The organism is Bradyrhizobium sp. FW305-F6 (genome assembly GCF_058782905.1).
Genome location: NZ_JBYSYD010000003.1, coordinates 610,605 through 836,367, shown reverse-complemented (window position 1 = coordinate 836,367; position 225,763 = coordinate 610,605). Strand labels below are relative to the sequence as shown.

Below are 225,763 nucleotides of genomic sequence, written 5' to 3'. Positions count from 1 at the left end.
CAGGCCGCCGCGCCACCATCGAATGACATAGCCATCGTCGTCGTAATGTGACGGCTTGATCAGAACAAGCCGGAAAGTCTTGTTCTTTTTCATGAGCAACGGTAGCTCGATCCCGGTCAAAGGCCAACTGGCTTCCGCCAGCTCCTCGCAAGATGACGACGAACTGTGGCACGAAAACATCCGGCCCAAGGTCCTCGGCTAACCGACGGCACAGCATGTTCGGCACAAATGGGACTGCACCCTCGCCAGCTCGTGCGCAAAGCGTCCGCTCCGAGTTCCGTGCGATAATGCTCTGATCGATCACAAGATTTCCGCTCGCCCTGGGACGGCAGCGAGCCCGGATTTCGAGATTGCGGCCAACGAGACCTGGGGAGGTCGCTCCTCTCATGCGGCCGGTTCAGCCGGACAATTCCGGCTGCCAATCGCGTAGATTTCGCGCAGCGCCAGTGACGTCGGCGATCGTGCGAAACGTCGGCGCATCCACCATCATCTTGCGCGCGAGCCGCACGGCGCGCGCCTCGCAGATCGCGCGCCGTCGCGGGTCTTCGATCAGCTCGAAGTCGATGTTGTGGGCGAGACCGAAGATGCGGCGGATGATTTTTGCGGCGGCGAATCCAACGGCATCGGTGAACAGGCGCTGCATATAGGCCTGCCGTTCGGCCTCGAGGCGCGCGGCGCCCCTGTCGCCGGTGAACAGCGATGGCGGATAGGCGTCGCCGGTGGCTTCGGCGCGCCAGAGATCGAGGAATTTGCGGGCGAACTCGCTCCAGACCATTTCGACGCTCTCCAGAACCCACCCCTCGAAGGCGGACCGTTCGCCCGCGGCGCGCTCGTGGCCGGCGGAAGCGAAATAGGCCATCAGGAGATTGGCCAGGACAGCGCCGACGTCGAAACCCATCGGGCCGTAGAACGCAAATTCCGGATCGATCACCCGCGTCTCGTTGTCCGTCACCATGATCGAGCCGGTGTGGAGGTCGCCATGGAGCAGCGCTTCGGGGCTGGCCATGAACTTCAGCTTCAGGCGGGAGACCGCGACATGCAGCTCCATGTCGTCGCGCAGCTCCGCGGCAAGGCCGTCGAGATAGGGTGCGGTCCAGCGATTCTGCTCGGCGAAACGATAAGGATCGGTGAAGATCAGATCTTCGGTGATCTTGCAAAGCGCGTGATTGCCGGCGAAGGCGGCGATCCCCTCCTTCTTCGCGGCGGCTGACAGCGCGAGGTCGGAGGTGAAGAACAGCGTCCTGGCCATGAAGGTCGTGATGTCGTCGACGAAGCGCGGATATTGCCTCGCCCCAACCAGCCCCTTGCGCATGATGATATGGGGCTCGAGCAGCTCCATGACCGTCAGCGCCAGGGCATCGTGATGGTGCAGCACGGCCGGCACCAGGCCGGGCGCGAGCTGGGCCTGCCGGGACAGCGCGAGATGTTCGTAATGGGCGCGCGACAGCGGCAGCGGCCAGCTTTCGCCGACGAGGCGGACATAAGGCAGCGCCTGCTTCACCGCAATGCCCCCGCGCGCGCCTTTGACGATGAAGACGAGGTTGAGATTGCCGTCGCCGACCTCGGTGATCGCCCAGGACGCCGGTTCGCCGCCAAGGAGCGCGGCGATATCGGGCAAGCCCGCGAGATAGTCCCGCAGGTCCGCCTCGTGCAAAATCCGATAGTCCCCTGCCCGGTCCTCGGTCATGACGATCCCATCCCATGCCTCGGCCGGATCGTTACTCCACCTGCTCGCAAGCTCGAGCCGATCCCGGCCATTCTTTTGATCGGATCGTAATCGCAATCAAAGCGGTCCGCCACCTGGAGCGCCGCTGCCGGCGCGCAGGACCTGGGCGCACGGTCATTGGCACCGGGCAGACCCGCTGGGACGCTTGGTCGCGAGCCATGATCAGACGATTGAGGAACCCAATCCGGCCGAGACAGTTTTGGGTTTCTGACCTTTCTGAAGGAGCTGCCGATGAGCCGCGGAATGCCCTCCATGACTGCCCTTCTGGCGATGCTGGCCATCGCCGGATACCAGAACCGCGACAAATTGGCTGAGCTCCTCAAGGGCGCGGGCGGCGGCGCGTCCGGGGGCGGCCAGCAGCCGCCTGGAGGCGTGCTCGGCAATCTCGGCGGCATGCTCGGCGGTGGCGGGCTCGGGAGCCTGCTCAATGGCGGAATTGGCGAACTCCTGGAGAGCTTCAACCAGAACGGCAAGGGCGAGATCGCCGATTCCTGGGTGAAGCCCGGCCCCAACAAGGAGATCTCCTCGCCGGAGCTCAAGCAGGCCATCGGCAGCGACGTCCTGGAAAAGCTCGCACAGCAGACCGGACTCTCCCAGGACGAGATCGTCACGCGACTATCCCGCGAGCTTCCGACTGCAATCGACAAATACACGCCGGATGGACGTCTGCCCGAGGCATAGAAGCAGCGGCTCAAACCCAGAGAAAAGGTGTACCATGAGTCTTATTTGGACCATCATCATTGGCTTCATCGCCGGCGTCATCGCCAAGTTCATCATGCCGGGCGACAATGAACCTTCGGGCTTCATCCTCACGACCATCCTCGGCATCGTCGGCGCGTTCGTTGCCTCCTACCTCGGCCAGGCGCTGGGCTGGTATCGCCCTGGTGAAGGGGCCGGCCTGATCGGCGCGGTGGTCGGCGCGATCATCGTGCTGTTCGTTTACGGTTTCTTCGCCGGGCGGCAACGCCGCGCGATCTAGCGCGGAATCGCCTTAGGCTGAAACGGCAGCGTCCCCCTGCGCCGCATGCTTCGCGACGCCCGCCTCTGGCGGGTTGTCAGGATGGACCGAGAGCGTGGCAGCGATCTATTCCCGCTCCAGGAAGCTGGAGCCGATATCGGCCTTTCGCTTGATCGGGTCGTAATCGCAATAGACGTTGTCCGCCACCAGCGTATAGCTGGCATAGACGCTGTACTTGTCCGTCTTGACCGAGTTCAGGCCGATCACCGAGGTGCTCTTGCCGCCGTTCCATCTGAACGGCGTCGAGCTCTTGGCCTGTTCGCAGGCCAGCACCGCTTCGTTGAAGACGTAGCCCTCGACGAATGCTTTCAGCGTGCGTACCTGCACCGCCATCTTCCATTCGAAATAGCCGACGGCGCCGAGCCCCGCGACGATCAGCACGAGAAGAGCGATTACGATCCTCTGAAAACTCATTTCGATGTCCCCCGGACGCACACGGCATCAATGCTGCTTTGCAAGCGCGGAAGGGTAGCAGAAATCGATCCTGTCGCCAGACATTGGAGGCCAGGATGCGCAAGGGGCACGCCAGCGCGGCGTGCCCCTTGGCTGCTTCGTTCACCGGGGCACCAGGCCCCCCGTGTCCATTCACGCCGCGTGCGGGAGGGAGAGCTGCGGCTGGACCTGATCCACGGGATTGGTGATGATCGAGCCGCCATGGCCGTCTGCGGCGAGCGCGAAATCGGCGGCACTGTACTGTCCCAGCAGCTGCAGGGAGGCGCTGTGGACGCCGTCGGTGATCGTCAGCGTCCCGCCGGTGTTGCTTTCGTTCGCCGTGTAGCCGAGGGAGGTCGCTTCGCCAAAGGCGATGTCTCCGAGATCGAGCTCCACGCCATCCTGCCATCCCGAGATGGTCCCGCTGAACGCCGACGACTGGTCCAGCACGAGCTTGGCGGAAGCACCGCCGAACGTCACGTCGGTGAGCGTGCCACCGGCATAGACGTATTCGAGCCCGTGCGCACCGATCGTGGTGCGAACCGCGCTGCCTCCCGCACCGACATGCTGCGTGCCGGACACGATGGCGGTGTCGCTCGCCGTGCCCCACACATACTGCGCTCCGCCGTCGATGATCGTATCGGTCGCGTTGCCCCAACTGACCTGTACACTGCCGGCCTTGAGGATGGTTCCGCTCGCCGTGCCGCCGGAATAGACGAGCTGCGTGCCGCCGTCTTCGACGGTGGTGTGCGAGGCTTTGCCATGGACGGCCTGCACGCCGCCGCTGCCGATCACGGTCAGGTCGGCGGTGCCATCGTAAACGATCTGCTTCCCGCCCAGGATCGAGGTGCCGGTGACGGTCCCGCCGGTGTAGACGTCCTGTTCGCCGCCGGCCAGGATCGTTGTCGTCACGGCGCTACCGCCGTTCCCGATCACCTGGAGACCCGCGACCATGGAGCCGCCGGCGGTACCGTAGACGTAGTCCACGGCGCCGCTCGCCACGGTGCTGCCCTGCTCCGTCCCCCAGTTGATCTGCGAACTCCCGGCCTCGAGCGTGATATCAACGACCGTGCCGCCCGCATAGATCTGCATATGCGCGCCGCTTCCGAGTACGTAGTCCGACGCCGTCCCGTAGACGAATTGATGGCTGCCGGCGCCAAACGTCCGCTCTCCCGCCGACCCGAAAACGTAGTGCGAGACGCCGGTGTTGCCCGCGGCGTCGGTCGCCACGAGATCGAAGGCGGTGTTGAACTGCTCCCAGGCCAGGCCGGCGCTCCAGGCCCCGTTGGCACCGACCACCGTCGTCGAAGCCCAGCCGTTCGCCGACGTGCCGTCGCGCAGCGTGAGGGTTTGTCCGGCCGCATCGACATCCACCGAACCGGAGATCACCGCGGTCCAAGGGCTGGCTGACGACACGGCCGACAGCACCGGCACCGGCTTGACGGTATCGACCGAGAACACCTGCGCCTTGACCTCGGTTCCGCTGGCATCCTTCCAGGTCACGACGAAGCGGCCATCGGCATAACCGGCGATCGAGGGCTGCGACTGATCGGAGGCGGTGCTGGTGTTGACCAGTTGTTCGCTTCCGACCTTTTGCCCATCCGCGGTGAATACCTGCAACTTGATGCTGCTGCCGCTGGCGTCCCCGCCCGTGCCGCTCCAGTCCTGCCAGGCAATGGCGAAGTCGCCGTTGCTGAGGGCGGTCACCGTCGGCGTGAACTGCGAATTGGCGGTCGTGGAGTTGACGAGGAATTCGCCTCCGACCTTATTGCCGCCGGCGGCGTAGAGCTGCGCCTTGATGGCGCTGCCGCTGCTGTCGCCGCCAGCCTGGCTGAAATCGTACCAGGTCACGACGAAGCCGCCGTTGGGCAGCGCGGAGATCGTCGGCTTCAACTGGTCAGAAGCCGTCGCCGTATTGACCAGCTGTTCGGAGCCGACCTTGCTTCCATCCGCCGCAAAGATCTGGGCTTTGATGCTGGTGCCGGCGGCGTCGCCGAGCGTGCCGCTGGAATCTTCCCACGTCACGACGAATCCGCCGTTGGCGAGACCGGTCACCTTCGCATTGGCCTGGTCGCCGCCGATCTCGGAATTGACGAGCAATTCAGGACCCGATTTGCTCCCATCGGCCGCGAAGATCTGGAGCTTGATGCTGGTGCCTTCATCGTCCCCGCCCTCGCCGCTGTCGTCTGTCCAGGCAACGGCGAAGCCGCCATTCGCCAGTGCGGACACTGTCGGCGAGAACTGCGAATAGGCCGACGCGGTATTGACGAGCGTCTCCGATCCGACCTGCGCACCGTCGGCGCCAAACACCTGGGCCTTGATGCTGGTGCCCTCTCCGTCGCCCAGCGTCTGGCTGTTGTCGAACCAGGACACGACGAACCCGCCAGTGGACAGGCCCGTGATCACGGGCGCGAGCTGGTCTGCGTCGGTTTCGGTGTTGATGCGGAATTCGGACCCGATCTTGCTGCCGTCGGCGGCATAGATCTGCGCCTTGATGCTGGTGCCGCTGACATCTCCCAGCGACCCGCTGGAATCATCCCAGGTCACCACGAAGCCGCCGTTGGCGAGGCCGGTGACGGTGGGCGCCTGCTGGGCGCCGGTCGCGTTGGTGTTCACAGAGAATTCGGAGCCGACTTTTACAACGGGAGCAGCCATAGGACTGGATCGCTTTCATTCAAACGGGGCCAGCTGCGGACAACGCAGCGCGGCAACAGGTTGCGAGAGCGTCCGTATTGCATCGCAGCTTATCATATTTTTGATGATATGTTATGTTTTATGTGAACGAGCGGTCGCCGCCCATGACGCGCTGGATGCAGACTTCAGCTCGTGCAATTCTCGCGAGAGACGAACACGCCGACATTTTCCCGTAGCCGCTTCCTTTCCAGGAAAATCAAGGGCCGCACTCCGACGGCCGGAATCGCCGTCGGAGTGCGGCCCTGCGAAGCGGAGTTCGCACGAGCGAACTCCGCGCAGTGATGGCTCGAGATGGTGTCGTCAGGTCCGCCGAGCGGTCAGCCATTCGCTGCGCCCGATCGGACGGTAGACCATGCGGATCTCGCCGACCGCACCGAAGAAGCCGTCGGCCAGAACGCCATCCCACCAGCCTGCACCGAGGATCCAGGGCTGCGGCGAGTTCTGCGAGCGCAAGCCGATCGCCGCGTTGCCCACGTTGCGCAGCACCGGCGCGCCGTCGATGTACATCGTGGTGGTAAGCGTGGCGGGATCGTTGACGATCGCGATGTGATACCAGGTATCGCGAATGATTTCGCCCGACCAGTTCGTCTGCGCATAATGCGAGACGGAGGCAGGCACCACCTCCCACTGCACTTCACGCAGGTTCGAGATCGCGAACAGAACGCTCGACGCCTCCGGATCTCCACCCCAATAATTGCCGGGGACGTTGCCGCGGTTTCCGACGCGGCCGAGGATGTTGCCCCATTTGTGCAGGTTCGCGGTCCACCCGGCCGGTATCTTCACGAAGGCCTCGACCGTATAGCCGTTCCAGAAGCTCCGGCCGTTCAGCGATGCACCTGCCGCCGTAAGGAAGGCGTTGAAGCGGCCGACCGTGTTGTCGGTGTTGAGAAACACCACGCTGCCCGCGGCCGAGGACAGACGATGCTTGTCGGTGGTCCACACGACGTCGCCGAGTTGCGCGGAGGCGACGAGCGCCGCGCGGGCCAGATTGTTGCCGCCCGCCACGTCGGGAATGATCCCGCCGACCGGAACAGCCTGTCCGTCGACAATCGTGGACGGTACGCGCCAGTGCACCACCGTGTCGGCGACGTGCGGAAAATCCTCGGTGTCCGCAGGCGGCACCACGGCGGGCGTCGGCGGTTCGACATAGCCGGCCAGCAGGTCGGCACGCACCGTCGGCAGAATTGCCGGGCCGGTCAGCGTCTTGCTCGGACTGAACCGCGTGAATTTGGCGAAGCGGTTCTTGAAGTTGATCGGGATGGAGAAGCTGTTGTTCGCGCCCGTGAGTTCGGCATGATCGAACTGGTTGAGCGTGTTCTTCGGCTTCTGTACCACCCAGGGCGAGAACGACATCACATCGATCTTGTTGTTGGTGAAATCGACCTCGTACAGGCGCATCATGGCGTTGCCGCCCTGATAGTCCATCTGATAGTCGACGACCATCTGGTGGACCGGATTGCCGAAATTGTTGATCTTCGCAAGATACGCAGCACCATGGTGATGGCCGTTCAGCGTCATGAAGATCTGGTCCTTGTCGCGGATCAGCTTTTCCCACAGCATCTTGCCGTATTCGGTCTCCAGCGGAGAAAGGCCATCGCTATCGATGGCGAGAAGTTGGTGGTTCGACAGAATCACGGGCAACGTCGGATTGCGATCGATCACGTCGCGGGCCCAGGCGATGGCGCCGTCCGAGGCGCGCCAGGACAGCGAGAGCACCATGAACTTCACGCCGTTCGCCTGGAAGATGTGATACTCGTGAAATCCGCTGCTGTCGCGCTCGCGGAATGTCGACTGCTGCGCAGCACGGCTGCTCGGGAACCACTTCAGATAGGGTTCGGCATTGAGGTTGCGCTGGGCATCGGTGCCTGAGTTCTGGTCCCACGGATTGTGATAGTCGTAGTCTGCAACGACGTCGTGATTGCCGGCGAGGATCGAGTACGGGACCTTGGCGTTTTCGAGTTTCGCCATCGCGGCATCGGCGATGATCCACTGGTTCGGCTTGCCCTGCTGATCGACCACGTCACCGAGGTGGACGACGAAGCGGATGCCGTATTTCGCCGCATTGTCGGCGATCCACTGGGTCTGGGCATCGAACGGCGTCGAACCGTAGGCCTTCTGGAATTGCTGGTTCTCGTCGGTCGTCGCATAGCGCGCATAGAACTGCGTATCGGGCAGCACGGCGATCGAGAAGCTGTTCAATGACGGAGTGGAGGTCTGCGCCTTTGCCGCGCCCGCGCCCATGGCGAGCATCGAAAGGCTCGCGGCCCCTTGCAGGATCGTACGGCGGTCGATCAAATGGCGCGAGGAATTGGTGTTGCCGGATTGGTCGTTTCCGGCCTTGATATCGTCATTGCTCATCGGAGAGTGCCTGTTGCTACGGTCGCGGCTGCGACGGTGGCCGGTCTCTAGCGATGTCGATTAACATTAAAATTAAGGAAATATATCATTACTTATGTTAGCTTCGAAACTGCGAGCGCCGCAGCGGGACTGCGACGCCGAGCGAGACCCCGTGGAGATGCGAACAAACACACCTCTTCATACAAGCCATGTCGTCGGTGCCATCACGCGTTGAGTTCGGGACAAAGGAGCATCCACACGGGCGACTGCCTGGGACAGCCGCTCCGAACGCCGCAGCAGATTTTTCCCCAGCTGCCGGGTATCAGAACGGCATGCCCATCATCTTGGTCAGGCGATCGAGCCGGAGGTAGCCCGCCTGGTAGGCGGCCATGCCGAGCCCGAAAACGACCGCGGAAATCAGCGTGGTCCAGATCAGCTTGCGTCCCATCCGCGTCAGGATCGGCGCGCCGGGATCGGTGCCGGGCGCGCCGACGCCGTCCTCGTGCTGGCTGCGCACGCCGAAGGGCAATGTGACGAACAGCATGACCCACCACAGCACGAAGTAGATCGCAAACCAGGTCGAGAGCTGGATGACCATGCTCGGCCTATGCCTGCTCGATCTCGACCAGCGCGCCCGAGAAATCCTTCGGATGCAGGAACAACACCGGCTTGCCGTGGGCGCCGATCTTCGGCACGCCGTCGCCGAGCACCCGCGCGCCCTCCTTCACCAGCGTGTCGCGCGAGGCGATGATGTCGACGACCTCGTAGCAGATGTGGTGGATGCCGCCGTCGGGGTTGCGCTCGACGAATTTTGCGATCGGCGAGGCCTCGCCGAGCGGCTCGATGAACTCGATCTTGGTGTTGGGCAGCGTCGCAAACACGGTGATGACGCCGTGCTCGGGCAGCGGCACGGCTTCCGAGATCTGCGCGCCAAAGGCGGTGCCGTAGATCTTCGCGGCCTTGACCGCGTCCTTGGTCGCGATCGCAACGTGGTTGAGGCGGCCCAGCATGCGTCTTCTCCCCTTTACACCGTCAGCACATGTACCAGACAGGGGGGCTTTTTGCCCCAGTGTTCGTTGATGACGGCCCGGACGGCGCGTCGCACCGTCTCGGCCAGCGCGTCGGGATCGCGGCGGCGCGGCTTCGGCAACCCCTCGATGGTGGAGACCACCGCATCGAAAACGATGTCATCGAAGGCTTCGCCCGCCCTGTTCTTCTCGGGGATGCCGACCAGATCGACCTCGGGATCATCGGCCAGTTCGCCCTGCCCGGTCATGGCGATGGCGACGAAGGCGCAGCCGGAGAAGGCCATGCGGCGACGCTCGACCACGGCGCGGGATTTGGAATCCTCCAGGATGGTGCCGTCCTTGTAGAGACGGCCCGACGGCACCTCGCCGACGATGCCGGGATCGCCGGGACCGAGCTTGACGAGATCGCCGTCGCGGCAGACCAGCACGCGCGGCACGCCGGCGGCGCGCGCCAGCTTGGCGTGCTCGTGCAGATGCAAGGCCTCGCCGTGGACCGGGATCAGGAGCTGCGGCTTCACCCAGGAAATCAGGTCGCGCAATTCGTCGCGGCGGGGATGGCCAGAGACGTGGACGAGCGCGTCGCGGTCGGTGACGATCTCGACGCCTTGCAGGACCAGATTGTTGATGATCGAGCCGACGGCCTTCTCGTTGCCCGGTATGGTGCGTGAAGAGAAGATGACGGTATCGCCACGGTTGAGCGTGATTTCGGGATGATCGTCATTGGCGACGCGCGCCAGCGCGGCGCGCGGCTCGCCCTGGCTGCCGGTGCACAGCGCCAGCACCTTGTCCTGCGGCAGGTGGCCGTAGACGTCCGGCGAGCGGAAGTTCTGCACGCCGTCGAGATAGCCGGTCTCACGCGCGACCTGCACCACGCGCTCCATGGCGCGGCCGACCACGACGACCTCGCGGTCGGCGGCCTTTGCGGCCTCGGCCACCGCCTTGATCCGGGCGACGTTGGAGGCGAACGTCGTGACGGCGACGCGGCCCTTGGCGGATTTCACGAGCTCGATGATGGTGCGGGCGACCTCGGCCTCCGAAGGCGAGCGGCCGTCGCGCACCGCGTTGGTGGAATCGCCGATCAGCGCGAGCACACCTTCCTCGCCGAGTTCGCGCAATCGCTTCTCGTCGGTCGGCGCACCCAGCGTCGGAGTCGGGTCGATCTTCCAGTCGCCGGTGTGCAGCACGATGCCCGCCGAGGTGTGGATCGCCAGCGCATGGGCTTCGGGAATGGAATGCGCGACGGGGATGAATTCGACATTGAACGGGCCGACATCGATGCGGCCGCCCGACGGCACCACCGTCACCGGGATCTGCGGCGCATTGCGCTCAGCGGCGCATTTGGCCTCGAACAAGGCGGCACTGAACTGCGTCGCATAGATCGGGCATTTCAGTTTCGGCCAGAGATCGATGATGGCGCCGAAATGGTCCTCGTGGGCATGGGTCAGCACCAGGCCCATCAGATTCTTGCGCTCTTTCTCCAGAAAACTGATGTCCGGCATGATCAGGTCGATGCCCGGCAAATGCTCCTCGTCGCCGAAGGAGACGCCGAGATCGACCGCCATCCAGGTGCGCTGCTGGCGGTTGCCGAGTCCGTAGATCGACAGGTTCATGCCGATCTCGCCGACACCGCCGAGCGGCGCAAACACGAGTTCGTCGGGCTTTGCCATCACGCAGCTCCCACGGAGGCGACGGGGCCGAAGAACACCTCGCCCGCGGCCACCGGCACGAGGCGGCCCTCCGCGGTGCGAACGATCAGGCAGCCGGTGTCGTCGATGGTGTCAAAAATGCCTTCCAGCGTCGTCGCTCCCGTGTGGATCGCGACCTTCTCCCCGAGGCCCGCGGCGCGCGCCAGCCAGAGCTTACGGATCTCGGCAAAGCCGCGGCCATTGTCCCAGATGCCGCGGAACTCGACCCAGGCATCGGAGAGCGCCGAGAACAGCTCCTCCGCGCTGATCTGGACACCGAGCGCGGCCAGCGAGACCGCGGGCGTCGGGGTGCCCTCGGGCGCGGCAACGACGTTGGTGCCGATGCCGACCACGACGGCGAGGCCGCCGGCGACGGCCTCGGCCTCGAGCCCGATGCCGACCAGCTTCTTGCCGCCGGCAAGCACGTCGTTCGGCCATTTCAGGGCGTAGCGGGGGCGGCCTTCGCCGAGGCGCAGGGCGGCCTCGAGGCTGACTTTCTCCAGCGCCGCCTCTTCCGCCAGCCCGGCGGCAAAGCCGAGCGTCGCGGCGACGGCGGGGGCGATGTCCATGACTTCGAGGATGCTGGCGGCGAGATTGCCGCGCGGCGCGATCCAGGCGCGCTGGCGACGGCCGCGACCAGCGGTCTGCTCTGAAGTCACGAACCACATCGGGCCGCGCTCGCCGGTCCTGGCGCGCTCGATCGCCTCGGCGTTGGTCGAGCCGGTCCGCTCGAATGCCGCGAGCTTATGGCCCGCTGATATTGCGCGAGGACCGAGTGCGAAAGCCATCCTAGAACAGCGACTTTGCCGCGGCGGAGGCGACGCTCACCACGGGACCCGCGAACAGCGCGAACAGGATGTTGAACAGGCCCGCGACCGCCAGCACCGTCCTCACCTCGATCCTGACCGAATCGACCTTCCCGGCCGGCTCGTCGAAATACATCGTCTTGACGATGGCGAGATAGTAGTAGGCACCGACCACACTGGTCAGCACGCCGACGACGGCGAGCGTGAACAGATTGGCCTTGATCGCGGCGACGAAGACGTACCATTTGGCGAAGAAGCCGGCGAGCGGCGGGATGCCGGCAAGCGAAAACAGCAGCATCGCGAACATGAAGGCGAGCAGCGGGTTGGTCCGCGACAGGCCGGCGAAATCGCTGATCTGCTCCACGGCCTGGCCGTTGCGCTTCATGGCGAGGATGATCGCGAACGAACCGAGCGTCATCGCAACGTAGATCACGATGTACATCAACACGCCCTGCGCGCCCTCGACCGTGCCGGAGGCGAGGCCGACCAGGGCAAAGCCCATGTGGCCGATCGAAGAATAGGCCATCAGGCGCTTGATGTTGGTCTGGCCGATCGCGGCGAAGGAGCCGAGCGCCATCGAGGCGATCGAGACGAACACCAGGATCTGCTGCCACTGCGAGACGATGCCGGGGAATGCGGTCAGCGTCACGCGGGTGAAGACCGCGAGCGCGGCCACCTTTGGCGCGGACGCGAAGAAGGCCGTGACCGGGGTCGGCGCGCCCTCGTAGACATCAGGCGTCCACATATGGAACGGCACGGCCGAGACCTTGAAGCAGAGACCGACGAGCAGGAAGACGAGGCCGAACACCAGGCCGACATTCGAGACCGTCGCGACAGCGGCGATGCCGGTGAAGCTCACCGTGCCGGTGAAGCCATAGACCAGCGACGCCCCGTACAGCAGCATGCCCGAGGACAGCGCACCGAGCACGAAATACTTCAGGCCGGCTTCGGTCGACTTGGCATTGTCGCGGTTCGAGGCCGCGACGACATAGAGCGCCAGCGACATCAATTCGAGGCCGAGATAGAGCGAGATCAGGTCGCCGGCCGAGATCAGCACCATCATGCCGAGCGTCGAAAGCAGCACCAGGATGGCGTATTCGAAGATGCGGCGCGAGGGATCGGACAGGAACTCGGTCGACAGCACCAGCGTCACCGCCGAGCCGACCAGGGCCAGGATCTTCATGAAGCGGGCGAAGTCGTCGACGATGAAGCTGCCGCCAAAGGTGACATGCTTGCCCGCGGGCTGCATGTACACCAGCACGCCTACCACGATCAGGAGCACCACTGCCAGCGACGTGACGGTGCTGGTCGTCTCCTGCCCGCGAAAGGCGCCCAGCATCAGGAGCGCCATGGCGCCGACCGCGAGCACGAGCTCGGGCAGCACCGGCGCCAGTTGATAACCTGCAATCACAAAGTTCATGGCGATATCCTGACCTGCCCGCTCACTGGAGCAGTGCGGCGGCCTTCACGGCCGTCACGGCGGAGTTGTAGTTGTTGACGAGTTGCTGCACCGAAGCGGCCGACATGTCGAGCACCGGCTTCGGCCAGACGCCGAACAGGATCGTCAGGGCGATCATCGGAAACAGCGTCAGGCACTCCCGGAAGGTGAGATCCTTCATGCTCGCCAGCTGTGGCTTGACCAGCGCCCCGAAAACGACCTTGCGGTACAGCCACAGCGCATAGGCCGCCGACAGGATCACGCCGAAGCTGGCGAAGAACGCGGTCGGGATCGAGACCTTGAAGGTGCCGAGCAGCGTCATGAACTCGCCGACGAAGCCGCTGGTGCCGGGCAGGCCGACATTGGCCATGGTGAAGACCATGAACGTCATCGCGTAAAGCGGCATCCGGTTGACGAGGCCGCCATAGGCCGCGATCTCGCGAGTGTGCAGCCGGTCGTAGACGACGCCGACGCAGAGGAACAGCGCGCCGGAGACGATGCCGTGCGAGATCATCTGGAACACGCCGCCGGCGACGCCCTGCATGGTGCCCGCGAAGATGCCCATAGTGACGAAGCCCATATGGGCCACCGACGAGTACGCGATCAGCTTCTTCATGTCCTCCTGCATCAGCGCCACCAGCGAGGTGTAGATGATGGCGATGGCCGAGAGCGTGAAGACCAGCGGCGCGAAGTCGTGCGAAGCCAGCGGGAACATCGGCAGCGAGAAGCGCAGGAAGCCGTAGCCGCCCATCTTCAGCAGGATCGCAGCGAGCACCACGGAGCCCGCGGTCGGCGCTTCCACGTGCGCGTCCGGCAGCCAGGTGTGCACCGGCCACATCGGCATCTTCACCGCGAAAGAGGCGAAGAAGGCGAGCCACGCCCAGGTCTGCAAGTTGCGCGGCACGGCGGTGTGCATCAGGGTCGGGATGTCGGTGGTGCCGCCGTTCCAGTACAGCGCCATGATGGCGAGCAGCATCAGGACCGAGCCGAGCAGCGTGTAGAGGAAGAACTTGAACGAGGCATAGACCCGGCGCGGACCGCCCCAGACCCCGATGATCAGGAACATCGGGATCAGGCCGCCCTCGAAGAACAGGTAGAACAGCACGAGATCGAGCGCCGAGAAGGTGCCGATCATCAGCGTTTCCAGGATCAGGAACGCCATCATGTATTCGCGGACGCGGTTGGTGACCGACTTCCAGCTCGCGATGATGCAGAACGGCATCACGGCGGTGGTCAGGATCACCAGCGGCAGCGAGATGCCGTCGACGCCCATGTGGTAGGTGATGCCGGTGGCGAGCCAGTTCGCCTTCTCGACGAACTGGAAGTCGGGATTGCTGGCATCGAAGCGCATGACCAGGATCACCGACACCGCGAAGGTGATCAGCGTGGTCCACAGCGCGATCCAGCGCGAGTTGCGCTGCGCCGCCTCGTCGTCGCCGCGGCTGAGATAGACGATCAGCGCGCCGACCAGCGGCAGGAACGTCGTGACCGAAAGGATGGGCCAGGTTGTCATTTACTGGCCTCCAAAGCCGAACATGAACCAGGTGATCAGGCCGGCAGCGCCGATCAGCATGGCGAATGCGTAGTGATAGAGATAGCCGGTCTGGATCTTCACGACGTTGCGGGTGACGTCGAGCACGCGGGCCGAGACGCCGTCGGGCCCAAAGCCGTCGATGATGAGGCCGTCCCCCTTCTTCCAGAGCTGGTAGCCGAGCCACTTCGCCGGACGGACGAAGATGATGTCGTAGAGCTCGTCGAAGTACCATTTGTTGAGCAGGAACTGGTACAGCATCGGCTGCGTGTTCGCGAGCTCGACCGGCAAATAGGGCCGGCGGATGTAGAACAGGTAGGAGACGAGGAAGCCCAGCACCATCATGACCGTCGGTAGGAAGGCGATGGTCTGCGGGATGTGGTGCATCTCCTCGATGATGTGCGGGTTCATCTTCACGGACTCGCGGAAGAACTCCTGCACGCCATGACCGGCGAACAGCTCCTTGAACGGCAGGCCTGCGACGAACGAGCCGACCGCGAGCACGCCGATCGGAATCAGGATCCAGAGCGGAGCCTCATGCGCGGCCTCGTAGTGATGCTGGTCATGCGGCTCGCCGTGGAAGGTCTTGAAGATCAGGCGCCAGGAGTAGAACGAGGTCAGACCCGCGGCGACGATCGTCATCAGGAAGCCGTACACCGCGAACGGATTGTGCGAGACGTAGGCGGCCTCGATGATCGCATCCTTGGAGAAGTAGCCGGCGGTGAGCGGGAAGCCGGTCAGCGCCAAGGTGCCGACCACCATCACCGCATAGGTGTAGGGGATCTTCTTCCAGAGCCCGCCCATGTTGCGGATGTCCTGCTCGTGGTGCATCGCGTAGATCACTGAACCGCTTCCCAAGAACAACAGCGCCTTGAAGAAGGCATGTGTGAACAGGTGGAACATGCCGACCGAATAGGCCCCCGCTCCCATCGCCACGAACATGTAGCCGAGCTGCGAACAGGTCGAGTACGCGACGATGCGCTTGATGTCGTTCTGGACCAGGCCGATCGTGGCGGCGAAGAACGCGGTGGTCGCGCCGAAGAACATCACGACGGCCTGTGCGTTCGGGGCGAGTTCGAACAGCGGCGACAGCCGCGCCACCATGAACACGCCGGCGGTGACCATGGTCGCGGCGTGGATCAGCGCCGAGACCGGGGTCGGGCCCTCCATCGCGTCCGGCAACCAGGTGTGCAGCAGGAACTGCGCCGACTTGCCCATCGCGCCCATGAACAGCAACAGGCAGGTCAGCGTCAGCGCGTCGGCCTGCCAGCCGAGGAAGTTGATGGTCTTGCCGGTAAGGCCGGGCGCAGCATGGAAGATGGTCTCGAAATCGGTCGAGCCGACCAGCATGAACACCGCGAAGATGCCGAGCGCAAAACCGAAATCGCCGACGCGGTTGACCACGAAGGCCTTGATCGCGGCGGCGTTGGCCGACGGCTTCTGGTACCAGAAGCCGATCAGGAGGTAGCTGGCGAGACCCACGCCCTCCCAGCCGAAGAACAGCTGCACGAGGTTGTCCGCCGTCACCAGCATCAGCATGGCGAAGGTGAACAGGCTGAGATAGCCGAAGAAGCGCGGCCGGTTCGGGTCCTCGTCCATGTAGCCGATGGAATAGAGGTGCACGAGGGAGGACACGGTCGTCACCACCACGAGCATCACGGCTGTGAGCGTGTCGACGCGCAGCGTCCACCAGACTTGGAGGTCGCCGGAGAAGATCCAGGGCAACAGCTGGATCCTGTAGTCGTGATGCATGAAGCCGACGTCGACCAGTGTCATCCAGGACAAGGCCGCCGAGACGAACAGCAGCGCCGTGGTGATCAACTCGGCCGCGCGCGAGCCTGCCGCCGGCGGCTCGGCCGGGCCGTGGGCGTGATCGTCGTGGCCGTGGTTGTCATGGCCATCGGAGTCATGAGCCGCCGCAGCGTGAGCGTCGCCGTGGCCGTGCCCATGGTCGCCGTGATGCTCGACCTCGTCGCCCGAGGGGTTGCGGGCGTGCGCGCCGACGAGCGCGATGAGGCCGGCCAGAATGGCACCCAGCAGAGGCAGGAAAACAATTGCCTGAACCATTTGAGAGCTCAGCCCTTCATCAGATTGACGTCCTCAACCGCGATCGAGCCGCGGTTGCGGAAATAGACCACCAGGATGGCGAGACCGATCGCGGCTTCGGCGGCCGCGACGGTGAGCACCAGCAGCGCGAAGACCTGGCCGACGATGTCGCCGAGGAAGGTCGAGAAGGCCACGAGGTTGATGTTGACCGAGAGCAGGATCAGCTCGATCGACATCAGGATGACGATGATGTTCTTGCGGTTCAGGAAGATGCCGAGGATGCCGAGCGTGAACAGGATCGCGCCGACCGCCAGATAATGTCCGAGCCCGATCGTCATTTCACCCACTCCGCCGCATCGGCATCCGAGAGCCCCTGCCCCGGCGCCACCTTGCGCATCGCCATCGCCATTTCGGGGGTGCGCGCGTTCTGAACGTTGATGTCCTGCCGCTTCACGCTCGCCTTGTGGCGCAGCGTCAGCACGATGGCGCCGATCATGGCGACCAGGAGCACCATGCCCGAGAGCTGGAAGTAGTGGATGTACTTGGTATAGAGCACGAGCCCGAGCGCCTCGGTGTTGGAGACGTCGGCCGGAATCGCCGCCGTGATCGTCTTGGAAACGCCGGGATTGATCACCCAGAAGCCGACGGTGAGCAGCAGCTCGAACAGGAAGATGCCGCCGATCACGAGGCCGACCGGCAGGTACTCGATGAAGCCCTCGCGCAGCTCGAGGAAGTCGACGTCGAGCATCATGATGACGAACAGGAACAGCACGGCCACGGCGCCGACATAGACGACGATCAGCATCATGCCGAGGAATTCGGCGCCCATCAGCACGAACAGGCCGGAGGCGTTGACGAAGGCCAGGATCAGGTACAGCACGGAGTGCACGGGATTGCGCGAGACAATCACCATCACCGCCGAGGCGACGCAGACGCCGGCGAACAGATAGAAGAACAGCGCGGGAAGGATCATGCCCTCACCTCACCGGTACGGCGCGTCGAGCTCGATCGCTTTCGCGATCTCGCGTTCCCAGCGGTCGCCGTTGGCGAGCAGCTTGGCCTTGTCATAGTAGAGCTCCTCGCGGGTCTCGGTCGCGAACTCGAAGTTCGGACCTTCGACGATGGCGTCGACCGGACAGGCCTCCTGGCAGAGGCCGCAATAGATGCACTTCACCATGTCGATGTCGTAGCGCACCGTGCGGCGCGTGCCGTCGTTGCGGCGCGGGCCGGCCTCGATGGTGATGGCCTGCGCAGGGCAGACCGCCTCGCACAGCTTGCAGGCGATGCAGCGCTCCTCGCCGTTCGGATAGCGGCGCAGCGCGTGCTCGCCGCGGAAGCGCGGCGAGATCGGGCCCTTCTCGAACGGATAGTTCAGCGTCGGCTTCGGCTGGAAGAAGTAACGCATGGCGAGGAAGAACGCCGAGACGAATTCCGACAGCAGAAGCGAGCGTGCAGTGGCGTTGATATTGATACCCATGACGGCCCTCACTTCGGCGCGATGCCGGCGAAGTGCAGCACGCCGGCCACCACGATCACCATCACCAGCGACAGCGGCAGGAACACCTTCCAGCCGAGGCGCATCAGTTGGTCGTAGCGGTAGCGCGGCACGATCGCCTTTGCCATCGCGAACAGGAAGAACATGAAGAACAGTTTCAGCGAGAACCAGATGATCCCCGGCACCCAGTTGAAGGGCGGCAGGTCCACCGGCGGCAGCCAGCCTCCGAGAAACAGGATAGTGGCCAGCGCGCACATCGTGACGATCGCGACATACTCGCCGAGCATGAACAACAGGTACGGCGTCGAGCCGTACTCCACCATGAAGCCGGCCACGAGCTCGGATTCGGCTTCGACGAGGTCGAAGGGCGGACGGTTGGTTTCCGCCAGCGCCGAGACGTAGAACACCACGAACATCGGGAACAGCGGCCAGACGTACCAGTTCAGGATCGTCAGCTGCGGCAACCCGATCAGGCTGGCAAGGCCGCGGGTGTGCTGGGCCTCGACCACGGCGGTCAGATTCAGAGTGCCGGCACAGAGCAGCACGGTGATGATGACGAACCCGATCGAGACTTCGTAGGACACCATCTGCGCCGCCGAGCGCAGCGCCGCCAGGAACGGATATTTCGAGTTCGACGACCAGCCGGCCATGATGATGCCGTAGATCGACAGCGACGAGATCGCGAAGATGAAGAGGACGCCGACATTGATGTCGGCGATCACCCAGCCGAGATTGGTCGGGATCACGGCCCAGGCGGCGAGCGCGAGCACGCACGAGACCAGGGGAGCGAGAAGAAACACGCCCTTGTTGGCGCCGGCCGGGATGATCGGCTCCTTCAGCACGAACTTGAGCAGGTCCGCGAAGGATTGCAGCAGGCCCCAGGGGCCGACGACGTTGGGGCCGCGCCGGATCTGCACCGCCGCCCAGATCTTGCGGTCGGCGAGCAGTATATAGGCGATCGCGACCAAGAGGACGACGAGCACGAGGACGCTCTGCGCGACCATGATGATCAGCGGCCAGAGAAATCCGGTCCAGAATGCACTTTCGAAGAATTCCATCAGATCACGCTCACTCCGCTGCGGTCAGCATGTGCCCGGAGGCGAGGCGCGAGCATTCCGCCATCACGGCGGATGCACGCGCGATTGGGTTGGTCAGATAGAAGTCCTCGACCAGCGGCTTGAACGGCGCCTTTTCGGGCGAGCCGCCCTTGCCTGCCAGCTTCTTGATCTGGTCGGCGGAGCCGGCCTCGATCTGGTCGAGACGGATCAGATGCGGCACGGCCTTGAAGATCGCCTGGCGGAGGGCTTGAAGCGAGTCATAGCCGAGCTTCTTGCCGACCGCCTCGGACAATGCGCGGATGATCGCCCAATCCTCGCGGGCTTCGCCCGGCGGAAACGCGGCGCGGCCGGTCATCTGCACGCGGCCTTCGGTGTTGACGTAGATTGCCGACTTCTCGGTATAGGCCGCCGCCGGCAGGATCACGTCGGCGCGGTGCGCGCCGCGGTCGCCATGGGTGCCGATATAGACGACGAAGGTGCCATCGGGCGCGTTGATCTCGTCGGCCCCGAGCAGGAACAAAAGGTCCAGCGTGCCAAAGGTCGTCATCTGCGCGGCGTTCAGGCCGCCTCCGGTCGCGGCAAAGCCGATATCGAGCGCACCGACGCGCGAGGCGGTCTCGTGCAGCACGCCAAAGCCGGTCCAGCCGTCCTTCACTGCGCCCACATCGAGCGCCAGCTTGGCGGCTGCGGCGAGGATCGCCGCGCCGTCATGACGCGCGGCAGCAGCGGCGCCGACCAGGATGATGGGGTTCTTGGCGCTCTTCAGCACGTCCATAAAGGAGTGCTTGCCGGCGGCGAGCTCGCCGAGGGTATCGGTGCCCGCGCCGAGGTGGTCGTAATCGTAGGTCAGGTCGGGCCTGGGGCCGATCACGCCGACCTTGAAGCCGCCCGCGCGCCAGCGCTTGCGGATGCGGGCGTTGAACACGGCCGCCTCTTTGCGCGGGTTGGCGCCGATGATGAGGAGCGCATCTGCCTGCTCGACGCCGGCCAGCGTCGGGTTGAAGATGTAGGAGCCGCGGCCGAGCGCGGGATCGAAGGCGTCGCCGCCCTGCACGGCCAGATTGGCCGAGCCGAACCTGGCGAGCAGGTCCTTCAGCGCGAACATCTCCTCGACACCGGCAAGGTCGCCGGCGATGGCGCCGATGCGCTTGCCGTCGGTGCGCGCCGCCTTGGCGGCGATCGCGGCAAAGGCCTCCTGCCAGCTTGCCGCGCGCAGCTTGCCGGCCTCGCGGATGTAGGGACGGTCGAGCCGCTGGGTGCGCAGGCCGTCGACGACGTGCCGGGTCTTGTCCGAGATCCACTCCTCGTTCACGGCCTCGTTGATGCGCGGCAGGATGCGCATCACCTCGCGGCCGCGGGTATCGACGCGGATGGCCGAGCCGAGGCCGTCCATGACGTCGATCGACTGGGTCTTGCCGAGCTCCCACGGGCGCGCCGCGAACGCATAGGGCTTCGAGGTCAGCGCGCCGACCGGGCAGATATCGACGAGATTGCCCTGCAATTCCGAGCTCAGCGCGTGCTCGAGATAGGTCGTGATCTCCATGTCCTCACCGCGGCCGGTGGCGCCCATCTCCGGCGCGCCGGCGACTTCCGCCGAGAAGCGGACGCAGCGCGTGCACTGGATGCAGCGGTTCATCGAGGTCTTGACCAGCGCGCCGAGATATTTGTCCTCGACTGCGCGCTTGTTCTCGGCGAAGCGGCTGGTGTCGACGCCGTAGCCCATCGCCTGGTCCTGCAGGTCGCACTCGCCGCCCTGGTCGCAGATCGGACAGTCCAGGGGATGGTTGATCAGAAGGAATTCCATCACGCCTTCGCGCGCCTTCTTCACCATCGGCGAACGCGTCGAGATCTCCGGCGGTTCGCCCTTGGGGCCCGGACGGCAGTCGCGCACGCCCCAGGCGCAGCTCGCGACCGGCTTCGGGCCGCCCTTCACCTCGACGAGGCACATCCGGCAATTGCCGGCGATCGACAGCCGCTCGTGATAGCAGAAGCGCGGAATCTCGGCGCCGGCCGCCTCGCACGCCTGAAGCAGCGTGTACTCGGCGGGGACATCGATCTCTTTGCCGTCGATGATGAGCTTGGTCATGTCTCTTACTCCGCCGCGACCATGTTCACGGGATCGCGGACGCCGATATCGTCGACATCGGCCTTGTGCGAATACTGGTCGATGCGCGCTTCGATCTCGTGACGGAAATGCGTGATAAGGCCCTGGATCGGCCAGGCGGCGGCGTCGCCGAGCGCGCAGATGGTGTGACCCTCGATCTGCTTGGTGACTTCCAGCAGCATGTCGATCTCGCGCTTGTGGGCGCGGCCCTCGGCCATGCGGGTCAGGACGCGCCACATCCACCCCGTGCCTTCGCGGCACGGCGTGCACTGGCCGCAGCTCTCATGCTTGTAGAAATAGGAGATGCGGGCGATGGCGCGGATCAGGTCGGTCGACTTGTCCATCACGATTACGGCCGCGGTGCCGAGGCCCGAGCGCAGCTTGCTCAAGCTGTCGAAATCCATCGGGGTGTCGATGATCTGCTCGGCCGGCACCATGCGTACCGACGAGCCGCCGGGGATCACGGCCTTGAGATTGTCCCAGCCGCCGCGAATGCCGCCGCAATGCTTCTCGATCAGCTCGCGGAACGGGATGCCCATGGCCTCTTCGACGTTGCAGGGCCGCTCGACATGGCCGGAGATGCAGAAGAGTTTGGTGCCGACATTGTTCGGACGGCCGATGCCGGCGAACCAGGCCGCGCCGCGGCGCAGGATGTCGGGCGCGACAGCGATGGATTCGACGTTGTTGACGGTGGTCGGGCAGCCGAACAGGCCGACATTGGCCGGGAACGGCGGCTTCAGGCGCGGCTGCCCCTTCTTGCCTTCGAGGCTTTCGAGCAGCGCGGTCTCCTCGCCGCAGATATAGGCGCCGGCGCCGTGCGCGACATAGACGTCGAACGGCCAGCCGTTGAGATTGTCCTTGCCGACCAGCTTGGCCTCGTACGCCTGATCGATCGCGGCCTGCAGGCGCTCGCGCTCGCGGATGAACTCGCCGCGGACATAGATGTAGCAGGCATGCGCGTTCATCGCGAAGCTCGCGATCAGGCAGCCCTCGACCAACAGATGCGGATCATGCCGCATGATCTCGCGGTCCTTGCAGGTGCCAGGCTCGGACTCGTCGGCGTTGACGACGAGATAGCTGGGCCGGCCGTCGGTGGACTCCTTCGGCATGAAGGACCATTTCAGGCCTGTCGGGAAGCCGGCGCCGCCGCGGCCGCGCAGACCCGAAGCCTTCATCTCGTTGATGATCCAGTCGCGGCCCTTGTCGATGATATTCTTGGTGCCGTCCCAGGCGCCGCGGCGCCGCGCACCCTCCAGCCCCCAATCATGGAGGCCGTAGAGGTTCTTGAAGATGCGATCCTTGTCCTCGAGCATATCAGTGCTTTCCGATCAACGAATGGACTGCTTGTAGGCAAGTCCGGCGGCGCAGACGGCGAAGAACAGCGCCCAGAGCAGACTGGTCTCCTGCGAGGCGTTCATGAAGTAACGCTGCAGCAGGAACATAAAGGCAGCCGCGATCGCGGCGTGCATGGCGACGAAGCCCCATTTCTTCACGGCCGCGGTCCCTCCGGTTACGACGAGATCACGCATCAAGTGACCTCCTTGAGTGTGGTCGGGCCGGTGATTGGCGCCGAGAACTGGCGGCCGTTCTGCGGACCGGGCTTGGGCGGATTGCCCGACGCAAAACCGTCGAGCACCTTGCCGAAGCTTTCCTTGGTCAGATCCTCATAGGTGTCCTTGCCGATCATCACCATCGGCGCGTTCACGCAGGCGCCGAGGCACTCGACCTCTTCCCAGCTGAAATTGCCGTCCTTGGACAAATGGAAGGGATCGTGATGGATGCGGTGCTCGCAGACGTGGATCAGATCCTCGGCGCCGCGCAGGCGGCACGGCGTCGTGCCGCAGACCTGGACATGCGCCTTCTTGCCGACGGGGGCGAGCTGGAACATGGTGTAGAAGGTCGCGACTTCCAGCACGCGGATATAGGGCATGTCCAGCATGTCGGCGATGACGCGGATGGCAGCTTCCGGAACCCAGCCATCGTGCTGCTCCTGCGCGCGCCAGAGGATGGCGATGACGGCGGAAGCCTGGCGTCCGGCCGGATATTTCGCGATCTGCTGCCTGGCGAACGCGAGGTTCTCCTCGCTGAACGCAAAGCTCGCGGGCTGAACTTCCTTCGGTGCTAATCGGCGAACGGACATAGCTTCAATCTCTCACTGCATACGGCGCGCGGTTTTCGCATTGAGGGCTTCGATCCTGTCCTGCCAGAATGCGCTTGCGGTGCCGAAAACGTTGTAGCCGACATGGGTCGAGACCTTGATGCGATCGAGGATCGACAGCTCGGTCACGGTCTCCATCCGATTGCTGCGCGGATCGAACACGATCAGCTTCAGCGGGGTCTGTTCGAGAATGTAGCGCGACACCGCGTGCGAGCGGTCGCTGCCGTGCTCCTCGCACATGATGACGCTGTCGGCCTGCAGCAGCCGGGCGCCGCCCTTGATCGCCTCGATCTCGACGCCTTCGACGTCGAGCTTGATCAGGTACTTGCCGGTGCTCGCGACCTTGCCGTCGTCGATCAGATTGTCGAGCGCGATGACCGGCACTTCTTCCCCGCCATCGGAGGGGTCGCCGGCGATGCTGAAGGCCTCGTGCTTGGTGCCCGAGAGCCGCGCGGTGCCGCGGGCCGCACCGATCGCGCACTTCATGGTCTCGAAGCGGCCAGCGTTGACGCGGGCATTGTTGGCGAGCTTCGGATAGTTCTGCCCAGACGGCTCGATCGCGATCGCCTTGTGCGCGCCGAACGGCTTGCTCGAGACCAGCACCGACCAATAGCCGTAATTGGCACCGCAATCGAGCAGCGTGTAGTCGACGTCGACGGAGTTGGCGAACAAGAGCTCGAGCTCGTCCTCGTAATTGTAGGAGCGGTTGAGCAGCTTGCTCCAATAGCCGTCGCCGTAAGGGAATTCGAACACGGCATCGGGATTGAGCCTGATCGCGATGTTGCGCTCGGGCAGCGTCTTGCGCAGCAAATTGGCGCAGGCGATGTAGCCCATATGCGAGAAGTGCGAGGAGATCTTCGATCCCGTCACCAGCGCCAAGGCAGCCGTCCGCTCCCACAGGTTGGCCCCTTCAAGGGCCCCCGAGGCGCGGTCAAACTGGATCGGCGCCTGCTGCCCCATCACCGATCGACCTCTCCGAACACGATGTCGAGCGAGCCGAGGATCGCCGAGACGTCGGCGAGCAGATGGCCGCGGCAGATGTGGTCCATGGCCTGCAGATGGGCAAAGCCCGGCGCGCGGATCTTGCACTTGTAGGGCTTGTTGGTGCCGTCGGCGACGAGATAGACGCCAAACTCGCCCTTGGGCGCCTCGACCGCGGCATAGACCTCGCCGGCCGGCACGTGGACGCCCTCGGTGTAGAGCTTGAAGTGATGGATCAAGGCCTCCATCGAGCGCTTCATCTCGCCGCGGCGCGGCGGAGCGACCTTGTTGTCCTCGACGACGACCGGACCCTTGCCCTCAGGCGCGTTCAGCTTCTGGATGCACTGCTTCATGATGCGCACCGACTGGCGCATCTCTTCCATGCGGATCAGATAGCGGTCGTAGCAGTCGCCGTTCTTGCCGATCGGAATGTCGAAATCCATCTCGGCGTAGCATTCGTAGGGCTGCGACTTGCGCAGGTCCCAGGCCGCGCCCGAGCCGCGCACCATCACGCCGGAGAAACCCCATTCCCAGGCTTCCTTCAGCGGCACCACGCCGATGTCGACGTTGCGCTGCTTGAAGATGCGGTTGGCGGTCAGCAGCCGGTCGAGGTCGTCGACCACCTTGAGGAATGGATCGCACCAGGCCTCGATGTCGTCGACCAGCTTCTGCGGCAGGTCCTGATGCACGCCGCCGACACGGAAGTAGGCCGCGTGCATGCGGCTGCCCGAGGCCCGCTCGTAGAACACCATCAGCTTCTCGCGCTCTTCGAAGCCCCACAGCGGCGGGGTCAGCGCGCCGACGTCCATCGCCTGCGTGGTGACGTTGAGCAGATGCGAGAGGATGCGGCCGATCTCGCAATAGAGCACGCGGATCAGCTGGCCGCGGCGCGGCACCTCGATGCCGAGCAGCTTCTCGGCCGCGAGGCAGAAGGCGTGCTCCTGGTTCATCGGCGCGACGTAGTCGAGCCGGTCGAAATAAGGGATCGCCTGAAGATAGGTCTTCTGCTCGATCAGCTTCTCGGTGCCGCGGTGAAGCAGCCCGATATGGGGGTCAACGCGGGCGACGACTTCGCCATCCAGTTCGAGCACGAGACGCAACACACCGTGGGCCGCCGGATGCTGCGGTCCAAAGTTGATGGTGAAGTTGCGCAGATTTTCAGGTTGCTCGTTCATGATCAGGCCTTCGGTCCCGCCTTCTCATCGCCCGGCAGCGGATAGTCCGCTCCTTCCCACGGCGAAAGGAAATCGAACTTGCGGAATTCCTGGTTGAGCCTAACAGGCTCGTACACCACCCGCTTCTCCTGGTCGTCGTAGCGGACTTCGACGAAGCCGGTGAGCGGGAAATCCTTGCGCAGCGGATGGCCCTCGAAACCGTAGTCGGTGAGGATTCGGCGCATGTCGGGATGACCGACGAAGAACACGCCGTAGAGATCGTAGGCCTCGCGCTCGAACCAGTCGGCGCCCGGGAAGATTTCGATCAGTGACGGCACCTGCGTGGCCTCGTCGGCCTGGGCCTTCAGCCGGATCCGCGCGTTCAAGGTCGGTGACAAGAAGTGGTAGATCACGTCGAAGCGCTTCTCGCGATCCGGATAGTCCACGGCGGTGATGTCGGTGAAGTTGACGAAGCGGCAGCCCGGATCGTCACGGAGGTACTTGACCACCTCGACGATCTTGCTGACCTCGACATCGACCGTCAGCTGGTTGAAGGCCACCGAATGACCGGTGGCGGCGCCCGGAAGCGCGCTCACGATCGTCTGCCCCAGGGCGTCGAGCTTGGCGTCGTCCATGACGTAAAACCTTAGCGTTCGATGGTGCCGGTGCGGCGGATCTTCTTCTGCAGCAGCAGCACGCCGTAGAGCAGCGCTTCCGCCGTGGGCGGGCAGCCCGGCACGTAGATGTCGATCGGCACGATGCGGTCGCAGCCGCGCACGACCGAGTAGGAATAGTGGTAGTAGCCGCCGCCATTGGCGCAGGAGCCCATCGAGATGACGTAGCGCGGCTCCGGCATCTGGTCGTAGACCTTGCGCAGCGCCGGCGCCATCTTGTTGGTCAGCGTTCCCGCGACGATCATCACGTCGGACTGGCGCGGCGAGGCGCGCGGGGCGAAGCCGAAGCGCTCGACGTCGTAGCGCGGCATCGACACCTGCATCATCTCTACCGCGCAGCAGGCCAGGCCGAAGGTCATCCACATCAGGGAGCCGGTGCGTGCCCAGGTGATGAGGTCATCGGTCGCCGCCACGAAGAAGCCCTTGTCGGACAGCTCGGAATTGACCTCGAGAAAGAACGGATCACTGGCCCCGACCGGCTTGCCGGTCGAGGGATCCAGGATGCCCTTGGGAGCCGGAGCGATCACCGGACCTGTGGACGGTGCAGGGTTCAATCCCATTCCAGTGCTCCCTTTTTCCATTCATAGGCGAACCCGACCGTCAGCACGGCGAGAAACACCACCATGGACCAGAAGCCGGTCGCGCCAAGCTTGCCGAACGCCACCGCCCAGGGAAACAGGAACGCCACCTCGAGATCGAAGATGATGAAGAGGATGGCAACCAGATAGAAGCGGACGTCGAACTTCATGCGGGCGTCGTCGAAGGCGTTGAAACCGCATTCGTAGGCCGACAGCTTCTCCGGGTCGGGCTGCTGAAACGCCACGATGAAGGGCGCGATCAGCAACACCAGGCCAATGAGGGCCGCGACCCCGATAAAAACGACGAGTGGAAGATAGTTCTGAAGAATGCCGCTCATTGGCGAGCCCTTTTTCCCGCAGCCTCAAGACAGCCACGGATTCGTCCGATTTGGAATTGTTCTGAGCCTTAGCGCAGTGCACCAATGGGCGCAAGACACGCTCTTTTCAGGCCCTTTGCCGCTCCCTGCGCGGTGAAAATCCCGGAATCACCCCGTGGCTGGTATGGAGCAGATCGCAGGGGGCAGCAAGGCCAGTCACAGTCTCGAAGGACCGGCGGTCATCACATTGCGGCGCACGCACTCGGCTGTGATCGGGCCAGGCTTCGCACAGCTAAAGGCGCGCCTTTCTGATGCGGCAGCGCGTCCAATCCCGGCAATAACCCGCGCAGGCGCCGCCCTGCCGCCGCCCTCTATCCTCACTCAAGCTCCCGCAGAGCCGTGCCGCCGAGGCGCCCTCGAGGGGGCTGCTGCGATCAGGACCGGTGCAACGAGAGACACCTATCCACAGCTCGCGAGCGCTCGAACAGCCATGCGCCACGAAGGGGCCGGGTCTCGTCTGGCGAATGCGTCGGCGGTAGGCTCCAAGCGGCCGCGAGCGCGGCGGCGGCCATCTGTTTGGTCGCTCGCCGCGCTCGGATGAGCTTGGGCCGGGGGGCATAGCCCGTGAGCTCATCGATCTCCTGGCGGATGGTCAGCGGCCGCCCGGTGGGCGGAGCAAAGAATCGCCCTCACCCCTTTCCTCACCATTTGTAGGAGACGCTGGCGGTGACGCGCCGGCGGTCGCCGTAGAAGCAGGAGGAAGCCGACGCGCAGCTCGCGACGTAGATCTTGTCGGTCAGGTTGATGACGTTGAGCGCCGTGCGCCAGTTCTGCCATTCGTAGTGGAGCGCGAGATCGCCAAGGACCACCGCGGGAACCTCGAGCGTGTTGGCGGCGTCCGCCCACGAGGATCCGACATAGCGCACGCCTCCGCCGAAGCCGAACCCTTCGAGCGGCCCGTCCTTGAAGGTGTAGTCGGCCCAGCCCGAGACCAGTAGTTGCGGCGTGTTGGTCGGCGTCTTGCCGACCAGCGACGGATCGAGGTCCCGGCTGTTGAAGAGGTCATAGGCGGTGAAAGCACCGATCAGCTTCAGTTCCCTGGTGGCATTGGCCACCGCTTCGAGCTCGATGCCGCGCGAGGTCACCTCGCCAGTCTGGTTCTGCAAGATCGGCGTGCCCGCCGTCGTCGCCACGTTCTGGCGCTTCAGGTCGAACACGGAGGCGGTGAAATAGCCGTCGAAACCCTTCGGCGCGACCTTCACGCCGATCTCGGTCTGCTGCCCGGTCTCCGGGAGAAAGAGCTGGTTGGTGGCGTTGAGGCCGATGACCGGATTGTAGCTCGTGGCATAGGAGATGTAGGGCGCGATGCCGTTGTCGAAATTGTAGATCAGCCCGGCCCGCCCGCTGAACTTGCTGTCCTCGCGGCTGGCGATGGTCGCGCCGGTGTCCCGCGCCTCCTGCGTCGTCTCGACCCAGTCATTGCGGCCGCTCAGCACCAGCATGAAATTGCCAAGCTTCATCTGGTCCTGGAGATAAGTGCCTGCCTGCTTCTGCGTGATCTGGAAGTTGCGGAACGGCGCGCCCGTCAGCGGAATGCTGAGGCCATAGACCGGATTGAAGACATTGATCGAAGGGACGGTGCCGAAATTGAAGCTCTGGTAGTCGTCGATCTGGTAGCCTTTCAGATCCACCCCGAACAGCATGGTGTGCCGCACCGGCCCCGTGTTGAAGCGATATTCCAGTTGATTGTCGAGATTGGCCTGGTTCGCCGTGTTCTTCGCGTACCAGTTATAGCGGCCCATCGTCGCCGTGTTGATGTTGTCCCAGCCGTTGCCGATGTAGCCGCGATAGGTCAGGTCGATATGCGCGAAGCGCGCATTCTGCCGGAACGTGACGTCGTCGGTGAGATGGCGCTCGAACTGGTAACCGAGCATCTCCTGCTCGCGGGTGAATTTGTCGACGCTGGGATCGCCGGCGAAGAAGCTGGTCGGAATCTTGCCGAAGGGGGCGTTCGTCACCGTGCCCTGATAGGGCAGGAAGTTGATGCCGCGGGTGTCGGTCTTCGAGGCCGATGCGAGCACCGTGAAGGACGTGTCGGCATCCGGTTTCCAAGTGAAGGACGGCGCGATGAAGTAGTTGTTGTCGGGCGTGAAGTCGACCTGCGTGCCGCCGTTCCTGACCTCGCCGACGACGCGATAGAACAGCTTGCCGTCCTGGGGCTGCGTCGCCACGGGACCACCGACATCAAAGCCGACATAGGCGTTGCCGAAATTATTGACGCCGGTCTCGATATAACGGATCGGCTCGGCCGGCGGCATCTTGCTGATGACGTTGACGATGCCGCTCGGGCTCGATCCGCCATAGAGCACGGCGGACGGACCGCGCAGCACCTCGACGCGCTCCATGTTGGACGGCGGCAGCCGCCAGCTCGCATAGGAGGTGTAGAACAGCTGCATCCCGTCGAGGAACAGTCCGATGTCGTCGGACTTGAAGCCGCGGATCAGCCACCAGTCGTTGCGCGTGTCGGCACCGAACGTCCCTGCCCGCACGCCCGCGGTGTAGCGCAGGGTTTCGTCGAGCTTCATCGGCTTCTGGTCGCGGATCTGCTCGGCGCCGATCACCGACACGGACTGCGGTGTTTCCATGATCGGCGTGTTGGTCTTGGTGCCCGAGGAGCTGCGGCCAGCGACGTAGCCGTTCACCGGGCCGCGCGGCGTCTCCACGAAGCCGAGATCGCGCCGCGGCAGTGGCTGTCTCCTCGCAGCGGTCTGCACCGACGATCCCGGAACGCGGCGCTGCGGGGTCGCAGCAGCGCGTCTGCGCGCTTCCGGCGCGGTGACGGTCACCGCCGGCAGGCTCTGCGCGCCGCTCTGCGCGGATGACTGGGCCAGCGATGCCTGCGGCACCAAGACCAAAGCGGATGCGGTCGCCAACACGGCCGACCGCAGCATTCCAAGACTGTTCAACGCGCCACCCCAAAACTGCATGTTCGCTGCGTCATGCCGCCTGTCCCGAGACGGCCTGCGCTTGCGACGACGCTTATGTGAGGGCGCGGGAATCCCCTAATTGAAAGCTTCTTAGAAAGACTCTTAGAAATGCTCGAACATGTCCGCATGTTGCTGCAGGATCGGCGCGCTTTTGGCGGCGATTAGCGCAAGGCGATCGGGCGACCGGAGGCGCCGGACCGGGCCGATCGGCCCTGTCCGAATGAAGCCCGCTGGCCGGGGAGATGAAACCATTTTGCGGAACCCGCGAAACGATCCGGAAACAGATGGACCTTAGAAGAAGAGCCCATAGACGGCGGCAAAGTCCGCCGGGAGGCTCAGATGAACCACTCAATCCATTCCGCTGATCGTGCGACCCACCTGAAGATCGTGGTGGTGGCGCTGGTGGCCGGCATTGCCGTAGCCGGCTTCGGGATCGCAGCCCGCACCAACGCCGATTACAGCCAGACCGCCCAATCCACCCAGGTGATCAAGGCCGGCAAGCCGGTGGTGGTGACGAGTGCCGGGACGTCCGAGATTCGCTGAGACGGCCTCTGCCGGGCTCACCATTGGCCGCCTCCGGGCGGCCTTTTCGTTTTCCAGAGCAATGCTTAGCCAGGACGTCCCGGGCCAGCGCAACGTCCTTGACTTCACCATGTCCCCCCTTTAAGTCCCCCCTCGTTCCGCGCGCGTCGAGCGAACCACGCGGGAGTAGCTCAGTTGGTTAGAGCGCCGGCCTGTCACGCCGGAGGTCGCGGGTTCGAGCCCCGTCTCTCGCGCCATTTTGGCAATCCCCTCATAGTGTTAGCCTGAACTGTGTTGGCCTGAGCTTGCTGACACCTTTGCGCGCCTTGCCGCAGTGGCCGGGAACCCCCGGCATAGTCAGCCCGCGCCCGAATCGTCTACGTCTTCCGGGACTTAGAGGGATCCCCACGCTTTCCGGCATTTCCGGGGGCTTCCCGGTCATTGAGGAGGCCAGACATGGGTAAGAAAGATTCAGCCAAGAAGGATTTGGCCAAGAAGGATTCGGCAAAGAGGGCAACCGCTCCCGCCACGATCACGCTCAAGCATCTCGCAGCCGACATCGCCGAGAGCCAGGACCTGTCCAAGAAGCGCGCCGAGGCCGTCCTGACCGACATGGTCGAGCTGATCACCAAGCACCTGAAGAAGGGCGACCGTGTGCGCATCGTCGGCCTCGGCATCCTCCAGGTCCGCAAGCGTGCCGCCCGCACCGGCCGCAATCCTGCCACCGGCGAGGCGATCCACATCAAGGCCAGCAGGAAGGTCGCCTTTCGCCCGGTCAAGGAGCTGAAGGACGCGATCTAAAACTCACATTTCGTTAAGCCTGATCCACCCCGTTACGGCCGCATCACGGCCCGCTTTTCTGATATACCGCGTGCTTCCCAAAGACCCGGCGGTTTGACCAGAAATGTCCTCCCTCACCTTCTCCCATACCGTGACCGAGCGCTTCCTGCGCTACGTCACCATCGACACCCAGTCCGATCCGGACTCTCCCCGCTCGCCCTCGACCGAGAAGCAGAAGGATCTCGGCCGCGTGCTCGCCGCCGAGCTGAAGTCCATGGGCGTCGCGGACGCGCATCTCGACGAGCACGGCTATGTCTACGGCACGATCCCAGGCAATACCGACAAGAAGGTGCCGGTGATCTGCTTCTGCTCGCATATGGACACCTCGCCCGACGTCACCGGCAAGGACGTCAAGCCGCAGGTCTGGAAGAACTATCGCGGCGGCGACATCACGCTGCCGGGCGACACCAGCCAGGTGATCCGCTTTGCCGAGCACCCCGCGCTGAAGAACCAGATCGGCAACGACATCATCACCACCGACGGCACGACGCTATTGGGTGCCGACAACAAGGCGGGCGTCGCCGAGATCATGGATGCCGCGCATTTCTTCATCAACAATCCTGACGTGAAGCACGGCACCATCAAGATCCTGTTCACACCGGACGAGGAGATCGGCCGCGGCGTCGACAATGTCGACCTGAAGAAGCTTGGCGCCGATTTCGCCTACACCATGGACGGCGAGAGCGCCGGCTGCGTCGAGGACGAGACCTTCTCGGCCGACGGCGCCACCATCACCATCACCGGCGTCAGCGCCCATCCCGGCTACGCCAAGGGCAAGATGGAGCACGCGATCAAGATCGCCGCCGCCATCGTCGAGCGCCTGCCGAAGGAGGGCTGCTCGCCGGAGACGACCTCGGGCAAGCAGGGCTTCCTACATCCGATCGGCATCGAGGGCGCGCTGGAACAGGCGACGCTGTCCTTCATCGTTCGCGACTTCACCGAGGAAGGGCTGAAGGAGAAGGAGGCGCTGCTCGAGGACATCGTCAAGGACGTGATGAAGGACTATCCGCGCTCGACCTACACGTTCGAGGTCAAGGAGCAGTATCGCAACATGAAGCAGGTGATCGACCGTCACCCGCACGTGCTCGAATACGCCATCGAGGCGATCCGCCGCGCCGGCCTGCGCCCGATGCGCACCGCGATCCGCGGCGGCACCGACGGCTCGCGCCTGTCCTTCATGGGCCTGCCCTGTCCCAACATCTTCGCCGGCGAGCACGCCTTTCATTCGCGGCTCGAATGGGTCAGCCGGCAGGATATGGAAAAGGCGGTGCAGACCATCGTGCACCTCGCGATGATCTGGGAAGAGAAGGCGTAGAGCTTCCCTTCAGGGATGGCCGGGCTTGCGCCCGGCCATTTGCTTGGGGACCTACGGCAACGGCATCGCGCGCGGAGTGCGATGGAAGCGGTTGGAGCTCGCCATCCAGTTCGGCAACGGCGCGCCATCACGATGGCGCCCGCCGGCGACGGCGGCGGCCCAGGCTACCGCGGCGCCGATCAGGGTGGCGGCTGCGATCGAGAACGCCACGATGATGGAATTGCGCCGCGCGCGGTCGATGGCCGTCTTGGCGTCTGCGATCGAAGCAGTGACTCGCCGTTCGGCATCCGGTGGCGCGAGGCCCGTCACGGCCGCAACCTGCTGCACGAGATAGGTTCGATCATCGGCGCTGACGCCGCTGTGGCTGGACGACGTCAGGAGAATCCGCCCGGCTTCGGCGCGCACCTCCCTGAGATCCGTGTTCGGCGCGCGGCGCGGTGCGCGGAAAAGCTTGTCGAGCTCGTAGCTCAACAAGGGCTCCGCCGCCGACGTATTGCTGGCCGAGCTGCGCAGCGGCGAACGGTCGATCGCGGCAGCCCCGAGCAGCGCGAGCATTGCCGCGCCGGCCAGCACGGCTAGGGCCCAGGCAATCAGCCCGTGCAGTCCGTCCCGCCGCTCGCCGTCATCCTCGACCGTTGCAAGCTCGGGCGCCGGCCGGGTTGTCCGGCCGGCGACGTAGCCGCCAAAGCCGAAGCTGACGATCGCCTGGATGATCAGATAAAGCCCGGAAAGGAGCGCCAGCGCAGCCGATGCATCGCGCCAAGTCGGCGAGGCCGAACTGACACCGAGGCCGACGGCGACGCCAAAGCCGATCAGGATGAACGACATTGCGCCCGCCGCGAGTGCACCTGCGAACACCGAGCTCCACTGAATGGTCCGAGCGGGCTCCTCCAGGAACTCGTCTTCCAGAACCTCTTCCCGCATGAGCGTTTCAACGGTCATCGCGCCGCTCTCAGCGCAGGCCGAAGAACGACAGGATCGCCATGATGACGACGATCAAGCCGATCAGGTAAATCAGTCCGTCCATAGTCCGTCCTCCTCAGTTTCTTCAGCTCGCTAATCGCGACGAATGAGGAACGTTCCAAATTAGGCGGATCGCCTGGAACGAACCTGGAAGATGCGGGTTACCCGCTCAAGTCCTAGGGATAAAGATCGTGAGCCCATGAGGCCTCAGCCGGTTCGTCTGGCTGGGGCCTTTCCGTTGCCCGCGCCTGTCATATGTTAGCGACGCGCGAGCCCGGATCATCAAGGATGCGATCGGGGCGAGACTTCCAGATTTGGAGCGGCGCGTGGATCGCAGAACAGCGTGCCTGCATCAGGCCGATGCATTCCGGGAGAAGGCCCTCGCCGATCCCGAGCACCACGACGAATGGATCGACGAGGCCATCAAATGGCTGGAGCGCGCGATGGAAGCGAGCTGTCGCGCGGTGGTCACCATGGAAGGTGACGATGGCAGCGAAGCTCCGGTCCCGACGATCGACGCCATGGCCCCACTTCGCCGCGCCATTCTCCGCCAGTGAGCGGCGCTGGCGGCATATGCTGATGCGGCAATTGTTCCAGGGACGTAACAATGTTGCGGGTCGACACTGTTCCCGCCGCCATGCTAGGCCGGGCAGACCGCAGTGAGAGTGACCTCGTGCCCGCCAATCGCCAGACCTCGGAAACCTGCCGTCCACGCCATTGGCGTGGGCTGCTGTCCGTGCTGATTGCGGTCGTCTATCTGCTCGCAGGCGCGCTGCACGGCGCCCACGACATCGACGTCACCACGCCCGCCGGCGGTTCGGAGATCGCCGCGGTGCTCGACGGGGCCACAGGCCACAGCGACCACAAGGCCATCGGCGGACATCATTGCCATGGCTGCTTCTCGCTGGCGGTATCACAGTCTGCGCCATCGACCGGGGCAATCGCGCTGATGTCGGCGACGCGTCCGCAACTTGCGCCCCGGCTTGCCGGCATCATCCCCGACACCGACTCGCCTCCTCCTAAGCCCATTGCCTGAACGGATCGGTCGGGCGTTCCGCGCCCATAAGGTTTTATCCTTCACAGGTCGGTTTTCATGTTTTGCAGGAGAGTGGCCGCGCGCCTGGCGTGCGCGGTGGCGTGTTTGATTGCAGGATCAGCGCTGGCGCCGTCGCACGCGCAGACTTTGACGATGCGCAGCGCGCTGTCGCGCGCGCTGGCGGCGAGCCCGCGGCTGACGGCGGCGGAGCGCGACGTCGGCATCGCCACGGGCCAGCGCATCCAGGCAGGCGCGCTACTCAATCCGGAACTGTCCTACGAGCAGGACGATTCGTTCGGCTCCGGCAGATATCGCGGGACGCGATCGGCCGAGACCACGCTCCAGATCAGCCAGGCCTTCGAGCTGTTCGGCAAGCGCGATGCCAGGATTGCCGCCGGCGTAGCCGGGGTCGAAGTGGCGGCGATCCAGCGCCAGGCCGTCCGGCTGGAAGTGCTGTCGGAGACCGCGATCGCCTTCCTCGGCGTGCTCGGCGCGCAGCGGCGCATCCAGATCCTCGACGAGCAGATTGCCGCGATCGACCGCCTGACGCCGCTGCTCCGCCGCCGCGTCGAGGCCGGCGCCTCCTCGCCGGCCGAGACCGGCCGCGCCGAGGTCGCCTCCGCCCTGGTCAAGGCCGACCGCGAGCGTTTCAAGGCAACGCTGGCCAGCGCCCGGCGCGAGCTCGCAGTGCTGATGGGCGATCCGTTCGCGAAGTTCGGCGAGGTCTCCGGCCGGCTCGACACCATGGGCAAGCCGCCGACCTTCCAGTCGGTGGTCGCGGCCATTGACGCCAATCCGCAATTGGTGCGCTGGACCGCGGTCTATGCCCAGCGCAATGCCGAACTGCTGCTGGCGCGGCTTCGGCCCTATCCGGACGTCCGGATTGCGGCCGGCTGGCGCCACTTCAACGAAACGGGCGACGACGCAGCGCGCCTGACCGTCACGGTGCCGATCCCCGTGTTCGACCGGAACCAGGGCAACATCCTCTCGGCGCAGGAAAGCCTCGCCAAGACGCGGGCCGAGCGCGAGGCCAACCGCAACACGTTGATCGTGATTGCCGGCCGCGCCTACGACTCGCTTCAGGGCTCGCTGCGCGAGCTCGCGGTGCTGCGCGAGACCGCGATCCCAAAGGCGGTCGAGGCGTCCGAGGCGATTTCGCAAGGCTACGGCCAGGGCCGCTTCACCCTGCTCGAGGTGCTCGATGCCCAGGCCAGCGTCGCCCAGGCGCGGCTGCGCGAGCAGGAGGCGCTGCAGAATTTCCACGCCGGCGTTGCGATCATCGAGGGCCTCGTCGGCAATCCCTTCACGCTGGCGCGGGAGAGCGCACGATGAAGACGTCCTCGACCATCGTCCTGGCCATCCTTGCCGCTGCACTCGGGGCTTACGGCTATTCCCTGTTCGCGCCGGGCACAATCGCGCACACCGAGCATGCCGAGCATGCCGAGCATGGCGGCGGCCGTTCCGAACACAAGAAACCGCACGACCGTGTCGAGCAGGACGAACACGGCGCCGACCGCATCCGCATCTCCGATGTCAAGCTCGCCGCAGCCGGCGTCGTGATGGCCGAGGCCGCAAGCGCGACGCTGACCGACACGCTCGCCTTCAACGGCATCTTGCGCGCCAACCAGGAGGCCGTGGTGCAGGTGACGCCGCGCTTTCCCGGCATCGCCAAATCCATCCTGAAGCGGATCGGCGACAAGGTCGGCAAGGACGACCTGCTCGCCACGATCGAGAGCAACCAGAGTCTCACCGTCTATGAGCTGAAGGCGCCCCTTGCCGGGACCATCATCGAACGGCAGATCTCGCTCGGCGAATACGTCTCCGAGCAGAAGCCGGCCTTCGTGGTCGCCGACCTCTCCACCATCTGGGTCGATCTGTCGATCTACCGGCAGGACCTCAGGCGCGTCCGTCTCAATGACGAGGTGCTGATCGATCCCGACGACGGCCGCGGCGAGATCAAGGGCACGATCTCCTACATGGCCCCGATCGGCTCGAGCGAGACCCAGACGGCACTGGCACGCGTGGTGCTGCAAAATCCGGATGGCCGACTGCGCCCCGGCCTGTTCGTCACGGCGCGGCTGATCCTGGCGGCCCGCAACGTCGCGGTGGCCGTGCGCCGCAGCGCCATACAGACCCTGGACAACAAGACCATCGTGTTCGTGCGCGAAGACGGCGACAAGATCGAGGCGCGCCCGGTCGAGCTTGGGGACTCCGATCCGCGGCATGTGGAGATCAAGGCTGGCCTTGCGGTCGGAGAGCATTACGTCGCGGAGAACAGCTTCGTCGTGAAGGCCGAGATGGGCAAGGGCGAGGCCGAACATGATTGAGCGCCTCATCGCCGTCTCGCTGTATCAGCGCTGGCTGGTCCTCCTGCTCGCGCTCGGCGCCCTCGCCTTCGGCGTCTGGAACTTCCAGCGCCTGCCGATCGACGCAGTCCCTGATATCACCAACGTCCAGGTCCAGATCAACACCCGCGCGCCCGGCTATTCGCCGCTCGAGACCGAGCAGCGCATCACCTTCCCGGTCGAGACGGCGATGGGCGGGCTGCCCAGGCTCGACTACACACGCTCGCTGTCGCGCTATGGCCTCAGCCAAGTCACGATCGTCTTCAAGGACGGCACCGACATCTATTTCGCCCGCCAGCTCGTCGGCGAACGCATCCAGCAGGTAAAGGATCAGCTCCCCGCCGGCGTCGAGGTCGCGATGGGTCCGGTCTCGACCGGGCTCGGTGAAATCTTCCTGTACACCGTCGAGGCCAAGGCAGGCGCCAAGACGCAGGCCGGCCACGACTATTCGCTGACCGACCTGCGCACGGTGCAGGACTGGATCATCCGGCCGCAGCTTCGCAACGTGCCTGGCGTGATCGAGGTCAACACCATCGGCGGCTTCGAGCGGCAATTCCACGTCCTGCCGGATCCCGGCAAGCTGATGGCCTACCGGCTCGGCTTTCGCGACGTCATGACGGCGCTCGCCGCCAACAACGCCAATGTCGGCGCCGGCTATATCGAGCGCAATGGCGAGCAATATCTGGTGCGCTCGCCGGGCCAGGTCGGCAGTATCGGCGAAATCCGGGACATCGTGATCGGCTCGCGCGGCGGCAATCCCGTCCGGATCAGGGACGTCGCTGTTGTCACCGAGGGCCGCGATCTGCGCACGGGCGCTGCGACGCGCAATGGCGAGGAGACCGTGCTTGGCACCGCCATGCTGCTGATCGGCGAGAACAGCCGCACGGTGGCCCGCCGTGTCGCAGCCCGGCTCGACGAGATCGCCAAATCGCTGCCCGAGGGCGTCGTGACGCGAACCGTCTACGACCGCACCGACCTGGTCGAGGCCACCATCCGCACAGTTCGGAACAACCTGCTGGAAGGCGCGGCGCTGGTCGTCGCCGTGCTGTTCCTGATCCTTGGCAACATCCGCGCCGCGCTGGTCACAGCCTGCGTCATACCCCTGTCCATGGCCATGACGATCACGGGCATGGTCGAGACGAAAGTGAGCGCCAACCTGATGAGCCTGGGGGCGATCGACTTCGGCATCATCGTCGACGGCGCCGTGATCATCGTCGAGAACTGCCTGCGCATGCTGGCTGTGGCCCAGCGCGAGAAAGGCGGGCTGCTCACCACGGCCGAACGGCTGCGCGCGATCCTGCGCGGATCGAGCGAGGTCATCAAGCCGAGCCTGTTCGGCACGCTCATCATTGCCGTGGTCTACCTTCCGGTACTGACGCTGACGGGTGTCGAAGGCAAGATGTTCACGCCGATGGCGCTGACCGTGCTGATGGCGCTCGGCGCTGCCGTGCTGTTCTCCATCACCTTCGTGCCGGCGGCCGTTGCCATTTTCGTCACCGGCAAGGTCTCCGAGCACGAAAACCTTTTCATGCGCGCGGCGAAGCGCGCCTATCTGCCCCTGCTCCATTTCGCCATCGACAATCGCGCCGCGGTCGCCATCATGGCCGCGGTCATCGTGGTTGCGAGCGGCATCGCCGCTTCGCGCATGGGCGGCGAGTTCATTCCGAGTCTGGACGAAGGCGACGTCGCGCTGGCCTCGATCCGGATTCCCGGCACCAGCCTCACCCAATCGCTGGACCTGCAAAAGGCGCTGGAGAAGCGGGTCTTGCAAATCCCTGAAGTGAAGGAGTTCTTCACCCGCCTCGGCACGGCGGAGATCGCCACCGACCCGATGTCCCCGGCACAGACCGACGGTTACGTCATGCTGAAGCCGCGCGCCGAATGGCCCGATCGCAACAAGCCGAAATCGGAGGTGATCGAGGCGATCGAGCATGCGGCGGACGAAATTCCCGGGAGCGCCTATGAAATCTCCCAGCCGATCCAGTTCCGTGTCAACGAGCTGATCTCCGGCGTGCGCACCGACGTCGGCGTCAAGATCTTTGGCGACGACCTCGACATCCTGCAAGGCGCCGCTAGGCAGGTCGAAGCCGCGATCCGCGGCATCCGCGGCGCCGCCGACATCAAGATCGAGCAGGTCTCGGGCCTGCCGATCCTGACTGTCCGCCTCGACCGCCAGGCGCTTGCCCGCTACGGCCTCAGCATCGCCGAGGTGCAGGGCATCGTCGAGATCGCGGTGGGCGGCAAGTCGGCCGGCAAGCTGTTCGAGGGCGACCGCCGCTTCGAGATCATGGTCCGCCTGCCCGAGCATCTGCGTGGCAATCTCGACGCGATCCGGGCCATTCCGATCCCGCTGCCGCCCGGCGAGGAAGCCGGCGCCGGCACCGCCGTTCGAACGACGCTGGCCACCTCGCCCCTCACGCAGATGCGCTACGTGCCGCTCTCGTCGGTCGCAACGGTCGATGCGACGCCCGGCCCGAACCAGATCAGCCGCGAGAACGGCAAGCGGCGCATCGTCGTCACCGCAAATGTCCGCGCCCGCGACCTTGGCTCGTTCGTCGCAGAGGCCGAAGCGGCCGTGGCCGAGAAGGTCAAGCTGCCGCCCGGCTACTTCATCGGCTGGGGCGGCCAGTTCGAGCAGCTGGTCTCGGCGACCAAGCGGCTGACGATCGTGGTACCGGTGGCGCTGCTCTTGGTATTCCTGCTGCTGTTCATGGGCATGGGGTCGGCAGCGGATGCGGCGCTGGTGTTTTCAGGCGTGCCGCTGGCGCTGACCGGCGGCGTCGCGGCGCTGCTGCTGCGCGACATTCCGCTGTCCATCAGCGCCGGCGTCGGCTTCATCGCGCTGTCGGGTGTCGCCGTGCTCAACGGGCTCGTCATCATCACCTTCATCGAGCGGTTGCGCAGCGAGGGGCGATCCGTCGTCGATGCCGTGCACGAGGGTGCGCTGACGCGGCTGCGCCCGGTGCTGATGACGGCCCTCGTCGCCTCGCTCGGCTTCGTGCCGATGGCGCTCGCGACCGGTGCGGGCGCCGAGGTGCAGCGGCCGCTCGCGACCGTGGTGATCGGCGGCATCATCTCCTCGACGGTGCTGACGCTGTTGGTGCTGCCGGCGCTCTACGTGCTGTTCCGCCGTGACGTGGCACACGAAACGCCTAGAATCGCGCCTGATTTGTCAGCTTCCGGGGAGCGCTAGAGAGTGGCCGGTCACGACCATCACGGACACCACGCGCATCGCCATCATGACCATGCCGGGCATGATCATGGTCCTGGTCATGCGCATGTCCACGCGCCCGCCAGTTTCGGCAAGGCGTTCGCGATCGGCATTTCGCTCAATATCGCGCTGGTCGTGGCCGAGGCGATCTACGGCTATATCGGCAACTCCACCGCCCTGCTCGCCGACGCCGGCCACAATCTGTCCGATGTGCTCGGCCTCATCGTAGCCTGGGGCGCCTCCATCGCCGCAAAGCGCGCGCCGAGCGGCCGCTTCACCTACGGCCTGCGCGCCTCCACGATCCTCGCAGCCCTAGCGAACGCGGTATTCCTGCTGGTCGCGACCGGCGCGATCGGCTGGGAGGCGATCCTGCGCCTGCAACAGCCGGAGCCGGTCGCGGGCGTCACCGTGATGGTGGTGGCAGGCATCGGCATCCTCATCAATGGCTTCACCGCCCTGCTGTTCGCGCGCGGCCGCAAGGACGACATCAACATCGAAGGCGCCTACCTGCACATGGCGGCCGACGCCGCGGTCTCGCTCGGCGTCGTCGTTTCGGCGGCGCTGATCATCTGGACCGGCTGGCTCTGGCTCGATCCCTTAACCAGCCTCGTCATCTGCGGGGTAATCCTCTGGAGCACGACGAGCCTGTTGCGCGGCTCGATCGACATGTCGATGGCTGCCGCGCCCAAGGGTACCGACCTCGCCGCGATCAGGAGCTTATTGCTGGCGCGTCCCGGTGTGTCTGATATCCACGATCTCCACGTCTGGCCCATCTCGACCACGGAGACGGCGCTGACGTGCCACCTCGTCATGCCGGCAGGCAGCAACGACACATTTCTGATGGAGACCGCGCAGCTCTTGAAGACGACCTATCGTATTGGCCACACCACGCTTCAGATCGAGACGCACCCGGACAATGGTTGCGCACTGGCGCCGGATGATGTGGTGTAAGGGGCTCGTTGCCGCGCCAATCTCCGCTGTCGCCCCGGACAAGCGTAAGCGCAGATCCGGGGCCCATAACCACAGGGAGTGATTTTGCGAAGACTCGCAGTTACCAGCTTCGCACCAAAGTTCTCCCTGGGGTTATGGGTCCCCGCCTTCGCGGGGACGACGCCGAGCGTGTGGCAACGGCGTGCGGCACGATCTCGCGGAGCAGCTCTACCCCGCCTTCGCCGTCACGATCCAGATCGCGCCCTGTAATGGCACGCTCTGCCCCTTTAGGAACGGCCCGAGCGCTTCGCGGATCGAGGCCTTCGCCGCCTCGTACGTCTCCGGCGGATGGCCCTGGAGCGCGCGGCTGGCCGGGCCGATCTGTAGCGAGCCGTCGACGGCCGCATCGAGGCCGCCGCCGATGGCGATGTCCATGGGAAGGTTGTGCGGCTCCATGGCCACATCCGCGAAACCGGCGCCTTTCAGGATGCGCATCACGCGCTCCTCCGATGCGAAGGCGAACGGGCCCGGCTCTTCGGGACCGACCGGCGGCATCTTCGGCACGTGCTTATACACCGCCATCAGCGGCGCCATCATCCAGGGATTCTCCTTCGGTTCGCGCCAGCAGGCAAAGGCGAGCCGGCCGGATGGCTTCAGCGCACGGCGCAAATTGGTGAAGGATGCGACTGGGTCGGCGAAGAACATCACGCCGAAACGCGAAGCCAAGAGATCGAAGCTCGCCGGCTCGAACGGATAGACGGTCGCATCCGCCAGCACAAAATCGAGCGGCAGACCCTTTGGCGCAAACGCGCGCGCCTGCGACAGCATCGGCTCGGAGACGTCGAGGCCGAGCGCGAACCCGTCAGGCGCCACCGCCTTCGCAAATGCAAAGGTCGTCGCGCCGGAGCCGCAACCGACGTCGAGAACGCGCTCACCCGACTTCACGCGGGCGCGGTCGATCAGCACCTCGGCAATGGGCCCGAGCAGGCTCTCTTGCGCCGCATGGCGGTCGGCCCAGCGCTGCCCGCTGGGACCATTCCAATAGGTGATCTGGTCGGCGTTTTGCGCGTGTCCGCTTGGCTGTTCCATCGGGAGCCTCTTGATTGTCGCTCGTCTACGTCTCGATAACCCTTTGAGTGCCGGAAGCAGAAACTTCAAGGAGAAGCGTGCGGGACAACTCTCGCCATGGCGTGACGCTGTCATCGTACTCAATCAGCTCATAGCGGCGACTACAATTCTTCCAGCTAGTGCAGGGTGCACGATTGGGCTCTTGGTCCCAGGGTAGCGCGGCTAGCCTCTGCAATTCTGCGAGTGCTTGCTGGCGAGTCCAAAACTGGCCGTGCCACTCGGCGTGCGCTTCATCTTCGATAACAAACATGGCAGGCCCGCCCACGCAGTAGCGTTAGGTTCTGTATCCAGTCCGGCGAGCAGATCGCGAGGCCCACATGTCTCTGGGAATGGTGGGCGGTCACGGATTCGAACCGCGGACCCTCTCGGTGTAAACGAGATGCTCTAACCAGCTGAGCTAACCGCCCCACGGCGCCTCTTTATCCCTACCAGCCCTTGCTGAGCAAGCCCGACCTCAATCCCCCGGCCTCCCCGGCAGCAGCGGCACCGCGTCGATCCCGATCCACACCGCCGCCGACTGGCACCAAATCTGCCGCACCGGCCGCAATTTATCGCGCTGGCGGATCGAGCCCCAACGGATACCCCAATCGTCGGCCTGGTCGCCCTCGCCGCTCGTAAACAGCGGGGAACCGCAGTCGGCGCAGAAATGCTGCAAGCGCATCCGGCCGTTGTCGCCGCGCTTGCCGTAGACCTTTGGCGCGCCGGCGGTCAGGCGGACATCGGCCGCGGAACAGATCGCGGTGACCCGGAACGGCGAGCCCGTCAGCGTCTGACAGTCCCGGCAATGGCAAACCGAGACGGCCTCGGGGTCGATCTCGGCTTCGAAGGTGATCTGCCCGCAATGGCATTGCCCGTCGATGTGCATTGCCACCTCCCCTTCCCCCAAAACAAAAACGGCGCCCGAAGGCGCCGTTTTATCATCTTTTACCAGACCTCAGTGAGCGGTCAGGCCGCCGGCGGCTTCGTCGCCATCCGGCTTCACCGTCACCTTGGTGTCCTCTTCCCAGACGATCGGCACCGGCTTCTTCACCAGCGCCTTGGCGACGACGTCGTCGAGGCGCGAGACCGGGATGATCTCCATGCCGCCCTTGATCGCATCGGAAATCTCCGTGAGATCCTTGGCGTTGTCCTCGGGGATCAGCACCGTCTTGATGCCGCCGCGGGCCGCAGCCAGCAGCTTCTCCTTGAGGCCGCCGATCGGCAGCACGCGGCCGCGCAGCGTGATCTCGCCGGTCATCGCGACATCGTGGCGGACCGGAATGCCGGTCATGACCGAGATGATCGCGGTGGCCATGGCAACGCCTGCGGACGGACCATCCTTCGGCGTCGCGCCCTCGGGCACGTGCACGTGGATGTCGCGCCTGTCGAACAGCGGCGGCTCGACGCCGTAGTTGATCGCCCGCGAGCGGACGTAGGATGCCGCCGCCGAGATCGACTCCTTCATGACGTCGCGCAGATTGCCGGTGACCGTCATCTTGCCCTTGCCGGGCATCATGACGCCTTCGATGGTCAGCAGTTCGCCGCCCACGTCGGTCCAGGCAAGGCCGGTGACGATACCGACCTGCGGTTCGCTCTCGATCTCGCCGAAGCGGTACTTCGGCACGCCGAGGAGCTCTTCCAGAGTCTTCTCGGTGACCTTGACCGACTTCTTCTTGGAGATCATCAGCTCCTTCACCGCCTTGCGGGCAAGTGTGGAGAGCTCACGCTCCAGGTTGCGCACGCCCGCTTCGCGGGTGTAGCGGCGGATCAGCAGCAGCAGCGCATCGTCGTCGATCGAGAACTCCTTGGAGTCCAAGCCGTGCTTCGACACCGCGTTCGGGATCAGGTGCTTGCGCGAGATCTCGACCTTCTCGTTCTCGGTGTAGCCCGCGATCCGGATGATCTCCATGCGGTCCATCAGCGGCCCCGGAATATTGAGCGTATTCGCGGTCGTGATGAACATCACGTTGGAGAGATCGTAGTCGACCTCGAGATAGTGGTCGTTGAAGGTCCCGTTCTGCTCGGGGTCGAGTACCTCGAGCAGCGCAGAGGATGGATCGCCGCGGAAGTCGGCGCCCATCTTGTCGATCTCGTCCAGGAGGAACAGCGGATTGGACGACTTCGCCTTGCGCATCGACTGGATGATCTTGCCGGGCATCGAGCCGATATAGGTGCGGCGGTGACCGCGGATCTCGGCCTCGTCGCGCACGCCGCCGAGCGAGACGCGCACGAACTCGCGTCCCGTCGCCTTCGCGATCGACTTGCCGAGCGAGGTCTTGCCGACGCCGGGAGGCCCGACGAGGCACAGGATCGGGCCCGTCAGCTTGTTGGCGCGCGACTGCACCGCAAGATACTCGACGATGCGCTCCTTGACCTTCTCGAGCCCGTAGTGATCGGAGTCCAGGACGGCCTGCGCCGCCTCCAGGTCCTTCTTGACCTTGGACTTCTTGTTCCACGGAATCGACAGCAGCCAGTCCAGATAGTTGCGCACGACGGTCGCCTCCGCGGACATCGGCGACATCTGGCGCAGCTTCTTCAATTCATGCTGTGCCTTCTCGCGCGCTTCCTTGGAGAGCTTGGTCTTGGAGATCTTCTCTTCGAGATCGGCGAGCTCGTCGCGACCGTCGTCGTCGCCGAGTTCCTTCTGGATCGCCTTCATCTGCTCGTTGAGGTAATACTCGCGCTGGGTCTTCTCCATCTGGCGCTTGACGCGCGAGCGGATGCGCTTCTCGACCTGCAGCACCGAGATCTCGCTCTCCATCAGGCCCAGCACCTTCTCCAGGCGCGTGGTGACGGACAGCGTCTCCAGGATGCCCTGCCGGTCCGCGATCTTGACCGCGAGATGCGAGGCAACCGTGTCGGCGAGCTTGGCGAAATCGGTGATCGCCTGCACGACGCCGACGACCTCGGCAGAGATCTTCTTGTTGAGCTTCACATAGCTCTCGAAATCGGACACGACCGAGCGCGCCAAGGCTTCCGCCTCGACCGACTTCGCATCGGTGTCGGCGAGCGCGACGGCGGTTGCTTCGTAGTAATCGGCACGATCGGTGTATTTCGACACGCGCGCCCGCTCGAGCCCTTCGACCAGCACCTTCACGGTACCATCGGGGAGCTTCAAGAGCTGGAGCACGCTGGCGAGCGTTCCGGTCTCGTAAATGGAGTCGGGCGCCGGATCATCGTCGGACGCGTTCTTCTGCGTCGCGAGCATGATCAGCGCGTCGTTCTTCATCACCTCTTCGAGCGCGCGGATCGACTTCTCGCGGCCGACGAAGAGCGGCACGATCATGTGCGGAAATACGACGATGTCGCGGAGCGGCAGCACGGGATAGGCGTGCGTTTCGCCATGAACGATTGTTGGCCGGGGTTTTGGATTGGTCATGGCCTTTTCCTTTTGCTTTGCCCCCTTGCACGCCGCCCGCTGATCATGCGCAACCGCCACAAGGTGCCGAGGTGATCCGCAGGACCGGTCGGTCCAGGACGGGTTGGACCGGCTCGTTGGATCGGAACTGAGGCGAATCTTGAAAGAGAATTTTTGCTCGCCGCCGACATTAGGTGGCTATCGACCCGGGGGGTGTCAAGTCATTGAAAAACGCGCGCCATCAGGCGCTTACGCAACGCGGTAAGCGACGCAACACCAGCTGCGGAGATTCACGTCCGCAGCTCTCTTTGTAAATACGATTGGAGCCCTTCCAGCGCCGGCAGATCAGGCGCTGGCGTTCTCGACGGCGCGATCGGACCGATCGGCGTAGATGTAGAGCGGACGGGCCGTTCCTTCCACGACTTCGCGGGAAATCACGACTTCTTCCACACCTTCCAGGCCCGGCAGGTCGAACATGGTCTCGAGCAGGATGGCCTCGAGGATCGAACGCAGGCCACGCGCGCCGGTCTTGCGCTCGATCGCCTTGCGGGCGACCGCGCCAAGCGCCTCGTCGGCGAAGGTCAGCTCGATGTTCTCCATCTCGAACAGCCGCTGGTACTGCTTCACCAGCGCGTTCTTCGGCTCGGTCAGGATCTTCTTCAGCGAGGTCTCATCGAGATCCTCGAGCGTCGCCACCACGGGCAGACGGCCGACGAACTCGGGGATGAGGCCGTACTTCAGGAGGTCCTCGGGCTCGACATGACGGAAGATCTCGCCGGTACGGCGGTCCTCCGGCGCAAGCACCTGGGCGCCGAAGCCGATCGAGGTCGATCGTCCGCGTGCCGAGATGATCTTGTCCAGACCGGCGAAGGCGCCGCCGCAAATGAACAGGATGTTAGTGGTATCCACTTGCAGGAACTCCTGCTGCGGATGCTTGCGGCCGCCTTGCGGCGGGACCGAAGCCACGGTGCCTTCCATGATCTTGAGTAGCGCCTGCTGGACGCCCTCGCCCGACACGTCGCGCGTGATCGAGGGGTTGTCGGACTTGCGGCTGATCTTATCGATTTCGTCGATGTAGACGATGCCGCGCTGGGCGCGCTCGACATTGTAGTCGGCGGCCTGGAGCAGCTTCAGGATGATGTTCTCGACGTCCTCGCCGACATAGCCGGCTTCGGTCAGCGTGGTGGCGTCGGCCATCGTGAACGGCACATCCAGGATGCGGGCCAGTGTCTGCGCGAGCAACGTCTTGCCCGATCCGGTCGGACCGATCAGCAGGATGTTCGACTTCGCGAGCTCGACGTCGTTGTGCTTGGTCTGATGGTTGAGGCGCTTGTAGTGGTTGTGCACCGCGACCGACAGGACCTTCTTGGCATGGCTCTGGCCGATCACGTAATCGTCCAGCACCTTGCAGATTTCCTTCGGCGTCGGAATCCCGTCGCGCGACTTGACCAGCGAGGATTTGTTCTCCTCGCGGATGATGTCCATGCAGAGCTCGACGCACTCGTCGCAAATGAAGACCGTGGGACCCGCGATCAGTTTGCGGACTTCGTGCTGGCTCTTGCCGCAGAACGAGCAATATAGCGTGTTCTTGGAGTCGCTCGTGCCGACCTTACTCATTCATGTCTCCGTCCGCGGTTCGATCCCGTTCCGCTCGATCGCTACATTCCGACACAAGGGCCGGCATGTAGCTTAAGTAGAGCAAATTCCGTACCAAAAAAGACCCTACGCTTTACTATCCGTGCGAATCACGGCCGCTCGATTCTGCTGCGATCATAGCCGATCAATCGTAGCCAACCATGCTGTCACCCGACTATCAAGAATTCGCTAATCGGGGGTCGCCGGCTACCCGTGACAATACCGTGATTTCCGGTCTTGGCACGGGCGATGTGATGGAAATCACCCCGGCGTGGCTGGATTACCACGAAAAACAAGCACGAAAGCGGAACTTTCTGCTTGTCGCAGGGCGCAAAGCCGTGTTCTGCGCCACGCGCACGCGCACCTAACGTGAACACAGTCCTGACGGGTGCACGGCAACCCGAGGGATCACCGTGACGACCCAGTAGTGCTACGGGGCTTTCGCCGCCGCCGGCTCCTCGGCGCGCTTGTCGATCACCTTGTCCACCAGACCGAACTCCTTGGCGTCGTTCGCGGTCAGGAACTTGTCGCGTTCCAACGCATCCTCGATCGACTTGTAGGTCTGCCCGGTGTGTTTCACGTAGATCTCGTTGAGCCGCTTCTTCAGGTTCAGGATCTCCTGGGCGTGCAGCATGATGTCGGTCGCCTGGCCCTGGAAGCCGCCGGAGGGTTGATGCACCATGATGCGCGCGTTCGGCAGCGAGAAGCGCATGTCCTTCTCGCCGGCGCAGAGAAGCAGCGAGCCCATCGAGGCCGCCTGGCCCGTGCACAGCGTCGAGACCGGCGGGCGAATGAACTGCATGGTGTCGTAGATCGCGAGGCCCGATGTCACCACGCCGCCCGGCGAGTTGATGTACATCGAGATTTCCTTCTTCGGATTTTCCGCCTCGAGGAACAAGAGCTGCGCCACGATCAGCGTCGACATGCCGTCCTCGACCGGGCCGGTCACGAAGATGATGCGCTCCTTCAACAGGCGCGAGAAAATGTCGTAGGCGCGCTCGCCACGGTTGGTCTGCTCGACCACCATGGGCACGAGGTTCATGTAGGTTTCAACCGGATCGCGCATGAGTCACCTAGGGTTTTCGGAGACGGACATCGCCGGGGCTGCCAGTCTGGCTGGAGGCGCCCCAAGGGCGGATGGACGTGCCGTGATGCAAGAACTTGGGTAAGAGGTAGAAGGCGTATCGACAGATATAGCCCAATTCGCGCCTGACAAGTGCGGAGCGCATTAAGGCTTAATCCCGCGGGACAGTTGAAGCTGATTCGCACAAAGAGGCCCAGCCGGCCATCTGGCTAGCTGGGCCCGTTCGCTGATCATCCTTAATGGAAGGCGACCTCAAATGCCTCAAGCGGCGGTCTTTTCCGCCTCGTCGTCCTTGTAGAGATCCTCGCGCGAGACCTTCTTCTCGGTCACATTGGCGAGCTCGAGGATGAAGTCGACGACCTTGTCCTCATAGATCGGTGCACGAAGCTGGGCCAGCGCCTGGGGATTGTTGCGGTAGTAGTCCCAGACCTCCTTCTCGCGGCCGGGCATCGAGCGCGCGCGCTCGATCACGGCGCGGCCGACCTCGTCGTCGGTCACGGTGATCTTGTTCTTGTCGCCGATCTCCGAGAGTACGAGGCCCAGCCGCACGCGGCGGTCGGCGATCTTGCGGTATTCTTCCTTGGCCTTGTCCTCCGTGGTGTCCTCGTCGGCAAAGGTCTTGCCGGCGGAATCCATCTCGGCCTTGACCGAGTTCCACATCAGATTGAACTCCTCGTCGACGAGCGAGGGCGGCGCTTCGAAGCGGTGCGCCTCGTCGAGGCGGTCAAGCAGCGCGCGCTTGACGCGCTGGCGCGTGGCGGTGGCGAACTCGGCAACCAGGCGCTCGCGCGCCGCTTCCTTCAACTTGTCCAGCGATTCCAGGCCAAGCGACTTGGCGAACTCGTCGTCGATCGCAAGGTCCTGCGGCGCCTCGATCAGGGTCGCGGTGGTCTCGAACTCGGCCGGCTGGCCGGCGAGCTTTTCGTTCATGTAGTTCTTCGGGAACGACACCTTCAGCGTGCGCGTCTCACCCGCGCCGATGTCGATGAGCTGCTCCTCAAAGCCCGGAATGAAGGTGTTGGAGCCAATCAGGACCTGGATGCCCTCGCCGGTGCCGCCTTCGAAGACTTCGCCGTTGATGCGGCCCGTGAAGTTGATGGTGACACGGTCGCCCGAGGCGGCCTTGGCGCCCTCGCCCTTGTCGGCGAAGGTGCGATTGGTATCGGCAATGCGCTTGATCGCTTCGTCCACGTCGGAATCGGACACGTCGGCGACGGGCTTCTCGACCTCGAAGCTCTTGAAGTCGGCGAGCGCGATCGCCGGCACCACCTCGATCGCGACCGTGTAGGTCAGGTCGGTCTTGCCGCTCAGCAGCTCCTCGACCTCGGCCTGCTCGCTCGGCATGGTGATCTTCGGCTCGGTGGCGAGACGGAAGCCGCGCTCGGAGAACAGCTGCGTGTTGGTGTCGCGGATGGTCTGATCGATGGTCTCGGCCATCACCGAGCGACCATAGACCTTCTTCAGATGCGAGACCGGCACCTTGCCCGGGCGGAAGCCGTTGATGCGGACCTTGTCCTTGAGGTCGACGAGCTTGGCGCCGGCCTTGGCATCGAGATCAGAGGCGGGAACGCTGATCTTGAACTCGTGCTTCAAACCTTCCGAGAGGGTTTCTGTGACCTGCATGGCGTCCAATCTTCTTCTCGTTCGGTCCCGGCACGTCGCGCGTCGGGACGCTGTCATTAATCGATCCGGCGCGAGGCGAATGCCTCACCACCGGTGGTTCATCGGACCGGCTCCAGGCGGACGATCATCCGCCGAAGCAGGTCTCGTAATCCGTGCAAACGCGATAAGCGCTTGGTGCGGGCGGAGGGACTCGAACCCCCACAACTTTCGTCACTGGAACCTAAATCCAGCGCGTCTACCAGTTCCGCCACGCCCGCGTGAATTTGCATCAAGACCGGCCGCGATGCCGCGGGCGGCCGGGCTTATAGCATGTGCCTGACTGTTCGCAGCAAAAAAATGGCCCGATGGAGGCAGGCTTCAAGTAGGCATGATGGCTGGACTTATCCAGCGCGGCGTGGTCCGGATCGCCCGATGAAAATGCGCTTCGTTGCCCCTGATCGACGCGAGGTTCTGGCCGGGCTTGGCGCTGCGGCGGCCGGCTTGATCGCCGGTGGCGCGGGCCCGCTCGTGACCGCCCAGCTCGCGCTGCAGGCCAGGGCGTCAACGCTGGCCCTGAGGCCGGGTCAGCCGGCTACACCAATCTCGGAGCTGGCGGCCGTAAGCCACCTCGGGGACGTCCGTCTCAAGCGCGGCGACCGCTGCGAGCTGGTGTTTCGAAACGAGCTTCCGGTACCGCTTGCGCCAGTCTGGTACGGCCTCACCGGCCCGGCCACGGCCGACCCGCTGCGGGGGCGTGCGCCTGCCCCGCCCAATGCGGCTGAAACATCAATCATTTCAATATCCAGCGCGGGGACCCTGCTGGCCGACTTCCGCCTGTTCGAGGACGGCTTGAAGCAACCGGCGCGTCCCCTCCCGATCATCGCGGCCGAGACCGGCCCGGTCGCCATCGATCGCGACGAGGTGTTGCTGATCGAGGAATGGCGCCTGCGGCCGGACGGCTCCGCGATCCCGCCGGGCCAGGATCCGACGGACGCTGCGCCGCTCTACACTATCAACGGAAGGAGTTCATTCGAACTCTCAGCCTCGGTCGGCCAGCGGCTCCGGCTGCGCTTCATCAACGGCTCGCAACGCTCTGTTCTAGCAATCAAATTGGAGAGCCACGAGGTCCGCGTGATGGCCCTGGACGGACAGCCGGCCGAGCCGTTTCCGGCGCGCAATGGCGCCCTGGTGTTGGCTCCCGGCGGGCGGGCCGATGCGTTTGTGGATGCGACCACATCGGCCTCATTCCTGCTGCATGACGGCAAGGCGGCGCGCCAAATTGGCAGCCTCGCGGTCTCGGGGAAGCAGGAGCGCGCACCGCTGTCCACGCCACGGCCGCTGCCCTCGAACGATCTGCCCGAGAAGCTAGACCTGAAGGGCGCCCTGCGGTTCGATGTCGCGCTCGGTGCGGCCGACGCCGCCTGGACGCGGCCCGCGAGCTTCTCCACCGCCTCCGCCCCTGCCTTCCGCACCAAAGTCGGCCGCACCGTTGTGCTGGCCCTGAAGAACCCCGGCCCGATCGCGACCGTCTTCCATCTGCATGGCCACCCTTTCCGCCTGCTCGACAGGCTCGACGATGGATGGAAACCGTACTGGCTCGACACGCTCGCGGTCGAGCCCGGCCAGACCCAGCGCATCGCCTTTGCGGTGACCGCGCCCGGACGATGGCTCCTCGAATCGGTCGTGACGGACTGGGCCGCGCCGCGCCTGGTGCGGTGGTACGTGGTGGAGTGAGGGTTCAGTATTCGATGCCCAGCGCGTCATAAATTCGCCGATGCACTGCCGGCAGCGTCTCGGTCAGATCCTCCGCGATCAGACCCGGCCCGGCTTCGCTCGCCGCCTCCCCGTGCATCCAGACGCCGATGCTGGCGGCTTCGAACGCCGGGACGCCCTGCGCCAACAGCCCCGCGATGATGCCGGACAGCACGTCCCCGGCGCCTGCGGTGGCGAGCCAGGGCGGCGCGTTGGCGGCGATGGTGGCGCGGCCGTCGGGGGCAGCGATCGTGGTGTCCGGGCCCTTCAGCAGCACGACTGCGCCGCAGCGCTCGGCGGCGGCGCGCACCCGCTCCAGCTTGGAACGGCCGGGATGCTTGTTGCTGAGGTCGGAGAACAGGCGTGGAAACTCGCCTTCGTGCGGGGTCAGCACCACCGCATTGTCCTGCGAGGACTTGATCGACTCGAACAGGGCCTCGGGGGTTGCGGCAAAGCTCGTCAGCGCATCCGCGTCCAGCACCAGATGGCGCTGCGCGGTGAGCGCGGTGTGAACCAGATCGCATGTGCGCTCACCGATGCCAGCGCCGGGGCCGATGATGCAGGTGTTGTAACGCTTGTCGCCGAGCAGCTCGCCGAACTCGATCGCGGTGTCGACGGGGCGAACCATCACCGCAGTCAGCGCGCCCGCATTGATCGCGAGCGCATCGCGCGGGCTCGCCAGCGTCACAAGGCCCGCACCGGCGCGCAGCGCTGCCCGCGCGGCGAGCCGTGCAGCGCCGGTCGCGGCTATGTCGCCGGAAACCGCCAGCACGTGACCCCGCGCGTATTTGTGGCCGTCGATGCGCGGCACCGGAAAGGCCGCGCCCCAGAGATCCGGGTCGTTCTCGAAGGTCTGCGGCGCGATCTCCTCCAGCACCTGCGCATCGATGCCGATGTCGGCAACGCGCACGCGGCCGCAATGCATGCGCCCGGGCAAGAGCAGATGCGCCGGCTTCTTGCGGAAGAAGGTGACGGTTTCGGTAGCGTTCACCGCCGTCCCCATCATGGCCGCGCTGGTGCCGTTGATGCCGCTCGGCAGGTCGACGGCGAGCACCGGAGCACCATTGGCGTTGATCGCCTCGATCATCTCGCGTGCCTCGTCCTCCACGATGCGGCTGAGGCCGGCGCCGAACAACGCATCGATGATCAGCGCCGGCTTGCCGATCGCTTGCGGATTGAACGGAAGCACCGGGTGCTTCCAGCCACGCGCGGCGGAGGCGGCATCGCCCTGGAGCTGGTCGCGCTCACACATCAGGATCACCGAGACCTCCCGCCCCTGGGCGGCGAGCTCGGCGGCGGCGACGAAGCCGTCGCCGCCATTGTTCCCGGGACCCGCCACGATCAGGATCGGTCCCTCCTCCACCAGCGCCTGGGCAGCCGCAGCGACTGCCTGGCCGGCGCTGAGCATCAGCTTGAAACCGGGCGTGCCGGCCGCGATCGAAAGCTGGTCGGCGCGCTGCATTTCGGCGTTGGTTAGAACTTCCATGCCTCTTCCTAGTACAAACGCCTCTTCAACAGGCATCTTTCGGGCCGATCCAACGATAGGAACAGCCAACTGCACACATATTGAACCGTTTGCCTATTTCACAGTCTTCGGTATTTTGAGCAGATCGGCGGTCCTACTCAGAGATGCTCGTTAGAAGGCTGATAACGCTCCAATAATCAGGGCATTTGCAACTTGGCATAGACCCTGCTTTCGAGGAAGCCGCTTCGGTTCGTCGTGCTCACTGGCATCTTAGATGGTGGGGCCGGCCGTCGTTGCCGGGCTGGTCAGGGTCCGGCTTAGAGAAGACAAGATCGTGCGTTGAGAAATGCGCATCCTGACGAAGACGTTGCCATTTGATCGAGAGGCCGGGAGTCGCGCAGTGAAGAAAATCGAAGCCATCATCAAGCCATTTAAGCTCGACGAGGTGAAGGAAGCGCTGCAGGAGGTCGGCCTTCAGGGCATCACCGTGACCGAGGCCAAGGGCTTTGGCCGGCAGAAGGGCCACGCCGAACTCTACCGCGGCGCAGAATACATCGTCGACTTCCTGCCGAAGGTAAAAATCGAGATCGTGATCGGCGACGATCTGGTCGAGCGCGCCATCGATGCGATCCGCCGCGCCGCGCAAACCGGCCGCATCGGTGACGGCAAGATCTTCGTCTCCAATATCGAAGAGGCGATCCGCATCCGAACCGGCGAATCCGGGCTGGACGCTATCTGAGCCGGGTGCTATCCCGCATTTTGCGACACTCCGACTAGAAAGAAGGCTGCTTCGGCGGCCTGATTTCGTTTGTGCGGTCGCGCAAAACTCGCTCGAGCGAGAATAATTTTGCTCATCTGGAAACCGACCCGCAGAGCCAAAAGGGGTATGCATGAAGACCGCCAAAGACGTCCTGAAATCGATCAAGGACAACGACGTCAAGTACGTCGACCTGCGCTTCACCGATCCGCGCGGCAAGTGGCAGCATGTGACGTTCGACGTCAGCATGATCGATGAAGACATCTTCGCCGAAGGAACGATGTTCGACGGCTCTTCGATCGCCGGCTGGAAGGCGATCAACGAGTCCGACATGTGCCTGATGCCTGATCCGGTGACCGCGACGATCGATCCGTTCTTCGCCGAGACCACCATGGTCATCACCTGCGACGTGCTCGAGCCGACCACGGGCGAGCCCTACAACCGCGATCCCCGCGGCATCGCCAAGAAGGCCGAGGCCATGGTGAAGTCGATGGGCGTCGGCGATGCCGTGTTCGTCGGCCCCGAGGCCGAGTTCTTCGTGTTCGACGACGTGCGCTATTCGGCCGACCCCTACAAGACCGGTTTCCGCCTCGACTCCTCGGAGCTGCCGACCAACTCCGACACCGAATATGAGGGCGGCAATCTCGGCCATCGCATCCGCACCAAGGGCGGCTACTTCCCGGTGCCGCCGCAGGACTCGGTGCAGGACATGCGCTCGGAAATGCTCGGGGCCATGGCCAAGATGGGCGTCAAGGTCGAGAAGCATCACCACGAGGTCGCCTCCGCCCAGCACGAGCTCGGCATGAAGTTCGACACGCTGACGCTGATGGCAGACCACATGCAGATCTACAAGTACTGCATCCACCAGGTCGCGCACATCTACGGCAAGACCGCCACCTTCATGCCGAAGCCGATCTATGGCGACAACGGCTCGGGCATGCACGTGCACCAGTCGATCTGGAAGGAAGGCAAGCCGGTGTTCGCCGGCAACAAATATGCCGACCTGTCGGAGACCTGCCTGCACTACATCGGCGGCATCATCAAGCACGCCAAGGCGATCAACGCCTTCACCAACCCGTCGACCAACTCCTACAAGCGCCTGGTCCCGGGCTACGAGGCTCCCGTGCTGCTCGCCTACTCCGCGCGCAATCGCTCGGCCTCCTGCCGCATCCCCTACACCGCTTCGCCGAAGGCCAAGCGCGTCGAGGTGCGCTTCCCCGATCCGATGGCCAATCCCTATCTCGGCTTCGCCGCGATGCTGATGGCCGGCCTCGACGGCATCAAGAACAAGATCGATCCGGGTCCGGCGATGGACAAGGACCTCTACGACCTGCCGAAGGAAGAGCTGAAGCAGATCCCGACGGTGTGCGGCTCGCTTCGCGAGGCGCTGGAAAACCTCGACAAGGACCGCGCCTTCCTCAAGGCCGGCGGCGTGTTCGACGACGACTTCATCGACGCTTACATCGAGCTGAAGATGACCGAAGTCGCCCGTTTCGAGATGACCCCGCATCCGGTCGAGTTCGAGATGTACTATTCGGGCTGATCGGCCCGAACTGTCTGCGACAAGCAAAAGGCGCTTCCGAAAGGAGGCGCCTTTTCGTTTCTCGGGCTGCACGTTCCGATCGCGCCGACTTGGCTGAAGCTCGGCGATTGGGCCGGAAGGCGCCTGCGTTCGAGATGACGGCGAGAGAGTGCGCTGCGCGCTATCCGCTTTCGTTCCGCATCTGACTCCACTTCGTTCTCAAAGAACAAATCAGAGCCGTAAAAATCGGAGCGACCAATTCCTACTGATTGGTTTATTCCGCCGGAAACTTGGGATGCATCTTGTACAGCGAGTCCTCGTAGGGCGGATTAGCCGAAGGCGTAATCCGCCGACTGCGTGCGACGCTCACGCACGTTCGCCAAAGTTACCATCCGCGTTGCTATCTCCCGCCCAATCCGCCGGAAACAGTCCGGCCTCGACATCTCGGTGAAATGACGAATGCGGCCAATCCGACACGCGGGTCACATATCCGTGCTTGACTGGGTTGATGTAGCAATACTCGACATGGCGTGCGTAGTCGGTTTCGTCGCGGATGAGGTGCTCCCAGAACCGGATCTGCCATACGCCACGCTCCCGTCTTGCGATCTTTACAGGGGTTAAAGACTCTGTCTTCGGCAGGGACTTCGCGAAGCGCGTTTTGATCAATCTCCACCGGATCGAAAAGTCGGCATCGCCGCCGGGAAGCGTCCAGACCGCATGAAGGCGGTCCGGAAGAACGACAAACGCATCGATAGTGAACGAATAGTCCCGCCGGGTCGCTGCAACGGCTGCGCGCAGCGGCGCGATGTGCTCGACGAGCAGCCGCTGCCTACGATCATGAAGATTGACCGTGAAGAACCAGCAGCCACCTGGAACAAATGCACGGCGGTAGTTCGGCATTGCAGCTGCCCCATGAAGTAAAGATGGCGGATTACGCCTTCGGCTAATCCGCCCTACCAGTCCAAGCCGAGTACGCAACGTGGCAGTGGATTCCCGTTTCTGCGCCGCAACGCTCCCGCGTTGCAGCTGGTCCGGGACAGGACCGTGCCCTACGCCGCCGCCTTCTGCCGCATGACCAAGGCTTCGCCGAAGGCCTCGAACAGCTTGCGGTTGATGGGATTGTGCTGCGGATCGTACTCCGCATGCCATTGCACCCCGAGCGCGAAGGTCGGCGCTTCGGAGATGCGAATCGCCTCGATGGTACCGTCCTCGGCGATGCCCTCGATCAGCACGCGCTTGCCGGGCTCAAGGATGCCCTGGCCGTGCAGCGAATTGACCCGGATCTTCTCGCAGCCCAAAATCTTCGCGAACGCGCCGCCCGGCGTCAGGTCGACGTCGTGACGGTCGGCGAACACCACGGTCGGATCGGGATGGATCTCGCCGTTCTCGAGCCGGGGCATGCGGTGGTTCATGCGGCCGGGAATCTCGCGGATCTCGGGATGCAGGGAGCCGCCGAAGGCGACGTTCATCTCCTGGAGGCCGCGGCAGATGCCGAACAGCGGAATGCCGCGGGCGACGCACGCCACCGAGAGCGCAAGCGCCACTTCGTCGCGGTGGATGTCGTAGGGTTCGTGCTTCTCGCAGGGATCGACGTTGAAGCGGGTCGGATGCACGTTGGCCCGGGCCCCGGTGAGGATGATGCCGTCCACGGTATCAAGCAGCGCCGCGATATCGGTGATGTCAGGGGCGCCCGCGAACATCAGCGGCAAGCCGCCGGAGACTTCGGCCACGGCGCGCAGGTTTCGCTCGCCGACCATCTGGACCTGAAATCGATTTTCGACGCGATGGCAATTCCCGATCACGCCGACGACCGGCTTTCTCATCTGTCGTTCCGAGCCTCCCGATACGAAGATTCTCCGAACATGCCCCTCGGATGGAACAAATTCAACAGAGGGGATTGCGGGACGGCAATGCTATTTTCGCGCAAAGGCTTCCCGGGCCGCGGCCGGCTCCACCGCCGGCAGCCCAGCAGCCTGCAGGGCGATCGCCGCAGGGGCGTCCGGCCGGGCCAGCCAGGACAGCTTCGAGTGGAGTCCGCGCGTCACGGGTTCTCCAAGAGGCCCCCCGAAATCGATCGGCCAGAATCCATTGGGCACGACCTCGGCGGAGAAACCGCGGATCGCGTAGCCGTCGCCGAGGACAACCTCTGAGTGGCCGCTGTCGACGAGGCGCGCGCTCGCGGGGTCCTTGAGATCACCGAAGCTCACGAGCACGGGAATCAACTCCCCCTGCACCGGGACGATTCCGGTCTGCCGGCTCATGTCCTTGAACGACACGCGGCTGCCGCGTGCGGCGCTGTAGGCGCGGAGCGCCAAATAGTTGATGTCGTCGAGGTCAAGCTTGTCGCCTTGCTGGTGCGCCAGCAAGGCCACGAGGTTCTTGCCTCGGCCGAGGTCGACGAACACAGCCTCCCCGCGCATCGTGGTGCGGCCGCTGCGGTTATAATTGCGATCGGGCACGACCGCGAGAACGCCCGACCCGGTCTTGATACCGTCAGGCGTCGTGACTTCGACCGTCAGGCGATATTTGTGGTCCGGCCGGTTGATCCGGATCTGGTCGCCGCCCACGATCAAAGCCAGAAGCCCGAGCAGACCTGCCCATTTGCTGATGAAACCCAAGCGCTCGCATCCTTCCAACCTCACCGCTCTGCACCGTTCGCGCGGCAGCGTCAAACCGGCCCGTTGCCGCTCTTGATCGGAAGCGCGTTTGTGGAAAGAGTGCCGGACGCAGGCCCGCGCGAAAGGACACGACGTGACGATTCTCAGAGATGAACGCCCCCCGACCCGCGGTGACCTCGCCCGGGATCAGGCCTGGGCGATCGCGGTCGGGGGCATCGGCGTCGTGCTGTTCACCGCGCTGCTCGCCTTTACCTGGTATTTTGCGGCCACCCTGCTGTTGATCTTCACCGGCATGCTGCTCGGCCTCGGTCTCACCGCCCTGGTCAATGCGCTCGGTCGCCGGGTTCACCTGCCCCACACGGTCCGGCTCGGAATCGTCTGCGTCGCGCTCGCTTTGCTTCTCGCAGGGATCGCCTATCTCGGCGGCGCCACCATCGCCGAACAGGCTTCGCTGCTGAGCAAGACCATCAAGTCGCAGATCGCCAATGTCCGGTCGATGCTCGAGAACCACGGCATCGACACCAGCTTCTTCGATTTCGGCAGCGCTGCGTCGGATGCCTCTGCCGACGCAGCGTCGGAGGCGACACCCGCGCCGCCGGCGCCATCGCGCACTCCCTTGCCCAGCGCCGGGGCGCTCGCCTCCAGCGGCGGAGCGATCGTGAGCCAGACCCTCAAGCTGTTGGTCGGCACAATTCATGGCGTCGGCAACATCTTCATCGTGCTGTTCCTGGGCCTCGCCTTCGCGGCCCAGCCCGCCGTCTATCATGACGGCCTGCTGTTCCTCGCACCGGCGAGGCACCGTACCCGTGTCGCCGTCGTGATCGACCGTATCGCCGAGACGCTGGAGCGCTGGCTGATCGCCCAGATCATTGTCATGGTCGCGGTCGGCGTCGTGACCTGGATCGGACTTGCGATCATCGGCATTCCCAGCGCATTCATTCTGGGAATCCAGGCGGGCCTGCTCGCCTTCATCCCGACCGTCGGCGCTATCATCGCCGGCGTCGTCGTGGTGCTGGCGAGCCTTGCTTCGGGCTGGATCGCGGCGCTGTCGGCCTTTCTGCTCTTCATGGGCGTGCACGCGATGGAGAGCTACGTGCTGACGCCGATCCTGCAGCGGCAGGCGCTCGACATCCCGCCGGCCACGCTGTTCGCGTTCCAGATCTTGCTCGGCGTCGTATTCGGCATCTGGGGCCTCGCGCTGGCGCTGCCGCTGGTCGCCATCGCCAAGGTCATGATCGACCACTTCAAGACCTATGAGGCGCCCGCCCGCGCCGAGGCGGCCTGACTCCGCTCAGGTCGTCAGAACGATCTCGGTGTGCTCGACCTCCGGAGGCGCAGCAAAATACTGCCCGACAAGGCCACGCCATTCCGTGAAATTTTCCGAGCCGCGGAAGTCGACGGTGTGGTTTTCCAGCGTCGCCCATTTCACCATCAGGCGGTAGCGCTGCGGCTTCTCGATCGACTTGTGCAGCTCGAAGCTGTGAAAGCCCTTGGAGCGCCCGAAGGCGGCCTTGGCCTTGGCGACGGCCGCCTCGAAGTCCTTCTCGTTGCCCGGCTTGACGTCGATCTGCGCGATCTCGGTGATCATCGGTTTCCACCCTTTTTTGTTCGATGAGCGTCTGTAGCGCAGCCGGCAGAAAAGAAAAAGGCGCCGGAACGGCGCCTTTTTCTGCTCATGCCGTGGCCGGCCGTGGCGACGGCGCGCGCGCCGCGGTCTGGCGGCGCCAGTTCTCCAGCGACAGCGGCAGTTCCTCGGCGGCTTCGACGCGGTTGCGGCCGCCGCGCTTGGCCTGGTAGAGCGCGGTGTCGGCCGAGGCCAGCAGCACCTCGAGTTCGGTGCCGGCCGGGCCACCAGCGACGCCGATGCTGACGGTGGTGTCGACCGGGCCTTCGTCGACCACGACGCCTGAGGTCTCGAAGGCCTCGCGCACGCGCTCGGCAACCAGCACGCCCTCCTCCAGCGAGCACGGCAACAGCGCGGCAAACTCCTCGCCGCCGATGCGGCCCGAGAGGTCGGTGATGCGTAAACTGCTGACCACCACGGTTGAGAACAGCTTCAGCATCTCGTCGCCGGCGGGATGACCGAAGCGGTCATTGATCGACTTGAAGTGGTCGATGTCGAAGATCATCACGGTCACGGGACGGCCGGCCTTGGCCTCGCGCTCGATCACGCGCGCGCAGGCCTCCGAGAAGCCGCGGCGGTTGAGCATGCCGGTCAGGGGATCGGTGGATGCGGCGGTCCGGTGCGCGGTCACCGTGCGTTCGGACACAAGCATGAAGATGACGAACACGGTGCCGACGGCGTAGAGGATGAGCTCGACCGCGAACACGGTCACCCAGATGCTCTGGGAGAAGCCGGCATCGTGCGGACGCAGGAAGCTGCCGAGCACGATCGGCAGCATCAGCACGCAACCGTGCATCACCGGCACCACGATCGCCGGCCAGCGCCGTTGCAGGCTCTTGCGCCGCTCGACCCAGAGCTCACTTGCGGTCAACGCTGCATATACCGAGACGATGCCTGCACCGACGAGCATACGCAGCATGGATGCAGCGGGGTCGAGCAGCGTCGCGGCAGCGACCCAGGCCAGCGCGCCGAGCACGAGGCCGGGCCAGTTCGGCTTGCGGCCGTGGAAGACGCGCGCCGCGTTCCACACCATGCCGCAGGCAACGAAGCCGACGGCATTCAGCGCAAGGTAGATGTGCGGGCCGAGGCCCTCGCCCGCCGCCGTCCACAGCGCGACGGAGGCGGCGCCGAGGAGATAGGCGGTCCCCCACCATTTCAGCGCCGGGCTGTTCTCCTGCTTGCCGAAAAACACCATCATGGCGCCGAGCAGTGCGGCGACCATGGTGGCGACCAAATAGAGCGTGATGCTATCGAGCGACATCATGTCGGCCCCCTCTGAAACATAGCAGCTACGCGATCGGCACATCCGATTTGCGCGCCCTTCCGAAAGGCGACGCTAGGTCCGGCGAGTTCTATTCAGGTTTTCACGGACGCCCAAGTTTTCAGGAAACACGCCACCAATTTGCATACAAACGAACAGCAAAAAGGGCGCTGAAATCAGCGCCCTTTTGCATCTCATTGAAGCCGCTTTCGCGGCGAATGCGACGAAAGCGATTAACGCTTCGAGAACTGGAAGGACCGGCGGGCCTTGGCCTTGCCGTACTTCTTGCGCTCGACCACGCGGGAGTCGCGGGTCAGGAAGCCGCCCTTCTTGAGCACGCCGCGCAGCTCCGGCTCGAAATAGGTGAGCGCCTTGGAGATGCCGTGACGGACCGCGCCGGCCTGGCCGGACAGGCCGCCGCCGGCAACGGTGCAAATCACGTCGTACTGGCCCGAACGCTGGGCGACCGAGAACGGCTGCTCGATCATCATGCGCAGCACGGGACGGGCGAAATAAACCTCGACCTCGCGCGAGTTGACGGTGACCTTGCCGGCGCCCGGCTTGATCCAGACGCGGGCGACCGCGTCCTTGCGCTTGCCGGTGGCATAAGCGCGATTGAACTTGTCGACCTTCTTCTCGTGCTTGGGTGCCTCGGGGGCGACCGCGGTCTTGAGCTGCGAGAGCTGGTCGAGCGACTGGATGGATTCGGCCATGTTATGCGGCCCTCGTGTTCTTGCGGTTCAACTTGGCGATATCGATCTTCTCGGGCTGCTGCGCCTCGTGCGGATGATCGGCCCCGCCATAGACTCGGAGGTTGCCCATCTGGACGCGACCGAGCGGACCACGCGGGATCATGCGCTCGACGGCCTTCTCGAGCACACGCTCGGGATGCTTGCCTTCGAGGATCTGGCGCGCGGTGCGCTCCTTGACGTGGCCGACGTAACCGGTGTGCTTGTAATAGGTCTTCTGCTCGCGCTTGCGGCCGGTGAGAACCGCATGCTGCGCATTGATGATGATGACGTTGTCGCCGCAATCAACGTGCGGGGTGTAGGTCGGGAGGTGCTTGCCGCGCAGGCGCATGGCGACGATGGTGGCGAGGCGGCCGACGACCAGACCCTTGGCGTCGATCAGCACCCACTTCTTCGTCACCTCAGCCGGCTTTGCCGAAAAGGTTTTCATATCGGAGTTTCCGTGGACGGGAGATATCGGCGCGAACACCGCACCGGACTGCGCGGGTTTCTAGAGAAGAGACGCGCTACGGTCAATGCCCACGGGCATAAATTACATTCGTGAAATCAATTGCTTACAATTACGGTGTTATATTACCCGCAAAAAGCTCAAACATTTGGAATGGAATAGGTCGAGGTGACATGAGCGATCGGATCGGGGGAGGTCCCGGACAGCAGCTTCACTTCCCCGACTGCCAGCCGCTTGCCGAGCTTGAGCAGCCGCGCCTCGGCCAGCACGTCCTGCCCAGGCTGGCCCTTGCGCAAGAAGTTGATGTTGAGATTGGTGGTCACGGCGAGGCCCACCGGCCCGATCGCGGACAGCAGCACCACGTACATCGCGAAATCGGCCAGCGCCATCAGTGTCGGGCCGGACACGGTGCCGCCCGGCCGAAGCATCTTTTCGCTGTAGCGCTGGCGCAAAAGGCAGGTCTGGCCGTCGGCGCTCTCGATCGTGATGTCGTCGCCGCTGAAGGCCTGGGGAAACTCGTGACGAAGGAACCGCTCGACCTCCGCCACACTCATTTTCGCTGACGCCATGCTGTTCCTACCCTCGCTTCACTTGCCCTGTTACATTAAGTTATGGGTGTCATCCAACTGCAATCATTTAGCGGAAATCGCGTCAATGTCCGTCACCGCTGCGCGCGCCCCCTCCCCGCAACTGCCGATCCTGCTGAGCGAGACGGCGGGTTCCATCGCCATCCTGACGCTGAACCGCCCGGCCGCGCGTAACAGCCTGTCAGCCGCGATGATCGCGCGCCTGCATGCGGAGCTCGACAGGATCCGCGGCGACAAGACCGTCCGCGGCGTCGTGATCACCGCCAACGGCCCCGCCTTCTCCGCCGGCCACGACATGAAAGAACTCACGGCGCGCCGCACGGACCCGGATCGCGGCCGCGCCTTCTTCGCCGAGATGATGAATGCCTGCAGCGCGATGATGCAGGCGATCGTGCACCTGCCGAAGCCGGTGGTCGCCGCGGTCCAGGGTATCGCGACCGCAGCCGGTTGCCAGCTGGTTGCGAGCTGCGATCTCGCGATCGCCTCCGAGGCAGCAAGCTTTGCGACGCCCGGCGTCGATATCGGCCTGTTCTGCTCAACGCCCATGGTGGCGCTGTCGCGCAACGTGCCGCGCAAGCAGGCGATGGAGATGCTGCTGACGGGCGAGCCGATTCCGGCCGCGCGCGCCCGCGAGATCGGGCTGGTCAATCGCACCGTTCCCGCCGGCACCGAGCGCGACGCCGCGATTGCGCTGGCGCAGAAGGTCGCGTTGAAATCAGCCTACACGATCAAGCTCGGCAAGGAAGCGTTCTATCGCCAGGCCGAGATGAGCCTTGCGGACGCCTATCGCTACACCGCAGAGGTGATGACCGAGAACATGATGGCGCGTGACGCCGAGGAAGGCATCGGCGCCTTCATCGAGAAGCGCACGCCGACATGGCGGGATGAATAGTCAACTCCTCATCCTGAGGAGCCGCGGAAGGCGGCGTCTCGAAGGATAGAGGCCCGGCTGCCGCTTCATGGTTCGAGACGCGCGTTCCGCGCTCCTCACCGTGAGGGTCGGAGAAAGAAAATGATGAACCACGACGCCTATCCCGACAATTACATCCGCGGCATCCTCAATGGCGTGAAGTCGATCGCGATGGTCGGCGCCTCGCCGGTCAATGTGCGGCCGAGCTATTTCGCGTTCAAATATCTGGCTCAGCGCGGCTACGACATGATCCCGGTCAATCCCGGCCATGTCGGCAAGGAGCTGCTCGGCAAGCCGTTCATCGCCTCGCTCTCCGATATCGGTCGTCCCGTCGACATGATCGACATCTTCCGCAATTCCAGCCACATCATGCCCGTGGTCGAGGAGGCGCTCACGCTCAACCCGCTGCCGAAGGTGATCTGGATGCAGCTCGGCGCGCGCGACGACGCCGCGGCTGCGAGGGCGGAATCGGTTGGCATCAAGGTGGTGATGAACCGCTGCCCCAAGATCGAATACGGGCGCCTGTCATCCGAGATATCCTGGATGGGCGTCAATTCACGTACTCTGAGTTCCAAGCGCGCGCCGGCACCGACGCAGGGCATGCGGCTGTCCCTCAATCGGATGAGCGTCGGCGGCGGCACCACCACCGCATCTGATCGCGCTGCGAAGAACAAGAGCGAGCAAAACTGACGCAATTGCGAAGGTTCTTCTCGCGACGCGACAATGCGTAGCACGATCATTGCGATGTGAAACCGCGCCTTGACGGCGGCCGCGGCGCCGATCAGCATGCCGCGCGATTTCAGACCACAAGAACAGGACGCCCAAATGAGCGATCGTCTTCCGGGATTCTCGACGCTTGCCGTGCATGCCGGTGCACAGCCCGACCCAACCACCGGCGCGCGCGCAACTCCGATCTACCAGACGACGTCCTTCGTCTTCAACGATGCCGACCACGCCGCATCGCTGTTCGGCCTGCAGGCGTTCGGCAACATCTATACCCGCATCGGCAATCCGACCAATGCGGTGCTGGAAGAGCGCGTCGCCGCGCTCGAAGGCGGCACCGCCGCGCTCGCGGTCGCCTCGGGCCACGCCGCGCAGGTCGTGGTGCTGCAGCAATTGCTCCAGCCCGGCGACGAGTTCATCGCCGCGCGAAAACTCTATGGCGGCTCGATCAACCAGTTCACGCATGCGTTCAAGAGCTTCGGCTGGAACGTGGTGTGGGCCGATCCCGATGACATCGCAAGCTTCGAACGCGCGGTGACGCCGCGCACCAAAGCCATCTTCATCGAGTCCATCGCCAATCCCGCCGGCAGCATCACCGACATCGAGGCGATCTCGACGGTGGCGCGCAAGGCGGGCGTGCCGCTGATCGTCGACAACACGCTCGCCTCGCCCTACCTGATCCGCCCGATCGACCACGGTGCCGATATCGTCGTGCACTCCCTGACGAAATTCCTCGGCGGCCACGGCAATTCGCTCGGCGGCATCATCGTCGATGCCGGCACCTTCGACTGGTCCACGGGCGGCAAGTATCCGATGCTGTCGGAGCCGCGCCCCGAATATCACGGCATCCGCCTGCAGGAGACCTTCGGCAATTTCGCCTTCGCGATTGCCTGCCGGGTGCTCGGCCTGCGCGATCTCGGCCCGGCGCTGTCGCCGTTCAATGCCTTCATGATCCTCACGGGAATCGAGACGCTGCCGCTGCGCATGCAGAAGCACTGCGACAATGCCAAAGCGGTGGCCGAATTCCTCGCCGGCCATCCGGCTGTGGCCTCGGTGAGCTATGCCGGCCTGCCGAGCGACAAATACAACCAGCTCGCGCGCAAATATGCGCCAAAGGGCGCGGGCGCGGTGTTCACCTTCAGCCTGAAGGGCGGTTACGACGCCGGGGTCAACCTGGTGTCAAAGCTGCAATTGTTCTCGCATCTGGCCAATGTCGGCGACACCCGCTCGCTCGTCATCCATCCCGCCTCGACCACGCACAGCCAGCTCGACGACGCCGCCAAGATCCAGTCAGGCGCCGGCCCCGACGTGGTGCGGCTGTCGGTCGGCATCGAGGACAAGGAAGACCTGATCGCGGATCTCGAGCAGGCGCTGGGGGCGTAGTCGTCACCGTCATTCCGGGAAAGTCCGAAGGATCAGACCACAGGCGCGCAATTGCGCACCGGGGAATCTCGAGACTCCGGGTTCGGTGCTTTGCACCGCCCCGGAATGACGGCACCCCGTTAATCCTCATTAACCATATCTGCCCCATACATCGTCCTTGGATCGCCCCTTTGATTCGGAGCCGACGATGGTGCGCTGGATGATGCCTGCCCTTGCAGCAATGCTGACGGTTTCAGCCGCGTTCGCTGCCGATCTGCCGGCCACGCCGAAGCGGCGCGCTGTCGCCAAAGACCCGCCACAGGTCTATGTCGAGACCGATCCGGATGCGCTGATCTCGCCGGCCTATGGTGTCGGCAGCTACATCTGCAACCTGCCGGGCACCCCGCTGCTACCGGGGTCGCACACCCTGCCCGGTTATTACGGCCGCCCCTGGAGCTACGACTATCAGGGCGCATATTACGGCGGCAAGCAGGTCGATTATTTCTGGCGCCTGCCCTATGCGTGCGGCGTCTACGGCTATTGCTGATCAGCCGGGCTGATGGTGATCAGCCGGGCTGACCCATAGGGACCGCGCGCGGCTGCGCTTCCGCAGGTTGCCGCGCTGCAAGCCGATCCACCTGCATCACCGCGAGCGTCAGCACCACGATTGCGACCGCCTGATGCGCGAGCGCAAGGCCGATCGGCACCTGGTTGAGCAGCGTGAGGATGCCGAGAACCGCCTGCACGCTCACCGCCGCAAACAACCACAGCGCGCCGCTCGCCGCCGCTCCTGCGCGCGAACGCACCGCGTCGATCGCATGCAGCGCCGCCAGCGCGAACAGCGCGTAGGCCATCATGCGATGCTCGAACTGCACCGTCAGCACGTTGTCGAACATGTTACGCCACCACGGCGTCTCGAACCACAGCCGCTCGGCGGACGGGATGAAAGCGCCGTCGATCTCGGGCCAGGTGTTGTAGGCACGCCCGGCGCGCAGGCCCGCAACCAGCGCGCCGAAATAGATCTGCACGAAGGTCACGGCGAGGAGCAGCGCGCTGGTCAACCGCAGCCGTCCAGGCACTGCGATCTGCGGCCGCTCCTTGAGGCGCCGCACGGTCCAGACGATGCCGGCGAAGATCACGAGCGCCAGCACCAGATGCGTCGCCAGCCGATATTGCGAGACCTCGGTGCGTTCCGTCAGGCCCGAAGCCACCATCCACCAGCCGACCGCGCCCTGGAGCCCGCCCAGCGCGAACAATAGCCACAGTCGTCGCTTCAGCTCACCGGAGAGGCCACCGCGCCACAGAAAGAACAGGAACGGCAACAGATACGCAGCGCCGATGAAGCGGCCCAGCAGCCGGTGGCTCCATTCCCACCAGAAGATCTCCTTGAACTCGGACAGGCTCATGCCCGCATTGAGCTCGCGATATTGCGGGATCTTCTTGTAGGCCTCGAACGCCTCGGTCCACTGCGCCTCGGTGAGCGGCGGAACACTGCCGGTGACCGGCTTCCATTCCACGATCGAAAGGCCGGATTCCGTCAGCCGCGTCGCGCCACCGACCAGCACCATCAGCGCGATCAACGCGGCAACGGCGATCAGCCACACGCGTACGGCGCGATGCGGCTCGGACGGGGCGGAAATCGTCGTCATCACAGGCAAAAACCAGGCTTGAACCGGACTGCGTGCCCCTTATAGTCCCCCGCTCCCGCAGCGCAAGTTACGCGAAGGCCGCCAATAATCCGCCATGACCATCCGCACCCGTAAGTTCCTCGGCGCCATCCTGCTCCTGGTGCTGGCCACGGTCTGGGCCCTGCTCGGCATGGCGGCGGCGCAGATGCCGTGGATCGCCGAATCCGGCTGGCGACAGGCGATCTACTATGTGGTCGTCGGCATGGGCTGGGTGCTGCCGGCGATGCCGATCGTGAGCTGGATGCAGCGGCCCGACCGCGTCAAGTCCGGCTCGTAGCACTGCCGGTCGGCCGTACCGGCGCGAAGGCAGCGCCCGACACCAGCACGCGCAGCAGGCGCAGGGAACCAACGCGGCCGTTCCAGCAGATCCGCGGCAACGCGCGCAGATTGGTACGACCTTCCGCCTCCACGATGCCGGGGATCGTCGACACCGCGCTGGCAAAGCCTGCCTCCTCCGCCATCACGACGTGGCTGCGCCGGAACGAGGCGCGGTCGCCGAACGGAAAGGCGGAATGCCTGATCTCGCGGTGGAAAGCCGATTCAGCAACGGCCTTGCCCATCTTCATCTCGCGCAGCGCGGCCGGATCCGTCAGATTGGCGAGATCGGGATAATTCACGGTCGCGCTGCCGATCGTGACCAGCGGATCCGCAGCGAACCTCGCAAGGTCCTCCCAGTTCATCGACGCCTCGCGCGAGAGCGCGGCGAGGTCGACGCGGTAGCGCGTGCAGAGGTCGGCGATCGCAGCCGACAGGTTCGCATGCGGCAGCGAGCGCAGCCAGCCCTCGAGATGGGAGAACAGCGCCCGCTTCCCGGCATCGTCGGTAACGGTAAATCGCTGCTCCTTCTCGCCCATCATCAGGATGATGCGGCTCTCGCGCGCGATCACCTGCTCCAGCCCCAGCCACCAAGCCTCGCCGACGCCGTCCGGAAAGGCGGTCGGCACATAGATCGTGAAGGGCACGGCGTGACGCGTCAGCACCGGATAGGCAAAGGTGGCGAGATCCTTGCTGGCGCCGTCGAAGGTCAGCGCCACGAAGCGACGCTTCTCCGGCAGCGTCACCGCGCGCCGGCAGACTTCGTCCATGCCGACGAGATCGTAGTCCCAGCGCTTCAGCGCACGAATGGCGCGGTCGAGAAATTGAGGGGTGACCTCGTGCTTTCGCAGCGGCTGAAATCCGCCCCGGCGCCGCGGCCGCACATGTCGAAAGCACAGGATGGCGCCGGCACCGCGGCTGCGCAGCAGAGCCCGGCCAGTGAACCAGGCCAGCTCGAGGCGCAGCCGTTGGAGCCATCTGTCGTCGGAAGCCACAATCCCACCCTTCGCGCTCGCCCGGCGGTCCGTTCCCTCCGCGATCGTCATTACCCTTTGTTGACCTTTGTTTGCAAAGGTCGGCCACAGGCCGAACGACGCATTTTTCGATTTCTCGACAGGTTTCGCGAATGACCATGGCTGCGGCGATGCAAAGCCGGACGGCAGAAGCGCCAGCGCGGTCGAAAGCGAGCCGTATCGCGCAGGTTGATGTCGTCACCGAACTCGCCGAGGCCGAGGTGGTCTGGCGCGCCTTCGAGGCCAACGGCCATCTCTTCACGCCTTACCAGCGTTTCGACCTGCTCGGCCCGTGGCAAAGACAGGTCGGCGCCCGCGAAGGCGCCTTGCCGTTCGTCGTGATCGCCCGCGACGCCGAGCGCCGGCCGCTCCTGCTGCTGCCATTCTCGCTGCGCCAAAGCCGCGGCGTGCGCACGGCCTGCTTCATGGGCGGCAAGCACACGACCTTCAACATGGGTCTGTGGAATGCCGAGTTCGCAGCGCAGGCCGCCAGTGCCGATCTCGACGCGCTTCTTGCGCCGCTGCGCGAGCATGTCGACGTACTCGTGCTCGGCCAGCAGCCGCTGCGCTGGCACGACCAGCAGAATCCGTTTGCATTGCTGCCGCGACAGAGTTCGATCAACGGCTGTCCACTGCTGGCGCTGGAGCCCGGCGGCCTACCGGAATCGCGGATCAGCAATTCCTTCCGCCGCCGCCTCAAGAGCAAGGAAAAGAAGCTCCAGGCACTCGCAGGCTATCGCTATCACCTGGCCACGACGGACACCGATATCACCCGCCTGCTCGACTGGTTCTTCCGCGTCAAGCCGGCGCGGATGGCCGAGCAGAAATTGCCGAACGTCTTCGCCGAGCCCGGCGTCGAACAGTTCATCCGCAGCGCCTGCCTTGCCCCGCGCGGTGAAGGCCGCGCCATCGACATCCACGCGCTCGAATGCGACTACGAGGTTATCGCGATCTTCGCCGGCGTCGCCGACGGAGAGCGCTTCTCGATGATGTTCAACACCTACACGATGTCCGAGCACGCCCGTTACAGCCCCGGCCTGATCCTGATGCGCTACATCATCGATTGCTACGCCGAACGCGGCTACCGCTCGCTCGACCTCGGCATCGGCACGGACGACTACAAGCGGATGTTCTGCAAGGACGACGAGGAGATCTTCGACAGCTTCGTGCCCCTGACCTCGCGCGGCAAGCTCGCGGCGATGGCGATGTCCTCGCTCAGCCACGGCAAGCGCCTGGTGAAGCAGAACCAGATGCTGTTCGACATGGCCCGACGGCTGCGGCAGGCGTTCGGGTAAAGGACCCTCCGCATACACTGATGTCGTAGGGTGGGCAAAGCGGAGCGTGCCCACGTCTTCTTCGCATCAACAGCAGGTGGTGGGCACGGCGCAAACGCGCCTTTGCCCACCCTACGATTCGAATGTACGGAGAAAGAAGAGCCTACGCTGCCACCACGCGCGGCGTCTCCACGGCATCCGCCGGCTGCACCGGCTTGCTCAGCATCGTCACCTCGCTGAAGCCGACCGCCTTCAACTGCTCGCACATCAGGATGCGCGCCTCCGCTTCCATCGACGCATCGGGCACCACGACGGCGCGGGCATGCGCCGTCAACAGGTCGGCCGGCAGGTCCGAGGCGCTGCCGGCGTCGATCAGCACGTGATCGTAGGCGCGCAGCAGGGCGTCGATCGCAAGCGCCACGCGCGGCGATTGCAGCAGGCTGCGGTCGAAGCCGGGACGGCCGGGCATCACGAGGTGCAGCCGCGACAGCTTGTCCCGGGTGATGATCTGCGCGAACGACGCCTCGCCCTGCATCAGTTCGGCAAGGCCCGGAGCCGACGCATCGACGGACACCGCGGCAATGATCGGCGAGTCTGCTGCGAGATCGACGACGACGACGCGGGCATCGCGCGAAAGGTGCCGGGCGAGCGTGAGGGCCGACAACGTGATGGCGTCGCCGGGCGCGGTGCCGAGCACCGTGACCTTTCGCGCGGCAGCGCCCGCGTCGCGCAGATTGTCGGCCAGACGCTCGATCTCGGCGAACTCGGTGACGTCCATGCCGGTCGGCATCGCAGGCTGCAGCGGCGCGGGCTCCGCCTGGACCGGATCGACGACGGGGTCCAGATCAGGCTGGGCGGCGCGCTGAACCACGATCGGCTCACGGCGCACCGGCGCCTGGGCCGGGCCCATTGCCACTGCCACCCGCGGAGCGGTCTGACGTAGCAGCTCGCCGGTGACGACGACTCCGGACGACAGCAAAAGCGTCGCGATGGTCGCGATCAACACGATCGGCAGCTTCTTCGGATAGGCCGGCGTGTTCGAGGCCATGGCGCGCGAGATGATGCGGCCGTCCGTCGGCGCGGTATCGATGGTTTCGCGGGTATTGGCCTCGCGGTACTTGGCAAGGTACGTTTCCAAAAGGTCGCGTTGCGCCTTGGCCTCGCGCTCCAGCGCGCGGAGCTGGACGTCCTGGCCGTTGGTGGAGGCTGCCTGCTTCTTGAGCTGCTCGAGGCTCGTCATCAGCCCGTCGACCCGGCCGCTCGCGATCCGCGCGTCGCTTTCGAGCGAGCGCGAGATCTTGGCCGCTTCGTCCCGGATCTGATTGTCGAGATCGCCGAGCTGCGCCTTCAGCTCCTTGATCCGCGGATGATTGCCGAGCAGCGTGGACGACTGCTCCGCAAGTTGCGCGCGCAGCGTCACGCGCTGCTCCGACAGCCGCCGCATCAATTCCGAGTTCACGACCTCGGACGCCTCGATCGGCTTGCCGCTCTGGAGCATTTCCTTGATCAACCGCGCCTTGGATTCCGCGTCCGCCTTCATCGAGCGCGCATTGTTGAGCTGGGTGTTGACCTCGCCCATCTGCTGGTTCGAAAGCGTGGTGTTGTTGGTGCCGACGAACAGGCTCGACTTGGAACGGAAGTCCTCGACCCGAGCCTCGGCCTCGGAGACCTTCTTGCGCAAGCTCTCGATCTCGCCGGCCAGCCACTGGCTGGCGTTCTTGGCCTGCTCCTGGCGCGCCGCCTGCTGCAGGACAAGATAGCCGTCGGCGATCGAATTGGCGACGCGCGCGGCAAGCTCGGGATCGGCGGACTGAAACTCGACCACGATGACGCGCGACTTGTCGACCGCGTAGGCCTGAAGACGTTCGTAATAGGCATCGAGCACGCGCTCTTCCGGCGTCATCGCGAACGGATCGCGGACGATACCGATCAGCGCGGCAAGCGATTTCAGCGGCGAGACGCCCTGCAGGACCGGGTCGAATTCGGGTCGCTCGGCTAGCTTGTTCTTCTTGATGATCTCGCGCGCGAGATCGCGCGACAGCACCAACTGCACCTGGCTGGTGACCGCCTCGGCATCGAGCGCCTGCCGCTCCTCGACGCGGTCGCTGTTCGGGCGCAGAAACACGTTCTCACGGCCGTCGACCAGGATGCGCGCTTCGGACTTGTAGCGGGGCGTGATGAAATTGACGATGGCGAGGGAAGCGACGAGCGCCAGCACCGTCGGCACGATGATCCAGCGGCGCTTGCGCGCCAAGGCCGCACCGAGCGCATGCAGATCGATGTCTCCGGACTCGATTTGCGCGGGCTTGTCGGCAACGCGCGCCGGCTTTGCTTCGACCTTTGCGTCGACCTCGGCCTCGGCCTTTGCTTCGAACTCTGTTTGGACCTTGGGCGCGGCTTTGGCTTTCGGCTTCGCGACGACCCGCGCGATCAACGCCTTGTCCTTGCCGGCACGCCAGAACGCTAAACGCATCGAACACTCCCGCAGGGCAACGCTGCGACTCTACCTCAACCGCGGCGATTACACTCCATTAAGGTTGCTGCTGTGTTAATCCGGGCATCCGGCGGCGAGCAGTGCATGCAGGCTCGTCACCATTTGTTAACTACGAGGCCCCTTAATCCGTCTCGATTATTTCGCAAGGATTGTTCGGCAGTCGCCGTCGAGTGGTTTGATCATGCCCCCCTCTCCCGACCGGCCGCTTCGCATCCTGCACGCCGTGCGCGCTCCGGTCGGCGGAATCTTCCGCCATATCCTCGACGTCGCCAACGGCCAGGTCGACCGCGGCCATCACGTCGGCATCCTCGCCGACAGCCTCACCGGCGGCGAGCGCGCCGACAAGGCGCTGGCCGAACTCGCACCGCGACTGAAGCTCGGCGTTCACCGCATGGCCATCCGCCGCGAACCATCACCCGACGACGTCCTGGTCTGGCTTCGCATGCGGCGGCTGATTGCCGCGCTCGAGCCCGATGTGCTGCACGGCCACGGCGCCAAGGCCGGCGCCTTCATCCGCATGCGTCGGCGCTCCGATGACACCATCCGCATCTACACCCCGCATGGCGGCTCGCTGCATTATCCGCTCAACACCTTCAAGGGCGAGTTCTACGCGCGGCTCGAGCGCGCGCTGATGGGTTCGACGGATTTGTTCCTGTTCGAGAGCGCCTTCGCCCGCGACACCTATCAGCGCATCGTCGGGACGCCCAAAGGCGTGGTGCGTTGCGTCTTCAACGGCGTCACGCCCGAGGAGTTCGAGCCTGTCGTCACCGCCGACGATGCCACCGACCTCTGCTATGTCGGCGAGTTCAGGCACATCAAGGGAGCCGACCTCCTGGTCGATGCCGTGGCGCGCCTGCACGAGGGAGGCAAGAAGGTCACGCTGACCCTCGGCGGCGACGGCGAGGAGACGGCCGCCTTGAAGGCCCAGGTCGAAAGGCTCGGCCTCACCGCTGCGATCCGCTTCATCGGCCACGTCAAGGCGCGCTACGGCTTCTCCAAGGGCCGGCTCCTGGTCGTCCCCTCGCGCGGCGATTCGATGCCCTATGTCGTGATCGAAGCGGGTGCCGCCGGCATTCCCATGATCGCATCCCGCATCGGCGGCATCCCGGAGATCTTCGGCGCCGAAAGCCCGGCCCTGTTCGCGGCGAGCAATTCCGAAGCCATGGCGGAGGCGATCGCCGCGGCACTCGACGATCCGCAGAAGACCGCGCAGCGTGCGGTGTCCTTGCGCGATCGCATCTCGGCGCACTTCTCGCAGGCCGCGATGGTCGAGGGCGTGCTCGCCGGCTATCGCGACGCATTCACCAACCATTAACCATTCTTAAGCGCGCTTTAGAAAATCTTCCGATTTGTCCGATAATCCAGACGCCGGGGGATGCTTGCCCGGGCGCGCAAGGCCGTGCGGCGGATTTTGGAATGGACGTGGAAGCCCGTGGAACCGCTCAACGCACGCTTGATGCTCGACGCCGCGGCCAGCGCCGCGGCAAAGCCTGATGGCCAGCCCTTTGTCGAGCGCCGGCGTCGGCTGTCGCCTGCGGCGCTCGAGGTCGTCAACCAGAAGGTCGCACGCGCCTATTCACCGATCGTGATCGCGGGCTTCGTTCGCCTCGCCGACTTCGCGCTGCTCAGCCTCGTCGGCATTGCGCTCTATCTCGGTTACGTCATGCCGCTCGCCGGCGCCTTCAGCTGGGTCTATCCTGCGGCGGTCGTCGCCATCGCCGTGGCCGCCGTGGTCTGCTTCCAGGCCGCGGATATCTACCAGGTGCAGCTGTTCCGTGGGCAGCTACGGCAGATGACACGGATGATCTCGTCCTGGTCGTTCGTTTTCCTGCTGTTCATCGGCATCTCGTTCTTCGCCAAGTTCGGCAGCGAGGTATCGCGGCTATGGGCTGCCGCTTTCTATGTCCTCGGGCTCGCGGCACTGATGGTCGAGCGCCTGGTGCTGCGCTCGATGGTGCGCGGCTGGGCGCGCGAGGGCCGGCTCGACCGCCGCACCATCATCGTCGGCTCCGACAGCAACGGCGAGCAGTTGGTCGAGGCGCTGAAGGCGCAGGAGGATTCCGACATTGACGTGCTCGGCGTGTTCGACGACCGTAACGACAGCCGCGCGCTCGACACCTGCGCCGGCGCGCGCAAGCTCGGCAAGGTCGACGACATCGTCGAGTTCGCCCGCCGCACCCGCGTCGATCTCGTGCTGTTCGCGCTGCCGATCTCGGCCGAGACGCGCATCCTGGAAATGCTGAAGAAGCTCTGGGTGCTGCCGGTCGACATTCGTCTGTCCGCACACACCAACAAGCTGCGCTTCCGTCCCCGCTCCTATTCCTATCTCGGCAAGGTGCCGACGCTCGACGTGTTCGAGGCCCCGATCACCGACTGGGACCTCGTGATGAAATGGCTGTTCGACCGCGTCGTCGGCAGCCTCGCGCTGCTCGCCGCGCTGCCGGTGATGGGCCTCGTCGCGCTCGCAGTGAAGCTAGACAGTCCCGGCCCGGTGTTGTTCCGCCAGAAGCGCTTCGGCTTCAACAACGAGCGCATCGACGTCTACAAGTTCCGCTCGATGTATCACCATGAGACGGATCCGACCGCCGCCAAGGTCGTGACCAAGAACGATCCGCGCGTCACCCGCGTCGGCCGCTTCATCCGCAAGACCAGCCTGGACGAACTGCCGCAGCTCTTCAACGTGGTGTTTTCAGGCAATCTCTCGCTGGTTGGCCCCCGCCCGCATGCCGTGCAGGGCAAGCTCCAGAGCCGCCTGTTCGACGAAGCCGTCGACGGCTATTTCGCCCGTCACCGCGTCAAGCCAGGCATCACCGGTTGGGCGCAGATCAACGGCTGGCGAGGCGAGATCGACAACGAAGAGAAGATCCAGAAACGCGTCGAGTTCGATCTCTATTACATCGAGAACTGGTCGGTGCTGTTCGACCTCGTCATTCTCCTGAAGACGCCGATCTCGCTGCTGACCAAGAACGAGAACGCGTATTGAGACTGAATGCGCCAGGAACGCGCTGTCATCACCCGGCTTGGCCGGGTGATCCAGTAAACGCCGGCGGCGAACGTCGCCACTGACAGCGCGGCGTACTGGATGCCCCGCCTTCGCGGGGCATGACGGCAGAAGTGTTGTGTGATGACGAGTAGCGTAAGCGTATGGGCGCGTGATGGCGTATGCGGCAACAGCCGGTGGAGTGAACGTAACGGCGCCCGCTGCGCCCGGCGTGCTGGCGCTGCAGCGCGCGCTGGTGTGGCTGGTCGGCGCCTCCGGCGCGATCGTCTTCATCGAGCCCAGCCCCTACGAGATCGCGACGCTGCTCGCGACGGTCACCTTCTTTGCCACCGGCCTGCGCCTGAAGCTCGTGCTGATGCCGCTGGTGCTGATACTGGTCCTTCTCAATGTCGGCTACACGATCAGCGCGATCCCGCTGTTCGATCAGTCGGCGGTGGCGACCTGGATCGCGACCTCCTGGTACATGGCTGTAACCGTCGTGTTTTTCGCGATGGTCGTTTCGGAGGACACCGCGGCCCGGCTCGACATGCTGCGCCGCGGTCTCGTGGCCGGCGCGATGGTCGCTTCGCTGCTGGCGATCGCCGGATACTTCCACCTGGTGCCCGGCGGCACCGATCTCCTGACGCTCTACGGCCGCGCGCGCGGCACATTCAAGGACCCGAACGTGCTCGGCGCCTTCCTGATCCTGCCGGCACTGTTTGCGCTCCAGAGCGTGGTCTCGGACAAGCTGGCCAGGGCGCTCCGCAACGTCATCGCCTTCGGCATCATGTCGCTGGCGATCCTGCTCGCCTTCTCCCGCGCCGCCTGGGGCGGCCTGGTGCTGACCTCCGCCTTCATGCTGGCGCTGATGGTGCTGACCAGCCGCACCAACGCGCAGCGCTCGCGCATCATCGTCATGGCGATCGTCGCCGCGGTGCTGGGCCTCGCGCTGATTGCGGTACTGCTGTCGTTCGATGCCACCGCCGAAATGTTCAAGCAGCGCGCGAGCTTCGACCAGAGCTACGACGAAGGCCGCTTCGGCCGGTTCGGCCGGCACATCCTCGGTGCGGAGATGGCGCTCGATCTGCCGTTCGGCATCGGTCCACTACAATTCAACCGCTATTTCCCCGAGGACACCCACAACTCCTACCTCAACGCCTTCATGTCCGGCGGCTGGCTTTCGGGCGTTTGCTATCCCGCGCTGGTGTTCACGACGGTGATCATGGGCTTCCGCCACATCTTCGTGCGCGTGCCCTGGCAGCCTGCCTATCTCGCGATCTTCTCCGCGTTCCTCGGCACGGTCGGCGAAAGCCTCGTGATCGACACCGACCACTGGCGCCATTTCTGGATGATGCTGGGCGCGATGTGGGGCATGATCGCGGCCGCGCAGGCCTACAAGATCAAGGTCCACGAGGACGCCTAGGCTCTATTTCTCCACTCGGAACGTCAGCCCCGCATTGTCCTGCAGCCGCTTGATGAGCTTGTGCTGCATCGCGGCGCCCGGCGTCCAGAAGCCGGCGGGAACATCAGCCGCGTCGCGCAGCAGGCAGATCGCGCATTCCGAGATCATCTTGGAGGTCGAGCCGTAGCCTGGGTCGCGGTCGCCGGTGACGCTGGCGCGGACCATGCGGCCATCCGGCGCGATGGCGACATAGAGCAGATCGAACAGGCCGTTCTCGCGCTCCTCCTTCGAGGGGCCCTCGCCCGGCTTCGGTGCGTTCGGGCCAGTCTTCTCGGCGTTGGCAGCCATCACGCGCTTGGCGTTGGCCTCGCCCTTCTCGCCGGGACCGGTCAGCACCATCTCGTCGTAGACGAATTCTTTCCCGTAGGGAAAGCCCATCAGCATGTTGGAGCGATGGACGTTGCGGGTGTTGATGAGCGCCATCATGAAAGGCGCGGCCCAGGATTGCAGGTCCTCCTCGTAAGCCGCCCTGTTGCCCTTGGGCTGCTTCGGGCCGGTGAAGCCGGGCGTCAACGCAAAATGATCGTTGAGGATGGCGACCAGGCTCAGGTCCTTGGCGACCGCATCGAAGGTCGCCTTCGCACTCGCCGCGGTCCCGCCCGACAGCGTGCCGCGCATGTCGCGCACACGGCCCTTCACGCGCGCGGCCGGTGCGCCGAACACGCGCCTCGCCTCTTCCTGCACGAAGAACGTGCCGAGTTCGAACGGCACGGAATCATAGCCGCAGGAGAACACGATGCGCGCGCCGCTCGCCTTGGCCGCCGCCTCGTACTTGTCGATCATCTGCCGCATCCACACCGGCTCGCCGCAGAGATCGAAATAATCCACGCCCGCGGCAACGCAGGCAGCGAGCAGATCCTCGCCGTAGAACTGGTACGGCCCGACCGTCGTGATCACCGACCTCGTCTGCGCCACCATCGCCTTCAGCGAGGCCGCGTCGGAGGCATCCGCCACGATCAGCGGCGTATCGGCGGGCGCGCCAATCGCATCGCGCACCGATTTCAGCTTGTCGAGGCTGCGGCCCGCCATCGCCCAGGTCAACGCCTTGTCGTCCCTGTAATGCGCCGCCAGGTATTCGGCGACGAGCTGGCCGGTGAAACCGGTCGCACCGTAGACGACGATGTCGAATTTCGCAGCGCTCATGCTCGTCCCTTACTTCTTCGCGTAGCTCACGCCCATGCCGGCACGGACGTCGCTTTGAATGCCATAGGGCGGGATCGGATAGCGCAGGCCGTTCTTCGCCAGCGCCTTCATGCCCTCGATTGCCTTGGCGAGATGCGCGGGCTTCAGCGCCATCAGCATCTCCTCGTCCGGCACGCCGCCATAGCGCCGTTCGGCATAGCATGGCAAGGACAGGCTGGGCTCCCCCGTCTTGAGCGCCCGCCCCCAGGAATCTGCGCAAGCGGTCTCGCCGACCACGCCCCATTCGAACTTCTTGTAGCCGGTATATTGCAGCCCGTTGATCAGGATGATCATCTGCCCCGGCGTTGCATAGACGAGGCAGATGTCGGGCGGATTGAGCCGGCCGCTCGCGAGCGGACTGACGGCGAGCGCCTGGTAATGGCCGAACGGCACCACGTCCAGCGCCTCCTGCCGCCTGCGTGCGTCCTCCGCCGTGCCGTGCCACACGCCGACATAGTTTGCGCCGGCGAGCCATGTCTCGTCCTGCGGTGCAAGGCCGATCACCGCGCGGCACTGCGCGCCGACGAGGTCGTCGGCGGTGATGCCGACGGTCCAGCCGAGACGCGCGGCCATGCTGACGATCTGGTCGGTGGTGTGGACCGCATTCGGCCGCCGGATTTTCGGGATCGCCTCCATCTCCGTGACGCTCGCGAACAGTTTCATGCCGATCACCGTGGTCTTCAGCCGCAAGAGGCTGTTCAGATCGGCGACGAGGCCGGCGAGATCGATCCTGTCTGCGCTCTGCTGTTGCATGCTTCCTCCGGCCGCGGCGTGGCACGCCGCATGTTCTTGTTGTGCGATCCTCGTTCTAGTCCCTCGCGGGTCCAGGAAGCAACTCGCGGGTCCGGCCCATCAGACGGTAGGACACGAGGCCGATCCACTCGCGCACCGCGACTTCGGTTCGGCGCAAGCCGTCCGCAGCCATGTTGGTGAAGGAGAAAAGATCGTCGCGGCCGCCCATCCGCCAGTCCACGGGATACGCCTCGACGTCAAACCCGGCCGCGCGGAAGATTCCCATCGAGCGCGGCATGTGGAAGGCCGACGTCACCAGCAGCCAGCGCTCCCCCGGCTTCGGCTTCACCAGCACCTTCGTGAAGATTGCATTCTCCCAGGTGTTGCGGGAGTCGCGCTCGAGGATCAGGCGCTCCTTCGCGATGCCGAGATTTTCCAGGATCGGCGCGGAATAGTCTGCCTCCCTCGCCTCGCTCGAAACCAGGTTCGCCGAGCCTCCGGTGAAGACGATGCGCGCGTTCGGATAGCGGCGCGCGAGCTCGGCCGGCGCAAACAGACGATCGGCGGCGTGCGCGACGACCGGCGTGCGGTGCGCCCCCGACAGATTGGTGTCGACGGAGCCGCCGAGCACGATGATGCCGTCGGGCGCGCCGCGCGACGGATCCCAAACCGGAAAGCGCGACTCCAGCGGATAGAGCAGGAGATTGCCGAGCGGTGAGAACGCAGCCAGCCCCAGCAGCACCAGCGTGATCACGGCAAGCCTGCGGCCGAACGCGGCAAAGCGCGTCATCATCAGCACGACGGACAGGATTCCGAGCTCGACCAGCAGATTGATCGGCAGCAGCGCGACGCCGAGGGTCTTGGACAGAACGAAAAACAGGGTAGCCTCGCTGGAATCTACCGGCCTGCCGGTGCGGGGCTTGACCGGCCCCGCCATCTCTAGAAATCTTCTTGGAAGAGGATCGATCGCCGGGTCAAGCCCGCGGCCGATGAAACCGAACGGACGCGGCACATGACCCATCATCACCTGCATTCCAGCCCCGAAACCTGCCATTGGGGCTTCTTCGAAGCCGCGCTTCGACCCGTCCTCACCGTCAAGAGCGGCGACGAGGTGACGGTCGACACCATCAGCGGCGGCCCGGACCTGCTGCCCGACCCTGACAAGTTTCACATTCCGCCCGAGATGCACGAGGTTCATGCCAGGAACGAGCGCATGCTGCCCGGCCACATCCTCACCGGCCCGATCGCGGTCGAGGGCGCAGAGCCAGGCGACGTGCTCGCGGTCGAGATCCTCGACGTCGAGCTCCGGCAGGATTGGGGCTGGAACATAATCAGGCCTCTGTCGGGCACCCTGCCCGACGATTTCCACGAGACGCGCATCCTGAACATTCCGCTCGACCGGTCGCGGATGGTCGCGCGCCTGCCGTGGGGCCTCGACCTGCCGCTCAAGCCGTTCTTCGGCGTGATGGGCGTGTCGCCGCCGCCGGCCTGGGGCCGCATCTCGTCGCTGATCCCCCGCGCGATGGGCGGCAATCTCGACAACAAGGAGCTGGGTGCGGGTGCGACGCTCTACCTGCCGGTGTTCGTGCCGGGCGCAATGTTCTCGTGCGGCGACGGCCACGGCGTGCAGGGTGACGGCGAGGTTTGCGTCACCGCGATCGAGACCGCGCTCCGGGGCCGCTTCCGCCTGACGCTGCGCAAGGACCTCAGGCTCGACTATCCCCGCGCCGAAACGCCGACGCACTACATGACGATGGCGATGGATCCCGATCTCGACCAATGCGTGGTGCGCGCGCTGCGCGACATGATCGCGCTGCTCGGCGAGACGCGAAACCTGTCGCGCGAGGACGCCTACACGCTGTGCAGCCTGGCCGCCGATCTCCGGGTGACCCAGACCGTCAATGGCGCCAAGGGCATCCATTGCATGATCGAAAAAGCGATCGTGCACGGCTGAGCCGCCCCACCCGTTCCCGGACCTATCGACAGCGAACCGCCGCGTGTCTTCCCGCGGCGCGCCGCGTCGTGTCAAAATCTTCAAGACATTTCAGAGAGATAAGCTGCTAGCCCCAGGCCGATTTGACTTCTACCCTCGAACCTAAATAGAGTCTTAATCGTTACTTTTATGTACCCGAGTAAGAGGCTAGCGTTCGGCCATGGCCACCGAAAAAGCCGAGACTGACCGCATTCCCGTTACCTTGGCGCTCTCGACCATCGCCTATCTGGAGAAGCTGGTGAGACAGGGCACCCACGGCACCAGCGTTCCCGGCGTCGCACGGACATTGATCGAGGAAGGCATCCGTCTCGCCATCAAGGACGGGCTTCTGTCGATCCGCGACAATGGCAGGACGTGAGCGCGCGCCGGGACGTGAGGCGGACGGATCTCGACAGCGGATGGCCGACATCTGCAACCTGGGACCGCCGACAAATGCCTGTTCTCTCACCCACCTGGACCGACGAACGAATCGAACTCCTGAAGCAGCACTTCGATGCCGGCCTTTCCTGTCGCGAGATCGCCGCCGACATCGGCGTCAGCCGCAACGCCGTGATCGGCAAGCTGTCGCGGCTCAATCTGACGCGCGGCCGGACCGTCGACGACCGCAAGGTCCAGGACAAAGGACTGTCGCCGTCGCGGGGGCGCAAGGCCGTTCCGCGGCTGCAATACGAGATGCTCGCCACGATCTATGGCGAGACGGCCGGGCCCGCGGTCAGCGGTCCGATCGACGAGACCAATCGCTGCTCGCTGCTGGAATTGTCCGAGAACCGCTGCCGGTGGCCGATCTCGACGCCGGGCGCGGACGATTTCTGTTTCTGCGGCAACACCGCACCCGACGGCCAGCCCTATTGCGCCGGCCACAGCCGCCTCGCCTACCGGCCGAACGCGCGCGCTCGCGTGATACGCAGTTGATGCTGCGCCATCCGAACAAAAAACCTCCGGCGGGGCATCGCCGGAGGTTTCTGGAGGCTTAGCGTGAAGCTAAGAGCCGCAACTTTCGTATGTGGCCGAGAGCTATATAGCTTAGTAACTCATGTAAGTAAATTAATCCGTGCCGATTGAATCGCATGGCTCGTCTTCGTGCGCCGCACGGGCGACGTAGGGTAGCCAAGGTCCGCGAAAAAGCCCCGGCGGTATCCCGCCGGGGCCATGTCCGATCGAAAACCTGCAAAGCTTACCAGTTGCGCTGAGCGCGTAGCAGCAGGCTGTAGGTGTCCTGGTCCTTCAGCTCGTAGGTCGCCGCCGGCTTGGCGACGCTCGTCAGCGCACCGGTCGCGATCACGCCCGAATATTTCTGGTCGAGGTGGCTGTAGGTGAAGTCGGCCGAGAAGGTCAGTCCCTTCAGCGGCGTCCAGCGGGTGATGACGCCGACCTGGCCGATGTTGAAGTCCGGATTGCAGGTACCGGTCAGGGCGGCGAACGCAGCACTGCCGCAGATCAAGCCCTTCGCCGTGCCGCTGTAGTTGACCGCAGCCCAGGCGCCGTAGAGCGCCGTGTTCCAGTACGGGCTCCAATTGTGGGTGTAGGCACCGCGGAAGCCGTAGGTCTTCGTCAGCTCGAGGCCGCCGCCGGGGCCGAACACCGCATCGGAGACGCCGGCGAAGCCGATGCTCTGATAGGCGGCGTTCGAGCTGCCGAACATCGAGTAGCTGGTCGCCGCCAGGGACTGGAAATTGTAGCGGCTCGCGCCGTCGGTGTAGACGCCCGAGATGTTGATCACGTCGCCGGCGCCGGTCGGAATGTTCTTGATCGACAGAGCAAGCTGGACGGCCCAGCCCCACTTGTCTTCGGGATGACCGGTGACTTCAGTGGCGCCGTAATAGCCGACGTGATTGTCATGCGCGGCAACCGACGCCTGGAACATGCCCCAGGCCTGGTCGACGCGGACGGTGCCGACGATGTCGGGCGACCGGCTGCCGCCGATATCATTCGAGCCGTAGGCGCCGCCGAGGACACCGGTGGTGCTCATGCCGGCCGTGTTCCAGATGTTGGTCTGGAACACCTGGGTCTGGTCCTGCGCCGAGATCGTCGCCGTCACGCCCTGGCCGAAATCGGCGGTGTAGGAGAACTGGGCGACGCCGTTGGTCGAGCCGCTGCCGCCGACCAACTGGTCGAAATTGTTGCCGGGATAGTTGACCCAGGGCGCGTCGAACTGCGACACCGCCTTACCCATGGTGAAGCCGGCGAACTGGATGAAGGCATAATAGACGCCGAGCGCACCGCCCGAGATGCCGCCGTCCGACGGGTTGCTGGCCGTCGTGGCACTGTAGGCGGTCGCACCCGTGGCAGAACCGGTGCCGGCGTAGCTGCCGGTCGTCCAGGTGAAGACCGCATCGAAATAGGTTCGCACCACGCCGTACTCGGTCGCTGTGCGCGTATCGATGTTGAGATCCTGACGAGCACGCATCGAGTAGTAGTTGCCCAGGCGGTTGTTGGCCGCGGACACGCCGTTGTACTGGCCGTTGTAGTTTCCGCCGGCGTTCAGCGCCACTTCGGCACGGAGGTAGCCGCCCAGCTTGATGCAGGTGTCGCTGCCGGGGATATAGTAGAAGCCGGCGCCGTACAGCGTGCAGATCTTGACGTACTCGACCGCCTTGGCCTTGACCGGAAGATCGGCCGCCTGCGCTCCGCCGACGGCGATCAGACCCGCCGCAGTGCCGAGCAAAAGGCTCTTCACCACTCTCATTTGAAACCTCCAACTTGCTCATTTCGCGGAAGACCGGACCGTGAGGCCCCCAAGGTCCCGCATCTCAAATCCGCTCGGCCGCTTTGCGCTTTCGGCCTCACCCGCTTTCGGGGCGAGGGACGTGAGCGAACCACCTGCAGCGGGACGATCGAGGTACCCCCGCCGTCACGCGGCAATATGCCTGCGCTGTTACCTAATTAACATAGCTGATTAGATCAGCTTCTTGATTTCACTAAACCTGTACCACGGGCGCAACACCACGCGGGCCCGGCCGAACAGGTGAGTTGATCATCTTTGTAGTTTTAGTGACGGAATTATCCTGCTCTGCACTTGCGTCAGAGCAGGCTTGCGTGGACTATGGCCTTCCACGAACACCGAGCTGAGCGATCGGTTCACGGAGTGACGCTGTGTCCGCGACGAGGAAAGAAGGAGCGCGCCTGCGCCCCATCGGCAATCTCGATATCATCAGGCGCTTCACCTGGGAGATATCGTCGATCAACATGTATCTCGAGGAGCTGCGCCAGCTCTGGGCGCGAACCCTCGGCATCAGCGGGCCGCAATGGCTGATCCTGATGGCCATCTCCGACCTCGACAAGGACGACGGCATCCCGGTCAACGTCGTGTCCAAGCTCCTCCATGTCGACCCGTCTTTCGTTACCACCCAGTCCAAGCTGTTGGAGAAGAAGGGCCTGCTGCGCCGGCGGCCCTCGCCGACCGACGCGCGCGTGGTCCGGCTGTCGCTGACCGAAAAGACGCAGAAGCATCTGGCGAGCCTGCACGATCAGTACAAGACCATCAGGGAATTCGTCTTCCAGGAGTTCGACGAGGCCGAGCTCACCGAGTTCACCACCAAGCTGGCGACGCTGAAGACCCGCCTGGAAAAGGCCTGCGTCCGCCTGAGCCTGGATCTCTGACGCGCGCGCCTTTGATGGGGCCTAGACGCGCCCGGCGGTGCCGAGCTGCGATTCCAGCCAGTCGAAGATGTATTCGTTGGCAAGGCTCGGATTGTCGGCATGCGCCTGAGCCGCGCCCGTCTCCGCCGCGGTAAACACCTTCAGCCTGACGTCCGAACTGCCGAGCTGGGAGTTGCGCACCAACTGGCGGGCCCGGTCGGCCTTGAGCCAGCCGTCCTCGCCGAGCGTGATCAGCACGGGACAGTTGGCGCCGGACGCCATCAGCGGCGAATGTGGCACCGGGACAATGCTGAGGTCGCTCATCGCGAATCGGCTGGCAAAGAATGCCCGCTCGTGCAGATCCCACAGCCCGCCGTCGCAGACGGCCGCGGCCAGCCGCGGCTCCTGGATCACCGCGCGCGCGACGAAGGACGAGCCCCAGCCGTCGGCGATGATGCCGACGCGGGCAAAATCGACGTCCGCGCGGGTCTCCAGATAATCCATGACGGCGGGGATCGCGCTCTCGAGGTCGCCTCGCCGCAACAACGCATCGAGATAGTCGTCGCGCTCGTCGCCGAACAGGTCGAGCGCCAGCATCGAGAAGCCGCGCTCGCGCGCATGCGGCACGAGCTTGAACAGGAACTCTTCCTTGCGATGGCCGGGTTCGCCGATGCAGATCACGGTCGGAGCCCGCCCGCTGGCCGAGGGCGCAGGAAGAAAATAGCCCTGCAGCGGGTGCTCGTCGACCCAGGGCACCGTCACCATCTCTCCAGCCGGGCTGCGCGCGGCGAGGTAGCGGCGGGCGCATTCCTGCATCGCCAGCACCGCGACCCAGCGGCGCTCGTCGGCGGGATCGAGCGGCATCGCGGCGGCACCGTAGTAATTCATGGCGCGCAACCAGTTGCGCTGCGCGCTCGCCAGATGGCCCTCGGCGAAGGCAGCCTCGGCGCGCTGCCGGTTGGTATGCGCCAGCTTCTTCCACGCGCGATGCCAAGACTGGTCATCGCCGCGCTTCAGCTGCCGCGCGATCATCAGGCATTCGGCGATCGTGGCGCCGCCCTCCTGGGCCGCCGCGAGCAGCCGCGTGAACTCAGCGGAGATGTCCTCTCGCTCCGGGCAAAGGGTCCAGTCGTCGGAGAGGCATGCTGGCATCATCGGGAGCTACGCTCATATCGTCGCGTTACCTCGGTTGATTAGACCATTTCAGTTCGCCGACCAAGCTGCCGCGCACGCGATGACGGGCGTTTGAGATCACCATCGCTTGAACATCGTCATGTCGCATGCGTGACATTCCAGCGGCCGCTCGCGTGAGCACGAACGTTGGCAAGAGCTGGCACGCAGAATTGCTGACGCACCTCTTGCGATGATAAGCATCATTCCTATATGCGCGCGCCCCCGTGGCGGCCTCAACCCAGCCGCCAGCCGACCTCCTGGGTAAAACTTTCGTAGAAGGCGCGGTCATAGGCCTGCTCCGGCGTGGCGCGCACGCGCTCGTCGAGGCGCCTCGCGTCCTCGCCGACCAGAATGCGCCAGCGCTCCGCCTTGACCCCATCGAGGATGATCTTCGCCGCCTCGGCGGCCGTCGTCGGCGCATCCTCCAGGAAGCTGCGGGCGCGCTCGGCGAATACCGCCTGGATGTCGTCGTCCGACATCTTGTCCGCATCCGGCACGCCGGCCGCCACCATGCGCTTGCGGGTCAGCGCCACCTCGTCGGCATTGAGCCGCTCCGAGCCGTCGGCGCTCTGCACCTTGCGCGAATTGGAGACGATCGAGGTGCCGATGTGTCCGGGCATCACCACCGAGCATTTGACGTGCGGCGCATGCAGGCGGAGGTCGTTGATCAGCGCTTCGGTGAATCCCTTCACCGCGAACTTGGCCGCGCTGTAGGCGGTGTGCGCCTGGTTCATGCCGATCGAGGCCCAGAAGCCGTTGACGCTGGCGGTGTTGACGATGTGGGCCTCGTCGGCTGCGACCAGCATCGGCAGGAAGGTGCGCACGCCGAGATAGACGCCGCCCCAGCAGATGTTGAAGGTGCGCTCCCATTGCTCGCGGCTGTTGGTGAACAGGCTGCCGCCGCCGCCAATGCCGGCATTGTTGAACAACAGATGGATCCTGTCGGTCTGCTGCTGCTCGGCGAGTTCGTCGCGAAACCGCTTCAGATGATCCTCGATCGCGACGTCGGCGACATGCGTCGTGACGCGCAGCCCCTGCGGCAGCTTCTCGGCCTCGCACAGGCGCATGGTCTCGGCCATCGCCGCCTCCGAGACGTCGCACATGGCGACGTTGCAGCCCTCGGCCACCAGCTGCCGCGCGAGCTCGCGCCCCATTCCCGTGCCACCGCCGGTGATGACCGCGATCTTTCCAGCAAAATCCTTCATGGGACTTCGGTCCCTCCCCTTGTCGGTATGTTTCTTCGTCGCCGCGCATCTCGCCGCGCGCGCAAAATGTAGCAGCGCCGCATCCGCAAAAGAAAGCGGATCGGCGATGCAATCTTGGGCGTTATTTCGGCGCGCGGAGTATCCGGAACGATCGGGGCTATCGCCTGCGGTGCAGCCTCGCCCGCGGCACATCCTTCGAGACGCCCGCCCCTGGCGGGCCCTCAGGATGAGGGCGGAGTGAGTGGCGGTCGCTTCAACGAGCACCGTTGGCCGTTAGCCTCACCCTGGGGGACCGCTGGAAGCGGTCGTCTCGAAGGGCGAGGCGCTTGCTCCGTCGCCGGCCCCAAGCCCGCTCGGAGCACAAGCAGCGCAAAGCCGTACTTCCCCGTTTCCCGTATTTCTCCAGCTTCGGTTTATGAGCAATTTTTCCACAATCCGAATCGCCAAATGGGCTTGGACGCGGGATCGAGTCGGTCAGGCCAGCGCGTGGTTTGCGTGTCACGGGCTCTGGCACTCCGCTTGCATCCTTGTCGTGGTCAGAAACAACCAATGAGGTGACAGGAATGTTCGTGACCGTCGTTGCCGTACTCTGCCGGCTTGGCGCAGCCAGCTCGGGCAGTTGCGTCGAGGAAATCGTGACCGACAGCAACATGACGCCCGAGATTTCGATGATGCAGTGCGCGGTCGGCGCACAGGCCCCCCTGGCGAAATGGATGGGCGAGCATCCGATCTATCGCGCCAATTGGCGCCTCGATCGCTACAAATGCGTGCCGGGCCACTACGAGATCAAGGGCCACGCCTAAGGCCCCGCAAAACTACTGATCCAAGACGACCACTACGAGGAAACGCCCACCGGGCCGGGTCGATGGCACAGCGCGCGCGTTTTGCCTGGAACTAAGACTCCCTGCCAGTTCCCCGTGGGAAAATCGGACGCCGTTTGGCCTCCGTGCGTTCGACGTCATCATGCACAGTACCGGGCTCTGGTCGGGGCGCTTGACTCAGGTCAATATCCGGCGGACCTCCGGTGGAATTGCCGTGGGGCGAAGACACGCTTGGTCCTTCAACCGCGGCTCTCAACGCGGCATCTAGCGTGAGTGTCTCGGCGACTTCTCGGTGCTGGGTCGCGGACATCGATCGTGAATCGTTGCACGATGGAAAGCAGGATGAAGCTCGGGCTTGCGCTGCCACCGCCTCAACGTGACTTGCGTCTCGACCTGTTTCGCGGCCTCGCCAACTGGGCGATGTTTCTCGGCCATGTCCCCGGCACGGTGCTGGTGTGGTGTTCGTTCCGGAATTATGGATTCAGCGACGGGGCCGACCTCTTCGTGTTCATCTCCGGCTACACCTCAGCGCTCGTTTATACGCGAAAGATGGAGCAAGGCTTTGTGTTCGGAGCCAGCAGGCTATTGAGGCGCGTATGGCAAATCTACACGGCGCATATCCTGCTGTTCATGTTCTACTTGGCTTTCATCCATTTCCTGTCGGAAAGGTTCAACGCGCCTGATCTGGTCGATCTGTTCAACGCCGGACCGGTCACCGGCGCGCCGATCGAGATGATGACGCAGGGGCTTTTGCTGAGATACAAGCCTCTGAATTTGGACGTGCTGCCGCTCTATGTCGTTTTGATGGGCCTGTTTCCTCCGGTCCTCTGGTTGATGTTGAGATTCCCTGACGCCGTCATGATCGGGGCGGTGCTGTTGTATCTGGCTGCGCGGCAATTCGATTGGAACCTGCCTTCCTATCCGTCGGGAAGCTGGTACTTCAATCCGCTGGCGTGGCAGCTTCTGTTTGTGACCGGCGCATGGCTCGCGTTGACGGGTGCGGGACGTCTGCATTTTCTGCTGCGATCCAGGCTCGTGCTGGTGGTTGCGATTGCCTATTTGATTTTTGCGGCGCTGATGACCCTGGCTGCTCACCAGCCTCAGCTCCGGGCCTTGTTCGCGCCTGCCCTGTTCGAGCTTTTCAATCCCAACGACAAGACCAATCTGGCGCCCTACCGCTATCTTCATTTGATGGTGCTGATTATCCTTGGTGCCCGGTTCATACCGATCGACGCGCGCGGGCTACGAGCCCCCATCTGGCGCCCCCTGATAAAGTGCGGCCAGCAGTCGCTCGAAGTGTTTTGCGTGGGCATTCTCCTGGCTTTCATCGGGTACTTCATCCTGCAGTGGGCAGGGAACGGCATCCTCCTTCAACTGCTCGTCGGAGCTGCCGGAATCGCGATCATGACGGCGGTCGCCTATTACAGATCCTGGTCAAAGCGAGTCGAGAAATCTCCACATGAGAGACCGGTCGATGGAAAGAGGGCGCCGGAAAGCACCGACTCCCCCGAGCATCCTGTACCGCGCGGCGCCGGAGGGGAGCCGCAGGCCGCTCGCGGGTCGGATTCGCGGCAGCCGCCGTTAACAGGGTTTTGACAACCGCGCCGGCGCTGGCGAAGATGCCTCGACAAGGTCGCAAGGTGCGCAGCTCCTGAAAAATCCGGTTCGTAGGCTGTCAGGCTTCCTTCTTTTTCACGCTGATATTGCCGTCGCCCTAGGCCTCCGCGACGTCCGAGGGCTTGCTATACCCTCCTCGCGAAGCTTGCTCATCAACTCATCCATCGTCACCAGTTCCTGTCGCATGTGGCGGCGAAGGACCTGCCCGTTCTTGATGAGGAGGAGCGGCGCCGGCCGGGCAAGCCGCTCCACGAAAGGCACGTGATACCCGACCCAGTCGATGGCAAGATTCCAGAAAATGATGGTGGCAACGAGCACGATACCTTCTGTGATCGAGTGGTATTCACCGCCATGCCATTCTGCGCCGCGTCCGCCAGCAGGACGACCAGGAGCAGATCAGGGATGCTGAGCCCGCCGGTTTGTCGTTTCAAAATGAACCGCATCAGGGTGAAGATGCCGAGGTACATGATGGTGCCCCGCACGATCATCTCCACGATGGAATGCGTCGGGACGAAGATCTCGCTCCACGATAGCTGCAACATGTTGCCTTCGCCTAACTTGAAGCGTCCTGATGGCACGTATCGATGCTCTTATCGGACACGAACGGTTTCGGGAATTGCGAGAAGAATGGTCAAGGGTTGAGCCTCTCGCCGACAGCTCGATCGTCATTGTCCCTGGAGGATCCGCTCCTAACCCCCTCGCCCGCCATCAATTCGGAAAAAAACATATTCCTCAATGACAGTGCATCGGGTTGTTTTTCGGCGTTTTGATGTACCGCCCTCCCCAGGCCCAGCCTCTGGGCGCAGGCATCCCCCGCGGCCCGGAGCAGGCTCCTGCGCCGACAATCATCCACCCGACAAATGCTTTGAAAAAATGGTCGGAGCGAGAGGATTTGAACCTCCGACCCCTAGTCTCCCAGACTAGTGCGCTAACCGGGCTGCGCCACGCTCCGAACGTCGTTCCATTAGCTAGGATCGGCGCGATGCGCAAGGCGAGGCCGCAGCATTTTGGTGCCACCCGGCCACGGCCCCGGAACTGCCCGCAAAGCCGGCGGGATGCGTCCCCTACCCGTCCTTCAGCGCCTGGTCCAGCATCTCGCGGCAGGCGACGAGGTCGGCGAGCGCCCGTCCCAGGCGCTCCCGGTCGAGCACGCTGGGGCCGGCAGGCGCGGCGGGGGCGCCGCCCTTGCGGAAGGTGGTGAGGATCTCCTCGTCGTCGATCTCGCTGAAGCGGAAGTCGATGCCTTCCTCTTCGTCGCCCTGGTAATCGTCATCGTCGCTGTCGGTGACGCCCTTGATCGGCGCCTCCTCGTCCTCGGGCTCCATCAGGCTCGCGCCGATTGCATCCTCGATGGCGCCGAAGGAGACTGCGGCCGCGCTGTCGGCGAGGCCCTGCACCGATTTGACGCCGTGCTCCTTGAGGATCCGCTGCACGCCGCGGATGGTGTAGCCCTCGCCGTAGAGCAGGCGGCGGATGCCCTTGAGCAGGTCGACGTCGTCGGGGCGGTAATAGCGGCGGCCACCGCTGCGCTTCATCGGCTTGATCTGCGAGAAGCGGGTTTCCCAGAATCGCAGCACGTGCTGCGGAATGTCGAGTTCCTGCGCGACTTCGCTGATGGTTCGGAACGCATCCGGCGCCTTGTCCAAAGGCCAGTCCTTTCCGAAAGGCGGTTATGCCTCTTCCTGAGCCGGGGTGGCGTCGCCGTTGGTGCGATGCTGGGCGTTGATGCGCTGCTTCAGGATGGCCGACGGCTTGAACACCATCACCCGGCGCGGCGAGATCGGCACCTCGGTGCCGGTCTTGGGGTTGCGGCCGATGCGCTGTCCCTTCTTGCGCACCATGAAGGAGCCGAACGAGGATAGTTTCACCGTCTCGCCCTTCTCCAGGCAGTCGGTGATCTCCTTCAGCACGAGTTCCACGAAGGCAGACGATTCCGTGCGCGACAAGCCCACCTTCTGGTAGACGGCTTCGCACAGATCTACTCGCGTTACGGTTTTGCTGGTCTCGGTCATCGCCCTGCCCCACATCACGGCGAACAATTCTCGTCTGAAATTATGAGCTTACGATACGATGGTCAACAGCGCTCATCAATGCCGGCGCATCGATAATCGGCGCTGAATCCGGCAAAATTTTATCGACTGTTGCTACCAGCGCACCAGCGCGGAGCCCCAGGTGAAGCCGCCGCCCATGGCTTCCAACAGCACCATGTCGCCTTTCTTGATGCGGCCATCCTTGCGCGCGACCGAAAGCGCCAGCGGAATCGAGGCGGCCGAGGTGTTGCCGTGACGGTCCACCGTCAGCACCACCTTCTCGGGCGGGATATGCAGCTTGTGCGCGGAAGCGTCGATGATTCGCTTGTTGGCCTGGTGCGGCACGAACCAGTCGATGCCGTCGGCATTGAGCCCCGTGGCCTTGAAGGCGTCGACGATCACGTCGGTGATCATGCCGACCGCATGCTTGAACACCTCGCGGCCTTCCATGCGCAAGTGGCCGACGGTCTGGGTCGAGGACGGGCCGCCGTCGACGAACAGTTTTGCCTTGTGGCGTCCGTCGGAGCGCAGATGCGTGGTGACGATGCCGCGGTCGGTGGCGGCGTTGCCCGGCTGCTCCTGCGCCTCCAGCACCACCGCGCCGGCGCCGTCGCCGAACAGCACGCAGGTGCCGCGGTCGTTCCAGTCGAGGATGCGCGAGAAGGTCTCGGCGCCGATCACCAGCGCGCGCTTGAAGGCGCCGGTGCGCAGGAAATTGTCGGCGGTGGCGAGCGCGAACACGAAGCCCGAGCACACCGCCTGCAGGTCGAAGGCTGCGCCATGGTTGATGCCGAGCCCGTGCTGCACGGCGACCGCGGTTGCAGGAAACGTGTTGTCCGGTGTCGAGGTCGCCAGCACGATCAGCTCGATCGATTGCGCGTCCACGCCGGCGTCGGTGAGCGCGGCCTGCGCCGCCTTGATCGCCAGATGCGAGGTGAACTCGCCCTCGGCCGCGATGTGGCGCTCGCGAATGCCGGTGCGCTGAACGATCCACTCGTCGGAGGTATCGATGCGGGCCGCCAATTGGGCGTTGGTCACCACCTGCTCCGGCAGATAAGAGCCGCAGCCGAGCACGACCGAACGAATTTGAGTCACGAAACATCCTCCGGCGCGGGCTGCACGAAACTGAGTGCACCACCCTCGCGGTTGAGCATCTGATTGATCTTGTTCAGGAGATCGTAGTGAGCCATCTCATAGCCAACATCGATCGCATAGGCAAAGCCTTCGGCGTTGGTTCCGCCGTGGCTCTTCACCACCACCCCGTTTAGTCCCAGCAGCACGCCGCCGTTGGACTTGTTGGGGTCCATCTTGTCGCGCAAGGCCTGGAAGGCGCTACGCGCGAAGACATAGCCAAGCTTGGACATCCAGCTCCGCCGCATCTCGCCTCGGAGCAATTCCGCCATTTGCCGCGCGGTTCCCTCGGCAGCCTTGAGCGCGATGTTGCCGCTGAATCCTTCGGTAACGATCACGTCGGCCAGTCCCTTGCCGATGCCGTCGCCCTCGACGAAGCCGATATAATCGAGCTCCGGCAGGTTCCTTGCGCGCAGGATCTCGCTGGCCTCGCGAATTTCCTCGTGCCCCTTGATCTCCTCGGCGCCGATGTTGAGCAGCCCGACGGTTGGTCTCTTCTTGTCGAACAGCACGCTGGCCTTGGCCGCGCCCATCACCGCCATCGAAACCAGATGATGCGCATCGCCGCCGAGCGTGGCGCCAAGATCGAGCACGACGGATTTGCCGCGCATGGTCGGCCAGATCGCCGAGATGGCCGGACGGTCGATGCCCGGCAGGGTGCGCAGGTGGAAGCGGGCCATCGCCATCAGCGCGCCGGTATTGCCGGCGGAGATCGCCACATCCGCCTCGCCCTTCTTGACCGCGTCGATCGCGAGCCACATCGATGAGGTCTTGCGGCCGCGCCGCAGCGCCTGGCTCGGCTTGTCCTCCATGCTGACGGCAACGTCGGTATGGACGATGCTGGAGGCGGCTTTCAGCTTCGGGTGCTTGTCGAGCTCGGGCTCGATTTTGGCGCGGTCTCCGACCAGCAGGAACTCGCTGTCACGATGTCGGCCAAGCGAGATGGCGGCGCCGGGAATGACCACGGCTGGGCCGACATCGCCCCCCATGGCGTCCAGCGCGATGCGAACCTTGCTTGGCATGAAAGTCCTGGAAACCTGGTCTGGTGCGGTCTTGGATCAGCGGGGCCGCAAAATGGGTTCGCCACGGAGATGGCGAGCGGCCAAGCGCCACGCCGCACCCGAACCGGGGCGGGACAATAGCGTTTTGTACCCCCGAAACAACCTCTTGCCCCCAGCCTTTTGCACCCCGAGCGATCCGAAAGAGCACGGATGGAATGGCAAGAAACACATTGCAATCAATCGGATATTGCCGCTCCTCAAACCATCATGGCAGACGGCTCATATTCCGTCCCAAGCCATCGGGGCGGAAATGCCTGGGCTATTTGCCCTTTTTCCTGTCCTGAAGCGCTTTCAGCACTGCGAAGGGGTGATCTTCCGGATCGGGTGCGATGACCTCCGCCTCGAACACCGCCCCCGCCTTGCGCGGATAGGGATCGATCGCCAGGAACAGCGCATCGGTGGCGAGACGGCCGAGATCGATGATGTCGCCCGCGATCGGCTCCGGAGGGTCGGCGACCTCAGGCGGGGCTTTGTCGTCCTGTCCCTCCTCGATCAGGTCGGCGAGGCGCCGAGCCTCGGCCTCGGGGGCGAACATCAGGTCCACCTCCTCCTCGATCTCGCTCTCGATCGGATCCAGCGTGACGACGCAGGTCTGGCCGATCCTGCCGCGAACGAGCCCGGTGACCTGGACCCGCCCGCCGCTTTTCGGCACGACATCGAAGCTGGCATGCGCGGACAAGATCTCCCGCACGCCCGCGAGCTCCGCCATGGCCTGCCGCTCGGCCGCGGAAGCCTCGAGTTCGCGATGCAGCCCGGTGTCGGGGATCTGCGCAACGATGACGGGTGCCCGCCAGGGATCTGGCTGGGCTCCGGTGCTCGGTCGGCTCATGGCGTGACATCCTCAGGCATTGCTGGAGGAAACTTGAAGGAAGCGCGCAACAACGCTGCCTCGTCGGCCCGGCCGAGAGCGGCCTCGCAGGCCCTGGCATAGGCCGCGAGCCGCGTTGCCTGGTCCGGGCCGGTCCCGTTCAAGATATTCTTGCAGATCGCCGATGCCAGCGCCTCGCCGCCAGATTCCATCGCCTGATCATAGGCCTGGACCCGGCCGTAGAAGGCCTCGCCGAAGGCGCGCATCCGCTTCGGGACGGTCTGGTCGCCCACGCCCATCTCGCGCAGATTGTCGTCCATGTCCTCGCAGAATCGGTCGAACAACGCCTGCGACAGCTCGGAGGCGCCCTCGCTGGCGCCCTGGCCCGTACGCAGGCGGCGTAGCAGCAGCCACAGATGCAGCAGCAACAGGTCGAAACGCCCGTTAACCGTATCGGGCACCCCCAAGTCACGGTAAAATATGGGTTCTCGCGCCTGCGTCACGATCATGCCATAGATGGCTTCAATGGTATCCGCCGGGGCTAGCCGGGGTTTCCTGAAGTGATTGAACGGCCAAAGCATTGTGGTTTCCGCAAGCGGGCGCGCGCGAGTTGCATTCAGACGCCCAGCCCGGTACTTCAGCGCCTCGCGCGACGCAAGGGGACGGAATCAGTTCCGCTATGACGATAACGAACCAGACCAGCCTGCGCGCGGACAAGCAGCGCGGCCTTCACGCATGCTGGCGCACCCTGCGCATGCTCGCGGCGACCGCCGTCGTCGGCGTCGCGCTCGCGGCCTGCACCGGCGAGCAATTTCAAAAAGGTTATATCCTGCCGCCCGGTGCGCTCGAGCAAATTCCGATCGGTGCGAGCCAGGACCAGGTGCTGATCGTCATGGGCACGCCCTCGACGGTCGCAACGCTCGACGGCGAAGTCTTCTACTACATCTCGCAGCGCTCGGAGCGCCCGGTCGCCTTCATGAACCAGAAGGTGGTCGACCAGCGCGTCATCGCGGTCTATTTCGACAAGAACCGGCGCGTGCGGCGGCTTGCCAATTACGGCCTTCAGGACGGCAAGATCTTCGACTTCATCAGTCGCACCACGCCGACCTCGGGTCAGGAGATGAGCTACCTCACGCCGCTGTTCAAGCTGCTCAGCTTCAACTGAGTCGCCACGACACTTGCGCGCGACGCCGTAGAGCGGCTGGTGTCGAGAAGCTGGCTCGGGCATGCGTGTCCGGACCACCCTCTGTCTGAGCGCCTGCATTCCGCCAGAAGGCAAATTGCGAGCATCTGCGGCGTCGTGCCACTCCCCCCGGGGTCTTTGCCGCAGCGTGCGACTTGCCCACGCAAGCCTCGTTCCCTAGGGTCCGCGCAATGCAAGAAGCTGGGAGCGGATTCGTGTCCAAAAAACTTCAAAACACCTTGTTGTCCCGACGTCGCGTGCTCACCGGTGTGGCCGGCCTTTCGGCTGCAGCGATCCTGCCGCGATCGAGCCTTGCCGACTGGAAGCCGACCGAGACCGTTCGTCTCATCGTGCCGGCGGCAGCCGGCGGCTCGACGGACGTCATGGGCCGCCTTCTCGCCGCGCATCTGCAGGCCGCTTGGGGGCCGTCGGCCGTCGTGGAAAACCGCTCGGGCGGCGGCGGCACGATCGGCACGGCCGAGGCCGTGCGCGCCAAGCCTGACGGCCAGACCATCCTGGTCGGCAATCCCGGGCCGAACGCCATCGCCTACAGCATCTTCAAGAACCTCAGCTACAAGCCGGACCAGCTTCAGCCGGTCTCGAACATGATCCGGATTCCGAACATCGTCTCGGCGCATCCGAAGACCGGCATCAAGTCGGTCCCAGAGCTGATCGCTTACCTCAAGGCCAATCCGGACAAGCTCAGCTACGCCTCCTCCGGGGTCGGCCAGAGCCCTCACCTCACCGGCGCCTGGTTCCTCCAGCTCACCGGCCTGAAGATGACGCACATCCCCTTCCGCGGCGCCGGACCGGCGCTCCAGGCGGCGCTCGCCGGCGACATCCAGATCCTGTTCGACAATCTCTACCCCAGCCTGCCGCAGGTGCAGAGCGGCACGCTCAACGGTCTCTGCGTCACCACCCCCGAGCGCAGCGATCTCGCGAAAGATCTGCCGACCATGCGCGAGAGCGCACCGGAACTGGCAAATTTCGACGTGTCCTCCTGGTTCGCCGTCTTCCTGCCGAAGGGCGTCTCGCCCGAGGTGCTGGGCGCGCTCAATCTCCAGATCAAGGCGATGCTGGAGCGCGACGACGTCAAGAAGCAGATCGCCGCCATGGGCGCCCGCGCCGACTACGGCACGCCGGAGCAGTTCGGCGCCTTCGTGGACGCCGAGACGAAGAAGTTCGCCGGCATCATCCAGAAGGAAGGCCTGCAGATGGACGTGCAGTGAGGCGAAGCGTCATTCCGGGACGGCTCGAAAGAGCCGAACCCGGAATGATGGCGAGAAACAAAAACCCCGCGGCTCGCGCCGCGGGGTTTTCTCTTGTCTCTTCGACGCCGCTCAGTGCGCCAGGATCGCCAGCAGCAGCAGGGCCACGATGTTGGTGATCTTGATCATCGGGTTCACGGCAGGACCCGCCGTGTCCTTGTAGGGATCGCCGACGGTATCGCCTGTGACCGCCGACTTGTGGGCATCACTGCCCTTGCCGCCGAAATGGCCGTCCTCGATGTACTTCTTGGCGTTATCCCAGGCGCCGCCGCCCGAGGTCATCGAGATCGCGACGAACAGTCCCGTCACGATCACGCCGAGCAGCATCGCGCCCACCGCCGAGAACGCCGCCGACTTGCCCACCGCGCCGCCGCCTGCGATTGCGTAAATCACGAAATAGACGACGATCGGCGACAGCACCGGAAGCAGCGAGGGGATGATCATCTCCTTGATCGCCGCCTTGGTCAGCAGGTCGACCGCCTTGCCGTAGTCAGGCTTGTCGGTGCCCTGCATGATGCCCGGCTTCTCGCGGAACTGGCGTCGCACCTCCTCGACGATCGCACTCGCCGCACGGCCGACGGCGGTCATGCCCATCGCACCGAACAGATACGGCAAGAGGCCGCCGAACAGCAGGCCCACCACGACGTAAGGATTGTTCAGCGAAAAGTCCGGATTGACGCCGGCGAAGTACGGATGCTGCGCAGAGCGGGCCACGAAGTACTTGAGGTCCTCGTTATAGGCTGCGAACAGCACGAGAGCACCGAGACCGGCGGATCCGATCGCGTAACCCTTGGTCACCGCCTTGGTGGTGTTGCCGACCGCATCGAGCGCGTCGGTCGATTTGCGCACCTCCTTGGGCAGTCCCGCCATCTCGGCGATGCCGCCGGCATTGTCGGTGACGGGACCGAAAGCGTCGAGGGCGACGATCATGCCGGCGAGCGCCAGCATGGTGGCGGTGGCGATGGCGATGCCGAACAGCCCGGCGAGGCTGTGGGTGACCAGGATGCCGGCGATGATGACGATCGCAGGCAACGCGGTCGCTTCCATCGAGATGGCGAGGCCCTGGATCACGTTGGTGCCGTGGCCCGTGACCGAGGACTGGGCGATCGACTTCACCGGACGATAGTCGGTCCCCGTGTAGTATTCGGTGATCCAGATGATCAGGGCGGTGACGATGAGACCAACCACGCCGCACTCGAACAGCGCCAGTCCGGTATAGTTCACGCCCTCGAGCTTGCCGAAGCCGATCAGGTAGTAGATCACCAGCGCAATGCCGATCAGCGACAGCACGCCGGTTGCGATCAGGCCCTTGTAGAGTGCGCCCATGATCGACTGGCTCGGCCCGAGCTTGACGAAAAAGGTGCCGATGATCGAGGTGATGATGCAGATGCCGCCGATCGCGAGCGGCAGCGTCATCATGCTGGCGAGGATCGGCGTCTTGGCGAAGAAGATCGCCGCGAGCACCATGGTGGCGACCGCGGTCACCGCATAGGTCTCGAACAGGTCGGCGGCCATGCCGGCGCAGTCGCCGACATTGTCACCGACGTTGTCGGCGATGGTCGCGGGGTTGCGCGGATCGTCCTCGGGGATGCCGGCCTCGACCTTGCCGACGAGATCGCCGCCGACGTCCGCACCTTTGGTAAAGATGCCGCCGCCGAGACGGGCGAAGATCGAAATCAGCGAGGCACCGAAGCCGAGCGCCACCAGGGCGTCCACCACGACACGGCTGTCAGGCGCAAGATTCAGCGAATGGACCAGGAAGGCGAAATAAAGCGTCACACCGAGCAGCGCCAGGCCCGCCACCAGCAGCCCGGTGATGGCCCCCGCCTTGAATGCGAGTTCGAGGCCGCCGGCGAGCGAGGTCGTCGCGGCCTGGGCGGTGCGCACATTGGCACGGACCGAGACATTCATGCCGATGAAGCCCGCGGCGCCGGACAGGATGGCGCCGATGGCGAAACCGATCGCGACGTAGAGCCCGAGGAAATAGGCAAGCAACACGAAGATGACGATGCCGACGATACCGATCGTGGTGTACTGGCGCCGGAGATAGGCCTGTGCGCCTTCGCGCACGGCTCCCGCAATTTCCTGCATGCGCGGCGACCCCGCATCCGCGCCCAACACCGAAGACGTCGCCCAAATCGCGTAGACGACGGAAAGCACTCCGCAGAGCACTATCAACCATAATGCTGTCATATGATGTTTGCCTCAGATCCTTGATGTACCCCCGGCGCCTTTTGTTGTCCGTCGTGCGGTGCGGCGCCTTGATTTCGAACAAAGCCGCCCCTTGCCCAAAAGGGGCGGCTTCAGTCGGCGGCAACCTTGCCAAAATCAAATTGAGGGTGCAACGCCGGATCGGGCCGAAACCGCCGATCTCGGCAGGTATTTAGGCTGAACTGCCAAGAACGAGTGCAATAACAAGTGGCAAGAACAAAGTGCCCAGAACCAGGATGCCGGTTTGCAATTCCTAGAAGTGGCTGTAGGACAGCCGCGTCAAGGACAGTTCCTGGCCCTGCCCATCCAGGAAGCGCGGCCGCTGGTGACCCTCCACGATCGTGCCGATCGCGGTGACGGCAACGCCCGTGGCCTGCCCCGCGGCAATCAGCGCCTCGCTCTGCGCCGGCGCAGCGGTGCAGAGCACCTCGTAGTCATCGCCCCCCGCAAGCAGCGTCTCGACGCAAACCACGTTGCTTGCGAGCAGGCCGGCGGCTGCGGCCGAGAGCGGCACGCGCGTCACGTCGACCGAGGCGGAGACCCCGGACGCCGCACAGAGTTTTGCCAGGTCGCCCGCGAGGCCGTCGGAGACGTCCATCGCCGCGGTAGCCTGGTCGCGCACGGCCTGCGCCAGCACGTTGCGCGGCTGCGGCACCCGATAGCGCCGGACCAAAACTTCCCTTGCCCCTGCATCGGACGCGAGCGCCGCGGCAGCGGCGCCGCCTTTGAGCACGTCGAGGCCGAGCGCCGCATCGCCGATCGTGCCCGTCACCAGGATGCGATCGCCCGGCTTCGCGCCGGTGCGGCCGACCATCCGCCCCTGCGGCACGCGGCCAAAGGCTGTGATCGAGATCATCTGCGGGCCGGGCGTCGACACCGTGTCGCCGCCGAGCAGCGGGCACGCGAAGCTCTCGGCATCCTCGCCCAGCGCGTCGGCAAAGGAACGGAGCCAGGCATCCTCCTGGCTGCGCAATGCCAGCGTCAGCACGAAGCCGGCCGGCAGTGCGCCCTTGGCGGCGAGATCGGACAGATTTACCCGCAGCGCCTTGCGCGCGATGGTGTCAGGGGGATCGCTGGCGAGATAGTGCACGCCCTCGACGATCGCGTCGGTGGTGACGACGATATCGTCGCCCGATGAGGACAGCACCGCGGCGTCGTCGACCAGGCCGAACGCACCGGGATCGGTCGCCAGCGGCTTGAAATAACGCGCGATGAGGGAGTCTTCGCCGGAGGGCTGAGTTCTGTCCTGTGTCACGATGCCGACCCGTCATCCTGAGGTGCGAGCCCTTGCGAGCCTCGAAGGATGGACGGCCGAGGTGCGACCTCAGCGGCACGCCGCCGCCCTTCGAGGCCTCCGCTTCGCTCCGGCACCTCAGGGTGACGGCTACGGCGGAAGTCGTCGTCTCAATTACCCCCGCCCGAACTCGTCTCCGCGGAACTGGCGGCCGATCTGGTCGAGCACGGCGTTGACCATGCCGGTCTCCTCACGGTCGACGAAGGCGTTGGCGACGTCGACATATTCGGACACGACGACGCGGCCCGGCACGTCCTTGCGCTGCTGGAGCTCATAGGCCCCCGCCCGCAGTACCGCCCGCAGGATGGCTTCGATCCGCTTCAAGGGCCAGCCCTTCGACAGCGCCTCGTCGATCAGGGGATCGAGCTTTTTTTGGTCGCGCACGACGCCGGAGACGACGTCGCGGAAGAAGGCCGCTTCCGCCGGTAGGTATGTGTCGCCCTCGACCTCGTTCCCAAGCCAATGGCTTTCGAACTCGGCAAAGATGTCGTTGATGCCGGCGCCGGCAATGTCCATCTGGTACAGCGCCTGCACGGCCGCAAGCCGCGCCGCACCGCGGCGGTTGGCCTTCTTCTCGGCAGCGACCGGCTTCTTGGGGTTGTCCGTCATGGCGTCAGGCCTGCGCCAGACGGCGTTTGATGCGCAGCATCGCAAGCGCGGCGCGCGCGGCGTCGCCGCCCTTGTTGAGCTCGCTGGCGCGCGCCCGCGCCCAGGCCTGCGCTTCGGTGTTGACGGTGAGGATGCCGTTGCCAAGCGGCAGCTTTCGCGCCACAGCGAGATCCATCAAGGCGCGCGAGGATTCCTGCGAGACGATCTCGAAATGAATGGTGTCGCCCCGGATTACGCAACCGAGCGCGATCACCGCGTCATAGGGCCTGCCGTTTGCCGCCGCAGCATCGACCGCGATGGCGACGGCCGCGGGAATCTCGAGCGCACCGGGAACCGTAATGACGTCGTGAGTCAGGCCGGCTGCCTTCAGCTCGGTTACCGCGCCGTCCAGCAGCGCATCCTGGAGATCGTCATAGAACCGCGCTTCGACGATCAGCGCGCGTGCGCCGGAAATGTCGGTCTGGTCCTTCAGGGGTGCGCGCCGCGCGTCTGCCATCGTTCAATCCGTTTCGAAAGGGGTCGGCGCTATGTAGTCGCCGCAGGCATGTAAGCCAAGCCAGAACCGTCCTTCCGGGGCGATGCGAAGCATCGAACCCGGAATCTCGAGATTCCGGGTTCGGCTCTTCGAGCCGCCCCGGAATGACCGGCTTCGCCGGTCACTTCATTTCCGTCAGCCGCGCCGCATAGCGGGCCATCAGGTCGACCTCGATATTGACCTCGTCCCCCGCCTTCCAGCCGCCGATCGTCGTGACATCAAGCGTGTGTGGGATGATCAGCACCGAAAAGGTCATGTCCGCAACTGTATTGATCGTCAGCGAGACGCCATCGAGCGTGATCGAGCCCTTGGTGGCGATGAAACGTGCCAGCTCCCGCTTCGTCGAGAGCTCGAACCGCGCCATGTCGGGCAAGTTCTCGCGGCTGACGATGGTTGCAATGCCGTCGGCATGGCCGGCGACGATATGGCCGCCGAGTTCGTCGCCGATCTTCAGCGCACGTTCGAGGTTCAGCCTCGTGCCCAGCTTCCAGTGCTTGGCCGTCGTCAGCGCCAGCGTCTCGGCCGCGGCATCGACCTCAAACCAGGTCCTCTGCTCGGAGTCCCTGCCGTCCGCGACGCCCGAGGCGACCACGGTCAGGCAAACCCCGTTGCAGGCGATCGAGGCGCCATCGGCAATCGTGGCCTGATCGTAGCTGCAGGCGATGCGCAGCCGGTGCAGCTGCCCCTGCGCCGTTGGCGTGAAGCTGACGATCTCGCCGATATCGGTGACAATGCCGGTGAACATTACGCGCGCTCGTAGATGGTGAGAGTGTCCTTGCCGAAGGTCTCGCTAGCATGAACCTTGTAGGCCTGCGACTGCGTGATTTTCGACAGGGGCAATGCATCGAGTGCATCGACGCCGCCGCTGCCCACCGTTTCCGCCCCGCGGAACAGCCAGATCTCGTCGACGAGATCGGCCGCGACGAACGAAGCCGCAACGCGGCTGCCGCCCTCGACCATCAGTCGCGTGATGCCCTTCCCGGCCAGCTCATGCAGCACGGCCGGCAAATCGAGCCCCGATGCAGTGCCAGGCGGCACGCGCAGCACTTGCGCACCGGCCGCCCCGAGCCGCGTCGCTGCGGCAGCTTCCGCAAGCTCAGAACCGACCACCCAAAGCGGCGTTTCGCGCGCGGTGCTGACCAGCTTGCTCGCGCCGGGGATGCGCAGGCTTTGATCGAGCACCACGCGGACCGGCGAGCGGGCCGCCATGCCCGGCAGGCGGCAGGTGAGGAGCGGATCGTCCGCGAGCACGGTGCCGATGCCGACCAGGATGGCGTCGCTCTGTGCGCGGAGCAGATGCACGCGGTCACGCACGGCTTCGCCCGTGATCGCGACCGGCTTGCCGCCGGCCGCTCCGATCTTGCCGTCCGGCGAGACCGCGAGCTTGAGGATCACATGCGGACGCTTGTCCCGGATGCGGCGGAAATGGCCGGCATGGTCGAACGCGGCTTCCGCCGCGCAGAGACCGACGTCCACATTGATGCCGGCGGCGCGCAGGCGGGCATGGCCCTGGCCCGCGACTTCAGGATTGGGATCTTCGATCGCCGCCACCACCCGCTTGATGCCGGCCGCGATCACTGCGTCGGCGCAAGGCGGCGACTTGCCGAAATGCGAGCACGGCTCCAGGGTGACATAGAGCGTGGCGCCTCGCGCCGCCTCGCCTGCCCGCCCCAGTGCTTCGGGCTCGCCATGTGGCCGTCCCCCGGGCTGGGTCCAGCCGCGGCCGACGATGATCCCGTCCTTGACGATGACGGCGCCGACGGCCGGATTGGGCCAAGTGCGCCCCTGCCCGCGGCGCCCAAGCGAGAGCGCCAGCTCCATGAATCGGCGATCGGCGTCCTTTGCCTCGCGGGCCTTCTGCGCGAACTGGTCTTCCAGGATGCGGAAGATCATTTGCGGATCGCGGCGAGCCGCGCTTCCTCCTCACCGGAGAGCTCGCCGAGCACGTCGGCGAAATCCTTGGCTTCGCGGAAGTTACGGTAGACGGAAGCAAAGCGCACATAGGCGACGTCGTCGAGCGTGCGCAGATGCTCCATCACGGTCTCGCCGATCACCTCCGAGGAGATCTCAGCCTCGCCCCCCGTCTCGAGCTCGCGCACGATGGTGGAGACCATTTTCTCGACCCGTTCGGGCTCGACCTGCCGCTTGCGCAAGCTGATCTGCACCGAGCGCATCAGCTTGTCGCGATCGAACGGCACGCGGCGTCCATTACGCTTGATCACCGTGAGTTCGCGCAGCTGTACGCGCTCGAAAGTGGTGAAGCGGAAATTGCAGGCGACGCACACGCGCCGCCTGCGGATCACGGCCGAATCCTCGGTCGGACGCGAGTCCTTTACCTGCGTATCCAGACTGTTGCAGTTCGGGCAGCGCATCCGCTTGGCCTAGCCTTACTGGTAGATCGGGAACCGGTCGGTGAGCGCCTTGACTCGATCCTTGATCGCGGCCTCCACCAGCGGCGCCTTGCCGTCGGACGACTGTGCGATCGCGTTTAGGACTTCGGCGATCATGCCGCCGACCTGCTGGAATTCGGCCACGCCGAAGCCGCGCGTGGTCGCCGCGGGCGTGCCGAGACGAATGCCTGAGGTGACGAATGGCGACTCAGGATCGAAAGGAATGCCGTTCTTGTTGCAGGTGATGGCGGCGCGAACCAGCGCCTTCTCCGAGGCGTTGCCCTTGAGGCCCTTGGGCCGGAGATCGACCAGCATCAAATGGTTGTCGGTGCCCCCGGAGACGATATCGAAGCCATGGCTCTTCATCGTCTCGGCCAGGGCCTTGGCGTTCTCGACGACGTTCTTGGCGTAGACCTTGAAGTCCGGCCGCAGCGCCTCGCCGAGAGCGACCGCCTTGGCCGCGATCACATGCATCAGGGGACCGCCCTGCAGGCCCGGGAAGATCGCCGAGTTGAGCTTCTTGGTCAGCGTCTCGTCATTCCACAGCATCAGGCCGCCGCGCGGACCGCGCAGCGATTTATGCGTCGTGGTGGTGGTGACGTGCGCGTACGGCACGGGCGAGGCGTGCACGCCGCCGGCGACGAGCCCGGCAAAATGCGCCATGTCGACAAGGAGATACGCACCGACGCTGTCCGCGATCTCGCGGAAGCGCTTGAAGTCCCAGGCGCGCGAATAGGCGGAGCCGCCGGCGATGATCAGCTTCGGCTTGACCTGCTCGGCCTGCTTCGCCACCGCGTCCATGTCGATGATCTGGTCCTCGCGGCGCACGGTGTAGTGCGCGGCCTTGAACCACTTGCCGCTCATGTTGACGGGCGAGCCATGAGTGAGATGGCCGCCGGCGGCGAGATCGAGACCCATGAAGGTGTCACCGGGCTGCAGCAGCGCCAGGAACACCGCCTGGTTCATCTGGCTGCCGGAGTTCGGCTGCACGTTGGCGAAATTGGCGCCGAACAGCTTCTTGGCGCGATCGATCGCAAGGTTCTCGGCGACGTCGACCCACTCACAACCGCCGTAGTACCGCGCGCCCGGATAACCTTCCGCGTATTTGTTGGTCATCACCGAACCCTGCGCTTCCAGCACGGCCCGGCTGACGATGTTCTCGGAGGCGATCAGCTCCACCTCGTGGCGCTGACGGCCGAGCTCGCCCTTGATGGCGGCGGCGATTTCGGGATCGGCCTGCTCGAGCGAGGCGGTGAAAAACGAATCGGGCGCGGAGGCGGTCTTTGCGAGGGTCATCTTGCGAATATCTCCACCGCCGCAGCCTTGAGGCGGGCTACGGGCGGGTCTGGTGTGGCGGTCGGAAGCACGCGCGATCTACCACATCGCCCGCAACAGGCCAAGTAGTTGCGGGTCGGGCCTGGTATTTATGCAAGATATGGTGGGATTGGAGATTTTCAGCCCTGGAGCGGTTTCATGGAACCGCTCCTCGTCAATATCCGGGCCAGAGCCGCTTTATCGCCAGCCAGCAGCCCTCGGGCGGGCGGCTCCTTCTTAAAGCCCCGTATACCCCGCCTTCACGGGGTCCACGCTGCCGTCCAGTTGGCGCAGGTAGGTCAGGCCGCAGACCGTCAACCTGTGAGTGTCCGTCTCCCCCGCTTCCATCAGGGTGTTGAGGTAGTTCGTGACTTTTTCACGCGCCTCAGTGCTGGCTGCCGCGGTGCGGTTGGCGAGCAGGTCGTAGGTCTGCATGATGCGGTCGATGGCAGCTTGCATGGCATCCTCTGGTTGGTCGCGATTTCTCGAGATTGTTCAGGCCACCGCTCTGGCCTCGGACTTCGCCTGAAATCGGGCGATCGCCACGTTGGCCAGCCTGATCTTGTTGAATTCGCCTTGCTGGAGCAGCTTCAAAATAATCCCAAGCAGGCGTTCGTCGGTGACAAGCGAGTCGGGGATCGCGCCGGAACGCCTCAGATAATTTGCGGCGATGGCGTAGGCCTCACTCACGAGTTCCACGTTCATCGCCTGAAGCCCGCGCTCGACCAGCATCGCACCCTCCGGTTGGAAGCAATAACGACGACGCAGCGTTCTGGTTCCCTGCTCCGAGCCAACTTTTTGCAGTGCGAAAGGGTTTCGGTTCCTCGTCCCGGCCCGGACGAGCCGATGACTACCAGTTGACCCGCGCGCCGGCCTTTCCCGCCAAAGTGCGGGACACATCATTGGTGTAGGTGGCTTCGCCGGCTGCAAACAAGGTCAGGCGGCCCATTTGCCACTCAACCCCCGCGCTGGTGTACCCGCCTGCCACGCTGTTGCGCTCGGGGGTCGCTACGAGGAAGTTCTGCCCCAGCAACAAGAGATCGAGCAGACCGCCCGCGCTGCGTTGCTGGGCAAGCGCGCCCGCAGCAACGCGGGTTGTGACCCGGTTTCCGTTGGCGAGCGTCCTGGTGTTGGCGAAGGTGATCTCGGCCCGCTCCTCCCAGGCCTGAAAGTCGCGGCCGGCAGCGCTCATGTTGGCGGCGCCTGCGCCCGCCTCGGTATAGCCGCCAAAATGCGCGGTCACGTAGCGCACCTTCACCGCCGGCGTGACCGTGAAGCCGCGCCCATCGACATCAAGGCGGCGTCCGAACATCAGCGCCGGATTGACGAACCAGCCGCCATAAGACGCCGTTGCGGTTGCAAAGGCGAGACCGCCGCCGATGTTGCGCCCGCTGGAATTGTCGAGGCTTCCGCCGATCACCGAGAGATCCAGGAACGTGCCGCCCCAGGTCTTGCGGCCATAGGCGCCGCCGAACACGGCGTCGGTGCTGGTGCTTCCGGCGTTGAGATACAGGTTGGTCTTGTTGCTGCTGCCGCCTGCGAGCACCCCCAGCCTGAGGTCGGAACTGACCAGCCGCTCGTAGCCGACCGCGCCGCCAAAGCCTGTCGTCGTCCCGCCGATCAACGCGCCGTTGTCATGTTGCAGCCGCTGGCCGCCAAAGGCCTTGGCCCAGACCGCATTCCCGTCGCCATAATCTGCGCTTGCCCCCTTGAACGCTGGAGCCGGGGCAAATCCCGGGGCGCCGGACGGAAAACTGGCGAATGCATCGAACGAAGACGCCGCCGGTTCGGGCGCTGCAAATGCACTGGCGGCGGCCATGCCCGGAGCAAACACGGGCGCATCGGGCAGGACCGAGCCGATCCATCCGGTGATGTCCATGATCGCGCGGTTCTGCGCGCCGAAGCTGGAGACATCGGCAACGATGATCTGGTTGGGCGTGACCACGTAGGGCTTCCCGGCGGTGGTCACCGTCGAAAGCGTCTTGTCGAAATTGGCGGTGTTCAGGATCCAGCTTCCGGGGCCGAAACTGACGGCGTCGGCGCCCCCGGTGAAATCGACCACGCCGCCGAAGCGCGCGCCGGGCAGCACGGTCAGACCGTCGGACTGTGCAGGCGTCGTCGCGCCGAACTGGATCGCCGTACCGCCTTCGCCGATGATTGTGCCGGAATTGACTACCGTCCCCGCTGCCGCAGTCAAAACACCGATGCCGGAAGGCCCGCTGCCCGTAATCGTCCCGAAGTTGGTCAGGTTGACGCCGCCGTTGAAGGTGCGAATGCCCGCGCCGCTGCCAGTGATCGTGCCCGAATTCGTGACGATCGCATCGAACGAGGCCTGCACGCCTGCCGAATGCTCACCGATGATCTTGCCAGAATTGGTGACTGTGGCGTACTGGGAACCAATGCCCTCCCAATAGCCGCGGATCAAACCGGAATTGGCAACGGTGACGTTCGAGGCGCTGACCGCCGCGCCATCAACGGCGATGATGGTGCCCGAATTCGTCACCTTCGCAATCGTGCCGGAAATGGCCGGGCCGAATCCATTGTTGAGGATGGACCCTGAATTGGTCACGTCGATCGTGCCGCTGGAAGAAGGTCCCACCGACGTCGACGTGATCACCCCCGAATTCACCAGCGTCAGGTTCGTTTGAGCATAGATGACGGTGCCGAAGGTGTCGGTCATCGCGATGGTGCCCGAATTGATCACCGTCGCGCTGCCGTTCACCGCATAGATGGCATTGTTCGCTGAACTGATCGAGCCCGAGTTGACAACGCTGATGTCGGCCAGGGCGTAGATGCCGTGCAAGTTTCCGACGATGCTGCCCGAATTGTTGATGGTGCTCGTGCCGGTGGCAAAGACGCCGTCAAAGCCCAAGCCGGTGATCGTCCCGGAATTCACGACGGTGATGTTGCTGCCGGTGACGCCATCGCTGACAGTACCGGTGATGGTTCCGAAATTCGTCACGACGCCGCTGAGACCCGCATCGACTCCGGCATAGCCGCTGATCGTGCCGAAATTGGTCACGGTCGCGCTGGTCGCACCAAAGATACCGCGGTCGTTGATTCCCTTGATCGTGCCCGAATTCACCACCGTCCCGGTGTTGAACCTGATGCCGTAGCTCGTCCCGGTCACCGACGCCCCCTGGACGATGGTGACCGCAAGACTGTCGATCCCGGCGGTGCCGTAACCGTTCGTGCCATTCTGATCCGTGGTGACGCCGGTACAGGTCGCCGAGACATTGTTGCCAGCAGCGGGAGTGCAGGCAGCCTGAGCCGGCGCCGAGAGCAGCGTCATGGCGGCAGAAGCTGCGGCAGCGATGACGAACAAGCGGCCCGGAGACGGCCCGAACGCGCGCGACGAGAGACCGGACATCGCGCGCGACAAATCGGACGGGGGCATTGCAAAGGCCTGAGGAGTCAAATCAATTGCGACCGATAAATTGCCGGTCCGTCATCGTACAATGGATTCGGGGTCTACAAAGCGCGGCGGATTGATTTTGAATTCAGCGGTCAACTCTCTGGTCCGGGAAGTCAAAATTGTCTTCGGTGCACGCGAGGCCCCGCTTTATAACCGGCTTCGAAACACGTTCGCGCATTCGCAGAAAGACCATGTCCTCCCCCATTCCGGTGCTGCATTTCGACACCAGTAATTTCCCTGAGACCGACAGATTCGACATTTGGCGCTCGGGCATCGCCACGCACCAGATCACCCGGGCGGGCTCGGCCGACGGCCCCTTCGAAGCCGTCGTGGATGCCTGGACCCTCGGCGACATGGTCGTGACGCATTCCCGTTTCGGCCCGGTCAGGATGGTGCGAACCGCCGAAATGGCGCAGGCCGATGGCCTCGACATGATCCAGGTCGTTTTCGTCAAAACCGGCGCGGTGACCTTCACCACCGAGGTCGAGCCCTCTCCGCGCACGATGCGACAAGGCGAGCTGGCCGCCTTCGACACGCGCCGGCCCCTGGTGACCGAGGGAACGGCGCTGGATTGCATCACCTGCACCGTCGCGCGACGCGCCTTCGAGCGAGCGGGATACGACCCCTCCACCCACGGCGTCATCATCGACGGTGCATGGGGCCGCCTCGTCGCCGACTTCCTGTTGTCGTTCGTGCAACAACTCGAGGAGATGACCGTCCAGGACGCCGCCAGCCTGTCGTCGGCCTTCGTCGGGCTGCTGGCGACGGTGCTGGGCGCGCGGCCGGCCGGCGGCGAGGCCGCGTCCCGCAGCTCGGTGACCTCGCTGCGCGAGCGCGCGGAAGCCTATATCGATCAGAACCTGTCATCCGACCGGCTCGATATCGCGGCCATGAGCCGGGCTCTGGCAACGTCGAAATCCAATCTCTATCGTGCCTTCGCCAATGCAGGCGGCGTCACGGCGTATATCCGAAAGCGACGGCTGGAGACGATCCACGCTCGCCTCAATGCCGGCGAAGCCCTCGCAATCGGCGACGTTGCGCGCGAATACGGTTTTCCGAGCGCGGCGCATTTCAGCCGGGCCTTTCGCAAGCAATTCGGGTTCAGCCCGCGGCGTGCACGCCTTGGCGGCCTATCAGACCCCGTCGTTGTGGCCGACGACGAGGTCGCCCTGTTTCGCCACTGGGAGGAGCGCTTGCGCTGAGATGCGAGCCGGGGAGGAAAGCGACCGCGCTATGCGGCGCTTCTGCAGACGCACGAACGGCGCACCGGTCCGGGGCAACTCCGGGCCGGCGCGCTTGGGGAAGTGAGGCACGTTCGGAAAGGGCTGCCGGTCTTGTTGCGGGCCGGCTTGGCCCTGATCCATTCGGAAGCTCAGAGGCGATAGAGGATCTGGTCGGTCCAGAACCGCTCGAGACGGTGCAGCGACTTGTTGAGGGTCGCGAACTCGTCGCCGGAGATGCCGCCGACCTGCTCCACCGTCTTGACGTGCTTCTGGTAGAGGCTGTCGACGATGCGGCGGACTTCCTGGCCCTGCGGGGTCAGGCGGATGCGCACCGAGCGGCGATCGACGCGCGAGCGCTGATGGTCGAGGAAGCCGAGCTCGACGAGCTTCTTCAGATTGTAGGAGACGTTGGAGCCGAGATAGTAGCCGCGCGTGCGCAGTTCGCCGGCCGTCAGCTCCTTGTCGCCGATGTTGTAGAGCAGGAGCGCCTGCACCGAGTTGATGTCCGCGCGGCCGCGGCGATCGAATTCGTCCTTGATCACGTCGAGGAGCCGGCGATGCAGCCGCTCCACCAGAGTCAACGCTTCCAGATAGAGCGACTGCACCGAACCCTGCTGGCCGGAGACGCGCTCTGCGGTATCTGCCGCAGTTGCGACGGCTTTCATCATGACACTTCCCCTGTTGTCGTTTTTATCGACACTTATTCGACGAAACTTGTGTCCCGCCTGATAGGTGCAACTTAAGGGGCGCCTTTTGAAGATCGGCTTAAATAAGAGAATAAAGAGATCATGAATTTAAGACAGTGAATTGCGGATTAAGCCTGTGCCACAAGCACTTTTCGAAAGCCTCTGTTGACCTTCGCAAGCTCCTGTTCACCCTCCGTCCGCCGCTGGTGTCACATTCCAGAACAGCCCCGCCCCGTTTCGAAACGTGCGCGTAAGAGCTGTGGCGGAACCGGCTGGTCAATGAAAACTTACCGCGAATTTTAGGCAACCAACGGTCAACCAAGCGCAATACTCTCGTGTCCCGGACAAGCGTCGCAAAGCGGCGCGCAGATCCGGGACCTGGAGAGCCACAAACGAAGTCGCGGAGAGATGGGCCCCGGCTCTGCCGCACATCACTGCGTGCTGCGCAGCGTCCGGGGCACGAGAGAGTGAGCGTTCAATCGTTGTCGCCTACGGCGGCCGCTCGCGCGCGGCCATCCAGGCGAGCCCGAGATAGGCGGCGAGCATGAAGGCCTCCACACCGACGACGATCAGGCTGCCGCCATAGATGCCGGGGAACATCAGCTCGATGACCGCCATCGACACCACGGTCGTCAGCCACACCACCGCGCCCCAGGGCGTGGCGAGCCAGAGGCCGACCGCGGCGACGAGTTCGATCACGGCGAAGTAGACGGTCGCGGCCTGCCAGGCCATCGACTGGTTCTCGAACGCCTCGTCCTCGCCACCGACGAAACCCGTGACCTGCGCCCAGTGATAGAGACCCTTGAGGATCGAGAGCAGCGCCATCACCCGCAGGAACAGCACCAGCCGGCGCGTCCAGACATTGTCGTCGGATGTCGACCGCTCCGACGAGATGGCCGCCACCGAGAGCACGCTCTCCCTGGCGGGGTCTCGGGCAGCGTCCCTGGCATTGGCGCCGTCACGGGCCGCATCGCGGGTTGAGATCTCGGACATGGCCCCTTCTGGCTGCTTCGCCCCGCAAAATCAATCGGCTGCTATCCCTTGCGGCAGGTCAAGCCGCGGTGACTGGAACCGTGGAAGCTGGTATAAGAATAATTCCAGCCGGAGGAAGAGTGATGGCGATCAAATACGGACGTCCGATCGAATTGCGCGAAGTGTCGCGCCAGGACAGCACGGCGGTGCCGCATGCCCTCGATCTGACCGTCCGTCCGCGCCGCAACCGCAAGGCCGAGTGGTCCCGGCGAATGGTGCGCGAGAACGTCCTCACCACCGACGACCTGATCTGGCCGCTGTTCCTGATCGACGGCACCAACAAGCGCGAGCAGATCGCCTCCATGCCCGGCGTCGACCGGCTCAGCGTCGATCAGGCCGTGCGCGAGGCCGAGCGCGCGATGAAGCTGACCATCCCCTGCATCGCGCTGTTTCCCTACACCGATCCCGCCTTGCGCGACGAGGAGGGCTCGGAGGCCACCAATCCGAACAATCTGGTCTGTCAGGCGGTGCGCGCGATCAAGAAGGAATTTCCGGAGATCGGCATCCTCTGCGACGTCGCGCTCGATCCCTTCACCAGTCACGGCCATGACGGCCTGATTTCCGACGGCAGGATCCTGAACGACGAAACCGTCGCCGTGCTGGTGCGCCAGGCCCTGGTGCAGGCCGAAGCCGGCTGCGACATCATCGCGCCCTCGGACATGATGGACGGCCGCGTCGCCGCAATCCGCGAAGGGCTGGACCGCTCGGGCCTGCTCGACGTGCAGATCATGGCCTATGCCGCCAAATATGCCTCCGCATTCTACGGCCCGTTCCGCGACGCGATCGGCTCGGCCAAGACGCTCACCGGCGACAAGCGCACCTATCAGATGGACAGCGCCAACACCGACGAGGCTCTGCGCGAGGTCGAGCTCGACATCGCCGAGGGCGCCGACATGGTGATGGTGAAGCCCGGCATGCCCTATCTCGACGTGGTGCGCCGCGTGAAGGACACGTTCGCAATGCCGACCTTCGCCTATCAGGTGTCCGGCGAATACGCGATGATCGCAGCCGCCGCGAACAATGGCTGGCTCGACGGCGAGCGCGCGATGATGGAGAGCCTGCTCGCCTTCAAGCGCGCCGGCGCCGACGGCGTGCTGAGCTACTTTGCGCCCAAGGCCGCGGAGAAGCTGCGGGCCCAGGGATGAGGTGCCTCCCGTGACCCGGACGCAACGCATCGCCGGAGCGCATCTCACCGCGATCTCGGCTGTGGCCTCTGGATCCCGGCTCTGCGCGCCGTTTCACGGCGCTTGTCCGGGACACGAGGGCGCAGTTGCACTCACCCCATCCTGACGCACCGGTCGCCGCCCCCGAATCGCCGGAATATTTCGGCTTGTTAATGCCCCTGCGCCCTTGGCACGGGGATGGCCTGTTCCCATGTCCTGCCTTGGGAGTTTTCCCTGGGAGAACGGATATGTCGTATTCGGATTCGGGCAACGCTTGGCGCAGTGACGGCGGGATGCAGCCCCACGCCTTTGACCCCTCTCTGAATCCGGAGCTGTTCCGCGGAGTGGCGACCCGGCGGGTATTCGCCTTCCTGATCGACATGGTCGTGATCACGGTGCCGGTGATCCTCGGCTACGTCTTCATCGCCTTGTTCGGCGTGGTCACGCTCGGCATCGGCTGGGCGCTGTTCTGGATCGCCTGGCCCGCCTCCGTGATCTGGGCCATCGTCTATTACGGCGCCAGCATCGGCGGACCGTCCTCCGCCACGGTGGGCATGCGCCTGATGGACCTGGAATTGCGCACCTGGTACGGCGCGCCAGGCTATTTCGTGCTAGGTGCAACGCATGCGGTGCTGTTCTGGGTGACGGTGTCGTTCCTGACGCCGTTCGTGGTGCTGGTCGGCCTTTTCAACGGCCGCCGTCGCCTGCTGCACGATTTCGTGCTGGGAACGGTCGTGATCAACAATTCGGTCCGCGTGCCCGCACCCCAGACGGCGCGAACCTGGTGAGCTAATCGATTGACCGTGGGCTTCTGGAGCGCGATGCTGATGCCTGTTTCGGAGGCCCACGACGTCCCTTGACCCAGCACTCGCGCGACACCCCACAATTCTACCTCACGGCGCCCTCCCCCTGCCCGTATCTGCCGGGCCGGCACGAGCGCAAGGTGTTCACGCATCTGGTCGGCGACCGCGCCGGGGACCTCAACGACCTCCTGACCCATGGCGGTTTCCGACGCAGCCAGTCGATCGCCTACCGTCCCGCCTGCGACCAGTGTCGCGCCTGCGTCTCGGTCCGGGTCGTCGCCAACGAGTTCCGGCCCTCCCGCAGCTTCCGCAAGGTGATGGCGCGCAATGCCGACATCATCGGCGAGCAGCGCAGCGCGGTGCCGACCTCCGAACAATATTCGGTGTTCCGCGCCTATCTCGACGCCCGCCACCGTCACGGCGGCATGGCCGACATGACCGTGCTCGACTACGCAATGATGGTGGAAGACAGCCATGTCGAGACCCGCGTCATCGAGTACCGCAAGCGCGGCCCGGACAGCGGCATCACCGGCCGCGGCGAGGAGCTGATCGCAGTCGCCCTCACCGACGTGCTCAGCGACGGCCTGTCGATGGTCTACTCGTTCTTCGAGCCGAGCCAGGTCAGCCGCTCGATGGGCACGTTCATGATCCTCGACCACATCGCCCGCGCCCGCCGGCAAGGGTTGCCGTATGTCTATCTCGGCTACTGGATCGAGGGCTCCAAGAAGATGGACTACAAGGCCCGCTTCCTGCCACAGCAGCGCCTCGCCCCCTCGGGCTGGCTGCGGATCGACGCACAGGGCGATACGGCGTCCGAGCCCCAGGACTGAGGTCCGACTTCGCGGCTTTCAGGGGGCCGCAGCTTCGGCCACCTCCGATGTCGCGAACCTTGCAGCCCCCTCCTCGCCGACGATGAATTTGAGCGCCGCAAGTCCCGGCAGGAAGAAGTAGCCTCCCCCGAGCGTCGTCGTGAAGTTCGCCAGGGAGACCTCGCCACCGCTGGGCAGGCCTGGCACCGACAGGGCCTTCGGGAAGGTTTGGGGGTCGGACGACCCGACCAGCGGATCGTCGGCGTGAAGGTTCACGAAACTCGGATTCCGCGCCCAACGCTGCTGGACGAACTCGAACTGCCGCTCGAGATCCGCATTGCAGGCGATGAAGAAGATGCCCTTGCGCGTCTCGCCGTTGCTGTCCTCGCGATACGGCCGCCCCCGACGAAGCAGCCTGTGCAGCTTGGTCGACCTGATGCTCGATTGGACGTCGACGCCCAGCGTATCCCGCGGATTCATCCGCCGGATGTGAGCCCCCTTCGGGCAAATGAAGCCGTTGGCATCGTCGACACGATAGCGGAACGCGTCGAGTTCGGAATCCGTCTTCGGATTGTTCGGGTCGTATGTCCATGCGAGCGGCCAGCCATTGTCCTGGCGCCCCATCAGCTTGTTGCAGATGTCCTGGCCATTCACCTCCCGAAAGCGATCGAACGCCGCCACGTCCTGCTCGATCTGGCGCACGGCGAGGTAGCTTCCGTTCAGGGCAAATCGGCCGCCGGGATGTTTGGCGAGGCCCGAAGGCCCCCACCCCTTCACGTCCGGGCAATAAGTGAGCTCGTCATATTCGTTGCGATAGCCGAGGATGAACTCTCCAGGCTGGACGACGCGGTCGTCATACAGGGCATCGGCCTCCTTCTTGTCCTTGCCTGACCGACGCAGTCGGACATTGTCGTCTTGCTTCAATCCCCTGATGACGGGCTGCGCAAGGCCGTCGCGAAACCCGAACGCCTCGCGCAATCTCTCTTCCTTGTCGCCTTCCCGTTTTCCAAATGAGCAAGGATCGTTATCGACCTGAATGGCGCTGAATATCGTCTCATCCGGGCGCGAAATGATCGGCCCGACGCCTCTCTCCGTCCATTCGGCAATCAGGACATGCACGGCATCGCCGCTGTCACCATCCACATCGGACCAGCGCCATGCGCGGGGATTGTCCCTCAGCAGCAACGCGCGCGCATCGCTGCCCATGCCGCTGCGGAAGGGTGTCGGGAATGGATAAAGGTTGTCTTCCACGCATCCGAGCTTTGTCAGCCCCGAAAAACTGAACGCGATCGCCGCAGCCCGCGCGAACGGATGCGTTCTCGACTTCTCGAGCTCCTTTGCGTTGGCTATGACGCCGCTCGCCACGAATTTTGCGAGCCACGTCCGGGCCGCCGTCTCCTGCCCGTCCCTGATCGTCAGCAGCCAAAACCGGGTGTCTTGCAGCCAGCCGTAGCCGCTCCTCAGCATTCCCTGGATGTCATCGAGATGGTGCGCGAGATGCGCTGCCTGAGCTTTCATGATTCGATGGCCCTCATGATCAGGTCGTCGTTGGCGTCGTTGCGCTCTCCGAACAGAGCATCGCGCAGTCCCGTTGCGAGGTTGATCTGCTCGACCGGCTCTTTGCGCGCGTCGAAGCGGAACATGTGCGGAAGCATGCTGTCGCGCGCATATGACTTGAAATGCAGCTCGCACTTCACGCCCCGGAACACGATGAATCGCGTCGGCGGGAAGCTGCGCGCATGGATGACGGCGGGTTGGCCGATCGCTGCCGGACCACGGGGCTTCAACGTGGTCCACCGCCAGGCGAGGTTGGTCCCGAACGTGGCGCCATTGATGAAATCGTCGAGATAGCCGCCGAAACTGCCATCGTAGTTCGAGCAGAACAGGTAGCGGCGTCCGCCCTCGATGATGTGCCAATGGCCGAAATGAATGCCCGGCGCACTACCCAGCCGGCTCTCGGTGAAGATCACACGTCCAAACAGCGTAACGATGCGCAGCGACACCCGGATCCACCAGGCACTCCAGCCGTTCGGACTGCGGAGATCCGTCAGGCTGATCATATGGGCGGTTTCGCGCACCACCAGCCCTTCGCTATTGTCGATCGACGGATCGACCTGTTGGGCGCGCGGCACATCCTCTTCGTACGGTTGAAAGAACCAGTTGCCGACCATCGCGAGATCCTGATTGATCCGGGACAGCAGGCCGACCGCGCAGATCAACACGACGATCGCGAGAATGAGGAAGGCGATAATTTGCCATCCAAGGAATTTGGCAGTCAATGCTTCGTATGCGTCCACGATCGTCCAGGGCCGGAAGATGAAGGCGAACGCGAGCGCGACGAGGGCTAAAGCGATCGGCACGCTGAGCAACAGGCCGATCCGATAGGTTAGCCATGACGACCACGTCTCCGCGGGCCGGTCGAGTTCGCGCCCCACGCTCTCCAGCCAGCGTCGCCACGTCCGGGAAAAGGCCGGCAGAGCGATCAGGAACAGCCATACCGAGACCCCAAGTCCGAGCAGCGCAAGTACGCTGCGGACACTGACGCCGAGCACCCAGCAGCTCGCCGCTGAAATGAGCCCCACGACGTCCGTCACACCGGAATAAGGCGGCCCGAACAGCCATGTGTAGAGGCCAAGCGCACCGCGCGGCACCGCACCGACCAGCCAGACTGCGATCAACCATAGCACGAACAGCGTCAGCACGTAGCCGACCTTTGCGGAGATGCTCGCGCCTTTGCCGCGCCAGTACGAACGCGGCGCCGGATCCAGTGCCCAGCGAAAACGGGGATTTTGGAATGCCCGTTGCCCGAGCGCCAGGGCGAAGGCCGATCGATCGTCGCCATACAGCATGGCTTGCTTCATGGCCCGCGCCTCGTCCCGGGTCCATTCGAGCAGCTCCTGCTCCTTCTCGATCTGCCGCGCCGTTCGGTCACGGGCACCGATGAAGCCGCCATCGGCGATGCTGAGATGCTTCATCAACATCTTGTGCAGCTTGTCGTTGCGTTCGCTCCGCAGTGCTGTGGCATCGCCTGGCCAGAACGAGCGGTACAGCGACCACATCGCCTCGCTCCAATGGTAGACGAGCCGGTAGAGCATATCGTAGGGGTCGATTCCCTCTTCGATCGCAAGCTCGAGCATCAACAAGGGCCTGTTGTCATCTGCGTCGGCCCTGGCCGGCAACAACGCGATGGAAGCGAACTGAACCACCTCCACGTCCTGGAACAGAGAGTACAGCCCCTTGGAAACGGGGCTGTCTTCCGAAAGATCGGTCGTGCCGTTCCAGCCTGGCACTACGATGCAGATCATCTGCTGGCGGACTATCTCGAGCATGCCCGTCCATCTCCCGCCTGCTAGATGAAACTCACGCGCATTTGCGACATCAGCGGTCCGTCATAGGTGATGGCCTTGCCCTTACCCCGCGCCAGTTGCAACTCGGGCAGAGTCAACAGACCGATCAGCGCGCTGGTCAGGATCTCGACCGCGTAGACCATGGCCGGACACTGACGCGTGCCGTATCCGAACATCAGCCAGCGCAGATCTTCGTTCGTGCCCCAGTTGCGCGCCGGAGAAAATTGGCTGATGTCCTTGTCTATCGCGGTATCGAACATTGCGGCGATCCCCCAGATCGCCATCTTTCCGCCGGCGGGACACTTGGCATTGTGCCGCGCACCCGTCTCGAATTCCGTGTCGCGCGGCACATCACGCGCGAGCAGCGGAAAAATCGGGCGGAAACGCAAAAGCTCGAGCACATGGTCTTGCACCAGCTTGCGGAAGGCCTCGCATTCCCAAACCTTCTTCGGACCCTTTTCAAGGAGCTGCTGCGCCTGCGCGCGCAAGGCCTTGTGAACATCGGGACGCCCCAGCAGCTCTTGCACAGCGAGTGCCCCCGATTGCACGGTGACCGGATGCGAGATCCAGGCGAGGCCGACGGCGTTCCGCTTGATGACGTTGAACGGACAGGACGTCCCCCATGCGAGCTGGATGTCGTTGCCCACGCCGGCGATACGCGATCTCAGTGCGTCAGCGTTGAGTTCAGCCCTGCGCTGCACTCTCAGCGTCGCCGAGCTTCCAGCCAGAAGTTGCCCCGCCACATAGCGGATCTCGAGGAGATATTGCCGCTGCAGCCCGGGATCATCAAGGCTTCCGGTCGCGCCCGCTGCCACCCTGTTGGTCGCCTCCCCGAACAGGGGATGCATAGCGCGAAACACGATCCACATCAGGTAATCCTCGATGAGATCGAACGATTTGGCCTTGCCGATCGGCCGGAGCTTCTCAACGTAGTCTCGGGCCGCGATATCGGCCGCGGCGGGCAATGTCGTGTCCAGGACAGCCAACCGACCATCCAGCAGAAGCCTGTCCGCCTTGTATGTGGCGTCGGGATCCATGCCGATCAGATAGTCGCCGGCCGACAGGTTCGCCGCGTGCGCGGTGTTGGAGAAACTGTTCGGCCTGGTCAGCACCTTCTTGACAGCGTCGGCCCGGGCCGCCATGCCCAACCAGCCGCCTACGAACGGCCAATGCCGAAGCACCGCACCGAACGCGCGCAAAGCACCGGGATGACGATTGGCCCAACAGAAGATCCCGTAGAGGAGGCTGCGTAGCCCCGGCGGCATAGCATCAGGAGTGCCAGCTGAGAGCTTCATGCTGCAAACCCGTCCTTCCGCCAATCCACGAGTGCCGCAGTGGCCTGTCTCTGATAGTGGGGCATGCCCAGACGCTCCGCCGCCTCGGCGGTCCGCCTGAAATGCATTTCGGCGCCAGCGAGATCGCCGACCTGCCGCAAGGTCTCGGCAAACTCGTACAGGGCTTCGGTCTGGTGACCGTATTCTTCGGCGGCCTCCTCCACCGCCTTGCGGCCGATCGCGATCGCATCGTCGAGCCGGTCGAGCTTGCGATAGGCGACGCCCAGGCTCACGCGCATGAACGTCCGGCCGTAGGGCCCTGCCGCCTGGTAGATACGATCGGCGAACCCCTTCTCCAGCATCGTCGCCGCTTCGGCGGCCTTGCCGTTGCGCGCGAGCGCGCTGCCGAGGACACCGGTGCAAACCGAAAGCATGGTCGGGACGTTGTGCGTCATGCATTGCTGCACGCCCGTGCGCATCAGGGTCTCGGCACGATCGAGCTCCCGGCTCTCGATCCAGATCTGCGCCTGCACGGTGTCGATCAGCAGACGGGAATAGGGATGGTCGATGTTCGCCAGGATCTCATAGGCCTTGGCGCAGAATGCGTGGCCGGCCGCATTGTCTCCCAGGCGCCAGAGCGTGCTGGCGTGAAACGCATAGAGATTGATGATGGGGATGGCGGCCCATCCGGGTTGAACGCAATGCACCGACAGTTCCGGACCGAAGTCGGAGAGCAGAACCCGGCCTTCCGTGGCGGCCTCGGCGTAGCGGCCGAGAGCATGGAGGTGCATGAGGCGGGTCTGATGCGCTGCCATCATCATATGGCGGCGTTGCGCGAGCCGGGCCGCCTCGAGACCTCGTGAGGCATGCCGCAGACCTTGCTCGAAACGTCCGCGCATCCACAGGAACACCGCCGTCTCGGTCGCTACCGCCGCCCGGGCGCGCTGATCGTTCAGCTGCACCGCGATGGCTTCCGCACGCTCCATATTGCTGAAGATCTCGTCGATCTGCCCGAGCGCCAGCATGGCCCCGATGGCCTCCAGCCGCAGTGCGAGCTCCAGCGCCCGCGCGATCGAGGTGTCTTCGACACGGTGCGCGGCCTGGAGACCCTTCTCAAACAGTTGGAGTGCTTCCTGATTGGCCGAGCGCGAGATGGCACGCGCCAGCGACTTGACGGTGAATCTCGCCGCCTGCTCCCATTCCTCTCCTTTGAAGGCATGGTAGGCCAGCGCCGGCGCGACATCCGCCTCGGTCGCCCCCGGGCGCGCATGCAGCGCCAGGAAGGCCTGCCGATGCAGCGCCTTGAGCCGCGCGCGGGTCAGGGCGCCGAGCACGACATCGCGCACCAGCGCGTGGCGAAATGCGAATGCGTGCTGCTCGAGCCGGCCGCGCGCCTGATCCTGTCCTGCCAGCAAGCCGGAAGCAACGCACAGGCCCAGCAATTCTTCGGAACGTCCGAGGTCGACGGCCTGCATCGCCGCGATCAGTTCGCGTGTGATGGGATCGCCGAGGATCGCCGCGGCCTCGAGCGCGGACTTGGCCGCCTCGGGCAGCCTGTCGACGCGTGCACCGATCACCGCCGCGATCGAGCCCGGCGCGCGCAGCTCTCCCGGCGGCCGCTGCAGGCGGTATGCACCCGGCGTTCCCTCGAGCGAGCCGTCGTCGATCATCGTGATGACCAATTGCTCCAGAAAAAACGGATTGCCGTCGGCGCGCGCAACCAATTCGTTCATGACGCCGAGCACGGATAGATCATCCCCCAACAGGGCACGCGCGAGCCCGAGCATCTCGCCGTCGCGCAGAGGCTCGATCGCGCGCTCTGCAAACCAGGGGACCTGGCGCCACTGATGCTCGAAATCCGGCCGGTAGCTGACACAAACCAGGATCGGCAGTCCCTGGAGTTTTGGAAGCAGGGCCTCGAACAGCCGCCGGCTTTCGCGGTCGGCCAGGAAAACGTCTTCGAGCACCAGCACGAACATCCCCGCCTGGGCGCGTCTGCGCACGAGCCACAGCAATGCCTCGCCAATCCGGCGCCGCCGCTGGACCGGGTTGAGCGACAGCCAAGCCTCGTCCGGCGCCGCCAGCCCCAACAGGTCATTGACCGCGGCGAGATGGGCGGCGCCGTCGGGGGGCCATTGGGCCGCCACGGCCTGCGCGGATCGAGCGTCCGTCACGCTGGCTTGCGGCAGTCCTGCCAGGCTCGCGATCAGGTCCGCAGCGGTGCTGTAGGCGCGCGCGCTGGCGTAGCTTTTCGCCTGCGCAACGCAGACCTCGATGCCCTGGCTTGCAAGCGCGGAGATCCAGTCGGTGATCAAGCGGGACTTCCCGATCCCGGCGTCCCCGCACAGCCCGATCGTTCGCATCGTCCCGGTTCGAACGGCATCGAGATCCCGCGCCAGGATCCGCAATGATTCGTCGCGGCCGACCAGCGGCGCCCAGCGTTGCTTGCGCGTCATCGGCGCCGCCGCCGAACTTTCGGTGGCGACCAAGACCTCGTGGAGTTCGACCGGGTCGTCCAGCCCTCGGACCGACCGCGTTCCCACCGGCCGCGTGTCGATCTGCTGCGCGACGAGGCGCTGCGTCGCGGCACTGATCAGAATGCCGCCGGGCGCAGCCAATTTTTCGAGCCGGGACGCAAGGTGTATCGTCTTGCCGTCCGCACCGTAATGCGACCAGCCGTATTGCCCGACCACACCGACGAGGACCTCGCCGGAATTGATGCCGATGCGCAGCATCGGGCTGGCCACACCCTGCATCTCGTGGCCGGGAATGATCGCTCTCTGCATCTTGAGGGCGGCAAGGCAGGCCCGCAGGGCATGATCCTCCTGCGCCACGGGCGCACCGAACAAGGCGACGAGCCCATCGCCGAGCAACTGGCTCACCGTGCCGCCATAGGTCCCGACCGCCTCGGCCAGATGGTTCAGCGTCTTGCCGAGATAGTTGCGGGAGTCTTCAGGGTCGGAGTGCTGCAGCAGCGACGTCGAGTCGCAAACGTCGACGAAGAGAACGCTGACCTGCTTGTTTTCGGTCAGCATCTGCGACCGGGCCGCGCCATGGCCATGCAGCGAAACAGCACGCGCGTCGCCCGCGATTGCGCCGGCGGCCGAATGTGCGCAGACCTGCTCCGGGGCGGGATCGAGGCGCGCGCCGCACTGGGAGCAGAAGCGATGCTCGCGGGAGATTCGGGCTGAACACGCGGGACACTTGGTCACGGCAGCACACACTCACCAATGATTTCAACGCAGCAATCGACGCTTTCTGGCTTGATCATCGTCCCCTCCAGGACGTGAACACGCGCACTCAAAATCACTCATCAGCCAATGACCTCGCCACCAGCTTCGCGCGCTAACTTCGCGCACAACCCATGAAGTATCCGGAGAAAATGCGATCGGCGCACTCACTCCGGCGCGGGACCGCCGATTATCCCGCCGGGAGTAAAATCAATCCTGAAAAACGCAACGCCATAATATGGCCCGTCAGTGGTCTACGGCCTGAAGCAATTGAAGGTAGTATACCCTCTTCGTACCAATTGAAAAGCGGTCATTCGTCGCTCCGCGACGAAGGCTCTGCCACAGGACGATGTGGAACTCGGAAAGGGTGCGGCCGGGCTCGCGCAAAACTCGCGGGATGTTCCGCACCCGAGAGCGGCAGCTCTGCATTCACCCGAAGAACGTATCGAACAACAGCTTCAAATTCAGGACGACGATCACGCTCGCGATGATCCACGCGATCACGGCAACCGATCTCGGTATTGCGAACTTCCCCATCTTGCGCCGATCCGAGACGAAGCGCACCAGCGGGATGACGGCGAAGGGCAGCTGCATGGACAGCACGACCTGGCTGAACACCAGCAATTCCGCCGTGCCGCGCTCGCCATAGATCGCGGTCACGACGATCACGGGAATGATTGCGATGCCGCGCGTGAGCAGGCGGCGGGCCCAGCTCGGCAGGCGCAGGTCGAGAAAGCCTTCCATCACGATCTGGCCGGCCAGCGTCGCCGTCACCGTCGAGTTGAGGCCCGAGGCGAGCAGCGCCACCGCGAACAGCGTCGAGGCGATACCGAGGCCGAGCAGCGGCGACAGCAGCTCGAATGCCTGTTCGATCTCGGCAACGTCCGAATGGCCGCTCTTGTGGAAGGTCGCGGCCGCCACGATCAGGATCGCGGCGTTGATGAATAGCGCCAGCATCAATGCGATCGTGGAATCGGTCGTCGCCCATTTGATCGCCTCGCGCCGGCCGGTATCGTTGCGCTCATAAGCGCGCGTCTGCACGATCGAGGAATGCAGGTAGAGATTGTGCGGCATCACGGTGGCACCGATGATGCCGATCGCGATGTAGAGCATGTCCGGATTGGTGAAGATCTCGCTCTTCGGCATGAAGCCGCGCAGGACCTCCGCCACCGGCGGGGCCGCAGCAACGATCTGGACGGCAAAGCAGACCGCGATCACCGCGAGCAGCGCCATGACGAAGGCCTCCAGGAATCGGAAGCCGCGGTTCATCAGCAGCAGCAGCAGGAAGGCGTCGAGCGCGGCCAGCAGCGCGCCGCCGATCAGGGGGATGCCGAACAACAATTTCAGCGCGATTGCCGTGCCGATCACCTCGGCGAGATCGCAGGCAATGATAGCCGCCTCGCAGGCGATCCACAGCAGCAAGTTGACCGACCGCGGATAGGAGGCGCGGCAGGCCTGCGCGAGGTCGCGGTCGGTGACGATGCCGAGCCGCGCGGCCAGCGACTGCAGCAGAATCGCCATCAAGTTCGAGAGCAGGATGACGAATAGCAGCGTGTAGCCGAACTTCGATCCGCCGGCCAGATCGGTCGCCCAATTGCCCGGGTCCATATAGCCGACCGAGACGAGATAGCCAGGGCCGACAAAGGCCAGCAGCCGCCGCGACCAGTGGCCGGCAACCGGGATCGAGACGGTGGAATTGACCTCGGCGAGGCTCTTGGTGGTGGGCGCGTCGGCGCGCCAGCCAGCGGCGGTGTCGGCTTTGAGGTGGGGTGATCGGGCATCCATGCCGGCAGAATACCCAAGTTCATTCTTATTGCAACTCATTTGCAACTGCATCTAGCGGCGTGGACTCCGTCCTGACGAGCCTGTCGGGAAGCGGGTGGGTTTCGCGGCTCTCGGAGCCGAATATTGGCGCCAACCCGACGTCGCAGGAAATGAGCCATGTCAAACCCGCCTCGCCTCCCCGACACCTTCGGCCGGCTCGCCTGGTCGAACCTGGCGGCGCAGTCGGCCGAGCAGATCGCTTTGGCGGCAGCCCCCATTGTCGCGGTGCTCACGCTGGGGGTCGCGGAAGGCCAGACCGGCCTGCTGCAGACCGCACTGACCTTGCCGTTCGTGCTGTTCGCCATTCCAGCCGGCGTGCTCGCAGACCGCATCTCGCGTCGCTCCCTGATGGCCGCTGCCGAGGCGCTGCGAGCCGTGGCGCTGGCGACCATCGTGCTGCTGCTGGCGCTCGGCACGCTCGATCTGCCGCTGCTGGCGCTGCTCGGCTTCGCCGCCGTGTGCGGCACCGTGGTCTACAGCGTGGCGGCGCCGGCGCTGGTGCCTTTGCTGGTGACGCCGGATCTGTTACCGGCGGCGAATGCGCGGATCGAGTTGGCGCGCACTATCGCCTTTGCCAGCGGGCCTGCACTCGGCGGGATGCTGGTGGGATGGTGGGGCGCAAGCCCGGCCTTCGGCTTTGCCGCGGCGCTGTCGGCGATTGCGGTCGTCCTGCTCTCGGGCATCTTTGAGCCCGCGCGCACGCCGGCGCCGCGACGCCATCCGTTCCAGGACATCCGCGAGGGCGCGGCATTCGTGTTTCACCATCCGCTGCTGCGGCCGGTGTTCATCACTCAGTTCATCTTCAACACCGGGTGGTTCCTGCAGATCGCCGTGTTCGTGCCCTACGCCGTGCGCCACCTCGGCCTGACCGCGGCCGGCGTCGGCACCGTCCTGACGATGTACGGCGTCGGCATGGTGATCGGCGCGCTCCTCGCCACGCGCGTGATGCGACGCCTCGCCTTCGGCACCGTCGTCGGCCTCGGCCCGGTCACCGGCTTCGTCGCCGCCCTGGTGATGGCGCTGACGGTGCTGGTCCCCTCGCCCTGGCTGGCGGCCCTGAGCTTCTTCCTGCTCGGCGCCGGTCCCATCCTGTGGGTGATCTCGACCACGACGCTGCGCCAGTCCGTGACGCCTCCGCGCCTTCTGGGCCGCGTCTCCGCCATCAACATCATGAGCTACGGCGCCCGCCCGCTCGGCTCGGCGCTCGGCGCGATTGTCGGCGGCCTCTTCAGCGCGGAAGCATGCCTCTACCTCGCTGCCGCCGTGTTCGGCATGCAGGCGCTGGTGATCTGGCTGTCACCGGCGGTCGCCCTCGACCGGCAGCCGGACATGGTGGGAGATGAAGCGGCGGCGCGGTGCTAGTCACTGCCTCGGGCTAACCGCCAGATAGCGCTCGTAGCTTCCCCTGACCGGCTCGCTCGCATCGACCTCCGGATCCAGCGTGTAGAGATCCTGCGCGCGGCCGATGCCACGCAGCGCATAGCGGCCGGTGGAGACGAGATAGCGGCGGCCGGCGGCATCGAGGCCCTTGTAGAACTCGGACGAGGCCAGCAGCTCGCGGTCGACCGAGCGGCTCATCGAGGCGATCCGGCTGACCTCGTTGACGGTCGGGCCGACCACCGTGAAGTCGAGCCGGTCCTCGCTGCCGATGTTGCCGTAGAAGACCTCGCCGACATGCAGGCCGATATAGGCCGACGTCGTCGGCCGGCCGGCGGCCTCGCGCCGCGCGTTCAGCGCCGCGACGTTCTTGCGGAACAGATGCTCGGCCCGTAGCGCGGCGCGGCGCGCATCCGCCATGTCCTCGCCCCAGAACATCGCGAGCACGCCGTCGCCGATCAGCTTCAGCACGTCGCCACCGGCTTCGTGGATCGGATCGATCACGGCCTGCGCGTAGTCGTTGAGGAATGGAATGATCTCGTCGGGCCCGATGCTCTCGCTGATCCCGGTCGAGCCGCGCAAATCCGAATACCACAGCACGGCGTTGATGCGCTCGGTGACGCCGCGCGAGATGCGCCCGCGCAAGACCTGCTCCGAAGCATCGCGCCCGAGATAGACGCGGCCGAGCGTGCGGGCGATGTCGACCTGCTGCGCCGACTTGATCGCGAGCCCCAGCACCGGGACCAGATCGCGCAACGCTTCCAGCTCCAGTCCGGAGAAACCGCTGTCGCGGCGGGTGGTCCAGCAGGAATAGAGGCAATCCATCAGGCCGAGCGCGCCGTTCTCGCCGAAGCGGTGCACGAAGGCGAGATAGTGTTTGTGGCCCTTCTCGGCGAGTTCGCCGATCTGCGAATAATCCATGGAGGGCGCATCGGCGAGATCGATCACCATCTCGTCGTGCCCGTTCTCGAGCATGTGGAAGAACACCGAGCGGCGCCAGCTCTTGGCGGCGTCGCCGTCTGCGGTCGAGCCGTATTCGAACGCATCGCTCTCGTTGCTGGGACGATCGCTCCAGCGGAAGCCGCGTCCCTCGTAGATCGGGTGCAGGGTGTCGATGACGACCAGTCCGCGCGACAGTTCCAGCCCCTCGGCGCGGCAGCGCTCGCAGAAGCCGCGAAGCAGCTCACTTTCAGGCAGGCCCGTCAGCCCCTGGCCGGTCAGCCAGTTCATCAGCGCAAGGCGCGAGGTCAATTGCATGCGCCATTATGGCGTGCATTCGTGACCAACGGAAGGCGGCACCGGCTCGGCAGGAAGGCGCCCCTCCGCAGCAGGTCGAATATGCCGCAGGCGCTGTTGACGCGCTCCCGCCGCAAGCGGCAAATGCACTGAATGACACAGGCGACCAGAGACACGGGGATATGACCCAGCGCCAGCTTCCGATCATCCTGGCGCTCGGCACCACGCAGACCCTGGCCTGGGCTTCCAGCTATTATCTGCCGGCGCTGCTCGCCGATCCCATGGCACGCGACCTCGGCGTCTCCTCCAACTGGATCTTCGGCGCGTTCTCGGCCGCGCTGGTGATCTCGGCGATGCTGGGACCGCGCATCGGGCGGCAGATCGATCTCGTCGGCGGGCGGCAGGTGCTGTCGGCCTCGAACCTGACCATCGCGGCCGGCCTCGTGCTCCTCGGGGTCTCGCACTCGGTCGCGGTGATGGCGATCGCCTGGCTCGTACTCGGCATCGGCATGGCGATGGGGCTGTATGACGCGGCCTTCGCTGCGCTCGGGCGCATCTACGGCACCGAGGCGCGCCGGCCGATCACGGGCATCACGCTGATGGCGGGCTTTGCCTCGACCGTCGGCTGGCCGCTCACCGCCTGGGGCCTGTCGCATATCGGCTGGCGCGAGACCTGTTTTGCCTGGGCTGCCGCCAACATCCTGATCGGACTGCCGCTCAACGTCTTCATGCTGCCAGCGATCAAGGGCGCCAAGCAGGCGGCGGCGAACGCCCAGAAGCTGCATCTGCCGCTCGACCGCACCATGCTTTTGCTGGCGTTCATCTTTGCAGCGGTCTGGACCGTGACCGGCGCCATGGCCGTGCATTTCCCGCGCCTGCTTGAGACGATGGGCGCCACGCATGTCGAGGCGATCGCGGCGGGCGCGCTGATCGGCCCGGCGCAAGTGGCCGCGCGCATCCTCGAAGCCGGCTTTCTTAGCCGCTTCCATCCGCTGTGGTCGACACGGCTCGCCTGCGTCACCCATCCGATCGGCGCCGCCGTGGTTGCCGTCTTCGGCGCTCCCGCCGCGAGCGCCTTTGCGCTGCTCTACGGCTCCGGCAACGGCATCCTGACCATCGCACGCGGCACCCTGCCGCTGGCGATCTTCGGCCCGAAGGATTTCGGCTATCGCCTCGGCATCATCGGCGCGCCGGCACGGATGGCGCAGGCGGTGGCGCCGCTCGCCTTCGGCTTGCTCATCGACGTCATGGGTGCCAAGGTGCTGATCGTCTCCTCCGCGCTCAGCCTCTCGGCGCTGGCCGCGCTGTTCCTGATCCGCACGGGGCCGCGGCCGGATTGACCGGGCCCTAGCTTTCGCGCACAAGCGGGCCATGAGCGAAGACACTCCGCCACGCACGTTCAAAGGCCTGCTGCGCTGGGCGACCACGCCGCCGCAAGCCTGGGGTGTCTACCTCCTCGCCCTCCTCCTGGTCTGGCTGCTCTCGTTCTATGCCGGCACGCTGAAGCCGAAGAAGACGCCGGAAGCGAGCCCGCCGATGGCGATTACGCCGAAGAGCTAATCCCTCACGTCAGTGCGGGCAGGTCTCGACCTCGACGGTGACGTGGCTGAGGCCCTTGAGCCCCGCGAGTCGCCGCTTGTAGACGGCCGGCTGCTTCGGCTGGTCGGAGACCACCGAGAGTAGTACGGCGCAATGGCCCGGGCCAACCTGCCACAGATGCAGGTCGGTGACGCGGTCGTCGCCGACTTCCAAGCGCGCGCGGATCACCCGCTCCAGCTTCTCGTCAGCCCGCGCGTCGAGCAGCACCGCGCCTGATGACTTGATCAGGCCGAACGCCCAGCTCGCGATCACGACGCTGCCGATCAGGCCGACCGCTGGATCGGCCCAGACCCATCCCGAATACATCGCGAGAGCGAGCGCTGCGATCGCCAGCACCGACGTCGCGGCATCGGTCGCGACATGGACATAGGCCGCGCGCAGATTGTTGTCGTGATGATGGTGGTGATGGCCGTGATGATCATGGCCGTGGTCATGATCGTCGTGGCCGTCATGCGCATGACCGTGATGGTGATGATCGTGGCCGTCGCGCAGCAGCCACACGCTGGCGAGATTGACGCACAGGCCGAGCGCGGCCACGGCCATGGCTTCGCCATAGACGATCGGCACCGGATTGATCAGCCGCAGCACGCTCTCATAGGCGATCTCGACCGCGATCAGGCCGAGGATGATGGCGCTGCCGAAGGCGGCGAGATCACCGAACTTGCCGGTGCCGAAGGTGAAATGCGCATTTCCCAGATGCCGCCGCGCGAAGCGATAGGCGAAGGCGGCAATGCCCAGCGCCGCCGCATGCGTGCCCATGTGCCAGCCGTCGGCCAGCAGCGCCATTGAACCGAACAGCGAGCCGGCAACGATCTCGCCGACCATCATGACCAGCGTCAGGACGACGACGAGCCAGGTGCGGCGCTCGTTTTGGTCGTGCTTCTCGCCGAGGAAGGCGTGGTCATGGGTCCATTGTTCGATGGAATGGGAATGCATCGAAGTCTCCCGGAGATTCAGCTCTGCCGGCGCAATATAGATGGCCGGCCCCAATTTTCTAAGGTCCAATCGTCTCGCGGATTGACAGTGCTTCTTAGTTTCGCTGTAATCGGAGCCATGGGGATTTGAGCGATCTCCCCACGAGGCGACACGCCCAAGCATCGCGTCCCGTTTTTTCTTGCGAGGACGCATCATGTCTACATTCACGACGATATCATCCGACAAAATGGCACGGCTGATCGGCACGGCGAACGCGCCCGTTCTGATCGATGTGCGCACGGAGGAGGATTTCGCCGCCGACCGGCGGCTGATCCCCGGCGCCATCAAGCTCGGCCACGACAACGTGACGGACTGGGGCGGCGCCTTCGCCGGGCGCCGCGCCGTTGTCTCGTGCCTGCGCGGCGAGAAGCTGGCCCAGGGCACCGCGGCCTGGCTGCGCCAGCTCGGCGTGCAGGCCGAGACGCTGGAGGGCGGCTTCGAAGGCTGGAAGGCGGCCAAGCTGCCGCTGGTCGACGCCCGCAAGCTGCCGCCGCGCGATGCCCAGGGACGTACCGTCTGGGTGACGCGGGCGCGCCCCAAGATCGACCGCATCGCCTGCCCTTGGCTGATCCGCCGCTTCGTCGACCCCAATGCGGTGTTTCTGTACGTCGCCCCTTCCGAGGTGGTCGCGGTCGGCGAACGCTTCAACGCCGCCCCCTTCGACATCGAGAACGTGTTCTGGAGCCACCGCGGCGAGCTCTGCACCTTCGACGTCATGACCGAGGAGTTTGGCATCGCGACTCCGGCCCTGCTCCGGCTCGCGACGTTGGTGCGCGGCGCCGACACTGCGCGGCCCGACCTCGCCCCGGAGGCGCCCGGCCTGCTTGCGGCCTCGCTCGGGCTGTCGCGGATGTATGACGACGACCTCGAGCAGCTCGAGGCCGGTATGACGCTCTACGATGCCTTCTACCGCTGGTGCCGCGACGCCACCACCGAGACCCACAATTGGCCGACCAACAAGGTGAAGGCGTAATGGACATTCGTACCGTTCAGGCAGGAGCTGGCGCCGGTCACGGCGTCAGCTTCGGGGAAGCCTTTCGCGTCTGGCTGCGCGTGGCCTACTTGAGCTTCGGCGGGCCCGCGGGCCAGATCGCGGTGATGCACCGCATCCTGGTCGAGGAGAAGAAGTGGATCTCCGAAGGGCGGTTCCTGCACGCGCTGAACTATTGCATGCTGCTGCCGGGCCCGGAGGCGCAGCAGCTTGCGACCTATGTCGGCTGGCTGATGCATCGCACCGCCGGCGGACTGATGGCGGGCGGGCTGTTCATCCTGCCCGGCATCATCGCCATCATGGGCCTCAGCTACGTCTACGCCGCCTTCGGCAATGTCAGCTTCGTCGAGGCGCTGTTCTTCGGCCTCAAGGCCGCCGTGCTCGCCATCGTGGTCGAGGCCGTCGTGCGCGTCGGCAAGCGGGCGCTGAGGAACCGCATCATGATCGCGCTCGCAGGCCTCGCCTTCGTCGCGATCTTCTTCTTCGCGGTCCCCTTCCCGGTCATCATCATCGCCGCCGGCCTGATCGGCTATGCCGGCGCACGCAGCGGCCGGCCGGAGTTCGCGCCCGCAGGTCACGGTCATGGTGGAGACGGCGGGGCAGCGATCGACAGCATGCTGGGCGAAGGCGTGCCCGATCACGTCCGTCCCAACACGGGACGCGCGATCCGCGTCGGTGCTGTATGGCTGGCGCTTTGGCTGGTGCCCGTGATCGCGCTGCTGATGGCTTTCAGCCAGGCCAATGTATTCAGCCAGATCGCGCTGTTCTTCTCGAAGATGGCGCTGGTCACGTTCGGCGGCGCCTATGCGGTGCTGGCCTATGTCGCCCAGCAGGCGGTGGAGCATTATCACTGGCTGAAGCCGCACGAAATGCTCGACGGCCTCGGCATGGCCGAGACCACGCCGGGCCCGCTGATCATGGTGCTCCAGTTCGTCGGCTTCATGGCCGCCTATCGCGACCCCAGCGGGCTGTCGCCGATGCTTGCGGCGACGCTCGGTGGCCTGCTCGCGACCTGGGTCACCTTCACACCCTGCTTCCTCTGGATCTTCGTCGGCGCGCCCTATATCGAGCGCCTGCGCGGCAACACGGGCCTTGCCGGCGCACTCAGCGCGATCACCGCCGCCGTCGTCGGCGTGATCCTCAACCTCTCGATCTGGTTCGCGCTGCACACGCTGTTTCGCGAGACAGTGCCGGTGCACGCCTTTCCGCTGAACTTCGATAGGCCGGTGCTGAGGAGCGTGGACATTCCCGCGCTGGTGCTGGCGATCGCGGCGGCGACTGCGATCTTCCGGTTCAAGCTGGGGATGCTGACCGTGCTGGCCGGCAGCTGTGTTGCGGGCGTGGCGCTGCGGCTGGCGGGGGTGATTTAGGGAAAAGAAAGCGCCGCGACGCCGTCCGGCCTCGCTTGTCCCCGGCGTCGATCGCCCGGCTTAGCGTCAGGCTGCGGTGTCCAGCTGACCGAGCGCGGCCTTGATGTCCTTGGCGGGCGGCAGCCCGAACAGGCGCCCATACTCTCTCGTGAACTGCGGGACGCTTTCGTAACCTACGCCGAAGGCCGCGCTGCTGACGTCGGAGCCCTCCGACAACATCATCCGACGCGCCTCGATGAGCCGCAGCTGCTTCTGAAATTGCAGGGGACTGAGTGATGTGATCGCGCGGAAGTGCTGGTGAAACGAGGAAGGACTCATGGCTGCCGCTTCCGCCAGGCGTTCGATCCGCAGCGGCTTTGCGTAGTCGGAGCGAATGATCGCGACGGCGCGCGCGATGCGTTGCGCATGGCTGTCGGCGACCCCGAGAGCCCTTATTCCCGCGCCGTGCCGCCCTGCCAGCAGCCAATAGTGGATTTCGCGAACGAGCTGAGATCGCAGAACCGGCAAGGAAGACGGGCGCTCGAGCAGCCGCATCAAGCGGAGCGCGGCATCGGCAACTTCCGATTCGGTCGGATCGACGCGCACGGGAATGCCTTGCGGCTCGGGAGCAAGGTGCATCTCCACGATCAGGCTCGCGATCACCGCCGGGTCGAGTTCAACGACCAGGGAATAATATGGGAGCTGAGCACTGGCGCGGGTAATCTGGCTCACCGTCGGCACGTCCGCCGAGATCAGGAGCGACTCTCCTGCGCCGAAATCTAAGGTATGCGCTCCCATCGTCACGCGCTTTCGGCCCTGCAGGACAAGCGCGACAAGCGGTCGGTTGATTGCGTATTGGAGCTGGCCCGGCGTCAGCGCCCGTATGGCCGTAAGGCCCGGAATCGGCGTCCTGGCCGTGCCGTTTTGGTCGGAATGCGAGTCCGCATAGCGGCGAACCGTTTTGAGCAGGGTCGTCGTCATCGCGCGAATTTACACCAGCCGTGGGCTCCGGCAACCGAGATGGCCGGACGGTTTCAACTTTGGGCACGTGAATTGTTCGTTCGACGCAGCGACGGTCCGGATTGAGCGACGTCCGCGGTCATTTGGAGGATTAGGCAAGAAGGCTCAAGGATCTGGCAACGCGAATGCCGCGGTATCTGCCACCTTCGCCATGCCAAACGAAGGAGACATGACATGGCAAAAATTGCAATCATCACCGGCGCGAGCCGCGGCCTTGGCCGCAACATGGCCGTCAACATCGCGCGCAAGGGCAGCGACGTCATCATCACATACCGGAGCCGTGCGGACCTCGCGGAGAGCGTCGTTTCCGAGATCAAGGCGCTGGGACGGCGGGCCGTGGCCTTTCAGTTGGACAGCGCCGACGTCGCCAAATTTCCCTCCTTCGCGCAAAGACTGGGCCTGACGCTGAAAGAGACATTTGGTCGCGAGAGCTTCGACCACCTCGTACACAATGCCGGCGACGGCCTCTTCGCCCCGCTCGGCGAGACCACCGAGGCTCAGTTCGACCAGCAGATGAACCTGCATGTCAAAGGCGTATTCTTCCTCACCCAGGCCTTGTTGCCGCTGATGGCGGACGGTGGCTCGATCGTCACCATCGGCAGCGGCTTGACGCGTGTCACCTATCCGGGCTTCGCCGTCTACACCATGGCGAAAGCCGCCGCTGACATGATGGCGGTCTGCATGGCCAGGGAACTTGGGCCGCGTGGCATTCGCGTCAACAGCGTTGCGCCCGGCGCGATCGAAACCGACTTTGGTGGTGGCCTCGTGCGTGACAATGCCGACGTGAACAAGCAATTCGCCGGCATGACCGCGCTGGGCCGCGTTGGGGTCCCGGACGATATCGGCCCGATGGTCGCGAGCCTGCTGAGCGAGGACAATCGCTGGGTGACGGGGCAACGGATCGAAGTCTCGGGCGGTCAGATGATCTGAACGCCGGACTGCCTTACGGACATGCGAAGGCCGCGGCCAGGGTTCACGGCGGTCGCGTGCCCGTCGGGCAAAACACCCCGGTCAATTCCGCCACACCACCTGTCAAGCCCACTCCGCAAAATATTCCGCTTTACCGAATTCTGATTTATCGTACACACGAAACACCCTGGCCCGAGACGAGGGGCGGATCGCGATCGTCACGAACCGCGGGCTGGGCAGCGATGGACGCGACGGCGTCGGGCGTGATCGGCATTGCGGGGCGGGACACCGTGAGCAATGGCTTCGCGTCAACGACACGGCGCCGACAGCGTCTTCGCATGGCTTCGGGGGCGAGCACACGCCACCCCTCGGATTCCCAGCGAAGACGTGCGCGGACGGAGAAGTCGTGTGGTCCCGACGCCCGGGGTTCTGGCGCCAAGTCTTGCGGTGATATAGCGGCCAACCGGCGCGCGTATCCACCGGCCGCAAGGCGACGGGGGCAATAGTGCAACGCTCCCCGAGGAGAGCAGGAAGGACACCGTTAAAACCATTCGCGCAGGGAAGGCCGGGCGACCGGCACACCTGTGGTCCACCCCGTGTGCATTCTTACAGCGCACGGATCTCGGGTGCCGCTGGCGCCCGGCCTTCCCTGTGCCCTGGTCATTTTGGGCGCGGCGCATCAAGCAAAACTCGGGCGAGACGCGCCGCGGGATGGCGAAAGCGCGCCCGCTATTTGACATGCGAGTTGGAGAGCAATGGCCCCGCTGCTGGCTCCGTCATTGGCTACTTCATCATCATCCGCGCGATCGCCTCCCCGATCACCACCGTGGTGAAATGCGTGTTGGCCCGGCAATCCGACGGCATGATCGAGGCGTCGGCGACGCGCAGGCCTGAGATACCTTTCACCGAACCGTCGGGGTTGACCACGCCGTCGGAATCCCCGACCGCGCTCATCCGGCAGCTGCCGGCGGCGTGCTGGATGTCGCCGGTCTCACGGCGCAGCACCGCATCGAGCTCGTGATCCGGCAGGCTGGCGGCCTGCGGCAACGTCAGATCGGTGTCGGCAAGCCGGATCCAGTCGGAAATCTCAGATAGTGGCGGCTGCGAGGTGATCACCGCGAGGCGCCGCACCGCGTCCATCATCCGCAGCATGTCACGCGGATCGGCGAGCATGTTCTCCTCGACGACGGGATCGATCGTGGGATCGGTCGATGCAAGCTTCAGCGTGCCGCGCGAATACGCATTGAACAGACCGGCGCCGATCGCCCCGGCATTGCCGATGCCGCGGTGATTGAAGGCGATCAGGATCATGTCGCGCTTGCCGCCATCGGCGAGGCCCGACGAGTAGGTCACGCAGCAATTGGTGTGGCGGGTATCGGGATCGGTGGGACGAAGCCCCTCCCGCAGCTGGATCGTGGCGCGAAACAGCGGATGATCGAAGAAGTGGCGGCCGACAGGCAGATCTCGCGCGACCGCGATGCCCATCGCCCTCAATTCCTCGGCCGGTCCGACGCCCGAGCGCAGCAGGATCGCCGGACTGTGGATCGCACCGGCGCAGAGCACGATCTGACGCGCGCTGATCTCGCTCGTGCCTTGCCCCTCGATGTGAACGCGGACGCCGGTTGCGCGACCGTCGCTGATCAGCACGCGATCGACCAGCGCATGGCCGCGGATCTCGAGATTGGCGCGGCCGCGCGCGGGCTCGAGATAGCCCTCATTGGTGGTGATGCGGCGCGAGTTGCGGCTGTTGATGGGATAGCAGGCGACGCCCTCGCCGTCCGGGCCGTTGACGTCGGCACACCAGGGATAGCCGCTGGCCAGCGCCGCGTCGCGCAGGCCGCGATCGATCGGCCCCCATGTCTCCGGCGGCGCGCGATAGACTGGCAGCGGCCCACCGCGACCGTGGCCATCGTCATCGCCGAATTCCAGATCGTCCTCGATCACGGAAAACAGCGGCATCACCTCCTTGGCCGACCAGCCGGTGCAGCCATTGGCCGCCCATTCGTCGAAGGCGTCGGCAACGCCGCGAATGGCGATCTGGCCGTTCATCATCGACGAGCCGCCGAGCCCCTTGCCGCGCCAGTAGAAGCGCGGCTCCTGCCCCGCCACCCGGCGCGTCAGAAGGTCAGGCCATTGCCATTTCTCCTGGTATTCGCGCTTGTGGATGATCGGAATGGGATTGGGCGTCCGCACTTCCCATGGTGCCTCATCGGCGCGCCAGTCGCGTCCCGCTTCGAGCAGCAGGACGCGCCGGCCGGAATCCTCGGACAGCCGTGCCGCAACGGCGGCGCCGGCGGAACCACCGCCGACAACAATGACATCGTACATCGCGTTACTTCTCAACGTTCCAGAACACGGGGATGGCGGACGGTATCAAACCGCGCAAGGTCGCGCGAGAGGCGGCCGGCTGGGCGAACTGGCCCCACGGAATCGCGGGTGCCTGGTCGTACATGACGGCCTGGATCTCGCCCGCGATCTTCTTGCGGTCCTCCTCGGCCGGCGCCTTGGCGAACGCTTCCAGCAAGGGCGTGATGCGCGCATCGCATTGCCAGCCGGTGAAGTCGGCGCAGTTGAAGGCAACCATGACGTTGGTCAGCGGCGAGCCCAGGTCGAAGCCGCCAGCGTGAACGCCGTAGACGCTCCAGCCTTCCTTCTTGGCGCGACGCGCCAGCACGCTCGCCCAGTCCATCACCTGCACATCGACGTTGAAGCCGGCGGCCTTCAACCGCTCCGCGAGCACCTGCGCCGAGACCCGGGGCGCTTCGAGATCGTTGGCCTGCATGACGACGACGGGCTCGCCGGCATATTTGGTCGCCTTCAGCGCGGCCTTCGCCGCTTCGATCGAGGGTTTCGCGGCGGCCTCGATGCCGGCCTTGCTCTCATAGGTGGTGCCGCAGGTGAAGAACGTCGCGCAAAGCGTCGCGTATTTGGCATCGAGGCCGAGCGCGTCAAGCACTTCGCGCTGGTCGACCAGCTTCCACAGCACGCGCCGGATCGCGGGATCATCGAACGGTTTCGACGCGGCGTTGAGACGGTAGGCACCTGCGAACATATTGCCGCCGGTGAAGTTGACGAGCTTCACGCGCGCGTTCTTCTCCAGCTGCGGCAACAGATCGAACGGGGCGTACTGCATGAAGTCGATCTCGCCCGCCTGGAGCGCAGAGGCTGCGGTCGCACCGTCGGGAATGACGCGGATCTCCAGCGTGTCGACATTGACGCGCTTGCCGCCGGCGAGGAAGTCGGCAGGCTCGGGGCGCGGCACATAGTCGGCGAATTTCTTCAGGATCATGCGATCGCCGGTGCGGTGATCGGCCTTGCTGTAGACGAACGGGCCGGAGCCGATGATCTCGGTGATGCGCTGATCGCCAGGCGTTTTGGCGATGCGCTCGGGCATCATGAAGGCGACGGGGCTGACGGGATTGCCGAGCGCGTCGATGACGAGACCCGACGGCTCCTTCAGCGTCAGCACGAAGGTCTTGGCATCGGTTGGCTCGAGCGAAGCGGTGATCGCGAAGATGCGGCGGCCGAGCGCGCTGCGCGTGCCCCAGCGGCGAAGCGAGGCCACGCAATCGGCCGCGGTGACCGGCTGGCCATCATGCCATTTGAGGCCATCGCGCAGGGTGAAACTGTAGGTCAGGCCATCGGGCGAGACTTTCCAGTCCTGCACCATCTGCGGTTTGACGTCGCCCTTGGAGTCCTTCGCAAACAGCGTATCGAACACCATGTAGCCAAACGTGCGCGAAATATAGGCTGTGGAGAAATGCGGATCGAGGGTGACGATTTCTGCCTCGAGCACCGCGACGAGATTTCCCGCCGCATGCGCTGGCGCTGCGGCCAGCGCAAGGCCGAACAGCGCGGGGATGAAAGACTTGAGTTTGAACATTGGTTTCTTCTTGCCTTGGCGAAACGGTTACGGTCGCCAGCAAAAAGCAATGTTCGTGCCCACAAGCCAGAAGCACGTATGCGCACACGGCTATCAGCCGCGCGTTTGCGCACACACCGTCGGTGTGATCGCCCGGCTTGACCGGGCGATCCAGTATTCCAGAGACCATGCGATGATAAAGGCGGCGGCGTACTGGATGCCCCGGTCAAGCCGGGGCATGACACCAATGGTGTGGCGACGGCCTGCGCCCCTACCCGATGCCCCGCCCGAACTTGTTCGACTTCGGAAAACCCTTCGGCGGTAGGCGGCCGGCGTCGGCGCGGGTGCCCTGCCACTCCGCGAGCTCCTTCATGGTCGCTGAGAATTCGCGGCCGGCGGAGTCCTTCCAGGTCAGGCCGGCCTTGGCCTCGAACACGGCAATGTCGGAGAGACCGCCATCCTTGTACTTCTGCAGGCGCACGCCGCGGCCGCGGGCCATTTCCGGCACTTGGTCGAGCGGGAAGATCAGCATCTTGCGGTTCTCGCCGATCACCGCAACGGTATCACCCAGCACTTCGGTGATCGCGCGCGCCTCGTTCGGCATGTCGACGTTGAGAACCTGCTTGCCCTTCTTGGTGGTGCCAACGCAATCGTCCTCGTTGACGACGAAGCCCTGGCCCTCGTGGCTCGCGACCAGGAATTTGCGTCCGCCCTTGTTGACGAACAGCGCGACGGGCGCTGCCTCCTGCTCCAGATCGATGAACAGGCGGATCGGCTCGCCATGACCGCGGCCGCCGGGAAGCTTGGCGACATCGAGAGAGTAGAACTTGCCGTTGGTAGCGAACAGTAGCAGCTTCGAGGTGGTCTCCGCGAAGAAGGCGAAGCCGAGCTTGTCGTCCTGCTTGAAGGCGAGCCCCGAGAGATCTTCGACATGGCCCTTCATGGTGCGGATCCAGCCCTTGTCGGAGACGACGACCGTCACCGGCTCGCGCTCGACGAAGGCCTCCTCGATCGCGGCGAGATCGTGCTCGGGCGCGTCGGCAAAGGTGGTGCGGCGCTTGCCGAGCGGCGTCTTGGGCCCGAACATGTCGCGGACCTTGCCGACCTGCTCGCTGACCTTCTTCCACTGCTCGGGCTCGGAGGCCAGCAGGGCCTCGATGCCCTTCAGCTCCTTGCGCAGATCCTTGTCCTCGGTGCGGATCTCCATCTCTTCGAGCTTGCGCAGATTGCGCAGCCGCATGTTCAGGATGGAGTCGGCCTGCAACTCGGTGAGCTTGAACGCCTTGATCAAGGCCGGCTTTGGCTCGTCCTCGTTGCGGATGATCCGGATCACCTCGTCGATGTTGAGATAGGCGATCAAGAGGCCGCCGAGAATTTCCAGCCGATGCTCGATCTCGCCCTTGCGGTGTTTGGTACGGCGGATCAGGACGTCGCGCAGGTGGTCGAGCCATTCGCGCAAGCACTCCGCGAGCCCCACGACCTTGGGGATGCGGCCCTTGATCAGTACGTTGAGGTTCAGCGGAATCTTGTTTTCGAGCTCGGTGAGCCGGAACAGCGATTCCATCATCAGCGCGGGATCGACGTTCTTCGACTTCGGCTCGATCACGATGCGGACGTCTTCGGCCGACTCGTCCCTGATATCGCCGACCAGCGGCAGCTTCTTCTGGTCCAGCAGTTCGGCGACCCTCTCGATCAGGCGCGACTTCTGCACGAGGAAGGGGATCTCGGTGACGACGACGACCCAGGTCCCGCGGGCGCCCTCCTCCTGCTCCCATCTGGCGCGAACGCGGAACGAGCCGCGGCCGGTGGTGTAGGCTTCGGCAATCGCCTGCTTGGAATCGACGCAGATGCCGCCGGTCGGGAAATCGGGCCCCTTGACCCATTTCATCAGCGCCTTGGACTTTGCGTCGGGCTTCTCGATCAGGTGTAGCGCGGCGTCGCACAGCTCGGCCGCATTGTGCGGCGGGATCGAGGTTGCCATGCCGACCGCGATACCCTGCGCGCCGTTCGCGAGCAGGTTCGGGAAGCCGCCGGGGAGCACCACGGGCTCCTTGGACTGGCCGTCGTAGTTGGCGCGGAACTCGACGCCGTCCTCGTCGATGCCGTCGAGCAGGAGCCGCGCGACGTCGGTCATGCGCGCTTCGGTGTAGCGGTAGGCCGCCGGGTTATCGCCGTCGATATTGCCGAAATTGCCCTGGCCGTCGACCAGCGGGTAGCGCGAGGAGAAGTCCTGTGCGAGGCGCACCATGGCGTCGTAGATGGCCTGGTCGCCATGCGGATGGAACGAGCCCATCACGTCGCCGACGATCTTGGCGGACTTCTTGAAGGCGGTGCCGGGGTCGAGCCGCAGCAGGCGCATGCCGTAAAGGATGCGCCGGTGCACCGGCTTCAGACCGTCGCGCGCGTCCGGCAGCGCACGGTGCATGATGGTGGAGAGCGCATAGGCGAGATAGCGCTCTTCCAGCGCCTCACGCAGCGGCACCTCGTGGATTTCAGCCGGTTCTTCCGGCGGAACGATTCGTTTTCCCATGCCGCCCGGTTAAACCGTGGAAGCGAATCGGGCAAGGACGAATGGTTCCCCTGCGGTCGGCTAGTGGCCGGCCCAGCCGGCCGTCACGGTTTGGGTCGGCGGTTGCGCCAGCGCCGGGGCGTTGGTCAAGCAACGCCGAGCCGCCTCGATCTCGGCATCCGTCGCGCCCTTGGACCGTGCCCATGTCTCTGCGGCCGCAGCTGAATATTTCGCCACATAATACCGCACCACCGTGCACGAAGCCCTGCGAAAAACCCCGGGCTGCGGCTCGGCGGCCATGGCGTCTGGCGCAAACGCAAGCAGCGTCGCAGACAAGGCGAATCCCCTGATCAACATTTGGGCTGTCCCCCGATTGTGGAACCTCACCGGCAATCTGCTCAGGCGGATTTTGTTCCATTGGACCGCAGGTCGGGGCGCACGTTAAAGGGGCATCTCATGGCGCCGGGATTGCGGCCCTCGCCTGCTGCCGCATCAAGGCGTTGATGAAGCCGGCCCTCGCGTCGGAATGGCCCTGCCCGCGCGGCTCCAGCACGTGGCGCAGCAGGAACAGGCCGGTCAGCCGAAAGCCGTCCTGGAGATCCTGCTCGGTGAGATCGCTCGCGGTCTCACCCTGGCGCAGGAAAGGCGGCAGGGGCAACAGCCGGTCGCGCCACGCCTCCCCCGCGCCGCGCGACACCGCACCGCCTGATTTCGGAGACACGTATATCAGGTCCGTGGTTTCGCCGGTGACCGCACAATTCTCCAGCGCAAGCCCGAAGCCGAGTTCGGCAAGCATCGCCAGCTCGAAATGGATGACGTGGACGGCCGCTCCGCCGATATCGTCGAAATCGTCGAGCGAGTGTTCGAGCAGCGCGAAGATCTCCTCGTGAGGATCGCGCTCCGGCAAAAGCCGGGCAATCGAGGCGAGGTGGGTGACGCCATAGACGCCGTGGGACGATGCCAGCAGTGTTGCGGCGCGCAGCTTCAATCCCTCGATCGTGTAGGTGCCAAGATGCTCGTCCAGCCGCGCACGCCACACGGCACTGACGCTGTTCCCCGGCTGCAACAGCGGCCGCATCCGCGAGCCGGCACCGCCGCGGACGAGCCCGAGATGCCGACCGTGCTGACGCGTCAACAGCTCGACAATGGCGCTGGATTCGCCATGCCGCCGCACGCCCAGCACGATGCCCTCGTCAGTCCATTCCATCGGGTGGAGCCTACAGGATTCCGACGCCTCTCGCACGCACTCGTGCCCCGGACAAAACGCGGCGCACCAGCGACGCGTTGCCGAGCCGGGGCCCATCTCACCGCACGCTCCTGGGTCCCGGCTCTGCGGCGCAGCGCTGACGCGCTGCACCTTGTCCGGGACGCAAGGCCCTCACGCGTTGAACCAGCCCTGCGCATCGCCGGTAAAGGAGAAATACAGCCCCGCCGCCGTCAGCGCGCAGGAGACGATCTCGATGGCGCTGTCGAGCTCGAGGCCCTTCTCGCCGATGATCTGGCCGAGCGACATCACGGACAGCACGAGCGCCGCTGCCAGCACCCAGCGCGGCCAGTTCTTGCGCTCATGCGCGGCGAGCCGGACGAAATAGACCAGCAGCAGGATCATGCCGCCGGCGAGCAAGGTCGCCATCATGATCATCTGCTCGGTCACATTTGCATTGGGCGTGCGGTCCTGCACCGCGACCGAGAGAGCATCCAGCATCAACGATGCATAGAGCAGCGCTTCGAAGCGCCGGACGTTGCTGGGCAGGCTCATCGGATACCGATCTTTTCTTGGTTATTCCTTGGGGAATTCCAGGCCCATCTCGCGATAGCGGTCGGGATCGTCGCCCCAGTTCTCGCGAACCTTGACGAACAGGAACAGATGCACCGGCACATCCAGAATCTGCATCAGCTCCTTGCGCGAATCCGCGCCGATCGACTTGATGGTGGCGCCGCCCTTGCCGAGCACGATCTTGCGCTGGCTTTCGCGCTCCACGAAGATGGTCTGCTCGATGCGCACCGACTTGTCCTTGCGCTCCTCCCACTTGTCGGTTTCGACCGTGGACTGGTAGGGCAATTCCTGATGCAGCTTTCGATAGATCTTCTCGCGCGTGATCTCGGCCGCCAGTTGTCGCATCGGCGCGTCCGACATCTGGTCCTCTGGATAGAGGAACGGGCCCGGCGGCACCATCTCGGCGAGCGTTTTGCGGATGTCGTCGACGCCGTCACCCGAGATCGCCGAGATCATGAAGGTCCGGACGAATTTCATGCGTTCGTTGGCGGCCTGGGCCAGCGCCAAGAGCTTCTCGCGCTGGACCAGGTCGACCTTGTTGATGACCAGGATCTTGTCGTGATTGACGCTGGCCGCCTTGGCGAGGATCGCCTCGGCCTCTTCGTCGATCCCGGTCTTGGCGTCGAGCAGCACGCAGACGAGATCGGCATCGTGCGCCCCGCTCCAGGCCGTCGAGACCATGGCGCGGTCGAGCCGGCGCTTGGGCAGGAAGATGCCGGGCGTGTCGACCAGAATGATTTGCGTGTTGTTCTCGATGACGATGCCGCGGATCAATGCGCGCGTGGTCTGCACCTTGCGCGAGACGATCGTAACCTTGGCCCCGACCAGCGCGTTGACCAGCGTGGACTTGCCGACATTCGGCGCGCCGATCAGCGCAACGAAACCGCAGCGTGTCGCGGTGGATGCCTCCCCGCTCGATTCAGCCGTCATTGCCGCCGCCAACGCCTTCGCGTTCGATCATCACCGACGCCGCCACCTTCTCGGCCGCGCGCTTGCTGCCGCCGACGCCTTCGGCCGGCTCCAGGCCCGGCAGGTCGACGGCGACGCGAAACTGCGGGTCGTGATGCGGACCGGTGCGCTCGACCTCGCGGTAGACCGGCGTCGGCAGCCCCTTTCCCTGCGCCCATTCCTGAAGCACGGTCTTGGGGTCGCGCAAGGGACGGCGCGGCTTGTGCATGCGCTCGGTCCAGTTGCGCCTGACGAATTCGGCCGCCGCGGCGTGGCCGCCGTCGAGGTAGACGGCGCCGATCACGGCCTCGCAGATGTCGCCGAGGATGGATTTGCGCAAGCGCGCATCGGCACTGGAGCCGACCGAGCCGAGCTTGATGTCGTCGAGCAGGCCGAGCGACTTGGCGACGTCGGCGCAGCTTTCCTTGCGCACGAGCTCGGCAAGGCGCTTGGACAGCTCGCCCTCGTCGGCGTTCGGGAAGGCGTGATAGAGCATGTCCGAGACGACGAGCCCGAGCACGTGGTCGCCGAGGAATTCGAGCCGTTGATAGCTGTCGCCGCGCTTGCGCCCCGACTTCAGCGCCGAGACATGCGTGATTGCCTGCAACAGCATGTTCGGGTCGGTGAAGCTGTAGCCGATGCGCGCCTCGAGCGCCGCGTTGGCGTCCGTGCCCTTGGCCTTGCTGCTCCGCGCCCGCTTCTTCTTGGCAGGCGTCTTCGGTGCAGCTTCGCTCTCGGGAGCGGCTTGCGCTTCGGCCGGTTGGATCGCGATGTCCTTGGCTTCGTCTTTCATCGGACGATTTTGAAGAAACGATTCCAGCGTACCGCCCACGGCCAGCGCCAGAACATCCAGGCATGCTCGCCCTCGGCGATGGAGAAGAAGATCATCTGGGCTCGGCCGATCAGATTCTCCTGCGGCACATAACCGACCTGGCCCAGGAAGCGGCTGTCGGTGGAGTTGTCGCGGTTGTCGCCCATCATGAAGAAGTGGCCGGGCGGCACGTTATAGACGTTGGTGTTGTCGACGTAGCCGTTGTCGGCGCAGTCGAGCGTCTCGTAGGACACGCCGTTCGGCAGCGTTTCCTTCCAGCGCTTCACCCGGGAGATGCCGCCGCCTTCCGAGCCGCAGGGCTCCTCGCCGACATATTCGCTCATCCGCTGCCGCTCGACCGGCGTGTCGTTGATGTAGAGGAGCCCGTCCCGCATCTGGATGCGGTCGCCGGGAAGGCCGATCACGCGCTTGATGTAGTCGGTGGAATCGTCCTTCGGCAGGCGAAACACCACGATGTCGCCGCGTTGCGGGTCCGAGCCCCAGATCCGCCCGGAGAATAGCGGCGGCGAGAACGGGATCGAATAGTGGCTGTAGCCGTAGGAGAATTTCGACACGAACAGATAGTCGCCGACCAGCAGTGTCGCCTTCATCGAGCCCGAGGGGATGTTGAAGGGCTGGAACAGGAAGGTGCGGATCACGAGCGCAATCAGGAGTGCGTGGATCACGACCCGGATCGTTTCGCCGACGCCGCTCTCAGTTTTCGTTCCCGAAGTCACGCTCATTGCTCTCTCAATTCCGGCCGGCGGTCACAGAGCGCCCTCCTCCCGCGAACGACCCACCGGTCGCGGTCCAAGGAGATTGTCCTGATTCTGATAGTGAGGGCCAATTCCGGCGTAAAGCCGAATTCACCCAAGCTGATCTGCGTCGGCGGACTTTTAGACGGTTGTCGGAGGTCACGCAATCAACGATCTCACGGAAACTTCGTAACGCATTGATTTCATGAAATAATCACAAGACAATTGCTGCAACGATCAGTCCTTGGGCAGCGGGACGGCGGAAATGATGACGAAGGCCTGCGCCAGCGGCCAGTCGTCGGTGATCGACAGGTCGATCCGGACCTCGAACCCCTCCGGCGTCAGGGCCTGAAGCCGGGCCAGGGCGCCTCCGGTCAGCTGCATGGTCGGCCGCCCGCCCGGCAGGTTGACCACCCCCATGTCACGCCACCAGACCCCCTGCCGGATGCCGGTGCCGAGCGCCTTGGAGCAGGCCTCCTTGGCGGCGAAGCGCTTGGCGTAGGTCGCTACCACCATCTTCTCGTTCTTCGCCCGCCGCTCCGCCTTGGCCCGCTCGGCTGCGGTAAAGATGCGATCGAGGAAGCGCTCGCCATGGCGCTCGATCACCTTGGCAACCCGGGTGATGTCGATCAGATCGGAGCCGATGCCGATGATCATGCCCGGCTCCGGCCGCGGTCCATGGCGGCGCGCATTTTGCGGACCGTCTCGGCCAGCCCCACGAACAGGGCTTCGCCGATCATGTAGTAGCCGATATTGAGCTCCATGATCTCAGGGAGCGCGGCGATCGTCTCCGCGGTCGCATAGTCGAGCCCGTGCCCGGCATGAACCTCCAGGCCGGCGGCCTTGGCCAGCTTCACCCCCGCCACGATCCGCCGCCATTCGGCCTCGGCCTTCTCGTTGTGGCCGTCGGTGACGGCGTCGCACCAGGCGCCGGTGTGGATCTCGATCACGGGCGCGCGCAGCCGCGCCGCCATCTCGATCTGGGCGGGATCGGCGGCGATGAACAGCGAGACCCGAATGCCGGCCTCGCTCAGCCGCGCGATATAGGGCGCGAGCGCATTGCGCTGGCCGACCACGTCCAGTCCCCCCTCGGTGGTCACTTCCTGCCGGCGCTCGGGCACGAGGCACACGGCGTGCGGCTTGGTGGCAAGCGAGATGCGCATCATGTCGTCGGTCGCCGCCATCTCGAAATTGAGCGGCTTGGAGATCTCGGCCTTCAGCCGCGCCATGTCCTCGTCGCGGATGTGCCGGCGATCCTCGCGCAAATGGGCGGTGATGCCGTCGGCACCCGCCTCGATCGCCAGCAGCGCGGCGCGCACCGGATCGGGATGGCGGCCGCCGCGCGCATTCCGCACGGTTGCGACGTGATCGATGTTGACGCCGAGGCGAAGCTTCGAAGCGGGCATTTCAGGACTCACGAAATCAGGGCGATAGACGCATACGCAATGCGTTTATCCATTAACACGTTCGACTTTGGCGACGACTGCCTTTGCGCGCAACTGGGCCAGGATCGCGCTGAGGTGCTTCAGATCGTAGACTTCGAGATCGATCGTCGTCTCCGTGAAATCGGGCGAGCGGCGTTGCATGCTGATGTTGTCGATGTTGCCATCGTGCTCGGCGATCACGGTCGCGATCTGCGCCAGCGCGCCGGGCTCGTTGACGTTCTCGACCTTGATGCGGGCCGGGAAGCGCTGCGGCGCGGAGTCCTCGATGTCCCAGCGGACGTCGAGCCAGCGCTCCGGCTCCTCCTCGAAATCCTTCAACGCGGGCGACTGGATCGGATAGATCGTGATGCCCTCGCCCGGCGTGACGATGCCGACGATGCGATCCCCGGGCACGGCGCCGCCGTTCGGCGCGAACTTCACGGGAAGGTCGGAATTGATGCCGCGGATGGGGATAGCAACAGGGCTGCGCGGCGGTTCCGACGACTTCTCCTTGAGCTTGGCCGCCAGCCCCTTCTTGACGCCGTAGCGCGCGATCCGCTCCTCCTTGTAGTCCGGGTACATCGCACGCGCGACGTGGGAGGCCTTGATCTCGCCGCGCCCCACCGCCGCCATGACGTCCTCGATCGAGGTGCGTGCAAGCCGCGGCAGCGCGCCCTTGAGCTTGTCGTCGGCGTATTCGATCTTGGCCCGCTCGAACAGGCGCTCGACGATGCGCCGGCCGAGGCCGACATATTGATCGCGCACCGCGGTGCGGGTGGCGCGGCGGATTGCGGCGCGCGCCTTGCCCGTAACGGCGAGCGTTTCCCAGGCCGACGGCGGCGCGGACTGCGCCTCCGAGGTCAGCACCTCGACCTCGTCGCCGTTCTGGAGCTCCGAGGACAGCGGCGCGAACTTGCCGTTGATCTTGCAGCCGACCGCGCTGTTGCCGACGTCGGTGTGCACCGCATAGGCGAAATCGATCACGTTGGCGTGGCGCGGCAGAGCGATCAGCTTGCCCTTCGGGGTGAAGCAGAACACCTGGTCGTGGAATAGCTCGAGCTTGGTGTGTTCGAGGAATTCCTCGGGATTGGCGCTCTCTGACAGGATGCCGATAGTGTGGCGCAGCCAGGCGAACGCATTGGATTCGCGCTTGAGGAATTCGGTCGGCGAACCCACGCCCTCCTTGTAGAAGACGTGCGCGGCGATGCCGCGTTCGGCGATCTGGTCCATCGCCTCGGTGCGGATCTGGAGCTCGACGCGCTGGTTGCCGGGGCCGATCACGGTGGTGTGGATCGAGCGATAGTCGTTCTGCTTCGGCGTCGAGATGTAGTCCTTGAAGCGCCCCGGCACGACCGGCCAGGTGGTGTGGACGATCCCGAGGGCGCGATAACAGGCCTCGATGTCGTTGACGACGAGGCGGAAGCCGAAGATGTCGGACAATTGCTCGAAGCCGACCGACTTCCGCTCCATCTTGGTCCAGATCGAGAACGGCTTCTTGCGGCGGCCATAGACCCGCGCCCCCAGGCCCCGGTGGCGCAGATTGTTGGAGAGCTGGTCCTCGATCTCGCCGATCAGATTGCGGTTGCGCTCGGCCAGTGCGTCGAGCCGCTGCATCACGACCGAATAGGCTTCGGGATCGAGGGTGCGGAAGGACAGATCCTCCAGCTCCTCGCGCATTTCCTGCATGCCCATGCGTCCCGCCAACGGCGCATAGATATCGAGCGTCTCCTCGGCGATGCGCCGGCGCGATTCCGTCGGCACGAAGTCCAGCGTGCGCATGTTGTGCAGACGGTCGGCGAGCTTGACCAGAAGCACTCGGACATCATCGGCAATGGCCAGCAACAATTTGCGCAGATTCTCGGCCTGCTTGGCCTCGCGCGACACCAGCTCCAGCCGCTTCAGCTTGGTCAGGCCCTCGACCAGCGCGCCGATCTCGGAGCCGAAAATCTGATCGATCTCGGCACGCGTTGCCTCGGTGTCCTCGATCGTGTCGTGCAGCAGCGCGGCCACGATGGTCGCGTCGTCAAGCTTGAGGTCGGTGAGAATCGCAGCGACTTCGAGCGGATGCGAGAAATACGGATCGCCCGAGGCGCGGGTCTGCGAGCCATGCGCCTTCATGGCGTAGACATAGGCGCGGTTCAGCAGGTCTTCGTTGGTATTGGGGTTGTAGGACCGGACGCGCTCAACGAGGTCATATTGACGCATCATCCGCGCCCGGGGCCTGGCCGGACGCGCGACCGGCGCAGTCGGGGCGACGGCAACCGATTCGGTTGCGGCCTGCATCTGCGGGGGTCTGCGACGCCGATATACCATTCCATCCTGCCTTCACACGGGCCGAGCCGGCCCGCTGCATCCATCCTAGCTCCAATCGCGCTCGTGTCCGATCAATTCAGTGACAGACGCGGCGCCGGCGACGACGCTATGGTAACCACGAAAAGGTCAACAAAAGCAAAGGCCCGAACGACGGTTCGGGCCTTTGAAATGATCACAAGCAGTCGATGGTCGCGACGGAGGAATTACTCGTCTTCCTCGGGCTGCTCCTCGGGCGGAGCGAGGCCTTCCAGGCCCTTCAGGAGCTCCTCTTCGGTCATGCGCTCGACGGCCACTTCGGTGTCGTCGGCATCGACGCTCGCCCCTGCGGAACCGATCAGCGGCACCGTATCCGGCTCGGGCTCATCCACCTCGACGAACTTCTGGAGCGAGTGGACCAGCTCCTCGCGGAGGTCCTCCGGCGAGATCGTCGTCTCCGCGATTTCACGTAAAGACACAACTGGGTTCTTGTCGTTATCGCGGTCAACCGTTAGTTGTGAACCGGACGAGATCATGCGGGCACGGTGGGCGGCCAGCAGGACCAAGTCAAACCGGTTGTCGACCTTGTCGATACAATCTTCTACGGTGACGCGAGCCATGGACTGTCGCTCCGTTGTGGGTGGGACGAAATATGTGGATGATTGGGGGTAGTTATAGGGGCCGGAACAGTTTCGCAAGGCCAATTTGTGATTTGGTCTCGCCAAACGGCTCTGCTACCCCCACATTGGGGCCGGGAAGAGTGGTTTCGCGGGCTGCCATCGAAGGCGGCCCCGGATGCATGCATGTCCGCCATAACTATACCTTGATTGCCCCGACTTCTCCGGATTTGCGGTTTCGACGGGTCTTAGCGGCACTCTAGAACTGCGCGGCTTGCTGTCGCCGCGCCAACAATAAAACCATCACCACGAACTCTACGCGAGCAAACTGAATGTCACCTTCTCCGACCAACAAGATCGCGCTCTTCATCGACGGGGCCAATCTCTACGCGACAGCCAAGACTCTGGGCTTCGACATCGATTACAAGCGCCTGCTGAAGGAGTTTCAGAGCCGCGGGACCTTGTTGCGGGCGTTCTACTACACCGCCATCATCGAGGATCAGGAATACTCCTCGATCCGCCCGCTGATCGACTGGCTGGACTACAACGGCTACACCGTCGTGACCAAAGCGACCAAGGAGTTCATCGACGCTTCGGGCCGCCGCAAGGTCAAAGGCAACATGGACATCGAGCTCGCCGTGGACGCCATGGAGCTCGCCGAGCACATCGACCAGATGGTGCTGTTCTCGGGCGACGGCGACTTCCGCTCCCTGGTCGAGGCCGTGCAGCGCCGCGGCGTGCGCGTCACCGTGATCTCCACCATCGCCAGCCAGCCCCCGATGATCGCCGACGAGCTGCGCCGCCAGGCCGACGTCTTCACCGACCTCGTCGAGCTGCAATCCAAGCTCGGCCGCGACCCGTCCGAACGCCCCGCCCCGCGTGACCGCGGCGAGCGTGGCGAACGCCACCACGCCCCGCAATTCCTCCAGCGCGCAACCACGATGGCGCCGAGGGGCGATGACGACTTCGAGGAGTGAGGCGGCCCGGTCCAGCCGCCAGCCTCCCCTCGTCGTTCCCAACCGCGATTGTCCGCTCTGTCCGCGCCTGGTAGCCTTTCGCGCGGCGAACCGCGCACGCGAGCCGTCGTGGCACAACGCGCCGGTTGCGCCGTTCGGCGAACTCGGCGCGCGCCTCCTGATCGTGGGCCTCGCGCCGGGAATGCAGGGCGCCAACCGCACGGGGCGGCCGTTCACCGGCGATTACGCCGGCGACCTGCTCTACGCCACGCTGCTCGAATACGGCTTTGCCAAAGGCAGCTATCAGGCGCGCCCCGATGACGGCCTGAAACTGGTCGACTGCCGGATCGCCAATGCCGTGCATTGCGTGCCGCCGCAGAACAAGCCGCTGCCGGCGGAGATCAACACCTGCCGGCAGTTTCTGGTCGCCAATCTCGAGGCGATGCCGAAGCTGCGCGCGATCATCGCGCTGGGGCGGATTGCGCACGACAGCGTGCTCAAGCCGCTGAAGCTGAAGGCGTCCCAGGCGCCCTTCGGCCATGGCGCGGTGCATCAGGCCGGCGCGTTCAAGCTGTACGACAGCTATCACTGCTCGCGCTACAACACGAACACCGGCGTGCTGACGCCAGACATGTTCAGATCCGTGTTCGCGAAGGTGAAGGCAGATCTGGATTAGAGAGCCTGATGCAGTTGAGCAGGCCGGTTGTGGGTTCACCTCTCCCCAGCGGGGAGAGGTACGCCCTCCGCTCGTATCGCCTCCACCAAAACTCATTCGACCTTGGCGCGCGCTCCGTTGGCCGGATTGGCCTTCAGCCAGTCCAGCACGTCGCCGGCGTTCCGGTCGGGCGGAAACACCGGGTAGAACACGTGCGTGATCCTGGCGTCGTCGATGACGAGCGCGAGGCGCTTGATCAGCGTCAGGCCCGCGACCTCCATGGTCGGCAAATTCAGGGCGCGCGTCAGGGCCAGCTTCTCGTCCGAGAGCACTGGGAACGGCAGATGCAGCCGCGAGGCCATCTCGGTCTGGTAGGCGTTGCTCTGGGTCGAGAGGCCGAACACGTGCGAGGCGCCGGCGGCCTTGAGCTCGGCGAAAAGATCGCGAAACGCGCAAGTCTGCGGCGTGCAACCCCGCGCGCCCGGGATCATGTCCCAATCGTCGACCAGCGCGATCTTGCCGGGCTCGCCGGTGCGGGGATAGGCGAACACGACGACGCGGCCGCGCAGTGCCGACAGCGTGACGGAGGTGTCGTCGGTCGCGAGCAGGTTGACCGCCGGCAACGTCATGCCCTCGAGATGCGCGGCGGCGCCGTCGTCGGCAGGTGCGGGAATCTGGCTCCAATCGACCTCGAGCAGGTTCCGCTGGATCATCGCGCTATCCCCTCGCCCGCAACAGGCGGCCCTTCTCCCGGCTCCAGTCCCGCTTCCTCTCGCTCTCGCGCTTGTCGTGCAGCTTCTTGCCCTTTGCGATCGCGAGCTGCAGTTTGGCCCGTCCACGCTCGTTGAAGTAGAGCTTGAGCGGGATCAGCGTCATGCCCTCGCGGTCGACGGCGCCCATCAGCTTGTTGATCTGCCGGCGGTGCAGCAGCAGCTTGCGGGGCCGCTTTGGCTCGTGGTTGAAGCGGTTTCCTTGCAGATATTCGGGAATGGTCGCGTTGATCAGCCAGATCTCGCCGTTCTTGGAATCGGCATAGGATTCCGCGATCGTGCTCTTGCCGTTGCGGATCGACTTGACCTCGGTGCCGGTCAGGGCAATGCCCGCCTCGATCGTATCTTCGATCGCGTAGTTGAAGCGGGCCTTGCGGTTCTCCGCCATCACCTTGATCGGACGTTCGTTCTTATCGGCCATGACAGGCAAACCTGATCGAGATGCGCTCGGATTTTAACAATTCGGATGAAGCGGGCGCGTCACTTCTTCAGGAGGTCTCGGATCTCGGTCAACAGCTCGACCTCGGCCGACGGTTTTGGCGGAGTGGCAGGAGCCGCCTCCTCCCTGCGCTTCAGGGTGTTCATGGCGCGGATCACCAGAAACAGCACAAAGGCGACGATGATGAAGTTGATCGTCAACGTCAGGAAGCTGCCATAAGCAAGCACGGCGCCTTGCTTTTTGGCATCCGCTAAGTTGGTGGCGGTGACCGCCTTCGACAAGGGGATGAAGTAGTTCGAGAAGTCGAGCCCGCCGGTGACGGCGCCGATGATCGGCATGATGACGTCGCCGACCAGCGAGGTGACGATGCCGCCGAACGCCGCGCCGATGATGACGCCGACCGCGAGATCGACGACGTTCCCCTTCATGGCGAACTCGCGGAACTCCTTCAGCATCCGCGCGCCCTTGTCCTCGACGCTCATGAAAGGTTCCCCAAGCTAATGCGTCAGTTGATCAGGCCGGCGTGAACCATCGCACTGCGCACCGCGACCCGCGTCGGCTCGGAGACGGGGACCATCGGCAGCCGCAAGGTCTCGTCCAGCTTGCCGAGCAGCGACATCGCGTACTTGATTGGCGCCGGGTTACTCTCGATAAAGAGGTTGTTGTGCAGCGGCATCAACTTGTCGTGGATCGCGAGCGCTGCCTTGGTGTCGCCCTTCTGCCAGGCGGCGTGGAACTCCGAGCACAGACGTGGGGCGACGTTCGAGGTCACCGAAATACAGCCGTGGCCGCCATGGGCCATGTAGCCGATGATGGTGGCGTCCTCGCCCGAGAGCTGATTGAAGTCCTCGCCCATCGCCGCGCGCTGCTGCGACACGCGCACCATGCTGGCGGTGGCATCCTTGACGCCGGCGATGTTCTTCAGTTCCCACAGCCGCTTCATGGTGTCGACCGACATGTCGATCACCGAACGCGGCGGGATGTTGTAGATGATGATCGGGATTCCGATGGCATCGTTGATCGCCTTGAAGTGCTGGTACATGCCTTCCTGGGTCGGCTTGTTGTAGTACGGCGTCACCACCAGCACGGCATCCGCGCCGGCCTTCTCGGCGTGCTGGGCGAGCTCGATCGCCTCCTTGGTCGAGTTGGAGCCGGCGCCGGCGACGACGGGCACGCGGCCCCTGGCCTCCTCGATGCACCATTCGACCACCTTCTTGTGCTCGTCATGGCTGAGCGTCGGGCTTTCGCCGGTGGTTCCGACCGGGACAAGGCCGTTGGTGCCCTCGGAGATCTGCCAATTGACCAGGGAGCGGAACGCCGCCTCGTCCAGCGAGCCGTTCTTGAAAGGGGTGACCAAAGCGGTGAACGACCCCCGGAATTTCGTCTTGGCTGCCATGGACTTCCTCCGCACGCGGCGATCTTCTTGAGCAACCCCCTTCATATCGGGTCTCCCCCGCCGGTAAAAGGCCCGCTGCAGTGTGACGCACCGTTTAGGCCGCGATTTTGCCGCGGTGCTGGTGCAAATCGGCCCGAGGTAAGCGGCTGTTGGTATTTTCTCCGCATATTCCAGCAAATTCAGCTAGGTCTTGAGCCACTTCACTGATTCGGGGCGACGAAACGCCGTGACCTCCTTTGCTCGTGCCTCATGGCGATCCCTGGGTCTGTCGGTGGGTTTGGCCGTCTCCCTGATGGCCGGACTGTCGGTGGGCCGCGCCGCCCCCGCAAGGTCCAATGAGACCGCGGACACAAAGCCGGCCGCCAACAACGCGGCAAAGAGCACACCCAAGGACGCGGGCAAGGAGAAGTCCAAGGATAGCTCCAGGGCAACCAGCACGGGAACTGGCAAGGATCCAGCGAAGGGCGCGAGCAAGGGCACCACAAGCGCTCCGGCGAAGGATGCCGCGAAGAAGCCTGCAAAGGACTCCGCCGGCAAGGAACCCGCGAAAGACAAACCGAAACCTGCGGCTGCGGTCGCCGCGCCAAAATCACAACCCGCGCCGCCGCCGAAGACGGCCCCTGCGCCGGCCGTGACGGCCACCGTCAAACCCACCGCCCCACCCGCTGCCCGGCCGGTCGCACCTCCCGTGCTCGCGCCTGCGACCCGCCAGCATGCCGCACCCCGCAAGCCGGTCATCCCGGCCGCGGTCGCAGCGACGTCGTCGACGTCGCAGGCCGACAAGGACACGCTGGAAAGCGTCATCGAGCTCGTGCGCAAGCGCAAGGCGGGCGAGGCCAGCAATGCCGCAGCCGGCATCTCCGATCCCGTCGCGCGGAAGCTCGCCGAATGGATCATCCTGCGCAGCGAGAACAATGACGCGACGGTGGAGCGCTATCGCGCCTTCATCTCCGCCAATCCGAGCTGGCCGTCGCAGACGTTCCTGCGCAGGCGCCTCGAGGCTGCGATGTGGGACGATCGACGCGATGAGTCCGTTGCGTGGTCGTGGTTCGAGAATGAATCTCCGATCTCCGCCAAGGGCCGCTTCACGCTCGCCAAGGCGATGCTGGCGCGCGGCGACCGCGCCAATGCCGAGCGGCTGGTGCGCGAGGCCTGGCGCAGCGATCCGATGTCGGAGGACACCGAGAACAACGCGCTCGACCAGTTCGGCGCGCTGCTGACGCCTGGTGACCAGAAGGCGCGGATGGACAACCTGCTCTACGGCAGCGAGAACGAGGCCGCGATGCGCGCCGCCAAGCGCCTCGGCGCCGGCTATGTCGCGCTCGCCAAGGCCCGCATCGCCGCGGTCAAGAAAGCGCCCAACGCGCGCGCACTGCTCGACGCGGTGCCGCGCGAGCTGCACAACGATCCCGGCTTCCTCTTCAGCAAGATCCAGCTGTTGCGCCGCGAGGAGAAGTTCACTGAAGCCGCCCAGCTGATGCTGTCGGCGCCGAAGGATCCGGGCCGCCTCCACAATCTCGACGAATGGTGGATCGAACGGCGCCTCCTGGCGCGCAAGATGATCGACACCGAGGAATTCCGCAGCGCCTATCTGATCGCGCGTGACGCCGCCCTGCCCTCGCGCGACATCTACAAGACCGAGCAGGAGTTCACCGCCGGGTGGATCGCGCTTCGCTTCCTCAACGATCCCGCAACCGCCGCGCAGCATTTCGCCCGCATCGGCGTCGGCAGCGTCAATCCGACCGCCCTTGCGCGAGCCGGCTATTGGCAAGGCCGCGCCGCTGAGGCGATGGGCCGCCAGCAGGAGGCGCGCAACGCCTATGCGCGAGCCGCCGAGCAGTCGACCAGCTATTACGGCCAGCTCGCGCGGGCAAAGCTCGGCCTGCCGCAGATCGAGCTCAACAGCCAGCCGCGCGGCCGCGGCGCCGACCGGCTCGAGATCGTGCGCGCCGCGCAACTGCTGTACGAGCTCGACGAGCGCGAGATGGCGATTCCGCTGTTGGCCGACATGGGCGAGAACGGCGATCCCGAGGCGCTCGCCGGCCTTGGCGAGCTCACCCAGCGCTACAGCGACGCGCGCGGCATGCTGCTGCTCGGCAAGGCCGCGCTCAACCGCGGCCTGCCGTTCGACTTCTATGCCTACCCCGTCAACGGCATTCCGCAGTTCACGCCGATCGGCCCTGAGGTCGAGCGCAGCATCATCTACGCCATCGCGCGGCAGGAAAGTGCCTTCAATCCGTCGGTGGTCTCGCCGGCGCAGGCCTATGGGCTGATGCAGGTGACGCCGGACGCTGCGCGCTACGTCTGCAAGCGGCACGGCGCGACCTACGACCTGTCGCGGCTGAAGAACGATTCGGTCTACAACGCCACGCTCGGCTCGGCCGAGCTCGGCGGACTGCTCGAGGATTATCGCGGCTCCTACATCATGACGTTCGCCGCCTACAATGCCGGCCGCGGCAGCGTGAGGAAGTGGGTCGAGCGCTACGGCGATCCGCGCGACCCCAAGGTCGACGCCGTCGACTGGGTCGAGCTGATTCCTTTCTCCGAGACACGCAACTACGTGCAGCGGATCATGGAGAATCTTCAGGTCTACAGGGCCCGCTTCGGCGGCGGCACGCGCCTCCAGATCGAGGCCGATTTGCGCCGCGGCGCCGGCAGCGTGCAATAGCATTCTCCTCCCAGCTTCGAGCCCGCGCCCACGGCGAGATTCGTCTGGCCGTGACGCGAGCGGCCAAAACAAGACGGGCGATCGACGGCGATCCTCAGGCCTGTCCGCTCCGAACGTTGCGCGGCTGCGACGGCTGGTCCGACCGACGAGGGTCGCGAGGGTCCGCCGATCGACAATGAAGCCACCGTTGATCCCTGCTGCATGATCGACCGGCAGCGCCTTGCACGGCCGAGGCATCGACGCGGCAGCTATTCTCGGCACATCGATCGGGACTTGCCGCGGAGCTCTCCTCTCCCACGGCGGCCCGCATCGGCTCGCCCCGAACGATCGATGAAGAGCACGGAGTCGGGCTCGGTACCCGACGCAAGCGAGTACAGACATCGAGCAAAAAGAAAGGGGCCCCGGCGATTTCCCGCCGGGGCCCTCTGTCAGGTCGTTAGACCGAACTTACCAGTTGCGCTGGGCGCGGAGCAGCAGGGTGATGCTGTCCTGGTCCTTCAGCTCGTACACAGCAGCCGGCTTGGCCACCCCGGCGGAACCAGGGAAGGCAACGGTGCCCGAGTACTTCTGGTCGAGACGGGTCCAGTTCAGGTCGCCCGAGAAGGTCAGGTTCTTGACCGGGGTCCAGCGGGTGATGAGACCGATCTGGCCGATGGCGAAGTCAGGGTTACAACCCGTGACGCCGGCGAGACCGCCGAACACGCCGCCAGCACCGCCTGCGCCGCAGAGCGCAGTCTTGGCGAGACTGCCGAACTGGGCCTGAGCGTAAGCACCGTAGAGCGCGGTGTTCCAGTAGGGATTCCAGTTGTGGGTGTAAGCACCACGGAAGCCCCAGGTCTTGACCGTCTCCTGCTGCGAACCCGTGACGTACACGGTATCCGGAGCATTGGCGAAGCCGACGCTCTGGTAGGCAATGCCCGAGCTGCCGTACATCGAGTAGTTGACGGCCGCCAGGCTCTGGAAGTTGTAGCGGCTCGCACCATCCGTGTAGACGCCCTGGATGTTGATCGTGTCACCCGCGCCCGTCGGGATGTTCTTGATCGACAGAGCGAGCTGAACCGCCCAACCCCACTTGTCGTCGGGGTGGCCAGTCGGCTCGGTTGCGCCGTAATAGGCGACGTGGTTGTCATGCGCGGCGACCGACGCCTGGAACAGACCCCAAGCCTGGTCGACACGGACCTGACCGACGAGGTTCGGCGAACGCGAGCCGCCGATGGCGTTCGTGCCATACGAACCACCGATCATGCCAGCGGCAGTCGCGCCGGTCATGTTGAGGTTGCCGGCCTGGTAGTAGGCCGTCGCGTCTTCGGCCGAGAAGGCCGCCGTCACGCCCTGGCCGAAGTCAGCGGTGTAGGTGAACTGGTTGACACCAGTGACCGTGCCGCTGCCGCCGACGAGACCGTCGAAGTTGTTGCCGGGATAGTTGGTCCAGGGCGCGTCGAACTGCGACACGGCCTTACCCATGGTGAAGCCGGCGAACTGGATGAAGGCGTAGTACACGCCGAGCGAACCGCCAGCCACGCCGCCGTCAGACGGGTTGCCGACGCCACCGAAACCGCCCGACTGAGCTGCGCCGGAATAAACCGTGCCGCCCGTGCCGGAGCCCGTGCCGGAGTAGCCGCCGGTGGTCCAGGAGAAAGTCGCATCGAAGAAGGTGCGGACGACGCCGTACTCGGTCGCGGTGCGCGTGTCGATGTTGAGATCCTGACGAGCGCGCATCGTGTAGTAGTTGCTCAGGCGATTGTGAGCGCCAGCAGCACCGTTGAACGCACCGTTGTAGACCGAGTTCGTGCCCAGCGCGACTTCAGCGCGCAGGTAACCACCCAGCTTGATGCAGGTGTCGGTGCCGGGGATGTAGTAGAAACCCGCACCGTACAGGGAGCAGATCTTCACGTATTCGACCGCCTTGGCCTTCACGGGCAGATCAGCTGCCTGAGCTCCGCCCACGGCGATCAGACCCGCCGCTGAGCCGAGCAAAAGGCTCTTAACCAACTTCATGTTAAACCTCCAAGTTGCTCTTCAGGGAAGGTCACTGACCGGACGGCCAATTCCCCAACCCCCTTTAAATCACCGCTTTGGGCTCCTTCGCGTCTTCGGACACACCCGCATGAACGCGAGGGACTTAAGCGAATGACCTAAACGGGACGACCTTGGGATGCCCCCCTCCGTCGCTCAGTCACAATTACCGAACGTCCTTGCACACACAACAAGAGAACGCTCGGAAACGGCTCCATGGAGCGTGTTTTCCAGTGGGTGTTGCACAAATAACACGCAGATGTGATCAGCTCGCGCTTGCAACACATTGTTTATATTGATGTTTTTCGAGCGGTTCCATCGGCCATCAAAGTTCCCCACATGTAGCGCAGCGGCCGAGCCCCCGCCGCGAAGTGGCTTCAGCACGCTCGAATCGGGAATCAGCAGCAGACTCAACGGGCAGGGCATCAACGGCCTCGACGCCTCGATCTGACGCCCCATCCGCTGCGGCACCTCAGACGTGGCGACACTCTTTATGAGAGTGATGGCCGCAAGGCGCATCGGACCGGCTGCTCGGCGAGCCAGGAGATCGAGCGCCAACTTCCCTGGCCTTGTTCCCATTGAATTTCCTTGCAAATTCCGCCTCTGAGGGGAGCAGAGATGCCTTTTCAGGGCCGATCCTCCCTTTGCTTCTGGTGCCGGACGTCGCGACTGCGGGTCTGTTCTCGCAGCATCACGCCCCTGCCGGGGAGAACAGGCCCGTCTCGTTTCGCAGATCACTGGGAATATTCGAGCGAAAACACGCGCTTCCAAATTGACCAGCCCGAGCAATTAGATGCATAAGGCTCGCACCGGAGAGGTGGCCGAGTGGCTGAAGGCAACGCTTTGCTAAAGCGTCATACGGTCTCAAGCTGTATCGAGGGTTCGAATCCCTCCCTCTCCGCCACCCAGCATCAACGTCTCTGCACTCCTTCACCTCAGAGCGAGCGGTGATGTCGGCACCCAGCCTGGCGCAAGGACACGTGCCGCGACCTGCTGATTCGCGTACTCTCTAATAAACGTACCGCTGGCACCCGAAAGCTGATCCGGAAAAGTGCGAAGCGGTTTTCCGGCAAGACCATGCGCAAACAACAACCTGAAGCGCGATGACGCTTCATGCAAATCTCATCGCGCTCAGATGCCGGATCGCCATACCCGCCAATGCGAGGGCGATATCAGCACGGCCTCGCCGGCCCAGACATTGAACCAGACGCCTGCCTTGCGCCGGCAGGGAAAGGACCAAGGCTCAATTCCCGTCTTGTGCAGACATCCGAGTTCCAGATCGCACTCCTCGGGAGCGATCTGAATCGGCAGCCATTGTCCATTGGTCGCCTGGTTGTTCACGCCGTCGGATTCTAAGCGGCGGCATGACGGATCAACTTGCTTCAGCGCAACCGGGACTCCCGTGCGAATACGGGCCGGAAGCGATTCGCCTCAGTGCGCGCCGACCCAGGCCCTCGCCTCGCGCTGCGCGGCCGAGATCTCGGCATCCGACATCTGCCCGGCGACTTCCTGGCGCAGTGCCACGGCATCCTTGCGGCCCTTCAAGGCGGCGAGATTGAACCATTTGTGCGCGGCGACGAGATCGACGATCCCGGAGCGGCCGCTCGCCCAATAGACCCCGCGCTCGAACAGCACGTCCGACAGCGCGCTCGCGTCGATCGGCGTTGCCGTCTCCAGATCGAAAGTACCCTGAAACATCACGCATCCCCTTTGTTCTTATGCCGCCTCGCTCCCCGAGCGCGGCTCCCGTCCAGAAAACTGTTCAACTCGTCCCCGAGCCTTTCGGCCCATGCCGTTCACCGGCTTGTTGGAGGGGATGATGGCGGGCAAATTTGAATGGCAGTTTAAGCATCGCGATGAAGCAGACGTAAACGCGAGCGCGCGGCATCCGCGCGGGAAATTCAGAAAGTTCCTGATTTGCAGGCACTTCTGCGATTCGTCAGATTCGGTTTACCCTTGGATTTCAGGAGAACGATAACCATTGCGCACGGTGGTGCACGTGCTTCGGCTACAATTCATGGCGCGGCGCCTTCGTGACTGCACCCGCCTGTCATTCCCGGCCTCATGCGCAATTCGCACCGGAGCGAGGAATCCAGGACGCCGCGGCCTATCGTTTCAACCGCGGCCGTCTCGGCGTGCGGGATCGCCCCGCCGGCCCTGGGCGATGACACCGCGCCTTAAGAAGCGGCACGCAGACCGCGTCAGTCACGCACGGTCCTCGCCTGCGCGGACAGACCAAGGAGGTCGAGACGTCAGCGCGGACACGTCGCAGTCAGATCAGCAATGTCGAGGGGGAAAGGGGATGCCGGCAATGCCCCGGCGTCAAGAGAACGAGGGCGTCGGCGAACACGTCAGGACCAGATTCCACATTGGCCCGAGGGCCAGTCGTGAAATTGCGGAGCCCTTTGAAGAGAACCGCACCGAACGAAGAAAACTCGTTTCTTCTGCCGGACCGCGCAAGAGAACGGTCCGACCGTTGACCTGATGTCTCGCCGACACCCTCTATCGTCGACCAGAACCTTGGAAGGCGCTGATGACGTGCCGGCTATCTGCCGGCAACTTCAGAAGCGAAGTTACTTCTTCTTCGCGACCTTGCGGGTCTTCTTCGCAGTCTTCTTCACTGCGCTCTTCGCCTTCTTCGCCTTCTTCGCCTTCTTCGCTTTCTTGGCCATGTTGCCCTCCGATGTGTGAGATGGCTTTAATCGCTGCGTGCACTCGGGGATCGAATGCACTCATCCCGAATACACCAACACGAAGAAAAAAACAGCGTCTCGCTTAAAGAAGTGTTGACGCAGCAAGGCGCGTGCGCTTGTCGAGCGCGACGCGGGTGCTTCGCATGACGTGCGATTGCGATCACGCGGAGCGTTGGCATCGTCGATGTTCGCGAACGATGCGATTGCACAAAAACACTATGCAGCAAGTATTTTTTCGCACGCGCGCATCGCATGCGGCCGACGCGATGATGTGCATCCGAGAACGCGCGGTGGCCGCACGAAAGCGCTTCGCGGACTCTGAGTCGCGACTTTTGGCAACGAAAATATTTTCATGCTTAACGGCGCAAGCGCTCGTCAAAGCGTGTTCAAGCGGCCGTTCCGGCGAATCGCGCGACGGCGATTCGGTGATCGCAACGCTGTCGATGGGAGGAAGTTTCGATTGAAGGATGCGCGCGAGCGCCGCACCGAGAGCCTGCAGCGAGATGACGAAGCGCGCCGTCACCTCGCTCGAGACGTGAAGTTCAGACGCCGAGCTTGGACTTGAGCAGGTCGTTGACGCTCTGCGGGTTCGCCTTGCCGCCGGACGCCTTCATCACCTGGCCGACGAACCAGCCGAGCGACTGCGGCTTGTCCTTGACCTGCGCCGCCTTGTCCGGATTGGCCGCGATGATGTCGTCGACAACCTTTTCGATCGCGGAAAGATCCGTCACCTGCTTCATGCCGCGGCTTTCGACCAGCGCGCGGGGATCGCCGCCTTCCTGCCAGACGATCTCGAACAGATCCTTGGCGATCTTGCCCGAGATCGTGCCCTCGCCGATCAGATCGATGATCGCAGCCAGTTGCTCGGCGTCGACGGGCGAGTCCGTAATAGCCCGCCCCTCCTTGTTGAGCCGCCCGAACAGCTCGTTGATCACCCAATTCGCCGCCATCTTGCCGTCGCGCGCGCGGTTCGCGAGCCTCTCGAGCACCGTCTCGTAGAACACCGCGCTCTCGCGCTCGGCGACCAGCACGCTGGCGTCATAGGCCGACAGGCCGAAATCGGCGACGAAGCGCGCCTTCTTCTGGTCCGGCAGCTCCGGCAGCCTCGCTTTCAGCTCGTCGACGAAGTCCTGGCTGAACTCCAGCGGCAAGAGGTCGGGATCGGGGAAGTAGCGGTAGTCGTGCGCCTCTTCCTTGGACCGCATCGAGCGTGTCTCGCCCTTGTTGGGATCGAACCGGCGCGTCTCCTGCTCGATCTGCCCGCCGTCCTCCAGGATTTCGATCTGGCGCCGCGCTTCATACTCGATCGCCTGGCCGATGAAGGCGATCGAGTTCATGTTCTTGATCTCGCAGCGGGTGCCGAGCGGCGCGCCGGGCCGGCGCACGGACACGTTGACGTCGGCGCGCAAGGATCCCTTCTCCATGTCGCCGTCACAGGTGCCGAGATAGCGCATGATCGAGCGCAGCTTGATTACATAGGCCTTGGCCTGCTCGGCGTCGCGGATGTCGGGCTTGGAGACGATCTCCATCAGCGCCACGCCAGAGCGGTTGAAATCGATGTAGGACAGCGACGGCGACCGGTCGTGCAGCATCTTGCCGGGATCCTGCTCCAAATGCAGCCGCTCGATACCGATCGTGGCCGTCTTGCCGCCGTCGAGATCGACTATCACCTCGCCCTCGCCAACGATCGGCGATTGGTACTGGCTGATCTGGTAGCCCTGCGGCAGGTCCGGATAGAAATAATTCTTGCGGTCGAACACCGATCGCAGATTGATCTTCGCGTTGAGACCGAGCCCTGTCCGGACAGCCTGCCTGACGCATTCCTCGTTGATGACGGGCAGCATGCCCGGCATCGCGACGTCGACCAGCGACACATGGCTGTTCGGCTCGCCGCCAAACGCGGTGGAGGCGCCCGAGAACAGTTTTGCGTTGGAGGTCACCTGGGCGTGGATCTCCATGCCGATCACCACCTCCCAGTCACCGGTAGCGCCCTTGAGAAGCTTGTGCGTGGCCGTGCTCATGTCGTGCTCCCGAGCAGCGTGGCAGCGATCCGCTGCCACTCCGCTTCCAATGAATCCCTTGCCGTGGGCTGACCGGCCTGGCGATACCAGTAACCGGCGTTGCCGAGATCGCCTTCGACGCGGTGCAGATAGGCGTGCACCCAGGCGGCATCGCGGCTGCTCTCGTCCTGAACGATCGTGTGCGCCCGGTCCCAATCGCCCTTCGCCGCCCACCAGAGGCCGGCGAGCGGCGCGCTCAACTCCGGCGCCGGCGCCGCGCCGCCGAGGCTCGCGATGAAATCAGCGGCATTCACCACCACCTCGCGGGCGTGAAGCGGCCGGCGGCCTGCTCGATCACCTCGCCGAGCGAGAACAGCGTCTCCTCGTCGAACGGCCGGCCAATCAGTTGCAGCCCGAGCGGCAGGCCCTGCGCGTCCTTGCCTGATGGCACCGCGATGCCCGGCAGGCCCGCCATGTTCACGGTCACCGTGAAGATGTCGTTGAGATACATCTCGACCGGATCGGCCCCGCCCTTCTCGCCGATGCCGAAGGCGGCCGACGGCGTCGCCGGCGTCAGGATGGCATCCACGCCTTTGGCAAAGCAGTCCTCGAAATCCTTCTTGATCAGCGTGCGCACCTTCTGCGCGCGCAGATAATAGGCGTCGTAATAGCCGGCCGAGAGCACGTAGGTGCCGATCATGACGCGGCGGCGTACCTCTGCGCCAAAACCCTCCGCGCGGGTGTTCTCGTAGAGCTCGACGATGTTCTTGGCCGGCTCGCGCAGGCCGTAGCGCACGCCGTCATAGCGCGCGAGGTTGGAGGAAGCCTCCGCCGGAGCCACGATGTAATAGGCCGGCAGCGCGTATTTGGTGTGCGGCAGCGACACTTCGACCAGCTCGGCGCCGGCCGCCTTCAGCCACGCCGCGCCCGCTTCCCAAAGTTTTTCGATCTCGGCCGGCATGCCGTCGAGGCGATACTCCCGGGGAATGCCGATCTTCATGCCCTTCACAGACTTGCCGATCGCCGCCTCGTAATCCGGCACGGGGAGATCGACCGACGTGGTGTCCTTCGGGTCGTGCCCGGCCATCGAGCGCAGCAGCATCGCGGCATCGCGCACGCTGCGCGCGATCGGGCCTGCCTGGTCGAGCGAGGAGGCAAAGGCGACGATGCCCCAGCGCGAGCAGCGGCCATAGGTCGGCTTGATGCCGACCGTGGCGGTGAATGCCGCCGGCTGGCGGATCGAGCCGCCGGTGTCGGTCGCGGTCGCGCCCATGCAGAGCAGCGCCGCCACCGCCGAGGCCGAGCCGCCGGATGAGCCGCCCGGCACCAGCGTGGTGTTGCTGCCCTCGCGCCGCCAGGGATTGCCGACGGGGCCGAAGCACGAGGTCTCGTTGGCGGAGCCCATCGCGAACTCGTCATTGTTGAGCTTGCCGAGCATCACGGCGCCGTCGCGCCAGAGCTGCGAGGTCACGGTCGATTCATAGGTCGGCACGAAATTGCCGAGGATCTTCGAGCACGCGGTTGTGCGCACGCCTTTGGTCGCGAACAGGTCCTTGATGCCGAGCGGAATGCCGGCGAGCGGCCCGCCCTCGCCCCTGGCAATCTTCTCGTCGACGGCCTTCGCCATGGCGCGCGCCTGATCCGGTGTCTCCATCACGAAGGCATTGAGCACGCGCGCCGCCTCGATCGCGCTCAAGTGCGCGTCGGTCAGCTCGAGCGACGTGAAAGTCTTGTCGGCGAGACCCTTGCGGGCCTCGGCGAGCGTCAGCGATGTCAAATCGGTCATTTATTGATCGGGCTGCAGAAGAACGGAGACAGGGTCTTGTCGTTGGCCGGGTCGTCTTTTTTGGCGGCGGCTTTCGCAGCGGCCTCGATCTCGTCAAGCACTTCATTGACTGCGACATTGGGGTCGGCAGCCTTGCCCTGCCGCTCCATCTTGTCGAGGTAATTCATGTAGGCCTGATAGGCCTTCTCATCGTCGCATAGCAGGCACATCGGACCTAACCTGTTTTATTCAACGACCTTCGGCACCAGGAAGAAGTGCCCCTCGGTCGCGGGCGCGTTGGCAACGATATCGTCGGCGATGTCGCCGTCGTCGACCACGTCCTGCCGCTTCTTCATCTGCATCGGGGTGACCGAGGTCATCGGCTCCACGCCCTCGACATTGACCTCCGAGAGCTGCTCGACGAAAGCGAGCATGGCGTTGAGCTCGCCCTGCAGGTGCGGAACCTCGTCCTCGGAAACCGCAATGCGCGCCAGATGCGCGATGCGACGGACGGTAGCGGCATCGACGGACATTATATAAGGCCTCTCACGGCAAAACCCAGCACGGTAAAACCTGAGTGCCGTATAGCAGAGGCCGCTTTTGCGCCGCAACCGGCGCCTCCCCCTATCCGGCGAGGGCTTTCATGCGCGCCAGCGCCGATCTGGCGAGATCCCGGGTCAATTCGGCCGCAGGGACCTCACGGCCCAGCGCGACGGCCTGGCCGGCCCAGAGGTTGGTGAAATCCACCCTACCCTGCTTTTCGGCCGCCGCCTTCAGAGGCCCCAACGCCGTCGCGGCATGGGGGAACGGCGGCGCATCCGGCGAGACCGGGCCGGCCTCGCGCATCAGGCGGTTCTGGACGCCGCGAGCCGGACGGCCGGTCATGACGTTGGTGATGACGGTGGAATCATCGCCGGCCTCGGCGAGCGCCTTGCGGCCGCCCGCGCTGACCTTGGATTCCGGACAGCGCAAATAGGCGCTGCCGATCTGCACGCCGGCGGCGCCGAGCGCAAAGGCCGCGACAATGCCGCGCCCGTCGGCAATGCCGCCGGCTGCGATCACCGGCACCTTCACGGCATCGACGACCTGCGGCACCAGCGCAAAGGTGCCGGGCTGCTCTGCGACCTTGTCGGTCAGGAACATACCGCGATGGCCGCCGGCCTCGGCGCCTTGCGCGATCACGGCGTCGACGCCGCGCTCCTCCAGCCAGACCGCTTCCTTGACCGTCGTGGCGGACGAGATGACGAGACAGCCGGCCGCCTTGACCCGCTTGAGCAGCGCCTGCTCCGGCAGGCCGAAATGGAAGCTGACGACCTCCGGCTTCAGCTCCTCGACAACCTCGCAGAACGCCGCGTCGAACGGCGCACGGTTCGCCGCAGCGATCGGCGCCGCCGGATCGAGACCATGCTCGGTGTAGTAGCTCGCGAGCCGCTGCTTCCAGCGCGCTTCGGCCTCGGCTGTCAGCTCGGCCGGCGTGTGGCAGAAGAAGTTCATGTTGACCGGCGCCTTCACGCGCTGACGGATGAGACCGACCTGCTCGCGCGCTTTCTCGGCCGAGATCATCGCGCAAGGCAGCGAGCCCAGTGCCCCGCCTTGCGCGGCCGCAATCACCATTTCCGCATCCATCGCCCCCGCCATCGGCGCCAGCACGATCGGGAATTCGGTCTTGAACAGATCGATCAGTCGACGGTCAGGCCACATGGTTGCTCTCTCTCGTTCTTTCTTACCCTCCCCTGGAGGGGGAGGGTCGATCGCGCGAAGCGCGAGCGGGGTGGGGTGACAGTCGCTCCACGGAGAATCTGCCCGTGCGGAGAGATCACCCCACCCCGATACGCATTTCGCTTCGCTACATGCGCAGCGACCCTCGCCCTCCAGGGGAGGGTGAGGAATTCCGTGCCGCTATCACAGAATTCCGCCGCCCTTCCAGCAACTGCTCCGCCTCCACGACGATCCGCTCGACGATCTCGGCCGCCGGTGGGATATCATGAATCAACCCGACCGCCTCGCCTGCGATGACGGCGGCGACGTCGAAATTGCCGGCGGCCTTTGCCGCCGCATACTCGGCTGCAACTGCGGCGACATTCTGCATCAGCTCGACCTCGCGCCCGATCCAGCGCCTCGCGTGGTCGTTGACCAGGCACCGTCCCGTGAACGGCGCCGGCCAGACATTGTTGCGGGAGAGATCGAACACGATCCCGCGCACCGTCGAGCCGCTGCTCGCCGCGCAGATGCGCCGCTTGGCTTCCTCCGCGCCGTCGGCCTCCTGGCTCGCATAGAAGCGGGTGCCGAGCAACACGCCGCTTGCACCCAGCATCATCATGGCGGCGAGCCTGCGCCCGTCGGCGATTCCTCCGGCTGCAACCACCGGCACAAGGCCAGCGGCGAGATCGACGATCGCCGGCACGAGATCGACGGTGGTGCGCGAGGCGCCATGACCGCCCGCCTCCGTTCCTTGCGCGATCAGGATGTCGGCCCCGGCCTCGAGCGCCTGCCGCGCCATCGCCTCGTCCTGCACCTGGCAGATCAGGCGCGCGCCCGCCGCCTTGATCTGCGCCGCGAACGGCGCGGGATCGCCGAACGACAACATGATCGCGGATGGCCTTGCAGCGAGCGCGATGTCGAGAAGCTCGGGCCGCTTGGCGAGGCTCCACGTGATGAAGCCGATCCCGAACGGCGAACGCAGTTCGGCGAGCTTCGCAGTCTCCTGCTCCAGCCACGCTCGCTCGCCATAGCCGCCGCCGAGAATGCCGAAGCCGCCGGCGCGGCTGACGGCCATGACGAGGCGGCTGCCGGCGATGATGTCCATGGGCGCAAGCAGGATCGGATGTGCGATCCCCAGCAGCGTGGTCAGCGGCGTTGCAATCGACATGGCTCCTCCCCGATCTGGACAACAACATTAGGCGCGACTAACATTCTTTAAAAATGATTTGTTGCGAACGAAACGATCTGAAAAGCGAAACGCTGTCATGGAACTGAGCGATCTCCAAACCTTTGCCGCCGTTGCTCGTGCGGGCGGCATCACCCGCGCCGCCGCAGAGCTCAACACGGTCCAATCGAATGTCACCCAGCGCGTGAAGGCACTGGAGGCGGAGATCGGCACGGCGCTGTTCGAGCGTCACGCCCGCGGCATGGCGCTGACCGGTGCCGGCAAGCGCCTCCTGCCTTATGCGCAAAAGCTGGCGGCGCTGTCGCGCGAAGCGCTGCTTGCCGCACGCGACGATGGCGAGCCGAAAGGCCCGCTCGCGATCGGCTCGATGGAGACGACGGCAGCCGTGCGCCTGCCGCCGCTGCTGGCGGATTTCCATCGCAATTGTCCCGCCGTGCGACTCTCCTTGCGCACCGCGCCGACCGCCGATCTCGTCGCCGGCGTGCTCGACGGCACGCTCGACGGCGCCTTCGTCGCCGGCCCCATTACGCATGACGACCTCATGGCCACGAGCGCCTTCCGCGAGGAGCTGGTGCTGGTCAGCGCGCGGCGCTGGGCTTCGCTGGCCGAGCTGCGCGCCGGCACGCCGGAGTCGGGGCCGACTGCACTCGTGTTCCGCACCGGCTGCACCTATCGTCAGCGCCTCGAACAGGTGTTCACCGAATTCGGCTGGCCGTCAGCCGCACGCTTCGAGCTCGGCACGCTCGACGGCATGATCGGTTGCGTCGCCGCCGACATGGGTGTGACGCTGCTGCCGCGTGCAGTGGTGGAATGCAGCGCGATGAGCGGCAGCGTCTCGATCCACACGCTGAGCCCGTCGCATGCGCGCGTCGAGACACTGTTCATCCAGCGCCGCGCGGGACATCAAACCAGCGCGCTTCGAAGCTTCGTCGAGGGCCTCGTGAAGGACGACGAAATCATCGCGGCCTGAAACGACACGACGTTCCACTCCACGAAATTCGTCACAAATCCTTCGCGATGTGGTCTGCCGCCGCAGCGCACCACATCGAAAAGCTTTGAAGCCCGCGATCATTCTACGTTAGGATGACTGGCTGGCCAGCGCAAAACCATAACGAAGCCGTACATCGGCAAGAAACATCGGGAGGACTATCGATGCGCAATACGCTCGTGTTGTGCTGTGTCGCTGCGTTGTCGGCGATCTCAGGAACAGCAAATGCCCAGGACTGGACCAAGTCGAAATGGGGGCCGAACGACGAGATCGGCGCCGCCAACTACATGACACCCGAGCTCGTGATGAAGGCGGCATCGCTGGTGAAGACCGGCAAGACCTATGCCCTCGGCATGGCCGTCACGTCGCAGACGCCGGCCTACCCGCCGCGCAGCTACAAGATCACCATCGTGCAGCCGGGACAGGCCGGCAGCCCCGGTCTCGGTCCCAACAAGGCAACTTACAACGACGATATCCTGGACAGCTGGGTCGGTGTCGGCAGCCAGCTCGACGGGCTCGGCCATCTCGGCATCGAGCACGTCTACTACAACGGCAACAAGCTCGCCGACTTTGCCGATCCGACCGGGCTGAAGAAGCTCGGCATCGAGAAGGTCCCGCCAATGGTCACCCGCGGCGTCCTGCTCGACATGGCCGCCTACTTCAAGACCGACGTCGTGAAGGAAGGCACCGCCTTCAACGTCAAGGAGATCGAGGAAGCCGCCAAGCAGCAGAACGTCGAGATCCGCCAGGGCGACGTCGTCATCTTCCACACCGGGTGGCTCAGCCTGGTCGGCAAGGACGACAAGCGCTATTCGGCCGGCGAGCCCGGGCTCGGCGTCGAGGGTGCGAAATATCTCACCGGCAAGGGCGTCGTCGCCGTCGGCGCCGACACCTGGGGACTCGAAGTGCTGCCGTTCGAATCCAAGAACGTGTTCGAGGTGCACCAGATCCTGCTCGCGATGAACGGGACCTATATCCTCGAAAACATGGACACCGCCGCGCTCGCCCGCGACAAGGGCTATGAGTTCCTGTTCGTGCTGGGACAGCCGCGCTGGACCGGCGGCGTGCAGGCAATGATCAATCCGATCGCGATCCGCTGACACCCGCAAAAGGACCCCGAAGAAAGCCGGGAGAGGACTTGCAGTGCCTCCATCGAGAACATTGCCTGCCCTCACCCGGTCCGCACTTCAGGTTCGAATGTCCTCATAGGACTTGATCAGACGCGGGCCGATCGACGTCGCCTCGTGCGAGTCCACGTCGCCCAGATTGCCGAAGTCGAGCTTGCTCAATTTCGTCAGATCCGCGATCGACACCTGGAAGACGCTGACGTCCTCCTCGGACATCCGCTCGAACACATCGGCCTCCTGGATCCGGTCGATCTCCATGACCTGCTTGCGCTGGCTCATCAGGAACGCCGCGGCCTTGAGTCCGTCCTCGTTGCGTCGGATCAGTATCTTCCAGAAGTATTTGGGAATCTGAACGCCGCCGAAACTCGGGTCCTTGTGCGGTCGTCCGGAAGGATTAGGCAGATCGGATTCGTCGGCATCCGGTCCGTCGAATACCGGACCATTCATCACGATACCCTTCTCCTCGCCTTCGAGCAGGACATCGCGCGTGTAGTCCTCCAATCCCGCCCAGAGCTGCTTGCCCTGATTGAACGAGAAGAACTGCGGCGAGCAATTGGTGAAATGGAAGGAATCGTCGCCGTGCTGCTTGGCCGCGGCGACGGTGTCGCCCCAGGTTGCGTCGAGGCGGCGCACCAGATGACCGCGGTCGAAGGGATTCTTGCTGCGATCCGCCTCGAACGTCGCCTGCTTGCGATAGAACTCGTTGCCAATCTGGGCATCGTCGTCGATGCGCGGATCGCGCAGCCAGGAATCGCCTTCACGCTTGCCGACGTCCTGCTGCTTGCCGCCGTCGATGTTCACGCAGCTGAAGAAGGCGAGCCTGCGCTGCTTGTTCATGACCACGCTGTAGTTGAAATATTTGAGCTCGAACTGCCTGGAGCTTCCCTTGAGCATCGCGATCCGGGGCTTGAGGGCGGACGGAATCTTCGGCAAGGGGACCGAGAATCTCCCAGTGCCGAGAAAGTTCGCCTTGTATCCGGGACGCGATTTCAACGTGCTCTGATCGATATGCACGGCCTCCATGGGCAGGCCGTTCCTCGGACTGATGTGAGGCAGGAGAACGGCCGGCCGGGCGATCAGCGCCTTGCCACCGTTGTGCATGCCGCCGTTTGGTGAACCTCCGTTACCTCCCGCCGGGCCCGGCACAGGGGCGAGCGGAGCCATCGGGATGTCCCTCCTGAACATCGGCAATGGCACGCGGATCGGAACCACGAGCGAGGTGCCGTCGAGGGACTGCTCGACCCAGACATTGGTTCCGAATGCAGGCGCGGTCTCCGGCGGCCGGACTTTCGCCCTCTCCTGCCGAGTCGGCGGCTCTTCCTCATCCAAAACCGGCTTGATCAATGGATGGGAACCGACGGCCACCTTGAGGTCGGCCACGATCGCGCTGATGCGGATGCCCTCGTTGGCGATCCAATCGATTGAGGATTCGTCCATCGAGGGCTTCCACACCTTGCCCTCCTTGGTCAGGGTGCGGCCCTGCCCATCTTTCCGCGGAACGCCACTGTGGTGCAGCGCGACCGCCTGCCAAAAGCGGTTGAACGCGGGCGACCCCGACGACCCAGCCGTCGTGTCGGTGTTGTACCAAAGGAAGTCCCCGACATATTTGAGCAGCTTGTTCTCGCGGACGCAGACCTGCTTCATCTGCCCGCTGGGATGCTGCACGATGGTGAGATACTCGCCCGGGTCCGCCTTGCCGGGCGCGTCGCTCAGCGGTAGCCACCCCCAGTCCTCGAGATCTTCGTGGCCCGACAGCGAGGTCGGGGCTACCGCGACGACCGAGAAATCCAGCCTGTCATTGGTGTAGAAGAACCTGCCCGGCTCAAAACCAAACCTCACCGGCGCGCGCTCTTGTCCTGTCATGTCCAGTTCGTAGTCGAAATCGGCAATCGAATTGGCAGCGTCCGCCGGCTTGCCGAAGACGTGATGGTTCGTCAGCAGCAGGCCGGGCCCGATCAGAAAGCCCGAGCCATAGCCGAGCAGATTCGACTTGAGATCCCTGAGCTGAATACGGCAGACCGAGCGTGCGGCGGCCATCCCCTTGGCGAGATAATTGATGCTGTCGAGATCATTGCCCTGGATGATCCGCTCCAGGCCGATCTCGGCCTTTGCCACGTCCCCCGTCTCGGCCAGCAGCTGGCGCTGGCGCAAGCGCATCCTCTCGACGGACATGTCGATCGGGCCGTCGCCCAGTTTCCGGTTCAGGGCGTCTGGTGAGAACTCGGCTTGCTTGAATCGCCTTTCGGAGCCCGCGATGAGGCTTGGCTTGATCAGCATCAGAACCTCTCAAAAGTGGCTGAGCAAATGTCGGACGTAGCCGGCGCCTCAAAATCTGCGCCAAGGTTGCCAGCGGACCCGACTGCCGGTCGCTGGCGATCATTCTGGAAATCGGGGTACGCACCCCACTCTACCTATACATACATAAATACAGCGCAACAATCAGAGGGTCAATTGACAGGCCCCGCTGAGGACGCGACATCATGCCATGGCCTGTGACGTCGCCCGTGTGAGATTTGCCACAAATGACCGCTGCATTTGCGCTTGGTCATCTTCACGCGCTACGCCTGTCACCTTCAGCCGCCCTCGCCGCAGCGCGACGATGGACCAGATCGCCTCGACGAGGCCGAACGGCCAGGCCCCCTGCAGGAAGCCATAGGCCGAGCCGAGCGCGCAGGAGGCCGCGAACAGCAGCACGAACCAATGGCTGCGATCTTCCAGGGCATAGCAGACCAGCATCGCCGTGACGGCGAACAGGCCGAATAATGTCAGCGCATCCATGTTCCGGGTTCACTCCGCAGCGCGACGCGTGATATGCGCTAACGCCATGCCGGCTGTTATCCTGCCTCTCGTCGATGCTGCAACCCATTGGCCCGCGCGCGGCGCGCTGGTCGGGCTCGATCTCGGCACCAAGACCATCGGCGTTGCCGTGTCCGACCCCGATCGTCGGCTTGCGACCGGTGTAGAGACCATCTCCCGCAAGGCGTTCAAGCAGGACGCCGCGCGCCTGATAGCAATTGCGGCCGAGCGCAAGGCGGTCGGCTTCGTGCTCGGCCTGCCCATCAACATGGACGGCAGCGAAGGGCCGCGCGCGCAATCGACCCGCGCCTTCGCCCGCAACCTCGCCGCCCTGACCGCGCTTCCCATCGGTCTGTGGGACGAGCGCCTCTCGACAGCTGCGGTCGAGCGCGAGCTGATCGGCATGGACGTGAGCCGCGCCAAGCGGGCCGAGGTGATCGATGAGCACGCCGCGATCTTTATCCTGCAAGGCGCGCTCGACCGCCTCGCCAATCTTCGCGCCAGCCCGGGACCGCACTGATTCATGGCCGTCGTCATCGCGGCATTGCTGCCGGTCTTCATCCTCATCGTGCTCGGAATCGTGCTGAAGCGCAGCCTGATGCGGCTCGAAACGCAATGGCACGGGCTGGAGCAGCTAACCTATTTTGTGCTGTTCCCGATGCTGTTGATCCAGACCCTGGTCAAGGCCGACCTGTCCAAGGTGCCGGTCGCCGGCGTCGGCGGCGCGCTGCTGCTGTCGGCGCTGGCGATGTCGCTCCTGTGCCTTGCGCTACGCCCTGCGCTTTCGCGGCTAGGCATCGACGGCCCGGCCTTTACCTCGATCTTCCAGGGCGCGACGCGCTGGCAGACCTTCGTTGCCCTGTCGATCGCCGCCAATCTATTCGGCGACGTCGGGTTGGCGCTCGCCTCCGTGGCGATGGTGGCGATCATCCCGCTTGTCAACGTGTTCAGCGTCTCGGTGCTCGCTCGTTACGCCTCGCCGGAAAAGCAATCCGGCCGCGCCATCGTCATGACATTGGTGCGCAATCCCTTGATCTGGGCCTGCATCATCGGCCTTACCGTCAATGTCACCCACCTGCCGCTGCCAAGGCTCTGGCATGAGGTTGCAGACGCGCTCGGCAGTTCCTCCCTCGCCATCGGCCTGCTCGTCACGGGCGCGGGGCTGCATCTCGAAGGGCTCTTCCGTCCAAGCCTCGGCGCAGCCGTCGGCGTCGTTTTCAAGCTCTTGCTGATGCCCGCGCTCGCAATGGGGCTCGGTCTCTGGTTCGGGCTGTCCGGCAGCAGCCTCACAATCGTGGCGATCTGCTCGGCGGTGCCGACCTCGTCCAGCGCCTATGTCCTGGCGCGCCAGATGGGCGGCGACGCCCCGCTATTGGCGCAGATCATCACGCTGCAGACGATCTTTGCAGCCATTACGATGCCGATCGCGATCGGGTTGGCGGCCTAGTTCCCCAACCACATCGTCAGCACCACGGCTGTCAGATTGTTCAGCGCATGCAGCACGATGGTGAGCCAGAGCGAACCCGCGCGATAACGCATGTAGCCGAACCAGAGCCCGATAGCGAAAACCTCGGCGAGGAAGTACAGGTCGTATTGCAGGTGGACGATTGTCCAGACCAGCGACGACAGCAGGATCGCACCGGGTATGCGCAGGAAGCTCGCCGACCAGCCGCGATAAAGGAAGCCCCGCGCCAGAATCTCTTCCGACGCCGGCGCGGCCACGCTGAAGGCGAACAGAAGCAGCAGCGCAGCGCCCTTGTCGCGTCCCGATTTCAACAGATCGGTCATGAACCCCGGCGTCGCCTCGCGGCCGAGCGCGCGCGACATCGTTTCCCAGATCAGAACGATCAGGATGAGGCCGACGACGCCGAACAGTAGTTGTTTCCAGGACGGCCAATGCAGCGCGAGATAATCGACGAAGGAAGCCTTCTTGATGCGGATGGCGATCCAGACCGCGGCTAGCGTCGCCGGCAAGCCCATGATCACCGAAAGCGCAAGCGTCTGGGGCTCGCGGCCGACGACCTGCAGGGAAGCCAGCTCCATGGGCAGACCACGCTGCACCGCCACGAGAAGGACGGCCCCGATCTGCCCGACGAACATCGCAACGAAGATGAAGAGGCCCCACAGCGCGGTGCCCCAGAACTTCCAGACGGGTGGCGCCGCAGGGGTCTCGGCCAGCGGGGGATGATCGGGATTGAGGGAATCCATCAGGAGGCTTTCGTTAGGTAGCGCAAACTATCGAGAGATCGTCATGCCCGGGCTTGTCCCGCCTGCGCGGCCGAAGCCGCTTCGGCGCGGCGAAGGCCCGGGCATCCACGTTCTTCGTGCCGCGCAGCAAGACGTGGATGGCCGGGTCAGGCCCGGCCGTGACGTTGTAGAGAGACCGTCCCCACTCACGGCAGCGCCCGTTCCAGCAGCGCACGCACGTCGCCGCTACCCAGCTCCACCGCGCCGTACATGCTGGCGTGATCGGCCGCGAGGCGCGTTGCCGCGAACAGTTCGGCCTGGCGCGGCGACACGCCATTGAGAGCCGCGGCCGCCGCGAGCAGCGCCAGCTTTTCGACCGCAAGCCGCGCGATCTGCTCGCCGTCGGTGCGGCGGAAAGTCTTGCCGATGAACGCGGCCGCCTCTCCCGCACCAGGCAACCCCTTGGTGTCGGCGGCCAGCGCTTGCAGTACCGTCGTCGCCGCATCCGGCTCGCGCGAGAGCGCGCGCAGCACGTCGAGGCACATCACGTTGCCCGAGCCTTCCCAGATCGCGTTGACCGGCGCCTCCCGGTAATGGCGCGCCAGGATGCCGTCCTCGACATAGCCGTTGCCGCCGAGGCACTCCATCGCCTCAAAGAGGAACGGCGGCGCGCTCTTGCAGGTCCAGTATTTGATTGCAGGCGTGAGCAGCCGCATGTAGGCGGCCTCCCCCGTATCATGGGGCGTGCGGTCGAAGGCGCGGCAGAGCCGCATCACCAGCGCCGTGCTGGCCTCGACGTGCAGCGCCATGTCCGACAGAACGGCCTGCATCAGGGGCTGATCGGCCAGATGCTTCTGGAACACGCTGCGGTGACGGGCGTGATGCAGCGCATGCGCAAGTCCGGAACGCATCAGCCCGACGGAGGCGATCGCGCAATCCTGCCGTGTCAGCTGCACCATCTGGATAATGGTGCGGATGCCCTTGCCCTCCTCGCCGACCCGTTCGGCGTAAGCGCCTGTGAACTCGACCTCGGATGACGCATTGGAGCGATTGCCGAGCTTGTCCTTCAGCCGCTGGAACTGGATGGCGTTGATAGATCCATCCGGCGTGAAGCGCGGCATGAAGAAACAGGTCAGCCCCTGCTCGGCCTGCGCCAGCACCAGGAACGCGTCGCACATCGGCGCCGACATGAACCATTTATGCCCGGTGATGCAATAGGCGTCCCCGTCGCGCACCGCACGGGTCATGTTGGCGCGCACATCGGTGCCGCCCTGCTTCTCGGTCATGCCCATGCCGAGCGTCATGCCGCGCTTGCCCCACCACGGCGCGAAGCCGGGATCGTAGCTCTTCGTCGCCAGCACCGGCATCACGCGCGCCAGCAAGTCGGGCTGCATCGCCAGCGCACCGACCGAGGCGCGCGTCATTGTGATCGGACAGAGGTGGCCGGTCTCGACCTGCGCGGCCATATAGAACTTTGCGGCACGAATGACCTCGGCGGCATCTCCCGCGGGTTTGCCGCTCGCCGTCCACGTCGAATTATGCACGCCGGCATGCGCGCTGTGCGCCATCAATTCGTGATAAGCGGGGTGAAACTCGACCTGGTCGCGGCGATTGCCTTTTGCGTCGAACGTGCGCAGCTTCGGTGTGTTCTCGTTCGCGAGGCGCCCGCGATCGGCCATCGCCGCCGAGCCCCATTGCGTGCCGAACGCAGACAGCTCGCGTTCCGCCGCCGCGCCGCCATTGGCCCTGACAGCCTCGACCAGCGGCCGATCCACGGTGAACAGGTCGACGTCCTCGAACGGCGGCGACTGGTTGAAGACCTCGTGGGTCGCAAGGCTCGGCTGGGTCATGGGGCTTCCATCGAATCTATCTCGGCTCGGGCAGTGCAACCTCTCCCGACGGGAGAGGTCGCGCCGGAGGCGCGGGTGAGGGGTTACGGTCGAACGGGAGACTTGCCCTCCTCACCCGGCGCTTCGCGCCGACCTCTCCCCTTGGGAGAGGTGTACACATCCGCGACTCCTTCCGTCTCAATTTGAACTCTACCTCGTCCGCGGCTGGATCGGGAAATCATAGGCCGCCCCGCCCGCCCCCGGCAGGGAAAAATGCCACCACTCCTTCGAATAGTTCACAAAGCCTTGCCTGGCCATCGCAGCCACCAGCCGCTTGCGCCAGGCGCGCTGCTCCGGGGTGATCGATGGTGCCGCAGTGTGCCCCTTCGGGTCGGTGCAGTCGTAGCCGGTGCCCATGTCGACGCTGCCCTCGGGCGCACGCGCCTCGACCGGCGCCGTGCAATCGGCGTATGACTTCGACGGATCATATCTGGCGGAATTGTCCGCCTTGAGGTCGACCAACGTGAGATCGAGCGCAGCTCCGGTCGAATGCTGCGAACGGCTCGCGATGTAGCCGAGGCGGAACAGCTCGGTCTTCGGTATTCTCGGGTTGTAGCGCCGCTCGGCCGCCGTCTCGTGACCGTTCTGCGACCACTTCACCATGTCGAGCGAGGCCCGCGCCGGCCGGTAGCAGTCGAACATCTTCAGCGACAGGTTCTGTGCCGCCAGTTCCTGCTGGACCGCCTTCAGCCGCAGCCCCACCTCGCGCTTCACCACGCATTCACCGGCATTGTACCCGGCGAGCGGACGGCCGACGAAATTGTTCGCTGTGGCGTAGCGGATATCCTGAATGATGCTGGGTTCGATGTCGCGCAGATAGACGAAATCGCCCGGCAACGTCTGCGCCCGCGCCGGCGCGAACACGGATGCTGCAAGCAGCACGACCAGCGCCACGCGCGCCGCGATTCCGGTCCTTGCGGTCATTGCACCGGATCCGAGTTGACCAGAAGCTTGGTGATCGCGGTGTCCGTGTATTTGTTGCCGGCCCAGACGTCGTCGATGATGAACTGCATCCAATAAGTCGACACTGGAGGCCGCAACGACAGCAATTGCGCCGACAGCTTGTCGTCGAGAATGAAGATCTGCGACTCGCCGCCCGAGAACAGCACGCGGATCTGGCGGACCCTGTTGTTCTTGGCGAAGATGTCGGGGCTTTTCTGGTAGCCGTTCTGCACATGGATCGATTTGACCCGCCGCAGGGCTTCGAACTCGATCGTGATCCATTCGCCGATGCCGTTGCCCGAGGCGCCCTCGACCCAGGCCGTCCCTGTCGAGCCGTCGAACAAGTTCACCGCGCCGTATGAATTGCCGTATTGCGGCTTGAGCATCGAGCTGACGCAATAGGTCTCGAATCCGTTGCGCGCGCAGCTTTCGCCCGCCGCGGAGGGACGCAGTGGACGCATGGTCGCGCGCTCCGCGACCGCAGGCTTTGCCGGCGGCTTGATCAGCATGCCCGCCATCGGCCGCTCCGACGACGGCGGCGCCGCGAGATAGATGCGCCCGCCGAGCGTCTGATCGTAATACGCCGGCGTCTGCTCGTGCGGCACGGGCTGGCCGCCCTCGTCGCTCGCCGTCAGCGCCAGCGCCGCCACGCGCTCGCGCACCTCGACCGCGAGGTCGCCGAGATGCAGCTCGGGCCGCTTCAACTGCTCGACGAATATCCGCGTGAACACCGAATTGTGCGCCGTGTCGTTGCTGCCGAGCCGGTCGAGCGCGGTCTGGCCGATCCCGGCGGAATAGAGCGTAAAGATCCCGCGCGCCGGCTTCGCATCGGCAAGCCCCCGCGTATAGCCGATCGAACGGCCGGCGGCGCGGGGAAACGGATTGTCGCGGCAGGCATCGATGACGACGAAGGCGACCCGCACCGATTTCGCCTGAAGCTCGGCAATCACGTCGGGCTCCGCGATCGAGGCGCCGCGCACCCGCGCTTCGGCTCCCTCGGTGACGGTGGGAACATCGCTCGGCACCAGGTAGTTCACGCCCGCGATCGCAACCCCATGCCCGGCATAGAACACCGCGGCGGTATCGCCCGGCTCGAGCCGGGCGGTGAAATCCGCGAGCCGGTCGATCATGCCCTGGCGGCCAAGATTGGTTCCCAGCACGATCTCAAATCCGAGCGACTTCAGCGCGTCCGCCACCGTCGTTGCATCATTGGCAGCCTTCTTCAACTGCCGGTCGGCCGGCAGGTTCGGATAGCGATCATTGCCGATCACGAGCGCCACGCGCTTCTCGGCCGACGCCGGTGCCACCAGGCCGAACAGGCAAACGCCCGCCAGCGCGGCAACATTGCGCGCGAGTCGACTAAAATACCGCCTGCCCGTCATGATCCAGCCCGTGACGCAACGAATGGCAGGAGTCTAGCGCAAAGCAACTGCCCCGAACACAGGCGGGCTGCACCCTCCAGCCGCAGAGCGCCGTGGATAAGTCCAGGTGAGGGAATTGAAGCTTGCTCCCCCCGCCATCCGCCCCTATAGCTCTGCTTTTAATGACATCGAAATCGACCTTCGTCCTCGGCCACCGGCATTTGCTGGGCATCGAGGGCCTTTCCGCGGCCGACATCAGCGGCCTCCTCGACCTGTCCGAAGAATATGTCGAGGTCAACCGACAGGTTGACAAGAAGCGCACCGTCCTGCGTGGACGGACGCAGGTGAACCTCTTCTTCGAGGCCTCCACCCGGACCCAGTCCTCGTTCGAGCTTGCGGGCAAACGGCTCGGGGCCGACGTCATGAACATGTCGGTATCCTCGTCCTCGATCCGCAAGGGCGAGACGCTGATCGACACCGCCGTGACACTGAACGCGATGCACCCTGACATCCTGGTGGTGCGCCATCACGCCTCGGGCGCGGTGGAACTGCTGGCGCGCAAGGTTGACGGTTCCGTGATCAATGCCGGCGACGGCGCGCACGAGCATCCGACGCAGGCGCTGCTCGACGCGCTCACCATCCGCCGCAACAAGGGCCGGATCGAAGGCCTCGTGGTCGCGATCTGCGGCGATGTGCTGCATTCGCGTGTCGCCCGCTCCAACATCATCCTGCTCAACACCATGGGCGCCCGCGTCCGCGTCGTCGGCCCTTCCACGCTGCTGCCGACCGGCATCGAGCGGATGGGGGTCGAGGTCATGCGCGACATGCGCGAGGGCCTCGAAGGCGCCGACATCGTCATGATGCTGCGGCTGCAGCGCGAGCGGATGAACGGCTCCTTCGTGCCCTCCTCGTCCGAATACTTCCATTATTTCGGGCTCGACCAGAAGAAGCTCGCCTACGCCAAGCCGGACGCCCTGGTGATGCATCCAGGTCCCATGAACCGCGGCGTGGAGATCGACTCGATCGTGGCCGACGGCGCGCAGTCCCTGATCCGCGAACAGGTGGAGATGGGCGTCGCCGTGCGCATGGCCGTGCTGGAAGCGCTCGCCCGCAACCTGCCGAACGCGTGATGCCCATGCTGACCGACCGCCGCCCCATCCTGCTCGCCAATGCCCGCGTCGTCGATCCCTCCCGGGATTTCGACGGCATCGCCGACGTTCTCATCGCCGACGGCACCATCCGTGAGACCCGCCGCGGCATTGGCGCGGCGGGCGTCCCCGAGGGCACCGACATCCTCAACTGCACCGGCAAGATCGTGGCGCCGGGCCTGATCGACATACGCGCCTTCGTCGGCGAGCCCGGCCTCAGCCACCGCGAGACCTTCGCCTCGGCGAGCCAGGCCGCCGCGACCGGCGGCATCACCACCATCATCTGCCAGCCCGCGACCTCGCCGGTCATCGACAATTCGGCAACCGTCGACTTCGTGATGCGCCGTGCCCGCGACACCGCCATTGTCAACATCCAGCCGATGGCGGCGCTGACCAAGGGTATGCACGGCGCCGAGATGACCGAGTTCGGCCTGTTGAAGGCCGCCGGCGCGGTCGCCTTCAGCGACGGCGACAAGAGCGTGACCAACGCGCAGGTGATGCGCCGCGCGCTCACCTACGCCCGCGACTTCGACGCGCTGATTGTGCATCACACCGAGGATCCCAACCTCGTCGGCGAAGGCGTCATGAACGAGGGCGAGTTTGCGACCCGGCTCGGCCTGATGGGTATCCCGAACGCCGCGGAGGCCGTGATGCTGGAGCGCGACCTGCGCCTCGTCGCCCTCACCGGCGGCCGCTACCACGCAGCCTCGCTCACCTGTATCGATTCCCTCGACATCCTCCAGCGCGCCCGCGATTCCGGGCTCGCCGTCAGCGCCTCGGTCTCGATCAATCATCTGGCGCTGAACGAGAACGACATCGGCCCCTACCGTTCGTTCCTCAAGCTGTCGCCCCCGCTGCGCACCGAGGACGACCGCCGCGCCCTGGTCGCGGCCATCGCCTCCGGCCTGCTCGACGTCATCATGTCCGACCACAATCCGCAGGACGTCGAGGTCAAGCGCCTGCCGTTCGCGGAGGCCGCACCCGGCGCCGTCGGGCTCGAGACCATGCTGCCGGCCGGCCTGCGACTGGTTCATAACGGCGAACTGGAACTGAAGACGCTGATCCGCGCGATGTCGACCCGGCCGGCCGAGCTGCTCGGGCTGCCGGGCGGAACCCTGCGCACCGGCAGCCCCGCGGACGTCATCGTGATCGATCCCGATACGCCCTGGATCGTCGATCCCGCCGACCTCAAATCGCCCTGCAAGAACACCCCGTTCGACGAGGCCCGCTTTACAGGCCGCGTGGTGCGCACCATTGTCGGCGGCCGAACGGTCTACGAGCATGTCTGACGCGCCCGATCGTTCGACATGGAAATCCTGCCATTGGAGCTGCCGCCATGGCGCTTGAAGCATTTCTGCCGGTCGCCTTCGTCATCGGCTACCTGTTCGGCTCAATTCCGTTCGGGCTGATCCTGACCAGGCTCGCCGGCACCCAGGACATCCGCTCGATCGGCTCCGGCAGCATCGGCGCCACCAACGTGCTGCGCACGGGGCGCAAGAGCCTTGCCGCCGGCACCTTGCTGCTCGACGCGCTTAAGGGCACTGCGGCCGTCGTGATCGCCGGCTACATCGCAGGACCCAACGCCGCGATGCTGGCCGGGCTCGGCGCGTTTCTCGGCCATCTCTTCCCGGTCTGGCTGAAGTTCAAAGGCGGCAAGGGAGTCGCGGTCTATATCGGTGTCCTGCTCGGGTTGTTCTGGCCCGGCATGGTGGTGTTCTGCCTGCTTTGGCTCGCCACCGCCGTCACCACCCGATATTCCTCGCTCTCGGCGCTGGTGGCGGCCTTCATCACGCCGATGTTCCTGTGGTGGTCCGGGCACCTCGCATTGTCGGCGCTCACGGCGGTGCTGACTCTGCTGTTGTTCTACGCGCATCGCGAGAACATCAAGCGACTGCAGGCCGGCAAGGAAAGCCGGATCGGCGAAAAGGCCTGATCCGGGACATCTACGGATACCGAAGCCCCTCTCCGCATTGTATTCAAATCCTGTTTGCAACTCACCGCTGACTCGCGGCTGGGATGGCGAACCGGTGCCATGGCTGTCATCCTGACGGTCGAAATGGCGTTACATGCGGTTGCTCAGAATGAGCGAGAAGAACGACGGGACGCATGACGAAGCTGGCTCGCAGGGTACTGCGGCAAGCCGGCTGCTCTCCACGACCAACATCTGGTCTGTTGCTCCTGCACCGCCTCCAGCGTCAAAGCCCGTGGCCGTTTCGCCGCCGGCACCGCCACCCGCTCCAATCGCCCGACGAGAACCAGCCCTGATCGAAGCCGTAACAGCCGCCGCCCCCGTTGAGCAGGCACGCTCGGCGCAATGGCCGCCGCAACGACTCTCGCTCGCCCTCCAGGGCGGCGGCACCTTCGCCGCCTTCACTTGGGGCGTGCTGGACCGGCTGCTGGAAGAGCCCTATATCGCGATCGACACCATCAGCGGTGCCAGCGCCGGCGCCATCAACGCGCTGCTGCTCGCCTGCGGCCTCGCCGAGGGCGGCCGCGATGGCGCCCGTTCCCGGCTGAACCGGTTCTGGGTGCGGCTGATGCACGAGGCCTCGTTCCGCTCGCTGATGCTGATCGGCGGCTTTTCGCCGGCGGGAAGCTCGGTTGCGTTCGGCCCGACCTTGCGCTCGGGTCAGTTCGATCCGTTCGATCTCGATCCGCTGCGGCGGGCGCTCTCGCGCGACATCGATTTTACCGTCCTGCGCGATGCGCGCTGCCCGAAGCTCCTGGTCGCGGCGACGCGAATCCGCGACGGGCAGCAGCAGATCTTCCGCAACGACGCCATCACCGCCGACGTCGCGCTGGCCTCGACCTGCCCGCCGCTGGTCCACTGCGCCGTCGAGATCGATGGCGAGGCCTATTGGGACGGCGGCTTTGGCGGCAATCCGCCCCTGTTGCGGCTGGCGCAGGAAACAAAGACACCCGACGTCCTGCTGATTCAGGTCACGCCCGCGCGCGACAGCTACGTGCCGATCACGCTCGCCGCGATCGACCGCCGGCTCGACCAGATCGCGGCCAATGCCGCGCTCAACGCCGAGATCGCCGCGATCGAATGGGCGCACGCCCACGCGGCGCCGTCGCTGCGGCTCTCCAGGATCGCGGCCGAAGACACCGTTGACGGGCTGGCGCAGCGCTCATCGACCGACCTCGGCCGCGGCTTCATTCGCCTGCTGCATCGAAGCGGCCGCGAGGCCGCCGCGCGCTGGCTCGGGCAGGACGCAAGAGCCGGCGCGGCGCCCTCTGCACTTGCTCACGACCTTGTTTCGTCCGAACCTGCGCTAGCCTGATTTCGCCAGCGCCTCCTCCAGGAACCAGGCCGCCGCGAGTGCCAGCGGATCATTGCCGAACCGTGCGATCACCTGCACGCCGATCGGCAGGCCGCCGACCTTCAGCACCGGCACGTTGACGCAAGGATTGCCCATCAGCGTCCAGAGCCGGTTGTAGCGCGGATCGCCCGTGGTCGCGAGCTCCTTGGCCGGCGCCGTGCCGGGTGCCGAATAGGTCAGGAGCACATCGAGACCTTCAAACAATTCGCCAAGCTCGCGTCGGCCGCGGCGGCTGATCCGGCGCGCCTCGTCATACTCCTTCGGCGTCAGTCCGGCCGTCGCGTCGAGGCTGGCACGCAACATCGGTGCAATGTCGTCGTGGCGTTCCGAAAATTCCCAGGCCAGCGCGCGATGCGCCTCGAAATCCTGGATGATCGGGTGGATGCGCCAGGCCTCCTGCACCGATGCAGGGAGATCGATGGTCCGCACACTGGCACCTGCCCGCTCGGCGGCCTTGATTGCAGCCTGCAGCCCCTCTTCGGCAGCCGGCTCGACGGCACCGGCGAACTCCTGCCTGACCACGCCGATGCGCGGCGACTTCGCCGGGGTGATGCCGGAGAATTCTGTGCGCCCCGTCATCGCCAGCAAACCGCGCGCGAGATCTTCCGCACGCGCGCCGAACAGGCCAACCGTGTCGAGCGCCCACGAATAGCACTTCACACCCACCGTCGGCAGCATCCGGAACGACGGCTTGATCGCAGCCGTCCCGCAATAGGCCGCGGGCCGGATCACCGAGCCGCCGGTCTGCGTGCCCAGCGCCAGCGGGATCATGCCGGCGCCGACCGCAGCCGCCGAGCCCGCGGACGAGCCGCCGGGCGAATGGCCGAGATTGTGCGGATTGAGCGTCGGCGTCGGATCGCGCGAGGCAAACGCCGTGGTCGTGGTCTTGCCGATGATGGTGGCGCCTGCGCGCTTCAGCATCATCACCACGGGCGCATCGGCGCGCGGCTGCCAACCGCGATAGATCTCCGAGCCCATCTCGGTCGGCATGTCAGCGGTGTCGATGATGTCCTTGATGCCGACGGCGATGCCGCGCAGCGGGCCCGAGGTTTGCGCTTTCGCGGATTTGTCATGCCGCACGAAGGCGCGGACGTCCTTTTCCCGGGCCTCGATCGCCGTATGCGACTGGGCGATGGCTGCATCGGGCGAAAGCTCCCCCGCTTCGATGCGGCGCTGGAGGTCGGCGAGTGAGATCATGGCAACATCCTTCTTATTGGGATCGCTTTTAGCATTGCGAGAAGGTCGTGCAAGCGCACGTGACTGTTGCGCGACGCCCTCAGGTTGTTCCATGCTGTCCCTGCAAGGAGACACCGTGGACGCCATCAATCCGAGCGTGGAGCTGACCGAGTCCGAGCGGATCGACCGCTTGCGGCTGATCCGTTCCGACAATGTCGGGCCGCGCACCTTCCGTTCGCTGGTCGATCATTTCGGCAGCCCGCGCGCCGCGCTGGAGCGCCTGCCCGATCTCGCCCGTCGCGGCGGCGCGCAGCGATCAGGCCGCATCTATAGTGCCGACGAGGCCAAGGCCGAGCTCGCCGCGAGCCGCAAATTCGGCATCGCCTGGCGCGCACCTGGCGAGGACGGCTATCCGGCCCGGCTGGCGATGATCGACGATGCGCCGCCGCTGCTGGCCATGCGCGGCGACCTCAAAACCTTGATGCGGCCGATGATCGCCATCGTCGGCTCGCGCAATGCCTCCGGCGCCGGCTTGAAGTTCGCAGGTGTGCTCGCGCGCGAGCTCGGCGAAGCCGGCTTCGTCGTCATCTCAGGGCTGGCGCGCGGCGTCGACCAGGCCGCGCATCGCGCGAGTGTCGAGAGCGGCACGATTGCCGTGCTCGCCGGCGGACATGACTGCATCTATCCGCCCGAGCATGGCGACCTGCTCGCCGCCATCCTCGATCACGCGGGCGCGGCGATCTCCGAGATGCCGCTCGGCCACGAGCCGCGCGCCCGCGACTTCCCCCGCCGCAACCGGTTGATCTCAGGCGCCGCGCTCGGCGTCGTCGTGGTGGAAGCCGCACACCGCTCGGGCTCACTGATCACCGCGCGCATGGCGGCCGAACAGGGCCGCGAGGTTTTCGCAGTACCCGGCTCCCCGCTCGATCCGCGCGCCGCCGGCGCCAACGACCTTATCAAGCAGGGCGCAACGCTCGTCACGGAAGCCGCCGATATCGTCAACGCGGTGCAGCCGATCATGGAGCGGCCCTTGATGCACCCCGCAGGCGAACCCGACAGCGAGCCGTTCGAAAGCGATCCGCAAGGCCACGACCGCGACCAGATCATCGGCCTGCTCGGCCCCACGCCGATCTCGATCGACGATCTCGTGCGGATGTCCGGCGCCTCGCCCGCGATCGTGCGCACCGTCCTGCTGGAGCTCGAGCTCGCCGGCAAGCTCGAACGTCACGGCGGCGGACTGGTGTCGCTGCTTTAGAGCCTCCAGTCGTCATTCCGGGGCGCGACGAAGTCGCGAACCCGGAATCCATCCATCCACTTCCTCTGCCGCCAAATGGATTCCGGGCTCCCTCGCTTCGCTTGGATAAGCAACGCTAGCCCTCGTTGCGCCCGTCGAACCGCGTGCGTGCAGCCGCGATCTGCTCAAGATGCGCGATCGCCCATTCGCCGAGGGCCTTCACCGGCTGCTGGAGACCGCGGCCGAGATCGGTCAGCTCGTAGTCGACGCGCGGCGGGATGGTCGGGAAGATCGTGCGCGTGACGAGGCCGTCACGTTCGAGGCCGCGCAGCGTCAGGGTCAGCATCCGCTGCGAGATGCCATTGATCGTGCGCTTCAGCTCGTTGAAGCGCTTCGGCCCGTCGCTCAGCATCATGATGACGAGCACGCTCCATTTGTCCCCGACGCGGGACAGCACGGAGGCGACGCCGCGGCAGTCCGCATGGTTGGGATCGGGCATGGGCCTTGTATGGGGCGGATTTGGCCGCGGCGGAGCAGGCAATTCGATGTTCGCAGGTTTCAATGATGTGCCCATGGCTCAAAAAAGTGCGTTCTTGCGGGGATTTCGACAGTCACTCATGTAGCGCTGGTTACAAACTTATACCAGGGTGACCCCATATGAAACTCCTCCATCTCGACTCCAGCGTGCTCGGCCCCCACTCCGTCAGCCGGCAGGTTTCCGCCGCCATCGTCGATCGGCTGAAACAGGCGACGCCGTCGCTCGAAGTGGTCTATCGCGACCTGACCCAGAGCCCGCTGGCCCACCTCTCCGGCTCGCACCTCGCCGCCGCGCAAGGCGCTCCCGCGCCGGCGGAGCTTGCACCCGACCTCGCCGCAAGCGCGGCTGCGCTCGACGAGTTCCTGGCTGCCGACGTCGTCGTAATCGGCGCGCCCATGTACAATTTCACCATTCCGAGCCAGCTCAAGGCCTGGATCGACCGCATCCTGGTGGTGGGGAAGACATTTAAATATGGCGCGGCCGGGCCAGAGGGACTTGCCGGAGGCAAACGCGTGATCGTGGCGATCTCACGTGGCGGCCATTACGGCGCCGAGACCCCATACGTCGCCGGCGAACACGTCGAAACCTATCTGCGCTGGGTGTTCGGCTTTGTGGGCATCACCGACCTGGAATTCGTCCCCGCCGACGGCATTGCACTCGGCCCGGATCACCGCGAGAAAGCGCTCGCCGGCGCACTTCAGGCGGCGACGACTCTGCGCGCAGCATAGCTTGGGCACGCGGACTGTCCGGCGCAATATGGCAGTTGCGCCGGACGGAATCGCGTTGGTTCAAGCCATCAGCTGCGATAGATCGGCGCGCCGCTCGGAGAGGCCACCGCGCCGCCGTCGACGAATATCTCCTGACCCTGCACATGCGCGGAATCGTCGGAGGCGAGGAACAGCACCGTCTTGGCGACGTGATCGGTTTCGCCGAGGCGCCCCAGGGGCGTCGACAGCGCGATCCGCTTTTCGAATTCTTTCTCGGCTTCGGGCGTCGCGGTCGCGGGCCCCCAGATCGGCGTGCGGATCGCGCCGGGCGCCACCACGTTGACGCGGATGCCGCGCGGCGACAGTTCCGAGGCCATGATCCGCGCCATCGCCCGCACGCCTGCTTTCGCGGCACCGTAAGCGGAGTAACCGGGAATGCCGAGCACCGAGATCACCGAGCCGTTGAGAATGATCGAGGCGTTGTCGTTGAGATGCGGCAGCGCCGCCTGCACGGTGAAGAACACGCCGGTCAGATTGGTGCTGATCACCTTCTCGAACACCTCGAGCGTGGCCGAGCCCAGCGGCGTGCCGCCGGCGATACCGGCATTGGCAAACACGATATCGAACTTGCCGAACTTCTCCGCGCCCTGCTTGATCGCAGCTTCAGTGCCGGCAATGTCGGTCGCGTCGGCAGCGAGCGCGAGCGCATTCGGCCCGAGTTCCTTGGCGGCCGCGTCCAGCGTCTGCTTGTTGCGGCCGGTGATTACCACCTTGGCTCCCTCCGCCACGAATAGTTTTGCCGTCGCAAGCCCGATGCCGCTGTTGCCGCCGGTGATCAGGGCCGTCTTTCCTCGAAGTCTCACGCTCGCCTCCAGTGGTTGCATAATAAAACTAGATTGCCATCTAAGGCATTAGGTTTTATGATGCAACCACACGAACGCGTGATCGGCGCCGGCACCGTGCGAACGCGATAGGACAAACCGCGATGGTGAAACGAACGAGCTTCGAGGGCGACGCTTGCCCGATCGCGCGCTCGCTGGAGGCGCTCGGCGACTGGTGGTCGCTCTTGATCATCCGCGAGGCGCTGTTCGGCGTGCGCCGCTTCGGCGAATTTCAAAGCAGGCTCGGCACGGCCAAAAACATCCTGTCCGCTCGCCTGCGGTCACTGGTCGAGCACGGCATCCTCGAAACCACCCCCGCCTCGGACGGCAGCGCCTATCAGGAATATGTGCTGACGCCGAAAGGCCGCGGCGCTTTCCCGATCCTGGTCGCGCTACGGCAATGGAGCGAGGAGTTCGATGACCACCCCGAGGAGATCGCGACCATTTTGGTGGATCGCGACAAGGGCCGCCCGGTGAAGAGGCTGGAAATGCGTGCCGAGGACGGCCGGCTGCTCAGTCCCGCCGACACCACGCTGAAGCCGCGACTGGCGCCGCGGCGAAGCTCGGCCAAAGCCGGCCCGCGAAGCTGAGCACCGCTAGCATCCGACCAGGTTCACTCTGCGGATCGTCTTCAGGCGGTTTCCGCGTTGATGCCGGCCGAACTTGACATCGTAGCTCAGATCGTAGGTACAGCCGACCTTCATGGCGGCAAAATCCGCATTCCGCTCGATCACGTAATGACCGGGAGGCTCGGTGTTGAGATAGATTCGGCCGGGCTCGGCCCATGCTTGATCGACGCCGCGATACGTCACCCGGTCGGTCGAGCCGACGGTCGCAAACCAGAGGATCAACCCTCCGATCAATGCCGCCATGATGCCGAGGCCACGAACATCATCGCGGAGCCTGTCCGCCAGGTTCGAAATATTGGATGCGTTGTTCACGTTCGGTTGGTCGGGGAGACGAGCGCGTCAGTTCACGTCGATCGTCGAGCCCTGTTACGACAGCTTGCGCTTGGTCCGCAGCCGCAGATGCTCGTCGGCCTCGAGCTGCGTCATCCCCAGGAGATAATGCAACACGTCGAGCTTGTGCCGCTCGGCCAGCTTGCGCAACGCCCCGGTCTGCTCGGCAATGAAGGCCACCGCCTCGTCTGCGCCGCCCTCTCCCGGTTCGTCGTGACGCCCGCCCCTCCGCGCGCCTGATGCGGCGCGCGCCCGTTTCTTTCCTGGCTTTGTCACCAGACCCCACTCGAATCGCATGCCCCGCGAAACATTACGCCCACATCGAACGCAACTCCAAGGTGGTATTTTGCAACTTTTTCGATATGAAACTTGTCCCATCGTGGCGGCTCTCAACACCCCACGATTTGACAGCGACCGCCTCACCACCCATGTTCGGGTCGAAACGGCCGACCCGAATCCTTTCGTTTCCGGCCCAATTTTTTCCCGTAAGTTACTGGAACTACATGAATATCGTCATCGTGGAGTCGCCGGCGAAAGCCAAGACGATCAACAAGTATTTGGGCTCGTCCTATGAGGTTCTGGCCTCGTTCGGCCATGTCCGCGACCTGCCCGCGAAGAACGGCTCCGTCGATCCCGATGCCAATTTCAAGATGATCTGGGAGGTCGACCCCAAGGCGGCCGGCCGGCTCAACGATATCGCCAAGTCCCTGAAGGGCGCCGACCGCCTGATTCTGGCGACCGACCCCGATCGCGAGGGCGAGGCCATCTCCTGGCACGTGCTCGAGGTGATGAAGGAGAAGCGCGCGCTGAAGGATCAGAAGATCGAGCGCGTGGTGTTCAACGCCATCACCAAGCAGGCCGTCACCGACGCGATGAAGCATCCGCGCCAGATCGACGGCGCCTTGGTCGACGCCTACATGGCGCGCCGCGCGCTCGACTACCTGGTCGGTTTCACCCTCTCCCCCGTGCTGTGGCGCAAGCTGCCGGGCGCCCGCTCGGCCGGCCGCGTGCAGTCGGTCGCGCTCCGCCTCGTCTGCGACCGCGAGCTCGAGATCGAGAAGTTCGTAGCCCGCGAATATTGGTCGCTGATCGCGACCCTGCTGACGCCGCGCGGCGACGCCTTCGAGGCCCGCCTCGTCGGCGCCGACGGCAAGAAGATCCAGCGCCTCGACATCGGCACCGGCGCGGAAGCCGAAGACTTCAAGAAGGCGCTGGAAGCAGCGACTTACGCGGTCACCGCGGTCGATGCCAAGCCCGCCCGCCGCAATCCGCAGGCGCCCTTCACCACCTCGACGCTGCAGCAGGAAGCCAGCCGCAAATACGGCTTTGCGCCGGCGCATACGATGCGCATCGCCCAGCGCCTCTATGAAGGCATCGACATCGGCGGCGAGACCACCGGACTCATTACTTATATGCGGACCGACGGCGTGCAGATCGCCCCCGAGGCGATCACCCAGGCCCGCAAGGTGATCGGCGAGGATTACGGCAACGCTTACGTGCCCGACAGCCCGCGCCAGTACCAGGCCAAGGCCAAGAACGCCCAGGAAGCGCACGAAGCGATCCGCCCGACCGACCTCTCCCGCCGCCCGGACAGCCTGAGCCGCAGGCTCGATGCTGACCAGGCGCGACTTTATGAACTGATCTGGAAGCGCACCATCGCCAGCCAGATGGAATCCGCCGAGCTTGAGCGCACCACCGTCGACATCACGGCCAAGGCAGGGTCCCGCACGCTGGAGCTGCGTGCCACCGGCCAGGTCGTCAAGTTCGACGGCTTCCTGGCGCTCTACCAGGAAGGCCGCGACGACGAGGAGGACGAGGATTCCCGCCGCCTGCCCGCGATGAGCCCGAACGACGCCCTGAAGCGGCAGAGCCTGTCCGTCACCCAGCATTTCACCGAGCCGCCGCCGCGCTTCTCGGAAGCATCGCTCGTCAAGCGCATGGAAGAGCTCGGCATCGGCCGGCCCTCGACCTATGCCTCGATCCTCCAGGTCCTGAAGGACCGCGGCTACGTCAAGCTGGAGAAGAAGCGCCTGCACGGCGAGGACAAGGGCCGCGTCGTGGTCGCGTTTCTCGAAAGCTTCTTTGCCCGCTACGTCGAATACGATTTCACGGCGAGCCTCGAAGAGCAGCTCGACCGCATCTCCAACAACGAGATCTCCTGGCAGCAGGTTCTGAAGGATTTCTGGACCGGCTTCATCGGGGCCGTCGACGACATCAAGGATCTGCGCGTCGCGCAGGTGCTCGACGTGCTCGACGACATGCTGGGCCAGCACATCTATCCGCCGCGGGCGGATGGCGGCGACATCAGGCAGTGCCCGAATTGCGGCACCGGGCGCCTCAACCTCAAGGCCGGCAAGTTCGGCGCCTTCGTCGGCTGCTCGAACTATCCGGAATGCCGCTACACCCGCCAGCTCGCCGCCGACGGCGAAGCGACCGCCGACCGTTCGCTCGGCCAGGATCCCGAGACGGGGCGCGATGTCTGGGTCAAGGCCGGCCGGTTCGGACCTTACATCCAGCTCGGCGAGCAGAAGGATTATGAGGAAGGCGAGAAGCCCAAGCGCGCCGGCATCCCGAAAGGCACTTCGCCCAGCGATGTCGATCTCGAGCTGGCGCTGAAGCTCTTGTCGCTGCCGCGCGAGATCGGCAAGCATCCGGAGACGGGTCAGCCGATTACTGCCGGCCTCGGGCGCTTCGGGCCGTTCGTGAAGCACGAGAAGACCTATGCCAGCCTCGAGGCCGGCGACGAGGTGTTCGACATCGGCCTCAACCGCGCGGTGACGCTGATCGCCGAGAAGGTCGCCAAGGGCCCGAGCCGCCGCTTCGGCGCCGATCCCGGCAAGGCCATCGGCGATCATCCGACCCTCGGCACGGTCACCGTGAAGAGCGGCCGTTACGGGCCCTACGTCGCCGCCGGCGGCGTCAACGCGACGATCCCGGCGGAGTTCGAAAAGGACGCCATCACGCTGGCGCAGGCGATCGCGCTGATCGACGAACGCGCGGCCAAAGGTGGCGGCAAGGCCAAGAAGGCGTCAAAGCCGGCCAAGGCCAAGAAGGCGTCAGCGAAGGCTGCGGACGGCGAGGACGCCGCACCGAAGGCCAAAAAGCCGGCCACCAAGAAAGCGGCCAAAGCCAAATCCGAATCGACCAGCAAGGCGCGCGCCGCGGTGCCGTCGACGGCCAAGACGTCGCCGACCAAGGCCGCCGCCAAGGCTCCGGCCAAGAAGAGTGCCGGCAAGACTTGAGAAGAATTAGAGGTTAAGTGAAACGCACAAAAGACAGTGGCTTTCCCGACAGGCAAGCCATCGTCGCCTTCATCAAGGCCAATCATGGAAAGGCCGGGACTCGCGAAATTGCACGTGAGTTCGGCCTGAAGAACGCCGATCGCGCCGAGCTCAGGCGCATGCTGCGCGAGCTCGCCGACGACGGCATCATCAAGAAGAATCGCCACAAGGTCTCCGAGCCGGATGCGCTGCCGACGACGCTGCTGGCCGACATCACGGGGCGCGACTCCGACGGCGAACTGATCGCCTCCCCGGCCGAATGGGACGAGGTCGAGAACGGCGAGCCGCCAAAGATCCTGATCGAGATGCCGCGCCGTCCGAGGCCCGGCACCGCCGCAGGCGTCGGCGACCGCGCGCTGCTGCGCGTCGAACGCAACGACGATGACGACGTCCCGGCCTGGCGCGGGCGCATCATCAAGGTCATCGACAAGGCCAAGAGCCGCATCCTCGGCGTGTTTCGTGCGCTTCCCGAAGGCGGCGGACGGCTCGTCCCCGTGGACAAGAAGTTCGCCGACCGCGAATTGAACATTGCGAAGACCGACACCGGCGGCGCCGAGGATGGCGACCTCGTCAGCATCGACATCGTCCGCTCGCGCGGCTTCGGTCTCGCATCGGGCCGGGTCAAGGAGAAACTCGGCTCGGTCAAGTCCGAGAAGGCGATCAGCCTGATCGCGATCTACGCCCACGACATTCCGCTACAGTTCTCCCCGGCCGCCGAGCGCGAGGCGGAAGCCGCGGAGCCCGCCAATTTGAAGGGGCGCGAAGACTGGCGCGACGTCCCGCTCGTCACCATCGATCCGCCCGATGCCAAGGATCACGACGACGCGGTCCACGCCGAGCCCGATCCTGATCCCAACAACAAAGGCGGCTTCATCGTCAACGTCGCCATTGCCGATGTCAGCTTCTACGTCCGGCCGGGCACCGCGCTCGATCGCGATGCGCTCGACCGCGGCAACTCGGTCTATTTCCCCGACCGCGTCGTGCCGATGCTGCCCGAGCGCATCTCCAACAATCTCTGCTCTTTGGTGCCGGGCGAGCCGCGCGGCGCGCTCGCGGTGCGCATGGTGCTCGGCGCCGACGGCCGCAAGCGCTCGCACAGTTTTCACCGCATCCTGATGCGCTCGGCCGCCAAGCTCGCTTACGCGCAGGCGCAGGCTGCAATCGACGGACGGCCCGATGACACCACCGGCCCCCTGCTCGATGCGATCCTCAGACCGCTCTACGCCGCCTATGCCTGCGCCAAGCGCGCGCGTGACGAGCGCGACCCGCTCAATCTCGATCTGCCCGAGCGAAAGATTTTGCTCAAGAGCGACGGCACGGTCGACCGCGTCGTCGTCCCCGAACGGCTCGATGCGCACAAGCTGATCGAGGAGTTCATGATCCTCGCCAACGTCGCGGCGGCCGAGATGCTGGAGAAGAAATCGCTGCCGCTGATCTACCGCGTGCATGACGAGCCGACGCTGGAGAAGGTCCACGCGCTCAGCGAGTTTCTGGAGACGCTCGACGTCCCCTTCGCGAAATCAGGCGCGCTGCGCCCGACGCTCTTCAACCGCGTGCTGGCCCAGCTCGAGGGCCACGACTATTACCCGCTGGTCAGCGAGGTGGTGCTGCGCGCCCAGGCGCAGGCCGAGTACTCCTCCGAGAATTACGGGCACTTCGGCCTCAACCTGCGCCGTTACGCGCACTTCACCTCGCCGATCCGTCGCTATGCCGACCTCGTCGTGCATCGCGCGCTGGTGCGCGCGCTCGGGCTCGGCGAAGGCGCGCTGCCCGACAGCGAGACGCCGGAATCCTTAAGCGAAGTCGCCGCGCATATTTCGCTGACCGAGCGCCGCGCGATGAAGGCTGAGCGCGAGACCGTCGACCGCCTGATCGCCCATCACCTCGCCGATCGCATCGGCGCGAGCTTCCAGGGCCGCGTCTCCGGCGTCACCCGCGCCGGGCTGTTCGTCAAGCTGAGCGAGACCGGCGCCGACGGGCTGATCCCGATCCGATCCCTCGGCACGGAATATTTCAACTATGACGAGAGCCGTCACGCCCTCGTCGGCACCCGCAGCGGCACCACGTACCAGCTCGGCGATGTCGTCGACGTCCGCCTGATCGAGGCCGCTCCCATCGCGGGCGCGCTGCGTTTCGAACTGTTAGGCTTGGCCAGCGAAACCACGCCGCGCGAGCGCAGGCGCCCCGGCCCACAGCGCCGTCCCTCGATCAAGGCACATCCCGGCCGCAGCCCGGATAAAAAACGCAAGCCGCCCAAGCCCAAGTCCGGCAAGGGGAAGAAGAACAAGGCAAAAGGCAAGGGCAAGAAGGGCAAGGCATGGTGACGATGAGCACGGCGCCGAAGATCTGGACGCGCGAGAGCGGCCTCGTCGAGAAGCGCGACGTCTTCGCCGCGATGAAACGCGGCTTCCGCGGCCGCTGCCCACGCTGCGGCGAGGGAAAGCTGTTCCGCGCCTTCCTGAAGACGGCGGATCATTGCGCCAAATGCGAGCTCGATTTCACGCCGCATCGCGCCGACGATCTGCCCGCCTACCTCGTCATCGTCATCGTCGGCCACATCGTCGTGCCGGCCGTTCTGTGGATCGAGACCAACTACACCACGCCGGTCTGGATCAGCTTCGCGGCCTATCTGCCCTTCACTTTCGTCGCCTCGCTCGCGCTGCTGCAGCCGGTCAAGGGAGCTGTGGTCGGCTTGCAATGGGCTCTGCGCATGCACGGGTTTGACGAGAACCCGCCGGATGGTATTCCGCCTGTGTAAGCAACAAGCAAGAAAGCGGGTTTGGGTGAGGACATGACGGATATTTCGCCGGCCGAGGAGAAGGCAAAGGTTCACGAGGAGAAGGAAGCCGACCATCATCCCTATTTCCGCCCGAGGGATGCGGCGACGCTGATCCTGGTCGATCGCAGCGGGGCCATTCCGAAAGTTCTGGTCGGCAAGCGCCACGACAAGGTGGTGTTCATGCCGGGAAAATTCGTCTTCCCCGGCGGCCGTGTCGACAAGGCCGACTACCGCGTGCCCTGCGCCGCCCCCATCACCGCGGAGCTGGAAGCCAATCTCGCCAAGGGCAGCCCGAAGACACCGGCTTCGCGTGCGAAGTCGCTGGCCATTGCCGCGATCCGCGAGGCCTGCGAGGAGACCGGTCTCTGTCTCGGCCGCAAGGCTGAGGGCAAGGTGCCGAAGCTCGACGGCCCCTGGAAGCCGTTCGCCGATGCGGGCCTGCTGCCCGATCCCTCCAGCCTGTTCCTGATCGCCCGTGCCATCACCCCGCCCGGCCGGGTCAAACGCTTCGACACGCGCTTCTTCACCGCCGATGCCTCCGCGATCACCCATCGCGTTGAGGGCGTGATCCACGCCGATGCCGAGCTGGTCGAGCTGGTCTGGGTCGAACTCGGATCGAAGCCGCTTGCGGATCTGCACCCGATGACACGCAACGTGCTCAACGAGCTCGACTCCCGCCTCGCGACCGGCCCGCTCCGTCACGACGCGCAGGTGCCGTTCTTCCATTTCTACGGCGGCAAGATGCAGAAGGATGTTTTGGGCTAGGTCGTCGTTCGGCGTCGCCGTTGGCGCCAAGCTCTCTCTCCTCCGTCATTCCGGGGCGCGCGCAGCGCGAACCCGGAATCCATCCCTCGACAGTCTCCGCGGCCCAATGGATTCCGGGCTCGCCGCTCCGCGGCGCCCCGGAATGACGTGCTGAGAGAGCATCGAAAAACAAAATAATCTTCCCGCCTCCCCCGATGGCGGAGTTCCGCCGCGTCCCTATGTCTTTCCGCAGCGTCACCAAGAACGGACCCCGGGCGATGGCACAACGGCAACTCAAGCTTGGCGCGTTCATGCGCCCGATCAGCATCCACACCGGCGCATGGCGCTATCCCGGGGCCTGGCCCGACGCCAATTTCAACTTTTCGCACATCAAGGCGCTGATCCAGAAGCTGGAGGCCGGCAGGTTCGACGCGTTCTTCATGGCCGACCACCTCGCCGTGCTGAACATGCCGATCGACGCGCTCAAGCGCAGCCACACCGTGACCTCGTTCGAGCCGTTCACGCTGCTGTCGGCGCTCGCGGCCGTCACCGAACGCATCGGCCTTGTCGCGACCGGCTCGACCACCTTCGACGAGCCCTATCATGTAGCCCGGCGCTTTGCTTCGCTCGACCATCTCAGCGGTGGCCGCGCCGGCTGGAACATCGTCACCACTTCGAACCCGGATGCCGCACTCAATTTCGGCCTCGACGACCACATGGAGCACGCCGAGCGCTACAAGCGCGCCCGCGAATTCTACGACGTCGTCACCGGCCTCTGGGATTCCTTCGCGGACGACGCGTTCGTACGCGACGTCGAAAGCGGCCTGTTCTTCGATCCCGCCAAGATGCACACCCTCGACCACAAGGGCAAATATCTGAAGGTGCGCGGTCCCCTCAACATCGCCCGGCCCGTGCAAGGCTGGCCCGTGATCGTGCAGGCCGGCGCCTCCGACGACGGCAAGCAGCTCGCGGCCGAGACCGCGGAAGCCGTGTTCACGGGTGGCGGCAGCCTCGCCGACGGGCAAAAGCTCTACGCCGACATCAAGGGCCGCATGGAGAAGGTCGGCCGCGATCCCGAGCATCTCAAGATCCTCCCCGGCGCCTTCGTCGTGGTCGGCGACAGCGTCGACGAGGCCAGGGAGAAGCGCGCCTTGCTCGACAGCCGCGTGCATTACGACAGCGCCATCGCCTCGCTCTCCGTCATCCTCGGCACCGATGCCTCGACCTTCGATCCCGACGGCCCGCTGCCCGAAATCCCCGAGACCAACGCCAGCAAGAGCGGCCGCCAGCGCCTGGTCGACCTCGCCGCCCGCGAGAAGCTAACCGTGCGTCAGCTCGCCCAGCGCGTCGGCGGCTATGGCGGCCTGTCCTTCGTCGGGACGCCTAAGACCATCGCCGATCAGATGGAGGAATGGCTGGTCGGACGGGGCTCCGACGGCTTCAACATCATGTTCCCGTTCGTCCCTGCCGGCCTCGACGATTTCGTCGACAAGGTCGTGCCGGAGCTGCAGCGCCGCGGCATTTTCCGGAAGGAGTATGAAGGGACCACTTTGAGAGAGAATCTGGGCCTGCCGCGGCCCAAAAACCGGTTCTTCGAGGCCTGATCGGCCCGTTTCGGTGCTTTTCCGGGTGTAAAACCTTGACATCAGGCGGTTTCTGGCTAGGTTGCCGGCCAACGCGGGCCGTTTGGCCGGCTCCAGATTCCCAGCATTTCTGAGGTTCAGAACATGGCCAAAGCGGTCACCATCAAGGTCAAGCTCGTGTCCTCGGCCGACACCGGCTTCTACTACGTCGCCAAGAAGAATTCGCGTACCATGACCGACAAGCTGGTCAAGAAGAAGTACGATCCGGTCGCACGCAAGCACGTCGAATTCCGCGAAGCCAAGATCAAGTAAGATCGCGGGACGTTGCAGACTTTGACGGGGCCCTCTGGCCCCGTTTTCATTTTCGCCGCTGCGCTCAAATCTCGCCGGGCGGCTTCTTCTCGACCGTGCGCTCCGGCTCTATCCGGCCATAGGCGCCTCGGACCTTAGCTGGCGTGGCTTGCCCGTCCGCATAGCCAGCATATGCGCCGGGAAGCTGCCGATCGAGCGGCCTGAATCATCCCCTGCCCACCCCGCCCGGCGGCAAGTGAGGTGGAGCATCGCGCCACCAATAACTCACCGGAACCTTTTCGGGGCGGGAGCGGTTGGCATGCGATGGCGCGACCGACAAGCAGTCGCTGCCATGAAGACCGCGTGGACTAGTGCCCTGGGTGGCTGTCCCATGCAGCCTCGTCCCGGCCCCTCGCAACTGAAACAGTGAGCGCTCAGTCCGCAGCGGGACAGGAACAGCACAATGAGGCCCGTAGCGGGACAGCCCTTCAAACCACGCACCACCGAAGAGCTGATGGCACTGCTCAGTGCAGTTGCGACCGGGATTCTGGCCGTCATCATTATCTCGATGCTTTACTTCGGTCGGGACATCTTTGTGCCGGTTGCGCTGGCTATTCTGCTCAGCTTCGTGCTGGCACCGTTGGTCGGAATATTGCAGCGGATCCATGTCCCGCGCGGACTGGCGGTCGTGAGCGTGGTTATAGTCGCGTTCATGCTGATCTTCGCGATCGGTAGTCTTCTGGCCACTCAACTGACTCAACTCGCTGGTGACCTGCCTCGATATCAATCGACGATCAGCGAAAAGATCCAGGCATTTCGGGATACCAAGGCCGGGAGGGGTACGCTGGAGCGTGCTTCCGATATGCTGAAGGATCTCAGCAAGGAGCTTGATAAACCGAAAGACGCGCCATCCCCGCCGAGGACCGGAATGGTCCCCGGCTCGAATGCCTCCGTCCCAACGGTGCCGGTGCCGGTCGAGGTACGCCAGCCCGATCCTGGTGCGTTGGAGAGCCTCCGAACCTTGATTTCTCCACTCATTCATCCGCTCGCGACCACCGGCATCATCATCATTTTCGTCATATTCATTCTCATTCAGCGCGAGGATCTTCGTAATCGCTTCATCCGGCTGGCGGGCTCGCTGGATCTGCAGCGTACGACCGCTGCGTTGGACGATGCAGCGAGCCGCCTCAGCAAGCTCTTTCTGACCCAACTCATCCTGAACGGCGCATTCGGTGTGGTGATCGGCACGGGCCTCTGGCTCATCGGAATCCCGAGCGCGGTTCTTTGGGGCATCCTCGCGGCCGCGCTTCGTTTCGTCCCGTATGTCGGCGCCGTCATCGCTGCCGCGTTCCCGCTGGCGCTCGCGGTCGCCATAGATCCCGGCTGGTCGATGCTGCTTTGGACTCTCGCTCTGTTTCTTGTCGTTGAACCGCTCGTGGGCCATGTCGTCGAGCCGATGGTGTACGGCCGCAGCACCGGCCTCTCGCCCGTTGCCGTGGTCGCGTCGGCGACGTTCTGGACGGCGCTCTGGGGACCGATCGGACTCGTCCTCGCGACTCCGCTCACGATTTGCCTCGTGGTTCTCGGACGGCATGTCGAGCGCTTGGAATTCCTCGACATCATGTTCGGAGACCGGCCGGCGCTGTCTCCTCCAGAAATCTTCTATCAACGGATGTTGGCGGGCGATCCAACCGAAGCGGCCGAAAAGGCCGAAGAGTTCCTGAAAGAGCGTTCGCTGGCTTCGTACTATGATGAGGTCGCCCTGAAGGGTTTGCACTTGGCGCAAGCCGACGTGGAGCGCAATGCGCTTGACCAGGAACGTCTCATGAAGATCCGGGATGCCGTCAGCGAATTTGCCGCCGATCTTGCCGATCAGGACGACCGGCCGCCCGCGAGGAGCAGTTCCACCACCGATGCTGAAGCATCATCCGCGGTCGAAGGTATTGCCGAGAATGCAGCCAATGAACGCTTGCCTTACCTCCGCAGCGAGGCTCTACCGCCGGATTGGCAGGGTGAACACCCCGTCCTGTGTGTGGCCGGACGCACCCTGATCGATGAGGCGGCAGCGATCATGCTGGCTCAGCTCTCGACCGAGCACGGCCTCGCTGCGCGAGTCGAAGGCGCAGCATCGCTTTCCACGACGAATGTCTTTCGCCTGGATACAACGGGCGTTGCGATTGTCTGCCTGGTCTACCTCGATGCCCGCGCTGCGGCGCACATGCGCTACTCCGTGCGGCGTCTGCGGCGAAAACTGCCGAAGGCAACCATCATCCTCGGCTGCTTGGTCAACGACATGGACGAGGCTGCCATGGAATTGTTGCGGGAAGGCGCCAAAGCTGACCTCATCGCAACGAGCATCGGTGAGGCCGTGAAGCTGTGCATCGAAGCGACGGGGACAACGGAACCTGGGCACGAAGCCGCCGGGCAGGACAAGTCCACGACCGCCGCGGCTTGAAATTCTCGTTGCGGCTGTCAATGTTTCGCGTCGCTCCGGCGCACTTGGCACGTCCCAACCGTTAGCTCGCCGGTCGAGTGACTGCGGTTGATGCTGCGCTTTTGCATTCGGCCCGCGCTGCGGAACGCAGCTCCACAGGCTACGCGACACTCCTCTTACTACGCTGCCTTCAAAGCACGCAGGACCTGCAACAGGGGCATTTCTTTTACCTCGCGGGCGCGGAACGCGTGCCGAAGTCTGCTCTTGCCGTTCATTTGACTACACAGACCTGCGCGTAGGCAGGCTATGCTTTCGAGGCGCCATCAAGCGACAGGATGCGTATCGCCGCTTGGCGGCCCTCTCCCGCAAGCGGAAGAGGGAGTGGACCCTCCGTTCTCGCGATCAATCACGATCGCGACCTTATCCATCGAACAGGTCGACGGCCCTGCTGCTAACGGGCAAGCGTATCCTTGTAGACAATTCCATCTTTCATGATGATCTTGAAATTGTTGGCGGGGTCGGCAACAAGGCCGATATTGTCCAGGGGATTTCCGTCGACGAGCAGCAAATCCGCGAGTGCGCCCTGTTCCACGACGCCGAGCTTGCCGGGATAAGGATTCCGCTTGCCCGATAGCGCCAGCAGTTCGGCATTCGTCGATGTCGCCATGGTCAGCGCTTCGGCGGGCGTGTACCAGCGAACGAGTGAGGCCAGAATGGCCCCCTGTTGGCGCGCGAGCGCTGCAGAGAACAGAATGTCGGTGCCCCACGCCGTCTTGATCTTGTACTTCCTCGCCAACTCGTAGGATCTGGCTATGCCGGGCCAGACCTCATCCGCCTTGGCTCGCTGGACGGAGCCTACGGGAAAGCCCAGCCTCAGATCCTCGGGGAGAGGCTGCATGCTCAGCCAAACACCCCTCTCTGCCATCAGCTTCGCTGTTGCGTCGTCCATCAGGAAGCCGTGTTCTATACATTTCACCCCAGCCGCAATGGCTCCCCGAATTGCAGCAGCCGTAAATGCATGCGCAGCGACATACGTGCCCCAATTCTCAGCCGCTTCAACGGCGGCGCGTATCTCGGGTTCGGTGAACGTGGTCACGTCGATCGGGCTGAAAGGCGACGACACTCCGCCGCCAGCCGTCAACTTGACTTGGGAGGCGCCTTGCATGAGCTGCTCGCGGACACGGACGCGGACCTCGTCGGGACTGTCCGCAACCATTGCCCCGCCGGTCTGTTCCATGCGGGTGAGCATCCCGCCGATCGTCCGCGGCAGGTCGGTAAGCTGGCGGAAGTCCCCATGCCCACTCGTGACGGTAATGACCGCGCCGGACGGATAAATGCGCGGACCCTTGATGATACCTTCGTCGATGGCACTTTTGAGCCCAAACACCGGCCCGCCCACATCTCGAACGCTGGTAAATCCGCGCATCAGAGTGTGCGTGGCCTCGTCGCCGGCGACAAGATTGACGTAGCCGACGTCGCCGAACGACTGTGCCGGCGTCACTCGGATCAGCATCGCATGCCAATGGTTGTCGATGAGGCCGGGCATCAATGTGCGTCCGCCGCCATCGATAACGCGACTGTCCGCCGGGCCATCCACCGCTATCGGCTGTAGCGAGATTGATTCAATCTTGTTGCCGCGCACCAAGACGTTGGAAGCAGCAGACAGTGTGGCGCTCCTGCCATCGAAGATGCGGACGTTCCGAAAGAGCGTGGCCGCGCCAGCCGTCTGAGGCGCTTGCTGCGCCAGGCTCGCTCCACCGGGCCAGGCCGAGAGCGCCACCGCGATCGACAGCGAGCGACATGTTGCGCTCATCGACGGCCGGATCTGCCGCGCGCCGTACGATGCATTCAAAAGAGTTCCTGTCATCATCTCATCATCGCGCACGGCCCCTCTCCGAATGTGCCGGACAGCAGCATCACCAAGCCCGCTACGAAGGTGAGGTCGCGCAGCTCCTTAATGCACTTTAAAAAACGAGGCCATCGCTTCTCGTTGGCGAAGAGCTACTGTAGCGTGTAACCATTCACAATGAAACGACAGGTGATCTGACACAACGGAGCTGTCGAGGGGCTTCGCCGAAGCTCCGCGGCAGGAGCAGCCAGGTGACTTCAGTGCGTAAATTCGTTTCAATGTTGCTCATGTGGCTGAGAAAGCCGATTGGCTTGCTCATTCGGATCATGCTCGTCGCATGGGCCGTGCTGGCCATCTACTACTCGAACTTGCCTTGGTCCTGGCTGCGGACGATTGCGGCCGGAGCGTTTGCGGGCTTTGCGATTTGGGCGCTCTGGCGTTCGCGCCAACCGCGCATGTCCGTTCTCTTCCTCGTCATGTTTTTCGGTGTCGTCGCGTGGTGGATCTCGATCCCTCCATCACACGATCGGGATTGGCGACCGGAAGTCGCAGTGATGCCGCGGGCGGTCATCGACGGCGACCGCGTGCGCCTGACCGGTGTCCGTAACTTCGACTACCGGAGTCGAAGCGACTTCACGGTCCGCTACGAGGAGCGCGAGGTGTCGCTGTCGCACTTGATGGCCCTCGATTTCTACGTTTCCTATTTCACGGAGGGGCCGGTCGGGCACACGTTTGTGAGTTTTGTCTTCGATAATGCGCCACCACTGGCTGTCTCCATCGAGACGCGCCCTGAGGTCGGCGAGGGCTTTGCGCCCGTCGCCTCCCTGTTCAAGCAATTCGAGCTCATCTACGTGGTCGGTGAAGAGCGTGATGTCGTGGGCGTGCGCACCAACCATCGCCACGAGCCGGTGTACCTATATCGCCTCAATACATCGGCCGACGACGCGCGCCGGCTGCTGATGGTCTATTTGACGCGCATCAACGAACTCGCCGATCGGCCGGAGTTCTACCATCTGTTGACCAACAGCTGCACGATCAACATCGTGCGCTATGCAAATGCGGCGGGCCGACGCGGGCGCTTCGACATTCGACATCTTTTCAACGGACTCATCGATAGCTATCTCTACCACTCCGGCCGGATAGAGACGACGCTGCCGTTTGACGAACTGAGGCGGGGGTCCTTGATCAACGAAGCCGCGCAGGCGGCCGATGGCGCGGCCGATTTCTCACAGCGGATACGCTTATCCTTGCCGACCATGGTGCGACCCTGACCGCATTGGGCTCGCACGAAAACGACCAGTCGCCGCTGCTACGCTGTCCGCAACACCGGCGCCGGCGGCTGCGACGGCCGGATCAGCGCAAACGCCACCTGCACGATGCCGCCTGCGAGCCCCAGCGCCACGCCGATGCGCCAGGCCATGGTGTAGGAGCCGAGCGCGTCGTAGAGCACCCCTCCCCCATAGGCGCCGAGGAAGCTGCCGATCTGGTGGCTCATAAAGGCGAGGCCCTGGATCATCGCCTGCCAGCGCAGGCCGAACATCTCGGCGACGGCGCCCGCGACCAGCGGGCCGACACCCATCCAGAGGAAGCCCATGATCGCGCCGAACAGCAAGGTCGAGAACGGGCTCGCCGGCAGCATGAAGTACCAGGCGAGCGCCAGCGAGCGCAGGATGTAGATGCCGCCGAGCAGCGCCAGCTTGTTCCAGCGCTGGCCGGCCCAGCCGAAGAACAGCGAGCCGAGCACGTTGAAGCCGCCGATCATGCCGAGCGTCTGCGCACTGAGCATCGGATCGAGGCCGCAGATGGCGAGGTATGACGGCAGATGCGTGGTGAGGAAGACGAGCTGCATGCCGCAGACGAGATAGGCGCAGGTCATCACAACGAAGGACGCGTTGCCGAACGCGGTCCTCGCCGCGGCCGCAGCCGTGGCATCGCCGATGTCGGCGGCGGTGGGCTTGGGCAGCGGGATTTTGTCGACCCGCCCGGCGTACCAGGCGGCTGGAATCATCAGCAGCGACATGACGACGAAGCCGGCGAGCCCGACGCGCCAGCCAAAGCCCTCGTTGAGCATCTGCCCGATCGGCGCCGACAACAGCGCCCCGAGCGAGCCCGCGCCGGACACGATGCCGAGCACGGTCGAGCGCACCGTCTCCGGCACCGCACGCGCCGCCACTGACATCGCGATCGCCGCCGCCGTGCAGGCCATCGAGGTGCCGATCAGCAGGCCGCCGCCGATCATGATGCTGACGAGGCCGTTCGCCGTTGCCATCAGCGCGAGGCCGGCGATGTACATCAGCGCGCCCCCGATCATGATCGGGCGGAAGCCGTAGCGCACGGTGAGCGCACCGGCGGGCGGCTGGAGGAAGCCCCAGGCGAGGTTCTGCACGGCCAGCGCCAGCGTGAGATCCGAGATCGAAATGCGGATGTCATGCGTCAGCGGCTGCATGAAGATGCCGAGCGACTGCCGCAGCCCCATGCTCAAGGTCAGCATGATCGAGGCGCCGATCAGGATGGGCAAGGTCGGACGCAGGATCTGCAACAGGGGCATTTTCTTCTCCCTCTTGGGCACGGCACGCGTGCCGAGGTCTGCTCATGCGCTGATTTTGGTTACACAGACCTGTGTACTTAGGCTATGGTTGGGAGGTGCTGTCAAGCGAACAGGACGCATGTCGCCGCATGGCTCCCCCGCCCGAACCACAGACGATGAAGGAGCGGATCCTCGAGACCGCCGACAAGCTGTTCTATCTGCAGGGCATTCGCGCCATCGGCGTCGACACCATCGCGGCCGAGATCGGCATCTCCAAGCGCACGCTCTACAATCACTTCCCGTCGAAGGACGCGCTGATCGCGGCCTATCTCGAGCGCCGCTTCGTCCACGCCCGCCCCTCGGACAAGCCGCCGGCGGAGCAAATTCTCGCGACATTCGATTCGCTGGGGCGACGGTTTGCGGCCAAGGACTTTCGCGGCTGCCCATTCGTGAACGCGGTCGCCGAGCTCGGCCCTGCCGACCGCGCCGTGAAGAAGATCGCCATCGCCTTCAAGGAAAGCCGACGCATCTGGTTTCGCGACCGCCTGATCGAGCTCGGCGTTGCGGAGGCTGACGCGCTGGCGACACAGCTCGTGCTGCTGGTCGACGGCTCCATCGCGCAGGACTTGGTGCGTGACGATCCCGCGATGGCCCGCGCCGCGAAGGACGCGGCGAAGGTGCTGCTGCGGAATGCGGGCGTGGATGTGACGTGATCGAGCAGCCGCAATGAGGCGAGGCAAGCGCGCTTTCCGCTAATCGCTCTGCAACGCATCGTAGATTGCCCGCTGATAGATGGGCAAGGCTCTGCGGCCCGCAGCGCCGCGGCCTGTTGCGATCGTCGCGCCCGAATTTGCCGAAACGGGCACCTGATGCTGGATCAGGTAGATCATGATGAGATCGTTCACCGGATCGGCTTGCCACCAGGTGCCGAAGATGCCCGGCCAGGTGATCGAGCCAGGCGCACCGCAAGCATAGGGATTGTCGACGGGATCTTCGGCAATCGAAAGTCCCAGTCCGAAACCGGATTTCTGCCAGAGCGGCATGCCTGCAAACGGAACCTTGCGTTGGACGTCAGTAAGCCGGTTGGTCCGCATCAGTCGGACAGTCTCGGGCTTCAGCAAGCGAGCGCCATCATGCTCGCCCTCGCCGAGCAGCATGCGCGCGAACCGGAGATAATCAGGCGCGGACGAGATCAAGCCGCCCCCGCCCGGCGTATAGGCCGGCGCCTCGTCGTACATATCCGGCACGACTTTCGCGAGCCGATTTGCCGTCTCGTCATATCCGTAGAGGCTGGCGAGGCGGCTTCGCTTGTCGAGCGGAAGCCAGAAGTCCGTATCCTCCATGCCCAGCGGCGCGAAGATCATCTCGCGGAGGACGCGGCCAAGCGGCCTGCCGAGGAGCCGGCCGATCAGGAAGCCGAGAACGTCCGTCGAATGGCCGTAGTGGAACAACTCGCCAGGCTGATAAGCCAGCGGTAGCGTGCCGAGCGCGCCCAGCCATTCGTCCGGCGTTAGTCGATTCATCGCGGGATCACCGAGCGCCTGCTCATAGGCCTGCTTGAGAGGGCCCTCAGAGAAGAACCCGTAGGCAATTCCCGATCGATGCGTCAGCAGATCCTCGAGGGTGATCTCGCGTTTCGCGGGCACCGTGTCGTCCAGCGATCCCGCGGCATTCCGCAGGACCCTTGGATCGGCAAGTTCTGGAATCCAGCGCGATATCGGGTCCGATAGCGCGATCCTCTCCTGCTCCACCAGCATCAAGGCCGCGACCGACGTGATCGGCTTGGTCATCGAGGCGATGCGAAACAGAGTGTCCGGCCGCATCGCCGTCCTGGTTTCGATATCGCACCAGCCGAGCGCCTCGGATTGAACGATTCGGCCGCGATGCGAGGTCAGTGTCACGATGCCCGCGAGTTCGCCCCGATCGATGAATTGCCGGAGCGCCGGGCCGACCCCGGCAAGCCTTTCAGGATCGAAGCCGCGAACACGTCCGATGACATCACTGGTCATGCAGCAACGCTTCAGTCAGCCTTGAACTCGTCGGTCAGGATCGGTCCGAACAACACCCAGCGCTGCCCGTCGAACTTCATCATCTGGAATTGCTTGTTGATGCGATAATCGTCGGGGCTGGTGTTGATCGACATCCCAGGCAACCCCAGATCCGGGACGAAGCCCTTGATGCTGGTCGCCTGCTTCATGATGTTGGCGCGGGTGAGTTCGTCGCCGCATTGCTTCAGGATGTGGACCAACATCGCCGCCGTGGAGTAGCCATAGGTGGCGTAGCCGCTGTTGGCATCCTCATTGGGCGCATATTTCGCCATGAAGGCCTTGTAGCGCTTCATGCCTTCGTCATTGGCCCATTGCGGATCTAGCGGATCCTTGCCGTAGTTGACCGAGATGATGTCCTTGGCATTCTCGAGGCCCGCCGGGACAAGAACCTGGCCCACTGCGGTCGCGTTGACCTCCAGGATATGGACGGGTTTCCAGCCGAGCTCCGCCGCCTTCCTGATCGATTGCGCGGCAAATTTCGGCGTCGACATGTTGTAGAAGAGATCGGCGCCCGACGCCTTGAGCGTCACCATCTGGGAATCGATGGTCGGGTCGGACAGTTCGTAGGACAATTCCTTGACGATCATGCTCGTTTTGGTACCCAGCCCTTCCTTCAGGCCCTTGACGTAGTCTTTTCCGAGATCGTCGTTCTGATAGAGGATGCCGATCTTGGCGTTCGGATAGTTCTCCAGAATGTACTTGGCGTAGATGTGCGCTTCCGACTGGTAGTTCGGATTGGCCGAGATCGTCCATGGGAAGTTCTTGGGGTCGGTGAATCGCGAAGCGCCGCTTCCGGCCAGCAGCTGCGGCACGCCCTTGGCGTTCAAGTATTTCTGCACGGCCGCGTTCGGCGGCGTCCCGATGATTTGGAACGTCGTAAGCACTTCATCGCTTTCGACCAGCTTGCGCACCTGCTCGACCGTCTTCGGCGGGCTGTAGGCGTCATCGTACTGGATGAGATTGATCTGGCGACCGTTGACCCCGCCCTGCTCGTTGATCATGCGGATGTAGGCAGCCTCAGCCTTGCCGATGGCGCCGAATGCAGACGCCGGGCCGCTCAACGGGGTGGTCTGACCGATCTTGATCTCGGTGTCGGTTGCGCCGGTGTCGTATTTCTTCTGTGCCAGCGCAGGTGCCGCAAGCGTGGTGCCGAGCATCAGCATGGCGGCGGCCATCGATTTCAAGCCGGTCATGGAGTCCTCCCGTAGGGCAGCTGGTCGTTGCCAGCCATTGTTCTGGATTGCGCTCACGTCCTGCTGCCGCCGGACGATGCGGATTTCTGGCAGGTGCACCAAACCGTGGTCCCCGCTCCCTCGGCACTACCTCGCGGCCTCCAACAGGTCAAGTTCATTCATTTAGCACTAAATGAATTTTTCCTCGGGCCGGTCGGCTCCCTGCTTGACCAGGCCGGGGCTGTATCCCATCGTGACGTCGAGTTGGTCGGACAGTGCTGTCGTCCCGGACGCTTCCGATCAGGATGACGGAGATCCATGCCAGCAGCGTTGAAACTCGAGGGCCGCCGTACCCGCGCCGAGCAGCGCGCAGCGACCGTGAAGCTGATCCTCGACACGAGCGAGGAGCTGTTCGCGCAGTTCGGCTATTACGGGGTAACGATCAAGGATGTCGCCGATAAAATGGGCATCCATCCCGCCCTCATTCACTACTATTTCGACGGCAAGAAGTCGCTGTTCGACGCCGTGTTCGAGCGCCGGGTGGGGTATGCCGTGACCCTGCGCACCGCCGCGCTCGATGCTTACGAAGCAAGGATTAAGGGCCGTCCAACCGTCGAAGGCGCGCTTCGCGCCTACTACGATGGTGCCTTCGACGTCTACATCAACGACGAAGAAGCCTGGCGCAATTTCGGCCGCATCTTCGCCCAGGTGAACAACGCGCCGGGCTACGGCGCGGAGAAAATGGAAGCCTATCTCGATCCGCTGGTGCTGAGGCTGATCGGCCTGCTCCAGAAGGCGCTGCCCGACGCCAGGCCGGAGGACTTGTTCTGGGGCTTCCAGTTTACGTCGGGGGCCTATTCGCTGCTCATGTCGCGAACGGGCCGCATCGACCGTCTATCGAAGAATCTATGTTCGTCCGACGACTTCGAGGCCGTTCGCGAGCGCTTCGTCACGTTCATGGCGGGCGGTTTCAATGCGCTCTACAAGCGGCGCAAGCCCAGGTCGCGATAGTCGGCAATTCAGTCTAAGGCAGCGGGGCGGGAACGACGCCGTTCGTGGGACACGCCGCGCCATGATCCCAGAGTGCCCCTGTTTTGCCCGACGTGTCAAACGACACTGCTCTCAGCACCGGTCGTTTCGCCTACCCGCGTAAGTCATTGACCTACCTCGTTCCGGCTACTGTGCATGGGGTTGTTTTCGCAACTTTACGCAGCGGCCTTCACGCCGCCTGCGACACCACGCGATTGCGGCCGTCGTGCTTGGCCCGATACAGCGCGGTGTCGGCGCGCTTGAGGACGTCGGCGACCGCCTCGCCCTTTCGCTCCAGCGTGGTCAGCCCGATCGAGATCGTGACCTCGATGCGCTTTGCACCCTTGTGGATCGCGAACGGCTCGCCCGCGATCGAGCGGCGCAGGCGCTCGGCGACCATGCCGGCGACGTGGAGATCAGTCTCCGGCATTACGATGACGAATTCCTCGCCGCCGTAGCGGCAGGCCAGATCGATGCCGCGGATCGACTTGCGCACGCGCACCGCGAACTCGCGCAGCACGTCGTCGCCGGCGTCGTGGCCGTAATTGTCGTTGATCGACTTGAAATAGTCGATGTCCAGGATCATCAGCGCCAGCGGCTTGCCGCGCGTGGCGGCCTGCTCGGCGAGCGTCGCCAGATGGCTCTCCATGTAGCGGCGATTGTGCAGCCCGGTGAGCGCGTCCGTGATCGCCATCTCGATCGAGTTCTGCACGTTGTCGCGCAGATGATCGGTGTAGCGGCGGCGGCGGATCTGGGTGCGGGCGCGCGCCAAGAGCTCGGTCTTGTCGATCGGGCGCAACAGGTAGTCGTTGACGCCGATCTCGAGGCCGCGCAGCAGCCGCGTCGAATTCTCGGGGTCGGCGATGGCCAGGATCGGCACATGCCGCGTGCGCTCCAGCGAGCGCGCCTGGCTGCACAGCCTGAGGCCGTCGAAATTGTTGAGGTCGAGCGAGACGATCAGGAGGTCGTAATTGCCCTCGGCGGCGTGGAACAGCGCTTCCGTCGGGTTCGGCTCGACGTCGATGGTGTGCTCGGCCGCCAGGATCGTCGCCAGCCGCTCGTAGGAGGACTCGCGGTCGTCAACCAGCAGGATGCGGCCGCCCTTGCCGGTATCGGCGACGGCGCTGCGCTCGGGCGCCTGCATGCCGATCTCGAGCGAGGTGATGGCGCGCATGCGCAGCTCGTCGGTCATCATCTTCAGCCGCGTCAGCGAGCGCACGCGCGCGATCAGCACGACGTCTGAGACCGGCTTGGTGAGGAAGTCGTCGGCGCCGGCTTCCAGCCCGCGATTGCGGTCGGACGGGCTGTCGAGCGCGGTTACCATGACGACGGGAATGTGATGCGTGGCCGGATCGGTCTTGAGGCGGCGGCAGACTTCGAAACCGTCCATATCGGGCATCATCACGTCGAGCAGGATGATGTCGCATTCCGCGCGCCGGCTGAGCGCCAGTGCCTCGGTGCCGTTCGAGGCGGTCATCACGTCGAAATATTCGGCGGAAAGGCGGGCCTCTAGCAGCTTGACGTTGGCAGGGACATCGTCGACGACGAGGATACGCGCGGACACTGTGTACTCACTTCCTATCCGATAAAACGCCGGACCGTCTCAATGAATTTGCCGACCGAGATCGGCTTGGACAAATAGGCTTCGCAGCCGCCCTCGCGGATGCGCTCTTCGTCGCCCTTCATCGCGAACGCGGTAACCGCGACGACGGGAATGGCACGCAGCTCCGGATCGTCCTTGATCCAGCGCGTCACCTCGAGGCCGGAGACCTGCGGCAATTGGATATCCATCAGCACGAGGTCGGGCCGCATCTTGCGCACGAGGTCGAGCGCCTCGTAGCCGTTGCTGGTGCCTGAGGTCTGGTAGCCGTGCGCCTCCAACAGGTCGCGGAAGAGCTTCATGTTGAGCTCGTTGTCTTCCACGATCAGGACGGTCTTAGCCATCCCGCCCTCCTGATTGGTCCGAAGGACCGGTCCATGTAACGCCTCAGACGCCGCTTCCCGGCGTTTCGAAAACTGGATTCAAACTAGCCTCAGATTCGCTTGAGTTTCGTTAAACCCGAGGGGCGACTTTCGGCGATGTGGTTTCCAGTTGCTTGTCCGGGGTCGGAAGACTCGGGGCCGAGACTCGGGCATGATGCAAAGTAGACACCGAAAGTTAACGGAAAGGCAAACCGTCCCCTTGAAAAAGCCTGTTCACAACCCCCGCGAAGTCGCTGAAATCGTTGCGATTCAGGCGCTGTCCTTCGTCGCCGGCGAGCCCGAGCGGCTGGGCCTGTTCCTGGCCGAGACAGGGGTCGGCCCGGAGACCCTGCGCAATGCCGCCGCGGACCCGAATTTCCTGCTCAGCGTGCTCGATTTCGTGATGCGGGACGATGCCACGGTGAAGGCCTTTGCCACGGCTGCGGAACTGCATCCGACCAACGTCGCTGCGGCGCGACAGGTCCTCGGCGATGCGCTGGGCGACCGCTCCTGGGAGCGCGACGTGCCGTGAGCATCCCTGAGGCGGCCGGGCCCCGTTGCTTCTGCCGGGATTGTCTGGCCGACCTCGATATAGGGGTGCGGCGCTGCTCGGCCTGCGGTTCCCCCCGCCTCGTCCGCCACCGCTCGCTCGCCAGCCTGACTATCGCCCATATCGACTGCGACGCCTTCTACGCAACGGTCGAGAAGCGCGACAATCCTGATATCGCCGATAAGCCCGTCATCATCGGGGGCGGCAAGCGCGGCGTGGTGTCGGCCGCCTGCTACATCGCCCGCACCTATGGCGTGCGCTCGGCCATGCCCATGTTCAAGGCGCTGGAGGCCTGCCCGCATGCGACCGTGATTCCGCCCGACATGGCGAAATATGTCCGCGTCGGCCGCGAGGTGCGCCAGGCCATACAGGCGCTAACGCCGCTGGTCGAGCCGCTCTCGATCGACGAGGCCTTCCTCGATCTCTCCGGCACCGAACGGGTGCACGGCATGATACCCGCCAAGGTGCTGGCCCGCTTTGCGCGCGAGGTCGAGCGCGACATCGGCATCACCGTCTCGGTCGGCCTGTCCTGCAATAAGTTTTTGGCCAAGATCGCCTCCGACCTGGACAAGCCCCGCGGCTTTGCCGCGCTCGATCAGGAGGAAGCGCGCTTGATGCTTGCGGACAAGCCGGTCGGCTTCATCTTCGGCGTCGGCCCGGCCACGCAGGAGCGCCTCGTGCAGCGCGGCTTCCGTGTCATCGCCGACCTGCAGAAGGCCGACGAGATCGAGATGATGCGGCAGTTTCCGAGCGACGGCCGCCGGCTGTGGCGGCTCGCCCGCGGCATCGACGACCGCCGCGTCGAGCCTGGCCGCGGCGCCAAGACCATTTCCAGCGAGACCACCTTCGAGAGCGACATCCGCGATTTCGCGACGCTGGAGAAGGTCCTGTGGCGGCTCTGCGAGAAAACATCGTCGCGGCTCAAGAGCAGCGCGCTTGCCGGCTCGACCGTGACGCTGAAGCTGAAAACCGCCGATTTTCGCCAGCGCACGCGCTCGCAATCGATCGCAGCGCCGACGCAGCTTGCCGCAAAGATCTTCTCGATCTGCCGCGAGATGCTGGCAAAGGAGATCGACGGCACCGCCTTCCGCCTGATGGGCGCCGGCGTCAGCGCGCTACGCCACGGCTCGCCTGCCGACGACACCGACATGCTGGACCGCCGCGCCGCCCACGCCGAGCGCGCGGTGGACAGCCTGCGCAAGAAGTTCGGCAGCGCCGCGGTGATCCGCGGCATCGCCTATGAGGGGCCGGAGAAGGCGCAGGAATGATGCGTCACGAGAGGGCGTCGTTCCGCGCCGCCGCCATGGCCGCGCAACAGCTCAATCCGCGACCGCGATCGCCTCGATCTCGATCAGCCATTCCGGCGCGGCCAGCGCTGAGACGCCGACCAGCGTTGAGGCCGGCGGCTCCATGCCTTCGAAGAAGGCCGAGCGGGCCTTGCCGATGATCGGACGCAGCTCCGGCTTGTAGTTCACGACGAAGGTCGTGATCTTGACGATGTTGGCGTAGGTTGCCCCCGCTGCTTTCAGCGCGTGGCCGAGATTCTGCATCACCTGCGTCGTCTGCGCCGCGATATCGCCCTCGCCCACGATGCGGCCCTCCTCGTCGGTCGAGACCTGCCCGGAAATGTAGATCGTGCGCGCGCCCGTGGCGGTGACGACGTGGGAATAGGCGGGATTGTGATGCAGGCCGCTGGGACGGAGATGGTCGAGCTTGGGCATGGCTGGCTCCCGGAGTTTGTGATTGGGCGCAGCGTAGCCGGGGATGATGACAAGAGCTAGTCCGTCACGGTGAAGCGGCGAAGAAGTGTCTTGTAGGGTGCGCAAAAGCGCCCTTGCGCCGTGCACACCATCCATCAATGATCGTCGAGAGAATGCGCGGGCACGCTACGCTTTGCCCACCCTACGGCGCTGCTCGCGAGGAGAGAGCATAGCCCTCAATTACAGGGCTTGCTGTCCTTGACGTCGAACTTGCCCATCGCGCCGGAAATGACGAAGTCGTTGTAGTCGAGCACGAGCTGGCGCGACACGCCGTTCTCGTAGAGCTCGAACGCCATCGCGTAGACCGGCGTTTGCTCGCCCTCTTTCTGCTGGGCGTCGCGATCGAAATAGCTGACGGTGACCGGCCAGCGCTTGAGCGACCTCATGTGCTCGTCTGCGGTCGACGGATCCGACGAAGTGGCGCGGTCGGCGGGGATCGGCTGGCCGATCACGGTCAGCGTGTTGTAGACCTTCTGGCCGTCGTCGGAGCCGTCGTAGACGGAGAGCTCCAGCAGCGACTTGCCCTCCCTTGCGGCGGCGATGATGCGCTGGATCTGTTCGGTCGGGAACACGATCTTGCCGTCGAGGGTGAAGGTCTTCGGCGCCGGCAGCTTCAGCTTGACGTTGATGTGGTCGCCGTCGCGCTCGGCCGAGCCATCGACTCGGCCGGCATCCGCCTCGTTCATGCGGGTCTCGATCTTGAAGCGGTAGCTCTTGCCAGCGGCATCCTCCCAGGAATTGGAGCGGAGGTCGCTGAGCGTAACCTTGCCCTCGCCGCTGTCGAGCTCGGAGACCTGGCGGAATTCGGAGGTATAGCCTTCGCAGGCATTCCCCGTGAAATTGTAGAGGATACGGCCGCGGGCGCTATTGACCGAGTTGGAGCGCGATTTCACGAGGCTGAGGTCGTAGAGCGCCTGGTGCGGAAGGAACGGACCGTTGGCGGCCGGGGCCACGCCGCCAAGGCCAACCGTGGCCGCCGCGAGCGCCATGACACCGAGCGAAGTCCGGAAAAGGTGCACCATGTCTCATCCCTTGGGGAGCGCAGATTCGACATTTTAATGACCGTCCCATTGCGTCGCAACTGAGACCATTTCACGTAAATTTGCCCCGTGCCATTGAACCTCCGGCCCTTCCTTGCATGTGGCGGCACAATGGGCGAAACAGGCGCGTCCGGCGGCAGTACCGAAACGGCACCGGGCGGGCGAATTTCAGGACAATGAGGTCGAACATGGCGGGCACGGTCGAGCAGAAACTGGCGGAACAGGGCATCAAGCTGCATGACGCCCCCACCCCTGTGGCCAATTACGTCCCGTTCGTCCGCACCGGGAATTTGCTGTTCGTCTCCGGCCAGGTCTGCTTCGATCCCGCCGGCAAGCTGATCGCCAAGGGCAAGCTGGGCGCTGGCGTCTCCATCGAAGAAGGTGCGGCGGCCGCGCGCGGCTGCGCGGTGAACCTGCTGGCGCAAGTCAAGGCGGCGCTCGGCGACCTCGACAAGGTCGTGCGGGTGGTGCGCCTCGGCGGCTTCATCAACTCGGCGCCGGACTTCCTGGACGGGCCGAAGGTTCTGAACGGTGCCTCCGACCTGATGGTCGCGGCCTTTGGGGACAAGGGCCGACATGCCCGGACCACCGTCGGGGTCGCCTCGTTGCCTGCGGACGCGGCGGTCGAGGTCGAAGGCGTGTTCGAGGTCGCCTGACGCCAAATGCGCGCTCCGGATTGGCTGACAGCCCGGCCGGTCGCCCATCGCGGCCTGCACGACATTTCGCGCGGCATCGTCGAGAACATGCCAAGCGCCGTCCAGGCGGCGATCGCAGGCAATTTCGCCATCGAGGTCGACATCCAGCTCTCGTCCGACGGCGAGGCCATGGTGCATCACGACCATGCCCTGGGCCGCCTCACGAAGGCCACCGGCGAAGTGGTTTCGAAGACCGCCGCGGAGCTGAGGTCGGTCAAGTTCAGGGATACGGACGAGCGGATGATGTCGCTGTCCGACCTCTGTGCCATGGTCGCCGGCCGCGTACCGCTGGTGATCGAGGTGAAGAGCCATTTTGCCGGCGACCGCAAGCTGGTGACACGGATGGCCGAGGTGCTGGCGTCCTACGACGGCCCCGCCGTCGGCATGTCGTTCGATCCCGACCAGGTGCTGGCGTTGCGCGAGCTGTTGCCCTCGCGCCCGCGCGGCATCGTCGCCCAGCGAACCTATGAGGACGATTATTGGGCGGGGCTGACCAAGGCCCAGCGCGACAGCATGCTCTACTTGCGCCATGGCTTGCAGACCCAACCGCACTTCGTCGCCTTCAAGGTCGACCACCTCCCGGCTCCCGCACCCTGGATCGCCCGCAACCTCTTCGGCTGCCCCCTGCTCGGTTGGACGGTGCGCACGCCGGAGCAGCGGATGCGGGTTGGGCAGTATGCGGACCAGATGATCTTCGAGGGGTTTGTGCCGTAGCACCTCGCGTGTCCCGGACAAGCTGCAGCGCTTCAGCGTTGCGGCGCAGAGCCGGGACCCATCTGTCCGCTAGCCCGCTGCCACATGGGTCCCGGCTCTGCAGCGGACCTCTGGAGGAGCGCTGCGCTGGGTCCGAGGCACGAGAGCTGTGTTTCCCCACCCCTTGAACTCGCTGCTGCAATGCACGATCTTGGGGCACGATGGCATCATCCGAAATCACGCTCGAGGCCGTACCTTCGATTGGCGACGTGTCCGCGGAGGATTGGGACGCCTGCGCCAATCCCGGCGGGCGGTGCAAGGGGGCTGGCAACGGAACCTCATCTGTCCTTCCAGGCGGCTCTCTCGACCTCTCAAATCCCGGCTATAACCCCTTCGTCTCCCACGCCTTTCTTTCCGCGATCGAGCAATCGGGTTCAGCGACCGTTCGCACCGGCTGGGGGCCACGCCATCTGGTAGCCAAGCTCGACGGCCGCGTTGCCGGCGTGGTGCCCTGCTATCTGAAATCGCATTCGCAAGGCGAGTACGTCTTCGATCGCGGCTGGGCGGACGCCTATGAGCGCGCCGGCGGACGCTATTATCCGAAGCTCCAGGTCTCGGTTCCCTTCACCCCGGCAACGGGCCCGCGGCTGCTGGTCCGCGACGGCGTCGACCGCGAGCGCATCATGGACGCGCTGGCGAGCGGCCTCATCGCGCTGTGCGGCGTCAGCAAAGCCTCATCCGTGCATGTCACCTTCGCGCGCGAGGCGGAATGGAAGCTGCTTGCCCAGCACGGCTTCCTCCAGCGCAACGACCAGCAGTTCCACTGGCACAATGAGGGCTTTGCGAGCTTCGACGATTTCCTCAGCACGCTGAACTCGCGCCACCGCAAGTCGATCAAGCGCGAGCGGCGCGACGCGCTGACCGCCGGCATCACCATCCACTGGCTTACGGGAAAGGACATCACCGAGGACGCCTGGGATGCCTTCTTCGACTTCTATATGGAGACCGGCTCGCGCAAATGGGGCCGGCCTTACCTGACGCGCGAGTTCTTCTCGCTGATCGGCGAGACCATGAGCGAGGACGTGCTCCTGGTGATGGCCCGCCGCAACGATCGCTGGATCGCAGGCGCGATCAATTTCATCGGCTCGGACACGCTGTTCGGCCGCAACTGGGGCGCGGTCGAGCACCATCCGTTCCTGCATTTCGAGGTCTGCTATTATCAGGCGATCGATTTCGCCATCAAACGGGGCCTCAGGCACGTCGAGGCCGGCGCGCAAGGCGAGCACAAGATCGCGCGCGGCTACCTGCCCCGCACCACGCATTCCGCCCACTTCATCGCCGACCCCGGCCTGCGCCGTGCCATCGACGATTACCTCAAGCGCGAGCGCGCCTATGTCGAGGAGGCCGGACGAGAGCTCGCCGAGCTCGGCCCGTTCCGCAAAGGGGCCGACGAGACGCCTTGACGCCTCGCCACGGCTGGTGACAGTAAGCGCAAATCGTTCGAGGAACCGCCGCCATGACCGCCTACGACACCAACAACATCTTCGCGAAAATCCTGCGCGGCGAGCTGCCCTGCCACAAGGTGTATGAGGACGCGCACGTCTTCGCCTTCCTCGACATCATGCCGCGCGTACCCGGCCACACCCTGGTGATCCCGAAGGCTCCCGCTCGCAACATCCTAGACATCAAGCCGGACGATTACGCTCATGTCGCCCGCGGCGCCCACAAGATCGCGACGGCCGCGATGAAGGCGTTCGACGCCGACGGCATCACCGTGCAGCAGTTCAACGAGCCCGCCGGCGGACAGGTGGTGTTTCACCTGCACATGCACGTGATGCCTCGCCACGACGGTGTCGCCATGCTGCCGCCGGCGAGCCGCAAGGAAGACGACAAGGTGCTGCAGGAGCATGCGGCGAAGCTGATTGCGGCGTTGAAGGGGTAGCCCTATCAACTCGTCTCGAGATCGCCCTTCTGCGGCGCGGCCAGCGGCGTGAACTCGCAGCGGTCGGGCTTGAGATCGATCAGCGGCGTGTTGTCGAGGCAATCGAGCCCACGCACCAGGACCGCGTTGCCCTCGATGCCGACCAGCTTCACGATCGACGTGCCGATCGGGTTGGGCCGCACCGGGGAGCGCAGCGAGAACGTGCCGCGGGTCTTCTCGTTGTTCTTCGGGCTTTGCAGGATGATGTCGCGGCGCGACTGGTCGAGCCAGTAGAGCACTTCGAGATTGCTGTAGAAATCGACGCCCTTGATCGCGGGCACGAACGGCTCGAAGATCTCGAGCCGGCAGATCGGACCGTCCTGCCGTCCCTGGCGCGGCGTCTCCAGCCGCGACGTCCAGGGGGTGCGGATCCGGCCGATAAAGACGAGACCGGCGTCCTGCGCCGGCGGCAGCTCGATGGCGACCTCGCCCTCGCGCAGGTCCTGTTCGCGAGCCATATGTCCTCTTTCCTGGCTGTTCGCCCGCGGTTTTAACCCAACCACCATTTGCCGGCCAGCATGAAGACTTCCCCCGTGACCACGCCCGCGAAGATCGAGCGGCGGGTCAGGAGGAAGACGACGAGCCCGGCAGCGACCGCGCCATAGCGCAGCACGTCAGGTACAGTGGCAAGCGCCCCTGGCGGCTGGACCACGATCTGGGCGATGACGCCGGCCAGGATCGCCGTTGCGACCGCCCTCACCCAGACCAGCAGCTCGGAGCCCTCGTCGATCCCGCCCCCGAACCACAGGCCCAGCATGCGCCAGATCTGGTTGGGAATGACACCGGCGACGAAGAGCACGGCGAGCGCATGCCAGTCCCCGATCGCTTGCGCAAAGCTCATGCGCGCACCTCCCGCCACCAATGCACGCCATAGGCGATCGTGCCGGCCAGGACCCCGCTGACAAGGATATCGAGGCCGGAGTTCATCATGGCCGCCAGCGGATAGAGCACGATGCCCAGCACGAGCGCGACGACATCGGCAACCTCGCGGCTGTTGCGCGCCGTCGAGAACAGGAACGACAGCGGCGTCAGCAGCAGGATCGCCGCGCCCAGCGTCTGCGTCAGGTTGGCGGCGAGGAAATAGCCGACCGTGTTGGCGACGAGGCACACCGAGACGAGGCCGCAGCCGAGCCCGTGGACGAAGGCGATCCGCCGTTCGCGCGGCACCTGCGGCAGGAAGCGGTGGCACTCCACCCACAGCGTCACTGCGGTGAGATGCGCGGCGAAGATCAGCTCGCGCCGCTTGGTCGTCGGCGTGCGCATCAGCGGCAGCACCGAGACGACCATCGGAAACAGGCGGATCGCGCTCACGGTCACCGCGATCGCCGATTGGATCAGCGTGGCGCCCGAACCGAGCGTGGTGATCAGGATGATCTGCGCCGGCCCCGCCCAGACGAACAGCGTCGAGCACAACGTCCAGAGCAGGCTGAAATGGGTGTCGTGGGCCAGCGCGCCGATACCGAGATAAGTCACGAACAGCACGATGGTGAGGATCGTCTGCGTGATCGAGCGCAGCCCCCAGGCAAACGCGCGCCAAGGACTTTGCCATTGCGGTGAATCGAGCGGAGGAAGCGCCACGGGAGATTTGGCCGGTGAGGAATCGGGCCTGCATAACGGGCAAGACGGCGGCGCGCGTCAAGGAAGGGCGCGGCGGGGCTGGCATGCGTGACACCCGGGCCCACCGTCGTCATTTCGGGGCGCGCCACTTGGCGCGAACCCGGAATCCATCAGACCACAGAGATCGTTGTACGATGGATTCTCAGGTGCGCAATTGCGCACCATAGTTCGCGACTTCGTCGCGCCCCGGAATGACAGCTCATCCTACCCCGCCACACCCCTGTTCTTCAGCACGAAGCAGGCACCGCCTGCCTGGCGGATCCGGCTGCACAAATCGTCGGCCTCGGCGCGCGTGTCCGCGCCGATGCGCACCTGGTAGAAGGCGCGCGTGCCGCGGCTACGCATCACCGAGGAGAGCAGGCTCGGATCGCGCTCGCCGATCACGGTGCTCAGCCGCGTGACGGCGCGGGAGTACATCGCCAGCGCCCTGTTGCGGTCGAAGCCGGCGGCGAGCTGCACGCCCCAGGTCTTTGCGGCGGCAAGCTCGACATGCTGCTCGAGCTCGGCCACAAACGGGTTCGGCGCACGCTTCAGAAGCGCCATCAGGTCGCGGCAGCCTGTCGGCGGCGAGCTTGGCGGGCCCTTGCCGGTCGCGCCCGCCTTGGCCCAGGCGTCGATGCTGGCGCCGGTGATGGCATAGACGTAGTTGCGGGTTTGCTCCGGCATTCCACCGGTGCCGGCGAGCCATTCCTGGACCCGGCGCGGCCCCGCATTGTAGGCGGCGGCCGCCAGGCCGAGATTGCCGAACTGGTGGCGCAGCTCGTTCAGGAATTCGGCCGATTTCGGCAAGGCCTGCACCGGATTGAAGGGATCGAGCAGCCCGCGCTCGCTGGCGGTGCCCGGCATGAACTGCGCGATGCCCCGCGCATGTTCGCCGCTGCGCGTCATGGGCCCGACGGCATCGGCCTGGAAACGGCTTTCCTGCCAGATCACGCGCGCAAAAAATTCCAGCGGCAGGTTGTTGTCGCGCGCGGCCGCCTCCACGATCAGGCAGATCGACTCCCGCGTATCGCTCTCGCGCCCCTCGTTCGGTTTCTCCGCCGGCTTCGCAGGTTCCTCGGCTTTCGCTGGCGCGGCGACGGCCGGCGTCTCCTCCGCGGGCGCTGGCGAAAGCACGAAGATGTGGCACAAGACAGCGATAACCCGAGCTATTCGCATGGCATCGACGCGACGAGACAAATCGGACCTTGACTTGGAACCCCAGCCAACTAGCAACGAACGGAATTATCAACGCAGGTCGCGCCCGATGGTGACAATCTTTTTTGATCTCGACGGCACGCTGACCAATCCCAAGCCCGGGATCACCCGCTCGATCCAATATGCGCTGGAACGCCTGGGGGTTGCGGTGCCCAGCGAGGACGAACTGACTTGGTGCATCGGTCCTCCGCTGCTTGCCAGCCTTCGGAAGCTCACCGGAACCGATGAGCTCGCCGACCGCGCGCTCCTGCTCTATCGCGAACGCTTCAGCGACATCGGCCTGTTCGAGAATGAAGTTTACAGCGGGATTGCGGATACGTTGTCATCGCTCGCAGCGACACGTCAGCGCATGTTCGTGGCAACCAGCAAGCCCGCGGTCTACGCCACGCGCATCGTCGATCATTTCGGCCTCAAGCCGTATTTCGAGCGCGTGTTCGGCTCGGAGCTCGACGGCACGCGCGTCGACAAGCGCGATCTGCTCCGCTATGCGCTCGACGAGACCAAGGTCGATGCGAGCAGCGCGATCATGATCGGCGACCGCAGTCATGACGTGGTCGGCGCCCGCACCAACGGCATGACCGCCATCGGCGTCCTCTACGGCTACGGCAGCGAGGCCGAGCTGCGCGATGCGGGCGCGCATCACATCTGCGCCGCGCATCCGGAGCTGCCTCGCCATTGCGTGGCATAGCGGCGAACGGCAGGCCCGCCTCCGCGCTGCTCGATCAGTTCGCCGCCGCGGCCGTTTCCGCCGGCTCGACGGTATCGACCGGTAACGCAAATTGCTCGACGCGATGGTACCGCTTCTTGTTGAGCAGCAGCCGCGTCACGTCCGGCCGCGAATAATGACCGGCGGGATCTGCCGCGTTCTTGGCAACGCCGATCGCGCCGAGATCAATCTCGGCAATCAGCAGGCCTTCTTGATCCGGCGCCAGCTTCTCGCCGATCTGGGCGCCGTCTGGGCCGTAGATCGCGGCAAAGCCCCCGCCCACATGCAGCAGCGCGTTCTTGTCGGGCCGATCGCAGAGCTCGTCAATCATGGCCTGCGACACCGTCGCGCAAGGCGCCAGCACGAAGCAGGAGCCCTCTACGGCATAGACGCGCGAGGCGGCGTTGTTGACCTCCGCGCCGAGCGCCGGCGCGAAGGGATCGTAGAGCGAGAAGCTCGGCCATGCCGCGACGTGCACCTGCTCGTTCTGGGCATACATCGCGTATTTCGACAGCGGCTGGAGATGCTCCCAGCAGCACAGCGCCCCCAAACGACCGATGTCGGGCCGCGCATGCACGGCAAGATCGCTGCCGTCGCCCTCGCCGTAGACCGTGCGCTCGGCGTGGGTCGGCCGCAGCTTGCGGCGCTTTGCAATCGTCTCGCCGTCTGGCCCGATCAGCCATTGCGCCAGATAGAGGCTGCCGCCGTCGCGCTCGGACAGGCCCATCACGGCGGTGAGCCCAGCCTTGCGCACGGCATCGCGCAGCCGTTCGGCCTGACGGCTGTCATAGGACAGCGAATTGTCGAAATAGCGCTGCACGAAGCCACGGCCGATCGCCCAGGCCGGCGAGTCCATCCAGATGTGCCAGGGATAGCCGGGGATGAAGGCCTCCGGAAAGGCGATCAGCTTGGCACCCTTCTCCGCGGCCTCCCTGATCAGGGCGATCGACTTCTCGATCGAGGCGTCGAGGTCGAGCCAGGCGGGCGCTGCCTGCACGACGGCGACCTTGTATTTCGGATGTTCGATGCCCATTGCCGCCTCCATTGCCTGTTGATCGGATGCCCCGACCGATGCAGTCTAATTGGCCAAGCCGGCCGACCCGGCGCTCGACCGCGGCGGAACGAAAACTCGACTGCACGCAGGCTCCCCGGCCGGTACGGGACTTGCCTCCGGTCAGGCCGATCCCGGGCGATTTGCAGGGTGTGAAAGGGAGGCTCTCCAAATGCCAATCCAGTTCACGACGGACGGCAGCCCCGGTTATCGGCGGCTCGCCCTTTGGCAGGACATCGTCTGCGACGTCTTCGTTGGGCTCGACTGCAAGTCCGACCTCGGCAGTCTGTTTCACGGCTCGGTCACCCAGGCCTCGCTCGGCCAAGCGGCATGCTCCGAGGTCAGCTCGGACCGCCAGCACGTCCTCCGTACGCCCTCGCGCATCGCGCGTTCGGACCAGGATTTCGTTCTCGTTGCGCTCGGCAATCGCGGCAATGGTGCCGTGGTGCAGGACGGCCGCGAGACCGTGGTCCGTCCCGGCGAGTTCACGCTCTACGACACCACGCGTCCATATGAGCTGCGGTTCAATGATCGCTTCACGCAGACGATCTTCAAGGTGCCTCGCGCGATGCTGCAGCGCCGGCTCGGCGGCACCGAGACACTGACCGCCATGTCGTTTGGCACCGACGCGCCGCTCGAGCGGCTGGCCTATGATTTCATCTTCCAGCTTTGCCAGAGCGCGGACCGGCTGGCCCCGGACACCGCCGCAGCGCTGTCGGAACAGGCCGTCGACCTCCTTGCGATGGCGCTGAGCGAGCGGCTCGGCAAAATGTCGCTACCATCCTCGACCCATCGCGCCGCCCTGCTGTTTCGGCTGAAGGCGCACATCCGCGCGCATCTCGCCGATCCCGACCTCTCGCTCGCGGAGACCGCGGCCGCGCTCGGCATCTCGCCGCGCTACGTCAACGACCTTCTTGCCGACGAGGAGACGTCGTTCCAGCGCTTCGTCCTCGCCGAGCGCCTCGCCCGATGCCGGCGTGATCTCGCCTCGCCGGTGCTCGCCCATCGCCATATCAGCGAGATCGCGTTTGCCTGGGGCTTCAACGACCTCTCGCATTTCGGCAGGGTCTTTCGCGAGCGTTTCGGCATGTCGCCGCGCGATTTCAGGCAAAGCCAGTTGCGGCACTGACGCCCCTACCAGCCGGCCATCACCCGCACGACCAGTCATCCCGCAGCAAGGCCGGTATGTCAGCGCGAGATAGGACGCGGCGCCCGCCTGCACTATCCTTCCACCGAGCCGAACGATCAATGAGCGGCCAGCCAGGGAGCACTTCGATGGAATACCGACGCTTGGGCCGATCCGGCCTCATGGTGCCGGCGTTGAGTCTGGGGACAGGCACCTTCGGCGGCGTCGGCCGCCTTGCCGCGTGGGGCGCGACGGACGCGACCGAGGCGCGGCGCCTTCTGGACATCTGCCTCGAGGCCGGCGTGTCGATGTTCGACACCGCGAATGTCTATTCGCTCGGCGAATCCGAGCGCGTGCTCGGGGAAGCCATCAAGGGCCGCCGCGACAAGGTGCTGATCTCGACCAAGGCGACCTTCCGCTTCGGTGATGGGCCCAACGACATCGGCTCGTCGCGGCAGCATCTGCTCAAGGCCGTCGACGGTTCGTTGAGCCGGCTCGGCACCGACTACATCGACCTGTTCCAGCTGCACGGCTTCGACGCCTTCACTCCGCCGGAAGAGGTGCTCGCAACCCTCGACGTGCTCGTGCGCGCCGGCAAGATCCGCTATGTCGGTGTGTCGAATTTCTCGGGTTGGCATCTGATGAAGTCGCTCGGTGTTGCCGACAAGCATGGCTTTCCGCGCTACGTCGCCAACCAGACCTACTACTCGCTGATCGGACGCGACTACGAATGGGAGCTGATGCCGCTGGGACTCGACCAGGGCCTCGGCGCCGTGGTCTGGTCGCCGCTCGGCTGGGGCCGTCTCACCGGCAAGATTCGCCGAGGGCAGCCGAAGCCCGAGGTGAGCCGCCTGCCCAAGACCGCCGAGTTTGGCCCGCCCGTGCCGGACGAGCACGTTTACCGCGTCGTCGATGCGATCGACGAGGTCGCGAAGGAGACGGGCAAGAGCGTCTCGCAGATTGCGCTGAACTGGCTGCTGCAGCGCCCCACGGTCTCGACACTGATCATCGGCGCGCGCAACGAAGCCCAGCTACGCGAGAATCTCGGCGCGGTCGGCTGGTCCTTGACCAAGGACCAGGTCGCCAAGCTCGATGCTGCGAGCAAGGTGACGCTGCCCTATCCCTATTGGCACCAGCGCGTGACCTTCAGCGACCGCAATCCGCCGGCGGTGTAGGCACCGTTCCAAGCACGAACGGATGGGCTGGCGCGCGAAAGCCGCGCCTGCCACTGCCTGCCGCACCGCGGGGCCGGCTTCCGCATGGAACTGTCCCTGCCCCGCCGGGTTGCGATGCATCTCGCGATTTCCTATCCGGAGTGAACCTCGGCTCGAATGAAGCGCGCCTTTATCATGTCGTCCGCCCCGATCGAGCATGCCGACGGTCTGCCGCAGCCGCAGCGCAACCAGGCGGTTCTGACGATTGCGCTCGGCATCATCATGGCGGTCGTCGACAGCTCCATCGCCAATGTGGCGCTGCCGACGATCGCAGCCGACCTCGATGCGAGCCCGGCCTTCTCGATCTGGATCGTCAACGGCTACCAGCTCGCGATCACGATCTCACTGCTGCCGCTGGCCTCGCTCGGCGAGATCGTCGGCTATCGCCGCGTCTATCTGGTGGGGCTGGTCCTGTTCACGCTGGCCTCGGCGCTGTGCGCACTGGCGGACACGCTGCCGCTGCTCACGGCCGCGCGCATCATCCAGGGTTTTGGCGCCGCCGGCATCATGAGCGTCAACGCTGCGCTGGTGCGCTTCACTTATCCGCGCAGCCAGCTCGGGCGCGGCATCGGGCTCAACGCGCTCGTGGTCGCCTTCTCCGCCGCGGCCGGGCCGACACTCGCCGCCGGCATTCTTGCGGTCGGAAGCTGGCCCTGGTTGTTCGCCATCAACGTGCCGCTCGGCGTGGTGACGCTGCTGCTGGGCCTGCGCAGCCTGCCGCACACCAAGCCCGCGGGCCGCTCGTTCGACTGGCAAAGTGCGGGGCTGTCCGCGATCACGTTTGGCGTCGGCATCGCCGCTATCGACAGCGTCGGCCATGGCGAGGCGGCGATCACCTGTCTCGTGCAGTTCGCCATTGCCGTCGTCGCGGGTGCGCTGCTGATTTGGCGCGAGACGCACATGACCTCGCCGCTGTTGCCCGTTGATCTGCTGCGAATCCCGGTGTTCGCGTTGTCGATTGCCACCTCGATCGCCTCGTTCTGCGGGCAGATGCTGGCCTTCGTCTCGATCCCCTTCTATCTCCAGAGCCGCTTCGGCTACTCGGCGGTGCAGATGGGACTGTTGATCACGCCATGGCCGATCGCGGTCGCATTTGCGGCGCCGCTTGCCGGCCGCCTGGTCGAGCGTCATCCGGCCGGACTGCTGGGCGGCGTCGGGCTCACGCTGTTCGCCTGCGGCCTTGCCGCGCTCGCCTTGCTCCCTGCAGCCCCGACGCCGTTCGACGTGATCTGGCGCATGGCGCTTGCCGGCGCCGGCTTCGGCCTGTTTCAGACACCCAACAACCGCACGATGATTGCGGCCGCCCCGCGCGAGCGCGCCGGCGGCGCCAGCGGCATGCTGGGCACGGCACGCCTGCTCGGACAGACCACCGGAGCTGCGCTGGTGGCGCTGCTGCTCGGCCGCTATCCGCTCGACGGCACCCGATACGCCCTATTCACCGGCGTCGGATTTGCGCTCTGCGGCGCCGTGCTCAGCATGCTGCGGCTCTCCCCGGCCGGCGCGCGCGGCGCCGAACACGTCCGCGTGCAGGACGACCAGCGCCTGCGCGGCGACTGAGACGGCCGCCCCTGCGATGCCTCCAACTTCCGGGCACAACCCCTGCGTGGCTTAGCTATTCGGAGAATTGCTCTCTTGCTCTCCCGCTCCGGTTGCGCTTCACTGGGATGGGGAACAAGGGGCACTTCATGCGTTTCGTGGGAATTGCGGCGCTCAGCGTCATGCTGGGCGGCTGCGCGTCTGTCACGCGCGGCACGACTGAGAATATCAGCATCTCATCGACACCTTCGGGCGTGGAGGCGGTCGTCAGCGGAATGGACGTTCCGACCACCTGCACGACACCCTGCGCGGTTGTCGTCAAACGGAATGCCGACATTTCAATCACCTTCCAGAAGGAGGGCTATGAGCCGCAGATCGTGCCGCTCAGCCGGGACGTGCAGACGTCAGGGGCTGCAGGTTTCGCCGGCAATCTCCTGCTCGGCGGCGTCATCGGCATGGGTGTCGACGCCGCGACCGGAGCAGCCACCGATCACAAGCCCAATCCGGTCATCGTGACGATGCAGCCGACGGGCCGCGCGCGGCCGCCTGCACCAAAGAGGCCACGAGCACCGGCGGCAGCTCCTCCTCCTGACACCGGAACGTAGAGGTCCGAACGAACAAAAGGCCGGCTTTTCAGCCGGCCTTTTCATTCACGTGACCTGCCGATCAAACCTTGACCAGCGGCCCTTTCGAGGTCGGGCCCTTCGAGCCGCCGGGACCACCCGGCTTGGACTTGCCGGGCGGCCGCTTGCGGGTGCCGGGCAGCTTCTCCTGCTTCGGCGTGACCGGGCCCTCGACGAATTCGAAG

The 225,763-nt window shown here is 64.8% G+C and carries 211 protein-coding genes, 5 tRNA genes and 1 pseudogene (2 of these 217 only partly in view); 80 read left to right on the top strand and 137 right to left on the bottom strand.

Going from position 1 to position 225,763, the window contains the following annotated elements:
* Together AC3WLX_RS24350 and mtnK are read right to left on the bottom strand one after the other, a co-directional pair.
* A protein-coding gene (locus tag AC3WLX_RS24350) for a B12-binding domain-containing radical SAM protein (protein ID WP_492337869.1) crosses the window boundary here: on the bottom strand, positions 1–93 show its start. Its footprint begins 1,668 nt before the window's first position; only the first 93 of its 1,761 coding nucleotides appear in the window; it begins with the start codon at positions 91–93; its stop codon lies beyond the left edge, outside the window.
* A 304-nt stretch (positions 94–397) separates the two neighbouring features.
* Positions 398–1,687, bottom strand: coding sequence for an S-methyl-5-thioribose kinase (gene mtnK / locus AC3WLX_RS24345; protein ID WP_492337868.1), 1,290 nt, complete (start codon positions 1,685–1,687; stop codon positions 398–400).
* 270 nt (positions 1,688–1,957) lie between these two features.
* On the opposite strand from mtnK, the gene AC3WLX_RS24340 reads away from it, so the two are divergent.
* Together AC3WLX_RS24340 and AC3WLX_RS24335 are read left to right on the top strand one after the other, a co-directional pair.
* On the top strand, positions 1,958–2,407 hold the full coding sequence (locus AC3WLX_RS24340) for a YidB family protein (protein WP_492337867.1): 450 nt from the start codon (positions 1,958–1,960) through the stop codon (positions 2,405–2,407).
* A gap of 34 nt (positions 2,408–2,441) precedes the next feature.
* On the top strand, positions 2,442–2,705 hold the full coding sequence (locus AC3WLX_RS24335) for a GlsB/YeaQ/YmgE family stress response membrane protein (RefSeq protein WP_492337866.1): 264 nt from the start codon (positions 2,442–2,444) through the stop codon (positions 2,703–2,705).
* 105 nt (positions 2,706–2,810) lie between these two features.
* Here AC3WLX_RS24335 and AC3WLX_RS24330 read toward each other — a convergent pair whose 3' ends face one another.
* The 24 genes from AC3WLX_RS24330 to AC3WLX_RS24215 all read right to left on the bottom strand — a co-directional run bounded on the left by AC3WLX_RS24330 (position 2,811) and on the right by AC3WLX_RS24215 (position 30,211).
* Positions 2,811–3,158, bottom strand: a complete 348-nt coding sequence (locus tag AC3WLX_RS24330; RefSeq protein WP_492337865.1) for a hypothetical protein — start codon at positions 3,156–3,158, stop codon at positions 2,811–2,813.
* Between the two features lie 171 nt (positions 3,159–3,329).
* Positions 3,330–5,831 (bottom strand): beta strand repeat-containing protein, encoded by a 2,502-nt coding sequence (locus tag AC3WLX_RS24325; RefSeq protein WP_492337864.1) that lies wholly within the window; start codon positions 5,829–5,831, stop codon positions 3,330–3,332.
* 339 nt (positions 5,832–6,170) lie between these two features.
* Entirely contained in the window at positions 6,171–8,228 is a 2,058-nt protein-coding gene (locus AC3WLX_RS24320) for a metallophosphoesterase (RefSeq protein ID WP_291623477.1), read from the bottom strand.
* 301 nt (positions 8,229–8,529) lie between these two features.
* On the bottom strand, positions 8,530–8,805 hold the full coding sequence (locus AC3WLX_RS24315; protein ID WP_291623479.1) for a DUF1467 family protein: 276 nt from the start codon (positions 8,803–8,805) through the stop codon (positions 8,530–8,532).
* A gap of 7 nt (positions 8,806–8,812) precedes the next feature.
* A complete protein-coding gene (mce, locus tag AC3WLX_RS24310) occupies positions 8,813–9,217 on the bottom strand; it encodes a methylmalonyl-CoA epimerase (RefSeq protein WP_094891744.1) in 405 nt (134 codons plus the stop codon).
* A 14-nt stretch (positions 9,218–9,231) separates the two neighbouring features.
* Positions 9,232–10,902: a ribonuclease J gene (locus AC3WLX_RS24305; RefSeq protein WP_492337863.1), complete on the bottom strand. Its 1,671-nt coding sequence runs from the start codon at positions 10,900–10,902 to the stop codon at positions 9,232–9,234.
* Complete coding sequence (locus tag AC3WLX_RS24300) at positions 10,902–11,708, bottom strand: biotin--[acetyl-CoA-carboxylase] ligase (protein WP_492337862.1); 807 nt, start codon at positions 11,706–11,708, stop codon at positions 10,902–10,904. Before AC3WLX_RS24300 ends, AC3WLX_RS24305 begins: the two co-directional genes overlap by 1 nt.
* A 1-nt stretch (position 11,709) precedes the next feature.
* On the bottom strand, positions 11,710–13,146 hold the full coding sequence (nuoN, locus tag AC3WLX_RS24295; RefSeq protein ID WP_492337861.1) for an NADH-quinone oxidoreductase subunit NuoN: 1,437 nt from the start codon (positions 13,144–13,146) through the stop codon (positions 11,710–11,712).
* Between the two features lie 22 nt (positions 13,147–13,168).
* Positions 13,169–14,677 carry an NADH-quinone oxidoreductase subunit M gene (locus tag AC3WLX_RS24290; RefSeq protein WP_492337860.1) on the bottom strand — a complete coding sequence of 503 codons (1,509 nt, stop codon included), beginning with the start codon at positions 14,675–14,677 and terminating at the stop codon, positions 13,169–13,171.
* Positions 14,678–16,762 carry an NADH-quinone oxidoreductase subunit L gene (nuoL, locus tag AC3WLX_RS24285; protein WP_492337859.1) on the bottom strand — a complete coding sequence of 695 codons (2,085 nt, stop codon included), beginning with the start codon at positions 16,760–16,762 and terminating at the stop codon, positions 14,678–14,680.
* 8 nt (positions 16,763–16,770) lie between these two features.
* Entirely contained in the window at positions 16,771–17,079 is a 309-nt protein-coding gene (gene nuoK, locus AC3WLX_RS24280; RefSeq protein ID WP_008547737.1) for an NADH-quinone oxidoreductase subunit NuoK, read from the bottom strand.
* A complete protein-coding gene (locus AC3WLX_RS24275) occupies positions 17,076–17,714 on the bottom strand; it encodes an NADH-quinone oxidoreductase subunit J (protein WP_492337858.1) in 639 nt (212 codons plus the stop codon). Before AC3WLX_RS24275 ends, nuoK begins: the two co-directional genes overlap by 4 nt.
* Positions 17,715–17,723: 9 nt before the next feature.
* Complete coding sequence (gene nuoI / locus AC3WLX_RS24270) at positions 17,724–18,212, bottom strand: NADH-quinone oxidoreductase subunit NuoI (RefSeq protein ID WP_024341235.1); 489 nt, start codon at positions 18,210–18,212, stop codon at positions 17,724–17,726.
* A gap of 14 nt (positions 18,213–18,226) precedes the next feature.
* On the bottom strand, positions 18,227–19,294 hold the full coding sequence (gene nuoH, locus AC3WLX_RS24265; protein WP_492337857.1) for an NADH-quinone oxidoreductase subunit NuoH: 1,068 nt from the start codon (positions 19,292–19,294) through the stop codon (positions 18,227–18,229).
* A 10-nt stretch (positions 19,295–19,304) separates the two neighbouring features.
* Positions 19,305–21,380 (bottom strand): NADH-quinone oxidoreductase subunit NuoG, encoded by a 2,076-nt coding sequence (nuoG, locus tag AC3WLX_RS24260; protein ID WP_492337856.1) that lies wholly within the window; start codon positions 21,378–21,380, stop codon positions 19,305–19,307.
* 5 nt (positions 21,381–21,385) lie between these two features.
* Positions 21,386–22,711, bottom strand: coding sequence for an NADH-quinone oxidoreductase subunit NuoF (nuoF, locus tag AC3WLX_RS24255; RefSeq protein WP_492337855.1), 1,326 nt, complete (start codon positions 22,709–22,711; stop codon positions 21,386–21,388).
* A gap of 15 nt (positions 22,712–22,726) precedes the next feature.
* Positions 22,727–22,927, bottom strand: a complete 201-nt coding sequence (locus AC3WLX_RS24250; protein WP_050991808.1) for a hypothetical protein — start codon at positions 22,925–22,927, stop codon at positions 22,727–22,729.
* Positions 22,927–23,538, bottom strand: coding sequence for an NADH-quinone oxidoreductase subunit NuoE (nuoE, locus tag AC3WLX_RS24245; RefSeq protein WP_291627416.1), 612 nt, complete (start codon positions 23,536–23,538; stop codon positions 22,927–22,929). The genes AC3WLX_RS24250 and nuoE overlap by 1 nt, the downstream gene beginning before the upstream one ends.
* Positions 23,539–23,550: 12 nt before the next feature.
* Positions 23,551–24,516: an FkbM family methyltransferase gene (locus AC3WLX_RS24240; protein ID WP_492337917.1), complete on the bottom strand. Its 966-nt coding sequence runs from the start codon at positions 24,514–24,516 to the stop codon at positions 23,551–23,553.
* On the bottom strand, positions 24,516–25,712 hold the full coding sequence (locus AC3WLX_RS24235) for an NADH-quinone oxidoreductase subunit D (protein WP_492337854.1): 1,197 nt from the start codon (positions 25,710–25,712) through the stop codon (positions 24,516–24,518). Before AC3WLX_RS24235 ends, AC3WLX_RS24240 begins: the two co-directional genes overlap by 1 nt.
* A gap of 2 nt (positions 25,713–25,714) precedes the next feature.
* A complete protein-coding gene (locus AC3WLX_RS24230) occupies positions 25,715–26,326 on the bottom strand; it encodes an NADH-quinone oxidoreductase subunit C (RefSeq protein WP_291629202.1) in 612 nt (203 codons plus the stop codon).
* Between the two features lie 11 nt (positions 26,327–26,337).
* On the bottom strand, positions 26,338–26,919 hold the full coding sequence (locus AC3WLX_RS24225) for a NuoB/complex I 20 kDa subunit family protein (protein ID WP_492337916.1): 582 nt from the start codon (positions 26,917–26,919) through the stop codon (positions 26,338–26,340).
* A complete protein-coding gene (locus AC3WLX_RS24220; protein ID WP_008547797.1) occupies positions 26,916–27,281 on the bottom strand; it encodes an NADH-quinone oxidoreductase subunit A in 366 nt (121 codons plus the stop codon). Before AC3WLX_RS24220 ends, AC3WLX_RS24225 begins: the two co-directional genes overlap by 4 nt.
* 680 nt (positions 27,282–27,961) lie before the next feature.
* Positions 27,962–30,211, bottom strand: a complete 2,250-nt coding sequence (locus AC3WLX_RS24215) for a TonB-dependent siderophore receptor (RefSeq protein ID WP_492337853.1) — start codon at positions 30,209–30,211, stop codon at positions 27,962–27,964.
* Positions 30,212–30,586: 375 nt separating this feature from the next.
* On the opposite strand from AC3WLX_RS24215, the gene AC3WLX_RS24210 reads away from it, so the two are divergent.
* The 4 genes from AC3WLX_RS24210 (at position 30,587) to pepT (ending at position 32,924) form a co-directional block, all read left to right on the top strand.
* Positions 30,587–30,790, top strand: coding sequence for a hypothetical protein (locus AC3WLX_RS24210; RefSeq protein ID WP_025036625.1), 204 nt, complete (start codon positions 30,587–30,589; stop codon positions 30,788–30,790).
* A gap of 159 nt (positions 30,791–30,949) precedes the next feature.
* A tRNA-Asp gene (locus tag AC3WLX_RS24205) sits at positions 30,950–31,026 on the top strand.
* A gap of 199 nt (positions 31,027–31,225) precedes the next feature.
* Positions 31,226–31,570, top strand: coding sequence for an HU family DNA-binding protein (locus AC3WLX_RS24200; protein ID WP_492337852.1), 345 nt, complete (start codon positions 31,226–31,228; stop codon positions 31,568–31,570).
* 103 nt (positions 31,571–31,673) lie between these two features.
* Positions 31,674–32,924: a peptidase T gene (pepT, locus tag AC3WLX_RS24195; protein ID WP_492337851.1), complete on the top strand. Its 1,251-nt coding sequence runs from the start codon at positions 31,674–31,676 to the stop codon at positions 32,922–32,924.
* A gap of 51 nt (positions 32,925–32,975) precedes the next feature.
* Here pepT and AC3WLX_RS24190 read toward each other — a convergent pair whose 3' ends face one another.
* Positions 32,976–33,866 (bottom strand): hypothetical protein, encoded by an 891-nt coding sequence (locus tag AC3WLX_RS24190; RefSeq protein WP_492337850.1) that lies wholly within the window; start codon positions 33,864–33,866, stop codon positions 32,976–32,978.
* Positions 33,867–34,213: 347 nt separating this feature from the next.
* Here AC3WLX_RS24190 and AC3WLX_RS24185 point away from each other — a divergent pair, with 347 nt between their 5' ends.
* From AC3WLX_RS24185 to AC3WLX_RS24160, 6 genes are all read left to right on the top strand, one after another.
* Positions 34,214–34,444, top strand: coding sequence for a hypothetical protein (locus AC3WLX_RS24185; RefSeq protein WP_492337849.1), 231 nt, complete (start codon positions 34,214–34,216; stop codon positions 34,442–34,444).
* A gap of 116 nt (positions 34,445–34,560) precedes the next feature.
* Positions 34,561–34,923 (top strand): hypothetical protein, encoded by a 363-nt coding sequence (locus AC3WLX_RS24180; RefSeq protein ID WP_492337848.1) that lies wholly within the window; start codon positions 34,561–34,563, stop codon positions 34,921–34,923.
* Positions 34,924–34,980: 57 nt separating this feature from the next.
* Entirely contained in the window at positions 34,981–36,255 is a 1,275-nt protein-coding gene (ihpA, locus tag AC3WLX_RS24175) for a divalent metal ion exporter subunit IhpA (RefSeq protein ID WP_492337847.1), read from the top strand.
* The gene (ihpB, locus tag AC3WLX_RS24170) at positions 36,252–37,250 is read left to right on the top strand and encodes a divalent metal ion exporter adaptor subunit IhpB (RefSeq protein ID WP_492337846.1); all 999 of its coding nucleotides are present in this window, start codon (positions 36,252–36,254) and stop codon (positions 37,248–37,250) included. The genes ihpA and ihpB overlap by 4 nt, the downstream gene beginning before the upstream one ends.
* Positions 37,243–40,461 (top strand): efflux RND transporter permease subunit, encoded by a 3,219-nt coding sequence (locus AC3WLX_RS24165; RefSeq protein WP_492337845.1) that lies wholly within the window; start codon positions 37,243–37,245, stop codon positions 40,459–40,461. The genes ihpB and AC3WLX_RS24165 overlap by 8 nt, the downstream gene beginning before the upstream one ends.
* A gap of 3 nt (positions 40,462–40,464) precedes the next feature.
* Positions 40,465–41,430, top strand: a complete 966-nt coding sequence (locus tag AC3WLX_RS24160; RefSeq protein WP_492337844.1) for a cation diffusion facilitator family transporter — start codon at positions 40,465–40,467, stop codon at positions 41,428–41,430.
* Positions 41,431–41,637: 207 nt separating this feature from the next.
* Here the strand turns inward: AC3WLX_RS24160 and AC3WLX_RS24155 are convergent, their stop codons facing one another.
* From AC3WLX_RS24155 to clpX, 5 genes are all read right to left on the bottom strand, one after another.
* A complete protein-coding gene (locus tag AC3WLX_RS24155) occupies positions 41,638–42,498 on the bottom strand; it encodes a class I SAM-dependent methyltransferase (RefSeq protein WP_492337843.1) in 861 nt (286 codons plus the stop codon).
* Between the two features lie 369 nt (positions 42,499–42,867).
* Positions 42,868–42,944 (bottom strand) — tRNA-Val (locus AC3WLX_RS24150).
* 47 nt (positions 42,945–42,991) lie between these two features.
* Complete coding sequence (locus AC3WLX_RS24145) at positions 42,992–43,402, bottom strand: GFA family protein (RefSeq protein ID WP_492337842.1); 411 nt, start codon at positions 43,400–43,402, stop codon at positions 42,992–42,994.
* A 69-nt stretch (positions 43,403–43,471) separates the two neighbouring features.
* Positions 43,472–45,895, bottom strand: a complete 2,424-nt coding sequence (lon, locus tag AC3WLX_RS24140) for an endopeptidase La (RefSeq protein WP_492337841.1) — start codon at positions 45,893–45,895, stop codon at positions 43,472–43,474.
* A gap of 324 nt (positions 45,896–46,219) precedes the next feature.
* Entirely contained in the window at positions 46,220–47,491 is a 1,272-nt protein-coding gene (gene clpX, locus AC3WLX_RS24135) for an ATP-dependent Clp protease ATP-binding subunit ClpX (protein WP_061027021.1), read from the bottom strand.
* Positions 47,492–47,670: 179 nt separating this feature from the next.
* Here clpX and AC3WLX_RS24130 point away from each other — a divergent pair, with 179 nt between their 5' ends.
* Positions 47,671–47,877, top strand: coding sequence for a hypothetical protein (locus AC3WLX_RS24130; protein WP_291630310.1), 207 nt, complete (start codon positions 47,671–47,673; stop codon positions 47,875–47,877).
* Positions 47,878–47,939: 62 nt separating this feature from the next.
* On the opposite strand, the gene AC3WLX_RS24125 is transcribed toward AC3WLX_RS24130, so the two are convergent.
* From AC3WLX_RS24125 to AC3WLX_RS24115, 3 genes are all read right to left on the bottom strand, one after another.
* Positions 47,940–48,575 carry an ATP-dependent Clp protease proteolytic subunit gene (locus tag AC3WLX_RS24125; RefSeq protein ID WP_492337840.1) on the bottom strand — a complete coding sequence of 212 codons (636 nt, stop codon included), beginning with the start codon at positions 48,573–48,575 and terminating at the stop codon, positions 47,940–47,942.
* 279 nt (positions 48,576–48,854) lie between these two features.
* Positions 48,855–50,216 carry a trigger factor gene (gene tig / locus AC3WLX_RS24120; RefSeq protein ID WP_291630545.1) on the bottom strand — a complete coding sequence of 454 codons (1,362 nt, stop codon included), beginning with the start codon at positions 50,214–50,216 and terminating at the stop codon, positions 48,855–48,857.
* Positions 50,217–50,388: 172 nt separating this feature from the next.
* Positions 50,389–50,473: transfer RNA gene (locus tag AC3WLX_RS24115), tRNA-Leu, on the bottom strand.
* Positions 50,474–50,627: 154 nt separating this feature from the next.
* Between AC3WLX_RS24115 and AC3WLX_RS24110 the strand changes: the two genes are divergently transcribed.
* On the top strand, positions 50,628–51,929 hold the full coding sequence (locus tag AC3WLX_RS24110) for a multicopper oxidase family protein (protein WP_492337839.1): 1,302 nt from the start codon (positions 50,628–50,630) through the stop codon (positions 51,927–51,929).
* Between the two features lie 4 nt (positions 51,930–51,933).
* Here the strand turns inward: AC3WLX_RS24110 and AC3WLX_RS24105 are convergent, their stop codons facing one another.
* Entirely contained in the window at positions 51,934–53,433 is a 1,500-nt protein-coding gene (locus AC3WLX_RS24105) for an NAD(P)H-hydrate dehydratase (RefSeq protein ID WP_492337838.1), read from the bottom strand.
* A 379-nt stretch (positions 53,434–53,812) separates the two neighbouring features.
* Between AC3WLX_RS24105 and AC3WLX_RS24100 the strand changes: the two genes are divergently transcribed.
* Both AC3WLX_RS24100 and glnA read left to right on the top strand, forming a co-directional pair.
* A complete protein-coding gene (locus tag AC3WLX_RS24100) occupies positions 53,813–54,151 on the top strand; it encodes a P-II family nitrogen regulator (protein ID WP_007603495.1) in 339 nt (112 codons plus the stop codon).
* 151 nt (positions 54,152–54,302) lie between these two features.
* Positions 54,303–55,712, top strand: coding sequence for a type I glutamate--ammonia ligase (gene glnA, locus AC3WLX_RS24095; protein ID WP_291629680.1), 1,410 nt, complete (start codon positions 54,303–54,305; stop codon positions 55,710–55,712).
* A 345-nt stretch (positions 55,713–56,057) separates the two neighbouring features.
* Here the strand turns inward: glnA and AC3WLX_RS24090 are convergent, their stop codons facing one another.
* From AC3WLX_RS24090 to AC3WLX_RS24080, 3 genes are all read right to left on the bottom strand, one after another.
* The gene (locus AC3WLX_RS24090) at positions 56,058–56,591 is read right to left on the bottom strand and encodes an REP-associated tyrosine transposase (RefSeq protein WP_492337837.1); all 534 of its coding nucleotides are present in this window, start codon (positions 56,589–56,591) and stop codon (positions 56,058–56,060) included.
* Between the two features lie 149 nt (positions 56,592–56,740).
* Entirely contained in the window at positions 56,741–57,514 is a 774-nt protein-coding gene (locus AC3WLX_RS24085; protein WP_492337836.1) for a gamma-glutamyl-gamma-aminobutyrate hydrolase family protein, read from the bottom strand.
* 90 nt (positions 57,515–57,604) lie between these two features.
* Entirely contained in the window at positions 57,605–58,309 is a 705-nt protein-coding gene (locus AC3WLX_RS24080; RefSeq protein WP_492337835.1) for a hypothetical protein, read from the bottom strand.
* A 133-nt stretch (positions 58,310–58,442) separates the two neighbouring features.
* On the opposite strand from AC3WLX_RS24080, the gene AC3WLX_RS24075 reads away from it, so the two are divergent.
* Entirely contained in the window at positions 58,443–59,594 is a 1,152-nt protein-coding gene (locus tag AC3WLX_RS24075) for an AI-2E family transporter (RefSeq protein ID WP_492337834.1), read from the top strand.
* Positions 59,595–59,600: 6 nt separating this feature from the next.
* Here AC3WLX_RS24075 and AC3WLX_RS24070 read toward each other — a convergent pair whose 3' ends face one another.
* The 5 genes from AC3WLX_RS24070 to AC3WLX_RS24050 all read right to left on the bottom strand — a co-directional run bounded on the left by AC3WLX_RS24070 (position 59,601) and on the right by AC3WLX_RS24050 (position 62,960).
* Positions 59,601–59,897, bottom strand: a complete 297-nt coding sequence (locus AC3WLX_RS24070; RefSeq protein WP_492337833.1) for an antibiotic biosynthesis monooxygenase family protein — start codon at positions 59,895–59,897, stop codon at positions 59,601–59,603.
* An 85-nt stretch (positions 59,898–59,982) separates the two neighbouring features.
* On the bottom strand, positions 59,983–61,197 hold the full coding sequence (locus AC3WLX_RS24065) for a GGDEF domain-containing protein (RefSeq protein WP_291628793.1): 1,215 nt from the start codon (positions 61,195–61,197) through the stop codon (positions 59,983–59,985).
* A gap of 230 nt (positions 61,198–61,427) precedes the next feature.
* Entirely contained in the window at positions 61,428–61,907 is a 480-nt protein-coding gene (gene rpsI / locus AC3WLX_RS24060) for a 30S ribosomal protein S9 (protein WP_291628791.1), read from the bottom strand.
* Between the two features lies 1 nt (position 61,908).
* The gene (gene rplM, locus AC3WLX_RS24055) at positions 61,909–62,373 is read right to left on the bottom strand and encodes a 50S ribosomal protein L13 (RefSeq protein ID WP_011087726.1); all 465 of its coding nucleotides are present in this window, start codon (positions 62,371–62,373) and stop codon (positions 61,909–61,911) included.
* A gap of 158 nt (positions 62,374–62,531) precedes the next feature.
* A complete protein-coding gene (locus AC3WLX_RS24050; protein ID WP_291628786.1) occupies positions 62,532–62,960 on the bottom strand; it encodes a PaaI family thioesterase in 429 nt (142 codons plus the stop codon).
* Between the two features lie 85 nt (positions 62,961–63,045).
* Between AC3WLX_RS24050 and AC3WLX_RS24045 the strand changes: the two genes are divergently transcribed.
* From AC3WLX_RS24045 to AC3WLX_RS24030, 4 genes are all read left to right on the top strand, one after another.
* The gene (locus AC3WLX_RS24045; protein ID WP_492337832.1) at positions 63,046–63,870 is read left to right on the top strand and encodes an enoyl-CoA hydratase; all 825 of its coding nucleotides are present in this window, start codon (positions 63,046–63,048) and stop codon (positions 63,868–63,870) included.
* A 123-nt stretch (positions 63,871–63,993) separates the two neighbouring features.
* Positions 63,994–64,578 (top strand): CoA-binding protein, encoded by a 585-nt coding sequence (locus AC3WLX_RS24040; protein WP_492337915.1) that lies wholly within the window; start codon positions 63,994–63,996, stop codon positions 64,576–64,578.
* A gap of 135 nt (positions 64,579–64,713) precedes the next feature.
* On the top strand, positions 64,714–65,994 hold the full coding sequence (locus AC3WLX_RS24035; RefSeq protein WP_492337831.1) for an O-acetylhomoserine aminocarboxypropyltransferase: 1,281 nt from the start codon (positions 64,714–64,716) through the stop codon (positions 65,992–65,994).
* Between the two features lie 187 nt (positions 65,995–66,181).
* A complete protein-coding gene (locus AC3WLX_RS24030) occupies positions 66,182–66,520 on the top strand; it encodes a hypothetical protein (RefSeq protein WP_492337830.1) in 339 nt (112 codons plus the stop codon).
* Positions 66,521–66,539: 19 nt separating this feature from the next.
* On the opposite strand, the gene AC3WLX_RS24025 is transcribed toward AC3WLX_RS24030, so the two are convergent.
* Positions 66,540–67,622 (bottom strand): COX15/CtaA family protein, encoded by a 1,083-nt coding sequence (locus tag AC3WLX_RS24025; RefSeq protein WP_492337829.1) that lies wholly within the window; start codon positions 67,620–67,622, stop codon positions 66,540–66,542.
* Positions 67,623–67,716: 94 nt separating this feature from the next.
* Here AC3WLX_RS24025 and AC3WLX_RS24020 point away from each other — a divergent pair, with 94 nt between their 5' ends.
* The gene (locus AC3WLX_RS24020; protein ID WP_018320088.1) at positions 67,717–67,938 is read left to right on the top strand and encodes a DUF2842 domain-containing protein; all 222 of its coding nucleotides are present in this window, start codon (positions 67,717–67,719) and stop codon (positions 67,936–67,938) included.
* Here the strand turns inward: AC3WLX_RS24020 and AC3WLX_RS24015 are convergent.
* Positions 67,922–68,971: a polysaccharide deacetylase family protein gene (locus tag AC3WLX_RS24015; RefSeq protein ID WP_492337828.1), complete on the bottom strand. Its 1,050-nt coding sequence runs from the start codon at positions 68,969–68,971 to the stop codon at positions 67,922–67,924. The two genes, AC3WLX_RS24020 and AC3WLX_RS24015, sit on opposite strands and share 17 nt — an antisense overlap.
* 131 nt (positions 68,972–69,102) lie before the next feature.
* On the opposite strand from AC3WLX_RS24015, the gene AC3WLX_RS24010 reads away from it, so the two are divergent.
* The gene (locus tag AC3WLX_RS24010) at positions 69,103–70,284 is read left to right on the top strand and encodes a GNAT family N-acetyltransferase (protein WP_492337827.1); all 1,182 of its coding nucleotides are present in this window, start codon (positions 69,103–69,105) and stop codon (positions 70,282–70,284) included.
* Between the two features lie 142 nt (positions 70,285–70,426).
* Here the strand turns inward: AC3WLX_RS24010 and AC3WLX_RS24005 are convergent, their stop codons facing one another.
* Positions 70,427–72,736, bottom strand: a complete 2,310-nt coding sequence (locus AC3WLX_RS24005; RefSeq protein ID WP_492337826.1) for a GumC family protein — start codon at positions 72,734–72,736, stop codon at positions 70,427–70,429.
* A 202-nt stretch (positions 72,737–72,938) separates the two neighbouring features.
* Here AC3WLX_RS24005 and AC3WLX_RS24000 point away from each other — a divergent pair, with 202 nt between their 5' ends.
* From AC3WLX_RS24000 to AC3WLX_RS23990, 3 genes are all read left to right on the top strand, one after another.
* A complete protein-coding gene (locus AC3WLX_RS24000) occupies positions 72,939–74,072 on the top strand; it encodes a glycosyltransferase family 4 protein (protein ID WP_291619986.1) in 1,134 nt (377 codons plus the stop codon).
* A gap of 117 nt (positions 74,073–74,189) precedes the next feature.
* On the top strand, positions 74,190–75,740 hold the full coding sequence (locus tag AC3WLX_RS23995; RefSeq protein ID WP_291619988.1) for an undecaprenyl-phosphate glucose phosphotransferase: 1,551 nt from the start codon (positions 74,190–74,192) through the stop codon (positions 75,738–75,740).
* A gap of 172 nt (positions 75,741–75,912) precedes the next feature.
* Positions 75,913–77,160 carry an O-antigen ligase family protein gene (locus tag AC3WLX_RS23990; protein ID WP_492337825.1) on the top strand — a complete coding sequence of 416 codons (1,248 nt, stop codon included), beginning with the start codon at positions 75,913–75,915 and terminating at the stop codon, positions 77,158–77,160.
* 3 nt (positions 77,161–77,163) lie between these two features.
* Here the strand turns inward: AC3WLX_RS23990 and AC3WLX_RS23985 are convergent, their stop codons facing one another.
* Genes AC3WLX_RS23985 through AC3WLX_RS23975 form a run of 3 tightly spaced genes read right to left on the bottom strand, consistent with a single transcriptional unit; the run spans position 77,164 to position 79,957 of the window.
* Positions 77,164–78,342: a saccharopine dehydrogenase family protein gene (locus AC3WLX_RS23985; RefSeq protein WP_492337824.1), complete on the bottom strand. Its 1,179-nt coding sequence runs from the start codon at positions 78,340–78,342 to the stop codon at positions 77,164–77,166.
* Between the two features lie 9 nt (positions 78,343–78,351).
* Entirely contained in the window at positions 78,352–79,134 is a 783-nt protein-coding gene (locus tag AC3WLX_RS23980) for a DUF169 domain-containing protein (RefSeq protein WP_492337823.1), read from the bottom strand.
* A 55-nt stretch (positions 79,135–79,189) separates the two neighbouring features.
* The gene (locus AC3WLX_RS23975) at positions 79,190–79,957 is read right to left on the bottom strand and encodes a YdcF family protein (RefSeq protein WP_492337914.1); all 768 of its coding nucleotides are present in this window, start codon (positions 79,955–79,957) and stop codon (positions 79,190–79,192) included.
* 168 nt (positions 79,958–80,125) lie between these two features.
* Between AC3WLX_RS23975 and AC3WLX_RS23970 the strand changes: the two genes are divergently transcribed.
* From AC3WLX_RS23970 to AC3WLX_RS23960, 3 genes are all read left to right on the top strand, one after another.
* Positions 80,126–81,067, top strand: coding sequence for an acetamidase/formamidase family protein (locus tag AC3WLX_RS23970; RefSeq protein WP_492337822.1), 942 nt, complete (start codon positions 80,126–80,128; stop codon positions 81,065–81,067).
* A 199-nt stretch (positions 81,068–81,266) separates the two neighbouring features.
* Positions 81,267–81,464: a hypothetical protein gene (locus AC3WLX_RS23965; protein ID WP_024341172.1), complete on the top strand. Its 198-nt coding sequence runs from the start codon at positions 81,267–81,269 to the stop codon at positions 81,462–81,464.
* Positions 81,465–81,538: 74 nt separating this feature from the next.
* Positions 81,539–82,018: a GcrA family cell cycle regulator gene (locus AC3WLX_RS23960; RefSeq protein WP_492337821.1), complete on the top strand. Its 480-nt coding sequence runs from the start codon at positions 81,539–81,541 to the stop codon at positions 82,016–82,018.
* Between the two features lie 262 nt (positions 82,019–82,280).
* Here AC3WLX_RS23960 and AC3WLX_RS23955 read toward each other — a convergent pair whose 3' ends face one another.
* The gene (locus AC3WLX_RS23955) at positions 82,281–83,792 is read right to left on the bottom strand and encodes a porin (protein WP_492337820.1); all 1,512 of its coding nucleotides are present in this window, start codon (positions 83,790–83,792) and stop codon (positions 82,281–82,283) included.
* 407 nt (positions 83,793–84,199) lie between these two features.
* On the opposite strand from AC3WLX_RS23955, the gene AC3WLX_RS23950 reads away from it, so the two are divergent.
* Complete coding sequence (locus AC3WLX_RS23950) at positions 84,200–84,706, top strand: MarR family winged helix-turn-helix transcriptional regulator (protein WP_291620008.1); 507 nt, start codon at positions 84,200–84,202, stop codon at positions 84,704–84,706.
* A gap of 21 nt (positions 84,707–84,727) precedes the next feature.
* On the opposite strand, the gene AC3WLX_RS23945 is transcribed toward AC3WLX_RS23950, so the two are convergent.
* Together AC3WLX_RS23945 and AC3WLX_RS23940 are read right to left on the bottom strand one after the other, a co-directional pair.
* Positions 84,728–85,840, bottom strand: a complete 1,113-nt coding sequence (locus AC3WLX_RS23945) for an alpha/beta hydrolase family protein (protein ID WP_492337819.1) — start codon at positions 85,838–85,840, stop codon at positions 84,728–84,730.
* A 251-nt stretch (positions 85,841–86,091) separates the two neighbouring features.
* Positions 86,092–87,063 carry an SDR family NAD(P)-dependent oxidoreductase gene (locus tag AC3WLX_RS23940; RefSeq protein ID WP_492337818.1) on the bottom strand — a complete coding sequence of 324 codons (972 nt, stop codon included), beginning with the start codon at positions 87,061–87,063 and terminating at the stop codon, positions 86,092–86,094.
* Positions 87,064–87,626: 563 nt separating this feature from the next.
* Between AC3WLX_RS23940 and AC3WLX_RS23935 the strand changes: the two genes are divergently transcribed.
* Entirely contained in the window at positions 87,627–87,866 is a 240-nt protein-coding gene (locus tag AC3WLX_RS23935; RefSeq protein ID WP_291620014.1) for a hypothetical protein, read from the top strand.
* Between the two features lie 360 nt (positions 87,867–88,226).
* A complete protein-coding gene (locus tag AC3WLX_RS23930; protein WP_492337817.1) occupies positions 88,227–89,480 on the top strand; it encodes an OpgC domain-containing protein in 1,254 nt (417 codons plus the stop codon).
* 96 nt (positions 89,481–89,576) lie between these two features.
* Here the strand turns inward: AC3WLX_RS23930 and AC3WLX_RS23925 are convergent, their stop codons facing one another.
* The 9 genes from AC3WLX_RS23925 to AC3WLX_RS23885 all read right to left on the bottom strand — a co-directional run bounded on the left by AC3WLX_RS23925 (position 89,577) and on the right by AC3WLX_RS23885 (position 95,112).
* A complete protein-coding gene (locus AC3WLX_RS23925) occupies positions 89,577–89,753 on the bottom strand; it encodes a YetF domain-containing protein (protein WP_492337913.1) in 177 nt (58 codons plus the stop codon).
* Positions 89,669–90,043, bottom strand: a complete 375-nt coding sequence (locus AC3WLX_RS23920; protein WP_492337918.1) for a hypothetical protein — start codon at positions 90,041–90,043, stop codon at positions 89,669–89,671. Before AC3WLX_RS23920 ends, AC3WLX_RS23925 begins: the two co-directional genes overlap by 85 nt.
* 332 nt (positions 90,044–90,375) lie before the next feature.
* Positions 90,376–90,453, bottom strand: a tRNA-Pro gene (locus AC3WLX_RS23915).
* Positions 90,454–90,565: 112 nt separating this feature from the next.
* Positions 90,566–91,147 (bottom strand): MerR family transcriptional regulator, encoded by a 582-nt coding sequence (locus tag AC3WLX_RS23910; RefSeq protein WP_291620020.1) that lies wholly within the window; start codon positions 91,145–91,147, stop codon positions 90,566–90,568.
* Positions 91,148–91,171: 24 nt separating this feature from the next.
* A complete protein-coding gene (locus tag AC3WLX_RS23905; RefSeq protein ID WP_291620022.1) occupies positions 91,172–91,513 on the bottom strand; it encodes an integration host factor subunit alpha in 342 nt (113 codons plus the stop codon).
* A gap of 132 nt (positions 91,514–91,645) precedes the next feature.
* Entirely contained in the window at positions 91,646–92,626 is a 981-nt protein-coding gene (locus tag AC3WLX_RS23900) for a beta-ketoacyl-ACP synthase III (RefSeq protein ID WP_291620024.1), read from the bottom strand.
* Positions 92,623–93,684 carry a phosphate acyltransferase PlsX gene (plsX, locus tag AC3WLX_RS23895; protein WP_492337816.1) on the bottom strand — a complete coding sequence of 354 codons (1,062 nt, stop codon included), beginning with the start codon at positions 93,682–93,684 and terminating at the stop codon, positions 92,623–92,625. Before plsX ends, AC3WLX_RS23900 begins: the two co-directional genes overlap by 4 nt.
* Before the next feature lie 298 nt (positions 93,685–93,982).
* Complete coding sequence (locus AC3WLX_RS23890) at positions 93,983–94,552, bottom strand: YceD family protein (protein ID WP_492337815.1); 570 nt, start codon at positions 94,550–94,552, stop codon at positions 93,983–93,985.
* Positions 94,549–95,112, bottom strand: coding sequence for a ubiquinol-cytochrome C chaperone family protein (locus AC3WLX_RS23885; protein WP_492337814.1), 564 nt, complete (start codon positions 95,110–95,112; stop codon positions 94,549–94,551). Before AC3WLX_RS23885 ends, AC3WLX_RS23890 begins: the two co-directional genes overlap by 4 nt.
* Before the next feature lie 98 nt (positions 95,113–95,210).
* Here AC3WLX_RS23885 and AC3WLX_RS23880 point away from each other — a divergent pair, with 98 nt between their 5' ends.
* Positions 95,211–95,696 carry an outer membrane protein assembly factor BamE gene (locus tag AC3WLX_RS23880; RefSeq protein WP_492337813.1) on the top strand — a complete coding sequence of 162 codons (486 nt, stop codon included), beginning with the start codon at positions 95,211–95,213 and terminating at the stop codon, positions 95,694–95,696.
* Positions 95,697–95,929: 233 nt separating this feature from the next.
* Positions 95,930–96,943 (top strand): Bug family tripartite tricarboxylate transporter substrate binding protein, encoded by a 1,014-nt coding sequence (locus tag AC3WLX_RS23875; RefSeq protein ID WP_492337812.1) that lies wholly within the window; start codon positions 95,930–95,932, stop codon positions 96,941–96,943.
* 111 nt (positions 96,944–97,054) lie between these two features.
* Here the strand turns inward: AC3WLX_RS23875 and AC3WLX_RS23870 are convergent, their stop codons facing one another.
* From AC3WLX_RS23870 to AC3WLX_RS23820, 11 genes are all read right to left on the bottom strand, one after another.
* Positions 97,055–99,175, bottom strand: a complete 2,121-nt coding sequence (locus AC3WLX_RS23870; RefSeq protein WP_492337811.1) for a sodium-translocating pyrophosphatase — start codon at positions 99,173–99,175, stop codon at positions 97,055–97,057.
* A gap of 271 nt (positions 99,176–99,446) precedes the next feature.
* Entirely contained in the window at positions 99,447–100,448 is a 1,002-nt protein-coding gene (thiL, locus tag AC3WLX_RS23865; RefSeq protein ID WP_492337810.1) for a thiamine-phosphate kinase, read from the bottom strand.
* A 153-nt stretch (positions 100,449–100,601) separates the two neighbouring features.
* A complete protein-coding gene (nusB, locus tag AC3WLX_RS23860) occupies positions 100,602–101,096 on the bottom strand; it encodes a transcription antitermination factor NusB (protein WP_492337809.1) in 495 nt (164 codons plus the stop codon).
* Positions 101,097–101,100: 4 nt separating this feature from the next.
* Positions 101,101–101,592, bottom strand: coding sequence for a 6,7-dimethyl-8-ribityllumazine synthase (gene ribH, locus AC3WLX_RS23855; protein ID WP_492337808.1), 492 nt, complete (start codon positions 101,590–101,592; stop codon positions 101,101–101,103).
* 160 nt (positions 101,593–101,752) lie between these two features.
* Positions 101,753–102,376, bottom strand: coding sequence for a riboflavin synthase (locus AC3WLX_RS23850; protein ID WP_492337807.1), 624 nt, complete (start codon positions 102,374–102,376; stop codon positions 101,753–101,755).
* The gene (gene ribD / locus AC3WLX_RS23845; RefSeq protein WP_492337806.1) at positions 102,376–103,524 is read right to left on the bottom strand and encodes a bifunctional diaminohydroxyphosphoribosylaminopyrimidine deaminase/5-amino-6-(5-phosphoribosylamino)uracil reductase RibD; all 1,149 of its coding nucleotides are present in this window, start codon (positions 103,522–103,524) and stop codon (positions 102,376–102,378) included. The genes AC3WLX_RS23850 and ribD overlap by 1 nt, the downstream gene beginning before the upstream one ends.
* Positions 103,521–104,003 carry a transcriptional regulator NrdR gene (nrdR, locus tag AC3WLX_RS23840; protein ID WP_061877769.1) on the bottom strand — a complete coding sequence of 161 codons (483 nt, stop codon included), beginning with the start codon at positions 104,001–104,003 and terminating at the stop codon, positions 103,521–103,523. Before nrdR ends, ribD begins: the two co-directional genes overlap by 4 nt.
* 15 nt (positions 104,004–104,018) lie before the next feature.
* Positions 104,019–105,317 (bottom strand): serine hydroxymethyltransferase, encoded by a 1,299-nt coding sequence (gene glyA, locus AC3WLX_RS23835; RefSeq protein WP_492337805.1) that lies wholly within the window; start codon positions 105,315–105,317, stop codon positions 104,019–104,021.
* A 255-nt stretch (positions 105,318–105,572) separates the two neighbouring features.
* Positions 105,573–105,794, bottom strand: coding sequence for a hypothetical protein (locus AC3WLX_RS23830; protein WP_291624532.1), 222 nt, complete (start codon positions 105,792–105,794; stop codon positions 105,573–105,575).
* Between the two features lie 36 nt (positions 105,795–105,830).
* Positions 105,831–106,067: a hypothetical protein gene (locus tag AC3WLX_RS23825; RefSeq protein WP_291624533.1), complete on the bottom strand. Its 237-nt coding sequence runs from the start codon at positions 106,065–106,067 to the stop codon at positions 105,831–105,833.
* A 118-nt stretch (positions 106,068–106,185) separates the two neighbouring features.
* Positions 106,186–108,732 (bottom strand): autotransporter outer membrane beta-barrel domain-containing protein, encoded by a 2,547-nt coding sequence (locus AC3WLX_RS23820; protein WP_492337804.1) that lies wholly within the window; start codon positions 108,730–108,732, stop codon positions 106,186–106,188.
* Positions 108,733–108,941: 209 nt separating this feature from the next.
* On the opposite strand from AC3WLX_RS23820, the gene AC3WLX_RS23815 reads away from it, so the two are divergent.
* Positions 108,942–109,952 carry an AraC family transcriptional regulator gene (locus AC3WLX_RS23815; protein ID WP_291624535.1) on the top strand — a complete coding sequence of 337 codons (1,011 nt, stop codon included), beginning with the start codon at positions 108,942–108,944 and terminating at the stop codon, positions 109,950–109,952.
* Positions 109,953–110,122: 170 nt separating this feature from the next.
* Here AC3WLX_RS23815 and ldtR read toward each other — a convergent pair whose 3' ends face one another.
* Together ldtR and AC3WLX_RS23805 are read right to left on the bottom strand one after the other, a co-directional pair.
* Positions 110,123–110,641 carry a transcriptional regulator LdtR gene (gene ldtR, locus AC3WLX_RS23810; RefSeq protein WP_061024738.1) on the bottom strand — a complete coding sequence of 173 codons (519 nt, stop codon included), beginning with the start codon at positions 110,639–110,641 and terminating at the stop codon, positions 110,123–110,125.
* Between the two features lie 507 nt (positions 110,642–111,148).
* The gene (locus tag AC3WLX_RS23805; RefSeq protein ID WP_291624536.1) at positions 111,149–111,652 is read right to left on the bottom strand and encodes a DUF6163 family protein; all 504 of its coding nucleotides are present in this window, start codon (positions 111,650–111,652) and stop codon (positions 111,149–111,151) included.
* Positions 111,653–111,774: 122 nt separating this feature from the next.
* Between AC3WLX_RS23805 and hemB the strand changes: the two genes are divergently transcribed.
* The 3 genes from hemB (at position 111,775) to AC3WLX_RS23790 (ending at position 114,487) form a co-directional block, all read left to right on the top strand.
* Positions 111,775–112,836 (top strand): porphobilinogen synthase, encoded by a 1,062-nt coding sequence (gene hemB, locus AC3WLX_RS23800; RefSeq protein WP_291624537.1) that lies wholly within the window; start codon positions 111,775–111,777, stop codon positions 112,834–112,836.
* 266 nt (positions 112,837–113,102) lie between these two features.
* Positions 113,103–113,642, top strand: coding sequence for an RDD family protein (locus AC3WLX_RS23795; RefSeq protein ID WP_291624538.1), 540 nt, complete (start codon positions 113,103–113,105; stop codon positions 113,640–113,642).
* Between the two features lie 68 nt (positions 113,643–113,710).
* A complete protein-coding gene (locus AC3WLX_RS23790) occupies positions 113,711–114,487 on the top strand; it encodes an arginyltransferase (RefSeq protein WP_291624539.1) in 777 nt (258 codons plus the stop codon).
* A gap of 18 nt (positions 114,488–114,505) precedes the next feature.
* Here AC3WLX_RS23790 and AC3WLX_RS23785 read toward each other — a convergent pair whose 3' ends face one another.
* The 5 genes from AC3WLX_RS23785 to AC3WLX_RS23765 all read right to left on the bottom strand — a co-directional run bounded on the left by AC3WLX_RS23785 (position 114,506) and on the right by AC3WLX_RS23765 (position 124,102).
* The gene (locus AC3WLX_RS23785; RefSeq protein WP_492337803.1) at positions 114,506–115,984 is read right to left on the bottom strand and encodes a Dyp-type peroxidase; all 1,479 of its coding nucleotides are present in this window, start codon (positions 115,982–115,984) and stop codon (positions 114,506–114,508) included.
* Positions 115,981–117,795 carry a hypothetical protein gene (locus tag AC3WLX_RS23780; RefSeq protein ID WP_492337802.1) on the bottom strand — a complete coding sequence of 605 codons (1,815 nt, stop codon included), beginning with the start codon at positions 117,793–117,795 and terminating at the stop codon, positions 115,981–115,983. The genes AC3WLX_RS23785 and AC3WLX_RS23780 overlap by 4 nt, the downstream gene beginning before the upstream one ends.
* A 20-nt stretch (positions 117,796–117,815) precedes the next feature.
* Entirely contained in the window at positions 117,816–119,108 is a 1,293-nt protein-coding gene (locus AC3WLX_RS23775; protein ID WP_492337801.1) for a cytochrome P450, read from the bottom strand.
* Positions 119,105–122,299 carry an adenylate/guanylate cyclase domain-containing protein gene (locus AC3WLX_RS23770; protein ID WP_492337800.1) on the bottom strand — a complete coding sequence of 1,065 codons (3,195 nt, stop codon included), beginning with the start codon at positions 122,297–122,299 and terminating at the stop codon, positions 119,105–119,107. Before AC3WLX_RS23770 ends, AC3WLX_RS23775 begins: the two co-directional genes overlap by 4 nt.
* Before the next feature lie 447 nt (positions 122,300–122,746).
* Entirely contained in the window at positions 122,747–124,102 is a 1,356-nt protein-coding gene (locus tag AC3WLX_RS23765) for an Nramp family divalent metal transporter (protein ID WP_492337799.1), read from the bottom strand.
* Between the two features lie 156 nt (positions 124,103–124,258).
* Here AC3WLX_RS23765 and AC3WLX_RS23760 point away from each other — a divergent pair, with 156 nt between their 5' ends.
* Positions 124,259–125,503: an MFS transporter gene (locus AC3WLX_RS23760; RefSeq protein WP_492337798.1), complete on the top strand. Its 1,245-nt coding sequence runs from the start codon at positions 124,259–124,261 to the stop codon at positions 125,501–125,503.
* Here the strand turns inward: AC3WLX_RS23760 and AC3WLX_RS23755 are convergent, their stop codons facing one another.
* On the bottom strand, positions 125,504–126,775 hold the full coding sequence (locus AC3WLX_RS23755; protein WP_492337797.1) for an adenylate/guanylate cyclase domain-containing protein: 1,272 nt from the start codon (positions 126,773–126,775) through the stop codon (positions 125,504–125,506).
* Between the two features lie 161 nt (positions 126,776–126,936).
* On the opposite strand from AC3WLX_RS23755, the gene AC3WLX_RS23750 reads away from it, so the two are divergent.
* Both AC3WLX_RS23750 and AC3WLX_RS23745 read left to right on the top strand, forming a co-directional pair.
* Entirely contained in the window at positions 126,937–128,094 is a 1,158-nt protein-coding gene (locus AC3WLX_RS23750; RefSeq protein ID WP_492337796.1) for an MFS transporter, read from the top strand.
* A 31-nt stretch (positions 128,095–128,125) separates the two neighbouring features.
* The gene (locus AC3WLX_RS23745; RefSeq protein WP_492337795.1) at positions 128,126–128,314 is read left to right on the top strand and encodes a hypothetical protein; all 189 of its coding nucleotides are present in this window, start codon (positions 128,126–128,128) and stop codon (positions 128,312–128,314) included.
* A 9-nt stretch (positions 128,315–128,323) separates the two neighbouring features.
* On the opposite strand, the gene dmeF is transcribed toward AC3WLX_RS23745, so the two are convergent.
* Positions 128,324–129,289, bottom strand: coding sequence for a CDF family Co(II)/Ni(II) efflux transporter DmeF (gene dmeF / locus AC3WLX_RS23740; protein ID WP_492337794.1), 966 nt, complete (start codon positions 129,287–129,289; stop codon positions 128,324–128,326).
* A gap of 193 nt (positions 129,290–129,482) precedes the next feature.
* Here dmeF and AC3WLX_RS23735 point away from each other — a divergent pair, with 193 nt between their 5' ends.
* Together AC3WLX_RS23735 and chrA are read left to right on the top strand one after the other, a co-directional pair.
* Positions 129,483–130,301, top strand: coding sequence for a chromate resistance protein ChrB domain-containing protein (locus AC3WLX_RS23735; protein WP_291627799.1), 819 nt, complete (start codon positions 129,483–129,485; stop codon positions 130,299–130,301).
* Positions 130,301–131,689: a chromate efflux transporter gene (chrA, locus tag AC3WLX_RS23730; protein WP_492337793.1), complete on the top strand. Its 1,389-nt coding sequence runs from the start codon at positions 130,301–130,303 to the stop codon at positions 131,687–131,689. Before AC3WLX_RS23735 ends, chrA begins: the two co-directional genes overlap by 1 nt.
* A 66-nt stretch (positions 131,690–131,755) precedes the next feature.
* On the opposite strand, the gene AC3WLX_RS23725 is transcribed toward chrA, so the two are convergent.
* Positions 131,756–132,649 (bottom strand): AraC family transcriptional regulator, encoded by an 894-nt coding sequence (locus tag AC3WLX_RS23725; protein WP_492337792.1) that lies wholly within the window; start codon positions 132,647–132,649, stop codon positions 131,756–131,758.
* 213 nt (positions 132,650–132,862) lie between these two features.
* On the opposite strand from AC3WLX_RS23725, the gene AC3WLX_RS23720 reads away from it, so the two are divergent.
* Positions 132,863–133,618, top strand: coding sequence for an SDR family NAD(P)-dependent oxidoreductase (locus tag AC3WLX_RS23720; RefSeq protein WP_492337791.1), 756 nt, complete (start codon positions 132,863–132,865; stop codon positions 133,616–133,618).
* Positions 133,619–134,380: 762 nt separating this feature from the next.
* Here AC3WLX_RS23720 and AC3WLX_RS23715 read toward each other — a convergent pair.
* From AC3WLX_RS23715 to rpoZ, 13 genes are all read right to left on the bottom strand, one after another.
* A complete protein-coding gene (locus AC3WLX_RS23715; protein WP_492337790.1) occupies positions 134,381–135,925 on the bottom strand; it encodes a GMC family oxidoreductase in 1,545 nt (514 codons plus the stop codon).
* Between the two features lie 4 nt (positions 135,926–135,929).
* Positions 135,930–137,480 (bottom strand): ABC transporter substrate-binding protein, encoded by a 1,551-nt coding sequence (locus AC3WLX_RS23710; RefSeq protein ID WP_492337789.1) that lies wholly within the window; start codon positions 137,478–137,480, stop codon positions 135,930–135,932.
* Positions 137,481–137,730: 250 nt separating this feature from the next.
* Positions 137,731–139,989: a DNA topoisomerase IV subunit A gene (gene parC, locus AC3WLX_RS23705; protein ID WP_492337788.1), complete on the bottom strand. Its 2,259-nt coding sequence runs from the start codon at positions 139,987–139,989 to the stop codon at positions 137,731–137,733.
* Positions 139,990–140,049: 60 nt separating this feature from the next.
* Positions 140,050–140,325: a hypothetical protein gene (locus tag AC3WLX_RS23700; protein ID WP_291628451.1), complete on the bottom strand. Its 276-nt coding sequence runs from the start codon at positions 140,323–140,325 to the stop codon at positions 140,050–140,052.
* 97 nt (positions 140,326–140,422) lie between these two features.
* Positions 140,423–141,175, bottom strand: a complete 753-nt coding sequence (gene recO, locus AC3WLX_RS23695) for a DNA repair protein RecO (RefSeq protein WP_291628449.1) — start codon at positions 141,173–141,175, stop codon at positions 140,423–140,425.
* Positions 141,176–141,346: 171 nt separating this feature from the next.
* Entirely contained in the window at positions 141,347–141,727 is a 381-nt protein-coding gene (locus AC3WLX_RS23690) for a hypothetical protein (RefSeq protein WP_492337787.1), read from the bottom strand.
* A 21-nt stretch (positions 141,728–141,748) separates the two neighbouring features.
* Positions 141,749–142,675, bottom strand: a complete 927-nt coding sequence (gene era / locus AC3WLX_RS23685; RefSeq protein WP_492337786.1) for a GTPase Era — start codon at positions 142,673–142,675, stop codon at positions 141,749–141,751.
* Positions 142,665–143,486, bottom strand: a complete 822-nt coding sequence (gene rnc / locus AC3WLX_RS23680) for a ribonuclease III (RefSeq protein WP_492337785.1) — start codon at positions 143,484–143,486, stop codon at positions 142,665–142,667. Before rnc ends, era begins: the two co-directional genes overlap by 11 nt.
* A complete protein-coding gene (lepB, locus tag AC3WLX_RS23675; protein WP_291629196.1) occupies positions 143,483–144,247 on the bottom strand; it encodes a signal peptidase I in 765 nt (254 codons plus the stop codon). The genes rnc and lepB overlap by 4 nt, the downstream gene beginning before the upstream one ends.
* 249 nt (positions 144,248–144,496) lie before the next feature.
* The gene (gene acpS, locus AC3WLX_RS23670) at positions 144,497–144,916 is read right to left on the bottom strand and encodes a holo-ACP synthase (protein WP_492337784.1); all 420 of its coding nucleotides are present in this window, start codon (positions 144,914–144,916) and stop codon (positions 144,497–144,499) included.
* A complete protein-coding gene (locus AC3WLX_RS23665) occupies positions 144,913–145,665 on the bottom strand; it encodes a pyridoxine 5'-phosphate synthase (protein ID WP_492337783.1) in 753 nt (250 codons plus the stop codon). Before AC3WLX_RS23665 ends, acpS begins: the two co-directional genes overlap by 4 nt.
* A gap of 45 nt (positions 145,666–145,710) precedes the next feature.
* Positions 145,711–147,996, bottom strand: coding sequence for a RelA/SpoT family protein (locus AC3WLX_RS23660; RefSeq protein WP_492337782.1), 2,286 nt, complete (start codon positions 147,994–147,996; stop codon positions 145,711–145,713).
* A 203-nt stretch (positions 147,997–148,199) separates the two neighbouring features.
* Complete coding sequence (rpoZ, locus tag AC3WLX_RS23655; RefSeq protein ID WP_007603391.1) at positions 148,200–148,592, bottom strand: DNA-directed RNA polymerase subunit omega; 393 nt, start codon at positions 148,590–148,592, stop codon at positions 148,200–148,202.
* Between the two features lie 329 nt (positions 148,593–148,921).
* Between rpoZ and AC3WLX_RS23650 the strand changes: the two genes are divergently transcribed.
* Positions 148,922–149,566 (top strand): LabA-like NYN domain-containing protein, encoded by a 645-nt coding sequence (locus AC3WLX_RS23650; RefSeq protein ID WP_027573659.1) that lies wholly within the window; start codon positions 148,922–148,924, stop codon positions 149,564–149,566.
* Entirely contained in the window at positions 149,547–150,221 is a 675-nt protein-coding gene (locus AC3WLX_RS23645) for a uracil-DNA glycosylase (RefSeq protein ID WP_291627355.1), read from the top strand. Before AC3WLX_RS23650 ends, AC3WLX_RS23645 begins: the two co-directional genes overlap by 20 nt.
* A 92-nt stretch (positions 150,222–150,313) precedes the next feature.
* Here AC3WLX_RS23645 and AC3WLX_RS23640 read toward each other — a convergent pair whose 3' ends face one another.
* The 4 genes from AC3WLX_RS23640 to dapA are packed head-to-tail and all read right to left on the bottom strand — an operon-like array spanning position 150,314 to position 152,805.
* Complete coding sequence (locus AC3WLX_RS23640) at positions 150,314–150,913, bottom strand: peroxiredoxin (protein ID WP_492337781.1); 600 nt, start codon at positions 150,911–150,913, stop codon at positions 150,314–150,316.
* A gap of 4 nt (positions 150,914–150,917) precedes the next feature.
* Positions 150,918–151,391, bottom strand: coding sequence for an SsrA-binding protein SmpB (gene smpB / locus AC3WLX_RS23635; protein ID WP_492337780.1), 474 nt, complete (start codon positions 151,389–151,391; stop codon positions 150,918–150,920).
* Positions 151,392–151,450: 59 nt separating this feature from the next.
* On the bottom strand, positions 151,451–151,864 hold the full coding sequence (gene mscL / locus AC3WLX_RS23630; RefSeq protein ID WP_291627364.1) for a large conductance mechanosensitive channel protein MscL: 414 nt from the start codon (positions 151,862–151,864) through the stop codon (positions 151,451–151,453).
* A 50-nt stretch (positions 151,865–151,914) separates the two neighbouring features.
* A complete protein-coding gene (dapA, locus tag AC3WLX_RS23625; RefSeq protein WP_492337779.1) occupies positions 151,915–152,805 on the bottom strand; it encodes a 4-hydroxy-tetrahydrodipicolinate synthase in 891 nt (296 codons plus the stop codon).
* A 226-nt stretch (positions 152,806–153,031) separates the two neighbouring features.
* Between dapA and AC3WLX_RS23620 the strand changes: the two genes are divergently transcribed.
* Complete coding sequence (locus AC3WLX_RS23620; protein WP_492337778.1) at positions 153,032–155,473, top strand: lytic transglycosylase domain-containing protein; 2,442 nt, start codon at positions 153,032–153,034, stop codon at positions 155,471–155,473.
* A 447-nt stretch (positions 155,474–155,920) separates the two neighbouring features.
* Here the strand turns inward: AC3WLX_RS23620 and AC3WLX_RS23615 are convergent, their stop codons facing one another.
* Together AC3WLX_RS23615 and AC3WLX_RS23610 are read right to left on the bottom strand one after the other, a co-directional pair.
* Positions 155,921–157,471, bottom strand: a complete 1,551-nt coding sequence (locus tag AC3WLX_RS23615; RefSeq protein WP_492337777.1) for a porin — start codon at positions 157,469–157,471, stop codon at positions 155,921–155,923.
* 174 nt (positions 157,472–157,645) lie between these two features.
* Positions 157,646–158,047 (bottom strand): hypothetical protein, encoded by a 402-nt coding sequence (locus tag AC3WLX_RS23610; protein ID WP_492337776.1) that lies wholly within the window; start codon positions 158,045–158,047, stop codon positions 157,646–157,648.
* Positions 158,048–158,300: 253 nt separating this feature from the next.
* Here AC3WLX_RS23610 and AC3WLX_RS23605 point away from each other — a divergent pair.
* Positions 158,301–158,393: transfer RNA gene (locus tag AC3WLX_RS23605), tRNA-Ser, on the top strand.
* Positions 158,394–158,620: 227 nt separating this feature from the next.
* Here the strand turns inward: AC3WLX_RS23605 and AC3WLX_RS23600 are convergent.
* From AC3WLX_RS23600 to AC3WLX_RS23555, 10 genes are all read right to left on the bottom strand, one after another.
* Complete coding sequence (locus AC3WLX_RS23600) at positions 158,621–158,830, bottom strand: hypothetical protein (protein WP_492337775.1); 210 nt, start codon at positions 158,828–158,830, stop codon at positions 158,621–158,623.
* A 90-nt stretch (positions 158,831–158,920) separates the two neighbouring features.
* The gene (locus tag AC3WLX_RS23595) at positions 158,921–159,187 is read right to left on the bottom strand and encodes a hypothetical protein (protein WP_291630906.1); all 267 of its coding nucleotides are present in this window, start codon (positions 159,185–159,187) and stop codon (positions 158,921–158,923) included.
* A gap of 1,155 nt (positions 159,188–160,342) precedes the next feature.
* Complete coding sequence (locus tag AC3WLX_RS23590; RefSeq protein ID WP_492337774.1) at positions 160,343–160,705, bottom strand: hypothetical protein; 363 nt, start codon at positions 160,703–160,705, stop codon at positions 160,343–160,345.
* A gap of 19 nt (positions 160,706–160,724) precedes the next feature.
* The gene (gene gatB / locus AC3WLX_RS23585) at positions 160,725–162,203 is read right to left on the bottom strand and encodes an Asp-tRNA(Asn)/Glu-tRNA(Gln) amidotransferase subunit GatB (RefSeq protein WP_492337773.1); all 1,479 of its coding nucleotides are present in this window, start codon (positions 162,201–162,203) and stop codon (positions 160,725–160,727) included.
* Complete coding sequence (locus tag AC3WLX_RS23580) at positions 162,200–162,502, bottom strand: hypothetical protein (RefSeq protein WP_492337772.1); 303 nt, start codon at positions 162,500–162,502, stop codon at positions 162,200–162,202. Before AC3WLX_RS23580 ends, gatB begins: the two co-directional genes overlap by 4 nt.
* A complete protein-coding gene (gene gatA, locus AC3WLX_RS23575) occupies positions 162,493–163,968 on the bottom strand; it encodes an Asp-tRNA(Asn)/Glu-tRNA(Gln) amidotransferase subunit GatA (RefSeq protein WP_492337771.1) in 1,476 nt (491 codons plus the stop codon). The genes AC3WLX_RS23580 and gatA overlap by 10 nt, the downstream gene beginning before the upstream one ends.
* The gene (locus AC3WLX_RS23570; protein WP_291631605.1) at positions 163,965–164,177 is read right to left on the bottom strand and encodes a hypothetical protein; all 213 of its coding nucleotides are present in this window, start codon (positions 164,175–164,177) and stop codon (positions 163,965–163,967) included. The genes gatA and AC3WLX_RS23570 overlap by 4 nt, the downstream gene beginning before the upstream one ends.
* A 15-nt stretch (positions 164,178–164,192) precedes the next feature.
* Positions 164,193–164,480, bottom strand: a complete 288-nt coding sequence (gene gatC / locus AC3WLX_RS23565; protein WP_291631607.1) for an Asp-tRNA(Asn)/Glu-tRNA(Gln) amidotransferase subunit GatC — start codon at positions 164,478–164,480, stop codon at positions 164,193–164,195.
* Positions 164,481–164,571: 91 nt separating this feature from the next.
* Entirely contained in the window at positions 164,572–165,648 is a 1,077-nt protein-coding gene (locus AC3WLX_RS23560) for an NAD(P)H-dependent flavin oxidoreductase (RefSeq protein WP_492337770.1), read from the bottom strand.
* Positions 165,649–165,793: 145 nt separating this feature from the next.
* On the bottom strand, positions 165,794–166,816 hold the full coding sequence (locus tag AC3WLX_RS23555; RefSeq protein WP_492337769.1) for an NAD(P)H-dependent flavin oxidoreductase: 1,023 nt from the start codon (positions 166,814–166,816) through the stop codon (positions 165,794–165,796).
* A gap of 97 nt (positions 166,817–166,913) precedes the next feature.
* Here AC3WLX_RS23555 and AC3WLX_RS23550 point away from each other — a divergent pair, with 97 nt between their 5' ends.
* Positions 166,914–167,804: a LysR family transcriptional regulator gene (locus AC3WLX_RS23550; RefSeq protein WP_492337768.1), complete on the top strand. Its 891-nt coding sequence runs from the start codon at positions 166,914–166,916 to the stop codon at positions 167,802–167,804.
* 182 nt (positions 167,805–167,986) lie between these two features.
* The gene (locus tag AC3WLX_RS23545; RefSeq protein ID WP_291623421.1) at positions 167,987–168,922 is read left to right on the top strand and encodes a cyclase family protein; all 936 of its coding nucleotides are present in this window, start codon (positions 167,987–167,989) and stop codon (positions 168,920–168,922) included.
* A gap of 87 nt (positions 168,923–169,009) precedes the next feature.
* On the opposite strand, the gene AC3WLX_RS23540 is transcribed toward AC3WLX_RS23545, so the two are convergent.
* Together AC3WLX_RS23540 and AC3WLX_RS23535 are read right to left on the bottom strand one after the other, a co-directional pair.
* Positions 169,010–171,226 (bottom strand): DNA/RNA non-specific endonuclease, encoded by a 2,217-nt coding sequence (locus AC3WLX_RS23540; protein WP_492337767.1) that lies wholly within the window; start codon positions 171,224–171,226, stop codon positions 169,010–169,012.
* Positions 171,227–171,520: 294 nt separating this feature from the next.
* Positions 171,521–171,727: pseudogene (locus AC3WLX_RS23535) on the bottom strand (hypothetical protein); the annotation flags it as partial.
* Between the two features lie 46 nt (positions 171,728–171,773).
* On the opposite strand from AC3WLX_RS23535, the gene ruvX reads away from it, so the two are divergent.
* Positions 171,774–172,265 carry a Holliday junction resolvase RuvX gene (gene ruvX, locus AC3WLX_RS23530; RefSeq protein WP_291623425.1) on the top strand — a complete coding sequence of 164 codons (492 nt, stop codon included), beginning with the start codon at positions 171,774–171,776 and terminating at the stop codon, positions 172,263–172,265.
* 3 nt (positions 172,266–172,268) lie between these two features.
* Positions 172,269–173,192: an AEC family transporter gene (locus tag AC3WLX_RS23525; RefSeq protein ID WP_291623427.1), complete on the top strand. Its 924-nt coding sequence runs from the start codon at positions 172,269–172,271 to the stop codon at positions 173,190–173,192.
* Here AC3WLX_RS23525 and AC3WLX_RS23520 read toward each other — a convergent pair.
* The 4 genes from AC3WLX_RS23520 to AC3WLX_RS23505 all read right to left on the bottom strand — a co-directional run bounded on the left by AC3WLX_RS23520 (position 173,189) and on the right by AC3WLX_RS23505 (position 178,145).
* Complete coding sequence (locus tag AC3WLX_RS23520) at positions 173,189–173,953, bottom strand: CPBP family intramembrane glutamic endopeptidase (RefSeq protein WP_291623429.1); 765 nt, start codon at positions 173,951–173,953, stop codon at positions 173,189–173,191. The genes AC3WLX_RS23525 and AC3WLX_RS23520 overlap by 4 nt on opposite strands.
* A 185-nt stretch (positions 173,954–174,138) precedes the next feature.
* Positions 174,139–175,782, bottom strand: a complete 1,644-nt coding sequence (locus AC3WLX_RS23515) for an acyl-CoA dehydrogenase family protein (protein WP_492337766.1) — start codon at positions 175,780–175,782, stop codon at positions 174,139–174,141.
* A 189-nt stretch (positions 175,783–175,971) separates the two neighbouring features.
* A complete protein-coding gene (locus AC3WLX_RS23510) occupies positions 175,972–176,745 on the bottom strand; it encodes a M15 family metallopeptidase (protein ID WP_492337765.1) in 774 nt (257 codons plus the stop codon).
* On the bottom strand, positions 176,742–178,145 hold the full coding sequence (locus AC3WLX_RS23505) for an NADase-type glycan-binding domain-containing protein (protein ID WP_291623435.1): 1,404 nt from the start codon (positions 178,143–178,145) through the stop codon (positions 176,742–176,744). Before AC3WLX_RS23505 ends, AC3WLX_RS23510 begins: the two co-directional genes overlap by 4 nt.
* Before the next feature lie 161 nt (positions 178,146–178,306).
* Here AC3WLX_RS23505 and AC3WLX_RS23500 point away from each other — a divergent pair, with 161 nt between their 5' ends.
* From AC3WLX_RS23500 to AC3WLX_RS23485, 4 genes are all read left to right on the top strand, one after another.
* Positions 178,307–179,254 carry an aspartate carbamoyltransferase catalytic subunit gene (locus tag AC3WLX_RS23500; protein WP_028181359.1) on the top strand — a complete coding sequence of 316 codons (948 nt, stop codon included), beginning with the start codon at positions 178,307–178,309 and terminating at the stop codon, positions 179,252–179,254.
* Positions 179,255–179,259: 5 nt separating this feature from the next.
* A complete protein-coding gene (locus AC3WLX_RS23495; RefSeq protein ID WP_492337912.1) occupies positions 179,260–180,561 on the top strand; it encodes a dihydroorotase in 1,302 nt (433 codons plus the stop codon).
* A gap of 47 nt (positions 180,562–180,608) precedes the next feature.
* Positions 180,609–181,205 carry a glycerol-3-phosphate 1-O-acyltransferase PlsY gene (gene plsY / locus AC3WLX_RS23490; RefSeq protein ID WP_492337764.1) on the top strand — a complete coding sequence of 199 codons (597 nt, stop codon included), beginning with the start codon at positions 180,609–180,611 and terminating at the stop codon, positions 181,203–181,205.
* A gap of 148 nt (positions 181,206–181,353) precedes the next feature.
* On the top strand, positions 181,354–182,556 hold the full coding sequence (locus tag AC3WLX_RS23485; RefSeq protein WP_492337763.1) for a patatin-like phospholipase family protein: 1,203 nt from the start codon (positions 181,354–181,356) through the stop codon (positions 182,554–182,556).
* Here AC3WLX_RS23485 and AC3WLX_RS23480 read toward each other — a convergent pair.
* Entirely contained in the window at positions 182,548–183,792 is a 1,245-nt protein-coding gene (locus AC3WLX_RS23480) for an amidase (RefSeq protein WP_492337762.1), read from the bottom strand. The two genes, AC3WLX_RS23485 and AC3WLX_RS23480, sit on opposite strands and share 9 nt — an antisense overlap.
* A gap of 91 nt (positions 183,793–183,883) precedes the next feature.
* Between AC3WLX_RS23480 and dprA the strand changes: the two genes are divergently transcribed.
* Entirely contained in the window at positions 183,884–185,026 is a 1,143-nt protein-coding gene (gene dprA, locus AC3WLX_RS23475; RefSeq protein WP_492337761.1) for a DNA-processing protein DprA, read from the top strand.
* Between the two features lie 115 nt (positions 185,027–185,141).
* Here dprA and AC3WLX_RS23470 read toward each other — a convergent pair whose 3' ends face one another.
* Positions 185,142–185,579, bottom strand: a complete 438-nt coding sequence (locus AC3WLX_RS23470) for a winged helix-turn-helix transcriptional regulator (RefSeq protein WP_492337760.1) — start codon at positions 185,577–185,579, stop codon at positions 185,142–185,144.
* Between the two features lie 83 nt (positions 185,580–185,662).
* Here AC3WLX_RS23470 and AC3WLX_RS23465 point away from each other — a divergent pair, with 83 nt between their 5' ends.
* Positions 185,663–186,271, top strand: coding sequence for an FMN-dependent NADH-azoreductase (locus tag AC3WLX_RS23465; RefSeq protein WP_492337759.1), 609 nt, complete (start codon positions 185,663–185,665; stop codon positions 186,269–186,271).
* Between the two features lie 68 nt (positions 186,272–186,339).
* On the opposite strand, the gene AC3WLX_RS23460 is transcribed toward AC3WLX_RS23465, so the two are convergent.
* Positions 186,340–187,113 (bottom strand): SDR family oxidoreductase, encoded by a 774-nt coding sequence (locus tag AC3WLX_RS23460; protein WP_492337758.1) that lies wholly within the window; start codon positions 187,111–187,113, stop codon positions 186,340–186,342.
* 122 nt (positions 187,114–187,235) lie between these two features.
* On the opposite strand from AC3WLX_RS23460, the gene AC3WLX_RS23455 reads away from it, so the two are divergent.
* Complete coding sequence (locus tag AC3WLX_RS23455; RefSeq protein ID WP_291629000.1) at positions 187,236–187,721, top strand: winged helix-turn-helix transcriptional regulator; 486 nt, start codon at positions 187,236–187,238, stop codon at positions 187,719–187,721.
* Between the two features lie 6 nt (positions 187,722–187,727).
* Here the strand turns inward: AC3WLX_RS23455 and AC3WLX_RS23450 are convergent, their stop codons facing one another.
* Both AC3WLX_RS23450 and AC3WLX_RS23445 read right to left on the bottom strand, forming a co-directional pair.
* On the bottom strand, positions 187,728–188,072 hold the full coding sequence (locus AC3WLX_RS23450) for a hypothetical protein (RefSeq protein ID WP_492337757.1): 345 nt from the start codon (positions 188,070–188,072) through the stop codon (positions 187,728–187,730).
* A 54-nt stretch (positions 188,073–188,126) separates the two neighbouring features.
* The gene (locus tag AC3WLX_RS23445) at positions 188,127–188,366 is read right to left on the bottom strand and encodes a hypothetical protein (protein WP_492337756.1); all 240 of its coding nucleotides are present in this window, start codon (positions 188,364–188,366) and stop codon (positions 188,127–188,129) included.
* Between the two features lie 227 nt (positions 188,367–188,593).
* Here AC3WLX_RS23445 and topA point away from each other — a divergent pair, with 227 nt between their 5' ends.
* The 7 genes from topA (at position 188,594) to AC3WLX_RS23410 (ending at position 199,223) form a co-directional block, all read left to right on the top strand.
* On the top strand, positions 188,594–191,332 hold the full coding sequence (gene topA / locus AC3WLX_RS23440) for a type I DNA topoisomerase (protein WP_492337755.1): 2,739 nt from the start codon (positions 188,594–188,596) through the stop codon (positions 191,330–191,332).
* 17 nt (positions 191,333–191,349) lie between these two features.
* On the top strand, positions 191,350–193,695 hold the full coding sequence (gene rnr / locus AC3WLX_RS23435) for a ribonuclease R (protein ID WP_492337754.1): 2,346 nt from the start codon (positions 191,350–191,352) through the stop codon (positions 193,693–193,695).
* Complete coding sequence (locus tag AC3WLX_RS23430; protein WP_492337753.1) at positions 193,689–194,129, top strand: DUF983 domain-containing protein; 441 nt, start codon at positions 193,689–193,691, stop codon at positions 194,127–194,129. Before rnr ends, AC3WLX_RS23430 begins: the two co-directional genes overlap by 7 nt.
* A gap of 33 nt (positions 194,130–194,162) precedes the next feature.
* The gene (locus AC3WLX_RS23425; protein WP_492337752.1) at positions 194,163–194,915 is read left to right on the top strand and encodes an NUDIX hydrolase; all 753 of its coding nucleotides are present in this window, start codon (positions 194,163–194,165) and stop codon (positions 194,913–194,915) included.
* Positions 194,916–195,172: 257 nt separating this feature from the next.
* On the top strand, positions 195,173–196,498 hold the full coding sequence (locus AC3WLX_RS23420; RefSeq protein WP_492337751.1) for an LLM class flavin-dependent oxidoreductase: 1,326 nt from the start codon (positions 195,173–195,175) through the stop codon (positions 196,496–196,498).
* A gap of 123 nt (positions 196,499–196,621) precedes the next feature.
* Positions 196,622–196,789 (top strand): 50S ribosomal protein L33, encoded by a 168-nt coding sequence (gene rpmG, locus AC3WLX_RS23415; RefSeq protein ID WP_007603295.1) that lies wholly within the window; start codon positions 196,622–196,624, stop codon positions 196,787–196,789.
* A 493-nt stretch (positions 196,790–197,282) separates the two neighbouring features.
* The gene (locus AC3WLX_RS23410; RefSeq protein WP_492337750.1) at positions 197,283–199,223 is read left to right on the top strand and encodes an AI-2E family transporter; all 1,941 of its coding nucleotides are present in this window, start codon (positions 197,283–197,285) and stop codon (positions 199,221–199,223) included.
* A gap of 430 nt (positions 199,224–199,653) precedes the next feature.
* Here the strand turns inward: AC3WLX_RS23410 and AC3WLX_RS23405 are convergent, their stop codons facing one another.
* Positions 199,654–201,015, bottom strand: a complete 1,362-nt coding sequence (locus tag AC3WLX_RS23405; protein WP_492337911.1) for a metal-dependent hydrolase family protein — start codon at positions 201,013–201,015, stop codon at positions 199,654–199,656.
* Between the two features lie 296 nt (positions 201,016–201,311).
* Here AC3WLX_RS23405 and AC3WLX_RS23400 point away from each other — a divergent pair, with 296 nt between their 5' ends.
* Positions 201,312–202,322, top strand: coding sequence for an Lnb N-terminal periplasmic domain-containing protein (locus AC3WLX_RS23400; protein ID WP_492337749.1), 1,011 nt, complete (start codon positions 201,312–201,314; stop codon positions 202,320–202,322).
* A gap of 38 nt (positions 202,323–202,360) precedes the next feature.
* Here the strand turns inward: AC3WLX_RS23400 and AC3WLX_RS23395 are convergent, their stop codons facing one another.
* Positions 202,361–203,599: an MFS transporter gene (locus AC3WLX_RS23395; protein WP_492337748.1), complete on the bottom strand. Its 1,239-nt coding sequence runs from the start codon at positions 203,597–203,599 to the stop codon at positions 202,361–202,363.
* 128 nt (positions 203,600–203,727) lie between these two features.
* Here AC3WLX_RS23395 and AC3WLX_RS23390 point away from each other — a divergent pair, with 128 nt between their 5' ends.
* The gene (locus AC3WLX_RS23390; RefSeq protein WP_492337747.1) at positions 203,728–204,291 is read left to right on the top strand and encodes a TetR/AcrR family transcriptional regulator; all 564 of its coding nucleotides are present in this window, start codon (positions 203,728–203,730) and stop codon (positions 204,289–204,291) included.
* Positions 204,292–204,330: 39 nt separating this feature from the next.
* Here the strand turns inward: AC3WLX_RS23390 and AC3WLX_RS23385 are convergent, their stop codons facing one another.
* Positions 204,331–205,587, bottom strand: a complete 1,257-nt coding sequence (locus AC3WLX_RS23385) for a serine hydrolase domain-containing protein (RefSeq protein ID WP_492337746.1) — start codon at positions 205,585–205,587, stop codon at positions 204,331–204,333.
* 11 nt (positions 205,588–205,598) lie between these two features.
* Positions 205,599–206,819, bottom strand: coding sequence for an ABC transporter substrate-binding protein (locus AC3WLX_RS23380; protein ID WP_291620731.1), 1,221 nt, complete (start codon positions 206,817–206,819; stop codon positions 205,599–205,601).
* Positions 206,820–207,116: 297 nt separating this feature from the next.
* On the opposite strand from AC3WLX_RS23380, the gene AC3WLX_RS23375 reads away from it, so the two are divergent.
* The gene (locus AC3WLX_RS23375) at positions 207,117–207,809 is read left to right on the top strand and encodes a TetR/AcrR family transcriptional regulator (RefSeq protein ID WP_291620729.1); all 693 of its coding nucleotides are present in this window, start codon (positions 207,117–207,119) and stop codon (positions 207,807–207,809) included.
* 208 nt (positions 207,810–208,017) lie between these two features.
* Here AC3WLX_RS23375 and AC3WLX_RS23370 read toward each other — a convergent pair whose 3' ends face one another.
* Both AC3WLX_RS23370 and AC3WLX_RS23365 read right to left on the bottom strand, forming a co-directional pair.
* On the bottom strand, positions 208,018–209,391 hold the full coding sequence (locus AC3WLX_RS23370; RefSeq protein ID WP_492337745.1) for a PleD family two-component system response regulator: 1,374 nt from the start codon (positions 209,389–209,391) through the stop codon (positions 208,018–208,020).
* A 14-nt stretch (positions 209,392–209,405) separates the two neighbouring features.
* A complete protein-coding gene (locus AC3WLX_RS23365) occupies positions 209,406–209,771 on the bottom strand; it encodes a response regulator (protein WP_008566616.1) in 366 nt (121 codons plus the stop codon).
* A gap of 238 nt (positions 209,772–210,009) precedes the next feature.
* Between AC3WLX_RS23365 and AC3WLX_RS23360 the strand changes: the two genes are divergently transcribed.
* Together AC3WLX_RS23360 and AC3WLX_RS23355 are read left to right on the top strand one after the other, a co-directional pair.
* Complete coding sequence (locus tag AC3WLX_RS23360; RefSeq protein WP_492337744.1) at positions 210,010–210,321, top strand: DUF3572 domain-containing protein; 312 nt, start codon at positions 210,010–210,012, stop codon at positions 210,319–210,321.
* On the top strand, positions 210,318–211,607 hold the full coding sequence (locus AC3WLX_RS23355) for a DNA polymerase IV (protein ID WP_492337743.1): 1,290 nt from the start codon (positions 210,318–210,320) through the stop codon (positions 211,605–211,607). The genes AC3WLX_RS23360 and AC3WLX_RS23355 overlap by 4 nt, the downstream gene beginning before the upstream one ends.
* A gap of 51 nt (positions 211,608–211,658) precedes the next feature.
* On the opposite strand, the gene AC3WLX_RS23350 is transcribed toward AC3WLX_RS23355, so the two are convergent.
* Both AC3WLX_RS23350 and AC3WLX_RS23345 read right to left on the bottom strand, forming a co-directional pair.
* Positions 211,659–212,060: a RidA family protein gene (locus tag AC3WLX_RS23350; protein WP_291620713.1), complete on the bottom strand. Its 402-nt coding sequence runs from the start codon at positions 212,058–212,060 to the stop codon at positions 211,659–211,661.
* Positions 212,061–212,275: 215 nt separating this feature from the next.
* Complete coding sequence (locus AC3WLX_RS23345) at positions 212,276–213,121, bottom strand: cell envelope integrity EipB family protein (protein ID WP_291620711.1); 846 nt, start codon at positions 213,119–213,121, stop codon at positions 212,276–212,278.
* 206 nt (positions 213,122–213,327) lie between these two features.
* Between AC3WLX_RS23345 and AC3WLX_RS23340 the strand changes: the two genes are divergently transcribed.
* The 4 genes from AC3WLX_RS23340 (at position 213,328) to AC3WLX_RS23325 (ending at position 216,469) form a co-directional block, all read left to right on the top strand.
* On the top strand, positions 213,328–213,795 hold the full coding sequence (locus AC3WLX_RS23340) for a RidA family protein (RefSeq protein WP_161534658.1): 468 nt from the start codon (positions 213,328–213,330) through the stop codon (positions 213,793–213,795).
* Between the two features lie 6 nt (positions 213,796–213,801).
* Positions 213,802–214,548 (top strand): glycerophosphodiester phosphodiesterase, encoded by a 747-nt coding sequence (locus tag AC3WLX_RS23335; RefSeq protein ID WP_492337742.1) that lies wholly within the window; start codon positions 213,802–213,804, stop codon positions 214,546–214,548.
* Positions 214,549–214,748: 200 nt separating this feature from the next.
* Positions 214,749–215,990 (top strand): GNAT family N-acetyltransferase, encoded by a 1,242-nt coding sequence (locus tag AC3WLX_RS23330; protein WP_492337741.1) that lies wholly within the window; start codon positions 214,749–214,751, stop codon positions 215,988–215,990.
* A gap of 53 nt (positions 215,991–216,043) precedes the next feature.
* A complete protein-coding gene (locus AC3WLX_RS23325) occupies positions 216,044–216,469 on the top strand; it encodes an HIT family protein (protein WP_492337740.1) in 426 nt (141 codons plus the stop codon).
* A gap of 5 nt (positions 216,470–216,474) precedes the next feature.
* Here AC3WLX_RS23325 and tsaA read toward each other — a convergent pair whose 3' ends face one another.
* The 4 genes from tsaA to AC3WLX_RS23305 all read right to left on the bottom strand — a co-directional run bounded on the left by tsaA (position 216,475) and on the right by AC3WLX_RS23305 (position 219,283).
* Complete coding sequence (tsaA, locus tag AC3WLX_RS23320; RefSeq protein ID WP_291620703.1) at positions 216,475–216,966, bottom strand: tRNA (N6-threonylcarbamoyladenosine(37)-N6)-methyltransferase TrmO; 492 nt, start codon at positions 216,964–216,966, stop codon at positions 216,475–216,477.
* Between the two features lie 32 nt (positions 216,967–216,998).
* Positions 216,999–217,349, bottom strand: coding sequence for an AzlD domain-containing protein (locus AC3WLX_RS23315; protein ID WP_492337739.1), 351 nt, complete (start codon positions 217,347–217,349; stop codon positions 216,999–217,001).
* Positions 217,346–218,086 (bottom strand): AzlC family ABC transporter permease, encoded by a 741-nt coding sequence (locus AC3WLX_RS23310; RefSeq protein WP_492337738.1) that lies wholly within the window; start codon positions 218,084–218,086, stop codon positions 217,346–217,348. The genes AC3WLX_RS23315 and AC3WLX_RS23310 overlap by 4 nt, the downstream gene beginning before the upstream one ends.
* A 243-nt stretch (positions 218,087–218,329) precedes the next feature.
* Positions 218,330–219,283: a transglycosylase SLT domain-containing protein gene (locus AC3WLX_RS23305; RefSeq protein WP_492337737.1), complete on the bottom strand. Its 954-nt coding sequence runs from the start codon at positions 219,281–219,283 to the stop codon at positions 218,330–218,332.
* 88 nt (positions 219,284–219,371) lie between these two features.
* On the opposite strand from AC3WLX_RS23305, the gene AC3WLX_RS23300 reads away from it, so the two are divergent.
* Positions 219,372–220,010, top strand: coding sequence for an HAD family hydrolase (locus AC3WLX_RS23300; RefSeq protein WP_492337736.1), 639 nt, complete (start codon positions 219,372–219,374; stop codon positions 220,008–220,010).
* Between the two features lie 34 nt (positions 220,011–220,044).
* Here the strand turns inward: AC3WLX_RS23300 and AC3WLX_RS23295 are convergent, their stop codons facing one another.
* Positions 220,045–221,061 (bottom strand): carbon-nitrogen hydrolase family protein, encoded by a 1,017-nt coding sequence (locus AC3WLX_RS23295; protein ID WP_492337735.1) that lies wholly within the window; start codon positions 221,059–221,061, stop codon positions 220,045–220,047.
* A gap of 190 nt (positions 221,062–221,251) precedes the next feature.
* Between AC3WLX_RS23295 and AC3WLX_RS23290 the strand changes: the two genes are divergently transcribed.
* The 4 genes from AC3WLX_RS23290 (at position 221,252) to AC3WLX_RS23275 (ending at position 225,560) form a co-directional block, all read left to right on the top strand.
* Positions 221,252–222,208, top strand: coding sequence for an AraC-like ligand-binding domain-containing protein (locus AC3WLX_RS23290; protein WP_492337734.1), 957 nt, complete (start codon positions 221,252–221,254; stop codon positions 222,206–222,208).
* A 146-nt stretch (positions 222,209–222,354) separates the two neighbouring features.
* Positions 222,355–223,380: an aldo/keto reductase gene (locus AC3WLX_RS23285; RefSeq protein WP_291630522.1), complete on the top strand. Its 1,026-nt coding sequence runs from the start codon at positions 222,355–222,357 to the stop codon at positions 223,378–223,380.
* A gap of 174 nt (positions 223,381–223,554) precedes the next feature.
* Positions 223,555–224,976 carry an MFS transporter gene (locus AC3WLX_RS23280; protein ID WP_492337910.1) on the top strand — a complete coding sequence of 474 codons (1,422 nt, stop codon included), beginning with the start codon at positions 223,555–223,557 and terminating at the stop codon, positions 224,974–224,976.
* Positions 224,977–225,104: 128 nt separating this feature from the next.
* Positions 225,105–225,560, top strand: a complete 456-nt coding sequence (locus AC3WLX_RS23275) for a PEGA domain-containing protein (protein WP_492337733.1) — start codon at positions 225,105–225,107, stop codon at positions 225,558–225,560.
* A 61-nt stretch (positions 225,561–225,621) separates the two neighbouring features.
* Here AC3WLX_RS23275 and clpA read toward each other — a convergent pair whose 3' ends face one another.
* On the bottom strand, positions 225,622–225,763 hold the 3' portion of the coding sequence (gene clpA, locus AC3WLX_RS23270) for an ATP-dependent Clp protease ATP-binding subunit ClpA (protein WP_492337732.1). 2,267 nt of this gene lie beyond the right edge of the window; only the last 142 of its 2,409 coding nucleotides appear in the window; its start codon lies off the right edge, out of view; its stop codon occupies positions 225,622–225,624.

Excerpts from the sequence above, each read along its gene's own strand:
- ruvX (WP_291623425.1), top strand. The coding sequence starts at position 171,774 with ATGCCGGCTGTTATCCTGCCTCTCGTCGATGCTGCAACCCATTGGCCC.
- nuoF (WP_492337855.1), bottom strand. The coding sequence starts at position 22,711 with ATGCTCGAGGACAAGGATCGCATCTTCAAGAACCTCTACGGCCTCCAT.
- AC3WLX_RS23570 (WP_291631605.1), bottom strand. The coding sequence starts at position 164,177 with ATGTGCCTGCTATGCGACGATGAGAAGGCCTATCAGGCCTACATGAAT.
- AC3WLX_RS23510 (WP_492337765.1), bottom strand. The coding sequence starts at position 176,745 with ATGACCGCAAGGACCGGAATCGCGGCGCGCGTGGCGCTGGTCGTGCTG.
- AC3WLX_RS24200 (WP_492337852.1), top strand. The coding sequence starts at position 31,226 with ATGGGTAAGAAAGATTCAGCCAAGAAGGATTTGGCCAAGAAGGATTCG.
- AC3WLX_RS23300 (WP_492337736.1), top strand. The coding sequence starts at position 219,372 with ATGGTGACAATCTTTTTTGATCTCGACGGCACGCTGACCAATCCCAAG.
- smpB (WP_492337780.1), bottom strand. The coding sequence starts at position 151,391 with ATGGCCGATAAGAACGAACGTCCGATCAAGGTGATGGCGGAGAACCGC.
- AC3WLX_RS24340 (WP_492337867.1), top strand. The coding sequence starts at position 1,958 with ATGAGCCGCGGAATGCCCTCCATGACTGCCCTTCTGGCGATGCTGGCC.
- AC3WLX_RS24040 (WP_492337915.1), top strand. The coding sequence starts at position 63,994 with ATGAACCACGACGCCTATCCCGACAATTACATCCGCGGCATCCTCAAT.
- AC3WLX_RS24215 (WP_492337853.1), bottom strand. The coding sequence starts at position 30,211 with ATGCTGCGGTCGGCCGTGTTGGCGACCGCATCCGCTTTGGTCTTGGTG.
- dmeF (WP_492337794.1), bottom strand. The coding sequence starts at position 129,289 with ATGCATTCCCATTCCATCGAACAATGGACCCATGACCACGCCTTCCTC.
- AC3WLX_RS23380 (WP_291620731.1), bottom strand. The coding sequence starts at position 206,819 with ATGACCGGCTTGAAATCGATGGCCGCCGCCATGCTGATGCTCGGCACC.
- nuoG (WP_492337856.1), bottom strand. The coding sequence starts at position 21,380 with ATGACCAAGCTCATCATCGACGGCAAAGAGATCGATGTCCCCGCCGAG.
- AC3WLX_RS24155 (WP_492337843.1), bottom strand. The coding sequence starts at position 42,498 with ATGGAACAGCCAAGCGGACACGCGCAAAACGCCGACCAGATCACCTAT.
- AC3WLX_RS23660 (WP_492337782.1), bottom strand. The coding sequence starts at position 147,996 with ATGGTATATCGGCGTCGCAGACCCCCGCAGATGCAGGCCGCAACCGAA.
- AC3WLX_RS23485 (WP_492337763.1), top strand. The coding sequence starts at position 181,354 with ATGAGCGAGAAGAACGACGGGACGCATGACGAAGCTGGCTCGCAGGGT.
- AC3WLX_RS24045 (WP_492337832.1), top strand. The coding sequence starts at position 63,046 with ATGTCCGTCACCGCTGCGCGCGCCCCCTCCCCGCAACTGCCGATCCTG.
- AC3WLX_RS23390 (WP_492337747.1), top strand. The coding sequence starts at position 203,728 with ATGGCTCCCCCGCCCGAACCACAGACGATGAAGGAGCGGATCCTCGAG.
- AC3WLX_RS23465 (WP_492337759.1), top strand. The coding sequence starts at position 185,663 with ATGAAACTCCTCCATCTCGACTCCAGCGTGCTCGGCCCCCACTCCGTC.
- AC3WLX_RS23945 (WP_492337819.1), bottom strand. The coding sequence starts at position 85,840 with ATGATGCCAGCATGCCTCTCCGACGACTGGACCCTTTGCCCGGAGCGA.
- mce (WP_094891744.1), bottom strand. The coding sequence starts at position 9,217 with ATGCTGGGCCGCCTCAACCACGTTGCGATCGCGACCAAGGACGCGGTC.
- gatB (WP_492337773.1), bottom strand. The coding sequence starts at position 162,203 with ATGAGCACGGCCACGCACAAGCTTCTCAAGGGCGCTACCGGTGACTGG.
- AC3WLX_RS24335 (WP_492337866.1), top strand. The coding sequence starts at position 2,442 with ATGAGTCTTATTTGGACCATCATCATTGGCTTCATCGCCGGCGTCATC.
- AC3WLX_RS24090 (WP_492337837.1), bottom strand. The coding sequence starts at position 56,591 with ATGCCGAACTACCGCCGTGCATTTGTTCCAGGTGGCTGCTGGTTCTTC.
- ldtR (WP_061024738.1), bottom strand. The coding sequence starts at position 110,641 with ATGATGAAAGCCGTCGCAACTGCGGCAGATACCGCAGAGCGCGTCTCC.
- AC3WLX_RS23755 (WP_492337797.1), bottom strand. The coding sequence starts at position 126,775 with ATGCAATTGACCTCGCGCCTTGCGCTGATGAACTGGCTGACCGGCCAG.
- AC3WLX_RS23850 (WP_492337807.1), bottom strand. The coding sequence starts at position 102,376 with ATGTTCACCGGCATTGTCACCGATATCGGCGAGATCGTCAGCTTCACG.
- AC3WLX_RS23830 (WP_291624532.1), bottom strand. The coding sequence starts at position 105,794 with ATGCAAGCTGCCATCGACCGCATCATGCAGACCTACGACCTGCTCGCC.
- AC3WLX_RS23960 (WP_492337821.1), top strand. The coding sequence starts at position 81,539 with ATGCCTGTTCTCTCACCCACCTGGACCGACGAACGAATCGAACTCCTG.
- AC3WLX_RS23325 (WP_492337740.1), top strand. The coding sequence starts at position 216,044 with ATGACCGCCTACGACACCAACAACATCTTCGCGAAAATCCTGCGCGGC.
- AC3WLX_RS23940 (WP_492337818.1), bottom strand. The coding sequence starts at position 87,063 with ATGAAGGATTTTGCTGGAAAGATCGCGGTCATCACCGGCGGTGGCACG.
- rpsI (WP_291628791.1), bottom strand. The coding sequence starts at position 61,907 with ATGGCCGAATCCATCCAGTCGCTCGACCAGCTCTCGCAGCTCAAGACC.
- AC3WLX_RS23880 (WP_492337813.1), top strand. The coding sequence starts at position 95,211 with ATGACGATAACGAACCAGACCAGCCTGCGCGCGGACAAGCAGCGCGGC.
- AC3WLX_RS24010 (WP_492337827.1), top strand. The coding sequence starts at position 69,103 with ATGACCATGGCTGCGGCGATGCAAAGCCGGACGGCAGAAGCGCCAGCG.
- nuoN (WP_492337861.1), bottom strand. The coding sequence starts at position 13,146 with ATGAACTTTGTGATTGCAGGTTATCAACTGGCGCCGGTGCTGCCCGAG.
- AC3WLX_RS23980 (WP_492337823.1), bottom strand. The coding sequence starts at position 79,134 with ATGCAACAGCAGAGCGCAGACAGGATCGATCTCGCCGGCCTCGTCGCC.
- AC3WLX_RS23420 (WP_492337751.1), top strand. The coding sequence starts at position 195,173 with ATGGCACAACGGCAACTCAAGCTTGGCGCGTTCATGCGCCCGATCAGC.
- AC3WLX_RS23930 (WP_492337817.1), top strand. The coding sequence starts at position 88,227 with ATGAAGCTCGGGCTTGCGCTGCCACCGCCTCAACGTGACTTGCGTCTC.
- AC3WLX_RS23515 (WP_492337766.1), bottom strand. The coding sequence starts at position 175,782 with ATGACCCAGCCGAGCCTTGCGACCCACGAGGTCTTCAACCAGTCGCCG.
- mtnK (WP_492337868.1), bottom strand. The coding sequence starts at position 1,687 with ATGACCGAGGACCGGGCAGGGGACTATCGGATTTTGCACGAGGCGGAC.
- AC3WLX_RS23540 (WP_492337767.1), bottom strand. The coding sequence starts at position 171,226 with ATGCTGATCAAGCCAAGCCTCATCGCGGGCTCCGAAAGGCGATTCAAG.
- clpX (WP_061027021.1), bottom strand. The coding sequence starts at position 47,491 with ATGAGTAAGGTCGGCACGAGCGACTCCAAGAACACGCTATATTGCTCG.
- nuoK (WP_008547737.1), bottom strand. The coding sequence starts at position 17,079 with ATGACGATCGGGCTCGGACATTATCTGGCGGTCGGCGCGATCCTGTTC.
- AC3WLX_RS23765 (WP_492337799.1), bottom strand. The coding sequence starts at position 124,102 with ATGGATGCCCGATCACCCCACCTCAAAGCCGACACCGCCGCTGGCTGG.
- AC3WLX_RS23560 (WP_492337770.1), bottom strand. The coding sequence starts at position 165,648 with ATGTGGCCTGACCGTCGACTGATCGATCTGTTCAAGACCGAATTCCCG.
- dprA (WP_492337761.1), top strand. The coding sequence starts at position 183,884 with ATGCTGTCCCTGCAAGGAGACACCGTGGACGCCATCAATCCGAGCGTG.
- pepT (WP_492337851.1), top strand. The coding sequence starts at position 31,674 with ATGTCCTCCCTCACCTTCTCCCATACCGTGACCGAGCGCTTCCTGCGC.
- AC3WLX_RS23350 (WP_291620713.1), bottom strand. The coding sequence starts at position 212,060 with ATGCCCAAGCTCGACCATCTCCGTCCCAGCGGCCTGCATCACAATCCC.
- AC3WLX_RS23615 (WP_492337777.1), bottom strand. The coding sequence starts at position 157,471 with ATGAAGTTGGTTAAGAGCCTTTTGCTCGGCTCAGCGGCGGGTCTGATC.
- AC3WLX_RS24105 (WP_492337838.1), bottom strand. The coding sequence starts at position 53,433 with ATGGAAGTTCTAACCAACGCCGAAATGCAGCGCGCCGACCAGCTTTCG.
- AC3WLX_RS23780 (WP_492337802.1), bottom strand. The coding sequence starts at position 117,795 with ATGCTCGAGATAGTCCGCCAGCAGATGATCTGCATCGTAGTGCCAGGC.
- parC (WP_492337788.1), bottom strand. The coding sequence starts at position 139,989 with ATGGGAAAACGAATCGTTCCGCCGGAAGAACCGGCTGAAATCCACGAG.
- AC3WLX_RS23455 (WP_291629000.1), top strand. The coding sequence starts at position 187,236 with ATGGTGAAACGAACGAGCTTCGAGGGCGACGCTTGCCCGATCGCGCGC.
- AC3WLX_RS24290 (WP_492337860.1), bottom strand. The coding sequence starts at position 14,677 with ATGACAACCTGGCCCATCCTTTCGGTCACGACGTTCCTGCCGCTGGTC.
- AC3WLX_RS24065 (WP_291628793.1), bottom strand. The coding sequence starts at position 61,197 with ATGATGTCGCTCGATAGCATCACGCTCTATTTGGTCGCCACCATGGTC.
- gatC (WP_291631607.1), bottom strand. The coding sequence starts at position 164,480 with ATGTCCGTCGATGCCGCTACCGTCCGTCGCATCGCGCATCTGGCGCGC.
- AC3WLX_RS23555 (WP_492337769.1), bottom strand. The coding sequence starts at position 166,816 with ATGTCGATTGCAACGCCGCTGACCACGCTGCTGGGGATCGCACATCCG.
- glnA (WP_291629680.1), top strand. The coding sequence starts at position 54,303 with ATGAAGACCGCCAAAGACGTCCTGAAATCGATCAAGGACAACGACGTC.
- AC3WLX_RS23505 (WP_291623435.1), bottom strand. The coding sequence starts at position 178,145 with ATGACGGGCAGGCGGTATTTTAGTCGACTCGCGCGCAATGTTGCCGCG.
- rpmG (WP_007603295.1), top strand. The coding sequence starts at position 196,622 with ATGGCCAAAGCGGTCACCATCAAGGTCAAGCTCGTGTCCTCGGCCGAC.
- AC3WLX_RS23595 (WP_291630906.1), bottom strand. The coding sequence starts at position 159,187 with ATGTTTCAGGGTACTTTCGATCTGGAGACGGCAACGCCGATCGACGCG.
- AC3WLX_RS24230 (WP_291629202.1), bottom strand. The coding sequence starts at position 26,326 with ATGGACGACGCCAAGCTCGACGCCCTGGGGCAGACGATCGTGAGCGCG.
- AC3WLX_RS23735 (WP_291627799.1), top strand. The coding sequence starts at position 129,483 with ATGTCTACATTCACGACGATATCATCCGACAAAATGGCACGGCTGATC.
- AC3WLX_RS24035 (WP_492337831.1), top strand. The coding sequence starts at position 64,714 with ATGAGCGATCGTCTTCCGGGATTCTCGACGCTTGCCGTGCATGCCGGT.
- AC3WLX_RS23820 (WP_492337804.1), bottom strand. The coding sequence starts at position 108,732 with ATGCCCCCGTCCGATTTGTCGCGCGCGATGTCCGGTCTCTCGTCGCGC.
- tig (WP_291630545.1), bottom strand. The coding sequence starts at position 50,216 with ATGCAGGTCACAGAAACCCTCTCGGAAGGTTTGAAGCACGAGTTCAAG.
- ribD (WP_492337806.1), bottom strand. The coding sequence starts at position 103,524 with ATGATCTTCCGCATCCTGGAAGACCAGTTCGCGCAGAAGGCCCGCGAG.
- ihpA (WP_492337847.1), top strand. The coding sequence starts at position 34,981 with ATGTTTTGCAGGAGAGTGGCCGCGCGCCTGGCGTGCGCGGTGGCGTGT.
- AC3WLX_RS23500 (WP_028181359.1), top strand. The coding sequence starts at position 178,307 with ATGACATCGAAATCGACCTTCGTCCTCGGCCACCGGCATTTGCTGGGC.
- AC3WLX_RS23295 (WP_492337735.1), bottom strand. The coding sequence starts at position 221,061 with ATGGGCATCGAACATCCGAAATACAAGGTCGCCGTCGTGCAGGCAGCG.
- AC3WLX_RS23920 (WP_492337918.1), bottom strand. The coding sequence starts at position 90,043 with ATGTTGCAGCTATCGTGGAGCGAGATCTTCGTCCCGACGCATTCCATC.
- plsY (WP_492337764.1), top strand. The coding sequence starts at position 180,609 with ATGGCGCTTGAAGCATTTCTGCCGGTCGCCTTCGTCATCGGCTACCTG.
- AC3WLX_RS24275 (WP_492337858.1), bottom strand. The coding sequence starts at position 17,714 with ATGATCCTTCCCGCGCTGTTCTTCTATCTGTTCGCCGGCGTCTGCGTC.
- nuoE (WP_291627416.1), bottom strand. The coding sequence starts at position 23,538 with ATGTCCGTTCGCCGATTAGCACCGAAGGAAGTTCAGCCCGCGAGCTTT.
- AC3WLX_RS23725 (WP_492337792.1), bottom strand. The coding sequence starts at position 132,649 with ATGACGACGACCCTGCTCAAAACGGTTCGCCGCTATGCGGACTCGCAT.
- AC3WLX_RS24190 (WP_492337850.1), bottom strand. The coding sequence starts at position 33,866 with ATGACCGTTGAAACGCTCATGCGGGAAGAGGTTCTGGAAGACGAGTTC.
- AC3WLX_RS24240 (WP_492337917.1), bottom strand. The coding sequence starts at position 24,516 with ATGGGGCAGCAGGCGCCGATCCAGTTTGACCGCGCCTCGGGGGCCCTT.
- AC3WLX_RS24130 (WP_291630310.1), top strand. The coding sequence starts at position 47,671 with ATGCTGTCACCCGACTATCAAGAATTCGCTAATCGGGGGTCGCCGGCT.
- AC3WLX_RS23470 (WP_492337760.1), bottom strand. The coding sequence starts at position 185,579 with ATGGGCACATCATTGAAACCTGCGAACATCGAATTGCCTGCTCCGCCG.
- AC3WLX_RS23645 (WP_291627355.1), top strand. The coding sequence starts at position 149,547 with ATGACGACTTCGAGGAGTGAGGCGGCCCGGTCCAGCCGCCAGCCTCCC.
- dapA (WP_492337779.1), bottom strand. The coding sequence starts at position 152,805 with ATGGCAGCCAAGACGAAATTCCGGGGGTCGTTCACCGCTTTGGTCACC.
- AC3WLX_RS23545 (WP_291623421.1), top strand. The coding sequence starts at position 167,987 with ATGCGCAATACGCTCGTGTTGTGCTGTGTCGCTGCGTTGTCGGCGATC.
- glyA (WP_492337805.1), bottom strand. The coding sequence starts at position 105,317 with ATGACCCTCGCAAAGACCGCCTCCGCGCCCGATTCGTTTTTCACCGCC.
- ihpB (WP_492337846.1), top strand. The coding sequence starts at position 36,252 with ATGAAGACGTCCTCGACCATCGTCCTGGCCATCCTTGCCGCTGCACTC.
- AC3WLX_RS23375 (WP_291620729.1), top strand. The coding sequence starts at position 207,117 with ATGCCAGCAGCGTTGAAACTCGAGGGCCGCCGTACCCGCGCCGAGCAG.
- AC3WLX_RS23385 (WP_492337746.1), bottom strand. The coding sequence starts at position 205,587 with ATGACCAGTGATGTCATCGGACGTGTTCGCGGCTTCGATCCTGAAAGG.
- AC3WLX_RS23345 (WP_291620711.1), bottom strand. The coding sequence starts at position 213,121 with ATGGTGCACCTTTTCCGGACTTCGCTCGGTGTCATGGCGCTCGCGGCG.
- AC3WLX_RS23290 (WP_492337734.1), top strand. The coding sequence starts at position 221,252 with ATGCCAATCCAGTTCACGACGGACGGCAGCCCCGGTTATCGGCGGCTC.
- nusB (WP_492337809.1), bottom strand. The coding sequence starts at position 101,096 with ATGACGGACAACCCCAAGAAGCCGGTCGCTGCCGAGAAGAAGGCCAAC.
- AC3WLX_RS24165 (WP_492337845.1), top strand. The coding sequence starts at position 37,243 with ATGATTGAGCGCCTCATCGCCGTCTCGCTGTATCAGCGCTGGCTGGTC.
- nrdR (WP_061877769.1), bottom strand. The coding sequence starts at position 104,003 with ATGCGCTGCCCGAACTGCAACAGTCTGGATACGCAGGTAAAGGACTCG.
- rpoZ (WP_007603391.1), bottom strand. The coding sequence starts at position 148,592 with ATGGCTCGCGTCACCGTAGAAGATTGTATCGACAAGGTCGACAACCGG.
- AC3WLX_RS23795 (WP_291624538.1), top strand. The coding sequence starts at position 113,103 with ATGTCGTATTCGGATTCGGGCAACGCTTGGCGCAGTGACGGCGGGATG.
- AC3WLX_RS24030 (WP_492337830.1), top strand. The coding sequence starts at position 66,182 with ATGGTGCGCTGGATGATGCCTGCCCTTGCAGCAATGCTGACGGTTTCA.
- AC3WLX_RS23520 (WP_291623429.1), bottom strand. The coding sequence starts at position 173,953 with ATGGATTCCCTCAATCCCGATCATCCCCCGCTGGCCGAGACCCCTGCG.
- AC3WLX_RS24070 (WP_492337833.1), bottom strand. The coding sequence starts at position 59,897 with ATGATCACCGAGATCGCGCAGATCGACGTCAAGCCGGGCAACGAGAAG.
- AC3WLX_RS23870 (WP_492337811.1), bottom strand. The coding sequence starts at position 99,175 with ATGACAGCATTATGGTTGATAGTGCTCTGCGGAGTGCTTTCCGTCGTC.
- AC3WLX_RS23815 (WP_291624535.1), top strand. The coding sequence starts at position 108,942 with ATGTCCTCCCCCATTCCGGTGCTGCATTTCGACACCAGTAATTTCCCT.
- AC3WLX_RS23750 (WP_492337796.1), top strand. The coding sequence starts at position 126,937 with ATGACCCAGCGCCAGCTTCCGATCATCCTGGCGCTCGGCACCACGCAG.
- AC3WLX_RS23480 (WP_492337762.1), bottom strand. The coding sequence starts at position 183,792 with ATGATCTCACTCGCCGACCTCCAGCGCCGCATCGAAGCGGGGGAGCTT.
- AC3WLX_RS23280 (WP_492337910.1), top strand. The coding sequence starts at position 223,555 with ATGTCGTCCGCCCCGATCGAGCATGCCGACGGTCTGCCGCAGCCGCAG.
- AC3WLX_RS23710 (WP_492337789.1), bottom strand. The coding sequence starts at position 137,480 with ATGTTCAAACTCAAGTCTTTCATCCCCGCGCTGTTCGGCCTTGCGCTG.
- rnc (WP_492337785.1), bottom strand. The coding sequence starts at position 143,486 with ATGAAAGACGAAGCCAAGGACATCGCGATCCAACCGGCCGAAGCGCAA.
- nuoL (WP_492337859.1), bottom strand. The coding sequence starts at position 16,762 with ATGGTTCAGGCAATTGTTTTCCTGCCTCTGCTGGGTGCCATTCTGGCC.
- AC3WLX_RS24210 (WP_025036625.1), top strand. The coding sequence starts at position 30,587 with ATGAACCACTCAATCCATTCCGCTGATCGTGCGACCCACCTGAAGATC.
- AC3WLX_RS23650 (WP_027573659.1), top strand. The coding sequence starts at position 148,922 with ATGTCACCTTCTCCGACCAACAAGATCGCGCTCTTCATCGACGGGGCC.
- AC3WLX_RS24050 (WP_291628786.1), bottom strand. The coding sequence starts at position 62,960 with ATGGCGTCAGCGAAAATGAGTGTGGCGGAGGTCGAGCGGTTCCTTCGT.
- AC3WLX_RS23365 (WP_008566616.1), bottom strand. The coding sequence starts at position 209,771 with ATGGCTAAGACCGTCCTGATCGTGGAAGACAACGAGCTCAACATGAAG.
- AC3WLX_RS23985 (WP_492337824.1), bottom strand. The coding sequence starts at position 78,342 with ATGAGCGCTGCGAAATTCGACATCGTCGTCTACGGTGCGACCGGTTTC.
- AC3WLX_RS23720 (WP_492337791.1), top strand. The coding sequence starts at position 132,863 with ATGGCAAAAATTGCAATCATCACCGGCGCGAGCCGCGGCCTTGGCCGC.
- nuoH (WP_492337857.1), bottom strand. The coding sequence starts at position 19,294 with ATGGAATTCTTCGAAAGTGCATTCTGGACCGGATTTCTCTGGCCGCTG.
- plsX (WP_492337816.1), bottom strand. The coding sequence starts at position 93,684 with ATGCCAAGCAAGGTTCGCATCGCGCTGGACGCCATGGGGGGCGATGTC.
- AC3WLX_RS24305 (WP_492337863.1), bottom strand. The coding sequence starts at position 10,902 with ATGGCAAAGCCCGACGAACTCGTGTTTGCGCCGCTCGGCGGTGTCGGC.
- AC3WLX_RS23525 (WP_291623427.1), top strand. The coding sequence starts at position 172,269 with ATGGCCGTCGTCATCGCGGCATTGCTGCCGGTCTTCATCCTCATCGTG.
- AC3WLX_RS23395 (WP_492337748.1), bottom strand. The coding sequence starts at position 203,599 with ATGCCCCTGTTGCAGATCCTGCGTCCGACCTTGCCCATCCTGATCGGC.
- AC3WLX_RS24220 (WP_008547797.1), bottom strand. The coding sequence starts at position 27,281 with ATGAGCGGCATTCTTCAGAACTATCTTCCACTCGTCGTTTTTATCGGG.
- AC3WLX_RS23410 (WP_492337750.1), top strand. The coding sequence starts at position 197,283 with ATGGCACTGCTCAGTGCAGTTGCGACCGGGATTCTGGCCGTCATCATT.
- AC3WLX_RS23970 (WP_492337822.1), top strand. The coding sequence starts at position 80,126 with ATGACCCATCATCACCTGCATTCCAGCCCCGAAACCTGCCATTGGGGC.
- AC3WLX_RS23550 (WP_492337768.1), top strand. The coding sequence starts at position 166,914 with ATGGAACTGAGCGATCTCCAAACCTTTGCCGCCGTTGCTCGTGCGGGC.
- AC3WLX_RS23275 (WP_492337733.1), top strand. The coding sequence starts at position 225,105 with ATGCGTTTCGTGGGAATTGCGGCGCTCAGCGTCATGCTGGGCGGCTGC.
- AC3WLX_RS23955 (WP_492337820.1), bottom strand. The coding sequence starts at position 83,792 with ATGAGAGTGGTGAAGAGCCTTTTGCTCGGCACTGCGGCGGGTCTGATC.
- AC3WLX_RS23690 (WP_492337787.1), bottom strand. The coding sequence starts at position 141,727 with ATGAGCCTGCCCAGCAACGTCCGGCGCTTCGAAGCGCTGCTCTATGCA.
- AC3WLX_RS24025 (WP_492337829.1), bottom strand. The coding sequence starts at position 67,622 with ATGACGACGATTTCCGCCCCGTCCGAGCCGCATCGCGCCGTACGCGTG.
- AC3WLX_RS23825 (WP_291624533.1), bottom strand. The coding sequence starts at position 106,067 with ATGCTGGTCGAGCGCGGGCTTCAGGCGATGAACGTGGAACTCGTGAGT.
- AC3WLX_RS23315 (WP_492337739.1), bottom strand. The coding sequence starts at position 217,349 with ATGAGCTTTGCGCAAGCGATCGGGGACTGGCATGCGCTCGCCGTGCTC.
- AC3WLX_RS23785 (WP_492337803.1), bottom strand. The coding sequence starts at position 115,984 with ATGAAAGCTCAGGCAGCGCATCTCGCGCACCATCTCGATGACATCCAG.
- AC3WLX_RS23745 (WP_492337795.1), top strand. The coding sequence starts at position 128,126 with ATGAGCGAAGACACTCCGCCACGCACGTTCAAAGGCCTGCTGCGCTGG.
- AC3WLX_RS23775 (WP_492337801.1), bottom strand. The coding sequence starts at position 119,108 with ATGAAGCTCTCAGCTGGCACTCCTGATGCTATGCCGCCGGGGCTACGC.
- AC3WLX_RS23965 (WP_024341172.1), top strand. The coding sequence starts at position 81,267 with ATGGCCACCGAAAAAGCCGAGACTGACCGCATTCCCGTTACCTTGGCG.
- mscL (WP_291627364.1), bottom strand. The coding sequence starts at position 151,864 with ATGCTGAAGGAGTTCCGCGAGTTCGCCATGAAGGGGAACGTCGTCGAT.
- AC3WLX_RS23335 (WP_492337742.1), top strand. The coding sequence starts at position 213,802 with ATGCGCGCTCCGGATTGGCTGACAGCCCGGCCGGTCGCCCATCGCGGC.
- AC3WLX_RS23640 (WP_492337781.1), bottom strand. The coding sequence starts at position 150,913 with ATGATCCAGCGGAACCTGCTCGAGGTCGATTGGAGCCAGATTCCCGCA.
- AC3WLX_RS23760 (WP_492337798.1), top strand. The coding sequence starts at position 124,259 with ATGTCAAACCCGCCTCGCCTCCCCGACACCTTCGGCCGGCTCGCCTGG.
- AC3WLX_RS23305 (WP_492337737.1), bottom strand. The coding sequence starts at position 219,283 with ATGCGAATAGCTCGGGTTATCGCTGTCTTGTGCCACATCTTCGTGCTT.
- AC3WLX_RS24235 (WP_492337854.1), bottom strand. The coding sequence starts at position 25,712 with ATGAACGAGCAACCTGAAAATCTGCGCAACTTCACCATCAACTTTGGA.
- AC3WLX_RS23330 (WP_492337741.1), top strand. The coding sequence starts at position 214,749 with ATGGCATCATCCGAAATCACGCTCGAGGCCGTACCTTCGATTGGCGAC.
- AC3WLX_RS23905 (WP_291620022.1), bottom strand. The coding sequence starts at position 91,513 with ATGACCGAGACCAGCAAAACCGTAACGCGAGTAGATCTGTGCGAAGCC.
- lon (WP_492337841.1), bottom strand. The coding sequence starts at position 45,895 with ATGACCAATCCAAAACCCCGGCCAACAATCGTTCATGGCGAAACGCAC.
- AC3WLX_RS24320 (WP_291623477.1), bottom strand. The coding sequence starts at position 8,228 with ATGAGCAATGACGATATCAAGGCCGGAAACGACCAATCCGGCAACACC.
- AC3WLX_RS23495 (WP_492337912.1), top strand. The coding sequence starts at position 179,260 with ATGCTGACCGACCGCCGCCCCATCCTGCTCGCCAATGCCCGCGTCGTC.
- topA (WP_492337755.1), top strand. The coding sequence starts at position 188,594 with ATGAATATCGTCATCGTGGAGTCGCCGGCGAAAGCCAAGACGATCAAC.
- AC3WLX_RS23990 (WP_492337825.1), top strand. The coding sequence starts at position 75,913 with ATGGCGTATGCGGCAACAGCCGGTGGAGTGAACGTAACGGCGCCCGCT.
- AC3WLX_RS23665 (WP_492337783.1), bottom strand. The coding sequence starts at position 145,665 with ATGCCCGCTTCGAAGCTTCGCCTCGGCGTCAACATCGATCACGTCGCA.
- AC3WLX_RS23805 (WP_291624536.1), bottom strand. The coding sequence starts at position 111,652 with ATGTCCGAGATCTCAACCCGCGATGCGGCCCGTGACGGCGCCAATGCC.
- AC3WLX_RS23430 (WP_492337753.1), top strand. The coding sequence starts at position 193,689 with ATGGTGACGATGAGCACGGCGCCGAAGATCTGGACGCGCGAGAGCGGC.
- tsaA (WP_291620703.1), bottom strand. The coding sequence starts at position 216,966 with ATGGCTCGCGAACAGGACCTGCGCGAGGGCGAGGTCGCCATCGAGCTG.
- chrA (WP_492337793.1), top strand. The coding sequence starts at position 130,301 with ATGGACATTCGTACCGTTCAGGCAGGAGCTGGCGCCGGTCACGGCGTC.
- AC3WLX_RS24110 (WP_492337839.1), top strand. The coding sequence starts at position 50,628 with ATGAAAATGCGCTTCGTTGCCCCTGATCGACGCGAGGTTCTGGCCGGG.
- AC3WLX_RS24085 (WP_492337836.1), bottom strand. The coding sequence starts at position 57,514 with ATGAGAAAGCCGGTCGTCGGCGTGATCGGGAATTGCCATCGCGTCGAA.
- AC3WLX_RS24125 (WP_492337840.1), bottom strand. The coding sequence starts at position 48,575 with ATGCGCGATCCGGTTGAAACCTACATGAACCTCGTGCCCATGGTGGTC.
- AC3WLX_RS23885 (WP_492337814.1), bottom strand. The coding sequence starts at position 95,112 with ATGCTTTGGCCGTTCAATCACTTCAGGAAACCCCGGCTAGCCCCGGCG.
- lepB (WP_291629196.1), bottom strand. The coding sequence starts at position 144,247 with ATGAGCGTGACTTCGGGAACGAAAACTGAGAGCGGCGTCGGCGAAACG.
- AC3WLX_RS24330 (WP_492337865.1), bottom strand. The coding sequence starts at position 3,158 with ATGAGTTTTCAGAGGATCGTAATCGCTCTTCTCGTGCTGATCGTCGCG.
- AC3WLX_RS24020 (WP_018320088.1), top strand. The coding sequence starts at position 67,717 with ATGACCATCCGCACCCGTAAGTTCCTCGGCGCCATCCTGCTCCTGGTG.
- AC3WLX_RS23425 (WP_492337752.1), top strand. The coding sequence starts at position 194,163 with ATGACGGATATTTCGCCGGCCGAGGAGAAGGCAAAGGTTCACGAGGAG.
- AC3WLX_RS24315 (WP_291623479.1), bottom strand. The coding sequence starts at position 8,805 with ATGGTCATCCAGCTCTCGACCTGGTTTGCGATCTACTTCGTGCTGTGG.
- AC3WLX_RS24000 (WP_291619986.1), top strand. The coding sequence starts at position 72,939 with ATGCCCCCCTCTCCCGACCGGCCGCTTCGCATCCTGCACGCCGTGCGC.
- era (WP_492337786.1), bottom strand. The coding sequence starts at position 142,675 with ATGACGGCTGAATCGAGCGGGGAGGCATCCACCGCGACACGCTGCGGT.
- AC3WLX_RS24250 (WP_050991808.1), bottom strand. The coding sequence starts at position 22,927 with ATGCGTGATCTCGTCGTAACCGGAGGGACCGCGGCCGTGAAGAAATGG.
- AC3WLX_RS24300 (WP_492337862.1), bottom strand. The coding sequence starts at position 11,708 with ATGGCTTTCGCACTCGGTCCTCGCGCAATATCAGCGGGCCATAAGCTC.
- AC3WLX_RS23285 (WP_291630522.1), top strand. The coding sequence starts at position 222,355 with ATGGAATACCGACGCTTGGGCCGATCCGGCCTCATGGTGCCGGCGTTG.
- acpS (WP_492337784.1), bottom strand. The coding sequence starts at position 144,916 with ATGATCATCGGCATCGGCTCCGATCTGATCGACATCACCCGGGTTGCC.
- AC3WLX_RS24005 (WP_492337826.1), bottom strand. The coding sequence starts at position 72,736 with ATGCGTTTAGCGTTCTGGCGTGCCGGCAAGGACAAGGCGTTGATCGCG.
- gatA (WP_492337771.1), bottom strand. The coding sequence starts at position 163,968 with ATGACCGATTTGACATCGCTGACGCTCGCCGAGGCCCGCAAGGGTCTC.
- AC3WLX_RS23890 (WP_492337815.1), bottom strand. The coding sequence starts at position 94,552 with ATGAGCCGACCGAGCACCGGAGCCCAGCCAGATCCCTGGCGGGCACCC.
- ribH (WP_492337808.1), bottom strand. The coding sequence starts at position 101,592 with ATGGCAGACGCGCGGCGCGCACCCCTGAAGGACCAGACCGACATTTCC.
- AC3WLX_RS23405 (WP_492337911.1), bottom strand. The coding sequence starts at position 201,015 with ATGAGCGCAACATGTCGCTCGCTGTCGATCGCGGTGGCGCTCTCGGCC.
- AC3WLX_RS23340 (WP_161534658.1), top strand. The coding sequence starts at position 213,328 with ATGGCGGGCACGGTCGAGCAGAAACTGGCGGAACAGGGCATCAAGCTG.
- AC3WLX_RS24145 (WP_492337842.1), bottom strand. The coding sequence starts at position 43,402 with ATGCACATCGACGGGCAATGCCATTGCGGGCAGATCACCTTCGAAGCC.
- AC3WLX_RS23700 (WP_291628451.1), bottom strand. The coding sequence starts at position 140,325 with ATGTTGATCAGGGGATTCGCCTTGTCTGCGACGCTGCTTGCGTTTGCG.
- AC3WLX_RS23935 (WP_291620014.1), top strand. The coding sequence starts at position 87,627 with ATGTTCGTGACCGTCGTTGCCGTACTCTGCCGGCTTGGCGCAGCCAGC.
- rplM (WP_011087726.1), bottom strand. The coding sequence starts at position 62,373 with ATGAAAACCTTTTCGGCAAAGCCGGCTGAGGTGACGAAGAAGTGGGTG.
- recO (WP_291628449.1), bottom strand. The coding sequence starts at position 141,175 with ATGGAATGGACTGACGAGGGCATCGTGCTGGGCGTGCGGCGGCATGGC.
- hemB (WP_291624537.1), top strand. The coding sequence starts at position 111,775 with ATGGCGATCAAATACGGACGTCCGATCGAATTGCGCGAAGTGTCGCGC.
- AC3WLX_RS23715 (WP_492337790.1), bottom strand. The coding sequence starts at position 135,925 with ATGTACGATGTCATTGTTGTCGGCGGTGGTTCCGCCGGCGCCGCCGTT.
- AC3WLX_RS24325 (WP_492337864.1), bottom strand. The coding sequence starts at position 5,831 with ATGGCTGCTCCCGTTGTAAAAGTCGGCTCCGAATTCTCTGTGAACACC.